Genomic DNA, 229,354 nt, shown 5'->3' on the forward strand with positions numbered 1-229,354 from the left:
GCAAGGTGCCGTATCTACAACTGAGCGAGGCAGATGTGATCGCCCAGACCGCTTCGCAGAGCTTCGATATTTCTGTGTGGCAGTTCCTCGCCGCGCCGCTGTTTGGCGCGCGGGTGGATATTGTGCCGAACACCATCGCCCATGACCCGCAGGGTTTGCTGGCGCATGTGCAGGCCCAAGGCATCACCGTGCTGGAAAGTGTACCGTCGCTGATCCAGGGCATGCTGGCCCAAGAGCGCATGAGCCTGGATGGCTTGCGCTGGATGCTGCCGACGGGTGAGGCGATGCCGCCGGAGCTGGCGCACCAGTGGTTGCTGCGTTACCCGCAGATTGGTTTGGTCAATGCTTATGGCCCGGCGGAGTGTTCGGATGACGTGGCGTTCTTCCGTGTTGACCTGGCGTCGACCCGTGGCACGTATCTACCGATTGGCACGCCAACCGACAACAACCGTTTGTACCTGCTCGATGGTGCGCTGGAGCTGGTGCCGCAAGGTGCTGTGGGCGAGTTGTGTGTGGCAGGCACGGGCGTAGGGCGTGGTTATGTCAGCGACCCACTGCGCACCGCCCAGGTGTTTGTGCCGAACCCGTTTGGCGCGCCGGGCGAGCGGCTGTACCGCACCGGCGACCTGGCGCGTCGGCGCAGCGATGGTGTGCTGGAATATGTTGGGCGTATCGACCATCAGGTGAAGATTCGCGGTTACCGCATCGAACTGGGTGAAATCGAAGCGCGCCTGCATGAACAGCCGGATGTGCGGGATGCGGCGGTGGGTGTGCAGGAAGGCGTCAACGGCAAACATTTGGTGGGTTACCTGGTGGCGACCGATGCAGCGCTGAACCCAGCCGAGCGCCTGGACCGCATCAAGCAACGCCTGCGCGCGGAGTTACCGGAATACATGGTGCCGCTGCACTGGCTGTGGCTCGACCGCCTGCCGCTGAACGCCAATGGCAAGCTGGACCGCAAGGCACTGCCGGTGCTGGAGATTGGCCAATTGAACAGCCAGGATTACCTGGCACCACGCAACGAACTGGAAACCACCTTGGCGGCGATTTGGGCTGAAGTGTTGAAGGTCGAAAGGGTGGGCGTGCAGGACAACTTCTTCGAACTGGGCGGGCATTCATTGCTGGCCACGCAGATTGCTTCGCGGGTGCAGAACACCCTGCAACGGGATGTGCCGTTGCGGGCGATGTTCGAGTGCAGCACGGTGGCGGAGTTGGCCGAGTACATCGACGGGCTGGCGGCCAATGAGATCAGTGAGGAGAAGGTGGATCGGTTGAGTGATCTGATGGCGGAGTTGGAGGGCTTGTGATCTTCGCTGACTGCGCGGGCCTCGTCGCAGCATTGGTATCTACACAACGCTGACGTTGAGGCAGCCTTGGTGGGGCTGGGCCGTCGGGGGGCATATCCGTTGCTGCGGTAACGGCTGCCTATGGTTCCGCTCTTACAGCGGGTCACTTTTGCAAGGACCGGAATGCCGGCCCAGTCAAAAGTAACCAAGAGGTCCTCGCCCCAACACTCGGTGCCTCGCTTAGGCTCGGCATGCCCGCAATCCGCCAGTGATTTGGGGGGGCGATTTCAGATCAAGATCAAGATCAAAAGCGCAGATCAAAAGACCGCTGACTTCGTCATCGAAAAGGATGTAAGGGCCAGAGCAACAGCAACAGCAAGAGCAGAGCCATACTCGGTCTAATGTGGGAGCTGGCTTGTCGAATCGTCGCACCGCTGCGATGGCATCAACTCGGTGTACCTGATGTACCAAGGTGTCTGCATCGCAGGCAAGCCAGCTCCCACAGAAAAGCAGCTCTTCAGTGTATTCAGAGAGGCTTTTGCTTTGCACTTGATCTGGCTTTTGCTTCAACCACTCAGGTCGGCTTTCAGGCCGCCGTGCTGTAGATCTTGATCTGTTTTTGATCTGAGACGCCCCGTTAACCACGATGGCCGAACGCAGGCTTGAATCCGTGGGTAACCCGGCAGGACGCCGGGTTAGCCGCGCTGGGCCAAGGATGGCCCATCGCGGCGGCCCACGGATTCAAGCCGGAGTGAGGGCACACCGAGCCCAAGCGAGGTGCCGAGTGGTGGGGCACAGACCTTTTGGTTACTTTTGGCTGGGCCGGCATTCCGGGCGTTTGCCAAAAGTGACCCGCTGTAAGAGCGGAACCATAAGCGGCCGTTACCGCAGCAACGGATATGTACACCGACAAACCGACAAACCGCCACAGCAGTCAACCAGCTCCCACACTTGAATGCATTCACAATTCAAAAGGTGGGGCTTGCTCGCGAATGCGTCGGCCCTGGCGCCGCTTATTTAGGCCCGAGAATCTTCACCAACTTATCCGGCGAAGGCGCGCCTTGCTGTTGCTGCAAGCCGCCCTTGTCGTCCCGATAGAAAATCGCCGGCGTCGCCGACAGTTCCAGCTCTTCCATCAACTTCATGTTGGCATCGAGCTTGGCTTCGATATCTGCCGGGATCTTGTCCAGCGCCTGCAATTTGCTGCCCTTGCCGGCGGCTTCGTGTTCTTCCAGGGCTTTTTGCGGGTCTTTGGCAGCCAGCAGCGCGGCGGATTTGCCTGGGCTGTCTTCGCGAATGATGCCGACCATGATGTGGCGCAGTTGCACCTTGCCGGCCTTGACCCACGGGCGTGCCTGCTCCCAGAACATGTTGCAGTACGGGCAGTTGGGATCGCTGAACAGGTAAACGATGCGCGGCGCGTTTTTGTCGCCGTCCTGGATCCAGTTGCTGTGTTCCATCTTGGCCCAGACTTCCTTGGCCATCGGCGCATACACCAGTTTCTCCAGTGGCGCGCTGCTCAGGTCATTGCCTTGGGCGTCGTACAGATTGCCGGCGAGCACACTTTTGCCGTCGGCGGTCAGGTACAGGGCCATGCCACGGTTCTGGTACTGCGCAGCGTAACCGGTGAGGCCGCTGGGCGCGTCGAACTTGCCGAGGATCTTGGCACCCTTGGCTTCGATCTGTTTGATCGGCGCCGGCCAGTCTTCGGCCTGGGCCAGTGTGGCCGCGAGTGTCAGCGGCAGCAGGGTCAGCAGGTGGCGGAGTCTTGGCATGTCGGTTTCCTTGTGGCAGCAGGGGCAGTGTCGAAGGGTTCCATGGCACGGGCCAGGCTGGCCTGGGACAGTTCGCCCAGGTGGCTGTTGATCAGGCGCCCATCGGCTTGGTAGAACAGGGTTGTCGGCAAGGCCATGGAACCCACGGCCTGGCCGAGGCGGCCGCTGGCATCAAACAGCACGTTGTCGAGGGTCAGGCCTTGGGTGGCGAGAAAGGTGCTGACGCTTTGCATGCTTTCGGCCTGGTTGACGAACAGGAAGGTCACGTCCGGGCGTTGATGTTGCGCGCGCTCCAGCACCGGCATTTCACGGCGGCACGGCGGGCACCAAGTGGCCCAGAGGTTAATCACCAGCGGGCCGCCTTTGTAGTCGGCCAGTTGCACCACGTCGCCATTGGCATTGCGCAAGGTGATGTCCGGCAGTTGCGAGCCCTTGTCGTAGAGGCTCAGGGACACGCTGGTCAGGCCCCAGAACACCAGCCCGGTGACGACCCCGGCACTCAGCGGTGTGCGCATGGCCGGGCGGCGCCAGCCGAAGAACACTGCGCCCAGCACCAGGGCAATCACGCCGGGCCAGGGCAGGAAGCCGCCGTCGCGCAGGTCGACCATCTGCAGTGGGTCGTGGCTGTAGTCGCTCCAGTACATCAGTACAAAGCTTAAGCGTGCCACCAGCATGCCCAGCAGGAACAGGCTGAACAGCACCGATTCGGGGTTTTCACCGCCGCGCTTGGCCACGCGCCAGCCCACCAGCGTGGCGAGGATCAGTGCGCTGATCAGCAGGATGTGATTCAGGGCGATGGCGAACGTACCGATGGTCAGGGTCAGCATCAGCGCGCGTCTCGGGTTTGCGTCCAGCGTTGCAGGAAGGCGGCGGCATCCACTTCGCCGGTGATGCGTTGGGCGCGGCGTTCTTCACCGTCCGGGCCGATCCACACGAAGCTCGGTGGCCCCGGCACCTTGTAACGCCCGAGCAGCTCGCGGCTGGCGGCGTTGTCGGCGGTGACGTCCAGGCGCAACAGGCGTACGTCTTTAAGCGCGTCCATCACCTGGGGTTGGCCGAAAACTTGTTTTTCCATGATCTTGCACGACACACACCAGTCGGCGTAATAGTCCACCAGCACCCATTGGCCCTGGGCCTTGGCGCTGTCGAGCTGGCTTTGCAGCACGGCCGGGTCGTTGATGGTCATGAACGCATCGTGGGCGCTGGGGGCAGCGCCAACCTTGGAGCCGCTGTAAACCTTCAACGGTTGCCACAGGTCGTCACTGCCACCGGCCGCGCCGACTACCAACAGCGCGCCCCACAGGCCCAGCACCAGGGAGCCGGCGCCGAATACCTTGGCCGCCAGCCCGTATTCGCGGGCAAGTGTCCAGCCGCAGTAGGCCATCACCAGCGCCAAGGCGCCCCACAGGCCGAGCCACAGGCTTTCGCCGACCACCGGGCGGATCATCAGCACGGCAGTGCCGAGGAACAGGAAGCCGAAGACGCCCTTGAGCACGTTCATCCAAGTGCCTGGCTTGGGCAGGAAACGGTTGCCTACGGTCACCAGCAGCAACAGCGGAATACCGATGCCGATGCCCATGGCGAACAGGATCAGGCCGCCGTGCAGCGCGTTGCCGCTCTGGGCGATGTACAGCAGGGCACCCGCCAGTGGCGCGGTCATGCACGGGCCGACCAACAGGCCGGACAGCGCACCGAGAATACCGGCGCCGACCAGGCTGCCGCCGCTTTGCTGACGGCTGACGTTGTCCAGTCGATCACGCAGGAAGGCCGGCAGTTGCAGTTCAAAGAAGCCGAACATCGGCAGGGCCAGGATCACAAACAGCGCGGCGAAGCTGCCAAGGATCCACGGCGTTTGCAGGAGGGCGGCAAGGTTGCCGCCCAGCAGCGCGGCCAGTACGCCGAGCGCCGCATACACCAGCGCCATGCACACCACGTAGCTGCTGGCCAGGGCAAAGCCGCGACGGGGGCTGGCGCCGCTGCCGACCACCAAGCCCGCGAGGATCGGCAGCATCGGCAGCGAGCACGGGGCAAATGCCAGCAGCAGGCCCAGGCCGAAGAACACCAGCAGGCTCCAACCCAGGCTGCGCTGTTGCAGGCCGCTGGCCAGGCTTTGGTCCTGGGCTTGTGCGGTCGCCGCTACGGCCGGGTTGCCGCCCAGGTCCACGGTGATCGACTGCGGCGGGTAGCACAGGCCGGCATCGGCGCAGCCCTGCCAGCCGAGCTTAAGCTGGCCGGTGGCGCCGGCCGGGATCTTCACTTCCAGGCCCTGGCGGTACACTTGCTGCTCGCCGAAGAACTCATCGCTATGGGCTTCGCCCTGCGGCAGCACGGGCTTTTCAGCCAGACCGTCGAACTTCATGCGCTGCTGATAAAGGTAATATCCGTCGGCAATCTGCCAATACAACTGGGTTTCGCCGCTTTCAAGACGCTCGGAGGTAAAGGTGAACGCTTTGCCCACCGGCAGGAAGTCGGGTTTGCTCTCGAATGGATTGCCCGGCGCGGCCTGGGCGAACCCTGCGAATAACACCAGCAGAAAGGTAAACAGATACCGCATGGTCAAGCCTTAGTTTGATGCAAGTTAGGCACACAATGTGTGGCGTTGATTAACCGATGATTAACCGGGCGCTATTCTAAACTGAGCCTGCCGGTTTTCACGGCATAATCGGCGCTTAATCCGCCCGACCTTTAATTCCCCCATCTTTCATGAAGGGTTAACCATGCACGTACTGGTCTGTGAAGACGACGAACTGATCGCCAGCGGCATCGTGGCCGGGCTTGGCGCCCAGGGTTTTACCGTCGAGCGCGTGGCCTCGGCCGCCGCCGCACGCGCGATGCTCAAGGCCGCCACGTTCGACATCATGGTGCTCGATCTCGGCTTGCCCGATGAAGACGGCCTCAAGTTGTTGCAACAACAGCGCAGCCAGGGCCTGGAAATCCCGGTGCTGATCCTTACCGCGCGCGATTCAGTCACCAACCGTGTCGACGGCCTGCAAGCCGGTGCTGACGACTACCTGCTCAAACCCTTCGACCTGCGCGAGCTTGCCGCACGCCTGCAAACCCTGCTGCGCCGGGTGGCAGGGCGCCGGGTCAACCTGATCGAACATGGCCAACTGGCCTACGACCCCAGTAGCCGCGAAACCTTCCTGGCCGGCCAGCCGGTCGACCTGTCGCGTCGCGAGCAAGCCTTGTTGCAGGCGCTGCTGCATAACAAGGGCCGCGTATTGTCCAGCGAACAGCTCAAAGACAGTGTCTACGGCTTCAACGACGAACTGGAAAGCAACGCCCTCAACGTACACATCCACCACTTGCGCCGCAAATTGGGCAACGGCATCGTCGAAACCGTGCGCGGCCTGGGTTATCGCCTGGGCACGGCGGACGGGGGAGAGGACGCGTCGTGATGAGCTTGCGCCTGCGCCTGACGTTCAAGTTGGGCGCCGCTTTTGTGCTGATCTGGGTCCTGGCCGCCGCCTGGATGCTCAACGATCTGCGCAACCAGATGATGTTTTCCCTCGACCAGCGCCTGGTGGCATCGGCGCGCATGGTGGCCGGGCTGACCGAGCAGATGCCCGGCCTGGCCAGTGTGAGCGGTGCGCCTACGCATTTGCGCACTGAACAACTCAACGTGCCAGGCGGCATGGCCTGCCAGGTCAGCTCCCTGCGCGGGGAAATCCTGGCGCGCAGCCACATGACCCCGGATGAAGGCCTGGAGTCGCGCAAAAGTGGCTTTCGCGACCAGATGATTGACGGTGTGGGCTGGCGCAGCTTCACGTTGTCCCGTGGTGACCTGCTGATCACCACCGCCGACCGCCAGGTGGAGCGTGAGGCGCTGAACCTGTCGATCCTGCTGGCGGCCTCGGTGCCGGTGGGCGTGGCCCTGCTGGGTTGCCTGTGCCTGTTGTGGCTGGGCATCGGCCAAAGCCTGTTGCCACTTAACCGTATGCGCGATGCCTTGATGCGGCGCAGCGCCGATTCCCTCGAACCGCTGCAGATTCACCCGCTGCCCAGCGAATTGAAACCGCTGCTCGACACCCAGAACCAGCTGTTGCAACGCATCGCCAAAACCATCGAGCGCGAGCGCCGCCTGACCGGCGATGCCGCCCACGAACTGCGTAGCCCGCTGACGGCGATCAAGACCCACTTGCAAGTGGCCCGAATGACCGACGGCGCGGCCCGTGACCAGTCCCTGGCCCACGCCGAAGAAGGCGCCGACCGCTTGCATCGCACCTTGGAGCAATTGTTGCTGCTGGCGCGGGTCGAGGGCAGCCTGTCATTTGACGATGGCTTGCAATCGAGCGCCGAACAAGTGGCGCGGCTGGCGATTCAGGATGCCAATGCGGGCGATAACCGGCGCATCGACCTGATCCTGGCGGACAACCTCACGCAAGCCCCGGTGGAAATGCCGGTGGCCTTGGCGGTAGCGGCCTTGCGTAACCTGCTGGATAACGCACTGCGCCATACACCGGGTGACACGCGTGTTGAGCTGAGTGTGTTCACCAGCGCCGACACGGTGGTGTTTCGCGTGCGCGACCATGGCAAGCAGATTTCCGCCGAAGACCTGCAATACCTGACCCAACGTTTCTGGCGGAATGGCAGCAGTGAGGGCTGTGGCTTGGGCCTGGCGATCGTGCAGGCCATCGTGCAGCGCTGTTCCTGCTCGCTGAAATTCGACAGCCAGCCGGACGGTCTGCGGGTCGACTTGGGCATGCCGCTGCGGCGCTGATCACTTTTTTTCAAACACCCAATAATTACCGCCAGCCTGAAATTGAACCCTTCAGGATGGCGGTAATTTTTTTGCGTTTGAACGGGCTGAATGATTCGGCCTGTATTGAAAAGGATGGTTCTTGTGTTAGTGATCGACAGCAGTTTCCCTTCCAGGGATTTTAATCAGCGCAACGGCGAACCCGTGCGGCAGATCATCCTGCATTACACCGCAGCGCCCTTTGGCGTGTCTTTGCGTACGCTGACCCGAGGTGGCGTCAGTGCGCACTATCTGCTCCCGGATCCTGATGAGTGCAGCTACCGCGCTGCCGGTTATGACGAGTTGCGGGTGTTTCGCCTGGTGGACGAGGACAAGCGTGCCTGGCATGCCGGGGTTAGCCATTGGGATGGGCGCGATAACCTCAACAACGGTGCGATTGGTATCGAGATTATCAACCTGGCGCGGGACGATGGCGGGGTGTTTACCTTTCCCGAGTATGGCCGGGAGCAGGTTTGTATGTTGATTGCGCTGGTTGGCGACATTCTTGGGCGTTACCCGCAGGTGGGGCCTCTGGATGTGCTCGGGCATTCAGATGTGGCGTATTGGCGCAAGAGTGATCCGGGGCCTCGGTTGCCCTGGCAGTGCTTGTTCGAGGCGGGGATCGGTGCCTGGTTTGATGAGGCGACACGGGCAATGTATCAGCGGCGGTTTCGCCTGGAGTTGCCGCCGGAGGTGGAGGTGGAGCGGGCGTTTCAGCGGTTCGGGTATAAGCCTGCCTGGAATCGCCAGGCGTTTGAATGGAGGACGCGGGCGTTTCAGATGCACTTTCGGCAGCGGGATTATGGCGGGGTGCTGGATGCGGAGACGTGTGCGATTTTGTATGCGTTGAATGAGCGGTATCGGGGGATTTGAGTGGTTGTTTGGTGGGGTACATATCCGTTGCTGCGGTAACGGCTTTTATTGGTTCCGCTCTTACAGCGGGTCACTTTTGGCAAACGCCCCAAAAGTAACCAAAAGGTCTGTGCCCCACCACTCGGCCCCTCGCTTAGGCTCGGTGTGCCCTCACTCCGGCTTGAATCCGTGGGCCGCCGCGATGGGCCATCCTTGGCCCAGCGCGGCTAACCCGGCGTCCTGCCGGGTTACCCACGGATTCAAGCCTGCGTTCGGCCATCGTGGTTAACGGGGCGTCTCAGATCAAAAGCAGATCAAGATCAAGATCTACAGCACGGCGGCCTGAAAGCCGACCTGAGTGGTTGAAGCAAGATCCAGATCAAGTGCAAAGCCAAAGCCTATCTGAATACACTGAAGAACTGCTTTTCTGTGGGAGCTGGCTTGCCTGCGATGCAGACACCTCGGTGTGTCAGGTACACCGAGTTGATGCCATCGCAGGCAAGCCAGCTCCCACATTAGACCGAGTATGGCTCTGCTGTTGCTGTTGCTGTTGCTGTTGCTCCGGCTCTTACATCCTTTTCGATGACGAAGTCAGCGGTCTTTTGATCTGCGCTTTTGATCGTGATCTTGATCTGAAATCGCCCCGTCAAACACGATGGCCGGAATCTGACAGGGATTTGGGGGGTAAACCGGCAGGGATGCCGGTTTAGCCGCGCTGGGCCAAGGATGGCCCATCGCGGCGGCCCCCCAAATCACTGTCGGATTGCGGGCATGCCGAGCCACAGCGAGGCACCGAGTGTTGGGGCGAGGACCTTTTGGTTACTTTTGCGTCCTTGCAAAAGTGACCCGCTGTAAGAGCGGAACCCTAGGCCGCCGTTACCTAAATAACGGATATGCCCCCCATCAAAAAACCACACCCCCCCTAAATCCCCCCACCGCTGGTGCGTCTCCAGAACATGAAATCCGCACATACGCGGATCGCCCGTTTGGTCACCCCACCCGCGTATTGAGGGATCGAGAGATGTCAGTCGCTACCAGCCGTATCGAAGACGCACCACCGGTGGAAACGCTCTACCACTTCGAAGAAACCCCACTGCTGGCCCGCCAGCGTCAGCAGGAATCCAATGCCCGCAGCTACCCTCGGCGTATCCCGCTGGCGCTCAAGCGGGCCAAGGGCATCTACGTGGAAGACGTCGAAGGCCGCAGCTTCATCGACTGCCTCGCCGGTGCAGGCACCTTGGCGCTCGGTCACAACCACCCGGTGGTGATCGCAGCCATCCAGCAGGTGCTGAGCGACGAACTACCCCTGCACACGCTCGACCTCACCACGCCGGTCAAGGACCAGTTCGTCCAGGACCTGTTCGGCCTGCTGCCGGCAAAGCTTGTGCAGGAAGCGAAAATCCAGTTTTGCGGCCCCACCGGCACTGACGCGGTGGAAGCCGCGTTGAAGCTGGTGCGCACTGCCACGGGTCGCAGCACGGTGCTGTCGTTCCAGGGCGGTTACCACGGCATGAGCCAGGGCGCGCTGAGCTTGATGGGCAGCCTGGGGCCGAAAAAACCCTTGGGCGCTCTGCTTAGTAATGGCGTGCAGTTTTTGCCGTTCCCTTATGACTATCGCTGCCCATTCGGCCTGGGCGGCGCGGAAGGCGTGCGGGTCAACTTGCATTACCTGGAAAACCTGCTTAACGACCCGGAAGCCGGCGTGCTGTTGCCCGCGGCGGTGATTGTCGAGGTGGTGCAGGGCGAGGGCGGTGTAATCCCGGCCGATCTCGATTGGTTGCGCGGCCTGCGCCGCATCACCGAACAGGCCGGTGTGGCGTTGATCGTGGATGAAATCCAGAGCGGTTTCGGCCGCACCGGCAAGATGTTTGCCTTTGAACACGCCGGCATCATCCCGGACGTGGTGGTGATGTCCAAGGCCATCGGCGGCAGCTTGCCACTGGCGGTGGTGGTGTATCGCGACTGGCTCGACACCTGGTTGCCGGGCGCGCATGCCGGGACTTTCCGGGGTAATCAGATGGCGATGGCGGCAGGCTCGGCGGTGATGCGCTACCTCAAGGAACACGACCTGGCCGGCCACGCGGCGGCCATGGGCGAGCGCCTGGCGGAGCACCTGCGCATCCTGCAGCGCGACTTCCCGCACCTGGGCGATATTCGTGGGCGTGGGCTGATGCTGGGCGTTGAGCTGGTCGACCCCAACGGCACGCCCGATATCCAGGGCCACCCGCCGGTGCATCGCCAACTGGCGCCACTGGTGCAACGCGAATGCCTCAAGCGTGGCCTGATCCTGGAGCTGGGCGGGCGGCACGGCAGCGTGGTGCGCTTCCTGCCGCCGCTGGTGATCACCGCCGCCGAAGTCGACCGGGTGGCCGAGATCTTCGGGCGCGCCTTGGCGGCAGCGGTCGCCAGCCTCTAATTTTTAGTGGGCTTGGTACGTTTCTACAGATATCAGTGCTGCGCGTGGTGCGCAGCCGGCTTTTCAGCGATGGAGAACAGCAATGACCTCAGTATTTGACCGCGACGACATCCTGTTTCAGGTAGTGGTCAACCACGAAGAACAGTATTCCATCTGGCCCGACTATAAGGCTGTGCCCGAAGGCTGGCGCACCGTGGGCAAGAGTGGCCTGAAGAAAGAGTGCCTGGCCTACATCGAAGAAACCTGGACTGACATGCGCCCGTTGAGCCTGCGCCAGAAGATGGATGGCGCTGCGCTGGCTGGCTGACACGTCGGAGCACTGTGAGCGGGCTTTCTGTGGCGAGGGAGCTTGCTCCCGCTGGGCTGCGGAGCAGCCCCAAAAACGCGAGCGCTTCGCACTGGAGCGCCAGCCCGGTCCAGCGCGAGCATGCTCGCTCGCCACAGTAAGCGCTTCGCTACTGCTTTGTGTTGGTATACAGGTAATCCGTCGCCAACGACGCCAGCGTACGCACCCCCACCACCAACGCCGATTCGTCCACAAAGAACCCCGGATTATGGTTCGGCGCCGCTTTGCTCATGTCCTGATCCCTTGGCGTCACGCCCAGAAACACAAACAGCCCCGGCGCTTCCTTGGCGTAAAACGAGAAGTCCTCGGCGCCGCCCACCAGTGGGCCTTGCACCACATCATCCTTGGCCGCCCAGCGCAGGCTTGGCAGCATTTTCTCGGTCAGGGCCGGGTTGTTGATGGTCGGGTCGTATTTTTCGATGATCGTGACTTCGGCCTTGGCACCGCCGCTTTCGGCGATTTTCTCTACGGTCTGGCGCACGTCCGCGTGCAGCTTCTGGCGAATGCCGTAGTCGTAGGAACGGATGGTGCCGCTCATGTCTACCGACTCGGGGATGATGTTGTAGCGGGTGCCGCCATTGATGGTGCCGATGCTCACCACTGACGGAAACGACGAGATATCGGTGCGCCGACTCACCACGGTTTGCAAACCGACGATGGTCTGCGCGCCGACAGTGATCGGGTCGATGCCATCCCACGGGCGGCCGGCGTGGGTCTGTTTGCCGAGGATCTTGATGCGCAGGTCATCGGAGCTGGCCAGGGTCGGGCCAGGGCGATAGGCGATCTGCCCGGCAGGCACACCGGCCCAGACATGCAGGCCGAACACCGCGTCCGGCTTGGGCGCTTTCATCACGCCTTCCTGCACGATCATTTTCGCCCCCCAAGTGTTTTTGCCGTCGGGGATAAAGTCGCTCGGGCCTTCTTCGGCCGGCTGGAAATAAAACACCACGGTGCCGGGCAGGCGCTCACGCATGCCGGTGAGGATTTTCGCGGTGCTCAGTAGGATTGCCGTGTGAGCATCGTGGCCGCAGGCGTGCATCACGTCGACTTCCTTGCCCAGGTAGGTGCCTTTGGCTTTGGAAGCGAAGGGCAGGTCGGCGACTTCCTTGACCGGCAGCGCATCCATGTCGGCACGCAGGGCCACGGTCGGGCCGGGCAGCGCACCTTTCAAGATGGCGACGACGCCGGTGCGGGCCACGCCGGTTTTGACTTCAAGGCCCAGGTCGCGCAGTTGTTTGGCGACCAATTCGGCGGTGCGGGTTTCGGTATTGCCCAACTCGGGGTGGGCGTGGATATCGCGGCGGGTTTCCAGCAACGCCGGTTCGAGGATTTTGGCCTGGGCGGCGATTTCTTCCCGGGCACTCTCCAGGTCATTGCCCTGGCCACTGCTGGCGGCAATCACCGCGCTGCTGGCGAGCCCGCAGAGCATGCCGAAAACCCATTGGTGTTTCAGACCATTTAAACGCATACAGACCTCTCCCTGTTTATTGTTGTTGATCTTTCTCCTGCACCGTACCGGCGGTCACCACCTGCACGCTCAAGCGCGGTGTCGCCAGGTCCAGCCCGGCTTCATCCAGATGGCGCTTGAGTGACAGGTTGAACGCCCGCGACACTTCCCACTGCTTGATCGGCGCGGTCTTGAAGCGCGCCCGCAGGATCGCGCTGCCGGACTCAAAGCTTTCCACGCCCTGAATCTCCAACGGCGACCATATATTGCGGCGTTGCAGTGGGTCGTTGCGCATTTTCTGGCCGACATCACGCATCAGCTTGATGGCGTCGTCGATCTCCATGTTGAAGGGGATCGCCACCCGGAAGATCGCGTAGCCGAACTCCCGCGAATAGTTCTTGATGCTCTTGATTTCGCTGAACGGAATGGTGTGCACGATGCCGTCGATATCGCGCAGGCGCACGGTGCGGATGGTCAGGCCCTCAACGGTGCCGAGGTGGCCGCCGACATCCACGTAGTCATCAATCGCCAGGGAGTCCTCGATGATGATGAACAGGCCGGTGATCAAGTCGGCTACCAGCGACTGTGCGCCAAAACCGATGGCGATACCGATCACACCGGCACCGGCCAGCAGCGGCGTGACGTTCATGCCCATGTTCGCCAGGGCGACGATAGCGGCGATGATAAAGATGGTCACGAACAGCACGTTGCGGATCAGCGGCATCATGGTCTGCGCACGCGCATTGGCCAGGCCTTTGCGCGAGCGGGTGAGGGCATGGTGGATCGCGGTGTCACTGAGGATCCAGATCAGCCAGGCAAACAGCAGCGTACCGCCCAGGCCGAACAGCTTGACGCTGACTTCATGGCCGTCACCTTCGGTGAAGCGGATCATTGACAGGCCCCACACGCGCAGGCCCAGCTCGATGAACACCAGCCACACCACCAGATGGGCCAGGGTGTAGACGAAGCTTTTCAGGCGCTCGGAGTACAGCGCGTGGCGCTTGTGCCCACGTTGCGGCTTGAGCGCATGGCGGCGCACCAGCCCGTTGATCACCATGCATAGCACCAGCAACACCGTGCACAGCAGCGATTGGCGCAGCGCGGTGCTGGTGTCGCCGGCCGACAGGAAGGTGGCGAACAGCGAGATGGCCACCAGCAACAGCGCCGGGATGTACCAGAAGGTGCCGATAATCGAGAGCGTGTCGGTGAGGGCGCGGCGTGTAAGGCGGCGCGACAGCGGTTGGTTGCGGATCAGGTGCGCAATCGGGCGACGGAAGCGCAGGATAAACACACCGGTGGACAGCGCGGCCATCACATTGGCGACGGTCGCGGCGGTGTGCGCCAGATGCTGGCCAAGCGCCGCAACCAGTCTTGGGTCGCTCAAGGCTTCGCCGAACGCGGCAAAACTACCGATCCACCACAACGGGCGGAAGGCCTGATGACGCAGGATATACAGCGCCCGGTGGCGGTGCGGCCCGTCGAGCACCGAGAAGGCAATCACGCAGATCGCCGAGAAACAGGTGCCGACCACCAGCGCATAGGCCAGCACCATCGCCAGGGATTTGCCCAGGGACGAAGGCAGCGCATAGCTGAGGTAAACCGTGATGATCAACGCAATCATCCATGGCCCCAATTTACGCAGGGCGAAGCGCACCATGTCCCAGGTACGTGGGTGTTGCGGCAGTTCTTCGGGCAGGCCGAAACGCTCGCGCACGCGGTGGCTGAGCCAGATCAGCGCGGCGGCCAGCAGGCTCCACACTGCCAGTATCACGGCAAAACCGAAAATGATCGGCAGCCATTCGGTGGCCGGCAGCATCAGTGCCGTGAGTTCATCCTTGGCCAGGTCGACCTCGTTGGACCAGCGCCCCAACGGGCTGTCGGCCCCGGAAAACTGGGCTTCAAGCTCAGCCAGGGTGCTGCCGATCAAGCCGAGCACGCCTTGTTCGGCGGCGGGCTGGGCTTTTTGCGTGGCTTCGCGCAGCTTTTTCAGATCGCTCAGCAACTGGGTGCGCTGCTGGTCGTTTTCCAGGGTCTTGATCACCTCGTCCAGCGACTGGCCCAGCGGCACATCGGCCTGGGGCTGGGTCTTGTTGGCGCTGCCCAGCAGGCCGGGCAGGCTCACGGCGTGTGCTGGCGCAAGGGGCAGCAGTGTGAGCAGGGCGATCAGAAAATAGCAGGGCAGGGCAAACAGACGGGAAAGCACGAGGCGGTCAACCTTGAAAACGACGAATTGACCGAGTGTACGAGGCCGCTATGCCCAATGCGAGTGCATTTGTCATTCCGCCAGTTTGGCAAGGATCTTGTAAACCACGGTGCCGAGGATCAACAGCATGCCGATCCACATGCCAAACACGCCAATCGGCTTGTCGCGAAAGTTGAAGCCGGTCGCGAGCAGGATCATACCGATGATGATGGGAATGAGCATGGCGTGGAATGAAGACATGGAGATCATGGGGCGACGGCCTTGTCGGAGTGGGAATACTGACAAGTCTAGGCCGGATTATGCAAAGTGGTGTTGATATGAATCAGATAGTGTTGGCTGTGAGTGAAACTGCCATCGCGGGCAAGCCCGCTCCCACATTGGAATGCATTCCCTGTGGGAGCGGGCTTGCCCGCGATGGCCGCGCCTCGGTCTCAGGGCAGATCGCGACTCGCATAAAACGCGCCCAACACCTTCACCAGGTGCGCCAGATCGTGGCTGCCACACAGCTCACGAATCGAGTGCATGGCAAACGTCGGCAAGCCTATATCCACGGTGCGCACGCCCAGGTGGCTGGCGGTGATCGGGCCGATGGTCGAGCCACAGCCCATGTCGCTGCGCACTACAAAGCTCTGCACCGGCACTTCCTGGGCCATGCACAGATGGCGGAAGAACCCGGCGGTTTCGCTGTTGGTGGCGTAGCGCTGGTTGCTGTTGACCTTGATTACCGGGCCGGCGTTGAGTTTCGGGCCGTGGTTGGCGTCGTGTTTCTCGGCGTAATTGGGGTGTACGCCGTGGGCATTGTCTGCCGAGACCAACAGTGATTTCTGAATGGTGCGTACGAACTCCTCACCTTCCGGCAAAAGACGGCGCAGGGTCTGTTCCAGCATCGGGCCATCGGCGCCGCAGGCCGAGCAGGAGCCGACTTCTTCGTGGTCGTTGCACACCAGCACGCAGGTTTCGTCGTTTTCGCTGGTGAGCAAGGCTTGCAGGCCGGCGTAGCACGACAGCAGGTTGTCGAGGCGCGCACCGGCGATGAAATCGCCATTGAGGCCGATCACCGCAGCGCTTTGCGTGTCGTAGAAACTCAGCTCGTAGTCGAGCACCACATCGGCGTTCAGGCCGTGTTCGCGGGCGAGTTGCTCAGTGAGCACGGCGCGGAAGTCCACCCGCTCGTCACCGGCAAACTGCGCAAGGATCGGCGGCAGCTCGGTCTGGGCATTGATCGCCCAGCCCTGGTTGGCTTCACGGTTCAGGTGAATGGCCAGGTTGGGGATGATGGCAATCGGCAACTTGAAGTCGATCAGTTGGCTCTCGACCTTGCCGTCGCGGCGGAAGGTCACGCGGCCGGCCAGCGACAGGTCACGGTCGAACCACGGCGCCAGCAGCGCGCCGCCGTAGACTTCCACGCCCAACTGCCAGAAGCCCTGGCGTTGCAGCTCCGGCTGGGGCTTGACCCGCAGGCACGGGCTGTCGGTGTGGGCGCCGACCATACGGATGCCGTCTTGCAGCGGCGAATGCTTACCGAGCTTGAAGGCGATGATCGAGGAATCGTTACGGGTGACGTAATAGCGCCCGTTGGCCTCGGTGGCCCAGGTTTCGCGCTCGTCGAGACGCTGGTAACCGGCTGCTTCGAGGCGCTGGGCGAGGGCGGCAGTGGCATGAAAAGGAGTAGGGGAGGCCTTGAGGAAGTCGATCAGGCCTTGATTCAACGCTTCGCGCATAAATAGCTCCAGACAGCAATGCGCGGAGTTTACCGTTCGATGGCGAGAACTGCACATAACAAATGTGGGCGCGGGCTTGTTGTGGCGAGGGAGCTTGCTCCCGTTCGACTGCGTAGCAGTCGCAAGCCTTGGGGGCGCTTCGCACCCCAGCGCAAGCAAGCTTGCTCGCCACAACAAGCCAGCTCCCACATTTGACTGTATTTGCAGCTTAAAAAGGTGCAGGGCACTCGAAGCGCAGCCGCTCGCCGCTCTGCGGGTGCGTAAAGCTCAACATGCTCGCATGCAGGCACAGGCGTGGCCAGGCGGCCAGGGCTTGTTCATGGGCGTACAAGCCATCACCCAACAGCGGATGGCCGATCGACAGCATATGCACCCGCAACTGGTGCGAACGCCCGGTGATCGGCGTGAGTTCCACGCGGCACCAATCGCCACAACGCTCCAGCACTTTCCAGAAGGTCAATGCGTTTTTGCCAAACTCGTAGTCGACTACGTGGCGCGGTTTGGTCGGCGGGTCGTAGCGCAAGGGCAGGTCGATGCTGCCGCTGTCCAACTCCGGCTGGCCCCAGGCCAAGGCGGTGTAGGCTTTCTCGGTTTCGCGGTCGTGAAACTGGCGCGACAGTTCGCGGTGACTGTCGGCGTCCCGCGCGAGCAGGATGATCCCTGAGGTTTCCCAGTCCAGGCGATGGACGATACGGGCTTCGGGGTAGCCGTTTTCCTGCAGGCGGGTGATCAGGCAGTCCTTGTTGTCATCGGCGCGGCCAGGCACCGAGAGCAGCAGGGTGGGCTTGTTCACCACCAGGACAGCGGCGTCCTGATGCAGGATATGAATATTGGACAGCGGCATTAAACAGCCTCGTAACAAACGCCAACGGCGGCTCGCCCACCCGGTTCCCAAAAAGGGATCAAGGTGACCGAGCCGCCGTGGCAGCCGCCTTTTCGATTAACGATCAGGCAGGGTGATATTGAGTTCCAGAATCGAGCAGCTGCCGTCGTTTTCCAGGGCGACATGCACGTCATCGTTGCCGATATTGACGTACTTGCGGATCACCTCGACCAGTTCCTTCTGCAAGGCTGGCAGGTAGTCCGGGGTACTGCGTTGGCCGCGTTCGTGCGCCACGATGATCTGTAGACGCTCTTTCGCTACCGACGCGGTACTTGGCTTTTTGTTGGCGCGAAAGAAGTCGAGAAATTTCATTGTTTAGTTGCCTCCAAAGATACGCTCGAAGAATCCCTTCTTCTTAACATCGAGGAAGCGATGTTCCACGGTCTTGCCCAGCAAGCGATCGACTGCATCGCTGTACGCCTGGCCGGCGTCACTCTGGTCGTCAAGAATTACCGGAACACCTTGGTTGGAAGCCTTGAGGACTGCCTGGGATTCGGGGATCACACCCAGCAGGGTCACTGCGAGGATTTCCTTCACGTCTTCAACGCCAAGCATTTCGCCGTTGCTGACGCGCTCTGGGTTGTAACGGGTGAGCAGCAAGTGCTCCTTGATCGGGTCTTCACCTTTTTCGGCGCGCTGGGACTTGCTGGCCAGCAGGCCGAGCATGCGGTCCGAGTCACGTACCGAGGAGACTTCCGGGTTGGTGACGACGATGGCTTCATCGGCGAAGTACATCGCCAGGTGAGCACCGGTTTCGATACCGGCCGGGGAGTCGCACACCACGTATTCGAAGGTTTCTTTAAGCTCGGCGAGGACTTTGCCCACGCCTTCTTTGGTCAACGCGTCTTTGTCGCGGGTCTGGCTGGCGGCCAGCACGTACAGGTTCTCAAGGCGCTTGTCCTTGATCAGGGCCTGTTGCAGGTTGGCTTCGCCGTTCACCACGTTGACGAAGTCGTACACCACGCGGCGTTCGCAGCCCATGATCAGGTCGAGGTTACGCAAACCGACGTCGAAGTCGACGATGACTGTTTTATGGCCGCGCAGAGCGAGGCCGGTACCGATAGCGGCGCTGGTGGTGGTCTTACCCACACCACCCTTGCCGGATGTAACCACGAGAATCTTGGCCAAGGTGTTTCACCCCTAAGGAAAAAGGACTTTTCGGTCCCTGAAAAACATCTCTTGAAACTCGCTGCAGGCGGACAGCCTTTGTAGGAAAAAGATGTGGTTTCCACTGGGAAACGCCAACTTCCAATTATTCCTACACAAGTCTTGCCGGTTTCGCTTTGCTATCAGAGTCTAGAGATGCTTGGAAAATGCGGCAGTATCCGTTAAAGACGGATGATGTTCAACACATCGCCCGACAGGCTGACCTGCACCCCGGCTCCCCACAGCGGATCACGGCGCAAATCTTCTGAAACCTTGTACTGGCCTGCGATGGACACTAGCTCAGCGCTCAACTGCTGGCAAAAAATCCGCGCCTTGGTATCGCCCTTGATGCCGGCGAGGGCACGTCCGCGCATGGGGCCGTATACATGGATGTTGCCATCGGCGAGAAGTTCCGCCCCGGGGCTTACCGAGGAGATCACCACCAGGTCGCCACCCTGGGCGTAAATCTGCTGCCCGCCGCGTACCGGAGAGGTGATGATCTTTGTAGGCTTGACCGTAGGTTCCGGCGGCTTTTCCGGTTTTTTCTTGACTTCACCTTCCAGCGGATCGAGCGCGCGCTCGCGGGCACCGGAGGGTGGCAATACGGGCAGTTCAATAGCGATGGCTGCGGCGATGTCTTCGATACGGCTGGCGCGAATGGCCAGGGTGCGCAAACCGTGGGAGCGGCAGACGCGCATCAGACCGGGCAAATCAATGGCGCCCTGGCCGGCCGGGAGTTTGTCCAGTGCCAGTACCAGCGGGGCATTGTTGAAGAAGTTCGGCGCCAGGGCGACCTTGGCGGCGAGCTGGCGGTCCAGGGCGTCGAGGTCGTTGCGGGCCAGTTCCAGCACGGTAATGGCGAGCATGCTGCCTTTCAGCTGGAACACGGGATCTTGGTCTAGCGGTTCGGTTTGGCTCATGGTCGGCAAAAGCGGCTTGTCACGAAAAGTGTCGAGACTTATAACGATAACAACCACAGGCCGCAAGCCGAGTCGAACGTTGTAGAATGCGCGGCCCTTGTCTTTACCGGAATCTGTAATGGATCGCCCGCGTTTTCGAGCTGTATTTTTTCACCCGCGCTTTTGGCTGTTATGGCTGGGACTCGGCCTGTTGTGGCTGATTACCCAGTTGCCCTACCGTGCATTGCTGACCATTGGTCGATTACTTGGCGCCGGCATGTACCGCGTGGCCGCTGATCGTCGCCGCATTGCCGCGCGCAACCTCGAGCTGTGCTTCCCGGAAAAATCCGCCAAGGAACGTAAACGGCTGCTCAAGGAAAACTTCGCGTCCACCGGCATTGCCTTCTTCGAGATGGCCATGAGCTGGTGGTGGCCCAAGTCGCGTCTGGCGCGCCTGGCCCATGTCGAAGGGCTTGAGCATTTGAAGCAGGCGCATCTGGATGGCAAGGGTGTGATCCTGATGGCGTTGCACTTCACCACCCTGGAAATCGGCGCGGCCCTGCTCGGGCAGAAGCACACCATCGATGGCATGTACCGCGAGCATGGCAACCCGCTGTTCGACTTTATCCAGCGCCGTGGCCGTGAGCGGCATAACCTCGATTCCCTGGCAGTGGAGCGCGATGACGTGCGCGGCATGCTCAAGCTGCTGCGCTCGGGCCGCGCCATCTGGTATGCGCCGGACCAGGACTACGGCGCCAAGCAAAGCATTTTCGTGCCGCTGTTCGGCATCCAGGCCGCTACCGTAACCGCCACCAGCAAGTTTGCGCGGCTGGGCAAGGCGCTGGTGATGCCCTTCACCCAGGAGCGCCTGGCCGATGGCAGCGGTTACCGCCTGGTGATCCACCCGCCGTTGACCGACTTCCCCGGCGAGAGCGATGAAGTTGACTGCCTGCGCATCAACCAGTGGGTTGAAGCCTCGGTGCGCGAATGCCCCGAGCAGTACCTGTGGACGCACCGGCGCTTCAAGAGCCGCCCGCCGGGTGAGGCTAAGCTGTACGAACCGCGCCGCCGGTAACCCGCACTTTTTCCGCTATGGAGTGACGCAATGCGCCCAGCTGAACCGGTCACAGGCTTGATTCTTTCCGGTGGCGGGGCGCGAGCGGCGTATCAGGTGGGGGTGCTGGCGGCGATTGCCGAGTTGCTGCCGCCGGGGGCGCCGAATCCTTTTCCGGTGATTGTCGGCACCTCGGCCGGCGCGATCAATGCGGTGAGCCTGGCCAGTGGCGCCACGGATTTCACCGCCGCCATCCAACGCCTCACAGCGTTCTGGCAGGGCTTTCGCAGCCATCTGGTATTGCGCAGCGATTGGCCCGGCGTGGTGCGCCAGGCCAGCCGTTTCTTTATCCATAGCCTGCTGGGTTTCGGCGCTCAGGTGCCGGTGGCGCTGCTCAACAGTACGCCACTGCGTGACTTGCTCAACGACAAGCTGCACCTGCCGGGCATCGACGAAGCGATCCGCAACAAGCATTTGCATGCCGTTGCGGTCACGGCCTTTGGCTATGAGTCCGGGCAAGCGGTGACCTTCTATCAGGGCGGCGGCAAGATCGATGCCTGGCTGCGCCATCGGCGCATCGGTGTGCCGACCCAACTGACGGTTGAGCACTTACTGGCCAGCTCTGCGATCCCTTTGCTGTTTGCGCCGGTCAAGCTCGATCAGGAATATTTTGGTGACGGTGCGGTGCGCCAATCCGCGCCCATCAGCCCGGCCTTGCACCTGGGCGCCAACCGCGTGCTGGTGGTGGGCGTGAGCGGCAACCCGCGTGGCAATGAACCTTCGATGCAGCGTACCTACACCGGCCAGGAGCCGACCTTGGCGCAGATTGGTGGGCATATGCTCAACAGCACGTTTATTGACAGCCTGGAAAGCGATATCGAGCTGTTAGAGCGTCTGAACCAATTCAGCCATGCTGCGCCAGGGCTGGCGCCGGTAGAGGTGCTGGTGATTGCGCCCAGCCAGCCGATCGATGAAATCGCGGCGCGGCATCGGCAGGAGTTGCCGGCGGCGTTGCGTCTGTTCTTGCGCGGTCCGGGGGCGACCAAGACCAGTGGGGCGGGGGTGTTGAGTTATTTGTTGTTCGAGGCGGGGTATTGCAGCGAGTTGATTGAACTGGGCAGGAAAGACGCGCTGGCCAAGCGCGAGGAATTGTCACGGTTCCTGGGCCTTACACAGATCTGAATGTGGGAGCTGGCTTGCCTGCGATAGCGGTATTCCTGTGCCACCTATGTTGGCTGACACATCGCTATCGCAGGCAAGCCAGCTCCCACAGGGGATTGGCGTTGCTCAATCAGAAGTGATACTTGACCAGGAAGCTCGCCGTGTCCTGGTTAGTCTTGAACGCGCCGGAATCTTCGATCCCGTACTTGTTCTTCCAGTAGTCATATTCGAAGCCGACATACAGCTGCTTCTCGCCCCAATGCAGTGCCTTGCCCAGGTCATATTTAACCTGTGGGTTGAAGTGCAGGTTGGCGTGGTAAGTGCCACGGGCGTTCCTGTCGTTGTCCACCACCCAGTCCATGAAACCGTCGATCAGCACGTTGGAGTTGCCGACGGGAATGGTGTACGACCACACCGGCGTGATCTGCCATACGCCATCGCCTGGGCGATTGCCTTCGGTCTGGCGCTGGTAGAAGTTCAACTGGAAGTAGTCGAAGCCAGGGATGTTCAGGTCAAAGCCTGGGCCTAGCAGGTACGACTCGTTATCGCCTTCGCCGAACTCGTAAGTGAAGGCCAGCAGCACATCTTTGATTGGGCCGAATGAGAGGTCTTTGTCGAAGATCTTGCCGAACGACAAGCGTGGGCTGAACTCGCCGTAGTAAGTACTTGGACCGACGTTGCCGTCTTCCTTGCCGTTGTAAAAGATGCGGTCGACGAACAGGAAGTTGTCGCCGTACTTCCACGCATCGGCGTGCTCGAAGGTGACGGTTTGCTGGATCTGTGGGTTAACGGTGAAGTTCTTGCCCCACAGGTACGTCAGGCTGTTGTTCTGCCACTGCAACAAATCGCCTGCCACGGCTTGGCCGCCGGCCAGCAGGGATCCTGCCAGCATCAGGCCTTTAAACATAGGTTTCATTCGGTTGCTCCCGAGTCAAAGTTTTATGGTTGTTTTTCTACGCAGGCGCTCTGGTGTGGCGCCTTTTGGTTCGCTGCAAAAATCGTCTGTTTGGTCAGCTTTAGTGCTTTTAGCAAGAGCTGCGCCAAGGTGTTTAAAAAGCCAATAAAAGACCTTCGGCTGCACTTGATGCAGTCGAATCCCGAGGTTTTTTCTGCACGTTGGCCGCAGACATTGGGCCAGGATAAGTTGGCCCTGCAGTCAGCTTTTACATTCGCTGTTTTTTTTTGAGTCGATTCGAGCGGGCGCGGAGAATACTGGCTCCCAGGCCTTGGCTCAAGTGCGCTGTTAGAGAGCGCAGGGGGCGAGAATGGGGCGCGGCTTGTGGCCGGCCCCAGGTGAATAGGGTGCATGTGGGTATTTCCTGTTGTTTATTATTTTTGTTGTTTTTTGCTAACAGGTGAAATCAATGCGTGTGGGCGACGGCGGGCCGTTCCGAACCGCCGAGGATGTTGAACAGGATGTTCAGCGACAAGGCGCTGAGGGTGGCCATGGCGATTCCGCTGTGGGTAATCGGGCTCATCCACAGGGGCAACTGCGCGAAGAACTCCGGGCGCACCACTGGGATCAGGCCCATGCCGATGCTGACCGCCACCAGCAACTGGTTGCGGCGGTCGGCAATGTCGGCCTCCTGCAGGATCTTGATCCCGGTCGCTGCGACCATGCCGAACATGGCAATAGCGGCGCCGCCCAATACTGCCGGTGGAATCGACGCCACCAGAAACGCGGCTTTGGGCAGCAGGCTGAGCACAATCAAAAATGCCCCGGCCATGATCGTCACCGAGCGGCAACGCACACCGGTCATCTGCACCAGGCCGATATTCTGGGCGAATGAGGAGTGGGTAAACGTATTGAAGAAACCGGCGAAAAATGAGGCGCCTGCGTCACACAGCAGGCCACGGCGCAGCATTCTTGGCGTGACTTCCTGGCCGGTGATTTTGCCCAGTGCCAGGAACATCCCGGTGGACTCGACGAAGATGATCACCACCACCAGGCACATCGACAGGATGGGCGCCAACTCGAACTTGGGCATGCCGAAATGCAGTGGCGTCACCAGCTGCACCCATGGCGCCTGGGCCAGGCCGCTGAGGTCAACCATGCCAAGCAGGCCGCACAAGCCATAGCCGAGCGCCATGCCGATCAGCACCGAGATATTCACCCAGAAGCCGCGCATGAAGCGGTTGATCAGCAAGATGGTGGCCAGCACCAGCGCGGCAATCGCCAGGTAAACCGGCGAGCCAAACGTTGCAGCAGCGCTGCCGCCACCGGCCCAGTTCACGGCTACGGGGAACAGCGACAGGCCAATGGCAGTGATCACGGTGCCGGTTACCAAGGGCGGGAAAAACCGCACGACCTTGGACATGAACGGTGCGATCAACATGCCAAAGAACCCGGCAGCGATGGTTGCGCCGAAGATGCCCTGCAAACCGATACCGGGCATGCCGGCCATGGCCACCATGCTGCCGACGGCGGCAAAACTGGCGCCCATCATCACCGGCATGCGAATGCCCACCGGGCCGATGCCGAATGACTGCACCATGGTGGCAATACCGGCCACCAGCAGGTCGGCGTTGATCAGAAAGGCGATTTCTTCACGGCTCAAGCCTGCGGCCTGGCCAATGATCAGGGGTACGGCGACGGCGCCGCCGTACATCAGCAAGACGTGTTGCAGGCCTACCAGAATCAGTTGCAAGAGGGGCAGCCGCACCATGGCGGGTGCGGCGGGAATCTGCGGTTCGACTAACTCGGTCATGCAACACCTCGGATCTTTTTTATTTTTGTGTTGTTTGGAACGCTTTCTGTAAATCACCACAAATCCCTGTGGGAGCTGGCTTGCCTGCGATAGCGGTGGCCCAGCCACTCATCTGGTGGCTGATGCACCGCTATCGCAGGCAAGCCAGCTCCCACATTTTGGATTTGTGTTACTCAGGCTGTCAGTTAGTGCGCGCCCCCTGGTTGATCCAGGTGCCGATCAAATCCCGTTCCTGCTGGGTCATCTGGGTGATGTTGCCCAGCGGCATGATCTGGCTGGCCACGGCCTGCGCTTGAATACGCGCCGCCTGCTGCTGGATCTGCGCCGGGGTATCGAACATCACGCCGGCGGGTGCGGTGCTGAACAGCGGGCTGGTGGGCTTGGCCGAATGGCATACGGCGCAGCGTTCCTGGATCACGCCGTGCACCTTGTCGAAATCAATCGATGCCTGGGCCGGTGCCGCAGCAGGTGCTGCTGCCGGTGCTGGAGGTGCAGCCGGTTTCAAGCCACCACCCAATGCAGTTTCCGGCAATGGCTGGTACTCGATAGCTGCTGGTGCTTTGGCCACGTCCGGTGCAGTCGAAACAGGTTTTGGCCCCGTCACATACGCCAGGCAAATCATCGCCAATGCGCCGACCGGCAAGGTCCACGCATACTTCTGGCTGTTATGCCGTGTGTTGAAGTAGTGACGCACCAACACCGCTGCCACCGCGATACCCGCCAGGATCAGCCAGTTGTATTGGCTGCCGTAGGTGCTCGGGAAGTGGTTGCTGATCATGATGAACAGCACCGGCAAGGTGAAGTAGTTGTTGTGACGCGAACGCAGCAGACCCTTGGCCGGCAGCGCCGGATCAGGTGTGCGGTTCTCGGCGATGGCCGCCACCAGCGCGCGCTGGGCGGGCATGATAATGCGGAACACGTTACCGACCATGATGGTGCCGATCACCGCACCCACGTGCAGGTAAGCGCCACGGCCGCTGAACACTTTGCTGAAGCCGTACGCAGCGGCAATCAACAGCACGAACAGGATCAGGCCGAGCAGGGCAGGGCGCTTGCCCAATGCGGAGTCGCAGAGGAAGGAGTAGATGAACCAGCCGGCCAGCAACGAGCCGAGGCCCAGCAACACACCTTCCGGACCGCTCAGGCTGCTGCCCGGCGCCAGTAGGTACAAGGTCGGGTTGGCGTAGAACACTACGCACAGCAGCGCGATGCCCGACATCCAGGTGAAATAGGCTTCCCATTTGAACCAATGCAGGTTGTCCGGCATGGTCGGCGGGGCCAGTTTGTATTTTTCCAGGTGGTAGATACCGCCACCGTGGATCGCCCATAAGTCACCGGCCAGGCCGTCTTTTGGGTTGACGCGATTAAGGTTGTTTTCCAGCCAGACAAAATAGAAGGAAGCGCCGATCCACGCGACGCCAGTGATCATGTGAACCCAGCGCACGCTAAGGTTCAGCCATTCCATCAAATGTGCTTCCACAGTCTTTACCTCTCGCCTGTCACCCTTGTTGTCGGGTGATCAAGCCTTCTCTTATTGGTGGGGGGCGAGGATCAAACGCTCATCCTCTTTGAAAAAATGCTCATCGCAGTTATTGCCGGTGCCACTGCGATCAACCACCAGGAAGTCATCCCGCTTTTCGATCGTCAGCACCGGATGGTGCCAGACGCCGCGATGGTAATTAATGCCCTGCCTGCCGTTGGTGACGAAGGCGCGGACCAAGCCCGATACAGGTTCATCGCCAAGTGGCGCGACCACGATCAGAAAGGGGTTGCCGAGCAGCGGGATGAAAGCCTGGCTGCCCAGCGGGTGTCTTTCCAGCATGCACACGGTCAGCGGCATGTCCTGCGCGTCGGCGCGGAAGATGCTGATGATCGCGTTGTCTTCAGGCTGGGCGGTTTCTACCGTGGCCAGCTTGTGAAAGCGCATGGTCGACCCGTTGTTGATCATGAAGTGATCGCTGCCATCGGTTTCGATAACGTCTCCGAAAGGGGCGAAGGCTTCTTTGGTCAGGGGTTCGATCACTAGTGTGCGCATGGCTGTCTTCTTATCCGAATTCTGTGTTGTTTGTTCTATTGCTATCGCGGGCAAGCCCGGCTCCCACATTTTGATCTGTGAATACATTCAAATGTGGGAGCTGGCTTGCCTGCGATGGGCTCACCGCTTATTTAGCGACTTTACCGAGGACCCGCAGGCGGCTCACACCACCATCCGGGAACACGTTCAGGCGGATATGGGTAATCGGCCCCAGTGCCTTGATCTGCTCGGCAAACGTGTGTTCAGCGTGCATTTCCAGTTTCTGCGCCGGCAGCAGCTCGCGCCAGAACAGCGATTGGGTTTCGATCTGGCTGTCGGTGCCGCCCTTCACGAACGCGCCCTGGATCGAGCAAGTGTCCGGGTAGTTGCCCTTGAAGTGCAGGGTGTCGACCACGATTTTCTCGATTTCGCCTGGGTGGCCCAATGCGACGATCACCCAGTCATTGCCTGGCGTGCGACGACGGGCAGTTTCCCAGCCATCGCCCATGTTGATGCCACGGCCCGGGTTGAGGATGTTGCTCATGCGGCCGAAGTGCTCATCGGAGCACGCCAGCGCACGACCGCCGTTGAGGGCAGCAGCCAGGTCGACCTGTTCGTTGTCGCCCACCGAGGACCAGTCGCGGAATGGCACGCCGTATACGCGCAGACGCGCCACGCCGCCGTCCGGGTAGATGTTGAAACGCAGGTGGCTGAATGCCTGGTCGTTGTTGATCTCGTGGTAGTGGTGGCTGTTGCCTTGCAGCTCCACCGCCGACAGCACTTCCACCCACTGGGTGTTGGCGTCCGGCTCGCCCGACGCCAGGAAGCAGGCTTCCAGGGAGGCCGATGGCGGGAAGTTGCCGGTGAAGAATGAAGTGTCGATGTCCACGCCTTTGATCGAGCCGGGTACGCCCAGGCGGATCACGGCGCTGTCGTAGCCTTCGAAGCGCTTGCGGCGCGACTCCCAGCCGTCCATCCACTTGCCGTTGTCATCGAAAACGCCCTCCTTCCATACGGCCGGGGTCGGCTGGAACAGGCGGTTGGCGTCAGCGAACCAGTCATCGGTCACCGAGAGGATCTTGGTGCCAAGACGCGCGTCGGCCAGGTTGACGAACTTCTCGAAAGGTACGGCGTAAGCTTTCATTCTTCTTGTCTGCCTTAAATTAAGTGGCTTGGGATGCTCGCCAGGCCCTGGGCGTCATGAGCGCTCGGGCGAGGGTTGCTTAAAGAGTCAGTAAACGGAACAACGCGATTTTGTTGATCTCGGCCAGCGCGCATTTGAACTCGGCGTCTGCCGAGTTGTGAATGCGCGTTTCAAACGCGGCGAGGATCTGGTGCCGGTTGCTGCCTTTTACCGCCATGATGAAGGGAAACTTGAACTTGGCCTTATAGGCGTCGTTCAGCTCGGTGAAGCGAGAAAACTCTTCGGCCGTGCATTGGTGGATACCGGCGCCAGCCTGTTCATTGGTGCTGGCTTCGGTCAACTGGCCCTGGACGGCCGCACGGCCGGCCAGGTCCGGGTGAGCGTTGATCAGCGCCAGCTGGCTGGCATGATCGGCGCTCAACAGGATATCGCTCATGCGCTGGTGCAGGGGTTCGATCTGGTCGATCGAGGCATCCTGGCCCAGGTCAAAGGCCTTTTCGGCCACCCATGGCGAGTGTTCGTAGATGTCGGCAAAGGCGGCGACGAACTCATCGCGGCTCAAGGTCGACGGTTTTAATGTCTGGAACGCAGTCATTTCGCCGCTCCCGTGTACGGGTGGGTTTCGTGCCAGTGACGGGCGATGTCAACGCGGCGGGTGAACCACACTTGTTCATGACCCTTGGCGTATTCGATAAAGCGTTTCAACGAAGCCAGGCGCGCAGGGCGGCCGATCAGGCGGCAGTGCAGGCCGATGGAAAGCATTTTTGGTGCTTCAGCGCCTTCGGCATACAACACGTCGAACGCGTCCTTGAGGTACTCGAAAAAGTCATCGCCCTTGTTAAAACCCTGCACCTGGGTGAAGCGCATGTCGTTGGTGTCCAGGGTGTAAGGGATCACCAGGTGCGGCTTGCCGGTCGGGTTGTTGGGTTCCCAGTAGGGCAGGTCGTCGTCATAGGTGTCGCAGTCGTAGAGGAAACCGCCTTCCTCCATCACCAGCCGGCGGGTGTTGGGGCCGGTGCGGCCGGTGTACCAGCCCAATGGGCGTTCGCCGGTCAGTTCGGTGAGGATGCGGATGGCTTCGAGCATGTGCTCGCGTTCCTGGGCCTCGTCCATGTACTGGTAGTCGATCCAGCGGTAGCCGTGGCTGCAGATCTCGTGGCCGGCCTCGACCATCGCGCGGATCACGTCCGGGTGGCGCTGGGCGGCCATGGCGACGGCGAAGATGGTCAGTGGGATATCGAATTCTTTAAACAGTTTGAGGATGCGCCACACACCCGCACGGCTGCCGTATTCGTACAGCGACTCCATGCTCATGTTGCGGGCGCCTTGCAGCGGCTGGGCCGAGACCATTTCCGAGAGAAAGGCTTCGGACTCTTTGTCACCGTGCAAAATGTTGCGCTCACCTCCTTCTTCGTAGTTGAGTACGAACGACAGCGCAATGCGTGCCTTGCCCGGCCAGTGGGGGTGAGGAGGGTTACTGCCGTAACCGATCAGGTCGCGTGGGTAGTCAGCGCTCACTGCAGTCTTCCTTCTTGTTCGTGGTAGCAAGTGTGTGTGGCGACCGGGCAGTGAAAAGACTGGGTGGCGTCACAGCGATGAGTGATTGTATACAACTTATCAGCCACTTTGTAAGCCTACATTTCTGCATTTTTTCTGCAGCACTCGGTTAAAAGGGTGTAGCAAGAAACTTGCCTGGTTGGTCAGCTAATGGACAAAAGGTCGTTTAAAAGCAAGGTTTACTTGCTAAATGCTCCTCCGAGCAACGCCGGCAGGGTGATCCAAAACTTTGTGATTTTTATTGTGTACAATTTTTTTAAAAAGTGTCTTAATCAGCCATCGCCCGCTTTTTTGATGCCCTGAAAAAGTGCAGGTTTATCTTCTACTGACTTAAGGAGGCGCGTAGACGCCATGGGACGTTTGACCACACACGTTTTGGACGCCGCACACGGCTGCCCCGGCAGCAATATCCAGGTCGAGCTGTACCGCGTCGACGGCGCGCAGCTGGAACGGGTTGCCACTGCCACCACCAACAGCGACGGCCGCTGCGATGCGCCACTGCTGCAAGGCGATGACTACCGCAGCGGTGTTTACCAACTGCAATTCAGCGCCGGCGACTACTACCGCGCCCGTGGCGTGCAATTGCCGGAGCCGGCCTTCCTCGACGTCGTCGTGCTGCGTTTTGGCATCAGCGCCGAACAGGACCACTACCATGTGCCGCTACTGATTTCGCCTTACAGCTACTCCACCTATCGCGGTAGCTGAGTCGTCACCTCGCTTCACACCCCCAAAGCTCTTCGTTGGTTTTTTGCCCGCCCACACTGCGGGCTTTTTTTATTCTAAATGGCTCACGGGCCGCCCAACTATGTAACGCACCTGGGGCGGCTGAGGTGCCTAGGCTCGGCTTTTCTGTACGGAACAGTCCGCCATGAGTACCGACACCACCGCCTGGTTGGCCGCTGAAGCTACTGCGGCGCAAGCGCTTAATTTTGATGACCCGCAAACCTCGGAATCGCAGCGTGATGCGGCGATTCGCATACTTCTGACCCGCCGGCTGAACGCGGTCACGCAGCCCAGTCATGAAATCAATCGCCTGTGCGAAGCCCAAGCCAGGGCCAGGCAGGCAGCAAAATCGCTTAAAGGCTTGATCGGGCGTGCGCCGAGAGTCCTGGGCATTATCCGTGGCGCATTACGCAAAGCCTTTGCGCTGGACCCCGACACGCTGATGTTTACCGAATCCCGGCCGCCGCCTTTTCCTCTAAAGGTCTATAGCCTGACCGAAAAAGCGCTGGCGCTCCTCATTGACCCCGATGTGCCGCTCGACATTAACCAGTTCACTGTATTGCGTATCAAGGACGAACCTGCGCGGGCATTGGCGTTTACGGCCTGGGATGCGCTGGTACGTGTGAAGGGGTTGGCGCTGCTCGGTCAGGTTGAGAAGGCTGAACGCGACTATTGGCAGCAACTGGCCTATGGCTCCTGGCTGACACGCAAGCAGCATTGGGTCCAGTTACGAAAATCGATGTTTGCCGAGAATGCCCTGCTGGCCCATCGCGTTTACCACCTCTCGGACCGCGGCTTTGCCATGGTCCGTAAAGTCATGGAGATCCCCGGCGCCGATGCGCGCCGTCGCGCCGCAGGTGAGTGGGCGAGTATTCAAGTGAGCAGGGTGGCGTGGCCTGGCACCAATCAGGCACTGGTCCCGGTGCCGGGCGCTTTGCATATTTATCGTGAAGACATCGTGGGGGGCGCGCCCCATGTGATTTACCTGCCGGGTCTGATTCGTGAGTTTTATGAGTTCAGTTCCTTGTACCGCATGCAGTGCGATCTGCCTGCACTGGTCAACGGCCCTTTGAGCCAAGTGTTATGGCAGTGTTTGCCACTGCGCCGTTGGCATGAGCTGTGTAACACGCCAAGTGTTACGCCTCAGGCGTTTACCCTTCAGCTTATTGGTGTACATCAGGAAGACGTGTTGCTTGCCAGTGCGACCGAGTTGCTGGAGGCGCAGTGGGATAACGAGGTGGCCTGTGCATTGTCAATCAACCCTGCGGCTGTGGGCGTTCAAGGTGTGGGGCAGTTCAGCGCTCCTGATCTGAAACGCTTGCTTAAATTCATCGAAAAAGGCCGTCGCCGGCTGGCACGTAGCGCCCTCCTGGGAAACACCCTGGACGCCTTGCCGGAGTGGGACCAACAGCGCCGCAGCGGTGAGATTGCAGGTGCAAGCCTGACGCCGGACCTCGCCCTCAAGACCCGTGAAGCGCAACTCGATCGTTACGAAAAAGGCTTAATGGCCCTGTTGGATCCGACGGATGTGGGCGAAAGCAGTGCACCCTATCAAGACTTTTTGAGCCTTGAGCAGCGATGGCAGGAACACGTGAGCACCGCGAGTCAATTGGCGCATGGCCCGCACGAGCGCATGTTTCAAAAGGCATTCTGGCTTGAACAGCCTTTGGGCGGGTCTAATCGCGGTTCATTGGTGGGGACTGCCCTACGCCGGGCTTTGCATCTGGAAGCCCAGATGCAGCAACAGCTGAACCTGATGCCCTCCGTGCACCTGGAGCGATTGAATACGGTATTGAGTGAGTCGTGGGTGCCTGGCGACAGTGCTGACGATACCTGTGTGTTGCAGGTCTCGGTCGGCAGCGAGTCCGGCCAGGTGTACCCGCTGCTGGGGGCTCTGCTCGTGACCACGCATCAGGCCCTGGCTCACCCGAGCGGCCCACACTCAGTATTGTTATATGTGGCGGGCCTGTATGGCGGGCTGGTGCCCTTCGACAACGTGAACGCTTTCGCCAAGGGGCTTCAAGCCAGCCTCAAAAGCCGCGACGGCTGCGTTTTGTGGCGCTGCATCGGGCGTGATCACCGCGTGGCTGCGCGTGGCGCGATCCATGCGTTGCCCATGGATGCGCCACTGATAGTGAGTTACGAGGCCGTCAAGCGCACGATGCTCATAGACTTGTTCGTTAAGCTGATGCAACGTTATGCGGCGTTGAACAAGCTGGTGGGCCAGGGTGTGCGGTTGTTCAGTGAGGTGAGCGATCCGCAGTTAAGCCGAATGTTGCTGGCCCAGGAGTTGTTCGAGTGCCTGCAAGTCCCCGCCAATGATGCTCGCACACTGGCCTTGGCCAATATCAACCTGTTGCAGATGGCAGCCACCCAGGCCAAAAAACTCCCGTCGTGGTTGGGCATTGCCTCACCCGGAAGTCGAAGCCACTACAAACGCTTGTCACGCCGTTATCTGGTGAATGCCTTTGCGGTGGAGAGCAAACTGTGGCGGGACTTGCCGGACTTGGCGTCATTCGCACGTAATGCCTTGATTGCGCGATTGACTCAGGACGGCTTTTACCCGCAACTGGATATCGACAAACCCCTGATGGATTTGCCCGATGATGTCAGCTCCCACTTTTGTGGCCAGTCGAGTGAGTGCGCAGTGGGTGATCGCGATACAAAAAAGGTCGTCAGCGCGCAGCGCACCACCTTCAGCCTGCTGCAATTGGCGTTGCATAACCTCGACCCCAAGGCACCCTGGACCCGCTGGCGGTTGAATCGCGCACGCTGGCTGGAGCCGGGCTGGAAAGACCGCTTGAGTGTGCGTTACCTGATCAACACCCTGTCTTCGCTCGATCTGGGAGGGGAGTACGACAAGCTGATCCTTAACGCTTTTTACCCGCCGGCGTCTACGTTGGCCACGTCTACTGGGCTCTCACAGGCTCTGGTCTATAGGGCTTTGCAAGAACGCGCGCAGATGCAGCTGTACTCTGCGGTGCGCCAAGGCTTGGGGGATAAAGGGCAGCGCCTGTTTACCCTGGCGATGGCGGCTCGGTCGGCGAGTGACCTGAAAAAAGATGGGTTTGACGTACAGTTGGCAGTTCTGCGCCTGATGGACGTAACCCCAGAACATGATCGGCACATTGCTGGCTTGTTGTTCATTCATGACCGGTTATCAAAGCTCTGTGTGGTGTACTGGCCCATGGCTGCGGCAAGCCGGGTGATTGTCGCGTATGCCAGTTTGGACGAAGCACAAAAGGCGTTGAATCTTATCGGCGCACTTCCCGAAAACCAGAAAGCGTTGGCGCGCCAGGTGGCGCCCGGCTGGGAGGCGCAGGCGCTGGCCGGCTACCCCAATGAAGACCTAGGGGTGCAACACCGCATGCCTCACTCGTTTGAGCCGGGTCAACCCGGCCTATATCGTTTTGTTGCCATGATGGTGGAGTTTTTTTTGGCCCCGCCCAAAAAACCGGCGCTGGACAATGAAAGCATTGAGGCGTTGATCAAGAAACAGATTGAGTCACAGCCTGAACAATGGTTAGCGGCTGCGCCCACCCGCTATGGCAATGCCATGGCGTTGTTGGCCCACGCCCAGGTGTTCGAACTGCAACGGCGTACCCAGGCCCAATCCCAGTCTTCCCAGGCGCTGGAGCAATACCGCGAGCAACGGCTGGGGGAGCAGCGCGACGCGACAATTCGCGCGATGCTGTCCTTCGTTCCGGTACTGGGCATTGGTATCAACCTTTATGAAATGCTGCTTGCGGCACGACGTTATCATTTCAGCGGGTCTGCCCATGACGCGGTGGATGTGGCGTTCTTGACCATGATTGCGTTCGTCGATGTGCTCACATCCTTTGGCCCTGCCCCAAAAGGCGCGCGCGTTTCGCGTGTCGCTTTAGCCCGATTGCATCGCCATCAAGGGTTCACGCTCGGTACCCGCGCAGGCCTTAAACCGTCACCGATCAAGCCACGTCATCTGCTGGAGCACTTCCAGTCCCCTGTCGACTTGGATGGTGCCGTTGAATTGGCGGGGCCTGGAGGTCAAGGACGCTATGTGAAAAATGGCCAGCAGTTTATCCGCGAGGGTAACGATGTTTACCCGGTATACCAACGTGTGAACGAAGAAGGGCTGCGCCTGAAAAATAGCCAGGGAGGAGGGCAAGATGAGCTGATTTTGCACATCGAGCAGCCCCGCGAATGGCTGCTGGGTGCCGATGCACCGATGCCCGGGCCGAGTTCAGGCGTATGGCAGCCTTGGGGCCCCAGCAGAAGCGTCACGGAGTGGTCGCCGCCCTCGCGCGCGGGTATGGAAGCGAACGTGCGCGCCTCGCCTGTGGCCAACAGTACCTGGCAGGCGTGGGGGTTTCGGCGCAGTGGCTCACTGATCGAAGTGCCGCCCCTGGGCCGCAACCTATACCGGGTGGCAGCTACGCCGCAGGTTGCGGCTATTGACCTGTTGCGACTAGGGCCTGATTACTATCGGTTATTGCCCCAGGGGTCAGACGCGGCGTCTTCGAATATCGTCTTTATGATGCGCAACCAAGATATTTCGTTCAGGGCGTCCGTGGACATGGAGCGCTGGCTGGGCGTGGCTGCTGCTGAGCAGCCGATACCGACGGTCCTGGGTGCCAATGGGCTGTGGACGCCCCATCAAGTGCTGTTTAATGAACGCCTGGACGTCACGGTGGGGCGGGCTTTCCCTACTATGACCGCAGGCAGCAGGCGGTTTGTTGCCGACCGGCTCACTGAGTTGGCAGACACCGGCCCCACGGTAACCGCCACGCATCTACTCAATATCAGGGCGACGCTCGACCGTTGGACGGCACCGGGAACCCCGGACCGCCTGCCTGATCTGCTGAGAATGCTAAGGCCTGCGGGCGAGCCGGGCGACCTCACCATTAACCTGGGGGTCGATGGTTCAGCACCGGGAGGCACGCGGCTGGATTTCACGCCGCCCTTCAGCCTTGACCCCTCGTTGATCAGGCGCCGCGCCGGCAACGGCGTACTTCGTTCGCAATCTGTTCAAGCGGCCGTCAGGCAGGTACTCGAAAGCTATGGATTCACCGTCAGGGGCGTTCCAAGGCGGCATGGCGGGACCAGTACGATAGATTTTTACTGTATCCATCCGCATTCGAATTCGACCTATTTTGTGCTCAATAATTGGGTGGAGAATCGCGTTGTCCGCATGAGCTCAAGGGGCGCGGCGCAGATGTCCGATGCTTGGTTTCGCCACCGTATCAGTGCGCACTCGCTATTTTCGGCGGAGTTCGCCGCCATTGATCAAGCCATGACACAAAAACGTCTGGTTCGGATCGTTGCAGGCATTCAGTGGCGAGTTCGTTTTGAAGAGCCCGCCAGTGTGTATTTTGCCAAAATCGCGCCGTTCAACCCTTGAGCAGCGCTGCGGTTGCAGCACCGCCAAAGAGTGCGGCACTGACGCGGTTGAACCAGCTCTGGCCTGCGCCGCTGCGCAGGTAGCGCGCGGCACCGTGGGCGCCGAGGCCGTAAGCCAGCTTGCAGAGCAAGTCGAGTACTGTCCAGGTGGCGATCATGATCAGCAGCTGTGGCAGAAATGGCTGTTGGCTACTGAGGAACTGCGGCAGGAAAGCGGCGAAAAACAGGATGTCCTTGGGGTTGCTGGCGCCCAGCACAAAGGCCCGGCCAAACAGTGCGCGAAAACGCGGCACCGCCGGCGCCTGTGGTACCTCGGCGCCATGGGTTGGCAGGCGAGATTGCTGCCAGCTCTGCCAGGCCAGGTAGAACAGGTACAACGCGCCGACGATTTTCAAGGCGCTGAATAACTGCTCGGAGGCCAGCAACAATGCGCCCAGGCCCAAAGCCGAGGCGCTCAGCAGGCAGATCGAGGCAAACACCCCGCCCAGAAACGCCGGGTATGAGCGGCGCAGGCCATAGTTGAGGCTGTTGCTGATCATCAACAGTGACAACGGCCCGGGGATCAGGATCACCACCAACGCTGCGCCGCTGAACAACAACCAGGTATCCAGGTTCATCTACATTTCTCCCTTCATGCAAAAGCCCCGCCCGAAGGCGAGGCGGTTTTTCAGCCATTCCCGAACTACAGGAAGATGAACTTGGCGATAAAGATCGCGCACAGCACCCACAGGCTGACAGAAATCTCACGGTACTTGCCTGTGCCGGCCTTGAGCGCCACGTAAGTGATAAAGCCCAGGGCGATACCGTCGGCGACCGAGAAGGTCAACGGCATCATGATCGCCGTGACGATTGCCGGAATGCTGTCGGTGGCCTCATCCCAATTGATATGTGCCATGCTCGCCATCATCAGCATCGCCACGTAAATCAGCGCACCGGCGGTGGCATACGCCGGAATCATCCCCGCCAGTGGCGCAAAAAACATCGCCGCCACAAACAGAATGCCTACGGTCACGGCCGTGAGCCCGGTGCGACCACCTGCAGCCACGCCCGCAGCACTTTCCACATAGCTGGTCACCGGCGGCACACCGACCATGGCGCCAAATACGCTGGAGGCGCTATCGGCCTTAAGCGCGCGGGACAGGTTATCGATCTTGCCATCGGCATTGACCAGCCCGGCCCGTTGCGCGACGCCCATCAGTGTACCTGCGGTATCAAACATGTGTACAAAAAGAAAAGCAAATACCACGCTGATCATGCTGACATTGAATACACCTTTTATATCCATGGCCATCCAGGTCGGCGCCAGGCTCGGTGGGGTGGAAAGAATGCCGTTGTAGTGCACCAGGCCCAGGCCCCAACCGGCGAGTGTCACGGCGATGATGCTGATCAGGATCGCGCCGAATACCCGGTGATAGCTCAGGATCGCGATCAACAGGAAGCACACGGCCGCCAGCAACGGCGCAGGCTCGTGCAGCGAACCGAGCTTGATCAAGGTGGCCGGGCTGTCGACGATGATGCCGGCAGTCTTCAGGCCGATCACCCCAAGGAACAAGCCGACGCCTGCGCCCATGGCATGGCGCAGGCTTACGGGGATGCTGTTGAGCAGCCATTCACGCACGCGTGACAGCGTCAGTCCCATGAACAGCACGCCGGAAATAAACACTGCGCCCAGCGCGGTTTCCCAGTGGTAGCCCATGGTGCCGACCACGGTGTAGGTAAAAAACGCATTCAGGCCCATGCCCGGCGCCAGGCCCACTGGCCAGTTGGCGTATAAGCCCATCAACAGACAGCCCAGCGCAGCGGCGATGCAGGTGGCGACAAACGCCGCACCGTGATCGATACCGGCGTCAGCCATGATGTTGGGGTTGACGAAGATGATGTAGGCCATGGTGATGAAGGTGGTGAGGCCGGCAATCAGTTCGGTTCTCACTGTGGTGCCATGCAAGCGCAGTTTGAACAGGCGTTCCAGCCAGCCGCCTTGCGGTGGGGCGAGGTCCAGCGTAGGGGCTTCGGTTTTTTGGCTATCCACAGCAAGTACTCCTCAAGAGTTTTATTGTTATTTCCAGCGCCGGTCACAGAGGTGGGCAGCAGCGCTTTGAGGTACTGGCGGGTTTTGTTGACCAGTAGGTCAGGAACTCGCACGAAGCGAATTATGCTTTTGTATACAAATAAAGCAAATAATGTTTTCTATTTTGTCTGGGAAAGGGGATGAAAGGCGGATGCAGGGGCGTTTCTTCGGCTTGTTGTGGCGAGCAGGCTTGCCCTGCGTTGGGGCGCGAAGCGGCCCTGAATCAGTCACCGCGGGGCTTCAGCTAGAGATCATCGGCAGGTTTTGGGGCCGCTACGCGCCCCAGCGCAGGGCAAGCCTGCTCGCCACACTAAGCCTGCTTGCCACAACACGCTCGCTCGGCATAGGAATCAAGGCTGGCCGGCGAGGGCCTGATTCACGGCCAGCCAGCCCGCTACGGCCTCTTCACCAGCCTCACTGAATGCGCGCTGCAACAGCTTCACCTGTTCGCGGCGCAACGACTGCTCAAAACGCTGGCCTTCTTCCGTCAGTTCCAGCAGGCGTTTGCGCTTGTCGGCCTCGGACGCGACGCTTTCAACCAGGTGCATTTCCTGCAATTGGCGCAGCGGCATGTTCAACGCCTGCTTGCTCACCCCTAGCAATTCCAGCAACTCCTTCACGCTCAAGGCCGGGTAGCGTGCGATAAAAAACACGATGCGCTGGTGCACACGGCTCAGGCCCCGACGCTCGAGCATTTCGTCGGCCTTGGCGGTAAAGGCCTGGTAGCCGAAGAAGAAGGCTTCCATGGCTTGCTGTTGGCTGCCCTGGTTTTTAAGGTCAAGCATATTGACGTATCCACGCGAGTCGTCGTAATTTCGGTCAACTAGTTTGACGTATTTGCCCGCGACTTCGCTACCGGTGACCCTATGGCCTTCTCTGAACGTGTTACGCGCCTCAAAAGCTCCTTGATCCGTGAAATCCTCGCGGCGGCCCAGCGCCCGAACGTGATGTCGTTCGCTGGTGGCCTGCCGGCCGAAGCCATGTTGCCAGCGTTGAATTGGGATGACCTGCCACTGAATATCGGCCAATACGGCATGAGCGAAGGCGAGCCGCAATTGCGTGAACTGCTCGCCGCCGAGGCCCGCGCCCTGGGCGTACCGTGCCAGGCCAGCCAGGTACTGGTGGTCAGCGGTTCCCAGCAAACCCTGGACCTGGCGGCCAAGCTGTATATCGACAAGGGCACTAAAGTCATGCTGGAAGGCCCGACCTACCTGGCTGCACTGCAGATTTTCCAACTGTTCGGCGCCGATTGCCTCACGGTGCAACTGGAGGCCGACGGCCCGAACCTGGCAGCCCTGCGCGCCAGCCTCGAACGCCATCGCCCGGCGTTCATCTACCTCATCCCGACCTTCCAGAACCCATCGGCCGTACGCTACAGCGAAGCCAAGCGCGCAGCCGTGGCTGCCTTGCTCGACGAATTTGGTGTGACCCTGATCGAAGACGAGCCCTACCGCGAGCTGAGCTTCGACGGCGCCAGTGCCCAGCCCATCGCCGGGCGCCTGACGAAAGCCAGTTGGATCTACACCGGCACCGTCTCCAAGACGCTGCTGCCGGGGTTGCGGGTCGGTTACCTGATCGCCAGCGAAGATTTATTCCCGCACCTGCTCAAGCTCAAGCAATCGGCCGACCTGCACACCAATCGCATTGGTCAGTGGCAGGCCATGCAATGGCTCGGTACCGAGCAATACCGGCTGCATCTGGCGCAACTGCGCAGCTTTTACCGCGAGCGCCGCGATGCATTCCAGTCGGCGCTGGAGCGCCACTTTGGCGACTTGGCCGACTGGCAGGTGCCTCAAGGTGGATTATTCTTCTGGCTGACCTTGAAACAGCCGCTCGACACCCGCACCTTGTTGGCGCAAGCATTGGCTCAGGACGTGGCGTTCATGCCCGGTGAACCGTTCTTTTCCGAGCCCGATCAACACCTGGGTTCGTTGCGCCTCAATTTCAGCCATATCGACCCGGCCCGCCTGGACGAAGGTCTCAAGCGCCTGGCCGCGGTAGTCCGTCAAGCACAGCACGCGCAAGCGGCATAAGGGGAGCCCCATGTACAAGGTTTATGGCGATTACAAGTCGGGCAACTGTTACAAGGTCAAATTGATGCTCAACCTGCTGGGCATCCCGTACCAATGGATCGATGTCGACATCCTCAAGGGCGACACCCAGACTGCTGAATTCCTGGCCAAGAACCCGAATGGCAAGATCCCGGTGCTGGAACTTGAAGACGGCACCTGCCTGTGGGAGTCCAACGCGATTCTCAATTTCCTGGCCGATGGCAGCGAATTTTTGCCGGCCGAGCCACGCTTGCGCACGCAAGTGCTGCAATGGCAGTTTTTCGAGCAGTACAGCCACGAGCCGTACATTGCGGTGGCGCGGTTTATCCAGTTTTACCTGGGCTTGCCCGCAGACCGTCTTGAGGAATACAAGAAGCTGCACAAAGGTGGCTACAAGGCCCTCAAAGTCATGGAGCGCCAACTGCAACTGACCCCGTATCTGGTGGGCGATCAATTCTCCATCGCCGATGTGGCGTTGTATGCCTATACCCATGTGGCCCAGGAGGGTGGGTTTGAGCTGGACGCTTATCCGGGTGTGCAGGCGTGGCTGGCGCGGGTGGCCAGTCATCCAAAACACGTAGCGATGATGGATTGAGTTTATGTGGGAGCTGGCTTGCCTGCGATAGCATCAACTCGGGGTAATAGATAAACCGAGGTGTCTGCATCGCAGGCAAGCCAGCTCCCACACAAGCCAGCTCCCAGGCAAGCCAGCTCCCACACAAGCCAGCTCCCACATTGATAGTGTCCAGTTTCAATCCGATGTTGTGCCAGACAGCTCATCACTCAGCAGCTCAAAACAGCGCTGCGCCGCCGGGCTCAGGCCCATCCCGCTGCGACTGATCAAGCCGATCTCGCGGTTCACACCGGGATGGTCGATATTGATTCGCTTCAACCCCGCCAAACTGTCCGCCGCCGACTCTGGCAGCACACTGATGCCCAACCCCTGGCGCACCAACGCCAGCACTGTCGACATGTAGTTGGCTTCCATGCCGGCATTCATTGTCAGCCGTGTCTGATCAAACAACGCGTCCACTTGCTCGCGCACACTGCTGTCGCGCCCGGTGAGGATGATCGGCTGGTCCGCCAATTGCTCCAAGCTCAGTTGGCGATGGTGAGCGAGGGGATGCTTCAGCGGCACAAACGCACACAACCGATCATTGAGCACCGGCAAAAACTCCAGCCCGTGGCTCAGCCGCGCCCGCACGCCGATGCCGAAATCCACCTCGCCTTCACGCACCTGCGCGTGAATGCGATGGGCTACCAGGTCATGCAAACGTACTTCGATGCCGGCAAAGCGTTCACGAAACAGGCGTAAGGCCGGCGGCAGGGCGCCGGCGCACACCGAGGGCAGCGCGGCGATGCTGACCACGCCGCGGCGCAGGGCGGCGAGGTCGCGGGAGCCGGTGACGATGTTGTCCAGGTCCAGCAGCAGTTTTTCCATCGGGCCGCGTGCGTCTTCGCCTGCGGCGGTAATGCTCACATGGCGCGGGCTGCGGTCGAGCAGGGCAACCCCGAGCCAGTCTTCGAGTTGTTGCACCTGTACCGTCAGCGCGGAGGGCGACAAGTGCAGCTCGTTGGCGGCCTTGGTGAAACTGCCGGTGCGGGCTACGGCGAGAAAGGCTTGTATGTGTTGGATGCTGTTCTTCATTTTGTTTTTCCGAACGTGCTAGGCCGAATATTCCAATTTACAAAGACTAACCCGCTTCCAATACTCCAGGTAAAACAATAACCGGCCACCAAGGCCGCTCTGGAGTAACCCATGCTCGCTACCCTGGGTGTCATTACCATCCTGTGCCTGCTCGCTGCCGTCATGAGCAAACGCCTGTCGCCGCTGGTGGCGCTGATCGCCTTGCCGATCATTGCTGCATTGCTCGGCGGTTTCGGCCTGCAAACCAGCGCCTTTATCATTACCGGAATCAAAAACGTCGCCCCGGTGGTGGGCATGTTTGTGTTCGCGATTCTGTTTTTCGGGATCATGACCGACGCCGGTATGCTCGACCCGATCATTGATCGCATCCTGCGCACGGTCGGCACGCGTCCTACACGAATTGTGGTCGGCACTGCGACGTTGGCACTGCTGGTGCACTTGGACGGCTCCGGCGCGGTGACCTTTCTGGTGACGGTGCCGGCGATGCTGCCGCTGTATACGCGGTTGGGCATCGACAAACGTATCCTCGCGTGTGTCTGCGCCATGGCCGCCGGGGTCAATTTCCTGCCGTGGACCGGTCCGGTGCTGCGCTCGTCGGCGGCCTTGCATGTGCCGGTGGCCGACCTGTTCCAGCCGCTGATCCCGGTGCAGATCGTCGGCCTGGTCTTCGTGTTTGCCTGCGCCTGGTGGCTGGGCCGTCGTGAAGAAAAACGCCTGGGCCTGGGCGCCGGTTCCTCGGTGGATGCGGTGCCGCAACGGGTGCTCAGCGACGACGACATCAAGCTGCGGCGCCCACGGCTGTTCTGGGTCAACCTGTTGCTGACCGTGCTGGTGATGGTGGTGATGATTGCCGGTTGGGTCGACCCGGTGGTGATGTTCATGCTCGGCACCGTGGTGGCGCTGTGCATCAACTACCCGAATGTGGACGCTCAACGCGCGCGCATCGATGCCCACGCGAAAACCGCCCTGACCATGGCCAGTATCCTGCTCGCCGCCGGCGTGTTCACCGGCATCATGCAAGGCACCGGCATGCTCAAGGCGATTGCCGAGGTGGCGGTCGCACAGATTCCCGCCGGCCACGGCAAGTTGATCCCGGCGGTGGTGGGCTTTATTTCCATGCCGTTGAGCATGTTGTTTGACCCCGACTCCTACTATTTCGGCGTGATGCCGGTGATCGCCGAGGTCGGCAAAGCCCTGGGCGTCGACCCGCTGCAAGTGGCCCAGGCCTCGTTGCTGGGCGTACACACCACCGGTTTCCCGGTCAGCCCGCTGACACCTGCGACCTTCCTGCTGGTGGGCCTGTGCAAGGTTGAACTGGCCGATCACCAGCGCTTCACCATTCCGTTTCTGTTTGCCGCGTCGGTGTTGATGACCCTGACCGCATTGCTCCTGGGAGTGATTTGAGATGAAAACCTTGCGCATCGGCTCCGGCGCCGGCTACTCCGGCGACCGTATCGAGCCTGCCGTGGAACTGGCCGAACAGGGCGACCTGGATTACCTGGTGTTCGAGTGCCTGGCCGAACGCACCATTGCCCTGGCGCAACAGGCGCGTATCAGCGATCCACAAGGGGGTTACGACCCGCTGCTGAGTGAACGCATGCGCCGGGTGTTGCCATTTGTTGGCGTGAAAGGCCGGCGTCGCCTGCGGGTCATTACCAATATGGGCGCGGCCAACCCGGTGGCGGCGGCCGTTGAAGTGCGGCGCATTGCCAAGGCGTTGAGCCTGGACCTCAAGGTCGTGGCGGTGGTGGGCGATGACGTGTTGAAGGGCTTGCAGCCCGGTTTTTTGCTGGATAACGGCCACACCGTGGGGGCTTTGGGGGAGCGGCTGATATCCGCGAACGCCTACCTGGGCGTCGACGGCATCCTTGAAGCCTTGCGCGCCGATGCCGACGTGGTGATCACCGGGCGCGTGGCCGACCCGTCGCTGTTTTTGGCGCCGCAGATGTTTGAGTTCGGCTGGGCCGCGGACGACTGGCAGCGTCTGGGGCGCGGTACGTTGGTCGGGCATTTGTTGGAATGCGCGGGGCAGGTCAGCGGTGGCTATTTTGCCGATCCCGGCTTAAAGGATGTGGATGAGCTGGCACGTCTGGGTTTCCCGTTGGCCGAAATCGATGCCAATGGTGAAGCTGTGATCACCAAGGTGGCAGGCACCGGCGGGCGGGTCAGCCGTGCGACCTGCACCGAGCAGATGATCTACGAAGTACACGACCCGGCGGCTTACTTGACGCCGGACGTGACGGCAGACTTTTCCCAAGTGAGCTTTGTGGAAGAGGGCGTGGATCGCGTCCGTGCTCAAAACGCCAGTGGGCGCGCTCGGCCTGAACAGTTGAAAGTCAGCGTGGGTTACCTCGATGGATGGATTGGCGAAGGGCAGATGTCCTACGGCGGACCGGGCGCTGTCGCACGGGCTGAGTTGGCGCGGGATATCGTACTCAAGCGCCTTGAACTGATGGGGGTGAAGATGCAGGACCTACGCGCCGAGCTGATTGGAATGGACTCCTTGCACGGCCCCCGCAGCAATGTCGAACCCTGGGAAGTGCGCCTGCGCGTGGCCGCCCGGTGTGAAGATCGCACCGAGGCGGTACGGGTTGGCAACGAAGTGGAAACCCTCTACACCAACGGCCCGTCGGGTGGCGGCGGCGCGAGTAAAAGCGTGCGCCAAGTGGTGGCGGTGGCCTCCTTGCTGCTGCCGCGTAGCGCGGTCAACCCGAGGATCGAAGCATGAAACTGCATACACTGGCCCATTCGCGTACCGGCGATAAGGGCGACACCTCGAACATCTCGATCATCGCCTACCGCGCCGAGGACTATCCGTTGCTGTGCGAACAGCTCACGCCTGAGCGCGTCGCCGCGTTTTTTGCCGGCTTGCGTGAGCCGGGTGCGGCGCCGGTGCGGCGTTATGAATTGCCAAATGTGCAGGCGCTGAATTTCGTGCTGCCGGGGATCCTGCGCGGCGGCGTGACCCGCTCGCTGGCGCTGGACGCCCATGGCAAGTGCCTGGGCTCGGCCTTATTGGATCTGGACTTGGTAATACACAACTAAATGTCGGGGCTGGCTTGTGTGGGAGCTGGCTTGCCTGCGATAGCATCAACTCAGTCTACCTGAATCACAGAGGTGCCTGCATCGCAGGCAAGCCAGCTCCCACTTGGGTTCTTCAGCGGCTGTCAGACCGCCGCAAACCGCTTGTCGAGGTAATCGATGATCACCTTGGAGTCATACATCCAGGTGGTCTGGCCATTCTCTTCGATACGCAGGCACGGCACTTTGATCTTGCCGCCTTGCTCCAACAGAGTCTGGCGGTCCTGTTCGTTGTTTTTCGCGTCCTTGAGCGCCACCGGCACATTCAGGCGGTGCAGGGTGCGGCGAGTCTTCACGCAAAACGGGCAGGCGTGGAACTGATACAGCGTCAGCTCCTTGGCCGCTGCGTTGACCTGTGCCTGTTGCTCGGCAGAACGCTGCTTTTTGCGCGGGCGGGTCAGGAAGTCGCCCGCGATGATGATTTGGCCGAGACCCACTCGAAGTGCTTTGACGAACATGGCTGAAAACCTCTTGCCCATGAAGAAGGGGCCGCAGCTTACCTGAATTTCGCAGGCGAAAAAAAACCGGCGATGAACGCCGGCTTTTCCTTACGCAGCCTGTTACTTGATCAGGCTGAGGAATTCGCTGCGGGTGGCCGCGTTTTCGCGGAACTCACCCAACATCACCGAAGTGATCATCGACGAATTCTGTTTCTCCACACCGCGCATCATCATGCACATGTGCTTGGCTTCGATCACCACCGCCACGCCCAGGGCGCCGGTCACTTGCATCACCGCGTCGGCGATCTGGCGGCTGAGGTTTTCCTGAATCTGCAGGCGGCGAGCATACATGTCGACAATCCGCGCGACCTTCGACAGGCCCAGCACTTTGCCGCTCGGGATATACGCCACATGCGCCTTGCCGATAAACGGCAACAGGTGGTGCTCGCACAGCGAGTACAACTCGATGTCCTTGACCAACACCATTTCGCTGTTGTCGGAGCTGAACAAGGCACCGTTGGTGACTTCTTCCAGCGTCTGTTCATAGCCGCGGCAAAGGTACTGCATCGCCTTGGCGGCACGCTTTGGCGTGTCGAGCAGGCCCTCGCGGGAAACGTCCTCGCCGAGCTGGCCGAGGATCGCGGTATAGTTTTGTTCCAATGTCACAGGACTGTTTCCGTATGGGTTTCAGAACGGTACGGTGTATGCCTGTACCAATGTGAAGCGTTGCCCTGCCCGCAGGAGCGGCGGGTGATGTGGCGCACATAGTAGCGTAGGTAGGCCGACAGTTGTATTCCCAGGCGATAGCGATGTTAGAGTCGGCCTCCGTTGAGGAGGACGTAATGACCCCGCTGGAGCGAAGCATTTCTGAGCGCGCACTGATCTTTGCCAAGGCAAATCGAACCAGGATTGCACGTGAGCTGGCGTGTCTGGCTAATTACCCGGGCGAAAATTATCCGGTTTCGGTATTCATGGTGGGTTCTCCCGGCGCGGGCAAGACAGAAGTCTCCAAATCATTTATTCGCTTGATGGAGGAGGGGGGATCCCGTGCATTGCGTATCGATCCTGATGCTTTCAGGGAATACTTTCCTGATTATACGGGACGAAATTCCAGCCTTTTTCAGCGTGGCGTAACAACGATGGTATAGCGGACTGTCGACTTGGTTTATCAGCAGCGCCAGTCCTTCTTGTTGGATGGAACACTGGCGAATTTTGCTGTGGCTCGAAAAAACATCCAGCGAGCCCTCGATAAGGAAAACAGGTCTGTACAAGTTATCTACGTTTACCAGAAGCCTGAACTGGCTTGGGAGTTAGTACTGGCGCGTGAAGCTGTTGAAGGTCGAAATATCCCGTGCAAAGAGTTCATTCGTCAGTTTTACGCGTCGAAAGCGACGGTATGCCGACTGAAACGTGAATTTATCGGGGCGCTGCAAGTAGATGTGCTTATCAAAGACACCGACGCAGGCGAGTCGCAAATTGGTATCGACCTGTCGGCTGACGAAATTGACGAACTCGTCAGGCAGCCCTACCATCCTGATCAGCTTGAGCAAATTTTGATCGGAGTAGCCTTATGAAAGGCGAAGTTAAGGAAGTCATAGAGAAGTATTCATCGACGACCATGTCAGATTTCTTTCGAAGTGGTTCCGTGGAAGAACGACGTGCGGTGTATCGAAGCGCTGCCGATACCGCGATTACGTTGCAGAAGGCAATGATCTCGCAAGCGAGAGAGAAAAAAGCGAAAGAGCATTTCGACGACTGAAGCGACGATGCCCGATAGCCCAGCTTGTTTGCTGGGCTTTTTTTTGCTTACTCGTCGCGCCCTTCCATCATGGTGCGCTTGAGCATCACATACACCGCACCGGCGCCGCCGTGGCGGGCCTGGCAAGAGGTAAAGCCGAGTACCTGGGCATGCTGGCGCAGCCAGGTGTTGACGTGGCTCTTGATCATGGGGCGCTTGCCGTCAAGGCGCACGGCCTTGCCGTGGGTGACGCGCACGCAGCGGATTTCGAACTTGGTCGCTTCGGCGAGGAAGGCCCAGAGGGTTTCGCGGGCTTTTTCCACGTTCATGCCGTGCAGGTCGAGGCTGCCTTCGAACGGGATCTGGCCGATCTTGAGCTTGCGCATCTGGCTTTCCTGCACGCCGTCGCGGGCCCACATCAGTTCGTCTTCGGGGCCTACATCGATCACGAACTGGTCCGACAGGCCATCCACGGTGGTGGCGTCGGTGCGCACGGTCGCGGCCTGGCGCAGCTTGGCGATCTGCGCCCGGTCGGCCTTGGGTTTGCCGGTGTCGGCACGATCATGCTTGATCGGCTTGACGCCGCGCAGCTCGTTTTTGAACAGGGAAAAATCGTCGTCTTGCATGTCAGCCTCCGCGAAGGCGGGCAGTTTACCTAAATCGCGGCGGCCAGGGCGCAGGAAACGCTATCCAAGCGCCATCAGTCGTGCTTTTTCATCAGGTGTGAGGCGATGTTCAGTGACAGCGGCTGACGCATTTTCCGACGGCTACGACGCCATAACCACACACCCAACCACAGCACCAGCAGCCCGATTACCAACAGGATAGCCGAACCGCCGGGGCTGGCATTCAACTCGCCAAGGGCCGGTGAATGACCAAACAGGCCGGCGCCACCAGCGCCGGCCAACAGCAAACCTACAATGGCCAGCAACGCGGCAAAGCCGGCTACCAGGCGCAGACGCCAATTGCTCGGGCCTTTGGGGCGCAAGCGACGAGCGTCAAAACCATCGGATATCTTCATTCCGACCTTTCCTCCAGGGTATCGGCCCTTCGACCGGAAGATACACAGGTTGTTCCGGCAGCAGCGGTAAATGCGCCAAATGAGAGGGCTTTGCGGATGAGCGGGGCAATAAATACGCCGCTCATCTCGAGGACGATCAGATCAGATCTTTGGTCAACGCGAGGGTGGCGAAGTTGTCGGCCATGATGGCCATTTCAGTTTGCTGTACGTGCTCGGCGCTCAGGATGCCACCTTTGTAAGGCAGGTCACGGGTGGCGCAGGCGTCTTCCACCAGGGTGCAGCGAAAGCCCAGGTTCTTGGCGGCGCGCACGGTGGTGCTGACGCTGGAATGGCTCATGAAACCGCAGACGATCAAGTCCAGGGAGCCGAGGTCTTGCAGGTGTTTCTCCAGGCCCGTGCCATGGAACGCACTGGGCAGCAGTTTGCCGATGATGGTTTCATCGCCTTGGGGTTCCAGGCCAGCAATGAATTCGCCGCGCTCGCCTTGTGGGTCGAACAGGCCACCGACGGTGCCAAGGTGACGCACATGCACGATCGGTCGCCCGGCGTTACGTGCTGCCGCGACCAACTGCTTGATGTTGTCGACCGCCTTGTCCATGCCGGACAGGGCGAGTGGGCCGCTGAGGTATTCCTTCTGGGCGTCGATGATCACGAGGGTCGCATGGTTCAGGTTGGCTGCTGCGTAACCGCGACCGCTGAGTTGAAACATCGTCTTTGGAACGGACATTCTGGGGCTCCTGTGAGGGGGGCTTTTGTCACATTGTCCACTGGCTGAGCAGTTCTGTGAATCGCTACCATCGTAAGGTACGCCGTTGTTGACGTGCAGCCATGTCAAGAGGTGGGCTTGTTTGGCGCAATGATGGCAATTTGGATGAATTCCGACGGATGGTGAAGGGTTTTCGTACATCGTCGGTACAGGCGAAGGCTGTTAGAATCGCCAGTCGTTTTTTCCAGGAGCTTGCCCCCGTGATTACCTCTCGCCTGCGCACGTTGCGCGACCACATCCGTTGGGCTGTCAGCCGTTTCCATGGGGAAGACCTGTTTTTCGGGCATGGCACCGACAACGCCTGGGACGAAGCCCGGCAATTGGTGCTCGGCGCCTTGCACCTGCCTTGGGAAATTGCCGACAGCTACCTGGACTGCAACCTCGAAGAAGAGGAAGTCGCCCATGTGCAGCGCTTGCTGCACAAACGCATTCATGAGCGCGTACCGACCGCCTACCTGTTGAAGGAAGCCTGGTTCTGCGGCATGTCGTTTATCGTTGACGAGCGCGTGTTGATCCCGCGTTCACCGATTGGCGAGCTGATCGAAAACCGCTTCGAGCCGTGGCTGGCCCAGCCGCCGGCGCGCATCCTCGACCTGTGCACCGGCTCCGGTTGCATCGGCATCGCCTGTGCCTACGAGTTCCAGGACGCCGAAGTGGTGCTGGGCGACTTGTCCTTCGAAGCCTTGGAAGTGGCTAACCAGAACATTGAGCGTCATGGTGTTGATGAGCGCGTCTACACCGTGCAGGGTGACGGCTTCGACGGTCTGCCGGGCCAGCGTTTCGACTTGATCGTCTCTAATCCGCCGTACGTAGATGCCGAAGATTTCGCCGACATGCCGGATGAATACCAGCACGAGCCGGAACTGGGCCTGGCCTGCGGCGACGATGGTTTGAACCTGGTGCGGCGTATGCTGGCCGAGGCCGCCGACCATCTGACCGAGAAGGGCTTGTTGATTGTTGAGGTCGGCAACAGCCAGGTACACGTCGAGGCGCTGTACCCGGAAGTCGACTTTGCCTGGCTGGACTTTCAGCGCGGTGGGCACGGTGTGTTCATGTTGACGGCTGAGCAGTGCCGGGCACATCAGGCGGTGTTCGCGGCGCGGGTTTAACCCGAACACACGATAGGAACGCGGTCAGTGTGGGAGCGGGCTTGCCTGCGATAGCGGTTTGTCGGTGTACATATCCATTTCTGCGGTAACGGTTTCTATTGGTTCCGCTCTTACAGCGGGTCACTTTTGGCAAACGCCCCAAAAGTAACCAAAAGGTCTGTGCCCCACCACTCGGCACCTCGCTTGGGCTCGGTGTGCCCTCACTCCGGCTCGAATCCGTGGGCCGCCGCGATGGGCCATCCTTGGCCCAGCGCGGCTAACCCGGCGTCCTGCCGGGTTACCCACGGATTCAAGCCTGCGTTCGGCCAGCGTGGTTAACGGGGCGTCTCAGATCAAGATCAAGATCTACAGCACGGCGGCCTGAAAGCCGACCTGAGTGGTTGAAGCAAAAGCCAGATCAAGTGCAAGGCAAAAGCCTATCTGAACACACTGAAGAACTGCTTTTCTGTGGGAGCTGGCTTGCCTGCGATGCAGACACCTCGGTACATCAGGCACACCGAGTTGATGCCATCGCAGGCAAGCCAGCTCCCACCTTTGACCGAGTATGGCTCTGCTGTTGCTTTGGCCCTTACATCCTTTTCGATGACGAAGTCAGCGGTCTTTTGATCTTGATCTGAAATCGCCCCGTTAAACACGACCCCCCAAATCACTGGCGGATTGCGGGCATGCCGAGCCATAGCGAGGCACCGAGTGTTGGGGCGAAGACTTTTTGGTTACTTTTGTGTCTTTATGTACGGACCGGACACATGGTGGACACATGTGCGGGGACATGGTGGACACATTATTGACCATAATCAGGCTTACTAACTTCGATAGTTCGCAAAAAATGATGGCAGAAATAGACATCGAACAGACCATCGCTTTCAGGGTTAGGGCGGATTGCTATGTGTTGCCCTGCCAGGCCTTTTGCGATGCTGAAATAGCTTTTCTGAAAGCGAAAACGGCTGTGATAAACCTTGGCTAATACGTCATCTGGTCCGTATTCAAACTCCGGTAGTTGCTGCGGATAATCCCAAGAACTGCTGCGATAACGGTCCATTGGCACCTTGTATTCCAGCGCCTGATGGGGACGTTGCAGGTTGTATATTTCACGCCATTGATCGAAAGCTAGCTGGGCATCTGCCAGTGTAGAAAAGTGACGCCCGTTAAGGACTTCTGCCTTGAGTGATCGATGGAAACGCTCGATTTTCCCATTTGTTTGCGGATGGTAGGGACGACTGAAACTTATCCGAATTCCCAAACGCACCAGCCAAATGCTCAACTCGGTGATCTCGCCAGGATTACGCGGTGAGCCCCAAGGCGCACCATTGTCGACGTTGATACGTGCTGGTAAACCGTAAATTTCAAATACCTTGCTCATCTTCTCTTTTACGGTGGTACCTCGCTCGTTATCACACGCTTGGATGGCCAGATTGAACCGCGAATGATCGTCCAGGATGGTCAGGGGGTGGCATCGGCCTTGCTGCATTGCAAAGTGGCCTTTGAAATCCATCTGCCAAAGATCGTTGGGCTCAGGATGTTCAAATCTCAGCAGGGCCCCTGGTTCTTTATCTGAGGGTTTAATCAAGCTATGCCGGTGCAAGACATTCGTGACAGTACTGGGGGCAATTCGCTTGTCCAGCATGCTGCTAATTGTGCGTCCGCCCCATGCCGGATGATCTTGGCGAAGTGCAATAACCTCAGCCTCCAGCTCGGCCTGGGTCAGCTTGGGGCTGCTGACGGGCTTACGTGACTTCTCTTGCAGGCCTGCAGAACCGCCGGCCTCGTAGCGTTTTAGCCACTTGTAGGCTGTCTGCGGACTTATGCCGAATCGTCGGCACAGCTCTCGCTTATTACTGCCGGGTTTCTTTGCTAAGGAAACAAACTCTTCTTTTAGGCTCATGGCGTCTCTCGAGTTCCAGGGCATGATGGCCTCCCGGCGCAGTTAGCTTGCCGAGAAGTGTCCACCATGTCCCCGCACACCCGTCAACCATGTGTCCGGTCCGTACATGTCTTTACAAAAGTGACCCGCTGTAAGAGCGGAACCCTACTCAGCCGTTACCGCAGCAACGGATATGTACACCACCAAAAGACCGCTATCGCAGGCAAGCCAGCTCCCACATTTTGAATGCATTCCAACCTTTCAGCGGTGTGTGGCAATCCAGATCAACAACCCCGCCTGAAACACCGTAAACGCCACCAGGCAGGTAATGGTAAAGCGCAGCCCGCTGTCTTCGCGCTTGAACTTGGTGACCTTTTCTTCTTCCTTGCGCAGCTTCACTTCCTGCTCGGCCAGGTTTTGCTCGGCCTGTTGCAGCATTTGCGCCGCCTCAAGGATTTCTACGTACTGCACCTTCTCGGTGTTCCAGCTGTCCAGCACTTCGCTGACTTTGCCGGGTTGCACGTTGCCTTTGAGGTGCTGCACATCGGCGTAGGCCACATCAAAACCCTGGATGCGCAGGAAATGATCGCGCCGCAGGCGTGTGGCTTCGTTGAGTGCGTCCTTGTTGGCGAGGTCCACGCCGTCGACGCGGTAATGTGACCACTTCTTTTTCGCCCACGCGGCACCCTGTGCAACCAGAAAGCGTCCCAGGCCACGGTTGGCCGGTTCGATCTCCAGGCTGTTGCCCGGGCCGAAGTGCACACGGTGCGTCTCGTGGTCTACCCAGATATCCAGGTGGTTCTGCTCGCGGCGCACGCGTTGGCCTGGCAACTGGATCACCATGCGCAACAGGCTGTGTTTTTTGTCATGGCGCTCGGTATAGCCAAACTGCACAAACCGCAGTGGCCGTGCGCCGGTGGCGCGATCGGTGGCCAGGGGCGCCAGGCGCAGCATTTTGAAATGTTCGGCCTGCACGTCCGCCCACGGCAGCGCCGCCGCCTCGACGGCCTCGGGTTTTTCAGCCGGGGTGTCGGCGGTAGAGTCGGGTGTTGCTTCGGTGTTAGTCATGCGGCGCGATCCTGTCCAAGCCCTGCAAGTCGACAGTCTTTTTACTGTCGACTCTGGGCTTATCGGCCGTTTTATTCAGGACTGGAGGCAAATAGTCGCTTAACGGGGTTGAAGTCCGTCGATAAAGCGCACGATACGTTGGCCTAGTTCGGCGGCGAGGGGCAGTTTCGGGTCGTTGTACGACTCCAGCTGTTCCTTCACATCCTTGGGCACGATGCGCATCACGTGGTTCATGCCTTGAATCACGGCCAGCTGTGCGTCCGGTTTGGCCGCCTGTAATTGTTGGGCATCCGCCACGCCCACCTGGATATCGTTGGTGCCCTGGATGATCAACGCCGGCATCGTCAGTTTGGCGAAGGCGGCCGACGGGTCGGCACGAAACAGGCTGATCAGGTACGGCTGCACGCTGGGGCGGAAAATGCCTTCCAGCGGGCGCGGTACGTCGGCATCCACCTGGCCGGCCTTGAGGTGATCGAGAATTTCATTACTGCGCAACAACAGGGCCGGCGGCAGGTGGTCTGCCAGTTGCTGGCGGATCACCTGGTCCACCGGCCGCGCGCTGCCGGACAGCGAAATAACCCCGGCCGGGTCGAGCTGCGGTGCGGCGAGGGCGGCGACCAGCGCGCCTTCGCTATGGCCCAGCACAATCAATTGGCCCATGCGGCTGTCAACCTTGAGCAGCTTGCCCCAGGCCACTGCATCGGCCACATAGGCATCCAGGCTGAGGTTGCGTTCGTCGGGAGTGGCGGCCAGGCTCGCGGCTACGCCGCGTTTGTCGTAGCGCACGCTGGCGATGTTATTGCGCGCCAGCACCCACGCCAGGCGTTTGAGGCTGTCGTTGCGCGCGCCATCGGCGCTGTTGCCGTTGCGGTCGGTGGGGCCGGAGCCGGCGATGATCAGCACCACGGGCACAGGTTTGTCGGATTTTGGCAGTAGAAGCGAACCAAACAACTCGCCGCTGCCGGTGTCCAGGCTGATCGGCCGTTGCAACACGACGGGGGAGGCGGCGAAGCCAACGCTGGAAAACAAGGTAAGGGTCAAAAGCAAAACTCGCAGCATCATCACGCCATCATCAGGAAGGTGCCGGTTGGACCAACGTCTACCGGTAAGGTTTCGAGGATGAACTAGTCGGTTAGCCTGCGTATACTGGCCGCCTTAAGTTATTACGGTTGAGTTGATTCAACTGATTTCACGGAGCGCTCTGCATGTCCGGCAATACCTTCGGCAAGCTGTTCACTGTCACCACCGCGGGCGAAAGCCATGGCCCGGCGTTGGTCGCCATTGTCGACGGCTGCCCGCCAGGCCTCGAGTTGTCTGTGGAAGACCTGCAGCGTGACCTCGACCGCCGCAAGCCCGGCACCAGCCGCCACACCACCCAGCGCCAGGAGCCCGACGAAGTCGAGATCCTCTCCGGCGTGTTCGAAGGCCGCACCACCGGCTGCGCCATCGGCCTGTTGATCCGCAACACCGACCAGAAGTCCAAGGACTACTCGGCGATCAAGGATCTGTTCCGCCCGGCCCACGCCGACTACACCTACCACCACAAATACGGCGAGCGCGACTACCGTGGCGGTGGCCGCAGCTCGGCGCGCGAAACCGCCATGCGCGTGGCCGCTGGCGCCATTGCCAAGAAATACCTGGCCACCCAGGGCATCGTGATCCGTGGCTACATGAGCCAGTTGGGGCCGATTGAGATCCCGTTCAAGACCTGGGACAGCGTCGACGACAACGCCTTCTTCAGCCCCGACCCGGACAAGGTGCCGGAACTGGAAGCCTATATGGACCAGTTGCGCCGCGATCAGGATTCGGTGGGTGCCAAGATCACCGTGGTCGCCGAAGGCGTCAAACCGGGCCTGGGCGAGCCGATCTTCGACCGCCTCGACGCCGAACTGGCCCACGCGCTGATGAGCATCAATGCGGTCAAGGGCGTTGAAATCGGCGCCGGTTTTGCCTGTGTCGCCCAGCGTGGTACCGAGCATCGCGATGAAATGACCCCGCAAGGTTTTCTCAGCAACAACGCGGGTGGCATCCTCGGCGGTATTTCCTCCGGCCAGCCGATTGTTGCGCACCTGGCCCTTAAGGCCACGTCGAGCATCACCACGCCGGGCCGTTCGATCGATGTGCACGGCAACCCGGTGGACGTGATCACCAAGGGCCGCCACGACCCATGCGTGGGCATCCGCGCCACGCCGATTGCCGAGGCGATGATGGCCATCGTGTTGATGGACCACCTGCTGCGCAACCGTGGGCAAAACGCCGATGTGCAGGTGAGTACGCCGGTGTTGGGCCAGCTGTGACGGCTTGTGGCGAGGGAGCTTGCTCCCGCTGGGCTGCGCAGCAGCCCCAAAGCCTGCAACCCGGTATCAGCTGGAAAAATGCGGCGCTTCTATTGGGGCCGTTTCGCAGCCCGGCGCGAGCAAGCTCACTCGCCACAAGGCACTTATGCTGACGGGAGCGCTCCCATACTGGCGCCTCTCCAGCTTCTACCTCTTCTACTTCGCCCTGCTCGGGGCGACGGCGCCGTTCCTGGCGCTGTACTTCGACCACCTGGGGTTCTCCAGCGCGCGCATCGGCGAACTGGTGGCCATCCCCATGCTGATGCGCTGCGTGGCGCCCAACCTGTGGGGCTGGCTCGGCGACTACACCGGCCGGCGCCTGGCTATCGTGCGTTTCGGTGCGGTGTGTACCCTGGCGAGTTTTTCGCTGATCTTCTTCAGCAAAACCTACGCCTGGCTGGCCCTGGTCATGGCGTTGCATGCGTTCTTCTGGCACGCGGTGCTGCCGCAGTTTGAAGTGATCACCCTGGCGCACTTGCAAAAGCAAACGGCGCGCTACAGCCAGATCCGCCTGTGGGGCTCCATCGGTTTTATCCTCACCGTGGTGATCATGGGGCGCCTGTTCGACGGGCTGAGCCTGGACATTTACCCGGTGGTGGTCGTGGTGATCATGGCCGGCATTATTGGCGCCAGCCTGTGGGTGCCGAACGCGCAGCCCGCCGTCCAGGGCAACCGCCTCGCCGGCGACGGTTTCCTCAAGCAATTGCGCAGCCCAGGCGTACTGGCGTTTTATGCCTGCGTGGCCTTGATGCAAATGAGTCATGGCCCGTATTACACCTTCCTGACCCTGCACCTTGAACATTTGGGTTATAGCCGTGGCGTGATCGGCATGCTGTGGGCACTGGGCGTGGTCGCGGAAGTGCTGATGTTCCTGGCCATGAGCCGCATCCTCACGCGCTTTTCGGTGCGCCGGGTGCTGCTGGCCAGTTTTGTGTTGGCGGCTATTCGCTGGCTGCTGTTGGGTTCATTTGCCGAAATCTTCTGGGTGCTGTTGCTGGCGCAGGTGCTGCACGCCGCTACGTTCGCCAGCTTTCATGCGGCCGCCATCGCCTTTGTGCAACGCAGCTTCGGCGCCAAACAACAAGGTCAGGGGCAGGCGCTGTACGCGGCACTGGCCGGCACCGGCGGCGCGTTGGGTGCCCTTTACGCAGGCTACAGCTGGAACCTGTTGGGCCCGACCCTGACCTTCAGCATCGCCAGCGTCGCCGCTCTGGCCGCCGCCATTATCATTGGCCTTCGATTGCAAGAGCCGAATACAGGAACCGAACAATGAGTTATGTCGCTGTTTACGCTATCGCCACGCCGGATACCCCGAACAAGGTCCTGACCCATTTTGACGACATCGTCTCGACCCTGGCCGAGCACGCTGTGCGCTTTGCGCGCTGGCAGCCGGCGCCGATTGAGAAGGGCGCCAGTGATGCAGACATGCTCGCCGCGTACCAGCCGCAGCTCGATGCCCTCGGCTACGCTGCGGTGGAGGTGCTCAGGGCGGCGGGCGATCCGGCGCAGAACGCACAATTGCGTGCACGGTTGCTCGATGAGCGTCGCTACAGCGAAGACGCAGTGCATTTCTTCATCGCAGGCCAAGGCCAGTTCAACCTGCACCTGGGCGACTATGTATACGCCGTGCGTTGTGAGAAAAATGACTTGCTGGTGATTCCAGCCGGCATGCCGCATTGGTTCGACATCGGCGAGAACCCGCACTGTGTCACCTTGCGTATGTTCAACACCGCTAAAGGCTGTGAGCCTCAACTCACTGGCGACACTATTGCCGATGGTTTTCCCGGTTTGGACGACTAAGCACAGATAGTTAAATGTTCCACCCAGGCAAGTTGGAAGTTGTTGTGGGAATAAGCCTAATTATCTGTAGGGCGTAGCTGTTTCTGCTGCGCCCTATGCTTTCAATCCATTCGTTATGTAACTCTCTGCGCACTCGATGTTTATATCACCTGTCAATAGCAGGAATACGAAAGGTGATAGGGCATCCACTACATAAGGAGAGATAACAATGAGTGGCCCAGAGCAGTCGTGTCACACGCCGGTGGACGCGCCAATGACCGTTAGAAGACGTCTGAGCCTGGGCGGCAAGCCCCTCACCCCCACAGAACTGGAAATTTTGCGCTGGGCCTCGGAAGGCAAGACCGTCTGGGAAATCAGCCAGATTCGGGCGACCTCTGAAGCCACCGTCAAATTTCATCTGCGCAATATCTACGGCAAGCTGGAAGTCACCAACCGCGTACAGGCGATGAATGCGGCCAGCCGACAAGGCTTGTGCTGAAGCCACACAAAAAAGGGCCGCGACGCCTGTAAGCGTCGCGGCCCTTTTTGCTTATCGGTTGCTTATGCCGAGTGGTAGGTCGGCAGGGCAAAGCGGTTCTGGCTTTGCAGCATCGAAATCTGCGGCAGTTCACTGGCTTGTTCGGCCAGGTCGCGGCGGATGGCGCTGATCACCCAAGTCAGTTGGTCAGCGGTGTGCAGCTGTTGATACGAGATCGAGCGCTTGACCTGTTTGCCTTCGCTATTGCGCAGGGTCAGCAGGATACCGCCGTCTGGACGTGGCTGAGTGGTGACGTCGTATTGGGAGAATACAGAAGCGAATTTATCTTGGATCAGGCTCATGTCTATCAGCTCCGTTGGCTCAAGTTGGCAAGCATGGAGAGATAGGTGCAGTGATTGTGCCAGTATTGGATATCTTAAAAAATCGTTATAAATCAACCAGTTAAAAATTTTCCAAATTTTCAGTTTCGTGCAATTTGCATGAATGGCCATCGTGCATCCTGCATTTTGCGTTATCTGCGGCGACCGTTTCGGGCCGGCCTTAAAGATAATGACTGCCTCGACGGAGCAAAATTCCCTTTCTGTGGTGGCTGGCTCGGGATACAAAACTTTTCAAATCCCGCATGTACAGCCAAAGAATGGCAGGCGTATTTTCCTGCAACGCATTCGGCATCTGCTCACAGGGCTGCCGCTATCCCTGGATCATACGAAGAATAAGAAAAAGGACGTTCCGCCATGAGCCATCAGCAAGACGACATGATTACGTGGGGCAAGCTCTTACGTAAGGTGCCTACGATTGTTCGAGCTTTGCCACGCGTGGTGCGCGGCATGCGCGCCGCGAATGTCACCGACCCCGCGCAGCCTTGCGGCCTCGGTTGGCACTTTGAACAGGCTGCGTTGCGCAACCCCGACGGCGCGGCGTTGTTGTATGGCGACAGCGTGCTCAGCTATCGCGAAGCCAACCAACGCGCCAATCGCATGGCTCATTATCTTCAGGCGCAGGGCATCGGCAAGGGTGATGTGGTCGCGCTGTTTATTGAAAACCGCCCGGAACTGCTCCTAAGCGTATTGGCCGTGGCCAAGCTGGGCGGTATCTGCGCCATGCTCAACACCGCGCAAACCCAGGCTGCGCTGGTGCACAGCCTGAACCTGGTGAACCCGGTGGCGATCGTAGTAGGCGCGGAATTGGAATCCGCCTATGCGGCCGTGCGCGATCAAGTGTCGATCGCGGCCGAACGCAGCTGGTTTGTGGCTGATCAGTCTTCAAACCTGGTGCCGCAGGGCTACACCGACCTGATGGCCGCCAGCGCCGACAGCCTGCTGGACAACCCTGCCAGCAGCGGGCAGATCTTCTTCAACGACCCGTGTTTTTATATCTACACCTCCGGCACTACCGGTTTGCCCAAGGCCGGCATCATGAAACACGGGCGCTGGACCAAGACGGCGGTGAGTTTCGGCAGCATCGCCCTCGACATGGGGCCGCAAGACGTCCTGTATTGCACCTTGCCGCTGTACCACGCCACCGGCCTGTGTGTGTGCTGGGGCTCGGCGATTGTCGGCGCATCTGGGTTCGCCATCCGGCGTAAATTCAGCGCCAGCCAGTTCTGGGATGATGCGCGCAAATTCAACGCAACCACTTTGGGGTATGTCGGTGAGCTGTGCCGCTACCTGCTGGACCAGCCGCCCAGTGCGCAGGATCGCGACAATAAAGTCACCAAGATGGTCGGCAATGGCTTGCGCCCCGGTGTCTGGGCGCAGTTCAAGCAGCGTTATGGCGTCGAGCACATCTGCGAGCTGTATGCCGCCAGCGACGGCAACATCGGTTTTACCAATGTGCTGAATTTCGACAACACCATCGGCTTTTGCCTGCAGCATTGGGCGCTGGTGGAGTACTCCCACGAAACCGGCGAGCCGCTGCGTGGCAGCGATGGTTTCCTGCGCAAGGTGCAAACCGGCGGGCAGGGCTTGCTGCTGGCCAGGATCGATGAAAAGTCACCCTTCGACGGCTACACCGACCCGGAAAAGAACCGCAAAGTGGTGCTCACCGACGTGTTCGAGAAGGGTGACCGCTACTTCAATACCGGCGACTTGTTGCGCAGCATTGGTTTTGGCCATGCGCAATTTGTCGATCGCCTGGGCGACACCTACCGCTGGAAGGGCGAAAACGTCTCCACCACCGAAGTGGAAAATGTGTTGCTGCAGCACCCGCAGATCGCCGAAGTAGTTGCCTATGGCGTCGAGATCGAAAACACCAATGGCCGCGCCGGCATGGTTGCCATCACCCCAAGTGAATCCTTGGCGGCGCTGGACATGCGTGAGCTGTTGCAGTTTGCCCACGGCCAATTGCCGCACTATGCGGTGCCGTTGTTTTTGCGCATCAAGGTCAAGATGGAAACCACCGGCACCTTCAAATACCAGAAGGTCAAGCTCAAGGAGGAAGCCTTCGACCCGGACAAGGCCGGTAACGACCCGGTGTACGCGTGGCTGCCGGGCTCCGACAGTTATGTACCGGTCACAGGGCAATTGCTGGCGCAGATCCAGGGCGGGCAGTTCCGTTATTGATTCTGGCTATGAGTGCTTTTGACAAAAAAGCCATGACAGCAGGGAACTCCCTCGCGACACTGGGCGCCTTATACACATTCCCAGACAAGGAGCGCCCTGCATGTCAGACCAGCCCAAACAAATGACCGACGATGAAGCCGCCGAATTCGCCGAACAGGTTTTCGACGTGGCCCGCAAAGGCGATGCGGCGATGCTGGCTGCGCTGCTGGCCAAAGGCTTACCGGCTAACTTCCGTAATCACAACGGCGACACCTTGTTGATGCTCGCGGCCTACCATGGCCATGCGGAAGCGGTAAAAGTGCTGCTGGAATTCAAGGCCGACCCACTGATTGCCAACGACAAGAACCAGCTGCCAATCGCCGGTGCCGCGTTTAAAGGCAACCTGCCGGTGGTGAAGGCGTTGATCGAAGGCGGCGCGCCAGTGGATGCAACTTCCCCGGACGGGCGCACAGCGCTGATGCTGGCCGCGATGTTCAACCGCGTTGAAATGGTCGACTACTTGCTCGCTCAAGGCGCCAATCCCAAGGCCACCGATGCCCAGGGCGCGACTGCGTTGGCGGCGGCGCATACCATGGGCGCGGCGGATACGGCGGCGCAGTTGCAGAAACTGGTGTAGGCTACGCGCCCTCAAAAACCAGCCCGCCACAGGACCTTCCCATGCAAACCGCCCTCGTCGAACTTATCAGCAAAATCAGCGCCGGCGTCATGGGTGAGGACGAGGTGGCGCGCATCGCCACAGAAGCCGCCCAAGCCTACGCGGACCCGGCGGCGTTTTTGGCAGCGAACCCGGACATCAACTACGACGACACCTTCCCGATCCCATTGGGTGAGTGGGTGGTCGTTGGCAGCCTGCCGGACACGGTACTGTTCCAGGCCGACACCTACGGCGATCTGTTCGCGCAGATCGTCGCCTCGTTCGGCCCGGGCGTGGCGTTTAACCTCAAGCCCAAGCAACTGGCCAAGACCGAAGACCTCACCGCGCTGAACCGCATCCAGATCCAGATGAGCGCGTTAAGCCCCGAAGATGGCGGCTATGTGTTGCTTAACTTCAGCCAATTGCTCGATGACGAGATCCAGGCCGTATTGGTGTATGGCAACGACCTGCCGCGCGTGCTGCAACTGTGCGCCGAAGTGGGGATCAAGGCCGAGCCGTCGCTGGAAGCCTTGAAAGTCGCCGTTCATGTCTGAAATAAAACGGAACCCCTGCCAGGGCTGACTATCCTACAAGTGCATGCCCTCACTTAGGAGCGACACCATGGGTTCCACTTTCAACGGTCTTATCGGCCTGATCATTCTGGCGCTGGATATCTGGGCGATCATCAACGTGTTCAAAAGTGGCGCCAGCACCGGCGCCAAAGTGCTGTGGATCCTGCTGATCCTGTTGCTGCCGGTATTGGGCCTGATCATCTGGGCGATTGCCGGGCCGCGCGGTAACGTGCGGATCTGATCGTTCGCCCACTCCATCTAGAGTGGGCACAGTCAATGTGGGAGCGGGCTTGCCCGCGATAGCGGTGTATCAGTATCAGATGTTTTGACTGACACACTGCAATCGCGGGCAAGCCCGCTCCCACATTGGTTTCCAGCCTGTTCAGGATTTTGTGTGTCGAAACTATTCGCTGCACACAATTTTCACATCTTTTCCAAGACAATTCGGCGGTTTTACAGCTCTGCCAAGGCTCTAACTCAAGCGCTATTAAAGCCAGGGCCAAGGTGCACGTTCAGTAATTAATAGCGTTGCTGCCGTTGATCGGGCACCATTTGCGCCACCGCGTTAACCGCCTACCCCAGCCAGCCTGGGCGAGGGACGGACGCCACTGCATTATTTCGAAACTTAAACTTCCAATGGGTCCTAGAACGACATGGCAAACCCGGACGCCCTGAGTCAGCAGCGAGCTTCTAATCGCTTGCTGCAACCGACCGTCAAATCCCATCTGGCATACACGCTGCTTTGCGCGCTGGTCATGATGGTGATGTTCTCCCTGCTGCGCCTGGCGCTGCTGGTCTACAACCGCGAGATGATCCTCGACACGCCGGCCTCGACCTTCCTCGAAGCCTTCGTCAACGGCACGCGCTTCGACATCCGCTTCGTGATGTACGCGTTGGTCCCGCTGCTGCTGGCGTTGTTCAGCGTACGGGCGATGGCGGCGCGTGGGTTCTTCCGTTTTTGGCTGACCATCGTGTCCAGCATTGCCCTGTTCCTGGGCCTGATGGAAATGGACTTCTACCGCGAATTCCACCAACGCCTCAACGGCCTGGTGTTCCAGTATGTGAAGGAAGACCCGAAAACCGTAATGAGCATGCTCTGGTACGGTTTCCCGGTGGTGCGCTACCTGCTGGCCTGGGCCGTGGGCACGCTGATCCTGAGCATCGCCTTCAAGGGCGCCGACCGTGCGACGCGCCCACGTGGCCCGTTCAGCGGCGGCACCGTCGGCACTCGCCAGGTGGCTCCGTGGTACAGCCGCATTGCGGTGTTTGTGGTGTGCCTGCTGATCGCCGTGGTCGCCATCCGTGGCACCTTGCGCCAAGGCCCACCGCTGCGCTGGGGTGATGTCTACACCACCGAATCGAACTTCGCCAACCAGCTTGGCTTGAACGGCACCCTGTCGTTGATCGCTGCGGCCAAGTCGCGCTTCTCCGAAGAGCGCTCGAACATCTGGAAAGCCACGCTGGACCAGCCGCTGGCCACCCAGACCGTGCGTGACATGCTGGTATTGCCGCAAGAGAAACTGGTCGATACCGACACCGCCGCCGTGCGCCGCGACTACACGCCACCGGCCGAGAGAACCCTGCCGATCAAGAACGTCGTAGTGATCCTGATGGAGAGCTTCGCCGGTCACTCGGTAGGCGCACTGGGCCGCCCAGGCAACATCACGCCGTACTTCGACAAACTGTCCAAGGAAGGCTTGCTGTTCGACCGTTTCTTCTCCAACGGCACCCACACCCACCAGGGCATGTTCGCCACCATGGCGTGCTTCCCGAACCTGCCGGGCTTCGAATACCTGATGCAGACCCCGGAAGGCAGCCACAAGCTGTCGGGCTTGCCGCAGTTGCTCAGCGCGCGCAAGTTTGACGACGTGTATGTCTACAACGGCGATTTCGCCTGGGACAACCAGTCGGGCTTCTTCAGCAACCAGGGCATGACCAACTTCATCGGTCGCAACGACTTCGTTAACCCGGTGTTCTCCGACCCGACGTGGGGCGTGTCCGACCAGGACATGTTCAACCGTGGCCTGGAAGAGTTGAAGGCCCGCGAAGGCGGCAAGCCGTTCTACGCCCTGCTGCAAACCCTGTCCAACCACACGCCGTATGCGCTGCCGACGCCATTGCCGGTCGAAAAAGTCACCGACCGTGGCAGCCTCAACGAGCATTTGACGGCCATGCGTTACTCCGACTGGGCCTTGGGCCAGTTCTTTGAAAAGGCACGTAAAGAGCCATACTTCAAGGAAACCCTGTTCGTGATCGTGGGTGACCACGGTTTTGGTAACGAGCAACAGATCACTGAGATGGACCTGGGCCGCTTCAACGTGCCGATGCTGATGATTGCACCGGGCATGCAGGAGAAGTTCGGCGAGCGTGATCACACCGTGGGTACCCAGATCGACATCGTGCCTACCATCATGGGCCGCCTCGGTGGCGACACCTTGCACCAGTGCTGGGGCCGCGACCTGTTGAACCTGCCGGAAGGCGACAAGGGCTTTGGCGTGATCAAGCCGTCGGGCAGCGACCAGACCGTCGCCCTGGTCACTGCGGACCGCATCCTGGTGCTGCCTAAAGAGATGCCACCAAAACTGTGGGAGTACGAGCTGGGCGCTAACCCGACCGGTAAGGTCATTCCTGAATCGCCGGACGAAGCCGCGCTGAAACAGAAACTTGAGTCGTTCTTGCAGACGGCTACCAAGAGCCTGTTGGACAACACTGCGGGTGTGATCGACGGCAAGCCGGACTAATCAACCGGGCATAAAAAAAGAGGCCTTCTAGAAGGCCTCTTTTTTTGTCCGGATTTTATATCCGGCCGAGCAGCAACAGCACCAGCAGCACCACCAGCACCACACCGAGGATACCCGACGGGCCATAGCCCCAGTTACGTGAGTGCGGGAATACCGGCAGGCCGCCGACCAGCAGCAGGATCAGGATAATGATCAGAATCAGGCTCATGTTTTTTTCCTTGTGGGCCTTCTGAAAAGACCAGTTATTTAACGACAGGCCCGTGGGTTTATTTACGGACGCCTTAATAACTCCGACTGCGCTGTTGCACAGAAAATTCCGTAGTTTCTTAAAGCATTTCGCACACTCGCTTATTTCTTTTAAAGCGTTCGCAATTATGGGCACTTAGTTGAAAAAGATTGAACTTACGCTATAAGCCGCTCTGCCACCTGGCCGCCGGTTTGCCTGAGGCATTCATCAACTGGATGGTGCGTGGGTGTAGGAAAAACCTTCGCTACACTGCCGATCACTTCTTCCGTGAACTACAAGGCTACTACCTATGCAAAATCGCATGATGATCACTGGTGCCGGGTCTGGCCTGGGTCGCGAAATCGCGCTGCGCTGGGCGCGCGAGGGTTGGCAGTTGGCCTTGTCGGACGTCAGCGAACCCGGCTTGCAAGAAACCCTCAAGCGGGTGCGCGAGGCCGGTGGCGATGGTTTTATCCAGCGTTGCGACGTGCGTGACTACAGCCAGCTCACCGCCTTTGCTCAGGCTTGCGAAGTGAAGTTGGGCGGCATTGATGTGATCGTCAATAACGCTGGCGTGGCTTCGGGTGGCTTCTTTGCGGAATTGTCCCTGGAAGATTGGGACTGGCAGATTGCGATCAACTTGATGGGTGTGGTCAAGGGCTGCAAGGCGTTCCTGCCGCTGCTGGAAAAGAGCAAGGGCCGGATTATCAATATCGCGTCCATGGCTGCGCTGATGCAGGGGCCGGCGATGAGCAACTACAACGTGGCCAAGGCCGGAGTGGTGGCGTTGTCGGAGAGTTTGCTGGTGGAACTCAAGCAGCAGGAAGTCGGTGTGCATGTGGTGTGCCCGTCGTTTTTCCAGACCAACCTGCTGGATTCGTTCCGTGGGCCAACGCCTGCGATGAAGGCGCAGGTCGGCAAGTTGCTGGAGAGTTCACCGATTTCGGCGGCGGATATTGCCGACTACATCTATCAGCGGGTGGCGCAAGGGGAGTTCATGATTTTGCCCCACGAGCAGGGGCGGATGGCGTGGGCGTTGAAGCAGAAAAACCCGCAGTTGCTGTATGACGAGATGACGCTGATGGCCGACAAAATGCGCGCCAAGGCCCAGGCCACTAAAGGCTGAGGCGGGGCTGGTGCTGTCACTGTGGCGAGGGAGCTTGCTCCCGTTGGACTGCGCAGCAGTCCCACTCCTTTGAAGCAAAAGGCGGGGGCCGCTTCGCAGCCCAGCGGGAGCAAGCTCCCTCGCCACAGGTTGTTTGATCGTTCTCACGCGGAGCGTGGGAACGATCAGAAGCGACCAAATATGGGGGCTTGTCTGTCAGCAAAATTACCGGTCTGCGTAGGCCTTGCCTGATTTAACCGCAAGCCATTGCCGCGCCAAATCCAATCACGCATGGTCAAGGTCCTGTCACTCCAAAAGGACAACCGCCATGCTGGTCTTAAGCCGCGCTGTAGGCGAAATCATCTCCATCGGCGATGACATCGCCCTGCACATCCTCGAACTGAACGGTTCCCAAGTGAAATTCGGCATCGCCGCCCCGGTGGGTGTGAATGTCCATCGGGCCGAGGTGTACCAGAAGATCCTCGAACGCCAGGCTACAGAAACCCACGCCGTACCCAACCGCTGAACCCTGCTCAGTCAAACAGATGCTTGGGCACGTCGTGCTTGAGCATCAACTGGCATTGCTCGCTTTCCGGGTCGAACACAATGAGGGCCTGGCCCTTGGTCAAGGCGTGGCGCACGCGCAGTACACGGGTTTCCAGGGGCGTGTCGTCGCCGTTGTCGGTGCCGTCGCGGGTCACGAAGTCTTCGATGAGGCGGGTCAGGGTGTCGACTTCAAGTGCGTCGTAGGGAATCAGCATACAAGCCTCGGAGGTAGGAACCCGGCGATGCTACTGCGCCGGGGCCCTTGTTACCAGCAGTTACCAGTGTCAGGACTTCTGTCCGACCAGGCTGTCCACCGACGGCACGCGGGTGTCGCTCTCCATTTGCGTTTCGTGCTCGATCTGATGACTGAACCGGTCCAGTGAACCCTGCGCCGGTTGCGCGTCGCTGGCGAACACCGGCGGGCTGAGGATATAAGCGCCCAACAGGCGGCTGAGTGCGGCCAGGCTGTCGATGTGTGTGCGCTCATAGCCATGGGTCGCATCGCAACCGAATGCCAGCAGCGCGGTGCGAATGTCGTGGCCGGCGGTGACCGCCGAGTGGGCGTCGCTGAAGTAATAGCGAAACAGGTCGCGGCGCACTGGCAGGTCGTTATCCGAGGCCAGGCGCAGCAGGTGGCGGGACAGGTGATAGTCATACGGCCCGCCGGAATCCTGCATGGCCACACTCACGGCGTGCTCGCTGGAGTGCTGGCCGGGCGCGACCGGGGCGATGTCGATACCGACAAATTCGCTGACGTCCCAGGGCAGGGCAGCGGCGGCGCCACTGCCGGTTTCTTCGGTGATGGTGAACAGCGGATGGCAGTCGATCAGCAACGGTTCGCCGCTGTCGATGATCGCCTTGAGCGCCGCGAGCAGGGCGGCGACACCGGCTTTATCATCCAGGTGGCGGGCGCTGATATGCCCGCTCTCGGTGAACTCGGGCAATGGGTCGAACGCTACATAGTCACCGATGCTGATGCCTAACGAGTCGCAATCGGCACGTGTCGCGCAGTAGGCATCCAGGCGCAGTTCCACGTGGTCCCAGCTCACCGGCATTTCATCCACGGCGGTGTTGAACGCGTGCCCGGAGGCCATCAACGGCAACACGCTGCCACGGATCACGCCGTTGTCGGTAAACATGCTGACACGGCTGCCTTCGGCAAACCGGCTGGACCAGCAGCCCACCGGTGCGAGCGTCAAGCGGCCGTTGTCCTTGATCGCCCGCACGGCGGCGCCGATGGTGTCCAAATGTGCGGAAACCGCGCGGTCGGGGCTGTTTTTCTGGCCCTTGAGCGTGGCGCGAATGGTGCCGCGCCGGGTCATTTCAAAGGGGATGCCGAGTTCTTCCAGGCGCTCGGCGACGTAGCGCACGATGGTGTCGGTGAACCCGGTAGGGCTGGGAATGGCGAGCATTTCCAGCAACACTTTTTGCAGGTAGTTAAGATCCGGTTCGGGGATGGTTCGGGTCATGGAAACTCCTGATGAGTTGAGGGCGATTTTTGTGGCGAGGGAGCTTGCTCCCGCTGGGCTGCGCAGCAGCCCCAGTCAATTCACCCTGTTCTTTCAGTTAAAGCGCAGTGGCAGGTTTCAGGGCTGCTCCGCAGCCCAGCGGGAGCAAGCTCCCTCGCCACGGGTTATCAGGCAGTTGGCTGACTGTGCGGAAACAACAAATCCACAAACTTCTCAGCCGTCGGTTGCGGTTCGTGATTGGCCAGCCCGGCGCGTTCGTTGGCTTCGATAAACACATACTCGGGCTGGTCGGCGGCGGGCACCATCAGGTCCAGGCCGACCATGGGAATGTCCAATGCACGGGCGGCGCGCACGGCGGCGTCCACCAGCGTCGGGTGCAGAATCGCGGTGACATCTTCCAGGCAACCGCCGGTATGCAAGTTGGCGGTACGGCGCACCGCCAGGGTTTGGCCGCGCGGCAAAATGCTGCTGTAGTCGTAACCGGCGGCGTGCAACGTGCGTTGGGTTTCGGCGTCCAGCGGGATTTTGCTTTCGCCGTCGGTAGCAGCCTGGCGACGACGGCTCTGGGCTTCGATCAACGCACCGATAGAGTGCTGACCATCACCGGTCACCTCGGCAGGCCGCCGAATCGCAGCGGCAACCACTTCAAAGCCGATCACCAGAATGCGCAGGTCGAGGCCTTCGTGAAAGCTTTCAAGCAGCACACGGCTGTCGAACTGACGCGCCGTCTCGATGGCTTTTTGCACCTCTTCGATGGTCTGCAGATCCACCGCCACGCCCTGGCCTTGTTCGCCATCGAGCGGTTTGACCACGATGCGCTGGTGCTCGTCGAGAAACTCCAGGTTGTCATCGGCACTGCCGGCCAATTGTTGCGACGGCAGTTTCAAACCTGCCGCACTGAGCACCTTATGGGTCAGGCTCTTGTCCTGGCACAGGGTCATGCTGATGGCGCTGGTCAGGTCGCTCAACGACTCGCGGCAACGCACTCGGCGCCCGCCATGGCTGAGGGTGAACAGGCCGGCGTCGGCGTCATCCACTTGCACATCAATGCCACGTCGATGGGCTTCTTCGACAATGATGCGCGCATACGGGTTAAAGCCTGCCTGCGGGCCGGGGCCGAGAAACAGCGGCTGGTTGATGCCGTTCTTGCGCTTGATCGCAAAGGTGGTCAGCGCGCGAAAACCGAGCTTGGCGTAAAGGCTCTTGGCCTGACGGTTATCGTGCAGCACCGACAGGTCGAGGTAGCTCAGGCCACGGCTCATAAAGTGCTCCACCAAGTGGCGCACCAGCACCTCGCCCACGCCTGGGCGCGTGCATTGCGGATCGACCGCCAGGCACCACAGGCTGCAACCGTTTTCCGGGTCGTGGAAGGCCTTTTGATGGTTCAGGCCCATCACGCTGCCGATCACCGCGCCGCTGTCTTCATCCTCGGCCAGCCAATACACCGGGCCGCCTTGGTGGCGTGGTGTCAGGCGCTCGGCGTCGACGGGCAACATGCCACGGCCTTGATACAGCTGGTTGACCGCCTGCCAATCGGCCTCGGTCTGCACCCGGCGAATGCGAAAGCCGCGAAATACCCGCGTAGCGGGGCGGTAATCGCTGAACCACAGGCGCAGGGTGTCGGAGGGGTCGAGGAACAATTGCTGCGGGTCAATCCCGAGGATTTGCTGGGGCGCCGCCACGTACAGCGCAATGTCGCGCTCGCCCGCCTGCTCATTGAGCAGTTCCTGGGCGAGGCTGGCCGGGTCCGGGAAGGTGTGCCCGATCAACAATCGGCCCCAGCCGCAATGCACGGCAATCGGCTCGGCGCCCAGTGGGCTGCCGTCTTCAGCCAGGCGCGCCTGCAGGCGCTCGTAGGTCGGCGCCTGGCCCTTGAGCAAGCGTTGGCTGTAAGCCGCTGCAAGAGGTTTCATCGATCAGATTCCTTGTTCGCTGAGCCACAGGTTCAGCGCCGCCAGTTGCCATAATTTGGAGCCGCGCAGCGGCGTCAGTTGGCCTTGCGGGTCGGTCAGCAGGCGGTCAAGCATGGCCGGGTTGAACAGGCCGCGATCCTGGCTCGGGTCCATCAGCAGGTCGCGCACCCAATTCAAAGTGTCGCCCTGCAAATGCTTGAGCCCCGGCACCGGGAAGTAGCCTTTCTTGCGGTCGATGACCTCACTCGGAATAACTCGGCGTGCGGCCTCTTTCAACACCTGCTTGCCGCCATCGGGCAATTTGAATTTGCCTGGTACACGAGCCGACAGTTCTACCAGGCGGTAGTCCAGGAACGGCGTGCGCGCTTCCAGGCCCCAGGCCATGGTCATGTTGTCGACGCGTTTGACCGGGTCGTCCACCAGCATCACTGTACTGTCCAGGCGCAAGGCCTTGTCCACGGCAGCCTCGGCGCCGGGCATGGCGAAATGTTCGCGCACGAAGTCACCGGCGGCGTCGTTGGCGGTCAGCCATTTTGGTGCGACCGTGGCGGCGTAGTCGTCGTAGCTGCGGTCAAAAAATGCGTCGCGGTAGGCGGCATACGGGTCGCTGGCGCCGTCCACCTGCGGGTACCAGTGGTAGCCGGCGAACAACTCGTCGGCGCCCTGGCCGCTCTGCACCACTTTGCAATGCTTGGCCACTTCCCGCGACAGCAGGTAGAAGGCGATGCAGTCATGGCTGACCATCGGCTCGCTCATGGCGCGAAACGCTGCCGGCAGTTGCTCGATGATTTCGCTTTCGGCGATGCGCAATTGGTGGTGACGGGTGCCGTAGTGTTTGGCGATCAAGTCCGAATACTGGAACTCGTCGCCACGTTCGCCACCGGCGTCTTCAAAACCGATGGAAAAGGTCGACAGGTCCTGCACGCCGACTTCACGCAGCAGGCCTACCAGCATGCTCGAATCGACACCGCCGGAGAGCAGCACGCCCACGTCCACGGCCGCACGTTGGCGGATCGCCACGGCTTCGCGGGTGCTGTCGAGCACGCGGTCGGTCCAGTCTTCGAGGCTGAGGTTTTTTTCATCCTCATGCGGGCCGTAGGGCAGGGTCCACCAGGTTTTCTGTTCGGTGGTGCCGTTGGCGTCGATGCGCATCCAGCTGGCCGGCGGCAGTTTTTCAATACCCGCCAGCAAGGTGCGCGGCGCCGGCACCACGGCATGGAAATTCAAATAATGATTAAGCGCGACCGGATCCAGGATCGGGTTGATATCGCCGCCCTTGAGCAGTGCCGGCAGCGCTGAAGCAAAACGCAGGCGCTGGCCGGTGCGCGACAGGTACAGCGGCTTCACACCCAGACGGTCACGGGCGATAAACAGGCGCTGGGCATCACGCTCCCAGATGGCAAAGGCAAACATGCCATTGAGCTTGGGCAGCAAGGCTTCGCCCCAGGCGTGATAGCCCTTGAGCAGCACTTCGGTGTCACCGCCTGAATAGAAGGCGTAGCCCAGGGCTTCCAGCTCTTCACGCAGTTCGGGGAAATTGTAGATTGCACCGTTGAACGCCAGCGACAGCCCCAGTTGGGCGTCGACCATCGGTTGGGCAGAGCCGTCCGACAGGTCCATGATCTTCAGGCGGCGGTGGCCCAGGGCAATCGGCCCTTGGGCATGGAAGCCCCAGGCGTCAGGGCCTCGCGGGGCAAGGTGATGGGTGATGCGTTCGACGGCTGCCAGGTCGGCAGGTTGATGATCAAAGCGTAACTCGCCAGCTAATCCACACATAAATTCCTTACCGGTTTTTCCGTTGGGGAGGGCAATACTCAATACGCCCAACAGGGCGCGTACCCAGAAACTGACCCAGTGCTATGCGTGGAGTTTTAGACCGATAAGTTATAAGGCAAATAGCCGCGATGCTCGCAGCCGCGTCGTTTCTTCCCTCACGGTGATCAGCGTGGCGCTGGTTTTCCTCGAACCAGCGCGCGCAGGGCAAACCGGTTCGGGTGGCAGGCTTCGGCCACGCTGGCCGGCACCGGCAGCGGTTCGTCATTCAGCCAGGCGGCCAATAATTCGCCGCACAGCGGCGCGGTAATCAGCCCGCGCGAGCCGTGGCCGCTGTTGATAAACAGGCCCGGCAACCACGGGCAGGGCGTATCCGGGACTTGCCGAGCGTCCTTGCCCAGTACGGCATACGCCTGTTGGAAAGCAGCGCTTTCGGCCAAGGGGCCGACGATTGGCAGGTAGTCAGGGCTGGTGCAACGAAAGGCGGCGCGGCCTTGCAAGTCTTCGGCATTCAGTGAGTCAGCACCGAGACGCCGCAGCAGGTCTGCGGAAATCTCCCGCAGCATCGCAAGGTTGCCCGTGTGCTCGGCGAGGGTGGGCGTGAGGTCTTCATTATTGAAATCAAAACTGGCGCCCAAGGTGTGTTCGCCAAGGCGGGCCGGTGCAACATAACCTTCTGCGCACACCACGGTGGCCAATGCCGCACTCGCCGGGATTTGCGCCAAACGCGTGATCTGCCCGCGAATACGCTTGAGCGGCAAGCCCGCGCTGAGCGGGAAGCGCTTTATTTCGGCGGCCCCGGCCAGCACTACCACGCTGGCGCTGGCCAGCACGCGGTCGCCGTCGCGGGCTTGCCACTGCTCGTCAACACGGTGCAGCTCAAGCGCCTCGTGGTGGGTGAGCACCTTGATCAGCGGATGTGCGGCTTGCCATTCGCACAGCGCCGGTGGATGCACCCAGCCACCCTCCGGGAAAAACAGCCCGCCTTGGGCCAGCTCGATGCCAGCCTGTTGTTGAGCCTGCTCGCGGCCCAGCAAGTGCAACAGACTCGGTGCAAAGGCCTCGGCCAGTTGCGCCTGGCGCTGGGCTTCCTTGGCGTCAAACGCCAGTTGCAGGACGCCGCAGCCGTCCCAGTCAACGCCTCGCTGCAAGTGCTCCAGCAGGCGCCGGGTATGGCCGAAACCGCTGAGTATCAGCTGCGACAGCGCAGTGCCATGCGCCGACAACTTGAGGTACAGCACGCCTTGCGGGTTGCCCGAAGCTTCCTGGGCCAAGGCGGCGTGACGCTCCAGCAGGCTGACGCGCCAGCCCCGGGCGGCGAGGCTGGCGGCGGTGGCGCAACCGGCCAGGCCGCCACCGATGACCATGGCATGGCGCTCGCCGTCGACGGCTGCCGGGCGCGCAAACCAAGGTTTGAGTGTGGCGGGCGGCAGTGTGCCTTCGGGCCAACCGAGAAACTCGCCGCGCAGGATCTCCCACTTGTGGCCAATGCCGGGCGTGCGTTTCATCTTGAAGCCGGCGGCGTTGATCAGACGCCGCACCCAGCCGGTGCTGGTGAAGGTGCTGATGGTCGAACCCGGCGCCGCCAGGCGGGCCAGTTCGGCAAACAGCTCGGCGGTCCACATGTCGGGGTTTTTCGCCGGGGCGAACCCGTCGAGAAACCACGCGTCGACTTGCGCATCCAGTTGCGGCAGTTGCTCCAGCGCATCGCCGATCAACAGCGTCAGGGTCACGCGGCCGTTATCCAGCACCAGGCGCTGGAAGCCTTGATGGATCGCGATGTACTGCGCCAACAGTTGCTCGGCAAACGGTTGCAGTTCGGGCCAGAGGGCGAGGGCGCGCTGCAGGTCGGTGTGGCTCAGCGGGTACTTTTCCACGCTGACAAAATGCAGGCGCGCCCCGGCCACCGCGTGTTGTTGGAACAGTTGCCAGGCGCACAGGAAATTCAGCCCCGTACCAAACCCGGTCTCACCAATCACCAGTTGCCCATTCACCGGCAAGGCAGCGAAGCGCTCCTGCAGGCGGTTCTGTTCAAGGAACACATAACGGGTTTCTTCAAGGCCCGACTTGTCGGAAAAATACACGTCGTCGAACACCCGCGAATGCGGGCGGCCTTGGTCATCCCAGTCGAGCTGGGCGTGGGTGATGGGATTCATGGGCAACTCATAAAAGTAACAGCAGGCAAAGGCAAGGCGGCCATTCTAGCCGATCAACCGGCAATGAATTGACCCATGGCAAGCGCGGGTGGAATTTCCTCCCGCGTGTTGTTGCCCAATCCGCTAGTCTTGAGCCATCTTGAAACGGAGCTGCCCATGTTCGAATCCGCCGAAATCGGTCACGCCATCGACAAAGACACCTATGACGCCGAAGTGCCGGCCCTGCGTGAAGCCTTGCTGGAAGTGCAGTACGAGCTGCAACAGCAGAAACGCTTCCCGGTGATCATCCTGATCAACGGCATCGAGGGTGCGGGCAAGGGCGAAACCGTCAAGCTGCTCAATGAATGGATGGACCCGCGCCTGATCGAGGTGCGCACCTTCGACCAGCAGACCGACGAAGAACTGGCGCGCCCACCAGCGTGGCGCTATTGGCGCCAGTTGCCGGCCAAGGGGCGCATGGGCATCTTTTTCGGTAACTGGTACAGCCAGATGCTGCAAAGCCGCGTGCATGGTCAGATCAAGGACGCGCGCCTGGACCAGGCCATCGCGGGCGCCGAGCGCCTGGAAAAGATGCTCTGCGATGAAGGCGCGCTGATCTTCAAGTTCTGGTTCCACCTGTCCAAAAAGCAGATGAAAGCACGGCTCAAAGCCTTGGCCGATGACCCGCTGCACAGCTGGCGCATCAGCCCGCTGGACTGGCAGCAGTCCGAGACTTACGACAAGTTTGTGCATTTTGGCGAGCGCATTCTGCGCCGCACCAGCCGCGACTACGCGCCGTGGCATGTGATCGAAGGCGTGGATGCGCATTACCGCAGCCTCACCGTGGGCAAGATCCTGCTCGAAAGCCTGCAAAACGCTCTGAAACTGCCCAAAGGCAAGGCCAGCGGCATGAACCCGGCGCCGTTGATTGCCTCCGTGGACAAGAAGGGCCTGCTCGACAGCCTCGATTTGACCCAGCGCCTGGATAAAGATGATTACGAAGAGCAACTGATTACCGAGCAGGCGCGCTTCTCTGGCTTGATGCGCGACAAGCGCATGCGCAAGCACGCATTGATCACCGTGTTTGAAGGCAATGATGCGGCGGGCAAGGGCGGGGCGATCCGCCGCGTGGCGGCGGCGCTGGATCCGCGCCAGTACCATATCGTGCCGATTGCCGCGCCGAGTGAAGACGAGCGCGCCCAACCGTATCTATGGCGCTTCTGGCAGAAGATTCCGGCACGCGGGATGTTCACCGTGTTCGACCGCTCGTGGTATGGCCGCGTGTTGGTAGAACGCGTCGAAGGCTTCTGCACACCGGCAGACTGGATGCGCGCCTATGGCGAGATCAATGACTTCGAAGAGCAACTGCGCGATGCGGGCGTGATCGTGGTCAAGTTCTGGCTGGCCATCGACAAAGATACGCAGTTGGAGCGCTTCCAGGCCCGTGAGGAAATCCCTTTCAAACGCTTCAAAATCACCGAAGACGACTGGCGCAACCGCGACAAATGGGACGACTACCGGGCCGCCGTCGGCGACATGGTCGACCGTACCAGTACCGAAGTGTCGCCGTGGACCCTGGTGGAAGCCAACGACAAGCGCTGGGCGCGGGTAAAAGTGCTGCGCACCATCAACCGCGCGCTGGAAGAGGCGTTCGACAAGACCGACAAACACGATAAAAAGAAAAAGAAATAAAGGTGGCAGGTTTTGTGGCGAGCGAGCTTGTTGTGGCGAGCGAGCTTGCTCGCGCTGGGGCGCGAAGCGGCCCCTATTACAAACACCGCGTTCCTTCAGTTACATCGCACTCTCAGCTTTTGGGGCCGCTTCGCAGCCCAGCGCGAGCAAGCTCGCTCGCCACAGTCTGCGTCGCCTTCAAGTCCTGTGGCGAAGGAGGCTTCTGTGGGTGAACGAGGCTCCTGTGGGTGAACGAGGCTTCTGTAGGTGAAGGATGCTTCTGTGGCGAGCAGGCTTGCCCTGCGTTGGGCTGCGCAGCAGCCCCCGACCCAGGCAGCGTGTTCTTTCAGGCACACCTCATTGGCAGGTTTTGGGGCCGCTTCGCAGCCCAGCGCGAGCAAGCTCGCTCGCCACCCTAACTATGTTCGTCATCAGTCTCCATGCTTTTGCATATGCCAGGTGAATGATCGTCGCGGTTGGGCAGGCCCGGATCTATGCTCGGTCCATCTCCCAACAACAAGATCGAGGTAGCCCATGCGTGAAGTAGTGATCGTCGACAGCGTGCGAACCGGCCTGGCCAAGTCGTTTCGTGGCAAGTTCAACCAGACGCGTCCGGATGACATGGCGGCCCATTGCGTCAACGCGTTGCTGGCGCGCAATGGCATTGACCCGGCGACGGTCGAGGATTGCATCGTTGGCGCCGGCTCCAACGAAGGCGCCCAGGGCTACAACATCGGGCGTAACGTGGCGGTGCTCTCGCAATTGGGCACCGGGACGGCGGGCATGACCCTCAACCGGTTTTGCTCATCGGGCTTGCAGGCGATTGCGATTGCGGCCAACCAGATTGCCTCGGGTTGCAGCGACATCATCGTTGCCGGTGGCGTCGAGTCCATCAGCCTGACCATGAAAAGCGTCAACACCGATAACCTGATCAACCCGCTGCTCAAGGAGCAGGTGCCAGGCATTTACTTCCCGATGGGCCAGACGGCCGAGATCGTCGCGCGCCGCTATAACGTCAGCCGCGAAGACCAGGACCTGTATGCCCTGCAAAGCCAGCAGCGTACCGCTCAGGCCCAGGCGGACGGTTTGTTCGATGATGAAATCGTGCCGATGGCCGTCCAGTACAAGGTCGAAGACAAGCAGACCGGCGCGGTGCAGGTGCTCGATGGCGTGGTCGACCGTGACGACTGCAACCGCCCGGACACCACACTGGCCAGCCTCAACGGGCTCAAGCCGGTGTTTGCCGAAGACGGTTCGGTGACGGCGGGCAACTCTTCGCAGTTGTCCGATGGCGCTTCGATGACGTTGGTGATGAGCCTGGAAAAAGCCCTGCAACTGGGGCTCAAGCCCAAGGCGTTTTTCCGTGGTTTTACCGTGGCCGGTTGCGAGCCGGACGAAATGGGCATCGGCCCGGTGTTCTCAGTGCCAAAGCTGCTCAAGGCCAAGGGCTTGCAGGTGGCGGATATCGACCTGTGGGAGCTTAACGAGGCGTTTGCCTCGCAGTGCCTCTATGCCCGCAATCGCCTGCAAATCGACAATGCCAAATACAACGTCAACGGCGGCTCGATCTCCATCGGCCATCCGTTCGGCATGACCGGGTCGCGACAAGTGGGGCACCTGGTGCGTGAGTTGCAGCGACGTAACCTGCGCTACGGCATCGTCACCATGTGCGTGGGCGGTGGCATGGGCGCCACCGGGTTGTTTGAGGCGGTGCGTTAGTCAACCGATAGTTCATCGATCACTGCACAGGGGGAGCATGCTCCCCCTGTGCACGTCTGCAGTTTGGTCATAGCCCTGTTGCACGTTGATTTAGTTATTTAGTGGGCCTGGCCCCAGTATTACTGGTATTTTTTAGTGCATGTAATCTTGTTCCTTCAGATAACCGTAGTGCTGAATTATTCTCATTAATCTGCATGTAGGACGATTCCTTCAGCCACTTTTAAAGTTTTGGCAAATGGCCATAATTTTCCTGCGTGTCGTGATAGCTCCAGGCTACTTAGTTAAGGGAAACGGACGGCTTACTTACTCAAGTGTGAAGGGGAGAATTGCCCTGCGTTGAGAGAACTCCTGAATAGCAATACACATAGTTGGAAAAGCAGTTCAGGAATCATCGCCTCAACAGTACGGGTAATAACCGCTCGTTTAATCAGCCCTGCACCGACCTGTGGCAGGGCTTCTTTAAAGACACCTGGTAATTAAGTGGGAATCTGTAAATGAAAACCAAAATGAAAGCTGCGCTGTTGTCTATCGGTCTGCTGGCCGGCTCGATCTCTGTTGCGCAGGCAGCGGACGGGACCGTCACGTTTCTGGGGTCGGTGCACTCGGGTGCTTGCTCGATCAAGCCTGACTCTGTGGATCAAACCGTTCGCCTGGGTGCGATTGCCAAACACCAATTGGAGTCGGGCGGCAAGTCTGAAGCCCGCCGTGTGCTGATCGAGCTTGAAGGCTGCGACCTGTCCGGCCTGACCGATAACACCGTGACCACCACCTTTACCGCCGCGCCTTCCAGCGCTGTCCCTGGCGCGATCGGTACGGTCGGCGGTGCAGGCGGCGTGGGCATCATGATGACCCACGGTGGTGACCTCATTAAGCTGGGTACGCCGACTACTCCGCAAGCCATCGCTACCGGTAATAACACCCTGGAGTTCGGTGCCTACGTGCAAGGCGCCGCCACCGCCCCGATCATCCCCGGCGATTTCAGCGCCGTCACCAACTTCACCTTGGCTTATCAGTAAGTTTTGCTCCCCGCCACCGCGTGTGGCGGGGGGACGCTGACGGGAGATCCAGGTGAATACATTCATACGCCTCGCACTCGCCTCTTCATTGACGACATTCATCAGTCCCAGCGTATTCGCCCAGGCGGATTCGCAAGGTGATGGCGTCGTCCTGCTCGGAGGAGAAGTCGTTGACTCAGCCTGCGGGCTGGAACTGAGCAGTATCGATCAGACCATCGAGATGCCACCGGAGCCGGTAGGCCGGCTGCTACGCAATACGCGCGGCGAAGACCATCCCTTCCAGCTGCGCCTGGTCAATTGCACGCTGACTCGCCCGGACCCGTCGCGCCCAGGGGCAACCCTGCCTGACTGGGAGCATATGCGGGTGACGTTTGACGGCGCAACCGACCGGGCAGGGCTTTCCTTCGCGGTGTCGGGTGCCTCGCAGGGAGTTGCGCTGCACATCATTGACGCGGCCGGCGAAGAGAGTATTCCCGGGCAGCGAATGTCGCCCACGCCTCTGTCGGAGGGCGATATGACACTCAACTACAGGTTTTATCTGGTCGGTAATGGACTGCCGCTGGTCGTGGGTGCTCACACCGCCGCAGTGCGGTTCAAGTTGGAATACTTTTGAATAGTGATGGACAGGCGTTCATGTTGAATACAGCGAAGTTCAAAAATACGCTGCGCCCTAGCCTGTTTGGCGGGTTGATGTCTCTGGCCGGAACAGCACTGGGCGCCGGGGATGTCGAGTTTAATACCGACGTGCTCGACCTGATGGATCGCAGCAATATTGACTTGTCTCAATTTGCGCGCAGCGGGTTTATTTTACCGGGCACTTACACAATGGTCGTGCAAGTCAATGGCCAACCTATTCCTGAACAATCGGTGGCGTTCTATCCTCCGGACAAAGACCCTAAAGGCAGTCAGGCATGTTTGTCGCGTAGCCTGGTGGAACAGTTAAGCCTGAAAGTGTCCGAAGCCGACAAACTTGCCTGGTGGAAGGGCGGCGAGTGCCTGGATATTCAAAGTTTGCCAGGCATGGAAGTCAGTGGTGATCTAGCCACTTCCACGCTGAGTATCAACTTGCCCCAGGCGTACTTGGAGTACAACGCGCTCAACTGGGACCCGCCTTCGCGATGGGACGAAGGGGTCACGGGGTTGCTGGTCGACTACAGCCTCACCGCGCAGTCCAACTATCAGCGAGGCGATGGCAACCGCAATAACCTCAGTGGCAATGGCACCGTCGGCGCCAATGCCGGCGCCTGGCGCTTGCGGGCCGACTGGCAAGGGCGTGTCGAACGGGGCCGACAGGAAGCGGCCGGGCCGCAAAAACTGGAGTGGAGCCGCTACTACGCGTATCGCGCGATTCCTGCGCTGAAGGCGCGCCTGGTGGTGGGCGAGAACTACCTGTATTCGGACCTGTTCGACAGCTTCCGCTTTACCGGTGCCGCGCTCAATTCGGACGAAAGCCAGCTGCCGCCCAACTTGCGTGGCTACGCGCCGGAAGTGGTCGGGGTGGCCAAGACCAACGCCAAAGTCATCATCAGCCAGCAGGGGCGCGTGCTCTACGAAACCCTGGTGGCGGCCGGTCCCTTTCGCATCCAGGATTTGCAGGATGCGGTGACGGGCAAGCTGGATGTGCGCGTGGAAGAGCAGGACGGTTCGGTGCACACCTTCCAGATGGACACCGCGGGCGTTCCTTACCTGACACGCCCAGGGCAAGTCCGCTACAAGCTGGCGAGTGGGCGACCGTCGAATCTGCAGAACGGCTCGGATGGCAATGTTTTCGGCACCGGCGAGTTTTCCTGGGGCATCAGCAATGGCTGGTCGTTGTTCGGCGGCGGCATGACCGATAACAACTATAGGGCGTTATCGGTCGGGGCCGGCCGAGACTTGCTGGCGTTTGGTGCCGTCTCGCTGGATGTGACGCAGTCGCACGCCGAGGTGTGGAACGAGACGCTCTCGGGCAAATCCTACCGCCTTCAATATTCCAAGAACTTTGAAGAGTACGACAGCCAGGTGACTTTCGCCGGTTACCGGTTTTCCGAGAAAAACTTCTTGAGCATGAGCGAATACCTGGACGCCCGCTATTACGGGCTGAACGGCGAACTCGGCGGGCGGGGTGGTTATCGCGACCCCGATGAAGGCTGGAAGCCGATTGGTGGCAGCAAGGCGCTGTATACGGTCACGGTCAACAAGCAGTTTCGTGACTTGGGCGCCACCGTCTACGCCAGCTACAACAAGCAAACTTATTGGGACCGGCCAGACACCCAGCGCTGGAACCTGTCGCTGTCGCGCTACTTCAATGTGGGCACGGTCAAGAACATGAGCCTGTCCCTGAACATGTACCGCACCGAGGAGTACAACTACAAAGACAACGGCATGGCCGTAACGGTCAGCTTGCCGCTGGGGCGCACCGGCACACTGTCGATGGACGCCAACCGGAGTGCCGGCCGGAACAACTTTGCATCGCGCTACAGCGATCGTCTTGATGAACGCAACAGCTACCAGCTCAGCGCCAGCGACTCGTCCGCCAGTGGTTACTTGAGCCATATGGGCGACCTGGCCGACATCGACCTCAGCGCCAGTAGCCAAGAGGGTGGTTACAGCAGCGTCGGCCTGTCTGCACGTGGCGGCGGCACGCTCACACCTTACGGCGGAGCGCTCCATCGTACGACCAGCACCGGCGGCACTCGCCTGATGATCGACACCGGCGGTGTACCCGATGTACCGGTGCGCGGCTACGGCTCACCGACCCGCACTAACGTGTTCGGCAAGGCCGTGATCTCCGACATCAGCAGCTACCAGCGCACGGCGGCCAGTGTTGATCTGGAGCGCTTGCCGAGCAATGTCGAGGCCACCCAATCGGTCACGCAACTGACCCTCACCGAAGGCGCCATCGGCTACCGCTCGCTGGATGTGATCGCCGGTGAAAAAGCCATGGCCGTTGTGCGCCTGCCGGACGGCAGCTCACCGCCGTTTGGCGCAACGGTGAAGAACCTCAATCAACAGGACACCGGGATTGTGAATGACGGCGGCAGCGTCTACCTGAGCGGTATTCGTGCCGGTGAACAGATGGTGGTCAGTTGGGGCGGTGACGAACGCTGCCTGCTCACGCTGCCTGCCGCCTTGCCTGCGGATGGTTTGACCGACGCCCTGCAACTGCGCTGCCAGGTGGTAGCCACAGACTCATCCTTGGCTGAACCCGCCGTACTGACCGGGCAGCCCACTGATACGGAAAACACATCCTCATGATGCCGAACACACGACTCACCTCCCAGGCCTTGGCACTGCTGGCCCTGGCCCTGTGCCAGAGCGCCAACGCCGCAGTCGGGCTGGACCGTACCCGCGTGATTTTTGATGGCGGAAAAGATGCCACCAGCGTGAATATCACCAACAACAATACCCAGTTGCCGTATCTGGCCCAGGGCTGGATCGAGGACGAGGCGGGTAAAAAAATCACCTCGCCGTTGATCGTGCTGCCACCGGTTCAACGCTTGGAGCCTGGCAAACAAAGCCAGGTGAAAGTCCAGGCGCTGCCGGCGGCCAAGTCGCTGCCGCAGGACCGGGAGACGGTCTACTACTTCAACCTGCGGGAAATTCCGCCCCGCAGCGACAAGTCCAACACCCTGCAAATTGCCTTGCAGACCCGAATCAAATTGTTTTACCGCCCGCAAGCCATTACGCCGAGCCAGCAGGACCTGTCCAACCCCTGGCAGCAGAAACTCACCCTGACCCGCGACGGCGACCATTACCGGGTCAATAACCCGACGCCTTACTACGTGACCCTGGTGGATGCGCGCAGCAGCAAAGACGGCAAAACCGTGGAGGGCTTTGCGCCCCTGATGATTGCGCCCAAGGAGGCCTTGACCTTGGGCCCCTCTGCCAAGGCACTGGGTTCGACCCCTTACCTGGCCTATGTAAATGATTACGGCGGTCGTCCGCTCTTGGCGTTCACCTGCACGGGTGACACGTGCAACGTGAACGTGCAGGCCTCATCGCCTAATTGAGTAATGCCAGCTGCTGGAGAACACCATGAAGTCGCAACGTGTGAAGGTCTTGGGCGGCCTGTTATGGGTCTTGGCGGCGGGAGTTCACGCCGTCGAGGACGACGAAGATATCGAAGGAATGAGTGGGATGCTGAATGTGCTCGGCTCTATGCATGAATCGCCTTGCAGCCTGGATATGACCTCACTGCACCAGACGGTTGACCTGGACGCCGTGTCGACCAGCCAATTGCAACGGCCCGGCGACCAGGCGACGGCCAAGGCATTTCAGCTGCGGTTTACCGATTGCCTGCGCACTGCCGGCCGTGTGCGCAACGAACGCACCGGAAACCTGACATGGAGTGCCTACCAACCCGTGCTGTCGGTAACGTTCGATGCGCCGGCCGATGCCGATGACCCTCGGCTGGTCAAAGTGCAAGGCATTACCGGGATGGGCCTGCAATTGACCGACGCCTTGGGCCGCGACGTGCAGCTGGGTTCAAGGGGCGAGCCGTTGATCCTGCCCGTAGGCCGCAACACCCAGACTTGGCGTGTTCGGCCTACGCGCACCTCGGCGCCGTTGACCAGCGGGGCATTCAAGGCCGTGGTGCAATTCAGGCTCAACTATGAGTAAGGGCAGAGCGATGGCTAAATCATTCGGCCCGTGGGCCATTCTTATCGGTGGCGGCTTGTTGTGGTCTGCCAGCCAAAGTGTGCAGGCCGAGACCAGCCTGACCATCCGCGCGGTCATCATCGCGCCGCCGCCTTGCGTGATTAACAGTGGCTCAACCCTGGACGTGCCGTTCGGCAATGACCTGCAGACGTCACGGGTAGACGGGGTCAATTACCGTCGTGACGTGCCCTACACCGTCATCTGTAATTCGCCGTTCAGCAACGCCCTGACCTTGGAGCTCAAAGGCACCGGCGCCGGGTTTGACAGCCGCGTGCTGTCCACCCGCAAGGCCGACCTCGGGGTCAAGCTGTTCGTGAATGGCGCTGACTGGCCGTTGAACACAGCCGTGAATTTTACCTATCCCAATTTCCCGGCGGTACAGGCGGTGCCCGTCAAACGCGTGGGCAGCACGCTGACCGGCGGGGCCTTCGATGCCACCGCGACCCTGGTAGTCGATTACCAATGACGAGGAATGCTCAATGACATTTTGGCAGCAACGCGTGTTGCTCACCGTGTGTTCCATCGGCCTTTGCAGTGGTGCCTCGGCCAACCTGACATTCAGCGGCACGCTGAATGAACCGCCGCCCTGCACGATCGACAATGGCAACACCATTGAAGTGGATTTTGGCGATGTCGGGGTAAAGCGCGTCGACGGTGTGAAATACCGCCGGGGCGTCGGGTATGCCATCAACTGTGGCGCCGACACATTGCCCTGGGAGCTCAAATTGAGCGTCAACGGCACAGCCACCTCATTCGATAGCGCTGCGGTGCAGACCAGCGTGCCGGCGCTGGGCATTCGGATTTTTCAGAATAACCTGCCACTTGCACTTAATAAGCCGCTGGACATCACCCTGTCGTCACCGCCGACCTTGGAGGTAGTGCCCGTGCAGCAGCCAGGCGCGACGCTGACCCCTGCGCGTTTTTCGGCCGTGGCCACGTTGTTGGCTGAATACCAGTAGGAGTTGAGGCGATGCGAGACCAAATTGTGCAAAGAGGCGGGCTGGCGTTATTGCTCACCTTCGGCCTGATCCCCGTGGGGCAGGGCGCGGACAACCTGATGTTCAAGGGCAACCTGGTGGAAGAGGCCTGCACCATCCGCCCAGGCGATGAGGCCATCGCGCTGGAACTCTGGGACGTCACCAGCAAGCACCTTTATATCAACACACGAACGGTGGGCAAGCGTTTCCAACTGCACCTGGAGGAGTGTGACACCACCATCGGCAACACCGTGACCATCACCTTCGGCGGTGCCGAAAATCGCGAACTTCCGGGGTTGTTCGCGCTGGACGGTGGCAGTGGTGCCTCGGGGATTGGCGTCGGCATCGAGACCTTGAACGACAAACCACTGCCCTTGAATGCCGTCAGCGATGAACAGGTATTAAGCGATGGCAGCAATGTGATCGAACTCAAGGCATACGTGAAGGGCGAGCCGACGGCTATCCGCGATCAAACCATTGGGCACGGTGCGTACACGGTGACTTCGACGTTTACGTTGGACTACCCATGATGCTGTGTCTGCTTAGCGCAGAGAAACGAGAGAACAAGATGAAACGATTATTTGGTGCCATGGCGCTGCTCGTCCTGGCCGGTGTGAGTACCACCGCAAGCGCGGTTGATTGCCGCATTAATGGCGGCGGTTGGATATACGTGGGCGCAGGCCAGAATATAACCCTGCAGGTTCCGGTCACGGTTCGGTTGGACGCCAGCCGAGACCGCGTTCTACTCGAAGGTGCTAGGTTCGAATGCCGATACACCCCTGCCTGGTGGACGCCTTCTCCGGCTGCGGACTACTGGGCAACCGGGAGCCTTGCAGGCACCCCGTGGACGCCTGGCCCCAAGTTCATGTCTGAAGGCACCGGCTTGCGAATCAATGGGACCTACCGAAACACACCGGTCCCCGTGGGCATCCGGGTAGCTACCATGCCGGACAACGCGATCGGCTATCCGATTGATGTCACGCCTTATATTTTGATGCGTAACACTCCGGGCAATCCTATCGATATTCGTTTAGGGGACAACCTTGGGCTATTACGCATGACCCAGACAAACAACGGGAACACGGGTTCGTCGCAGCTAATCGTCACTTACATTGCCAACAATAACTTCACGGTCTCCCCATCCACTTGCACGATCAACAATAACAACCCCATCGAGATCAACTTCGGCAACGTCCATCAGCGAGCGATAGGCACCGACCCGTTGACATCGTCTGTCGTCAGCAACCGCAGGCTCACCTACTCATGCCCGGACGGCGGCATTAACACGCCGATCACCATTACCTACAAAGGCACCCGCTCCGGATTCGACACGCGGCTGTTGATGATGAGTAACGCGGACGTGGGCACGGCCATGGTGCGTGCCGGTACTGCCGTGCCGGTGAACGGTTCGTTCCTTACCCGTATCACCAACAGTGTGGGCGGCGACGATGTGACGTTTTCGCTGGTGCGGCGCAATGGCTCATTGCCGAGCGCAGGGCCTATAAGCGGCAGTGGTGTGCTGGTGATGGGGGTGCCCTGACACACAAATGATCGATACCCAAAGCACCGTGCATCGCCCTAGAATGCCCGCTCCTCCACCTCTGGTTTTTTGGGGCACACATGCACATTTCTTCGGGCCGCTGGGTCTATGGTTTTCTCCTGACCCTGCTGACCGCGCTGCTCTGGGGCATTCTGCCGATCAAACTCAAGCAAGTGTTGCAGGTGATGGACCCGGTCACAGTCACCTGGTTTCGCCTGGTGGTGGCCGGCAGCTGCCTGTTTATCTACCTGGCGCTGAGCAAGCGCTTGCCGAGTCGCAGGGTGCTTGGCCCCAAGGGTGGCTGGCTGGTGGCGATGGCCGTGTGTGGGCTGGTGGGCAACTACGTGTTGTACCTGGTGGGCCTGAAAATGCTCAGCCCCGGCACTGCGCAACTGGTGGTGCAGATGGGGCCGATCTTTTTGATGATCGCCAGTGTGTTCGTGTTCAAGGAGCGTTTCAGCCTGGGGCAGGGCATGGGGCTGGTGGTGCTGATCGTGGGCTTTGGCTTGTTCTTCAACCAGCGCCTGGCTGAGCTGCTGACCTCCATGGGCAGCTACACGGCGGGCGTGTTGACGATTCTGCTGGCGACCACCATCTGGGTGTTCTACGCCCTGGGCCAGAAGCAATTGCTGACGGTGTGGAATTCGCTGCAGGTGATGATGGTGATCTACCTGTCGTGCGCCCTGTTGCTCACGCCGTGGGCGCATCCGCTGGAGGCGTTGCAATTGAGTTCGCTGCAAGGCTGGTTGCTGCTCGCGTGCTGCATGAACACGCTGGTGGCCTATGGCGCATTTGCTGAAGCGCTGGCGCATTGGGAGGCGTCGCGAGTGAGTGCGACCCTGGCGCTGACGCCGTTGGTGACCTTTGTGGCGGTGGCGTTGGCAGCGTGGTTGTGGCCGGACTATGTGCAGGCTGAACAGATCAACACCGTGGGCTACGTCGGTGCGTTGGTGGTGATGCTCGGTTCAGCGACGGTAGCGCTGGCGCCATCGCTGCTCGCCGGACTCAAGGCCCGGCGGGTGCGCTTGGCGTCTTAGGACGAACACACTCACTGTGGCGAGCAGGCTTGCCCTGCGTTGGGCTGCGCAGCAGCCCCAAAACCCGCCGACGAGGTCTGCCTGAAAGAACGTGTTGCCTGGGTCAGGGCTGCTTCGCAGCCCAACGCAGGGCAAGCCTGCTCGCCACAGTGAGCGTGTTTAGATCGTTCCCACGCTCCGCGTGGGCATGCAGCCCCGGACGCTCTGCGTCCCGCAGACCTCGGCTACCTTGAAGGCGACGCGGAGCGTCACTGGATGCGTTACCACGCAGTGGCGAGCAGGCTTGCCCTGCGTTGGGCTGCGCAGCGGCCCCAAAACCTGCCGATGAGGTCTGCCTGAAAGAACGTGTTGCCTGGATCAGGGCTGCGTAGCGGCCCAACGCAGGGCAAGCCTGCTCGCCACAGTGAGCGTGTTGATCGTTCCCACGCTCCGCGTGGGCATGCAGCCCCGGACGCTCTGCGTCCCGCAGACCACGGCTACCTTGAAGGCGACGCGGAGCGTCACTGGATGCGTTACCACGCAGTGGCGAGCAGGCTTGCCCTGCGTTGGGTTGCGCAGCAGCACCAAAACCCGCCGATGAGGTCTGCCTGAAAGAACGCGTTGCCTGTGTCAGGGCTGCTTCGCAGCCCAACGCAGGGCAAGCCTGCTCGCCACAGTGAGCGTGTTGATCGTTCCCACGCTCCGCGTGGGCATGCAGCCCCGGACGCTCTTCGTCCCGCAGACCACGGCTACTTTGAAGGCGACGCGGAGCGTCACCGATCAAACCGCGTTCGCCAGTTCTTTTAGTGCCCGGCTTCGAGCATGTTTTCCGGGCGCACCCACTGGTCGAACTCTTCATCGGTGAGGTAACCCAGATCCAGCGCCGCCTGGCGTAGGGTCAAGCCTTCGGCATAGGCCTTCTTGGCAATCTGCGCCGACTTGTCGTAGCCGATATGCGGGTTGAGCGCCGTTACCAGCATCAAGCCGCGCTCCAGGTGCTCGGCCATTTGATCGGCATCCGGCTCAAGGCCTGCGATGCAGTGCTCCTGGAAATTGTTGCAGCCGTCGGCGAGCAGGCGGATCGATTCGAGCAGGTTGTGGATGATCACCGGCTTGTACACGTTCAGCTGCAAGTGCCCTTGGCTGGCGGCGATGCCGATGGTCACGTCATTGCCCAGCACCTGGCAGGCCAGCATCGACAGGGCTTCGCACTGGGTCGGGTTGACCTTGCCGGGCATGATCGAGCTGCCCGGCTCATTGGCTGGCAACTTGACCTCAGCCAGCCCGGCACGCGGGCCCGAACCCAGCAGGCGCAGGTCATTGGCGAGCTTCATCAGCGCCACCGCCAGGGTCTTCAGCGCGCCATGCAAAGTTACCAACGGTTCATGACCGGAGAGGGCGGCAAACTTGTTCGGCGCGGTGACGAACGGCAAGCCCGACAAGGCCGCCAGCTCGGAGGCAATCGCTTCACCAAAGCCATGCGGTGAATTGAGCCCGGTGCCCACGGCGGTGCCACCCTGGGCCAACTCGCACACAGCGGGCAGGGCACTGCGGATGGCGCGCTCGGCGTAGTCGAGTTGGGCGATAAAGGCCGAGACTTCCTGGCCGAAGGTGATCGGCGTGGCATCCATCATATGGGTGCGGCCGGTTTTCACCAGTTTCATATGGCGTGCAGCCAGCTCGGCTAAACCGCCAGACAGCGTGGCGAGCGCCGGTAACAGGCGTTGATGAACTGCCTGCACCGCCGCAATGCTCATGGCCGTGGGAAAGCAGTCGTTGGAGCTTTGCGAGCGGTTCACATGGTCATTGGGATGCACCGGGCTTTTGCCGCCACGGGCCTTGCCCGACAGCTCGTTGGCGCGGCCGGCGATCACTTCGTTGGCGTTCATATTGCTCTGGGTGCCGCTGCCGGTCTGCCACACCACCAGCGGGAACTGGTCGTCGTGCTGGCCGTCGAGCACTTCATCGGCGGCCTGTTCGATCAGGCGGGCGATGTCGGCGGGCAAGTCGCCGTTGCGGTCATTGACCCGTGCTGCGGCTTTCTTGATCAGGGCCAGCGCGTGCAATACCGCCAGGGGCATACGTTGCTCGCCGATGGCGAAGTTCACCAGTGAGCGTTGGGTCTGCGCGCCCCAGTAAGCGTCATCCGGGACTTGGACTTCTCCCAGGCTGTCGGTTTCGATACGGCTCATCGGGCACACTCCTTCAGGTTCGTTTGCGCAGTTTAGGCTGTGGTTGGCGTTGGGGGTTCCCTAAAAGACTTTTCATCGGATTAATCCACCACGAATGTAGGCGCAAGGAGCGGTGGGGTTGAGACATGGCGTTTTTTAGGCGCAGAATGGTCGCCCTTGGGGTCTTACCTCGCCTGCTAGAAAGGAAACTCGATGACTCGTCTTCGTGCCATCTGTACCGCGGTTGCTCTGGTTTGCGCCAGCGGCCAGGTTTTTGCCGATACCGCCAGCCATAACGCCAGTGCCGAAGCCTTCCTTACCCTGGCCCACGCTGACAAGCTGGGTACCCCGGTGTACATGCAAGTGCAGCAAATGTTTGCCCAGCGTTTCCAACAGACCAAGGCGCCTGCCACCAAGCAGTCCGTACTGGACAGCTACCAGGCCAAGGCCAACGCTGCTCTGGACCAAGCCATCGGCTGGCCGAAGCTGAAGCCGGACATGGTCAAGCTCTACACCACCAACTTCAGCGAATCCGAGCTCAAGGATCTGGTAGCCTTCTACCAGTCGCCACTGGGCAAGAAAGTCCTGGAAAAAATGCCGCAACTGACCCAGCAATCGGCCCAGATGACCCAGGCCAAGCTGGAAAGCGCCGTGCCGGTGGTGAACAAGCTGCTCGAAGACATGACCAACGAGCTGGCGCCAAAAGCCGCCGCACCGGCCAAGAAGAAGTAAGCAGGAATGACCATGCAACAGCGTATCGAAACGGCGCTTGCCGCCCTGAGCCCGCAACACTTGAGCGTGCTGGATGAAAGCCACATGCACAGCCGTGGGTTGCAGACCCACTTCAAGGCCGTGCTGGTCAGCCCACAGTTCGAGGGGCTCAACCGCGTCAAGCGCCACCAGACGGTCTACGCCACCCTGGGTGACCTGATGAGCGAATTTCATGCGTTGGCGTTGCATACCTATACGCCTGAAGAATGGGCGAAAATCGACGCAGCCCCGGCCTCGCCGACCTGCGCCGGCGGGCACTGACACTGTGGCGCATTGGCGTTATGTGGCGAGGGAGCTTGCTCCCGTTGGGCTGCGCAGCAGCCCTGATGCCCATCACTGCGATCTTTGTGAAAGGTCACAATCGCCTTATCGGGGCCGCTTCGCAGCCCAGCGGGAGCAAGCTCCCTCGCCACAGTAAAGAGGCGGCCCATAAACGTCGCCAATTTTGTTAGAATCCGCAACGCGCCGCTTAGCCGGCGCGTTTTTTTTGCATCCGGTTCACCCCTTACGAGGGTAGCCACCTGGAGAGAACACCCATGACTCAACCGATTGTCGTGGCGGCACTGTATAAGTTCGTCACCCTCGAAGACTACGTCGCCCTGCGCGAGCCACTGCTGCAGGCAATGGTCGATAACGGCATCAAAGGCACTTTGCTGATCGCCGAAGAAGGCATCAACGGCACCGTTTCCGGCAGCCGCGAAGGCATCGATGGCCTGATGGCCTGGCTTAAGACCGACCCACGCATGGACGACATCGACCACAAAGAGTCGTACTGCGACGACCAGCCGTTCTACCGCACCAAGGTCAAGCTCAAAAAAGAGATCGTGACCCTGGGCGTCGAAGGCGTCGACCCGAACAAAAAGGTCGGCACCTACGTCGACCCGCAGGACTGGAACGCGTTAATCAATGACCCTGAGGTGCTGTTGATCGACACGCGTAACGACTACGAAGTGTCGATCGGCACCTTTGAAGGCGCAATCGACCCGAAAACCACCAGTTTTCGCGAATTTCCCGACTACATCAAAGCCAACTTCGACCCGGCCAAGCACAAGAAAGTCGCCATGTTCTGCACCGGCGGCATTCGCTGTGAAAAGGCTTCCAGCTATATGCTCAGCGAAGGCTTCGATGAGGTTTACCACCTCAAGGGTGGCATCCTGAAGTACCTCGAAGAAGTGCCGCAGGCAGAAACCAAATGGCAGGGCGATTGCTTTGTGTTCGACAATCGCGTGACCGTGCGCCACGACCTGAGCGAAGGCGACTACGATCAATGTCATGCTTGCCGCACACCGGTCAGCGTCGAAGACCGTGCGTCCGAGCACTATGTGGCTGGCATCAGTTGCCCGCATTGCTGGGATAAGCTGCCGGAGAAGACCCGTCGCAGCGCCATCGACCGGCAAAAGCAGATCGAGCTGGCCAAGGCCCGCAACATGCCGCACCCGATTGGCTTCAACTACAAGCAAACCCCTTCCGAGGCCTGACCCATGCCCGCGCGCCTGCTCTATGTGATGGACCCGATGTGTTCCTGGTGCTGGGGCTTTGCCCCGGTGGCGCAGGCGCTGGTAGAGCAGGCCCAGGCGGCCGGCGTGGACGTGCACCTGGTGGTGGGCGGCCTGCGCACCGGCAGCGGTGCGGCGCTGGAGCCGACCACGCGGCGCTATATCCTTGAGCACTGGCAGGCCGTCACCGATGCCACTGGTCAGCCGTTCAAACGCGAAGGTGCGTTGCCCGACGGCTTTGTCTATGACACTGAGCCTGCGTGCCGCGCCATCGTCACCGCGCGCAGCCTGGCGCCGGATTGTGCCTGGACCCTGCTGGGCCTGATCCAGCGTGCGTTTTATGTCGAAGGCCGCGATGTGACCCTCGCCAGCGTGCTGGTGGAACTGGCCGAGCAGGCGGGCATTCCGCGTATCGAGTTTGCCGGTGCATTCGACCGTGCCGAGCAACATGCAGCAACGGCCGCCGACTTTACCTGGGTGCAGGACCTGGGCATTGCCGGTTTCCCGACGTTGTTGGCCGAACGTAATGGCCAACTGGCGTTGCTGACCAATGGCTATCAGCCGTTGTCCGAGCTGTCGCCTTTGCTCGCCCGATGGCTGGAGCGAGCCACCTGTGCAGGATGAGCCCAAACGCATCGACCGACTGACCTGGGCGGAAATTCGCCGCCTGGCCCTGCGTCACAAGAAATCCCTGTGGATCGCCAATGGCGTTGCCGTACTGGCGACTCTGTGCAGCGTGCCTATCCCTTTGCTGTTGCCATTGCTGGTGGACGAAGTGCTGCTCGGCCACGGCGATGCCGCCCTCAAGGTGATGAACCACGCGCTGCCATTGGGGTGGCAGAAGGCAGCCGGTTATATCGGCCTGATGCTGTTGGTGACCTTGTGCCTGCGCTGCGGCGCACTGGTGTTCAACGTGGTGCAGGCGCGCCTGTTTGCGCGGCTGGCCAAGGATATTGTGTACCGCATCCGCGTGCGCCTGATCGAACGGCTCAAGCGGATTTCCCTGGGCGAATACGAAAGCCTGGGCAGTGGCACGGTGACCACGCATCTGGTGACCGACCTGGACACGCTGGACAAGTTTGTCGGCGAAACCCTCAGCCGCTTTCTGGTGGCGATGCTCACGCTGGTCGGCACTTCGGCGATTCTGGTGTGGATGCACTGGCAGTTGGCGTTGTTGATCCTGTTGTTCAATCCCTTGGTGATCTACGCCACGGTGCAGTTGGGCAAGCGCGTCAAACACTTGAAGAAGCTGGAGAACGACAGCACCTCGCGCTTCACCCAGGCGCTGACTGAAACCCTCGACGCCATCCAGGAAGTGCGTGCCGGCAATCGCCAGGGCTTTTTCCTCGGGCGCCTGGGCCAGCGTGCCCAGGAAGTGCGTGACTACGCCATCCACTCGCAGTGGAAAACCGACGCCTCCAGCCGCGCCAGTGGCTTGTTGTTCCAGTTCGGCATCGACATCTTTCGCGCAGCGGCGATGCTCACCGTGTTGTTTTCCGACCTGTCCATCGGCCAGATGCTCGCAGTGTTCAGCTACCTGTGGTTCATGATCGGCCCGGTGGAGCAACTGCTCAACCTGCAATATGCCTACTACGCCGCGGGTGGTGCGCTGACGCGTATCAACGAGCTGCTGGCACGGGCCGACGAGCCGCAATATGCCGGCGGCGAAGACCCGTTCACCGGGCGTGAAACCGTCGGCATCGAGGTGCGTGGCCTTAACTTCGGCTATGGCGAAGAGTTGGTGCTCGACCAACTGAACCTGGCCATCGCACCGGGCGAGAAGGTCGCGATTGTCGGCGCCAGCGGCGGCGGCAAAAGCACCTTGGTGCAACTGCTGCTCGGGCTGTATACGCCACAGGCCGGCAGTATTCGTTTTGGTGGTGCCACCCAGCAGGAAATCGGCCTGGCGACCATTCGCGAGAACGTCGCAGTGGTGCTGCAACACCCGGCGCTGTTCAACGACACCGTGCGCGCCAACCTGACCATGGGCCGCGCCCGCAGCGACCAAGCCTGTTGGCAGGCACTGGAAATTGCTCAGTTGGATGCTACCGTCAAGGCGCTGCCGTTGGGCCTGGACAGTGTGGTGGGGCGCTCGGGTGTGCGTTTTTCCGGCGGGCAGCGCCAACGCCTGGCCATCGCGCGCATGGTGCTGGCCGAGCCGAAAGTGGTGATACTGGACGAGGCCACCTCCGCCCTGGACGCCGCCACCGAGTACAACCTGCACCAGGCGCTGGCGCGGTTTCTCAGTGGGCGTACTACACTGATCATCGCCCATAGGCTTTCTGCGGTGAAACAGGCAGACCGGGTACTGGTGTTTGATGGTGGGCATATTGCCGAAGATGGCGACCATCAGCAGTTGATTGCCGATGGAGGGTTGTACGCCAAGCTCTACGGACACCTGCAACAAGTGCGTTGATTTAGCTGAGCTATCGAGAGCGGATTTTCGCGTGCGTATCAAGCAGTGCATGTGCAAGGGACCTCATGAAGCAAAAGCGTACTCTCGGAGTGACGTTAAGCAGGCCGCGGTTGCTGGGCATTGTCTGGCCGTTTATCGCCGTCGTGCTGTTCCAGGCATTGCTGGGCTGCGTCAGCCTCTACGTGCTGTCGGCGGTGCGCGGCTACGTGGCGGGCGAGAGCTTGTGGTCCAAGGGCCAGAAAGACGCCATCTACTACCTCACCCTTTACGCCGATAACCGCGACGAAGCGACCTTCCTCAAATACCAGCAAGCCATCGCCGTGCCCCAGGGCGGGCATGAATTGCGGGTGGCGCTGGATCATCCCACGCCCGACCTTGCGGCCGCGCGCCTGGGCATCCTCAAGGGCGGCAACCACCCCGACGACGTGTCCAGCCTGATCTGGCTGTACCTCAACTTTCGCCATTTCAGTTACCTGGAAAAAGCCATTGAATTGTGGACCGTGGGCGATGGTTACCTGGTGCAACTCGATGACCTGGCCCAGGCGATGCACCGCGCGATTCGCAGCAATCAGGTCAGCCCTGGCGACATTGCTGACTGGAAGGCGCGCATCATTGCCATCAACGACGGCGTGACGCCGGCTGCCAAGGCCTTCAGCGATGCCTTGGGCGAAGGTTCGCGGATGATCCTGCGCCTGTTGCTGATCACCAACCTGGCCACTGCGCTGGGTTTGATCGTGCTGGCGCTGCTGCGTACCCACAAACTGCTGACCCAACGCCACGCCTTCGCCACTGCCTTGCAAGCCGAGAAGGAACGGGCGCAGATCACCCTGGAGTCGATTGGTGACGGCGTGATCACCACGGATGTCGACGGCGCCATTGCCTACATGAACCCGGCCGCCGAAGCGCTGACCCATTGGAAGACCGCCCAGGCCCAAGGGTTGCCGCTGGCGGCGTTGTTCAACCTGCTGGATGATAATGCCGAGCCCGATGGCTTTGCCCTGATCGAGCACATCATCAAGGGCGAACTCAGTGGCGGCAGCGAGCATTCCAAGCTGATCCAGCGCGTGGACGGCAGCACGGTGTCAGTTACGCTGGTAGGTGCGCCGATCCGCAGCGCCGGCAAGGTCAGTGGCGCGGTGCTGGTGTTGCACGACATGACCCAGGAGCGCCAGTACATCGCCAACCTGTCGTGGCAGGCGACCCACGATGCCTTGACGGGCCTGGCCAACCGCCGCGAATTCGAGTTCCGGCTGGAGCAAGTGCTGCAACAGGTAGCGCGCCAGCAGAGCGGGCGGCATGCCTTGATGTTCCTCGACCTCGACCAGTTCAAGCTGGTCAACGACACCTGCGGGCATGCGGCGGGCGATGAACTGCTGCGGCATATCTGCGCGTTACTGCAATCGGACCTGCGCGAAGGCGACACCCTGGCGCGCCTGGGCGGCGACGAGTTCGGCATCCTGTTGGAGAACTGCCCGGCGGCGGTGGCGGAAAAAATCGCCGAAAGCCTGCGCCATACCGTGCAAAGCCTGCATTTTGTGTGGAAAGGCCGGCCGTTCATGACCACCGTGAGCATTGGCCTGGTGCATATCTCGCAATCGCCGACCACCCTGGAAACCTCGCTGCGCGCCGCCGATATGGCCTGCTATATGGCCAAGGAAAAGGGCCGCAACCGGGTGCAGGTCTACCACGCCGATGACTCGGAATTGTCCCTGCGCTTTGGCGAAATGGCTTGGGTGCAGCGCCTGCATATGGCCTTGGAGGAAGATCGTTTTTGCCTCTACTCCCAGGAAATCTCGCCGCTTGGCCACACCGATGGCGGTAATGGCCATATTGAGATCCTCCTGCGCCTGCACGACGAGGCGGGTCGGATCATCCTGCCGGACAGTTTTATTCCGGCGGCCGAACGTTACGGTTTGATGACTTCGCTGGATCGTTGGGTGGTGGAAAACGTATTTAAGATTATCGCCCGTTGTATGCAAGAGCGTGCGGGCCGTCCTATGGCGATGTGTGCGATTAATCTGTCAGGCATAACTATCGGAGATGATGATTTTCTCGGATTTTTACGTGAGAAATTCGAGGCTTACAGCATTCCGCCGGAAATGATTTGTTTTGAAATAACAGAGACCAGTGCTATTGCCAATTTGGGCAGTGCAATCCGCTTTATTAATGAACTCAAAGCCTTAGGTTGCCATTTTTCACTCGATGACTTTTGTGCCGGAATGTCTTCATTCGCCTATCTTAAACATTTGCCTGTAGACTTCCTGAAGATCGACGGGAGTTTCGTAAAGGATATGCTGGACGACCCGATTAACCGTGCAATGGTCGAGGTTATCAACCACATCGGCCATGTCATGGGTAAGCGCACAATTGCCGAATTTGTTGAAACACCGTTGATCGAACAGGCTTTACTTGAGATCGGTGTGGATTATGCTCAGGGATACCTGATCGAACGTCCGCAATTGTTTACCTTTGATAGTCTGCAGTGCCGACCCGTGCGGCCGCAGCCACTGTTGTTCAAGGCGCCCGGCACATTCCGCTGAAGCATTCGACGGTCTGTACAATCACATTAGAAAAGGAGCCCTACAGTGATCGACACCTTCAACCGAACCGGCCCGCTTATGGAAGCCTCGAGTTACCCAGCCTGGGCGCAACAATTGATCCTGGACTGTAGCGAGAGCAAGCGCCGCGTTGTCGAACACGAACTGTACCAGCGCATGCGTGACAACACGCTCAGCGCCAAGACCATGCGCCATTACCTTATCGGTGGCTGGCCAGTGGTTGAACAGTTTGCCTTGTACATGGCACAGAACCTCACCAAGACCAAGTTTGCCCGTCATCCTGGGGAGGATATGGCGCGCCGGTGGCTGATGCGCAATATTCGCGTGGAACTCAACCACGCCGACTATTGGGTGCACTGGGCGCGTGCCCACGGGGTAAGCCTGGAAGAGTTGCAAGCGCAGAACGTACCGCCGGAGTTGCACGCACTGAGTCACTGGTGCTGGCACACCAGCTCGGCCGATTCGTTGATCGTGGCGATTGCCGCGACCAACTACGCAATCGAGGGGGCGACTGGTGAGTGGTCCGCCGTGGTGTGTTCTACCGGTGTGTATGCGGCCGCCTTCCCTGAAGAAGACCGCAAGCGCGCCATGAAATGGTTGAAGATGCACGCGCAATACGACGACGCCCACCCTTGGGAAGCGCTGGAAATCATCTGCACGCTGGCCGGGATGAACCCGAGCAAAGCTTTGCAGGTAGAGCTGCGCCAGGCGGTGTGCAAGAGCTACGACTACATGTACCTGTTTTTGGAAAGTTGCATGCGGTTGGAGAACGAAAAAGCAAAGGCGCCAGCAGCCGTTCGCGAACGTCAGGTTCGCGTCGCCAGCGAGGCGTGATGTAAGCGTGATGGCGGGGTTTTACCCCGCCATTGCCAAGCGGTTGCGACCTTCGCGCTTGGCCACGTACAGGGCGTTGTCGGCCCGCCGCAACAGGCTTTCTGCCGACTCGGCCGCCAACAGGGTCGAGCAACCCAGGCTCACCGTCAGTTCAATCCGCTTGCCATCGGCCCAATAGTCCTGAGCCTCTGCCGCCCGACGCAGGCGTTCGCCGACCATACCCGCCGGGTCCCGGCCAGTGTTCGACAGCAGGATCAAAAACTCTTCCCCGCCAAACCGAAACACCATGTCCACATTACGCAACTGGCTCTTGATCGAGTCGGCGACGGCGCGCAATACGATGTCGCCCGCAGCGTGGCCGTGGGTGTCGTTGATTTTCTTGAAGTGGTCAATGTCCAGCATCAACAGAGATAACGGGCTCAGGTGCCGCCGGGCCATGTCGATTTCCCGTTGCAGCGTCTGGTCCATTGCAATGCGGTTGCCGGTTTCGGTCAGCGGGTCACGCAGGGCACTGCGGGTGGCCGCGCGGTAGAGCAGGGCGTTACGCATCGGGTACAGCAAGGTCGACAGCAAAGACTCAAGCTGCGCCAGTTCGTCGTCCAGCAAGCGTTGGTTGCGCCGGAATATCAACTCGCCCAGATGCTCGCCTTCATGGCTCAAGGTGTAGCTCACCGAGTGGTGCCCACGATGGCCAAACTCCAGGCGCAAGTCGCTGGCCTCATGCCGATATTGCAGCGCGTCCAACGGCACCAGCCGCTGAACTTCGCGAAAGAACAGCGCGAGAATGCGCTCCGGCTCAAGGCTGGTTTGCAATTGCTGGTTCAGTTGCTGGCGGAGTTGCGCAAGTGTGGTGGGGCGACGTGGAAGCAGGGACGGCTGACCAAACCCCAGGCGTTGCAATTTGGCACTGTCGAAGTCAATTGCGTTGGTCTGGGTAGGTGATTTCATAAGCTGACGGCCTCTAAGCACTTAACTGTCTTACAGGCTGCACGAGAGCGGCAAATGCCAAGCGTCTTACTGTTCCTTCAGTTCCGTAAAACATTGGAAACAGTTTAAACCGCTTTGCCATGGGTTATAACCCCTGGGCCCTGCCACACGTCTTGTCATCGCTTAACCTGCTTGAAAGGGTTTAGAGCGAGATTCATGCCACTTTGTTTAACTTTTAAAAATGCCTTATAAATCAACGACTGTTGTAAAAAGACTGCAACAGTCGTTGTGCAGTGACGTCAGTTATTTGGCTGTTTGAACCAAGGTGGTGTGATCGATCTGGTCAATCGAGGTCACGCCGGTCAAGGTCATGGCCACGCGCATCTCCTTGGCGAAGATATCCAGCAGGTTTTCTACCCCGGACTGGCCGGCGGCGGCCAGCGCGTAGACAGTCGAGCGCCCCAGCAAGCAGCCCTTGGCGCCCAGGGCGAGCATGCGCACCACGTCGAGCCCGGAGCGAATGCCGGAGTCCACCAGCACTGTGAGGTCATCGCCCACGGCTTCGGCAATCGGCGGCAAGGCTTTGGCGGTCGACAACACGCCATCGAGCTGGCGCCCGCCGTGGTTGGAGACCACGATGCCGTCGGCGCCGAAACTCACCGCGTCCTTGGCGTCCTGGGGGTCGAGGATGCCCTTGATGATCATCGGGCCTTTCCAGAACTCTCGGATCCACTCCAGGTCTTTCCAACTGATCGACGGGTCGAAATTGTTCGCCAGCCAGCCGATGTAGTCTTCCAGGTGGGTGGGCTTGCCGAGGTATTTGGAGATATTGCCTAAGTCGTGGGGGCGGCCCATCAAGCCCACATCAAAGGCCCACTGCGGCTTGCACACCGCCTGCAGCATCCGGCGCTGCGCCGCATACGGCCCGGACATGCCCGAATGCGCATCACGGTAACGCGCGCCGGGTGTGGGCATATCGGCGGTAAACACCAGCGTGGTCACCCCTGCGGCCTGGGCGCGCTCCAGCGCATTGCGCATAAAGCCGCGGTCTTTGAGCACGTAGAGCTGGAACCAGATCGACTGCGGGCTTTGCGACGCCACCTCTTCAATTGGGCACACCGACACCGTCGACAGGCAGAACGGGATGCCCTTGTTGGCCGCCGCCTTGGCCGCTTGCACCTCACCACGTCGCGCGTACATGCCGGTCAGGCCCACGGGGCTGAGAATCACCGGCATGGCCAGCTCCTGGCCGAACAGCGTGGTCTTGAGGCTCAGGTTGTCGACATTGCGCAGGATGCGCTGGCGCAGGCTGATCTCGGCCAGGTCCGAACTGTTGGCGCGCAGGGTGTGCTCGGCGTAGGCGCCGCCGTCGATGTAATCGAATAGAAAGCGCGGCAGTTTGCGCTTGGCGGCTGCACGGTAGTCGGAGGCGGACGAGATGATCATGAACGGGTTCTCCACAGAGCTGGGTCGCACCACCATAAGCAAAAAGCTGGCATGATAAAAACAACTTTTATTACTAATACCCAGTCGCTATAGGAATACCGATGAACCTGAGAACCGTGCGGGCCTTTGTCGAAGTGGTGCGCCAGGGCGGTTTCTCCCAGGCGGCTGAGGTGGTGGCCCTGACCCAATCCACCGTGAGCAAGGCGGTCAAGACCCTCGAAGACGAACTCGGCACGCCGCTGCTCAACCGCCTGGGCCACCGTAACGAGCTGACAGCCGCCGGCGAAATAGCCTACCGCCGCGCCTTAGTGTTGCTCGCCGAGCACAACGACCTGGTGGCCGAGATCAACGACCTGCGCGGCCTCAAGCGCGGCGTGCTGCGCATCGGCCTGCCGCCGGTGGGCTGCGGCGTGCTGTTTGCGGCGATGTTCGCGGCGTATCGCAGCCGCTACCCGGAGATCGAAATCGAACTCACCGAATACGGCAGCAAAAAACTGCGCGAATGCCTGGAAGCAGGGGAGGTTGACCTCGCTGCGCTGCTGTTGCCGGTGGACGAAGCCTTCGACTACCAGCCGGTGCGCAATGAACCGCTGATGGCAGTACTGCCCATCAGCCACCCACTGGCCAAGCGCAAACGCATCGACTTCACCGACCTGGCCGATTCACCGTTCATTTTGTTCGAAGCTGGCTTCGCCCTGAACGCCAAGATACTCGCCGCCTGTGAACGCAAAGGCGTCACGCCACGAGTGACCGCGCGCAGCGGGCAGATCGATTTTATCGTTGACCTGGTCTCAGCCGGGCTGGGCGTCGCCTTCCTGCCGCGCATGCTCGCACTCAAACATCAACACGCGGGCATCGCCTTGATTGCGTTGGACGAACCCCACACCGACTGGCACATCGCCCTGGCCTGGCGCGCCAGCGCGCACCTCCCGCCGGCGGCGCGTGCATGGCTGGATCTGGCCAAGGAAATGGCCAGCCCGGCGTAGCGGGCTACAACCGGAATTTGTAGGAATTCGTCCAAATGCGCCTCGGTGCTTGACTTCTTCTTTTTAATCAGTAACATACGGCGCATTCCGCGATAGCTCAGTTGGTAGAGCAAATGACTGTTAATCATTGGGTCCCTGGTTCGAGTCCAGGTCGTGGAGCCAGATAGAGAAAGCCTGCAGAGATGCAGGCTTTTTTTTGCCTTGGATTCGGCAGAATACGTTGCTCTGGCGCCCCTGGCGCAGAAGACGCACGTTATTCAGCGTAGGTCGGTTTTTTGATTATGGAGTTGAGTAACGAAATATGGACAAGTCTGCGTTTGATCGAGTTTCGCTGGTGTCCGCACTGGAAAATTTTGCTGTTTTCAGCGTGTGCGGAATCTTTTTGATTGTGGGAGGTAGTTTCTTCATTGATCTCAATAAAAGTTTGCCCGACTGGTATGCATCGTTGGTGCAAGAGCCGGTCTCCATTGCATACTTTTTTATCTTGAGCCTGCTGAGTCTGGTGTTGACCGGCCTGGTGACTATGGGGGGGAGTCGCAATTGCAACGGTAAGTGGTGGTTCGAATATTTAATCCTCGCTATTGGGCGGGCGGGTATCAGCTGTGGTTTTATTGCAAGCGGAATGCTGTTGGGCGTCGGCATTGGTTTGTACCTGATTACCCGTGGTTCAGCAGGGTCTGAGTTGGCGTCTAACGCTGTGCAGTTCATGAAGTTGGGTGTGTTTTGTCTGTCGGTGGCCTACGCCATTACTGTCTTGATGTTAAACCTCATCAATCAACGCAAGGACCATAACTTCAAGGTCGATTTGTTGGGAGGCTGCTATATTCTGGCGTTGATAGCGGGCTGGTTCCATTTCGATGGTTTAGTCGACTGGAAAGGCGTGGGCGCCTGCCTGGCGCTATTGATTTTTTATTGTTTCGTTGGCCGGATCTGGCTAAGAGAACCTGTGGTTAAAGCGCCATTGAGCGCGTCCGAAATCAAAAGCTGAGCAGCGGTTGTCTCCCCCGTCTTGTTTACTCTAGCCTCAATAGAGGAGTGCGGGTCGGCCACCCCTGCACTCCCTTTCGCGGACCTCCAGCGCCTTCCACCGTTTGCGCAACGTCGGATTCTGATTGGCTATCGCGCGGGCCGTTCCTGATCGCAATGTTGGCCACGCGGACTGGAAAGGTCGTTGCGGTATGAGCCAGATGCCTCACGTGCCTCCCACTTGGCAATCACCAACGGCGCCAACGCATTGCCCAACACATTCAGCGCGGTGGTCGGCATCTCCATCAAGCGATAAACCCCCGCGATAATCGCCACGCCTTCCAGCGGCAAACCAGCACTGCCCAAGGTGGCGGACAGAATCACAAACATGAACCCCGGCACACCCGCAGCCCCTTTGGAGGTGAGCACCATGGTCACCACCAGCAAGGCCTGGTCGGACAGGCTCAGGTCGATGCCATACAACTGCGCCACAAACAATGTGCCGATGCCGAGGAACAGCGAGGCGCCGTCGAGGTTGAACGAGTAACCCACCGGCACCACAAAGCTCACCAGCGACGGCGGCACGCCATAGGTTTCGAGCTTCTTCATCAATTGCGGCATCACCGCTGCCGAGCTGGCGGTGGAGAAGGCCAGCACCAGTTCATCCTTGATATGCCGCATCAAGGCAAACAGGTTGATCCCGCAAAAACGCGCGATCAGGTTGAGCACCACCAGCACGAAAAACACGATGGACACATAGCTGACCATGATCAGCTTGGCCAACGGCAGCAATGCGCCGAAACCGAAGTTGGCCACGGTGACAGCGATCATGCCGAACACGCCGATGGGCGCGTAGGCCATGATCATCGAGGTCAGTTTGAACATTCCATCCGAGAGGCCACGCATCAGCGCAATCACCGGGTCTTTGCGTTCGGCGGGCAAGCGCGACACCGCAAGGCCGAACATCACCGCAAAAAACAGCACCGACAACAGGCTGCCCTGGGCCATGGCGCTGATCACGTTATCGGGGATGATGCCGACAATGATCTGCCCCAGGCTGTGGCCGCCGCCACCGCTGGTGGGCAGGGTGATGGTCGCTGCATGCAGGCTGGCCAATTCAGTGCCGGCGCCGGGTTTGAGCAGGTTGCCCAACACCAGCCCGACGATGATCGCCAGGGTGGTGATGCCGAAAAAATAGCTCAAGGCTTTGACCCCGATACGGCCCAGGGCCTTGCCGTCACCGTGCCCGGCAATGCCCACCACCATGCAGGAGAACACGATTGGCACGACGATCATCTTCATCAGCTTGATAAAAATGTCGCCCGCCGGTTGCAGGATATTGTCCACCAGCCACGGCCGGGATTCGGGAAAACGGTGCAACAAGGCACCAATGGCGATGCCGGCGAGCAAGCCGATCATGATTTGCCAGACCAGCGCGATGCGGGGCGTGTGCATGGGAATGCCTCATTTGCGATCAATGATTTTTAAGTTGTTGTTCTAGGCAGTCAAAACAGCGGCCATCCCTTGGCCGCCGGGTGCAGCGTTGGGTTCAGCGCAGGTCGTGGCACGCGTCCTGGAGGCGGCGGCAACCTTCTTCGATAACGTCTGGCGCGCTTGCGAAGGACAGGCGCACATACGGCGACATGCCGTACGCCGCGCCGCTGACCGTGGCCAGGCCGTAATCGCGCAGCAAGTACTCCACCAATTGAGTGTCGCTCTCCAGGGTTTCCCCGTGTGGCGTGAGCTTGCCCATCAGCCCGCTGACATTGGCGAATACATAGAACGCGCCGTCCGGCGGGGTCACGCGCACGCCGGGAATGCCCGCCAACCGGTCCAGCATCAATGCACGGCGGCGCACGTATTCCTCGCGCATGGCGGTGATAGGCGCCTGCTCACCGGCAAAGGCCGCCACTGCAGCGGCCTGGCTCAACGAGCTGGGGCAGGTGGTGGTTTGCGACAGCAGCTTGGCGATGGCGGCAATCAACCACGCCGGCCCTGCGCCAAAACCCAAGCGCCAGCCGGTCATCGCGTAGCCCTTTGAGGCGCCGTTGATGATCAGAGTGCGCGGCTTCAGGTCCGGCGCCAGGCGCGTCAGCGGCACGTGGCGGGCATCGCCATACACAAAGTGTTCGTAGATCTCATCGGCCATCACCAGCACCTGCGGATGCGCGCGCAACACCTCGGCCAGAGCCAGCAGTTCGGCTTCGCTGTACACCGCGCCGCTGGGGTTGTTGGGGCTATTGAGAATCACCCATTTGGTGCGCGGGGTGATCGCCTGTTCCAGCGCCTCGGGCGACAATTTGAAGCCCCGGTTTTCATCGCCGGGGATGATCACCGGTGTGGCGTCATTGAGCCGTGCAATGTCCGGGTAGGACACCCAATACGGCGTGTGCACGATGACCTCATCGCCACGGTTCAGCGTGGCGGCCAGCGCGTGATAAATGATGTGCTTGCCGCCGCAGCCGGCGACCACTTCGTCCAGGCCATACGCCAGGTCGTTGTCGCGTGCAAGTTTCAGGCAAATGGCCTGGCGCAGCGCAAGGGTGCCGGTGGTGGCGGTGTAATGCGTGTCACCGCTCTCCATCGCCAGGCGGGCGGCGTGGAGTATATGCGCCGGGGTGTCGAAGTCCGGCTCGCCCACGGTGAAGTTGACGATATCGCGGCCCTGGGCGCGCAGTTCAGTCACCAACGCATTGGCGGCCACACTCGGCGACGGCGCAATGCTGAGTACACGCTCGGAAAGAAAGGCTGTGCTCATGTTCAGTCCGCCAAGCCGGCGTTCACCAGCACTTTGTCGATCCAGCTCTGGCGCACCGCGCCCGTGGCGATTTCGGCCTTTACCGCTTCTTCATGCTCGGCATGTTGCCCGGCACGGCGCAGCACTTCAGCCGCGTCGGCCTGGGAAAAAGCCACCAGCCCGTCTTCATCACCCACCAGCAAGTCGCCGGGGTTGATCAGCATGCCGCCGATGGACACCGGCACATTCACCTCGCCAGGCCCGGTTTTGTAAGGCCCGGTGTGTACGACGGTGCGGGCGTAGCAGGGTGTGCTGTCAAAGCTTGCGACATCACGAATCGCGCCGTCGATCACAAACCCGACGCAGCCGCGTTGCTGGGCGTAGAGTTTGACCAACTCGCCGATCACCGCGTTATTGGTATCGCCCTGGCCGTCCACCACCAGCACATGGCCGGGCTGCATCATGCTCATGGCCTTGTAGATAAGCAGGTTGTCGCCAGGCCGGGTCTTGACCGTGATCGCCGTGCCCACCAGCTTGCCGCTGCGGTTATAACGCGTCAGCCCACGGGCGCCGATGTGGCGGCCAAGGTTGTCGCTGATATGCGGGGTGACCACATGGGCAAAGGCTTCGACCAGCTCGGCCGGAGCCATCGGGGCGTTGGGAAGGATGCGTGAACCGGGCAAGGACATGGCAAATCTCCAGAGTCGTCAGATAGCGAAGGGCTATGACCGGATCTTAGGAGTGATAAACCGACAGTTTTAGCGATATTTTATGATGTGATAGTATCGATTTTTCTCATGAGTTCGCCGCCATGATCACCTTCAAGCAAATCGACGCGCTGTACTGGATCGCTGAGTTGGGCAGTTTTGAAGCGGCGGCCAACAAGCTGAACATGTCGCAGTCGGCCATCTCCAAGCGCATCCAGGAGCTGGAAGACACCTTTGATGTGGAGATTTTCGACCGCAGCAAACGCAATGCGCGGCTGACCGAAAAGGGTGGCGAGCTGCTCGACTATGCCCGCGACCTGCTCAAAGGCCGCGACCAACTGCTCGAACGCGTCAGCGCCCGTGAAGTACTGGTGCGCAGGTTTCGCCTGGGCGTCACCGAGTTGACCGCGCTGACCTGGTTACCGGCGCTGGTCGAAACCTTGCGCCAGGCTTACCCCAAGGTGCAGATCGAGCCTTCGGTGGAACTCAGCAGCGAGCTGTTCCGCAAGCTCGAAAGCGACCAGCTGGACCTGGTGATTGTGCCCGATGTGTTCAGCGACCCGCGCTTTCACAGCACCGCGCTGCAAAGCGTGGAAAACGCCTGGATCTGCGCGCCCAGCCTGATCCCCGACGCCGACCCGGTGAGCCTTGAGACCCTGGCCAACTACACCGTGCTCACCCAGGGCGCGCAGTCGGGCACCGGGTTGATCTACGAGCGTTGGCTGGCCGCGCACAACGTGCAGATGCCGCGCACGTTGTCGAGCCACAACCTGTTGGTGCAAGTAGGGTTGGCGTTGTCGGGGATTGGCGTGAGTTACCTGCCCAGGGCGTGCTTGTCGCACTTGATCGAGCAAGGCGCGCTGCGGGCGCTGGTCACCGAGCCCGAATTGCCGCGCATCCAGTACGTAGCGTTGCACCGGGTCGACCGGCAGTTCGGCCTGAACCAGGACGTGGCGCAGATGGCGCAAGCGTGCTGTGATTTTTCGCGGTTACTGCTCTAGCGTATCCATTGTGGCGAGGGAGCTTGCTCCCGCTGGGCCGCGAAGCGGCCCCATTCTTAAAGGGTGGGACTGCTGCGCAGTCCAGCGGGAGCAAGCTCCCTCGCCACAGAAGTGATGATCGTTCCCACGCTGATCGTTCCCACGCGGAGCGTGGGAGCGATCAACGCCTGGGAGCGGGTCAGCGAGCGCGCGCGCCGCATGGGCGTTTTGGCATATTCGCCAGTTTTAACATAGGCTAATTGTGTATTGCTTGATCGTAGAAGGTTGCCGTAAGTTCGCCTGCCGTCATCAGGAGCAACATTGGCATGAGCCGCTTACCTTCTCAACCTAAGTCCCGGCAGCGCAGTCATTGGGAGCTGTTGCAAATCAAGGTGGGTGTGGCCGCGAGCCTTGTTTCAGTCGTGGCCCTGTTGTGTGTGGCGGGTTGGACGGTCTGGGTGACTTACTACGTAAAGCAAGACTCGCAAATGAGTGCACTGCTGCTTAAAGAGATGCAGATCAAAACCGAGTTGAGCGCCCATGTGGGTGCGACCTTGAAGACTCAACTGATGCCTGCCGAGGACGGCGCCAGTCTGCTGGAAGTGGGTGTCACACTGTCCAACAGCGGTAATGACATTGCACGGCTGAATCTGGACCGGCGTGTTTTGTCTATCGTAAAGGTGCAGCGCTTTGACGCGGGTTTGCCGGTGTATGGGCCTGCCTGGGATGTGGCAGAGGCGCGGTATGACGGTATGAGCTCGACCTTGCTGGTATTTCCCTTTCTGGATATCGGGCCTTCCGAAACCTATGAGCTCAAGTACATCGTCAAGCTTGATGAGCCAGGCGTGTACCTGGTCCGCTTTCTTTCGCGGATGAAAGGCGATCATATAGAGCGGCACAAACTTAAAATGAATACACCCTCCATCATTGAATACTCAACCGGGGCAGATGCATTTGTCACCGTGCCCTGAGGGCGAGTGATCTTTGGCGTTTCTCGCCCGGCACGCTGTATTAAAGGGCAAGAGACTGGTAAGTATGGCGTCGGATAGTGAGCCGATGTAATCAATCATGAAACGCCATTTCGAAGATTTGCAACTGGGCAGCATCGAGCTGTTCTGCCTGGCTGCCGAAGCCGGCAGCTTTACCGCGGCCGCGCAGGCCGCAGGCGTCACCCCGGCCGCCGTGAGCCGGAGTATTTCGCGCCTGGAAGAACGCCTGGGTTCGCGCTTGTTTGTGCGCACCACCCGTAGCATTCGCCTCACCGACAGCGGTCGCACATTTTTCGAGCAATGCCGCCAGGCGCTGACGCAACTGGTGGAGGCCCAGCAAGAAGTGATGGGCGCGCAGGCGGTGCCGTCCGGGCGCTTGCGCATCAGTGTGCCGACCACTTACGCGCATCACCGCTTGCTGCCGCTGCTGCCCAGGTTCCGTGCGCAGTACCCGCAAGTGACCGTGGATATCCATATCAGCAACCGCAATATCGACTTCGTTGCCGAAGGCTATGACTTGGCCATTCGCGTGCGCGCCCAGCCGGATTCGTCGCTGATCGCGCGGCTGTTGGAAGATGCCGAGTTGGTGGTTATCGCTGCACCTGCGTACTTGCAGCGCGTCGGCACGCCGCAGACGCTGGACGACTTGCCTGCGCATGAATGCATTCAGTTTGAGCTGCCCAGCAACGGCCGGCGCATTCCCTGGCTGTTCCAGGTGCAAGGCCAGGAGCAGGAGTTCGCCGGGGCGGCGGGCTACAGCATTGCCCAGGACGTGCTGGGCGGCGTAACCCTGGCCAAACACGGCGCGGGGTTGTTTCAAACCTACAAGTTTATCGTTGAACCTGAGTTGGCCGACGGCAGCCTGGTTGAAGTGTTGAAGCCGTTTGGCGGACGCTCGCGGCCCTTTACCTTGCTGTATCCCCATGGGCGTTATGTGCCGCATCGGGTGCGGGCGTTTGTGGATTTTTTACTGGCGTGTCGGGACGAATGGGGCGCGCTTTAACGGCAGGCGTGCCCCGATCCGGTCAGACGCCCTGGGGTGTTTCCCCACGTGCCAGGCGCGCGTTGATGTCTTCAACCACTGCCGCAAGATCGACGATGGTGTCGATCAGGTAATGCGGGCGGGCGCCTTCGAACAGCTGGCCGATGCGTGTACGTTCTTCGGCAAGTTTCTGCGCCGGCAGCGCCTTGAACTGCTCGTAGGTCAGGCCCAGGGCATTGCCGGAGCATGTGAGCGCCACCGTCCACATGCCGGCGCTGCGCCCTTCGAGAATACCGGGCCAGGTGTCATCGACCTTGACGCACGCCGCAACGTCGCTGATGCCCAGCGCGATCACATTGGCCAACGCCTGCGCCGGATACGGGCGGCCATTGGGCACTTCGTCGGTGGCCACCACATGGTCGGCGACGTAGCCGTTCTGGCGGGCCAGCTCGACGACTTTGGCCATGACCACTGCCGGGTAGCCCGAGCACGAGCCGATTTTGAGGCCTTTGCTGCGCAGGGCTGCAATGGCGTCCAGGGCGCCGGGGATCACCGCCGAATGCAGTGCGATCTTTTCGATTTGCAGAGGCATGAAGCGTTCATACAGCGCGGTGACGTCCTCATCGGTAGGCAGGCGATCAAACACGGCGCGGTAGCGTTCGGCAATTTGCGCCTGGTTGCACAGCGTACGGATGTGGTCCCACTTGCCCATGCCCATGGGGCCGCGCGCCTCCTCCAGTGACACCGCCACGCCAAACTCGGCAAAGGCTTCGACGAAAATCTGGGTGGGGGCAAACGAGCCGAAATCCACCACCGTGCCTGCCCAGTCGAGGACGACAGCTTGCAGTTGTTTGGGTTGTTGGTAATGCATGGTCAATCTCCAGTTGCGGGTACAGGGAGGCCGTCCCTTTCGCGTGCGAGAGGTAGGCGGCCAGTTCAAGGGTCAAGCGTGTGGGGTATTCAGGTGGTCGGCGTGGGGCTTGAGTCGAACAGTTCGGCGATCATGGGCCGATTGCGTCGGATGCCCAGGCAGCACAGGTGGTACTCAATGGAAAACGGGTGATTCACAAAGGTAATCGGGGTCGTGCCGGGTGTTTCGGCGTATTCGACCGCCGATACAAAACCGATGCCGATGCCCTTGGCGATCGCATGCACGATGGCTTCGCGGCTGTTGAGTTGCATCACACAGTTGAGCGAGACACCCAGGCGTGTGCAGCTTTCTTCCACCAGTTGGCGGGTGCGCGAGCTTCTTTCACGCATCACCCATTTTTCCTGACTGATCTGCTCCACATGCACCTCCTTCTGGCTGGCCCAAGGATGGTCGTTGCGCACCACGGCGATGATCGGGTAACGGTGGTAGAGCTGCGTGTCGAAGCGCTGGTCGAATTCGGACAGCGCCAGGATCGCCACATCGATATCAAAATTGAACAGTCGGTCCAGGGTTTCCTTTTCGGGTGAGAAGGAGGTTTCCAGCTCGATGTCCGGGTGACGTTGCATCAGCTCGTACGTCAGGTTCATCGCAATCGGCGGCGACACCGCCCCCAGGCGTAACATGCCGAGCTTGCGTTGCTTGAAACTCTGCAGCAATTGCACGGCTTCATCCTCTTGCCCGAACAGGCCCTGGGTGATCGCATACAGTTGGTGGCCCGCGGCGCTCATTTCGACAAAACGCCCGCGCCGGTGGAACAGCTCAACGGAGAACTTCCTTTCCAGGGCATTCACCTGCTCGCTGACGGTTGGCTGGCCAACACTCAGGAACTCGGCGGCGAGGGTAAAACTGCCGGTCTTCGCCACCGCATGAAAGGAGCGCAGCCACTTGTGGTACTGGTACATGCAAAGGTCCTGTGGCTGGCTCAGCGTCTGATGAACAGTGCGACCACCGCGCTGCTCAGGCAGGCAGTCGTCACCACCAGAAAGATCAGCGACGTGTTGCCGGTACTGTCGAGCATACTGCCGATCAGCGGTTCCGCCAGCCCGGCAAACAGATAGGACGAGAAATTCATCACACCGGTCGCGGTGCCGGCGCGCTTGGCGCCGACCAGGTCCGGGCACAGCGCCCAGAAACTCGACGCCGGCCCATAGACAAAAAAGCCACACAGAAACAACGCGACCAGGCCGATGGCACTGTGCGGCGGCAAGCTCCACATCCACAGGCTGGTGGCCGCACCGAGGACCATGTACAGCATGATTGCCAGGTAGCGTTTTGAGCCGAACAGCTTGTCCGACACCCAGCCATTGCTCAAGGCGCCGATGGCCATGCCTACGGGTAAGGCCACGGTGATCCACTTGGGGTCGACCAGGCTGTCGCCGCTTTTCCAGTTGGCGCCCAGAAAATGCACCGGCACCCACACGATCAAGCCGTAGCGCGCAGCATTCTGGAACCCCAGGGACACGGCAGCGATGATCAGGCGGGCATTTTTCAGCACCGCCTTGTAGCGCTGTAACGAGCTTTCGACCGCGCCGTGCGCCACCTCATGGTTCTTGTCTTCGGCATTGGCCACGCCGGTATCGGCAAGGGCTTCGAAACCCATGTCCTGTGGGCGTTCGCGGGCCACCAGGTAAAAGATGATGCCGCCGGCAAGCATCAATAGCACCGGCAAGCGGAAGATCCAGCGCCATTCCAGTTGCAGCACTTCGAGCACGATAATCGAGGTGACGTAAGACAGGATCGAGGCGCAACCGGCGGCGAAGACATAAAAGCCGTAGACCTTGCCGCGCTCGCCCGCGCTCCACCAGTTGGAGATCAGCCGGCTGCCCGGCGCCCAGCCCAAGGCCTGAAAATAGCCATTGAGGCCCCAGGGCAGGATCAGGCTGGCAAAGCCGCCGGCAAAGCTGGTCACCCAGTTGGCGGCGCACGACAGCACCGCGCCGAGGGTCATGATGCGCCGCCCGCCAAACTTATCGGCGAGGTTGCCGTTGATGGCCTGGCCGATGGCGTAGGCCCACAGCATGGCCGCAGAGGCCCAGCCGAGGGTTTCCTTGGTCAAGCCGAACTCGGCCTGGATGCCGGGGATGGCAAAACCGAAGGTTTGCCGGCCAGTGTAGAAAAACAGGTAGCAGAACATCGCTGCCAGCAGCATTCGCCATTGGGCGACTCGAAACGAGGCGGTTTTCACGGTAAGGCCAGGCAAGGCTTGGGCACGGTTCATGATCTTTTCCTTTTTTTATTGTTGGTTCCCACCGAGTGGTGTCGGTGGGCGCACTCTTGCGAGGGTGCGGCAGGAAATCGTCGCTACAGGGGTAAACGGCTGGCTTCAGGCGGCGTGGGCACCGATGAAGTTTTTGCCGCGTGCGCCTTGCAGCGCGAAGTTGATCATGGCTTCGGCCTGGGAGGCTGTTACACCGTAGTCGGCAAACTCAGTCTTCACCTCAAGGCTGTGCAGAAAGTCGCGCAGCCTGTGTTGGGCGTGCTGCAAGTCGCTGCCGAAAATCCGCTGAAGGGTTCGGTCACGCGCTGCGTTGCGACCCCAGGCCAGGCCCAGCACCAGCGGCAGCGTGAACGAGCAGGCAATACCATGCGGCAGGCCGTGGTGCAGGGTCATTTCGTAGGAGATGGAGTGGGCGAGGGCGGTCTTGGTGTTGGAGAACGCCAACCCGGCTTTAAGGGCCGCCAACGCCATGCGCGAGCGCATTTCCTGATTGGCCAGGTCACGCCGCAGCAACGGCAGGCATTCGAGGATGTCTTCGATGGCCGAAATGGCGAACGTATCCGAGATGGGGTTGGCATTGATGTTCCATACCGCTTCCAACGCATGGGACAAGGCGTCCAGCCCGGTGGAGACGGTGACGCCGGCGGGCACGGTGAGCATCAATTGTGGGTCGATGATCGCCACCTTCGGCCAGGTACACGCCAGGTGCAGCGAGTACTTTTTCAGGCTCGCCGAGTCCCAAATGGTGGCCCAGGGCGTGACTTCACTGCCGGTTCCCGCCGTGGTGGGCGCGGCAATCAGGATTTTGCTGCGCGCCGGCACAAAGGGTTTGCCCGTGGCCAGCAACGCCAGCAACTCATCGAAACGGCCGGACTCGGTGCCCACAATCAGCGCTTTGGCCGTGTCGATCGCGCTGCCGCCGCCCACGGCAATCACCGCATCACAGTCGCCGGCTGCCTGCCAGAAGCGTTCATAGGTATCGCGCAGTTGCGCCACATCAGGGTTGGGCTGCACGTCTTCGATGAGGTACACCAGGCGGTCGCCGAGCAGGTCCTGGATGCGTTCCACCAGGCCCAGCCCCCGCGCTTCGGGAAAGGTCACCAGCGCCACGGTCTGGCCTTGGGTGATGTCGGCAAGCTCGAGCAGGCTGCCGCAGCCGAAACGCGTGTCTACTGGATTGTGAAATCGGGCAGTCATGGCGAGTCCTTTGTTTTTGTTGTTGGAAGTGGCCCCATAGTCGGGGCGCTTCAACAAAGGCTCAAATCGATAATTCGCGGGTGTGCATCGGCTGGGCCGATAACAGGCCAGTTCAGCTGCGACTGAAGTGGGTGCGCGGTGCGACGGTTGACGCTGCAACATCCCATGCCAGCAGTAGTTGAGTGATCGCCGCGTCGATAGCCGCATGCGGCACGTTATCGCGCGCCAGGATCGAAACGCCCTGCAAGAAACTGTCAAATACCGTCGCCATCGACGCTGCCTGCGTGGTGCCCGGCAATTGCCCAAGACGTATCCCGCGCTCAATGCAGGCCACAATCCCGGCCCGGGTGCGCACGCGCGATTGCGTCAGGGCGTCCGCGACCCGCGCATTCTCCGGGCTGGGTGCGCTCATCACGCCCAACGCCACCATGCAGCCCTTGGGGTGCCCGTCTTCACACTGCATGCGCGCCGACTGGCGCAGCGCGGTTTCGATGGCCTTACGCGGGGGCAAAGCCTCATCCCACAGGCATTCGGTGACCTGGGCGTAGGTGGCCAGATAACGCTGCACGCACTCATCAAACAGCGCTTCTTTGGAGCCGAATGCGGCGTAAAAACTCGGCGCTGAGATACCGCCACCCAACCCGGCCTTGAGCTGGGCGAGGGAGGTGGCGTCGTAACCGTGCTGCCAAAACAGGTGCATGGCCTGTTCCACGGCCTGGTCTCGGTCGAAATTACGCGGGCGGCCCATTTGTGCCATGTCGGGAATCCTCTGGGTAAGCGAGATAAATACTAGTCGATACATAAGTCGTTGACAACGAGGTCAATGTGCACGCAACATTTGTATCGATCAGTATTTAAGTCGTCTAAAGGAGTCTCCCGTGACACCCTCACTCAGTCTATCCGCGGCATCCGACCGTCTGCCCATTGGCGCTTTGCTCGCCCTGGCCATGACCGGCTTTATCTGCATCGTCACCGAAACCCTGCCCGCCGGGCTGTTGCCGTTGATCAGCGACGGCCTGGCGATTTCGCCATCGATGGCCGGGCAGATGGTCACGGCCTACGCGCTGGGGTCGGTGCTGGCGGTGATTCCCATGACCATTGCCACCCGTGGCTGGCGGCGGCGCAATGTGTTGCTGCTGACCATCGTCGGCTTTCTGCTGTTTAACTCCATCACCGCGCTGTCGTCCCATTACGGCGTAACCCTGGTGGCGCGGTTCTTTGCCGGCGTGGCGGCGGGGCTGGCCTGGAGCCTGCTGGCCGGTTATGCCCGGCGCATGGTTGCGCCGCATCAACAGGGCCGGGCGCTGGCACTGGCCATGGTGGGTACGCCGATTGCGCTGTCGCTGGGTGTGCCGCTGGGCACGTGGCTGGGCGGCCTGGTGGGCTGGCGTACGACGTTCGGCCTGATGTCGGTACTGACGCTGCTGCTGATCGTGTGGGTGCTGGTGAAAGTCCCGGACTATCCGCCACAGCCTGCGCACCAGCGTCTGTCGCTGGGCCAAGTGCTGACCACGCCCGGCGTGCGGCCGGTGCTGGCGGTGGTGATCAGTTGGATGCTGGCGCACAACATTCTGTACACCTACATTGCCCCGTTTGTGGCGCGTGCAGGCTTGGCTGAACGGGTGGATTTAGTCTTGCTGGTGTTCGGCATTGCCGCGCTGCTGGGGATCTGGTTGACGGCCAAACTGGTCGAACCGCTGTTGCGCAAGACCGTGCTGGCAAGCCTGGTGGCGTTTGCGGCGGTAACCCTGGTGTTCGGCTTTGTGGGCAGCGTGCCGCAGGTGATCTACCTCGGCGTGGCCGTGTGGGGCCTAAGTTTTGGTGGCGCGGCGACACTGCTGCAAACCGCATTGGCCGATGCCGCTGGAGAGGGCGCCGATGTGGCGCTGTCGCTGAACGTGGTGGCGTGGAACAGCGCTATTGCAGCCAGCGGCGTGGTCGGCGGGGTGTTGCTGCAGACCTGGGGCGCCGCCTCATTTCCATGGGCAATGGCGCTGTTGCTGCTGGTGGCGCTGGTGATTGCCTGCACCGCGCATGCCCATGGCTTCAAACCGGGACGGCGGTCAGCCGATGGGCCAGCGGTGGCGGGGCACTAGGCGTTAAGCGAGCTTCACGGTCATGGTGCCGCCTGCCAGTTCGGCAAGTTGCTTCCCCGGCAGGCGTAGCATCCTGCGTGAAGCGCTGGCGTGCTTTAACGAGGTGGGGATCCTGGCTCAGGCGGCCTGGAATTCGATCCGTCAGGCGTCGCACTAAAGTTTAAAGTGAGGGTCCATTAGGCTCCTCACTTTAAGATATAAAACATGCACTTACGCATTATTGCAGTCGGCCTGTCGGCGCTTTTCCTGCTCTCGCCCGGCGCACAGGCCCGTGGTCTGCTGGACCTGATCAAACCACCCGCCCATGAACACACTTCGCGCTCAAGCTCCATCAGCCAAAGCGCAGCCCTCGGTCTTTATTCCAGTCAAGAACAACGGCTCTCCTTCGACGGCTGCGCGGACCTGTTTCCTGGCGCCATGCCGATCAATACGGCCACCGTACCCGCCTCGATGAAACCCATGGCGCTGTGCTCGGATCACTTTGCGGTGCTCTACTCGCAAACCAGCAAGACGCCTTTGGTGGTGGTCGAGCGTTTGAACGCGGCACAGTTGAAAGACGCCAAGGGTGAAGAGCGTACCAACCAGTTTTATCCCGACCCGCGCATTCCCAAAGGCGCCCGCGCGGAGTTGAGCGACTACCGCAGCCAACACCCGGCGGTGGACCGCGGCCATCAATCCCCAGCCGCCGATGCGCCAAGCGCAAATGCCATGGCGCAGTCCTTTGCCTTGTCGAACATGGTGCCGCAAGACCCCACCAATAACCGCAAGATCTGGAGCAAGGTCGAGGCCGACGTGCGCAAGTTTGCCGTGCGTGCCGGCGGTAATGTGTTTGTGTTCACCGGCCCGTTGTTTGATGCCGGCTACAGCACCATCGGCGACAACAAGGTGTGGGTGCCGACGCGCCTGTTCAAGCTGGTGTACGACGCCTCGTCGAAACGTGCTTGGGCCTATGTGCTGCCCAACGCCGAAACCCGTATCCAGAAGCCGATGGACTACGACACCTTTGTGAAGAGCACAGGGCTCAAGTTGCTCGGCAATTTGCCGGTTACCGGCTCGGTAGGGCGGACATGAGCCCTTTCGGCCGGTCTGACTGACGCTTGATCGGCCCGCTGTACTGGCACCCTCGGGATGTCGGAGCAGCGGGCGCGTCACGGCTTTAGACTTTTTCGATCCAGCCTGCTGGCGCTTCAATGTCACCGTTCTGGATGCCCGTCAGTTCATTGAACAAACGTTGGGTCAGCGGGCCGGCCTCATGTTCGCTGTGAAATACATGCAGGTGATCGTTGTAGCGAATACCGCCAATCGGTGTGATAACCGCCGCAGTGCCGCACGCACCGGCTTCCTTGTAGGCCGCCAGGTTGTCGATATGCACATCTTCTTCCACCGCCTTGAGCCCCAGACGGCTTTGCGCAAGCTCAATCAACGAGGCGCGGGTGATGCCAGGCAATACTGAAGGTGAACGCGGCGTCACAAAGGTGTTGTCATGGGTGATGGCAAAGAAATTCGCCGAGCCGACTTCTTCGATTTTTTTATGGGTCAGCGGGTCGAGGTAAATGCAGTCGGCAAAACCCGACTGCCGTGCCTCGGTACCGGGTAACAGGCTGGCAGCGTAGTTTCCGCCGACCTTGGCGGCGCCGGTGCCATTGGGGGCGGCGCGGTCGTAGTCCGAAATGATGAAGTTGCTCGGTTGCAACACGCCTTTGAACAACGCGCCGACCGGAATGCAAAACACGCAGAAGATAAACTCCGGCGCGGTACGCACACCGATGTTATCGCCCACACCGATGACGAAAGGTCGTAGATACAGCGAGCTGCCGGTTCCGTAGGGCGGCAGGAAGCGTTCGTTGGCCTTGATCACCTGCTTGCAGGCATCAATGAATTGCGCGGTCGAGACGGGCGGCATCAGCAGTCGTGAGCAACTGCGCTGCATACGGGCAGCATTCTGATCGGGGCGAAACAGGTTGATCGAACCATCTTTGCAACGGTAGGCCTTCATCCCCTCAAAACACTGCTGGCCATAATGCAACGCGGTTGAGCCTTCGCTGATATGCAGCTGGTTATCTTCGGTCAACGCACCTTCCTGCCACTGACCGTCACGCCAGTGGGCAATGTAACGAAGGTCGGTTTTCCTGTAGCTGAAGCCCAGGTTATTCCAATCCAGTTGCGGATGTTCCATATCACGACTCCCGAACCCGGCTAGGGGTGGTATTTATTGGTTCCAGTTGATGCTCAAGGAAGCATCAAGCCATTGGTGGTAAGCGCTCGCCGCCTCATCCGAGGCATGTACCGAGAAGATGAACCCTGGGTAGCCGCCAAACGCGGGAGGTGGTGGAGAAAGGTGCCCAGCCTCGAAAAAGGTCACGATCCGAGCGGTTTCAGGGTGCTCCGCGACCTTTTCCAGCCCGCTGAAACCGTTGAAACGGCCATCGCCGCGCAGAGGAATGATGTAGTTCGCTGCCACTCTGGCGGCTCGCAGCACATCGGGCAGCGCCGGGGTCGGCAAACCCAGGGCAGCCTTCATGCACAGTGCGGCGAACGACACGCCGGTGCTCTGTTCCACCACAAAGTGCGAGACCCCCGAGCCCCCTATGCGTGCGCCGATTTCAATCACATACGCTTGCTGGTTGGCATCCAGGCGCAGCTCCACATGGGCGGCGCCCATGGTAATGCCCAGCGCCTTGACCCCGGCGCGCGCGGTTTCGCACAGCGCCATGATCAAGGGGTCGTCGATATCTCGACGCTGACGATAGATCGTTTCTTCAAACCAGGGCCCTTCGGGTTGGCCCTTGTCGCCCACTGCCAGGACATGCACCCCTTCGATATCGACAAAGCACTCCACAACGAATTCTTTACCCGGCAAATACTGTTCAACAACCAGGCCTACGGCTTTGTCCTGGTCATAGAAACGTGCCAGGTCCTTGCTCTGGACCTCCCAGACCGCATTGACGAGGGCGGGAAGCTCTTCGGCCGTTTTGGCCAGCATCACACCGGTGCTCGACCAGCCGGAGAGCGGCTTGATCACCAGTGGCAACCCCAGGGCGCGGGTTTGCGACAGGTCGTGCGGGTTATCGATGTAGCAAAAACCCGGCGACCTCAAGCCTGCCTCGGCAAAGGCCTGGCGCATCAGGTATTTGTTGCGGGCCAGCGCGGCCACATGGGGATCAATCCCAGGTGTACCGATTTTTTGCGCCGCCAGCGCCGTCCAGATGATCGCTTCTTCACGAACCGTCATCACCCCGCCAATCCCTCTCTCTTGCACGCCGGCCGCGAACGCTTCCAATGCCACCTGCGGCTCGTCGAAAACCGGCAACTGCCAGGTCGACGTGACTGCCGGCAAGTGCGCGGGAGCGCTTTCGGTCGTGTCGTAAATCAGTACCAGCTCAATACCTGCCGCTTCTGCGGCCTCAAATACAAAGGACAACTTGGCACTGCGGTGGCAAACCAACGCCAGCTTTTTCATTTTATTTCCTCACTAACCGGTTGGTTTGGCGGGCGACGCTTGAACGTCCAGCCCGAGACGCCTGATGCATCCATGAATAACAGGGTGATCCCCACCATGACCGCAATCATCGCGACGATTTTTACTGCACCCAACGTCGTGCCAGTACCGATCAACCACTCACCGGTGACCACGGCGAACGGCGCCAACAAGCCAATCGCATTGGCATACAACACACCGCCCTCGGCCAAGACCTTCTGGTACAACACATACACCGGCGCCGAGCAGGCAGCCCCCAGGATCAGCACTTTGAGTGCATCCCCAAGGTCCAGGAGCAACAAGGGCGCGGGGTCGAGAATGAACAGCGGCACAAAGCACGCCGCGGCGATCAGCGTGACCCAGGCCAGCGAGTTGATCAGGGGCAAATCCGTGAGGTAACGCTTGGACAGCAGGCCATAAACGGCGTAGGAAAGCGCCGCGACCAAGGCCAGCGCAATGCCTGATGGGCTGGCTGCGCCAACGTCGCCAGTGTGGGTGTTGAACGCCAGCGCCGCGACACTGACGATCACCACACCCGCCAGTTTGAGCCAGGAAAAACCCAGGCTGCGTGTCAGCAGGCCCAGCAGGTAGGTAATGCCCGGAATCGTCGCCAGGACCATGGTCAGGTCGCTGGCTTTCAGCGTTTTCAAAGCGCCGAAGCTGCAGACAAAATAGAGCGAGAACCCCAGGATCGACAGGATGAAAAACCCCGGCATCCTGGCGAGCAGGGGCTTGGAAGCCAGCGACGGTCGTGTGCCGAACGCCACGATCAGCCATAAGGCGGCCGTTGTGGCCCACAGCCTGAGCCCAACGGCATGCATCACCGAAATGCTACCGAGCAGGTTTTTCGACAGCAGCCAACTGATCGAGAACAACGCGAGAATGGCCACAGTGAACAGCAGCAGACGGACTTTCAATGCATTCATTGGGGGCACTCGGCCAGCACCCGGCGTGCGTAGTGCGTGGCCGGGAAATTGAAACGTGCCAGTGGGGTTTGCGGTGTGCCCAGATGTTGCTGCACATAGGCTTTGGCGCCCGCCAGATAGGCCTCGTCGTCGAGTGCTTCGAGGGCCTCGATATCGGCGATCATCGACACCAGTTTTTGGCCAAGACGCTCGCTGTCGAACGTGAGGTGGCCGTGCTCGGTTTCGACCAATGCCTTGGCATTGATCAGCATCTCAAAGAGCAAAATCCCGGTGCCGGCATCGAACGTCATGTGCTGGTCCGAGCCTTTGGGGTAGCGGAACATGCGTTCGAGCAGGATGAACTCGGCGATTTCACGCCAAAAGTCCGGTCGGTGTTCCAGCACCAGGCGCACCGTAATCAGGTCACACTTGGTCTCTTCCAGCAGGCCGGTAAACCAATTCAGCTTTATGTACAGGTTTTTGTCCAATGGGCGTGGCCCGGTGTGGTGCGCATAGTCGTGGTAATAACCCCACAAGCAACGCGCGTCGTACATGTCTGGCTCAGACATCTGGCGGCTGCTCAATTGGCCGAACAGGAACGGGCTTTGGCGCCCGAACAAACGGTCTGCCTCGACGAGTGTCTGCTCGTTGTAGATACGCAGAAACTTGCTGAAGAAGAACAGCGCGAAGGTCTGTTTATCGACCTTGGCTGCCGTGGCCACGGACTCTGGAAACAGCACAATGCAATTGCCTTGCAGGAACCCCTTCGAGGCTGCTCCCAGCTTGATGCATTGAAACGGTGCCACGTAATGCTCGGTGTACTGCGCGGCCTTTGCCAGGTAAGGGGTTTCACTGCGGTAGCCGGTGACCAGCTCCAGCCGGAAGCCTTCGGGGTCAGGGCCGTTGGTCGCGCGCATGGGGGCCAGTAGAAACAAGGCGTCGCCTGGGGCAGGGGTGTTGAAACTGGCGAGAGTCTTATCGAATAGAGGCCGTTGATCCAGGCCATTCTTCAGCCAGTTGCCCAGGTCTTCCAGGGTCGCCGTCAACAGCGGCGCAGACAGCCCGTCGATCATTGCGGCGTGCTGGTCGAGCTCGGCGATCAAGCGGTTGATGAGGGCATGGTCAGCCATGTCCGGCGCCTTGATGCTGCCATCCAATTCCTGGCGGGCACGCACTTGATCGACAATATTGAGCAGGGTCGACAGCGGATCAGGCTTTTGCATGGTCGGCTCGCTTCAGCGAATGGACCAGAAAGGCCATCGGCACCTGGCCGAAATCTTCAATGATGTTCAGCTCATGCAGGTCTGCCGCGACCACGGTGGTCACGCACGCATCTGCCTGGCCAGTGCTGCACAGCACGGCGGCATCGGCATTGCTGTTGGCAAACACTTTGCGGTAGTGGCTTGCCACCAGGGATTGGGGCGCGGGATGGGTCGCCACACTTTTTATCTGGTCGGCGCTGGTACGGCTGGCAAGCACCATGGAGTGGGTCGGCATGATGAAGCTGTCGCACAGCTCCATATCGCCCAGGCGGGTAAAAATCAGCGTATGCAAATCGGGGTACGCGGCGCAGCTTAAAAGATAGCCGTCCTGTTTTCCGGACAACTCATCAAAGGCTTGCTCAAGCGTCTCATGCAGAACAATTCGCTGCGTGGCATTGCGCTCTTCACGAGAGTCAAGCCACCACTGCGCGGCGGTGGCGCAATTGGTACCCTCGGGGCCAAGCGTATAGATGGTCGGGCTGATAGCCGTGCGCATGCTTTAACTTCCTTGTCAGTGCCCACCGGACAGCGGGCCAGAATCCATTCCTGCCACCCATTGGTGGCTGCCTTGGCGGAGGTTACTGTAGGTTTTTTGTTCAAGCAATACACCCGGCGCAACTAAACGTTGCCACCTCCGCAGGCGTTACCTGGCCGTCTGAATTCCTGCAAAGACCGACCCTGTCAGGGTTTATACTCACCGCCAATCTTCCCCCCGATCACATCCGAGAAAGCCCATGAGCACCTCCCTTTCCCTGAGCCCCGCGCGCAAGCCTATCGCGCCGTTGGTGGCTTTTATCATCCTGGTGGCCGGCGCCATATTCCTGCAAAACAGCGTCGGCTCGCGCCAGGTGCTGTTGCTGGTGGTCGGCGCTGCGCTGGGCCTGACCCTGTACCACGCCGCTTTCGGTTTCACGTCGGCCTGGCGCGTATTTATCAATGATCGACGCGGCGCCGGTTTGCGCGCCCAGATGGTTATGCTGGCGGTGGCGGTGTTGCTGTTCTTCCCGGCATTGGGCGCGGGCACATTGTTCGGGCAGCCGGTGGTCGGGCTGGTAGCACCGGCTGGCGTATCGGTGGTGTTCGGGGCGTTTATCTTTGGTATCGGCATGCAGTTGGGCGGCGGGTGCGCGTCCGGCACGCTGTTCACCGTGGGCGGCGGCAATGCGCGCATGCTGGTGACGCTGCTGTTTTTTATCTGCGGTTCGCTGATTGCCACGCACCATGTGGATTGGTGGTTCGCGTTGCCGGCGTTCCCGGCGGTGTCCATCGTCAAGAGCTTCGGCGTGTTGCCGGCCATGATTCTGAGCCTGGCCGTGTTCGCAATCATCGCGCTGGTCACCGTGCGTTTGGAAAAGGGCCGTCACGGTCAGCTTGAACCCGGCGTGAGCAGCGAGCACATCGGCCTGCGCCGTTTCCTGCGCGGGCCTTGGCCGTTGGTGTGGGGTGCAATCGGCCTGGCGCTGCTTAACTATGCGACGTTGGCGCTGGCCGGGCGGCCATGGGGCATCACCTCGGCTTTCGCGCTGTGGGGCGCCAAAGTGGCCAGCGGCTTGGGTGTGGACGTGGCCAGTTGGGCGTTCTGGCAAATGCCGGGCAATGCCAAAGCTCTGGCAGCGCCTGTGTGGGAAGACATCACCAGCGTGATGGACATCGGCATCGTCCTCGGTGCGCTGTTGGCTGCGGGCCTGGCCGGGCGTTTTGCCCCAAGCCTGAAAATCCCGGCACGCTCGCTGGTGGCCGCAGTGATCGGTGGTTTGATGCTGGGCTATGGCTCGCGCCTGGCCTACGGCTGCAACATCGGCGCGTACTTCAGCGGCATCGCCTCCGGCAGCCTGCATGGCTGGGTGTGGTTGGTGGCAGCGTTTATTGGTAACAGCGTCGGTGTGCGACTGCGCCCGTTCTTCTTCGCAGGCGAGCGACCGCAGGTGGCCTTGAGCGGTTGCTGAACCCCAACGACCTATAAGGTAGCCCCATGATCAGAGAGTTGAGAACCTTCGTGAGCGCCGCCCGCCGTGGCACTTTCGCCGCCGCCGGACAGCAGGTGGGGCTGACGCAATCGGCGGTGAGTGCGCAGATCAAACACCTCGAGGACGCCTTGGGCGTCAAGCTGTTCGACCGCACCGGTCGCTCCGCCACGCTCAATGCGGCCGGGCAGCGCGCGGTGCCGCTGGCGGAGGAGATCCTCGATATTTTCTCGCGCATGGGCGCGCCCGACAGCGCCAACAACTTTCACGGCTCGCTGCGCATTGGCGCCATCGGCAGTGTGCAAACCGGGATCCTGCCCCAGGCGCTGGTCGCGCTTAAACGCCGCGCACCGTTTATCGAGGTCAGCCTGGTGCCGGGGGTTTCGCTCAACCTGCTCAGCCAGGTGGATGCCGGTGAGCTGGATTTGGCGATCATGATCCACCCGCCGTTCAACCTGCCCAAAGACCTGAATATCGAAGTGATCGCCCGCGAGCCCTTTGTGCTGATTACCGCCAAGGACGTGCAGGGCGACGACCCGCTGCAGATCCTGCGGGAGCAACCCTTCGTGCGGTATGACCGTGGCTCGTTCGGCGGGCGCCAGGTCACGCAGTTTCTCAAGGAACACAAGATCCAGACTCAGCAGGCGCTGGAACTCGACGAGTTGGACGCCATCGTCAAGATGGTGCGCAGTGGCCTCGGTGTGTCGCTGGTGCCCTTGGCTGGCCTGTGGCTGGAACACGGCAGCGACGTGCGGGTTTTGCGATTGGACAAGCTCACGTTCTACCGTGAAATTGTGCTGCTGACCAAGTACACCCAGCGCCAACTGCCGCTCTTCGAATTATTCAGGGCGTGCGTCATCGAAGTGCTCGGTGCGCCGAAGTAGGGCGCGAGCATCGAAATTATTGAGGCTCAGGGCGAAGGATATCCGCTTTATCCGTGGGGCTTTCTGGTGAAGAATCGGGTTCTAACCAAACAGAACCTGCAGGTAGCCACCGTGAGCCTTTCTCCCTTTCACCTAGCGATTCCCGTCTACGACCTGGCCGCCGCGCGTCACTTCTACGGCGATGTGTTTGGCCTTTCGGAAGGCCGCTCCAGTGCGCAATGGGTCGACTTCGACTTCTACGGCCACCAACTGGTGATTCACGAGCATCCCAAAACTGCATCCCAGGAGTCGGTGCACTCCAACCCCGTGGACGGCCACGATGTGCCGGTGCCGCATTTCGGCATCATCCTGCAGTGGGAACAGTGGGAAGCCTTGGCCGATCGGCTGCGCGCGCGGGAGACCCAGTTTGTGATCGAACCCTACATCCGCTTCAAGGGTGAGGTAGGCGAGCAGGCCACCATGTTCCTGTTCGACCCGTGCGGCAATGCCCTGGAGTTCAAGGCGTTCAAAGACATGAGCCTGCTGTTCGCCAAGTAAGCGCCCACCGTGCGACCGTCGCCACCAGAGCGACGGCGTTTATAAGACAGTGAAGCCCTGCGGGGCGGATCTTCATGCCTGCCGCATGCGAGATATGCCGTGATGTCTGACGTTAACTGTGAGACCAGGCCCGTGCCTGCGTCGCTGCGTTGGCAGTTCGAAGCCTGTGGCGACAATTGCATCGTGGTGGTGTTTGCGACGCTGTTCAGCGCGCAGGCCAACCGCCGTGCCGTGGCGTTGAGCGCCGCGCTGCACGACTTGCAGGCGCGTGGAAAGCTGTGCGGTATCACCGACGTTGTCCCTGCACTGGTGACAGTAGGCGTGCATTATTGCCCCTACACTTTCGCAATGCAGTATCCGCACTTAACGCCCTTTGACGCCGTTGCCCAGGTGCTGGAAAACGCGCTGTTGGGCCTGCAAAACACACCTCCCACCCCCACCAAACAGTTGGAAATCCCCGTGTGCTATGAGGGCGAGTACGCACCTGACTTGTTGCACATCGCCAACGCCTGCGCCCTGACGCCAAGCGAAGTGATTGCCGCGCACAGCGGCCAATGGGTGGATGTACTGATGGTCGGTTTTGCGCCGGGCCATCCTTATATCGGCATGCATCAACCCGCATTGAAGCTGGCCCGCAGGGCCGTGCCGCGTACCGTGGTCAAGCAGGGCAGTGTGGGGTTGGCCAATTGCCAAAGCGTGATTTACCCCTCGGATTTGCCGGGAGGCTGGAACATCATCGGCCGCACACCATTGAGCCTGTTCACGCCAGCCAATGATCCGCCCTGCCTGCTGACGGGCGGCGATCAAGTGCGTTTTGTGCCGATCAGCGCCCGTGAGTTCGAGTCCCTGGCCGGAGTGCGGCCATGACGATCAAAGTGATCAGGCCCGGGCTGTTTTCCTCGTTCCAGGACACCGGGCGCACCGGTTTCCAGCATTGGGGCGTGCCGGTCAACGGTGCGATGGACCAGGACGCCCACGCACTGGCCAACCTGCTGGTGGGTAACCCGACCCACGCAGCCAGCCTGGAAATCACCCTGCAAGGCCCGGTGCTGTGCTTTCAGGCCAAGGCCTTGATTGCCCTGGCAGGCGCCGACCTGGGCGCACGCCTGGACGGTGTGGTGCTCAAACCTGGGCAGGCCATCTGCGTAAAACCGGGCGCGGTGCTGAGCTTCGAAAAGCGCGAATACGGTGTACGGGCTTACCTGGCCGTCAGCGGTGGTTACCTGCTGCAAGCGGTGATGAACAGTGCCAGCACTTACAGCCGAGGCGGGTTCGGTGGGCTGTGCGGGCGCGCGCTTAAAGCCGGCGATGTGATCCCTATCTATTCTTCATTTGCCAACCCGCCACGGGTGAATATGCCAACCGGCTGGCTGCTCAACCCGTCAGCCAATGCCGTCTCGATCCGCGTGCTGCACGGCCGCGAATGGCACGACTTTTCTGCGTCGGCCCGTCATGACTTCCTCAACGAGCCTTATCAAATGACGGCTGCCTCGGACCGCATGGGCTACCGGCTGGAAGGTGCCGCCCTGGACCTGACGCAGCCCAAGCAACTGCTCTCCGAAAGCGTGACCTTCGGCACCGTGCAAGTGCCGGCGGGCGGGCAGCCGATTGTGTTGATGGCCGACCGGCAAACCACCGGTGGCTACCCACGTATTGCGCAGGTGGCCAGTGTCGATCTACCCAAACTCGCGCAACTGATGCCGGGTGATGAAATTCGCTTCTCACTGATCGATTTGCCCACGGCGCAGGCATTGCTGGTAGCGCGTATGGGCTGGCTTAAAAAACAGGAGGCCGCCCACTCATAAACCTGCGTAGCCACCCAACAATAAAAACCGGAGCGCTACATGATCAAGCCTACGTTCAACCTTCTTACTGTCGAGCATTAAAACCCCCTGGTATCCCGGCGGGTTTACTTCTGGGTGGCGCAATCCACCTCAATAACTCAAACGACCCAAGGTCGGAGTGGAAGGTGTTTATGTCTCGAGTGTTTTCTACTACAGCGCCATCGCCGCGTTTTAATGCGCGTGCAAAAACCACCGACACCAGTGCCACTGACATAGCCAAGCGCGCTGCGATCGCCGCCGCCACGGGCACGGCGGTGGAGTATTACGAGTTCGGTGTGTACGGCTTTATGGCGACGATTATCGCGCCGTTGTTCTTCCCCAGTGATAACGCCGCTGCGGCGTTGTTGGCCACGCTGGCGGTATTCGGCAGTGCCTTCCTGATCCGGCCGCTGGGCGGGATTTTGTTGGGCCGCCTGGCCGACCGTATCGGCCGCCGCAAAGTATTGCTCAGTACCGTTATCGGCATGGGCACCGCGACGGCGGCCATCGGCCTGTTACCGACTTCGGCCCAGGTGGGCATTGTTGCGCCGATCCTGCTGGTGCTGATCCGGCTGGCCCAGGGCTTTTTTGCCGGTGGCGAAGTGGTCGGCGCGGCGGCGTTCCTGGCCGAGTCTTCGCCCAAAGGCCGCCGTGGGTTTTATGGCGCCTTCACGCCGGTCGGCGTGGCGATTGGCGGCTCGATGGCGGCAATCATCTGCGGCATTACCACTGGCCTGGTCGATGCCGAACAACTGCAAGCCTGGGCTTGGCGGATTCCGTTTTTCCTGGCCATTCCCCTGGTGATCTTCTCTTGCATCATGCGCCACAATGTCGAGGAAACGCCTGAGTTCAAAGCCTTCCTGGCGGTAGAGAAACCACCCACCGCACCGGTCAAGGAAGTGCTCACCCAGAACCTGCCGGCGGTGCTGCGGGTGGTGGTGTTCGCCTTTGCGCAGAACGCCGGCTACTACATCGGCCTGGTGTTCATGAACATCTACCTCACCACCTACCTGCATTTTGAAAAAGCCAAAATCTACTGGGTGATTGCCGGCGTCAGCCTGTGCATGGCGGCGATGATGCCGTTGTGGGGCGGGCTGTCGGACCGCATCGGGCGCAAGAAGGCCCTGGCGATTGGTTTTGTCGGCTATGCGGTGCTGGTCATTCCGATGATGGTGCTGATGAACAACAGCAGCCTGTTGATTGCGGTGCTGGCGTTTTTTGTCGCGACGTTGCCAATGCCGGTGATCCAGTCGGTGGGCTATCCCACCTACGCCGAACAGTTTCCAACCCGCGTGCGGTATACCGGCATGGCGATCAGTATCAACCTGGGAGCGATTTTAGGCGGCGGCATCACGCCGTACATCGTCACCGCGTTGATCGGCTCGACCGGCAATTTGCTGGTGCCAGGATTCTTCATGGCCGGGGCGGCGGTGTGTGCGTTGGTGGCCTTGACCACCTTGCGGGAGACCTCGCAGGGTGATCTGCGCCGTTAAGTCTGTATGTCCTAAACGGTCCTGAAGTGGTCCGGCGCCGGCCTGTTGGTCATCGACGGGTGTGCTTACCATGGCTTGCATCAACCACCGTGATGCAAGCCACAAGGACCTGTCATGAGCCGCAAAGCCCTTATCGTTATCGATGTGCAGCATTCATTCCGTCATTCTGCCTACTGGTCCGAAAATGACCTGCCAATGTTCCTGGAAAAACAGCAAGCGCTGATCGATGGGTGTGTTCAACAGGGCATCCCGGTGATACAAGTCTTCCATGTTGAAGACCAAGGGCACTTTTCGATGGCATCGGGCAATGTCAAAACCTTGAGCGAGTTGTCGATCAACCCCGACCTGATTATCCACAAGCGTTTTCACAGCGCCTTCGCCGGCACGCCTTTGGCTGCGCGGCTGACGCAGATGGGCGTGAGCGCGCTGATCATCAGTGGCATCCGCACCGAGCAGTGCTGTGAAACCACCACGCGGCAGGCGTCGGACAGCGGTTTTAGCGTGGATTTTGTCAGCGAAGCGACCCTGACATTCCCGATGACCCATGCGCGCAGTGGCCGCGAATACAGCGCCGCCGAGATTCGCGAGCGTACCGAACTGGTGCTGGAAGAGCGCTTTGCGCGCATCGTCACGGTCGCCCAGGCCTTGGAGAGTTGAACCCGTGAGCGTGCCGGTGCTGTTCGTGCTGTTGCCCAATGTGCTGATGCTGGACCTGGCCGGCCCCGCCGAGGTGCTGCGCCTGGCCGCGCAGTCCGACGACCCGGCGGCCATCGACTTCGACTTGCAGTACGTCAGCCCGGTGCCGTCCCTGCAAACCTCGATTGGCTTGCCGCTGGCCGGCTTGGCGCCCCTGCCGCCAAGCCTGGCGCCCGGCACGCTGGTGGTGTTGGTCGGCTCCACGTCAAAGGTGAGCAAGGCGCAGCAACAGGCGTTCGAGTCGGCCAGCGACACTTTGACCCAATGGCTGCAAAGCGTGTTTGCGGCGTCGGGCCAGCGGCTGGTTTGCGTGTGCGCCGGCGCATTGAGTGCCGCCCGCGCGGGGTTGCTCGATGGCCGCCAGTGCACCACCCATCATGCGCTGTGCGCGGCATTGCAGGCCCTGGCGCCCAAGGCCCGGGTGCTGGAAAACCGGCTGTATGTCACGGACGGCCCAGTCAGTTGCAGCGCCGGTGTCACGGCGGGCATCGACCTGATGCTGCACCTGCTCGCCGAGTTGGCCGGGCCACGCCTGGCCTGCAGCGTGGCGCGCGACATGGTGGTGTACATGCGTCGCGGCGGCGCCGACCCGCAGCTCTCAGCCTGGATCACCGGGCGCAACCACCTGCACCCGGCCGTGCACCGGGTGCAGGACGCCATCGCCGCAGCGCCCTGTGATGCCTGGACCGTCACCCGCATGGCCGAACTGGCGTGCACCAGCAGCCGACACCTGGCGCGGCTGTTCCACGAACACGTTGGCATCAGCCCGCTGGATTACCTGCACACGCTGCGTATCACCGTGGCCCGTGAACTGCTCATGGCGTCGAGCCTGGACATGGAAACCGTCGCCGAGCGCGCAGGCTTTGGGTCAGCCCGGCACTTGCGGCGTATCTGGGGCAAATATGAAACGGGGACGCCTTCAAGCGGGCGTATCGGCGCCACTGGTTGAGGCTTGATCGGCCTCGGCTTCGAGTTTGGCGCGGTCGGCTTTGCTGATGTATTTATCTTTGCTTTTGGGCGCCAGTTTGGCGCTGGCCTTCTTGGCTTTGGCCTTGAAGAGCTGCTTGAGTTTTTTCTGGCGGTTCATGTGTCGGTGCCTGGTGGGTGAAGGCCCGGATGATATCAGGTTAAAAACCTGGGTCGCTTTTTAGCGTCAATCTGTGCATTGAACGCCCTGGGGTTTTACCAATAATCGGGCCGTGAATTCAGCACAAACGGAAAACACCGATGAGCATCCACACCCGCACCAAACGCCTGACCGTCCCGCAACTGGTCGCCATGAAGGGCCAGCAGAAAATCGTCTCCCTCACCGCGTACTCCAGCGCCATCGCCAAGTTGATCGACCCACTGGTCGACTTCATTCTGGTGGGTGATTCCACGTCGATGGTCGGCTACGGCCGGGCCTCGACCTTGAGCATGCAGCTTGAAGAAATCATCGGCCATACCCGCGCCGTGGTCGACAGCACGCGCCTGGCCTGCGTGATTGCCGACATGCCGTTTGGCAGTTATCAGGAATCCAACGAGCAAGCGTTTCGCAACTGCGCCCAAGTGCTGGCGCGCACTGGTTGCGATGCGGTCAAGCTGGAGGCCAACGTGGCGTTGGCGGGCACCGTTGAATTTCTGGTGGCGCGCGGCATTCCGGTGATGGCCCATGTGGGGTTGATGCCGCAGTTCGTCAACGTGATGGGCGGGTTCAAGGCCCAGGGGCTCACGGCCGAAACCGGCGCAGTGATTGCCGCAGATGCCCGTGCCAACCTGGAGGCGGGCGCCTTCGGCCTGCTGCTCGAAGGGGTGGCCGAAGGCGTCGCGCGGCAGATCACCCTGGATACAAAGATGCCCACTATCGGCATTGGCGCCTCACCGGCTTGCGATGGCCAGGTGTTGGTGACCGAAGACCTGTTGGGGTTGGGCGGCGAGCACCTGCCGCGCTTCGTCAAACAGTACGCGGATGTAGGCGCGGTCATTCGCGATGCCTGCGAGCGCTTTGCCGATGACGTGCGCCATGGCCGTTTTCCCGAAGCGCGGCATTGCTACGGGCTTTGATCGATCGCTTCGGCCAATAGCTTTACGGCCTGGGCGATGTCCTTGCTCCAGTCGAGGGTGTAGCTCAGGCGCAGGTGGTGCGGCCAGGCGCCGTGCAGGCTGAACAGCTCGCCGGGGGCGATGACGATGCGCTGGGCCAGCAGGCGCTCAAACACCTGGCGCATATCAACCGCGTGAGGCGCCTGCAGCCAGAAGCTGGCGCCGCCTTGGGGCGCGATTACCTGCCAGTGTTCCTCCAGCAAGGCTTTCATGCCGGTCATGCGCTCCAGCAGCAGCGCCCGCAGCGTTTTCAAATGCGTGTCGAGTCGCTTGGACGTGAGCAACTTGGCAATGGCCCGCTGCCGGATCGGCGACAGCCGAAACCCGCGCTCCATAAACACCCGTTGCAATTGCGGCGCGTGCCCGCGGCACAGCACATAGCCATACGGCGCTTCCGAGCCGATAACCTTATCGAAGGTCGAAAATACCAACAGCTTCTGCGGCTCGGCAAAGTCGCGATAGCGCGCCGGCAGCGGTTCGAAATACAGCTCGCCATAGGTGTCGTTTTCCAACAGCCAGATATCCCGCGCCGCCAGCCAGCGGCAGATCTGCTGCTTGTCGTGTGCAGGCATCACGCCGCCCTGGGGGATATTCACCGTTGACGACAGCACCGCCAAGCGAATCGGCTCACGCGCCAGCACGCCTTCGAATGCCGCCAGGTCGAAACGCCCGTGGGCGTCGAGGGGCATTTCGATCACGCGAATCTTCGCCGCCTGCAACTGGCGCAGGATCGCCCACGAACACGGTGACTCCACCAGCGCCACAGTCCCGCACAGGTCCAGCGCATTGAATGCCGCATCCAGCACGCTGTGCAAGTCCGCGCCGATATACACCTGGTCGGCCTGCCAGTAGTGGTCGGCAGATTGGGTGTAGCGCTCGGCCAGTGCCGCGCGCAATTCGGGCTCACCGAAGGGTAAATAGAGCGGCGCGAGGGAGCGTGGGTGCTGGCGGGTCAGTTCACGTTCAAGCATCAGCAGCGGGTTTTCCAGCGACAACAGCATCGCCGGTGCATCACTGCTCAAGGCAAGCATTCCCGGCTGGCGGGCATTGGCGAACACCTGATCGAGCAGGTTGGTTTCAGTGGATATCGGAGCAGGCATGGCCCTTATGAAGTAACCCTGTTTGGGCCGCGCGTAGATCCGCCCTTCATCCTCAAGCAAGGCATAGGCGTACTTGGTGGTCGACACCGACACGCCAAGGCGCTCGGCCAATTGGCGCAGGGACGGCAGTTTGCGCTCGCCTGGCGATGGGCTGGCGTCGATCAACTCGACGAGGTAGCGGTAGACCGTCTGATAGGCGAAAGCGCTGTGTTGGGTGCTATTCATGCTCACTCGAACCGTTTGAGTCCCCCCGTGATGGGGCCGGTCCAGTATTACGCAAGGCCGTTGAATACGGAAACTGCCGGGCCTTCGACCCAAAGGGCAGGCGCCCCCTATCCGGTTTGCGCCGGGAACTTGCGCAATAATTGTTGGTAGGTGGCGTTAAGGGCGCGGTCCAGTGGCGTGGCTTCCGCGTCCGGGCGAGGCGTGTCACAGCGTGTTCGCAAGGGGTTGATGACCAGTTCCGCCTGCGCATTGACGGTCGCCAGTGTGGGGCGCGCGACGCTGCTCGCATGGCTTTTTGATAGAACTGCCCTGTCAAACGAGCCGGACACACCGTAGTGGTTAAGTTGGGTGTTCAAGTGGTCCAGTGTCGCCAAGGGGTCGGCACACAGCGCGTCATAACTGATGCCGATCGAAGCGGGGTGCTGGCATTGCAGGATGCGGTTATTCAGGTCGCTCCAGAGCTGCGCGCGGTGATCGTCGCTCGGCCCCGCCCACTCGTAACCTTGATCCCAGGAGCGCCTCAGGCTCTGGATAACCCCTGAATAGTGGCGAAACATATAAATAAACAGTGCAGTGGGGTGCAACGCCTGCAGTTGCGTGAGTATTCGTGCATTCCACGGTGTGGAGTCGCACAGGATCGGTTTTTGCGGGTTGGCTGCCCTGATGTCGTCAAGGAAGTCCAGCGCATTGCCCATCAGGTTGGCGCGATAAGCCTCGGCATACGGCCCCGGCGTTCTCCTGAAAGCCTCCTGGCTGACTTGGGTGGAGAAATACGATACGCCCAACTCCCCGCAATAATTCACGTTAGCCAGTGACCCCAGCAACTCCCCCATCAATGTATTGCCCGAACGCGGGCAACCACAGACAAAAATCATCTCGATCATTTCAGGCTGCCCTCGCAGGAAGCGCTTCCCATGGGTGGGGCAGCGGGCAGGGACTCGTCACTTTTAAACGATTTTGAAATACGTAAGCCGATAGCGACAAGGCCAATCACGCTGCACAACAGGAACACAGAGAACAGAAGGCTGGTTCGCTCAGCGGATGCCGGCTGGGCGTAGGCAATGTAAAAGACCAAAGGGAGTTTGATCAGCGCGGACAGTACAAATGTCAGTTTTTTGATAAAGGTCGTATCGCCTTTGGCACGCAAGACTGCCCGTTGCGCGAAAAGTGTGATGCAACTGATCAGTGTGATCAGGCTAATTAGAAAAATGACGCCGGAGGGCGGGCTGGTTGGCTGTAATGCGTGGTAGAGGTAGGCATAACAGAGGCCCGCGCAAAACAGTGCCAGCGGCAGGCTGTAGAGCAGATAACCAGTCACCGTAACGCTATAGGTGCGTCTGCTTTCATTAATGGCTTGCGCGATAAACACCGAGGCGGCGGTTGCAAAACCCAGCGAAACACCTTGAAGCATCGCCGTCGTTGAAAAGTAAAAACTCATTAACGCCACGAATTGAACATCCTCAACCAGCACGTACAGGATCAGGAAGTCCACCAGCGTTGAAACACTCATTGCCATGAACAAGTTGAACGCATCTGCGCTAAAGCTGTTTTGAAAGGTGGGCTGGATGCCCGGCGCGTGATGCGCTTTTACAGAGGCGCATGCAGCCAGGCGTTTGTAAGCGCGGATCATCAGCGCCAGATAGAGGAGCTGCGCCAGTGCACAGCCGGCGCCCACATACGCCAGGTCAAGTTTGAAATACAGGACACTGACGGCTGAAAAGGCGCCGCCAAGGCTCAGTGAAACAAGCAAGGCGCGGAAAATATCGTGGCCCTTTTTCTTGGCAATCAGCGCCATGTAATAGGGGCTTGCCAAGGTGACGGCAATATAAGAAATCGCCATCCAGCGCAAATAGGTCGGTACCGCATCGACATCGCCACTCGGCTCTACCAGTCGGGTAATCGAGTGGGCCCCGAGGAAAAATATGACAAAGCAGGCCACCGCGCCCAGCGCCGAAAAACGCACCATGCGTTTGAGCATGGCGTCGAACGCCGCTTGTTGATGGCCGCCATTCAATCGGTTGAGCCGTATGCTGCCGGCGCCGTTCATGGCGATGATCATGGCGCCATAAATAAAATAGATTCTATTGATGTACCCGGCAGACGCCGCTGCACTCAAACTGATAGTAGCGGCCAGGAAAATACTCAACATGTTCTGCGCGGCATTCACGCAATTGCTCAGCACCAACGGTAGAGCGGTTTTTAGAACGGGCCGCCATTCGGGCAGGGCATGTTTCACTTCACGTCACCCCATATGAATTTGTGCAGCGGTCGCGGCGTCATCCACACATTGAGATGGCTTGAGTGCTCGTCAGTGGGCAGCGCACGATGAATCGTGCAACGAGGCAGGTACATCACGTCACCGGCCCGCAGGGTTATTTCGTAGCTCGGCGCATGTTCCGCCACGTGCGCCCTGACCATTGGTGTATAAAAGTGCGGGGATGAAACAGCTTCGACGTCTGCAACGATTGCCGGCCACACCTGCCATTTCTTGCTCCCCTCCAACTGGATGATGAAGGCATCATGGGCGTCAAAATGTTCGTCAAAAAGAGTGCTGGCGGTGGGCGCATAAAATAAGCAGAAACTGAACGTGAACGGTGACAATTCTGCATTCAAACGGTTGGCCAGTGTATTGAAGTTGCTGTCATATTTTTCCAGCCAGCGCAGGTAAACGGCGCACCCTTCCTGTGCGATCAACTCCCGGATATTTTCTTTGATGCACCTGCCGCCTGAGGTGTAGGCGTCACGCCGGCAATAGGTTCCATCCTTTATGATCAGCAAATCTTCATGCTCAACAGGGTTGCTCAGCAGGGAGAGAATGTAGTCAGCGCTTTGATTGCCGACCAAGGGCTTGGCTGCGGTTTTCGAGGTGATGAGGGATGTTTCCCAGCGGTGGGGAAACAACACCTGCTTGCTGATGCCAAACAGTTCTTCAAACACGGTTATCTCTCGGCTCGGTGAGGGCATTTAAAGGTGTTCTTCAAGCGCTTGGGTAAACCCTGAAAGCTGGATAAGCAGGTTGTCAGTGGCGGCAGGTGTTGCGCACTCAAAACATTCGGAAAATGCGGAGATAACGGCGCTTGGATAAATCTCATAGTGCACGGAAAAACGTTGCAGGTGACGGTAGCCTCTGAATAATTGCCCGTTTATAGCAAAGAAAATATGACAAAAAGCGGCATACAAAATCCCGAGCATTTCATAGTAAGTGAAGAAGTCTTTGCGGATAAGGTATTTGCTGAGGTTGTAGTTTTTCAGGTACCGAAGTTTGTCTGAAATAATGAGGCTCGCGTGTTCGTAAGAGAAATCTATGCGCCGTATCAGCTCGACTACTTCAGGTGTCGAGTGAAGGTAAATACCCTCTTGCAGGTTGGCAAGACAGTCCTGATGGCTGGCTGAAAGGTCGGTCATCGACTGAAAGCTCTCTATCATGTTCTCAAGGCTTTCCAGGCTGATCAGGCGAACATCCAGTTTGTTGCCAGGTGGAAACTCGGTGTCGATTCGATATTCGTATTGCCTATGTTCATAGGGTAAATCAAGGTGTTCCAGGCAGCCGATCATATGGCGCTCGGAAACGATCAGGCATACATCGGTATCGGAGAGTGTATCGGCCGTGCCTTTAGCCAATGAGCCGCCAATGAACACAGCGTGCAGGTTTGAAACAAATTCACTTGCACCCTGACAGGCAAGAAAGGCCTGTACATGTTGTCGACGCTCTTCAAGTAACCCGCTGTCGGTCATAGGGTGGCTGGCGGCGGGTAAAAGGGTTTGCGCCTCTAATGCATAGAGCGAAAACGGCAGTGCGCAGCGATATTTGCCTGTGCGCTGTATATTCAACGTGTCACCGTGGATTTTTAACATGCGCTGAAAGGCCCGGCTTGCAAGTATCAAATAGACTGTGCGTAGTGTGTAACGGTTTTTTCGCGTGGGGCTTTACATGTAGCGGGGTTCACCGTCCATCGTGGCGACCATGCCCGATTTGAACAGTTCTTTAGTGGCCAGCAGTGCTTTTACTTCTTTGACGCTGTCAGCAGCGTCAGCGGGTTGAGCGCGGTTGATTTTAGCAGCGAGTGCAGAGAACTTAGCGCGGGAAACGGTTTTCGATTGAGCGGTCATAATCATTCCTTAATTAGTCTGCAAACCGGGATTGATAACGTAGGTGGCTAACGATCGAAAATCAATACGGCATTACAAATTTCATGTTTTTATAATTAAGGCTTAACCGGATTGACTTTAAAGCTTAATCTTCGTGCGGGCGTACCGGCCCGAAACCCAGCAAGTGCACCACAGCAAAGCCCGGGTCGATGGCCAAACGCAGGTCGAAAGGTGCGAGGAGCACATCCCGGCATTTTCGACGATGGCTTTGCGCGCGATCGTGCGGTGTTTGAGGCCTTGCACTCATCATGAGCAGGGCTAAAGGTTTGGTGAAATCAATTCATTATCTCTGCCTCTATGGTCAGCATAAACTGCACCTCATTGTAGATACAGTAAAGACTTGGGCTGAGCGTCAGCGCTATAAGGCAACCCGTGAATTCAAGTCTGTCTCAACTTTTTAAGGTGCCAGGTGGTCATGAACAACGCGTTTGAGTTTACGATTAAAAGTATTTGTTTTGACGAGCACTATCGCCCCTCTGAAAACACGCGCATTACCACCAATTTCGCTAATTTGGCGAGGGGCGAGCGCCGCCAGGAGAACTTGCGCAATACCTTGAAGATGATCAATAACCGCTTCAATGCCTTGGCGCATTGGGATAATGCCAACGGTGATCGGTATGCGCTCGAGCTCGAGATCGTTTCCGCTGAGATGCAGATCGGTGTTGAAGGCGATGGGCAGGCCATTCCGCTGATTGAAGTGCTGAAAACGACGATTGTGGACCGTAAAACCAATGAGCGCCTTGACGGCATCGTCGGCAATAATTTTTCTTCGTATGTACGCGACTATGACTTTAGCGTGGTGTTGCTGGGCCATAATAAGGGCCAGGCTGAATTCAGCACGCCCGATGATTTCGGCGACTTGCACGGCAAGCTGTTCAAATGCTTCGTGAACTCGAGTGCGTACACGCAGAATTTTAAAAAGCTACCGGTTATCTGCCTGAGTGTTTCGAATACCAAAACCTATCATCGCACTGAAAATCTGCACCCTGTGCTGGGTGTTGAATACCAGCAGGATGAGTATTCGTTAACCGATGAATACTTCAAGAAGATGGGCTTGAGCGTTCGCTATTTCATGCCGGCAAATAGCGCTGCGCCGTTGGCGTTTTATTTCTTTGGCGACTTACTCAGCGATTACACCAATCTTGAACTTATCAGCACCATCAGCACGATGGACACCTTTCAGAAAATTTACCGGCCTGAGATTTACAATGCGAACTCGGTCGCCGGTAAAGCGTATCAGCCCAGTTTGAAACATCAGGATTATTCATTAACCCTGATTGTCTATGATCGAGAAGAGCGCAGTCAGCTGGCGATAGAGCAGGGCCGGTTTGTTGAGGAGAACTTCATCAAGCCCTATCACGCTGTTCTTGAACAGTGGTCCGCCCACTACGCGGTTTGACTCATTTAAAGCATAAGGTTGTTTACCATGAAAAAATTACTGCCCACTTCAACCGCTGGCAGCTTGCCAAAACCCGCTTGGCTTGCCGAGCCCGAGACGCTGTGGTCACCCTGGAAGTTGCAAGGTGATGAGTTGGTTGAGGGCAAGCAAGATGCCTTGCGCCTGGCATTACAGGAACAGCAACACGCCGGGATTGATATCGTCAGTGATGGTGAGCAAACGCGTCAGCACTTTGTCACCACGTTTATCGAGCACCTCAGCGGGGTTGATTTCGAGAAACGTGAAACCGTCAGGATTCGTGATCGCTATGACGCGAGCGTGCCGACGGTGGTGGGCGCCGTTGCCCGGCAAAAGCCGGTGTTTGTCGAAGATGCCAGGTTCTTGCGCCAGCAAACCGACCAGCCGATCAAATGGGCGCTGCCAGGCCCAATGACCATGATCGATACGCTGTATGACAACCACTATAAAAGCCGCGAAAAACTCGCGTGGGAATTCGCCAAGATCCTCAATGAAGAAGCCCGGGAACTGGAAGCGGCGGGCGTCGACATTATCCAGTTTGATGAACCGGCCTTTAACGTGTTCTTCGACGAGGTGAATGACTGGGGCGTCGCCACCCTGGAACGGGCCATTGAAGGTCTTAAATGTGAAACAGCGGTGCATATCTGTTATGGCTATGGCATCAAGGCCAATACCGACTGGAAAAAGACCCTGGGGTCAGAATGGCGGCAATATGAAGAAGCCTTCCCCAAGCTACAGAAATCCAGCATCGATATCATTTCGCTGGAATGTCACAACTCCCATGTCCCCATGGACCTGATTGAGCTGATTCGCGGTAAAAAAGTCATGGTCGGGGCCATTGATGTGGCAAACCACGCCATTGAAACGCCGGAGGAAGTGGCCGATACCCTGCGTAAAGCCCTTCAGTTTGTTGATGCCGACAAGCTTTATCCGTGCACCAACTGTGGCATGGCGCCCTTGCCTCGCCGCGTGGCAAGGGGCAAGTTGAATGCGTTGAGCGCAGGCGCAGAGATCGTTCGAAGAGAGCTTCTCAACGCGCGCTGAGCCAACATCGGAAGGGGTGTACGCAGTTGCACCCTCTGTTCAGGATTTACCATGTCATTTCCCACTACGACGGTCGAGCCACTGAGCTTTCGCGAAGCGCTCGGGCACTACGCGTCCGGTATTACGGTGATTACCTCGCACCTGGATGACGAACCGGTCGGCTTCACATGCCAGTCGTTCTACAGCGTGTCGGTGAGCCCACCGCTGGTGTCATTCAGCGTGATGTCGAATTCGGCCAGCTACCCCAAAATTCGCCAGGCCGGTCGATTCGTGGTCAATATCCTCTCGGGTGAGCAGGCCGGGATTTCCAACCAATTCGCCCGGCGCGGCACAGACAAATGGCGCGGCGTGCAATGGCAGCACTCGCCTTTGGGTAATCCGATCATTGCCGGCAGCCTGCACTGGCTGGATTGCGAAATTCACGCCGAACACACAGCCGGTGACCACTTGATTGTGATTGGCGAAGTGAAAGCGTTAAGCCTGCAAGCTGTAGCTGCGGCGCAGCCCTTACTGTATTTCAAGGGGCAGTATTGCAACATTGCTGCACAGGTTTAATGGACAAGGGCAGGGCAGGATTCTGGCCTGCCCCCCCCATTCACTTAGTGGCGTAAAAACTCAAGCAAGTCCGCATTGATAACATCCGCATTCGTCGTCGGCATCCCATGGGGAAACCCTGCGTAGGTTTTCAACGTCCCGTTCTTCAGCAGTTTTGCCGACAACGGCCCGGAATCTTCATACGGCACAATCTGGTCATCATCGCCGTGCATCACCAGCACGGGGATCGTTATGCGCCGCAAAGCCTCAGTAAAGTCCGTCTGGGAAAACGCCACAATCCCGTCGTAATGGGCGATTGCGCAACCCATCATGCCTTGTCGCCACCAGTTCTGGATCACGCCTTCCGCCGGTTTTGCACCTGGCCGGTTATAGCCATAAAAAGGCCCCGACGGTACGTCGCGATAGAACTGCGCACGGTTGGCTTTGAGTTGCGCCTGCATGTCGTCGAACACCGACTTGGGCAAGCCGCCTGGATTGCTCGGTGTTTGCAGCATCAACGGTGGTACGGCGCTGATGAGGACGGCTTTGGACACGCGGTCCTCGCCGTGGCGGGCAATGTAGTGGATGACCTCGCCACCGCCGGTGGAGTGGCCCACATGGGCGGCGCCCTGTACACCAAGGTGGTTGACCACGGCGGCGACGTCGTCGGCGTAGTGGTCCATGTCGTGGCCGTCCCAGACCTGGCTGGAGCGGCCATGGCCGCGGCGGTCGTGGGCGACGACGCGGTAACCGTTAGCCAGGAAGAACAGCATCTGCGCATCCCAGTCATCGGCGCTGAGTGGCCAGCCGTGGTGGAAGAAGACCACCGGGGCATCGCGTGGGCCCCAGTCTTTGTAAAAGATCTCAACGCCGTCCTGCGTAGTGACATACCCCATGTTCATCTCTCCAAAGTGATTGATCGGCCATCAACAGCAACGTGTTGATCGTGACCGGTTGAACAAAGTGCGGCTCAACCGATGGGCGGCCACGCTTGGCTGCCTGATCACTTGAGGTTTACAGTCCGCCTCAAGGTCACTGAGTCGGCGGAGTGGAACATGAGAATAGGCGAACTGGCGAAACTCAGCGGGTTGGCGCCATCACGCATCCGTTTCTACGAAGCGAGCGGCCTGATCAAGTCGGTCACGCGCAAGGCCAACGGTTATCGTGACTATGCGCCGGAGGCTGCGGGGATGTTGCAACTGATCACGGGCGCGCAGGCGGCAGGGTTTTCCCTGGAAGAAATCCGCCAATTGCTGCCGATGAATGCCAGCGGGTGGCAGCACGAGGCGTTGCTCGGTGGGCTCAAGCGCAAGGTCGAGGAAATCGAGGTGTTGCAGCAACGCCTGGCGCAGAATAAGGCCCAGTTGCTGCGGGTGATTGACGGCATCGAAGGCAAGCCTGAGGGCGTGGCGTGTGCGGACAATGCGCAATTGTTGCTCAACCGCCTGCAGGATGAGCGCGAGAAAGCCGTGCATTGACCGGAAAAAAGTATTGACCTTAAAGTTGGCTTTAATCTTAGGGTGGTCCCACGCCAACTGAGGACTGCCCCATGAATCTGTTCGACCCCCTGTTGTTACCCAACGGTTCGACCATCAACAACCGCATCGCCAAAGCCGCCATGGAAGAGAACATGGCGGACGCCGACCAGGCGCCTTCCGCCGATTTGCTGCGTCTCTACCAGGCTTGGGCCGACGGCGGCGCTGGCCTGATCATCACTGGCAACGTAATGGTCGACGGTCGCGCCATGACCGGCCCGGGCGGCGTGGTGTTGCAGGACGAACAACAACTGGACAAGTTCAAGCGCTGGGCACAAGTGGGGCGCGCGGGTGGCGCGCAATTCTGGTTACAGATCAACCACCCCGGGCGCCAGATGCAGGCCAACCTGGGGCAACAGACCTGGGCACCGTCGGCGGTCGCCATGGACCTGGGCACGTTATCCAAACACTTCAACCGCCCCCAGGCGATGACCGCCGAGGGGATTGCCGAGGTTATCCAGCGTTTTGCGCGCACCGCACGCCTGGGCGAACAAGCCGGTTTTACTGGCGTGGAAATCCATGCGGCGCATGGTTATTTGTTGAGTCAGTTCCTCTCACCGTTGAGCAACCAACGCACAGACGCGTGGGGCGGCTCCCTGGAAAACCGCGCGCGGCTGTTGCTTGATATCGTCAAGGCGGTACGGGCGGTGGTTAGCAGGGAATTCGCGGTGGCGGTCAAACTCAATTCCGCCGATTTCCAACGCGGTGGGTTCACCGCCGATGACGCCAAGCAGGTGGTGGAATGGCTCAACGACTTGGGCGTGGACCTGGTGGAATTGTCCGGTGGCAGTTACGAAGCGCCCGCCATGCAGGGGGACGCGCGTGACGGCCGCACCCTGGCGCGTGAGGCTTATTTTGTTGAGTTTGCCCACGACATCCAGACGGTCGCCAAGATGCCGGTGATGGTCACCGGCGGGATCCGCCGCCGTCCGGTGGCTGAAAGCGTGGTGCACAGCGGCGTGGACATGGTGGGCATCGGCACCGCGTTGGCGATTGATCCGCAACTGCCGCGTGCGTGGCTTGAAGGCAAAGACACCGCGCCCGAACTGCCGCCGATCAGCTGGAAAAACAAAGCCTTTGCCTCCTTGGCCAATATGGCGCGGGTCAAGTTCCAACTGCGCAAACTCAGCCAGCGCAAGCAGCCTGATCCCGGCGTATCACCGTTACGCGCATTGATCGAGCAACAACTGGCCAACGCTTTGCGCACGCGGCAGTACCGCCGCTGGATCGCCAAGCGTGGTGAGGTGGAATCAGGACACGCTTAATTCTGCTGCCTGAACCTTCACCCGCGTCGCGCGCCGTGCCATCACCCAGGCCAACACCGGCGCCAGGGTAAACAGTGCAAACAGCCACTGTGCCGCATTGGCGATGCCGGCATTGCCGGTTGCGTCGTTGATACCCGCCACGTTGGAAATCACTCCCGCCAATGCCGCGCCCAGGGCCATGGCGAACAGCTGCAAGGTGGTGATCGACGCGGCGGCCGTGTCCTTGTCCTGCTCCGACGCCACTTGCAGGATGCGCGTCAGCAGGTGTGGCCAGCCCAGGCCGATGCCGAAACCGACCAGGAACAGCCCCAGGCAGATCGGCGCCAGCCGCGCCCATTCGCCCAGGCTGGCCACTGGCGTGGTGAGGGCCAGCAGCACCAGCCCGGCGACGATAAACAACGGCCCCGCGAGGATGGCGCGCTGTGCGCTGCGGCCGCTCCAGCCGGAGCTGAGGATTTCCGACACGGTCCAGCCGGCCGCCATCAGCGCGGCCATGTACCCGGCAACCAGCGGTGATTGACCATGCAGGTGTTGCAGAAAATACGGCATGAAAATCTCGCTGCTCATGCCGATCACCAGCAGGCAAGTGGTTGCATACAGCGCGCACAGCGGGGCGTCGAACTTCAGCGCGTCCTTGGGCAGCAGCCGTATGGTCGCGTTGGACTCGTGGCGGATCAGCACCCACACCAGCACGGCGCACACCGCGATGCCCAGCAGGTTCCAGCTCGGTAGCGCCGACACGCTGCCCGCGCACACCGCCAGCACGGCGGCGGCCAACAGCACCAACTGTGGCACCGGCAAGCGGCTGGCCGTGCTCGCCGTGGGATCGCGTGGCGGTAGCGCACGGTGGGTGAGCACCATATAGGCAAGGCTTATCGGCACCATGGCGCCGAAGGCAAAACGCCAGGCGTCCAGCTCGGCAAACACGCCACCCACGGCCGGCCCGACCAGTGTCGCCACGCCCCACATACCCGACACCAGCGCCATTGCTCGCGGCCACAGGCGCTCTTCAAACACCAGTTGGATCATCGAGTAACACAAGGCCAGCAACATGCCGCCGCCCAACCCCTGAATCAAGCGCCCGACCAGCATCACCGGCATGCTCGGTGCCAAGGCGCAGATCAGCACGCCGACCATAAAGATCAATGTTGCGAGGGTGTACGCCAGCCGTGGCCCGGTGCGCTGCAGCAGCTTGGAGGTGAGGGCAGAGCCGAGGATCGAAGCCACCACATACAGCGTGGTGCTCCACGCGTACAGCGCCAGCCCGCCGATTTCGGCGACCACCGACGGCAGAATGGTCGTGGCGATATAGGTGTTGGTGGCATACAGCGCGATGCCGCCGGAAAGGGCGATGGAACGGGTGGCGTTCTTGCCCCGGAGTAACTCGCTCCAACTGCTGTCTTGGGTGTGCATCGACGATTCCTTGTGCCGCTGTCGGGCTTGGGTTAATTTGCCAAGCAATTGCTTTGAATATTGCGGTGAGGCACTTTATTTTGTCAAGAAATGACTTGGAATACTCCCCGACGTCAGCGGCGGATCGTTTGCTGCACCTGCTCAAGACCCGTGGGCCACAGTTGGCCAGTGATGCCGGTGAGTACCTCGGCACGACCGGTGAAGCGGCGCGCCAGCAGTTGGTGAAGCTGGCGGTCAATGGGCTGGTCGAGGCCCACTCCGAAGTGCGTGGGGTAGGGCGCCCGACACAGGTCTGGCAACTGACGGCGGCAGGGCATGCGCGCTTTCCCGACACCCATTCCGAACTCACCGTGCAACTGCTGCAAACCGTGCGCGAGACCTTTGGTGAAGAGGCTATTGAGCGTTTGATCGACGTGCGCGAGCGCCAGACCCAGGCGTTGTATGAGCGTGAGATGCAAGGCGTCAGCGGCCTCAAGGCACGGGTTGAAAAACTCGCGGCGCTGCGCACGCGTGAAGGCTACATGGCCCAGTGCAGCGAGCAGCCGGACGGTGCCCTGATCCTGGTGGAGAACCACTGCCCGATCTGCGCAGCGGCGACCGCGTGCCAAGGGTTTTGCCGCGCAGAATTGCAGGTGTTCGAGCAGGTGTTGCGGGCCAAGGTCGAGCGCGTGGAGCATATTCAGTTGGGCGCGCGGCGGTGTGCTTATCGGATTCACTGAACGCGCCGCCGATTAAATGTGGGAGCTGGCTTGCCTGCGATAGCCATCGGTGTCTACACAGCAATTGAAGGTATCCACATTCCCCTGTGGCGAGCGGGCTTGCCCCGCGTTGGGCTGCGAAGCAGCCCTGAAATCAGGCGCTGCGTTTTTTCAGAAAGAACGCGGTGGCTTTACTGGGGCCGCTGCGCAGCCCAACGCGGGGCAAGCCCGCTCGCCACAACAGCCCGTTCAGCCTGTAGCATCGCAGCGGTGCGACGATTCGGTACGTCAGCTCCCTTCTCCCAGTGCTACCGCTACCTCCTTGGCCACCTCGATAAACGCCCGCGCCGCCGCACTCTGGTACACACCTTTGCGCTGCATCAACACCGCCGTGCGCTGCAGCCGTTGCGGGCCCAGCTCAATGGCTACCAACTCGGGATGCGCCCGTGCAATCGCGGCCGGCAGTAGCGTCGACAGCGTGGTCCGGCGCACCACCTCGATCAATGCGCCAATCACATTGGCCTCCATCACCACGCGCGGGTGGATGCCGTGTTGGTTGCAGTAGCGGTCGATCTGCTCGCGGGTGGCGAACTCTTTGCTGAGCAAGATCAGCGATTCGCCATTCAGCGCCTGCAGCCCGATGGCAGCCTCGCTTGCCAACGGGTGTTGACTGCCGACCACCAACGCCAGGGTTTCCACCAGCAGCGGACAGCTGTCGATGTCAGGTGCGTGCGCTTGATCAAAGGCAATGCCCACATCCAGTTCGTCAGCCAGCAGCTGGTTTTCCATCTGCTCCTGGGCGACTTCGCGCACGTTCAAGGTGATGTTTGGGTAGCGGCGGTGAAAGGCTTCCACCAGTGGCCCCACGAGGTAGGTGGTGAAGGTGGGCGTGACGGCAACCCTCAGCGTCCCACGGCTCAAATCAGCCACGTCATGGATCGCGCGCGTGCCTTCCTGCAGAGCCTGCGCCGCGCGTAACGCATAGCGCAGGTAAACCTCGCCGGCATCGGTCAGACGTGTCTTGCGGCCTGAGCGGTCAAACAATTGCGCGCCGAGGCTTTCTTCCAACTGCCGTACTTGTTGCGACAACGCCGGTTGCGAGACATGCAGGGCCGTCGCCGCCTTGGTAAAGCCCTGATGCTCTGCGACGGCAAGGAAGTAATGGATATGGCGCGCCAGCATGTTTGTACTCATAAGATTATCTGATGCGCTTGATCATATATGAGACTTTTACCTTATTTAAGTGGCTGCGTAACCTTTGCTTCATCGCATCGCGAACCAAAGGAGTCACCCATGCAAGACATCATCGACGGTTTCCTGAAGTTTCAACGTAACGCCTTCCCCGAGCGTGCCGGCCTGTTCAAAGACCTGGCCAACCAGCAGAGCCCACGGGCGCTGTTCATCTCCTGCTCCGACAGCCGCCTGGTGCCGGAGTTGGTCACGCAGCGCGAGCCGGGCGACCTGTTCGTGATCCGCAACGCCGGCAATATCGTACCGTCCTACGGCCCTGAGCCGGGCGGCGTGTCGGCCTCGGTGGAGTACGCCGTCGCCGCCCTGCAAGTCAGCGACATCGTGATCTGCGGCCATTCCGATTGCGGCGCCATGACCGCCATCGCCACCTGCAAATGCCTGGACCACATGCCCGCCGTGGCCGGCTGGTTGCGCTACGCTGACTCCGGCCGGGTGGTCAACGAGGCCCGCCAGCATGTCGACCAGCACGCCAAAGTCGCCTCCATGGTGCGCGAAAACGTAATCGCGCAATTGGCCAATATCCAGACGCACCCGTCGGTGCGCCTTGCCCTCGAAGAAAAGCGCGTAACGCTGCATGGCTGGGTCTACGACATCGAAAGTGGCTGCATCCAGGCCTTCGACGGCCGCACCGGCCAGTTTGTAGCCCTTGCCGACAACCCGACCGCGCGCGCCGTTTCCTACTAACCCCGACTTTTTACCCACGGAGATAACCCCATGATCCAGTCGCAAATCAGCCAGACCACTCGCCTTGCCCTGACCGACGTCATCCTCTTGGCTAAAGCCCGCAAAGACCTGTCTTTCGCGCAGATCGCCGAAGGCACCGGCCTGCACGAAGCCTTCGTTACCGCCGCCTTGCTCGGCCAGCACCCACTGCCGGCCAGCGCCGCTCAAGCCGTTGCCAACACTCTGGGTTTGGATGCGGATGCCGTGCTCCTGCTGCAAACCATCCCGGTGCGCGGCAGCATCGGCAACGGCATCCCGACCGACCCGACCATCTACCGCTTCTACGAAATGATCCAGGTCTATGGCACCACGCTCAAGGCGCTGGTCCACGAGAAGTTTGGCGACGGCATCATCAGCGCGATCAACTTCAAGCTGGACGTCAAAAAGGTTGAAGACCCGGACGGTGGCTCCCGCGCCGTGATCACCCTGGATGGCAAGTACCTGCCGACCAAACCGTTCTGATCAGCTGAGTGACGGCCCGACGCTGCAAGGCGTTCGGGTCACGGCAGCCATATTGAGGGTCGCAGTTATGGATTTGATCTTTCGTCATGTACGCATCGACGACGCACAGCCGCTGATGGATGTGGCAGTCAATAACGGCAAGATCATCGAGATCGCGCCGAACATTTCAGCCCACGCCCGGCAGGAAATCCAGGGCCACGGCAACGTGCTGATACCGGGTTTTGTCGAAGGGCACCTGCACCTGGAAAAAGCCCATGTCATGCACCGCAAGGCCAACCGTTCGGGCACGCTGAAAGAGGCGATTGCCGTCACGGCCGAACTCAAACCCACCTTGACCCGCGACGACATCCTCGATCGCTCCACTCAAGTACTGCGCGACCTGGTGCAAGCCGGCACTACCCACGTGCGCGCCCACGCCGAGTTCGACCCCGAGCAAGGGTTTACCGGCTTTGATGTGGTGCTGGAGTTGCGCGACAAACTACGCGACGTGATCGATATCCAGGTGGTCGCCTTTCCACAGGAAGGCATTCTGAAGCTACCGGGCATGCAGGCCATGATGGTCGAGGCCATGGAGAAGGGCGCCGACGTGGTGGGTGGCATCCCCTACAACGACAGCTCGGCGCACGCACACATCGACTATGTGTTCAGCCTGGCCCAGCGTTACGACAAGGATATCGACTTCCACCAGGATTTTGCCGACAACGCCGAGCACATGAGCATTGAATACCTGGCTCGCAAGACCATTGAACACGGCTATCAAGGCCGTGTGTGTGTCGGGCACCTGACCAGCCTGGGCGCCGTACCTGTGCACAAACAGCACGAAATCATCGCGCTGATCCGCGAGGCCGGCATCAGCGTAATGTGCCTGCCCGCCACCGACCTGCACCTTGGCGCACGCAACGATGGTCACAACGTGCGCCGCACCCTGGCGCCGGTGCGAGCCCTGCGTGATGGCGGCGTGAATGTGTGCCTGGCCACCAACAATATCCGCAACGCATTCACCCCGTTTGGCACCGGCGACTTGCTCAATATTGCGCAGTTGGCCATTCCCGCCTGCCACCTGGGCGGAGCGGATGATCAGGCCACGGTGTTGCCGATGCTCACGAGCAACCCGGCTAAAGCCTTGGGGCTTAAGCACTTTGGGTTAGCACCGGGCAAGGCGGCGGATCTGGTGTTGTTGGATACGCAAGCGGTGGGGGATGTGATTCTTGATCTGCCCGTGCGTCTGATGGTGCTTAAGCGCGGGAAGATTGTGGCGACGTCGGTGTGTCAGCGATCGGTGGTTTTCTGAGCGCTGTTCAACGTCAGAGTAAGTGCTGCATGGCGGCTATAAGGTGAATCCCCCCGCAGTATAAAGAGCTATGATGCCGTCAACGCAAAGCCTGTCAGCAATAGCGGCAGTATCGCGACTCTCTCGGTTCCCCACAGCGGTCTCCCATGCCTGTAGCACAGCCTGGGTATGCGGAGCCTGCAAATCGATAACGCTCTGACGAACAAGGATGTTTCCATGAAAAAGTTAGCGTCGGTTTCTGCCGATATTTTCCACAAGCACTACGCTGATAACGCCTATGTGAGCGCACATGGGGCAAAGTCCCTCGACCAGACGCATATCGTTACCTATACCCACTACAAGCAGTTGCAGGGTGCCGGGTATTTTTTGAATGTTAACTTTATCGGAAAGTCCAAAGCACCCAGAGTAATTGTCGGTATTGGGGGGCTCGGCTTTGACTTGGACCGTGCCAAGTTCGAATACCAGCTAACAAAGTTTATAAAGTACCTGCCCGCGCATGTCGAGCTGTATGTTCATGCTGCGTGCCACGTGAAAATGCTCAGTTACGATTCCGTGACAGTGTTGGGCTCACAGAATATTTCGTCGACGTCATTGCCGTATTTGGATGCGCAGGCGTCGCCGATCTCAAGACACCATGAGGTGCAAGTTGAATTTCAAGACGCTGATTTGACCTGCGCGCGGGCGATTTTTAATGAAATTTTATGCGACCCCAGCCTGCATATAAAGCTATCTAGAAAAAGTATTGCCGCTGATATAGTTGAGCATTTACTTAAGGGGTTCAGCTACGAGGTTCATAAGAGAAATATGGAGCTTGCTAACGCCTTGGAGACATTTCTCGGTAAGGCTGAATTAATAGAGAAACGCCTGGGTTTTGTTCCGGGAGCTGTAGAAAATCAATGTTTGGTTTCGTTGGTTCAGCGCATTTATGCAGCTAAAGTGGTGACGGAAGATCATGTCGATGAGTTGTTTGAAGTTCTCTATGCTGACGCAGGTGACTTTCTGTTGGATGAGGAATTTACGGATGACGTGTTTGAGATATCCCGAACTATAGAGTCGGTCAATGAGGCGTCTTTACCGGAAAAGGATCAGGTGCTCCCTGTTCTTAGGTCTATCTACTCAAAGGAAATGCCGCTGGCTGAAGGTGAAGCATTTTCCGAGTTTATCGACGAACTCAAGAGCGTTATAGAACACCATAACGTTACTGACGCTTTGGCATTTGCCAATCAACACCAGGAACGCTTGGTGCAGAAGATTATAGAGAGTCCGGACTACAAACAGCAGGCGATAATGGACGCCACGGATAATGATGGGAGTATGGTTGAAGGTCGCATTCGTGACGCGATATTAGACGGTCGCATTGACTTTAGTGGGTACGAAGTGGAGTTGAATCTGGCTCAGTTTATTTCGGCCTTGCACGCCGTTATTGAGTCAAGCTATCTCGCCGTTGTGTTTAATACCTTTGAGAGGATGGGTGAGATGCACGCTAAACTTCTCAATATTTATCAGCGTGAATTGGGTGCGTAAGAATATTGCAGTCGGCAGTTAATGCCCGTTACCCCGGTGCAATGCGTTTTCTACCCCTCATTTTAGTTCCTACTGCTCCGAAAGATGGAGGGGAGCTTCGGTAATCCGAAAACTCCCCTCCATCGCGCGGTTCATGCCTTTGTGCACCTTGGCGAGCAATTCATTGGATAGCCTGTCGTTTAATGGCGAGCTGTCTGCCCCAGAAACCCGGTAATCAACCCCACCACCTGCTGCTGAATCACCGCCCGCGGCCGCCCACCCTCGCCATCGCGGCAGATCATGCCATCGCCCGGCGAGCTTTCCTCAATCAACGCGATTGCGCCCGGCTTGCAGATCGACATAAAGCTGAAGTGCGTGGCGTCGCTGATTTCCACGTACTGGGTCGAGGCTTTTGGCAGGCGCTTGACCAGGTTGGCGGATTCCAGGTTGGGGTCCATATCCTCGGTTGGCACGCCCCCCGCGATGACCAGCGCGGGCACCTTGAATGCCGCCAGGCTGGCGTCGGTCATGCCGCGTGACAGGCCCAGGTCCAGAGACACGATGGCGGTGACGCGTTTGTCGCTCAAGTCCGCGGCCAGCCGGGCTTTGCCGTCGGGCGTGGCGGCGGGGTTCATCTCGTGGTAGCCGATGCAACCGCCCAATTTTGGGTGCGCTGCACAGTCACGGGCGAACAGATCAGGATCGAAGCGCGCGCCGGCGATTTCCAGTACGGTCCAGCCGCCGAGGGAATGGCCGACAGCAGTAATGTGTTGGTTCGCCACCGCGCCAAACTGTTGCGGCTGAGCCAGCACGGCATCGATAGCGCGGCTCAGGTCGGCCGGGCGTTGCCATAGCTGCGCGGCGGCTTGCGGGTTGCGGTCCTTGGTGGTGGTGCCGGGGTGGTTCACCGCCGCGACGATGTAACCCTTGTGCGCCAATGCGCTGGCCAGCCACACCTGCTTGCCCCAGTTGCCGCCGTAACCGTGGGACAGCACCACCAGTGGATGCTCGCCCGCAGCCGGCGGCGCGTCGGGCACGGCGAGGGCGCCGATGAAGACCGCGTTGTCGGCGATCAGCTTGGGTTTGGCTGAGGTGGTAGCGGGGTACCAGACCACCAGCTCCAGCGCGCGAGTGTTGTGCGCATCGGGCAGGGTCGTGGTTTTGAAGCCGACCGGGGCATCGTCGGCGAAGGCGGGTGTGGTCAGGCAAAGCAGGAAGAGGGCGTGTAGAGCGGTTTTCATTGTTGTTATCGTCCTTGATGTTGGTGGCGAATCATCACCTGAAACCCTGTGGTCTGCACATCCCCTGTTTGCACTTAATACCCGCCCCGTTGGGGATCGTTTCGCTGGCCCGTTCGTCTGTCAGTGTTTGAGATTAATCGCCTGTGCCACCTTGGTATTGGCCAACCCAGCCCCATAACTACCCTTGTATCCACTGAGGGCGCAGACCATGACCAACCCAACCGAAACCGCCATCCTTGCCGGCGGCTGCTTCTGGGGCATGCAAGACCTGTTGCGGCGCTACCCTGGCGTGCTGCAAACGCGTGTCGGCTACACCGGCGGTGATGTGCCGAATGCCACGTACCGCAACCACGGCAACCATGCCGAAGCCATCGAGATCGTGTTTGACCCGGCGGTGATCACTTACCGGCAGATTCTGGAGTTCTTTTTCCAGATCCATGACCCGAGCACGCCTAACCGCCAGGGCAATGACACCGGGCCCAGCTATCGCTCGGCGATTTATTATTTGAGTGAACAGCAGCGCGATATTGCCGAAGATACGGCGGCCGACGTGGATGCGTCGAAGCTGTGGCCGGGTCGAGTGGTCACCGAGATTGAGCCGGCAGGGCCGTTCTGGGAAGCGGAGCCTGAGCATCAGGATTATCTGGAGCGGATACCGAATGGGTATACCTGCCACTTTATTCGGCCGAACTGGAAGTTGCCGAAACGGGCTTGAGGCGCGCCGGGCAATGATCGTTCCCACATGTGGGAGCTGGCTTGCCTGCGATTACGGTGTGTCAGTCAATAAATTAGTTAACTGATCCTCCGCCATCGCGGGCAAGCCCGCTCCCACATTAGCTTTATGTTGCCTAATGCTCAGCTATCTACTGTGTAGTTAGCCGGCGGCCTCGCGCTCCAGCAGCCTGTCCATCAGCAACACCCCCAACTCACTCAACTGGTGAATCGCCAGCGCCACGTCGCGCTGTTTTCCCGTCAGGTCTTCTGACAGATCGAGCAGCAAGGCGGTGACCGAGGAAAAGGTTTCGTAGCTGTTGGTGATCAGGGTTTCGTTGCTGGCGTCGGCGGCGACGTTGAACAGCGAAGACGGTGACAAAGCAGGGCCGGCTTTTGGATTGAGGTAGTGATCAATTGCACGATGCGCGGCCTGATTGAGTTTCAGGTCGGGTTCGCTTGGAGGGTTCGGCGTAATTTTGAACATACTTGGAATTTCCCACGTTAGGGCCGCCACCTCTTAGCTACTAAACAAAGGGGTGGCAGCTGTGCACAGGTTAGTAGACCGGGGAATTCCAAGAAAGCCGGCGCGCCCGAAGACGCCCTGCACACAACCACCATCAAGCACGGACGAAGCCGTCCGATAGATGAAGCTCATGCACTGACTGGAATAACCCCGGGCTACTAAACCCGATCACTGAATTGTCAGCGACCGAGCAACCTTAGAGACGCCCACCAGAGCGCACAAGCCGGCGGATTCTGACGCAAGCGTAGGCAATGGAGCAAGGCGCTGTGGCTTCGGACTTTCCTGTTTCAGTCTTCGTTGTAGGACATGAGCCCAGCACCCATCCAAAATGTGGGAGCTGGCTTGCCTGCGATTACGGTGTGTCAGTCAATAAATTAGTTAACTGATCCTCCGCCATCGCGGGCAAGCCCGCTCCCACAGGGTTTTGTGTTGTTGGGTTGATCAGGCTTTGGCTACGCCTACCCGCCACTGCGCAGGCGGCAGCAGCCCATTCACCAGGTAATTACCCACGATCCGCGACTTGTACACCCGCGGGTTATGGTTCGCCAACGTGCGTGCATTGCGCCACAGCCGGTCCAGGGCCTTGTTGCTGGCCGTGGCGCTGGCGCCCAATGCATCGAACAACCCGGTGGTCGCCGCCAACGTTGCATCCACCACCGGATTGACCGCCAGGCACACCTCCAGCTCAGCCAGTGCAACCTGCGCGTCGTCGTCATTAAGCGGCTGGTCATGCGCAATCACATACTGCGCTGTCTGGTCCAGGCGTTGCGCCGCGTGCTGGGTGATGGCCTGCGCGGCGTAGGCCTGGCTGGCGACTTCGCCAATCACTTGCAGCAACTGCACATCCTGGGCGGCGGTGTCGGCGTTACCGGTGGTGAAGGTGCGGGCGCGCTGGCTGAGTTCTGCGGCGCCACTGAGCGCGGCGCGGCGAGCGATGCCGGCCAGGGTGGCGAGGTGGTAGATCTGGTAGAACGATTGGCCATAGGCGAATCGCTGGGTGGTGGGGCGCACGTCGTCATCCACTACCGGTGCGTTGTCGAAGAGGCAGGTGCCGCTGGCGGTGAGGCGTTGGCCGAAGCCATTCCAGTCGTCGACGATCTGCACGCCGGGCGCCTTGAGGTCGACGACGAGGCTGTACACCACGCCGTCTTCGCCGGTGGCCACAGTGTTGATCAGGTCACTGTAGAGCGCGCCGGTGGTGTAGAACTTTTTGCCGCTGATGCGCAGTGTGCCGTCGGTGTGGCGGTGCAGGCGGGTGCCGAAATCGCCACGGGCCTGGTTGCCGACTTCGGTGCTGCCGGGGGAAAGCAGGGCGCCTTGGCCGAGGCGGTCGAGCCATTGGGCGCGCCAGTCGCGGTCTTTGGCGCAAAGCACGTCTTCGCAAAAGCCAAAATGCCCACGCAGCGCCTGGGTGATGTTGGAGTCGGCGGCGGAAAGCTCTGTCAGCAGCGCAAGCAGTTCCGCGAAGGTCGCGCCTTGCCCGCCGCAACTGACTGGCAATCGCCAGCGTGGCAAACCCAGAGCGTTGAGCTGTTGGATCACCGGGGCCAGGCTGGCGCGTGTCTGATCCGCCTCGGCAGCGTGTGCAAGGATCTGCGCAAACAGCGGGCGAAACGGAGCGGCCAGTTGTTCGTAACGGGCGGAGGGCGCAATGCCCCAGGTATTCAATACGGGAGTCGACATGCAATGGACCTTGCAGAAAGGGTTCAGGCGCGGGGTCCAGTGGTCTGGTGGCGTCACCCTAACCCAGTGGGCAGCAAATTTTTAATACGAAAAATAGCTAACTCACTGTGCTGCGGTTCTATCGATAGTGCACAACAGTATTAAACCCGGCGCTTTTATTGCGTTAGCTTCTACGAGCGCCACGCTCGGCGACCGCCAAAACCCTTCCCTCATCGCCAGACTGCACGCCCACAGATGGTTGAGTCAGCCATTAACTGTGTGGATCCCTCCTATGATCAATCGTCGTAACCTGCTTGCCCTGCTGGGCCTGGCCTCACTAACACTGCACGGCTCATCGGTGTGGGCGGCAGCCCCGCAGACCCTCACGGTGGGCGACCAGTTCTTCTCCAATCGCATCGTCCTGGAGCTGTCCGGCGAGCTGAAAGACTTGCCGTATAAAATCGACTTCAAGCGCTTCAACACCGGCTCCCCTGTAGCCTCGGCGGTCGCCAGCGGCGCACTGGACGTGGGCATCGTCGGCGACACGCCAGTGATCAGCCTCGCCGCCAATGGCGCGCCGGTGAAGGTGGTCGCCAGCACCCAGACCAGCCTTGATGGCGTGGGCATTGTGGCGCGCAAAGGTATCCATTCGGTGGCCGAACTCAAAGGCAAAACGGTAGCGATCTGGAACGGTTCGTGGAGCCAGCAACTGGCCTACAAGGCCCTGGATGAAGCCGGTGTGCCACGCAACAGCGTGACCTTCAAATACTTGCTGCCGGCCGAAGCCAGCCTGGCGCTGAGCCAGGGCGACATCGATGCCTTCGGCACCTGGGAACCCTACGTGTCGTTGCAGGAGAAAGAGGGCAGCACCCTGATCCGCAATGCCAAGGGCTTGATGAGTGCGCCGACCTACATCGTTGCGTATGAGCCGGCGCTGGCGCAGAAAAGCGCGATTATCAAGGATTTTATCGCGCGCCTCACCCGTGCCCGGGTGTGGAGCAGCACCCACGTGGATGAGTATGCCGAGGCGTGGTCGAAGGCCAACCAATCTGCACCGGAGATTGCCAAGGTGTGGTTCAAGCGTGATGCGATCAAGGTGCTGCCGATCTCCCCGACCATTGTCAGCGAAGCCCAGGCCACGGCGGATTTCCTGGTGGATGCGCAGATGCTCAAACAGCATTACGACGTGACGCCGTTGTTTGATCAGGCCCTTTAAACGCGCAGGTAACACGCGCTAATAGTCTCGAACGCCTGTTGATACGGGGCTGAGCTAGGTTTTTTTATTCCGGTTGGCGCCGGAATAAAAAATTAACTAGCATCAACATGGAGTAGCCAGTAGGCTACAGGTGAGACTTTGACCAATACGATCGGCAGGACGCCGGAGTTTGATACATGGCTCGACGGTATGAAGGACCTTTGGGGCAAAACGGCGGTGCTGACTCGCCTGGACCGCGCCCAAGAAAACAATTTTGGCGATTGCGAGCCGGCCGGTGACGGCCTGAGTGAGATGCGTGTATTCGTCGGGCCTGGCTACAGGATTTACTTTGTACGCACGGGCATCACGGCTTACCTGATGTTGTGGGGCAGTGATAAAACCGATCAAAAAAGAGGCATAAAACGGGCAAAAGAAATTCTCGATGCCCTGAGAGGTAGATGAAATGAGCAACTCGACATTCAAACCCGAAGACATGCCGATCCTCGATCTTGATACATCCGGCACCCGTGTGTACGAAGCTTCGCGCTTCCTCGACAGCCCCGAAATCATCAGCGCTTATCTGGCGCAAAGCATGAAGTCCCAAGACCCGCACATCCTCATGAAGGCGTTGGCCGAGGTCGCCAAGGCCCAAGGTGTAAACAAGGTGGCCGAGGCGGCGGGGGTCAATCGCGAGAGCCTGTATAAAACCCTCAAGGGCGGCTCCAAGACGCGTTTTGAAACGATCAAAAAGCTGATGCTGGCGTTAGGTTTTGAGCTGACTGTGCAGCCTGTCGAAGCGGGCGCAAACAAAAAATTGCCACGGCACAACCGACAATAATCAGCAGCTGTCAGTTTTCACAGTATCTTTCTCCTTGGAATCATGGTCTTGTCACACGCTGACGCGAACGTTCCCTGGCCAAAAAACACAAGGCACAGGGCTGCGCCTGAGTGTATTTCAAGGAGATTTAATCATGAGGGTCGTGACCTCAGGCTCTGCTTATCTGGACATAGACGCTTACGCTTGCTGCATTGCCTACGTTGAACTGCTGAATCACCAGGGTATTCAAGCGCGTGCGGTGAGCAGCGCGCCGCTCAATTTCAGCGTTTGCGCCAGTGTGCTCGGTTGGAATGCCTCGCTGGACGATTACCGACCCGGCGCCGGTGATGAGTTCGTGTTGGTGGATGTCTCCGACTACCATCACTTTGACCCGATCGTGGTAATCGATCAGGTGCGCGAGGTGATTGACCATCATCCAGGCTTTGAAATTCACTGGGCGCAGAAGCTCGGTGCGCAGGCTGATATCCGGCCAATCGGTGCCGCAGCAACGCTGATTTTCCAGCGCTGGGAAAGGTCCGGCCTGCTGCCGCAGATCAGCCGACACAGCGCGGCTTTATTGGCCACGGCGATTCTGGACAATACCCTTAACTTCACCGGCAAAATGACCGCATCCCTGGATATCTGGGCCTACGAGGTGTTGGCGCGGCGGGCGGGGCTGGCGGCGGATTGGCCGCAGCGTTATTTCAGCGAATGCCAGGCGGCGATCGAAGCCGACCTTGAGGTCGCCCTGGCGGCTGATATGAAACACATGCCGGCCACGCGCAACCTTCCGCATCTTATCGCGCAAATGACGGTATGGGATGCGCAGGGGTTGCTTGACCGGCACCGCGCAGCCATTGAGCAATGGCTGGCGACGCAAGGTGAGGACTGGCTGTTGAACGCCATCAGCATTCGCGAGCGCAAGAGCTATTGGTTGGCCGAGCCTTTGCTCAGCCAACAGAAGCTGAGCCTGCTGCTGTCGCTCAATTGGCAAGGTACACAGGCAGTGCTCGGGCGTGCGATGCAGCGCAAGGAACTGGTGACGCTGGCCTTGGCTGCCGCAAGCGAAGACCTCAGCGCACGAGGCAAGGCCGTTTGTTGTTGAAGGCCCAGCCCGGTATCAAAAACTGCATGGCCACGCTATCGTCCCGCGCCCCAAGGCCCATGCCTTTGTACAGCTCATGGGCCTTGGCTACGGCGTCCATGTCGACCTCCACGCCCAGTCCCGGTTTGCTCGGCACTTTCACGTAGCCGCCCTCGATTTTCAGCGGTTCCTTCGTCAGGCGTTGGCCGTCCTGCCAGATCCAGTGGGTGTCTATCGCCGTGATGTCGCCCGGTGCGGCGGCGGCCACCTGGGTGAACATCGCCAGGGAAATATCAAAGTGGTTATTGGAGTGCGAGCCCCAGGTCAGGCCCCACTCATGGCACATCTGCGCCACGCGCACCGAGCCTTGCATCGTCCAGAAGTGCGGGTCGGCCAGGGGAATATCCACCGACTGCAACTGGATCGCGTGGCCCATTTCACGCCAGTCGGTGGCGATCATGTTGGTCGCGGTTTTAAGCCCGGTGGCACGGCGGAATTCGGCCATGACTTCGCGGCCCGAGTAGCCGTTTTCTGCGCCGCAGGGGTCTTCGGCATAGGCCAGCACGTGGTGTTGATCGCGGCATAGGCGGATGGCTTCTTTCAATGACCATGCGCCGTTCGGGTCGAGGGTGATGCGTGCGTCCGGGAAGCGCTCGGCCAAGGCCGTTACCGCTTCGATTTCTTCATCGCCACTCAAGACGCCGCCCTTGAGCTTGAATTCGTTGAAGCCGTATTTGGCTTTGGCGGCTTCGGCCAGGCGTACCACGGCCTCGCTGGTCAGGGCTGTTTCATGGCGCAGGCGGAACCACTCGTCATCGGCGTCCGCCTCGTTGCGGTAGGCCAGGTCGGTGGCCGTGCGATCACCGACGTAGAACAGGTAGCCGAGCATTTTTACCGCGTCACGCTGTTGGCCTTCGCCCAGCAGGGCGGCGATGGGCACTTCAAGGAATTGACCCAACAAGTCGAGCAGGGCGGCTTCCATGGCGGTGACGGCGTGGATGGTGATGCGCAGGTCAAAGGTTTGCAGGCCACGGCCGGCGGCGTCCCTTGATGCAAAGGTGGTGCGCATCTGGTTGAGGATGCGCTGGTACTGGCCGATGGGTTGGCCGATCACCAGGCTGCGGGCGTCTTCCAGGGTTTCGCGGATACGTTCGCCACCGGGCACTTCACCGACACCGGTGTTGCCCGAGCTATCCTTGAGGATGACGATATTGCGGGTAAAAAATGGCCCATGGGCGCCGCTCAGGTTCAGCAGCATGCTGTCGTGGCCGGCCACGGGAATGACTTGGAAATGGGTAACGACTGGCGTGGTCATGGCAAGGTCCTTATAAGCTCAAAGAGGTTTGCTGATAGCGGTAGCCGTTGGCGCGACGCTCGGCGGCGCCAGTACGGCAGAAGGCGAAGTCTTGGCAAAAAACACCAGGATGGCCGCCAGCACCGACGTGCCGGCCAGGCCATACAGGCCGCCCTGGATCGAGCCGGTGGTCTGTTCCAGAAAACCGAAGGTGGTGGGGGCCACGAACCCGCCCAGGTTGCCGATGGAGTTGATCAGCGCGATTACGGCTGCGGCGATGCGCACATCCAGGTAACCCTGTGGAATCGGCCAGAACAGCGAGGAGGCGGACTTGAACCCGATGGCCGCGAAGCAGATCGCGACAAAGGCGAAGATCGGCCCGCCCGTGGTGGACATGAACATGCCGGCGGCGGCAATCAACAGCGCGGCGGCGACCCAGGCTTGCTGGAACTTGAACTTGCCCGACAGCGCGGCGAAGGCGTACATGGCGATGATCGAGATCAGCCACGGGATCGAGTTGAAGAAGCCGACCTGCACGTCGCTCAAATCGCCCATCTTCTTGATGATGCTCGGCAGCCAGAAGGTTGCGGCGTAGATCGTCAGTTGGATGCAGAAGTACAAGGCGCAGAACAGCAGGATCTGACGGTCTTTCAGCAGCTTGCCGAGGGTCGGTTTGACCGTGGTCAGTGCTTCACGCTCGCGCTGTTCCTGGTCGATGGCGCCCACCAGTGCGTCCTGTTCTTCGCGGGTCAGCCATCGGGCGTCGTGGGGTTTGGAGTCGAGCCAGAACCACACAAAAAAGCCCAGTGCCACAGAAGCCAACCCCTCGATGGCAAACATCCATTGCCAGCCGTGGAATCCGAACCCTTCTATTTGTAACAGCACCCCCGACAGCGGGCCGGAGATCAGCGACGCAACCGCCGAGCCACTGAGGAAGATGGCGATGGCTTTACCGCGTTCCACGCCGGGCAGCCAGCGGGTGAAGTAGTAGATCACGCCGGGGAAAAAGCCCGCCTCGGCCACGCCCAGCAGAAAGCGCAGGATGTAGAACTGGGTTTCGTTCTGGATGAACGCCATCAGCGTGGCGACGATGCCCCAGGTGAACATGATGCGGGTCAGCCAGATGCGCGCACCGACCTTTTGCAGCAGCATGTTGGAGGGCACTTCAAAGAGCGCATAGCCGATGAAAAACAACCCGGCGCCCAGGCCGTAGGCAGCCGCGCCGATACCCAGGTCATGCTCCATGTGCGTGCGCACGAAGCCGATATTGACCCGATCGATGTAGTTGAGGATGAACATGATCACGAACAGTGGGAGCACGTGGCCCTTCACTTTGCTCACGGCGCGCGTAAGGACCGAATCACTTTTTGGAGCGGCAGATGCATGGTTTGAATTGTTCACAATTCAAAACTCCCCCTGATTTATTTTTATGCGGGTTTGCGTGTTTTGTTGCCAGACATCATACAAGTGATTTTCTCGAGTTCGCAATCTACCTATCACTGTTTTTGTTCTTATAAGGCTGCTGGCTGGTTGGGTGTTTTGGTTATTTGCTCAGCCTTTGTTGAGCGAAAATAGCGTTTGTCGCCTTGGTCAATGCACTGTTCGCCTCGGCGCACTGCCCGCAAAGCTCGACGAGTCGAGCGCCGTAAAGAATGGTTGTCATACAAGTTCGTCGGTTTATCAATCAAGCCAGCGCCTGCTCGGGGCAGGGTGTTAAGCTCCCCTCAGCCAACCCCGTGGACCCGTAGCGATGCCCATTGAAAGTGGAACCCTTGTGCGTAAACGTTCCAATAACCTCGCCCAAGGCGTGGTCGAGGCGCTGACCCAGCGCATCCTCCTGGGCCAACTCAAGCCCGGTGAAAAATTGCCGTCCGAGTCCAGCATCGTGCTGGAGCATGGCGTGAGTCGCACGGTAGTGCGTGAGGCTATCTCCAAGCTGCAAGCGTCGGGGCTGGTGGAGACGCGTCACGGCATCGGCACCTTTGTGCTGGCGCAACACGCCCAGCAAGGTTTGCGCTTGCATGTGGACACGGTTGCCAGCGTGCGTAACATGCTCGAGCTGCGCCTGGGCCTGGAGGTGCAAGCTGTGGCGTTGGCCGCGCTGCGCAGGAGCGACGAACAGCTCGCACACATGCGCCAGGCGCTGGACGATTACCAGGCCTCACTGGCCAACAACGACAGCTGTGTGGAGGAGGACAAGCGCTTTCACCAACTGATCGCCGAGGCCACCGGCAATACTTTTTTTACCGAAATCATGCTGCACCTGGGCAATGCGATGATCCCGCGCACCCAGGTCAAGGGCGTCGAACGCGGCGGTGCCGACTTTGCCAAGCTGGGGCAGTTGGCGAACCTTGAGCATGAGGCGATCTTCAATGCCATCAAACGCCAGGACCCGGACGCGGCGCGGGCCGCCATGGTGCTGCACCTGACCAACAGCCGGGACCGGTTTTCCGGGGAATGACAAGGAACCACCGTTGAACGAACACACATTGTCCATGCGCCTGGAGCGCGTGGCCGCCAACGTACCTGTCGGCGCACGCTTGGCCGACATCGGCTCGGACCACGCTTACCTGCCGGTGGCCTTGATGCGCCGGGGCGTGATCACGGCCGCGGTGGCGGGGGAAGTTGCAACCACGCCCTTTCACGCAGCCCAACGCACCGTGCGCGATAATGGCCTGGAGCAGCATGTCAGCGTGCGCCTGGCCGACGGCTTGGCGGCGATTGAGCCTGGCGATGGGATCACCGCGATCAGCGTCTGTGGCATGGGCGGCGAGACGATTCGCGACATCCTCCACAACGGCAAGCTGCACCTCAGCGGCCAGGAACGCCTGATCCTGCAACCCAATGGCGGTGAGCAACCCTTGCGCCAATGGCTGATGGATAACGGCTATCGCATCCTTGGCGAAGAGCTGTTGCGGGAAAACCGCTTTTACTACGAGATCATCGTGGCCGAGCGCACAGGCGCCGTGACCTACACCGATGAGCAGCTGTACTTCGGCCCGTTGCAAATGCAAGCCCGCAGCCCGGAGTTCCTGGCCAAGTGGCAGCGGATGCTGCGCCAGAAGCACAAGACCCTGGCCAGTTTTGAACAAGCCCGCCAGGCAGTGCCGGAGCAAAAGCTGCAAGAAATTGCCCGGCAGGCGCACTGGATTACCGAGCTGCTGGCGTGAGTGACTTGTAACTTTTCCTACGGGTGTGCAAGGATCTGCCCATGAATCAATTTTCGCAAAGCAACCGCCATCATCATCACGGACCTTCCTTCAGGTGCCGTGGTTGCTTGCGCTCACTGATTGACCAGACCCACTGATCACTCAATGAACCCCACCCAAGGCGCCTATGGCGCCTTTTTTATTGCCTGCAAACACTGGAGATTCAACCCATGACAATGCTACGTGGAACCCGAATGGTCATCGGCAAAGAAGCCGCAACGATGCGTGAAGTAGAAGGCCGTTTCCGGAGCTACCTTCATCGAAGCGGGCGCTGAAGAAGTCATCGTGCCGGCCCTGTGGGGCCAGGACACGTTTATCGAAAAAACCGGCGGCAGCGAAATCATCGGGCAGATGTGGGCCTTCGACGACAAGGCGGGCCGCAAGTGTTGCCTGATCCCGGAAGCCACCGCGCTGTTCCAGGAGCGCAACGCCAGCTTGCTCGACGGCCGCGCGGCGGCGATGTTTTTTTACGTGGCGCGGTGTTATCGCTATGAGCGGCCGCAAGCCGGCCGTTATCGTGAGTTCACTCAACTGGGGCTGGAGATTCTCAGCCCTGATCCCGGGTTGGCGCTGCTGCGCAGCCAGGCCCTGTGTACAGGGTTTCTGGACACGCTGGGGCTCGACTATGCGCTGAACCTGGCCGTGCAGCGTGGGCTGAGTTACTACCTGGAGGGCAACGGCTTCGAGGTGCGCTGCCCGACATTGGGTGCCCAACAGCAAGTCGTGGGCGGCGGCGCTTACCGTGAAGGCGCGGGCTTCGGTATCGGGCTTGAGCGGTTGGTGCTGGCGTTGGCGTGAAGCACCAGGCGTCTCCCAGTGGGAGGCGCCTGCTTTGCTGCCCTCGAATATGCTCCAATAGCCGCCTTATTTTGTAACCCAGGAACCCTGTCATGGCCGAGACCACCGACCAAGCTTTCTACGACCGCGCAGACGCGCATATCGAACTGTCCAACGAGCAGCTCAAGACCTGTGAAAACCTCGGTGAGGTCAGTGCCTCGATGATGTTCGGCACCACGCGCTTCAATGCCTGGGCCAGCGCCCGCAACTTCAAGTCCGGCGCCGAGATGGCCGAGGCCCGCGAGGCGATGCTGAAGTATTTCTGTGAGCAGTACCGGATGATGCTTGAGGATAATCTGGATGATCACATTAATAATTTCAGCCAGTACATGCGGGGTCTGTAAGTCCTGCGGGTCGGCCTCAAGGGCAAGGGGTGGTGTTTGAATCCACCGGCGTTGGCGGCTGAATCAGCTGCACTTTTCTTTGCAACTGGTCGACCTGTTCTTTCTCGGCGCGCAGGGCCGAGCGCAGTTCCTTGTTTTCCATTTCCCAGATCTTTGCCCAGCGGGTGGCTGTCTTGCAGTCGACGATCATCTGCCAGATATCCTGAAGTTTCAGGTACTGAACCAGCATCAACACTGCTACTGCCGTCATCACCAGCAGGGCGCCTGTCGCTACAACGTCCGACGTTGTCATTTCACTGTCCTTTTGCTCATTGCGTGGGTGTCTAACACTCGGCAATGATATGTAGTGAATTGCGACACGTATAGAATGTAGACTTATACAGGTAAATAATTCATGCAGATGGAGAGGCCATGAAACGTGAACAAAAGCTCCAGCAGGTGCGCTGGGACCTGGCACTTCGCTATCGTTTGATCGAGACCGTTGCCTGGTGGGAAGGCCGCCTGACCACGGGGCACTTGATCCAGAGCTTTGGGATCAGCCGGCAGCAGGCGTCAAAGGACATCAACACCTACATCAATGAACATGCGCCTAAAAATCTTACATATGACAAGCAGATCAAGGGCTACGTACCCAGCAAACACTTTGCGCCGCTGTTCATTGAAGACAGTGCATCTGCGTACCTGCACCTGCTGAACCAGACTCATACGCGTATGCCCCACGTCGAAGGGCTGGCCCTGGCGTATGCACACACCAAGGTGTTGCAGGTGCCGGACCGCTCGATCAAGCCCGAAATCCTGCGGCCCTTGCTCAAGGCGTGTCGCGAGCGCTTGCGGCTGGATATCGACTACGTATCACTCAACGCACCGGACCCTGAGGGCCGCACAATTGCCCCGCACACGCTGATCTACACCGGCATGCGTTGGCATGTGCGGGCGTACTGCGAGAAGAATCGCAGCTACCGCGATTTTGTCTTGAGTCGCTTGCGTGGGGTGCCGGAACTGCATGATCACGAGTCAGACAACGGCATTGCGGCCGACGATGACTGGAACAACATCATCGCGGTGATCATCAAACCCGATGAACGCCTGAGCCCGGCGCAGAAGGACATCATCCAGACCGATTTCGGCATGGTCGATGGAAAGCTCGAGATCCACAGCCGCCAGGCCCTGGTGAAGTACGTGTTGCACCGCTTTCAGATTGATCCGAAGAACCTCAACCCCAAGCCGGAAGCGCAGCAAATCGTGGTCGCCAACCTCAAGGAGTTGAAGCCTTGGTTGTATGACTGAGAGGGGGCGCGAGCGCGTGGGTGACGCGCTCGCGGCCGGGTTCAGAGTAAGTCGTTCTGGCCGATTTCGTGCTGGATCAGGGCGCTGATATCCAGGGCTTTTCCGACAGGCGTGAGGGCCAATTGGGTGATGTTGATCGACCAGTTGTTCGGCCCTTGCGGCGTATAGGACAGAGCGCCTATCTCATGCAGGGCAGCAGCCAGCGAGCTGGTATCGGGTGGGTTGCCTTTGCGCTCGGTTATTTCGTAGTAGGCCGCGCCGATGCCGTAGGGCGCCTCAAAGGCACGCACCTTGGTGGCGCTGTTCGCCAAGGGAAAGGAATTGTTGCCGAAGGCTTTCCACAACGCCGTCAGCAGGCTGTTTATTTGCGCGATGGAATGGCGGCGGCCATTGCCCATTCGAATGCCATTTTGGTCAATGGCATAGAAAAACCGTTTCTGTTTTGCAATCGTGAAACACTCGTTCATGTCGGTGGGTAATGCCTTGGCGGGCATACCCGTTTTCGAGCTCGACGTGCCATTGTGGGGAAGGTCATAGCCGATCATGAACAAGGCCGCTTCAAGTCGACGCAAGGGCGCAATGGGTCCTGCATCGGTGAACGCGCCAGCGCCGGCGTTTGCCAGCACCTCGGCCAGGATCCAGCTGGCCTTGAGGTTCCAGTGGGCGTGCTGTACCGCGCCAGTCAGGCCAGGGAACTGCAGATTGCCTTTAGCCGGGTTACGGTTTTTGCGCCACTTTGCGGTAGGCCCCTCCTTGGCAGGCGCCCACGGGAACGCCAGTTCGGCGGGCACCGTTGCCAGCTGTCGGTATTGGCAATATTTCACCACGATCCAGCCCAGTGCGGCGGCGACTCGGCTGTCATAGATGATGAAGTCGTTGACCAGCAACGAGTACACCTTGGTCATGCCGGCATTGAAGCGCAGGTGCGTATCCAATAACACCGGATCCGCCAGGCTGTTGCCGGAAAAGGCGGCTGCCGTTAACTCAAGCAGATCAGACAGGCCGCTGCTGTGGTTGGTCAGCCAGCGCACATTGCCCGCTGAAATGCCGCCCCACTTCATGATGCCCGAGGCCGCTATTAGCGTGCATTGATCGCTCTTTCGAGCGAGGCCGCTTTTCAACGCATTTCCCAGCGCCGTCAGCGTCACATCACTGCTGGTGAGGCAGACACCCGCTGGGGTACCCAGCGCGCCTTGGTGTGGCCAGTGATACTTCGCGCAGGCGTCATCCAGGCTGCTGAATGAGCGGATGCACTGGCTGCGACGATCGGTGTACTGGTGCGCAAACAACGAGGTGTGATGCAAGTGAGTCGCTAGCCAATCGACAAAATCCTGAACCACATGACTTGTAATGGGCGCGCTTTTGCCCAGGTATTGATCGCGATGCATGGCCCGCTCCTTGATGCAGGTAATAGGGGAAAGTGTGAGGTGGCTACAGAGGCGTCGCGTCGGCGACCCACCGAACGGGCTGCGCTTGTTCTTCCAGCAAACGGCAAACCTGAAGGTTCAGCGCCACAAATTCATCCCAGGTATGCAGGGCGGCATAATTGAGCTCATATTGGCGGTCGACCCGGCAGATATCGGGCCGCTCGGCATACACCGAGCAACCTTTGTCAGCCTCGCTGTAGTGCGTGCAGGCGCCGTCACCGCGATCGAGATAGCGGGTTTCGGGCGCCAGGTGCACATTGCGGCAACACAGGCCGCACTGGGTGCAGGGAAAGGCCTGCATACTCAGATCAACGATGCCAGCCACTGGCGCGTACTGTCGGCATTCCCCATTTCAAAGGGCACGGCGACGTTGCGCTGGGCCAGCTCCTGGCTTAGCACGACGTTGCGTTGCAACTCGTTGTTACAGGCCATCAGTTCTTCAGCGAACTCTGCCAGTTCATCGGCATCCAGGTTGAATTCCAACTGGCTCAACTCGGCCAGATAGCGGTCGAGTTCAAGGTTGATCGCCTGGAAGTCCCGGACCAGGCCGGCGTGCGGCATGACCGACTCGATAAACGCCCAGAGCTTTTTCGCCACGCTGCTGTGCAGCATGAAATAGTTGAGCCCCAGGGTAACCACGCCTGTGACCAGCGCACTGGCAAAGGCTGCCAGTTCACTGCCGAACGGGAAATTGCACAGTGGCAGCAATTGCGCATAGGCCAGCGAACCGACCACTGTGGCGGAGCCCAGCGACATCAATGAAATCACGGCTTTGCACAGGTCAACAAACGCCAGCTGGTCTGGGTTAAAAATCAGCAGTTTGATGGCTTTGACCAACTGGCCCCAGACCTCGCGAATGATCTTGATCGCCATCAATTGCGTGGTTGCCAGGATATTGAACAGCGTCGTTGTGATGCTGCCCAAAATGCCCGCGAACACGCCGTCCTTGAAGGCAATGAGAAACTCATTGAAGCGCGCTTGCACCCGTCGCCAGATACCTTGGAGCGTCTCGCTGATGCTTTCGATAAAACTTTCGAAACTGAAGTTGTGCTTGATCTTGTCGAGCAGCGTAGGCAGTTGGTCGCGCAGTTCAAACCAGATCTCTGCCATCACCAGCCCGAGCATTTGGCGCGTGCCCATGTTCAGCCCGGCTACGCCGGACGCGGCGGCCGTCTGGTGCAGGAATTTGCTGCTGGTGTAATACGTGTAGTTGATTTGCTGGTCGTAGGGCGCGCGGGCGGCTTTGTCGCGTTTACGCATTTCATCGGGATCGATGGCTTTTAGCTCGCGGATCTTGTCTTCGCTCTTGCGAATGTTATCCGCGAGTACGCGTGCCTTGTGTTGTTGCTCAGGCGTACCGCGTGGCAAGGTTTCAAGGCGTTTGCGATCTCTGGCCAGGTCTTTTTCATGGCCGGTGATGAGGCTCGGCAAATGGTTCAGGTAGTCATTGATGGACGACTGTTTCTTCGACTTGTTGACCGTTTCCTGGGTCGATTGCAGGTTGCTGCTTTGGTTGGCCAGTGTCACACCGTCGAGCCCTGCGAGGATGCGCCCTGCGTCGCCATGGATCTCATTGGCGCTGATGACATGGTCAAGGTTTCTCGTCTCGCCCTTGCCCATGACTACATTACGGTAGGGGTCGTGCAGCGTGCCTGCCTGCTGACTCAGTTTGTCTTTCAGGCCGGTCGCTTTGTAGTTTGGGTCTGAGTGATAAAGCGTCGAGTCATAGTCTTTTTTTTGCTGCTCGTACCGCTGCTGTTCGGCCTCTGTGGCCCAAATACCTGCGCGAACATTGTGCACGGTGTCGACTTCACCCCCGCGCTTGTCCTTGAAAAGAAGAAAGTCCAAGCCAAAGCTGGTGACCAGGCTGGTGATGACGGTGTTCTCGAGCTCTTCGGCCCAAGGGAAATCCTGCGCGGCGGCGTGCATGATGGCATCCATGACAAACGAGGGGGAGTAATGAAAGGGGAACGCTCTGCGCTCCCCTTGAGCGCATCAAGCCTTCTTGAATTGTTGCGCTTGGGCGTCGGCGTTGCTCAGTACGTCGTCCAGTTGGGTGCTGTTCAACATCATGGAGCCGTGCGCGTCCGTCTCCATCTCTGGCACGCCTTGCTCGTTCAGCACGGGCTTGCCGTCGACCTTTTTGACTTTGAAGATCGGCGTGGTGATCACGTTGACCAGGATGGACGCCAGGGCGAAGCCGTTCTGGATGGTCAGCATGATGGTGTCGCCAAAGCGCTTCAACTCAGCCTGCCCGTCGGCGTTGCGGCTTTTGGCATCCTCAATGACGCTGTTGATGCCCTTGAGGCTTTCGAAGTACTGGTTGAACTGTTCGAACAGCGCAATGAGCGTGGTCCAGATGCTGTGAACATAGGTTTCGGTCGCATCGAGGTGCTCGATTGCCTTGAGCAGTTTTTCAATGGCTTGATCCACTTCGCGGCTGGCCTTGCGCGCGTTTTTCAGTGCCTCTTCACCGTGGCTGTCATAAGCCCATCCGGCAATGGCCAGTACCGGCCCGGCCACAGCGGCGCCGAGAATAGCCGTACCGCCCGCCATGCCTAGGCCGCCGGTCGCCAGCGAGCCGCCGCCAATGGCTGCCAACGTCGCGTTGGTGGCTGCAACGCCCGCCAGCGACGAGATCGCTGTGCCCGTAGACGCTGCGCCCAGCGCCATCACCCCGCCGTACACCGCGAAACCTGCAGCCGCCCCGGCAGCACCGGCACCGGCGGCAGAACCCAGCACGCCGATGGCGGTGTAGCTGTAGTTGGAGATGGTTTGCAGCTTGTGCTTGGGAATGTTGATTTCCAGCTTGTTCTGGCGACCGGCGTTCAACTGCTGCAAGAGCGAGTCGGCGAGGGTTTTGAACTCGTTAAAGCTTTTACCGATTTGCAGCTCTTTTTCGCCCAGTACGCTCAATGCCGAGGTTGTGGCGGTTTCTTGCGCGTCAAAAGCGCGCTTTTTGATGTCATAGCGCTGTTTGGCGCTATTGACGATCTCGTCGGCTTCGGAATGTTTCTGGTAACCGTCATAGCCTTTCTTTGCGCCATAAGCGGCGCTGACCAGGGCGGCTGCACCGAGGATGAGGGGAAGCGGCATATCAATATCCCTTTGATTATTTTGAAGTTAACATCTTTGGGTAAGGCGGTGGAGGCGTGATCTTAGAAGCGATATCGGCAAAGTGCCATCATGCTTTAGGCGGATATTGAATTTTTTTACCAGGGAGGCGCACGGTGACAATGGTGTGCTCGCCAGTGAGTGTTTTCGCCCCATTTTTGTGCGCGAGCCATCACGCGTTCATCGCCAGGGCGCCTATCTCCAGTACAACCGTAACGGCCCGTATCTTGCTTGGGCCTTCTCAATCAATGACATGGCATTTTGCTTCTAGTCATTTTCAGTTTGTTTCAGGGAGCGGTCGGGCATGCACACTCTTCTATCACCCGGTATCCATTTGCTCGGCCGTTTCGGTTTTGCGCGCAAGTTCCAGGTGCTGTTTTTCCTGTTCATGCTGCCCTTGGCCGGGAGCCTCTGGATGATTGGCGCGGACTATCGCGACAAGTTGACCGTGATATCCAGCGAGCAGTCCGGCGTGCACCAACTGTTGGCCCTGGACACGCTCGATGGCCAATTAACTGCGCAACGTAACCTGGCCGCGCGCTGGAAAGCACTGGATATCCTCCACGCCCCAACCCCTGCCGCCCAGGCTGCAATGGACAACGTGGATGCTGGCAACCCGATGATTATGCACAGCCTGCAAGCCCTGGGTGAGGCGCTCAAAGCCCGCAATGCCAGCGCCGACACGCTGGCGCGTTTCGAGGCGTTGCAGGCGGCGGTCAAGGGCATGGACACTCAGTCCTTGCGCACCGTGGGCTGGTGGCCGGACGGCTACGACCGTTTCACTGCCGCGTTGACGGCACTGCAAACCCTGCGCGAGCAAATCACCCTGGACACTGGCCTGATCCTCGACCCGTGGCTGGAAACCTACCTGTTGATGCAGATTTCTACCCAGCACACCCCGGACTTGATCGAGCGCATCGGGCGCACGGCCAGTGTTGGCCAGTCGTCCATCGCCTCGGGGCAGTTCACCTTGCAAAGCCGCTTGCAGATGCGCGACCTGCGCGGCCGTATCGGCGATGCACGCGACCAATTGGCCAAGGCCGCCGCTTCGCTCAAAGCCAAGCAATATCCCGGGATAGAGCCGTGGACGGCGCAATATGACAGCAGCCTGCTGCTTCTGGACAACCAACTCAAGACCTTGGACGACGGCGTGTTTGGCGGCACCATCAAATTGGACACCGCCGCCTTCGACCGCAGCGTCGACAGCATGTTGGGCGCGTTGGGGGCATTGCGCAGCCAGTCGCTGAACTCACTGGATGCGCGCCTGAGTTACTACCGCGAGCGCTCGCTCCAGCACTTTATTCCGGTGGCGGCGACGTTCAGCCTGCTGGCCCTGGCCGCGCTGTACTTGTTTATCTGCCTGCAAGCCTCGATTCGCCGCAGTGCCAGTGGCATCACCACGCTGGCCGAGTCTTTGCGCGACGGCAACCTGTGCGTGGAGGTGGCGGTAGAAGGCCGTGACGAACTGGCGGCCATCAGCCGTGCGCTCAACGTTGCGGTGGTGCAATTGCGCACCAGCCTGCTGGGCGTCAACCACGAAACCCAGCAACTCGGTTCTGCCGTACTCACACTTAACGCGCAGTCAGGCAGCACTCTCACCGAGGTCGAAGACCAGCAACACCAAATCAGTCAGATTGCGGCCGCCGCAACCCAATTGGCCGCCACCTCGATGGGTGTGGCCAAGAGCTGCGAGCAGGCCTCAAGCAGCGCGCAGCACACACGACGCATCGCCCAAGACAGCAGCCGCGACAGCCAGCGCACTACGGCGAGCATCCAGCAACTCAACCAGCGCCTCACCGACACCGCCAACGCCTTGGAACAGGTCAGCCAGCAGGGCCAGCAGATTCAGTCGGTGGTCGACACCATTCGCGGCATCGCTGAGCAGACTAACCTGCTGGCGCTCAACGCCGCCATCGAAGCGGCCCGCGCGGGCGAGCAGGGCCGTGGTTTTGCCGTGGTGGCCGATGAAGTGCGCAGCCTGTCGCAACGCACTCAAGCCTCGACCGCGCAGATTGCCGGCACGGTCGACAGCCTGCGCGCAACGGTGAGCCAAGCGGTCACGCTGATGGGCGCCGCGTGTGATCAGGCGCTGACCGATGCCGAGTCGGTTACCGGCCTTGGCGCTCGTTTGGGCGAGATCGCCGGCGCCGTGCAGAACGTCACCGACACGTTGGCGCAGATCGCGGCAGCAGTGGAAGAACAAGCGGCGACGGCCGATGAAGTCAGTGGCAATATCCAGCAAGTCGACCAGGCAGCAGGGCGCCTGCTGGACGGTGCGCGGGCGGTGAACCAGGCCGTGGACACGTTGAGTAAGGGCAGCCAGGCGTTGAGTGATAATACCGCTCGGTTCCGGTTGGGCTGAGGCGCTGTAATGTACCGGTGAGCGCCTGACAATCGTCGTGAATATCTACCGCTGATACGAGCGTGCCGCGTCGCATGCTGATGGCTCATTTCATCAGCATAAGGACAGTGCCAATGAGCACGTCGAATACCTCACCTGCCTTACCAACACCTGAGCAAATACGTACACACTTGCTCGAAATCAACCCTGACCTGCGTACTCAAACCACGCTTGCTGTGGCATTGCCGGCTGAGCTGCTGGCATTGGAAAAACTGAACACCGCGCTGATCAGTGCCAACGAACAGTTTCTGAAGGCTGCGCGCGGCTTTTACCTGGGTTTGAGTGAGGCAGACCTCACTCAGGAAGCCGGCAAGACACTGCTTGCCAAACTCAAGAGTGATCTGAACAAAAACCTGCAAGGCCTGGACGAAACCAGCACGGTGGAAGGCCAAGGTCGCAAGAGCTATATCACCTTGACGGCCGGGCTTGGTGCACTGGAACAGCAGGCCACCCTTGATGCGCGGGATTACCTGCTGGCCCCCGCCGAACAATTGATGATTGAAGACTGCTCCCGTGGCCCGGCCTTTCGTCCCGGTATGTACTCGCTCAATTTCAGCTACCAGGATAAGGTCGTGGAGTTTGCCGGGGCTTTTATTCTCACGCGCAAATCCAGCCCCATCGCACACGACCTGACGTCGGGGCAGGACCTTGGCCAAGTGCTGTTATTTACCCCAAATCGCGGCCTGGAGGTTTTTGCCACGCTGGCTGAACTTGACCAGGGTCTCCAACTGCTGCTGGCATCGCCGGCGGGCCTTGCAGAGTTCAGCCGGCACTTGCCGCTGCAATATCAGGCGCTGGACGCATTCGATATCTGGCCCCTGCAACTGCTGCCCATTGAGGGCGAGCCGCTGTTTGAGCACACCTATAACGCGTTGCTCGACAAGCGCCGTCAAGACATCGACCTGGTCTTGAGCCTGGCCGACAACCCGCTGCACGATGCCGAACTGCTCACGACCGCGCTGGACAACGCGGTAAAGGCCGCGCTCCCGGACTTGTCACTGCGCCTGCAATTTCGCCAGCAACAGCTGCTCGAGCACAGTTTGTACAATAGCCTGCCGCAGTGGTATCGCAGCGCTGACGCGGCGGCCCAGGCCACCCTGAGCGGCTTTATCCAAGGCTACAATCAGGCCCGGCAAGCCTTGCTCGACTTGCTCGGCCCGGGCGCTTCACCCCAGGCCTTGGCGAGTTATCAGCTGACCGAATACCTGGACGAAGAGCTGGAGATAGTTGACCTGGACCTGCAAGACCTGCAGATCACCACCCGACGCAAGGTCGCCAACGTCGGCACCTACGAGCAGCAGCGCAACCTGGCAGAGCTGAGCTATTGGGGCTTGCACCCCGGCGACGAGCTGCCCGGCTCGGACTTCCTGGCCAACACCACCCTGGCCTACACCGGCAACACCGAGCGTGGCCAGCCTATGGAGCTGACCGCGCAACGCCTGCTCGACATACTCCGCGAGCCAGGCCTGCAACCGCGCTTGGATTTTGCCGCGCTGCAAAAAGAGCTGCAGGCCAAGCCGGAACTCAAAACGGCTGCCCGGGAGCTGTTCGATCAACGTTTGGTGCTGTTGGCCTATATTGCGCGCTTGCGCGGCGATTTGAGCCAGCCTGACTACGCCTTGTTCGAAAGCCTGCGGGCCGGCACTAACCAGCGCCTGCGCGCGCAGACGGTGCTGTTGCACGGTGCGCAACTCAAAGACCTGTGGTTATTGCGTGAGGACGATGCAGACGGTCAGTTGCGACGCTTGTTGTTATGCACGCCCGACTCTCCCCGTGAGCAACAGTTCGTGGCCTTTACCTCTGAGCGTGAATGCCAGACCCATATCATCGGCTGGGTCGATGACAACACCCGGCTCAAGGGCCGGACCATGAGCGACTACCTGCTGGAACAATGCCCGCTGCGTTTTCGCCCGAAGATGAGCACGTTCCTCGCCGGGCTGAACTACAAACCCGACGCGATGGAGCACGAAGAGGTGACATTCGGCCCGGTGTGTTCGCACACGGTATGCCTGGAGGCCATGGCTGTTTACTCGCATAGCATCGCCGTGGATGACTACGAATACAGCACCCCTCTATGGTATCGCTCGGCCGAGGCGGCAGATCGCGCGCGGCTGGCCGGCTTTGGCGAGGATGCGGCGGGCGCTTTGCGCGTGTATAACGCCCGGCCCGATTCAGAAGCGAACTTCATTGCCTTCAACGCGTTTGTGCATGAGAAAGCCAAACTCAGCCTGAACACGCTGCTGGGCCGCAGCCAGAACGATATTGACCCCGACAGCGTTTACGTGTCGGCGCCCTGGCCGCTGTTGGGGGGCAAGCCGGCGCCGCTCTCGTACACCCGGTTGTACCGTGATGGTTACGCGGACAACGTCGGCTTTATCGACCCTAAATTCTCCACCTCGGCCACCTTCAGCGGGCCGGCAGGCGTCGACCTGAGCCCACTGACCGCGCAAAACGTGGCGCGATCGGTCACCGGTGTGTGGATCGGCCAACGCTATACCGACGAAGTCCGCGCCAAGCTGCAAAGCGCCAGCAGCGCAGGCTACGCAGAGCGACGTGACGCCACCTTGGCGATTAACCAATTGCAGATGAAGCACGCAGCGCTGGACTGCTGCCTGCGCGGTCATATCGCCCGCATCGACCTGGCTTGGCTGGAACGCGCCATCGATGGCCTTGGCGACACGACGGTGGCAATGCGCAACACCTATAAGGTCCATCGGCTGGCGATTGACGGCGACTGGGTCATGGGCTGCTACCTGTTCAGCCATGCGGATAACCCTGTTCTGCTGTACACCCCCAACGCACCCGATGAGATCGCCTGGCGTGAGGCGAAGCTGTTCAATTACTGGCTGAAAAAAGTCGATGGTGTATCGGACTATCTGCTTGGCCGAGTGACGGTCAAGTCCGAGACCCGAATCAGGCAGTTGCTGGAGGCGGCTCGCACCGGGTTGCCCGCGACGATCGATCGCACGAGCCCCAGCCCGGCACGCCATGACCCCATCGCCCAACTCAATCCCCTGAGCGATCTGCGGCACGAGTTTTACAACATGGTGTTGCAGCGCAAAATCGATGATGTGGCCGCCACCACGGTCAACCGCACTGAAAAAATCATGGGTATTTTCTGGACCTGCGTGGAACTGGTCACCGCCATCGCCACCATTCCGTTTCCGGCGTTGAGCCTGGGCCTGGGTGGTCTGCTGGCGTTCAAGGATGCGATGCTCGGCATCAGTGCCTACCACCACGGCGATAAGCATGGCGCCCTGCAACACTTTATCGGCTACCTGGCCAATCTGGGCGGTGCGCTGTTGTTCGATTTCCGTCAGGCCATCAAAGGCCCGTTCAACGTACTGTCGATCCGGCCGGCGATTAAAGCGGCCAACCGCGCCACGCTGCTCAAGGAGCTTGACCCGCGCATTCCTGCCGACATGAAACCGGTGATGTTCGACGCCAAGGCGTTTTGGGTAAAGAGCACCCCGGACCCTATTGGCCGTTACTTGCTCTATCGCTATGACCCACTCACCGGGCAAATGCTTTCCACCTCGCGCCTGGTCAACCAGAACGCCAAGGGCCAATGGGTTCGCTCAGGGGTTGTGGGCGGAGGGCGCAGGAAGTATCAGCTGTTGCAGGAGCAACAACCGACCCTGCCGCGCTACGAGTTCGAGGCTACACAAGGCAAGAATTTCAGAGCGGTACTCGACCCGGATTTTGTGCGCAGGCTCGCCGAGCATCCCGATGACGTGATCGCACAGGCCGTACCCAGTGGGATTTATAGCGAACTGAGCCCGCTGCGTGAAAGCTATGCCAGGCAGGTGCAACAGCTGACCGACGATGCGCAGGCATTCTTCGCTTCACCCCCGGCACGTGCGGCCCGCCTGGACTTACCGCAACTGGCGCCCGACTCAAGCCCCACCAACGTGCTTGCCAGCCTGTTCCCACTCCAGAAACGATTGATCATTGGCGCGCCTAACAACAGTGTCGGCAGCAAGCAGCTATTGATCGAAAACCTGCCGGCATTGGCCGCCCAAGGGCTCAAACGCTTGCACATCGAGAACTTGCCGGCTGATGTGTTCCGTAACAAGCTTAAAATCATCAACGGGGAGATCAAAGGCAATGTTCAGGCCGCGTTGAAAAAGGTTGAGGCCCACTTGGCACGGGTCGACCAATCCCTGGGCTGGGGGGCGGACGCGCCTTTTACCTACAGCAAGCTGCTGTTGGAAGCACACAAGAACAAAATCGCCATTGAGGGTATAGACGCTTCAAGCTCTTACCATATGGAGCACGTGCTCGAGCTTTCGACGGCCGAACGCTTTAGCCCGCGCAGCAGCCAACTCAGAAATTTCTATTCGCATAAAGCCCTTGGCACAAAACCGCCTGATGAGGGCTGGATCGCCCTGGTGGATCACAATCGCATTGGCAGTGCCGACGAGCTGCCGGGATTGGCCGATCTGCAAAATACGATTGCCCTGCGTGTACAGGATGTGGATCTGGGGCAGGCAGTGGGTATCGTGCCGGATACGTCCACGGTCGCGCTGTCCAGAGGCGACTATAAACTGAGCGTGGCGCCGTCTTCACAGACCTTGCCAACGGCCGGCCCTTCAAGGGGTCTGCAGGTGCCCACGGCGGCGTCCCATTTCAGCGAGTTTGATATGGCCGCGTCGTTTAAACCCGACCTCGACCAAATGGTGTACATCCACCGCGCCTTTGATAGTCGCTACGGTGGTGGCCCATTCAAAAGCGCGTTCGAGTCCTTTAAGAGCATCCGCAATCGATTGAATGACACCGCCAGAGAGGCGCTTGCCGCGTTCATACCACCATCAAGGCCTCTCTTCACCGACTTGGCCACAGCGACCAACAACGCGGCGTTTCTCACCAAGCTGTATAAGCTCAAGCGGGGCCTGATTATCAGTGAATCTCATCGCCATCAGTCGAGCAAAAAATTCCTGATCGACTACATGAAGGTTTTGGCGGAGCACGAGGTCAAGACCTTGTACCTTGAACATCTGCTCACCGATGTGCACCAAGCAGAATTGGACCTCTATTTTGTGTCCAAAAAAATGCCGGAAAACCTGAAGCGTTATTTGAAGATGCAAGACAGTGGCCATATGTTCAATTACACGGGAAAAAACACCTACACCCAAGTGATCAAGGCCGCCAATAAAGCGAAAATACGGGTTCGGGCACTCGATTGCACGGCCAGTTATCACCCCAAAGGCTTGTCGGCGCCCAACGCCCGCGCGAACATGTTCAGCTATTTCGCCAATGAGGTGATCAAGGCTGACCAGGCGGCATTCGGCCCGCATAACTGGGTGGCGCTCATGGGGAATGCCCACGCCGATATGTTCCACGGTGTCCCGGGTATCGCACAGTTACAGGATGCGGTCAGCTTGACGGTACGCGATGTCGCCACCGGCCATGCTCGCGCCCTGCATCGGGGCGAATGGGAAATTCTTGATGGCGGCGTGGGCACCCCCGAGGGGCTCGCCGTACGCAGCGACTTCAAGGTGGATGTTGCAATTGCGGGCACTTCTGCGCCACGTAATATGCACCTGACGGACCGTGCATGGTTGAGAAGTGTCGACGACTTCCTGGTCGAGCGGCCCTCCAGCACGCAAGCCACAGTGGTCCACTATTCCAACAGTGGAGCTATCACTTCCAGCCCTGTTCAAATCAACGACAAGGGGCAGTTCTTCATTGAGCACTGGCCCCAGTTGCAGACGCGGCGTTACGCAAGCTTGAGGGCGTTGACCGACGCACTCAAAAGTGAGTTGTCGCTGACGGCTGTTTCTGCCAATACCGTGCCGAGCGTGCGCCTGAAAAACGTCGGCGACTTTGTGGTCGAGCACGTCTCGTCCACTCAGGCCAATCTGGTGCACCGATCCCGAAGCGCAGACATTGTGAGCACCCCGATTCAAAGGGACGAGGCGGGACGTTTGTTCATTACGCGCTGGCCGCAGTTGAAAGATAGACGGTACGCAACGATGGGCGCCTTGACCAATGCCCTCAAGACCGAGGTGGGGTTGACTGCCGTCCTCTGATCCGTACGTCTGCGCAGCCTCTGCTGAAGGGGCTGTCGGAATTAATCATGGGCACTCCACAGTGCTGGCGTAGTCTTATGCCCAGATACCTATGCCTACCCTGCGGAGCTGCCCATGATCACTGTCCACCACCTCAACAACTCGCGCTCACAACGCATCCTCTGGCTGCTTGAAGAACTCGGCCTGCCCTACGACATCAAGCGCTACCAACGCGACCCGAAAACCAACCTGGCGCCACCCGAACTCAAAGCCATCAACCCGTTGGGCAAATCCCCGGTGATCGAAGACGGCGCTTTGGTGCTGATTGAGTCCGCCGCGATCATCGACTACCTGATCCGCCGCCACGGCCAAGGCCGCTTGCAACCCGATCCGGCTACGGCCGCCTACGACAAATATGTGCAATGGCTGCACTTTGCCGAAGGCTCGGCCATGTTGCCGCTGATGCTCAACCTTTACGTCGGTCGTTTGGGCGAGGCGGGCGCACCGCTGCACCCGCGTATCGAATCGGAAGTGGCCAATTACCTGGGCTATTTGAACAGCGTGCTGGCGGACACGCCTTATCTACTCGGTGATGAGTTGAGCGGCGCGGATATCCAGATGAGTTTTATCGGCGAAATCGCCAAAGCCCAAGGCAAGTTGCCAGCCTATCCAAACCTGGCGGCGTGGGTGCAGCGCTTCCAGGCGCGCCCCGCGTACCGCAAGGCGGTGGAGCAGGGCGGCGAGTACGCATTCGCCAAATAAGTCAGCGCAGCCGGCACAAGGTGCTGTGTCTGCCTTTTCTTAAGCGCTTTTGCCCTCAAAGCGCTTCAGGGAAAATGACGACAGGTCCAGGTCACTCGACCCGCGCATGCACCACTGCGCAAACGCCTCACCCAGCGCCGCCGAATGCTTGAAGCCGTGCCCCGAGCACGGCGACACCACCAGGGTGTGCTGCAGCGTGGGGTGTTTGTCGATGATGAAATCGTGGTCCGGCGTCACGGTGTAGGCACACACCGCCGACTTGACTACGTTGGCCGACACGCCAGCGATACGGCCCTTGACCTGCTGCTCGTACATCTCCTGCGCTTGCGCCGCCGAGACAGTGCGGTCCAGCGTTTCAGGCGTGGCCGTGGTGTGATACTGCGCCGTGGCCAGCTTCATGCTGCCTTCGCCGGGCAATGCCGGGAACCCATAGTGGGTCTGATCCTGCCCGTGCGTGAGGATGTAAGTGGGCGATTTACCCACCAGATCTGCACCGGCCTCAAGCGCGAACCAGAACAACTGTTGCCGGTAAACACTGAGCAGTCGATCAAACGGCGCGCCGAGTAAACCGCCGGCCCAGTTGCCGGCACTCACCACCAGCTTGTCGGCCTGTAGCGTGCGCCGGTCGGTGGTCACCGTTACGCCGTGAGCATCAGAGCTGATATGAGTTACTGTCTCGCCCTTGTACAGCGTGGCGCCGTGTTGTTCGGCCAAAGTAAGTTGCACATCAATGCAGCGCTCAGGGCGCACAAAGCCGCCGCCAGGCTCGTAGTAGCCAATGGCGCTGTCCGCCACCTGGGCAAATTGCGGGAAGCGTTGGCGAATCTGCGCAGCGTCCAACAACTCATGTTCGATGCCATAGGCCTGCGCCAGGCCAATGGTGCGCAAGGTGAAGTCGGTTGCATCGCAGGGGTCGAAGTCATCACGGGAGGTGAGCACCAGCAACCCTGACTGCTCAAACAGCGCCTGCCCCGACAACGCCTCAAGCTCGCGCCAGATAGCGTGCGAACGCCGCACAATGGGCACGTACTGCGCACCTTCGCCCACCGACAGCCGCGTGATACGCGTGTCGCCATGGCTGGAGCCAAAGGTATGGGGCGGGTAGTGACGGTCGATACCGGCGACGTTTACCCCGGCTTTTGCCAATTGGTACAGCGTGGCGGCACCCATGGCGCCCAGGCCGATGACCAGCGTTTCGTAGCGTTCCAAGGTGGGTACTCGCGTGTGAGGGCAGGGCAGTAGTTGAGGGGAATGCGCGGGAAAAAACAATAAAAATCGCGGCAGACTGTATTTCCCGAGCATGACCCTGCGGTCTGTTTTGCATATGCCAATTACAAAGCGCTTTGCAATTTTTTATTCTTTCCTAACCTATACCCCCTTCATGCAAAGTCCGCCTTTCCTGCGATGACTTTTCATCGCTCTCGACTGCAAGGCCCTATGGCCGTTATCCGCATGGAGCATGCAATGGGTGTGAATCAGAACCTGCACTTCGGTCTGATTGGCCAGATGTTCAAGAGTGACTACAGCTGGCTGTGCGCGCGCGTTGGCCGGGCGATGGGCTGCCCGCATGGGGCGCAGGACATCGCTGCGGAAACCTTTTTACGGGTGCTGGCGTTACCGGACCCTACGGCCATTCGCGAACCCCGGGCGTTGTTGACCACCATTGCGCGGCGCCTGATGTATGAAGGCTGGCGCCGCCAAGACCTGGAACGCGCCTACCTGGAAGCGCTGGCGCAGGCGCCGCAGTTGGTGCATCCGTCGCCGGAGGAGCGTTTGTTGTTGATCGAGACGCTGCTTGAGGTCGATCGTTTGCTCAACGGGTTGTCGGCCAAGGCCAAGGCGGCGTTTTTGTATCACCAGCTGGATGGTTTGACCTATGCGCAAATTGGCGAGCGGCTGGACGTTTCGGTCAGCCGGGTGCAGCAGTACATGGCCGATGCATTCAAGCGCTGCTACCTGGCGATGGCGCAGCCATGAGCAGCACCGTAGCCGATGAGGCCATGATCGAGGAGGCGGCGCAGTGGATGGCATTACTGCAATCGGGGCATGCCAGTACCCAGGAACAGAATGCCTTTCGCCGCTGGCGCGAGGGCGACCCACGCCGCGCCGAAGTCTTCAACAGGATGGGCAGCGGCCTGTCGATACTCGGCAACGAAGGCCTGCGGCGCATGCCCCGCGAGAACTTGCTGCACACTTTGAACGCACCTTCGGGCCGTCGCAGTTTTTTGCGCACGACCTTGGCGCTGGCTGGCTTCGCTTCTCTGGCAAGTATCGTCACGCGGCTGTCCGACACCTGGCTGCCACCCGGAACCCTGCGCACTGGCACGGGCGAGCGTTTAAACCTCACGCTGGAAGACGGCAGCGCCTTGAGCCTGGATGCGCGCAGCAAGGTGGTGACGCAGTTCGACCCGCTGCAACGGCTATTGCAGTTACTCGATGGCAAGCTGCTGGTGGACGTGGCCAAGGACAGCCTGCGACCGTTTATTGTCGAGACCGAACAAGGCCGTATGCGCGCGTTGGGCACGCGGTTCCTGGTGCAGCAGGGCGAAGGCCAAACGCAGATCACCATGTTGCACTCCCAGGTGCAGATCACCACACGTAGCGGCGCCGTGCAGGTCATCAACGCCGGTCAGAAAGCCACGTTCAACGCAAAAGGCATCCTTAAGCTTGAAGCCGCCAGTGGTGGCGAGGCGGCCTGGACGCAAGGCCTGCTGCAGGTACGCGACCGTTCATTGGGTGAAGTGGTGGAGGCGCTGCGTGACTACCGGCGCGGCATTATCCGCGTCAGCCCCGAAGCGGCGAGCCTGCGCTTGAGCGGGATCTTCCCGCTGGACGACAGCCAGAGCGCGCTGCAACTGCTGGCCAAATCCTTGCCGGTGCAGGTCGATTATCACAGCCCGTATTGGGTCAGCATTGAGCGCCGATAAAATAATTTCTCGGTGCCCTATAAAAACCCCAAGGTTGTTGCACACCCCAATGCAGGCAGAGGTTTATCCACCTGCAAGCGCGCTGTCGCAGCGTTATAAATCCATGCTTTTTTAGCCTAACGGCGGCCTATAAAAATCACTGATTGGTTGTTCAACCCATCAACTGCATAACACTGATGGGGAAGCTCAACCATGCAATTCACACACCTCAGCCGCTCAACGCTGGCGGCGTTGTCCCTGGCCATTGGCGTGACCTTGACCGGTCATGGCTCCATCGCCTTCGGGCAGCCGGCGCCGGTCGCTGCCACCCAGGCTCGCACCTTCGACTTTGATATCGCCAGCGGCCCGCTTGACCAGACACTGCTTGATCTGTCGCGCCGCAGCGGGCAGAACATTGCCTTCCAGCAAGACCTGGTGCAGGGCCTCATCAGCGCGCCCGTGCGCGGCCGCTTCACCACCGAGCAAGCGTTGCAGCAGGCGCTGCGCGGCTCAGCCCTGGATGCCGTGGCGAGTGGCGACGGCGGTTGGGTGCTGCATCGGGTCGCCAAGGCGCCCGCTGCCAGCGTCAAACCTGCCGCCGTGGCGGCCAAAGTACCCGGCGATGTGGCCCTGGAAAAAGTCGTGGTCACCGGCTCGCGTATTGCCCGCGCGCAAGTCGAAGGGCCGTCGCCGGTAACGGTGATCAGCAGCGAAGAGATCACCAATCGGGGCTACAAAAACGTCTACGACGCCATCGCCTCGCAAACCCAGAACACCGGCATGACCCAGGGCGAAGATTACGGCAACACCTTCCAGCCGGCCGCCAGCGCGCTCAACCTGCGCGGGCTGGGGCCTAACCACACACTGGTGCTGATCAACGGCCGGCGCGTAGCCGACTACCCCACGGCCTACGACGGCATGGTCAACTTCACCAACCTTGCGAACATCCCGGCGGTGATGATCGACCGCATCGAAATCCTCAGCAGCGGCGCCTCGGCGGTGTATGGCTCGGATGCGATTGCCGGCGTGGTCAACATCATCCTCAAGGACAAGATCAGCGGCGTGGACGTTAATGTGCGCGGTGGTTATGCCGAGCGGGGCGGCGGTGATAACCAGCGCCTGCAAATCAGCGGTGGCGACACCTGGGGTGATTTTGACGGCGTGTTCGGCCTGGAGCTGACCAACCGCCAGCCGATCTGGAGCAACCAGCGCGGCTTTATGACCGACGGCCCGGCGGTCAACGTCGGCTACCGGCGCAACCTCGACAGCGGTGCGTACCTGGGCCCCGGTTGCGGTGCCTACGGCGGTATCTACAACGGCAAGCTGGGCAATACCGGCAACCGCTGCACCACCAACCAGTACTACAACGACTACTCGACCTTGCAAGCTGAGAAGGAAAACTACGACGGCTACACCCGCGGCACCTGGCACTTCAGCGACAGCGGCAAGGTGTTTGCCGACTTGATGTTCGGCTTCGATCACACCCAGAACAACACGCGTGGGCCGAGTTTCACTTCACCGGACTTTATCAACCAGACCACCGGCAACCTGGAGCGCTGGTCGCGCAATTTTGCCGCGGAAGAAATCGGCGGCAAGACCAGCAACAACAGCAAATGGCGCGAGCTGTCCTGGACCGGCACCCTCGGCCTTGAAGACAAGTTCGCCAACAGCGACTGGGGTTATCAACTGGCGGCCAACCGCTCCGAATACACCAGCGACCGCACCACCCGTTACACGCCGCTGAGCGGTATCCGCGATTACTTCCTGGGGCCGCAACTGGGCACGCAGGATGGCCACCCGGTGTTTGCCCCGGACCCTTCGCGGCTCGACCAGCCGATGACCGAAGAGCAGTGGCGGCAGTTTCGCGGCAACCTGGTGCAAAAGAGCAAGTCGGTGTCCCAGACCTTCAGCGCCAACATCAACGGCGACCTGTTCGACCTGCCGGCCGGGCCGGTGGGGTTTGCCGGTGTGACCGAAGTGGGGCGCCAGTCCTACAGCGTGCATGTGGATGACCAGCTCAATGACGGCACCTTCTACAACACCACGCCAGCCTCGAATTCCGGTGGCTCGCGCGACCGTTATGCGGCGGGCGGCGAGTTCAGCATCCCCGTCACCGACACGCTGCTGGCCTCAGCCGCCGGGCGTTGGGACCAGTACAAATTCAGTGGTCGCTCCGAGCAACAGAAAACCTACAACCTGGGCCTTGAGTGGCGGCCAATCAACAGCCTGCTGTTTCGTGGCAGCTATGGCACCAGCTTCCGTGCGCCGGACCTCAACTACATCTACCAAGCCGACACCCGGGGCTACAAGCCGGACCAGATCGACTACTACGGTTGCAGCAAGGGCATCGAAAGCGCGTGCAATCGCGGGCGTGTCGACTACACCCAAAGCGGCACGCCGGACCTTGCGCCTGAGCGTGGTAAATCCTGGACCTATGGTGTGGTCTGGTCGCCGTCGCGCCAGTTCGATGTGTCGGCCGACTTCTGGCGCGTGCAGATCAAAGACCTGCTGACCACCGTCGACATCAACCGCCTGCTGCAACAGGAAGACCAATGCCGCAACGGCCTTCTCGACGCCACCACCTGCGCCGATGTGCTGGCGCGTGTGCAACGTAACGCTGGCAACGCCGCCGTCGACCCGAACCAGTTGCAACAGGTGCATATCAATGCCATCAACGCCGCCAGCGAGCGGGCCAGCGGCCTGGACCTCAAGAGCAATATCCGCTGGGGCGCCGGCGAGTACGGCGCGTTCAGCTCGGTGATCGGCTACAGCCTGGTGCTGTCCCACTACCTCAAGGACTCGGATGAGGCGCAAACCCAGAACGTGCGCAGCAGCACCAACTTCTACGACTGGCGCAGCAAGGTCAACGCCAGCCTGACCTGGGATTACCAACGTCTCACTACCACCCTGACGGGCCTGCGGTATGGCAGTGTGACCAACGGCGCGGGCACCGGGCGCTTGTCGCCGTGGGCCACCTTCAACGCCAGTGCCCGCTACCAGGTCACGGACGCGGCCAGCATCGGCCTGACCGTCAATAACCTGTTCAACACCTACAAGCATGATGACTCCGCGTGGCCGTACTACCCGGTCGGCAACTACGACCCTTACGGCCGACAAGTCTGGTTGGACGTGAGTTACCACTTCGGCAAATGAGTGCATAAGGACATGCGTTAACGGTCTAACCGGCGCCCTATAAAAACCTCGGCGCCGCCGCACAACCCTGCATACCCAGACCAAAGGACAGGGAGCCCTCGACGCATGCCTACGCCACGACACACACGCTTTTTACTCAGCCTCGCCGCCACGGTCGCCACCGGCACCGTGGTCGCCACGCCGCTGGATATTCCGGCCGGTTCGCTGGACAAAACCCTACTGAGCATTTCCCAGCAAAGCGGCAAGCCGATATCGTTTGAGCAACACTTGGTCAGCGGCCTGAATGCGCCGGCAATCAAGGGCGATTTGAGTGCTGGCGAGGCCTTGCAAATCGCCCTGCAAGGCACTGATTTGCAGGACAGCGAAAGCGCCAGCGGCATCGTCTTGAGCGCCGCACCGCCGCCAGCCGCCACTGCTTCAGTCGCGACCGGCGTGGAAAGCCCCTCGGTCATTCCACAATTGCAACGCATCGAAGTCACCGGCAGCGCCATCCGCCGGGTCGATGCGGAAACCGCTGTGCCGGTGACCATCCTGCGCACCGAAGAACTGAAAAAACAGGGTGTCACCAGCACTGAGCAACTGATCAGCCGTATATCCGCCAACCAGTCCTCGGTCGGCTCCGGTCGCTCGATCGGCTCCAGTAGCGGTGGGGCGGCCTTTGCCGATTTGCGCGGTATCGGCCCGAACAAAACCCTGGTGCTGCTCAACGGTCGTCGCCTGGCCAACAACGCCACCAATGCAATCAACGGCTCGGGTGTCGACCTCAACACCATCCCGTTTGCCGCCATCGACCGCGTGGAAGTGCTGCGCGATGGCGCCTCGGCGCTGTATGGCACGGACGCCATCGGCGGGGTGATCAACTTCATCACCAAAAAAAGCGTGACCGACGGCCAACTGACCCTGGGCGGCAGCACGCCAACCCGTTCCGGCGGCGGCGAAACCAATAATTTCAGCGGTAGCTGGGGCTTTGGCGACCTGGAAGAGGACCGCTTCAACGTGTTCGGCGTGGTCAGTCACGACAAACAGCAAAGCCTCAAGGCCAAAGACCGCGACTACACCTACAACTACCAGCCGGGCCGTGGCCTGGATTATTCGTCGGGCATCGCCTCACCGGCCAACTACAGCCAGGGCGCGAACGCGAGCAACCCGTTGGCGGCGTCCGGCTGTAATGCCCCCGGCTTGATCTCGCGCAGTGGCATCTGCCGGCAATCGCTGTGGAGCTACCTGGACCTGGTGCCGGAAACCGAAAAGACCTCGTTTTTCGGCAAGGCCAGCGGCAAATTGGCCGACGACCACACCGTGAGCCTCGAATACTTTTGGGCGCGCAACCTTAACCGCACGCAAATCGGCCCTGGCTTGCTGCAAGGCCTGCAAGTACAACCCGGCACGCCGTACTACCCTGGCAACGGCATCACCCCAGGCCCGAGCCAATTTGCGCTGGACCCCACGCAACCGGTGGATGTGAACTGGCGCGAAAGCGAAGTGGGCCCGCGCAAGCATGAAGACGACAACGTCGGCCAGCGCCTGTTGTTGACCTTCGAAGGCACCCTGGCGGGCTGGGATTACAACGTCGGCGCGGCCTACAACCAGAACAAAGTCACCAACGCGATCCAGAGCGGCTATGTGGATGACCGCGCGGTGGCGAGCGGCATCAATACCGGCGTGATCAACCCGTTCGGCCCGCAGTCAGCCGACGGCCGTGCATTACTGGATGCCAGTGGCGTGGATGGTGATTACGGCACCGCTGTGGGCCGGGTCAAAAGCATCGATGGGCGCATCAGCCGCGACATTGGCGACTGGTTCGGCGCGGGGCCGTCGGCGCTGGCGCTGGGTGGTGAATACCGCAAGGAAGACTTCCACCAGGACTTCGCCGACTTTGCCGCCAATGTGCAAAGCCTGGGCGTCGACCCGGCCGCCACGGTGGCGGGTGACCGCAGCGTGTCGGCGCAATACGCCGAGGTGAATGTGCCGGTGCTCGACAGCCTGGAACTCTCTGCCGCGTTGCGCCATGACAAGTACAGTGACTTTGGCAACACCACCAACCCCAAATACTCGTTCCGGTTCCAGCCGTTCCGCGAGCTGGTGGTGCGTGGCGCCTACAGCGAAGGCTTCCGGGCACCGTCCTTGTATGAGTTGTACAACCCGAACTTCACCACCTTCACGGTGGCCAACTACAACGATCCGCGCCTGTGCGCCGGTGGCCGGCCGAGCAATGGCGGCCTGGCCAACCGCGACTGTGCGCAGCAGTTCTTCAGCCGCAATGGCGGCAACCAGAGCCTGAGCCCCGAAACCGCGCGCAACGTGACCTTGGGCTTTGTCTACCAGCCGGTCACTAACCTGTCGGTAGGCCTGGATTTCTGGTGGATCAAAATCGCCAACCAGATTGCTGAATTCCCGGAGTCGGCGGTGTTTGAGCAACCGGACTTGTACTCCGACCGCATCGTGCGCAAGGCCGATGGCTCCATCGACCATATCGTCACCGGGCTTGCGAACCTGGGTAAGGTCAAGACCAATGGTGTCGACGTGAGCCTCGATTACCGCTTTGCCGAGTCCAAATTCGGCCAGTTCGGCGCCAACCTGCAAGGCACTTACGTTGATCGTTACGTGTACCAGCAGCAGCTCAAGGGTGACTACATCGACAAGGCCGGTGACTTTCGCGGCGGTGATTTTTCCTCGGCCGGCGCCGTCGCGCGCTGGCGCCACAGCCTGACCGGCACCTGGAACCAGGGCCCGCTCGGCGCCTCGCTGACCAACCGCTACACCAGTGGCTACAACGACTACAACCGTGCCTACCACGACAAAGTCGGGGCCTGGAGCGTGTGGGACGTGGCCGGCACTTATACCTGGCGAGATACCGCACAGATCACCGTGGGCGTACAGAACCTGTTCGACCGCGAGCCGCCGTTCAGCAACCAGACCTCGACGTTCCAGAGCGGTTACGACCCGCGTTACTCCGACCCGTTTGGACGCACTTTGTACAGCCGGGTTTCCTACAACTTCTGAGCCTGAAATACAGCCTCAACAACAAAGCCAATCAACTGTGGGAGCTGGCTTTGTGGCGAGGGAGCTTGCTCCCGCTGGGGTGCGAAGTGCCCCCAAAAAAGCCGGCTCCAGCTGCGCTGTCGAACGGGACGATTCGACAAGCTCCCTCGCCACAGCAAGCCAGTTCCCACACTTGATCTTCACTGTGTTCAAAAAAGGAGCCACCGTTGTGACCCTGTTTCGTTTCATCCTGGGTACGTTGCTGATAGGACTGTGGGCGCCGTTTCTGCTGGCTCAACCCACGCACGCGCTGACCGTCTACGGCGAAGCCCCCAAGTACCCGGTGGGCTTCCAGCACCTGGATTACGTCAACCCAAACGCCCCCAAGTGCGGCAGTTTTCGGCGCTCTTCCATGGAAGGCGGCGCGTTCGATCACCTGATCCCGTATGTCGACAAAGGCACCGGCATCACCCAGATCCAGGGCTGGCTGTACAGCCCTTTGGCTTACCGCGCGCAGGACGAGCCCTACACCGTGTACGGCCTGGTGGCCCAGCGCATGGAGCTGGCGGACGACCATACCTGGATACGTTTCTACCTCAACCCCAAAGCGCGTTTTGCCGATGGCACGCCCATCACCGCCCAAGACGTGGCCTACACCTTCAAGCTATTCATCACCCAGGGCAGCCTGGCCTACCGCCAAAGCTTTGCCGATGTGGACCAGGTGTTGGTGGAGTCGCCGACCCAGGTGCGCTTTACCTTCAAGAGCGCCGACAACCGCACCTTGCCACTGGACATCGCCTCGTTGCCGGTATTGCCGGAGCATTGGTGGCGCGGGCGCAATTTTGCCAACGGTGGTGGCTTTGAACCGCCGCTGGGCAGCGGCCCTTATCGCATCAGCGCAGTGGACAACGGCCGCAGCGTCACCTTCGAGCGGGTAAAGGAGTGGTGGGGGCAAGACCTGCCGGTCACCAAAGGGCAGTACAACTTCGACACCCTGCGCCTGGAGTTTTTCGCTGATACCGATGTGTCGCGCCAGATCCTGCAAGCCCAGGGCTATGACTTTAACCGTGAGTTTTCGGCCACCAGTTACTCGGTGGGCTACGACGGCGAAGCCCTGCGCGACGGGCGTCTGCAACGTGAGCAACTGGCGCCCAACGCCGTACAGGGCACCCAGGGGTTTGTGTTCAATCTGCAAAAACCGCAGTTCCAGGACCGCCGCGTGCGTGAGGCGCTGAGCCTGTTGTGGGACTTCGACTGGAGCAACCGCCAGATCATGCACGGCATGTACCTGCGCCAGCGCAGCTTCTTTTCTCGCAGCTCATTGGCGGCCAGTGAGCTGCCCGACGCCCAGGAGCGGGCGCTGCTCGAACCCTGGCGCGGCCAGGTGCCGGAGGCGGTGTTCGATGAGGTCTATCAACCGCCGCACACCGACGGCAGCGGCCGTATTCGGCCCCAGCAGGCGCAAGCCTTGAAGTTGCTCGAAGCAGCGGGATGGACACCCAAGGGCGACCAACTGGTGAATGCCGAGGGCACGCCGTTGCAGTTCACCTTCCTCAACAGCCAGAAAGGTTTCGAGCGTTTGTTGCTGCCGTACAAGCGCAACCTGGCGCAGATCGGTATCGGCTTCAACATTCGCATGATCGACTCCGCCCAGTACACCAACCGCGTGCGCGCCAGGGACTACGACATGATTGTCGTCGGCTACCCGGTCAGCCCGTCGCCGGGCCGCGAGTTGATCAACTATTTTGGCTCCGAAAGTGCCGACGACCCGGGCTCCAACAACTACATGGCGCTGCGCAACCCGGCAGTGGATGCGTTGATCGACGGCCTGGTGCGCGCCAATGACCGCCCGAGCATGGTGCGCTACGCCCACGCCCTCGATCGTGTTTTGCAGTGGGGCTTCTACTGGATTCCCAATTACTACCCACCGGGCTCGTCGTCACTGTGGTGGAACCGTTTCGGCCGCCCGCGCACCGCGCCGCTCAATGAAGTGGGGATCGACACCTGGTGGGAGCTGAGCCCGACGCCGCTGACCACTGCGCAAATGCGCGAACTGACCGAGGTGAGCCAACATGCTGGCCTATAGCGCACGCCGTTTATTACTGATCGTGCCGACCCTGCTGTGCATTCTGCTGGTCAATTTTTTTATCGTGCAGGCCGCACCCGGTGGTCCGGTGGAGCAAGCCATTGCGCGCCTGCAAGGCATCGGCACCCAGGCCTCCGTGGCGGGCACCCGCGTGGAGGCGGGCAGCAATGAATCGCGCACCACTCGTGGCCTGGACCCGGCGCTGGTGGCCGATATCGAGCGCCAATATGGCTTCGACAAACCCTTGGGCGCCCGCCTGTGGCTGATGCTCAGCAGCTACGCGCGGTTGGATTTTGGCGACAGCTTCTTTCGCGGCGCCAAGGTCACCGACTTGATCCTGCAAAAACTGCCGGTCACCTTGTCGCTGGGTTTTTGGGCCACGCTGATCAGCTACCTGGTGTCGATCCCGCTGGGCATCCGCAAAGCCGTGCGCCATGGCAGCCGCTTTGACGTGTGGAGCAGTGCGGCGGTGATCATCGGCCATGCCATGCCGGCGTTCCTGTTTGCGTTGTTGCTGATCGTGGTGTTCGGCGGTGGCAGCCTGTTGAACTGGTTCCCGGTGCGCGGGCTGGTCTCGGAAAACTTCGCCAGCCTGTCGTGGGCGGGCAAGGTCGTCGACTACTTCTGGCACCTGGTGCTGCCGGTGTCGGCGCTGGTGATCGGTGGTTTTGCCACCCTGACCATCCTGACTAAAAACAGCTTTCTCGATGAAATCAGCCGCCAGTACGTGGTGACCGCACGGGCCAAGGGCTTCAGCGAAAAACAGGTGCTGTACAAGCACGTGTTTCGCAACGCCATGCTGCTGATCGTGGTGGGGCTACCCCAGGCGCTTACGGCCATGCTGTTCGGTGGCTCGCTGCTGATAGAAGTGATTTTCTCCCTCGACGGCCTCGGCCGCCTGAGCTACGAGGCGGCGGTGGCGCGGGATTACCCCGTGGTGTTCGGCACGCTGTTTATCTTCACCCTGGTGGGGCTGGTGATCAAACTGCTCGGTGACTTGTGTTACCGGCTGCTGGACCCGCGTCTGGATTTTTCTGCGAGGGCGCATTGATGCAGGCTTTTTCCCCGACCACACGCCGCCGCTGGCTGCACTTCAAACGCAATCGCCGGGGCTGGTGGTCGCTGTGGCTGTTTCTGGCGCTGTTCGTCGCCTGCCTGGGCGGTGAGTTGCTGGCCAATGACAAACCCTTGCTGGTGTCTTATCAGGGCGCATTGTATTTCCCGGCATTCGAGCGCTATACCGAGCAGGATTTTGGCGGCACGCTGCCGTTTCAACCGGACTACCGCGACCCTTACGTGCACGAGTTGATCGAAGGGCAGGGCGGCTGGATGCTGTTCGCGCCGGTGCCGTTCAGCTACGACACGGTCAACTATGACCTCACCGCACCTTCGCCCACGCCGCCCAGCGCGCAGAACTGGCTGGGCACCGACGACCAGGCGCGGGACGTGCTGGCTCGGGTGATTTTCGGCACCCGCGTATCGCTGTTGTTTGCGCTGGCATTGACCGTGGTGAGCGCCTTGATCGGTATCGCCGCCGGCGCGCTGCAAGGCTATTACGCCGGCTGGATCGACCTGCTGGGCCAGCGCCTGATCGAGATATGGTCCGGGCTGCCGGTGCTGTACCTGCTGATTATCCTTTCCGGGTTTGTCGAGCCGAGCTTCTGGTGGCTGCTGGGGATCATGGCGCTGTTTTCCTGGCTGACCCTGGTGGACGTAGTGCGCGCCGAGTTCCTGCGCGGGCGCAACCTGGAATACGTGAAGGCCGCACGCGCCCTCGGTGTGGGCGATTTCGCGGTGATGCTGCGGCACATTTTGCCGAATGCGGTGACCGCCACCTTGACCTACCTGCCGTTCATTCTGACCGGGGCGATCTCCACGCTCACGGCTCTGGATTTTCTCGGCTTCGGCATGCCCACCGGCAGCGCGTCGTTGGGTGAGTTGATCGGGCAGGGCAAAAACAACCTGCAAGCCCCATGGCTGGCGCTGACGGCATTTTTTGCGCTGGCGCTGATCCTGTCCCTGTTGGTGTTTATCGGCGAAGCCTGCCGTGATGCCTTTGACCCTCGATCCTGAAAAGCGAGCCGTGCCGTGACTGATGCGTTGATTCAAATCCGTAACCTGCAGGTGGCGTTCGAAGGGCACAAGGCGGTGCGTGGCATCGACCTGGATATCCGCGCCGGCGAATGCCTGGCGCTGGTGGGCGAGTCCGGCTCGGGTAAGTCGGTGACCGCGCATTCGATCCTGCAATTGCTGCCGGCGCACACCACGCGCACCCGAGGCAGCATTCGCTACCTGGGCGAAGAGCTGCTCGGCGCGCCGCCTGCGCGCCTGCGCCAGATTCGTGGCGACCGCATCGCCATGATCTTTCAAGAGCCGATGACCTCGCTCAATCCGCTGTACAGCATCGAGCGCCAGCTGTCCGAAACCCTGCTGCTGCACAAAGGCCTGGGCGGCGCCGCCGCACGCGAACGGGTGCTGGAGCTGCTCGAGCTGGTGGGCATCCAGCAGCCGCGCCAACGCCTGAATGCCTACCCGCATCAACTCTCCGGCGGCCAGCGCCAGCGCGTGATGATCGCCATGGCATTGGCGTGTGAGCCGCTGCTGTTGATCGCCGACGAACCTACCACCGCGCTGGATGTCACCGTGCAGCGGCGCATTCTCGCGCTGCTCAAAGACCTGCAACAGCGCCTGGGCATGGCGCTGCTGTTGATCAGCCACGACCTCAATGTGGTGCGCAGCATCGCCCAGCGCGTGGCGGTGATGCGGGCGGGGCAGATCGTCGAACAGGCTGACTGCCAGGCGCTGTTCGGCGCGCCGCAACATGCCTATAGCCGTCAGTTGCTGGAAGCCGAGCCTGAAGGGCGTGCGCTCGACCGTGAACCGGCGGGTAACCTGCTGGAGGTCGACGACCTTAGAGTCTGGTTCGCCCAAGGCGGCCTGTTGCGGCGCAAACCACCGATCAAAGCGGTGGACGGAATCGACCTGCGCTTACAGCGCGGCAAGACCTTGGGGATTGTCGGCGAGTCCGGCTCGGGCAAGTCCACACTCGGCCAGGCGATTTTGCGGTTGATCGACGCCCAGGGCAGCATCCGCTTTCAAGGCCAGGCCCTGGACGCGCTCAAAGGCAAGGCGCTGCGGCCGTGGCGGCGCAAGCTGCAAGTGGTGTTCCAGGACCCGTTCGGGAGCCTCAGCCCACGCATGAGCGTGCAGCAAATCATCGAAGAGGGCCTGCGTGTACACACCGACCTCAATGCCGCCCAACGTGAAGCCGAAGTGATCAGCGCACTGCGCGACGTCGGCCTCGACCCCGACACCCGCCACCGTTTCCCCCACGAGTTTTCCGGCGGCCAGCGCCAACGCATCGCCATCGCCCGCGCGCTGGTGATCAAGCCGGACATTATCCTGCTCGACGAACCCACCTCGGCGCTGGACCGCACCGTGCAAAAACAAGTGGTGAGCCTGCTGCGCCGCTTGCAGGAAGAGCACGGCCTGACCTACCTGTTTATCAGCCACGACCTGGCCGTGGTGCGCGCGTTGGCGCACGACTTGATGGTGGTCAAGGATGGTGTGGTGGTGGAGGCGGGGAGTACGCAGCAACTGTTTGAGGCGCCGCAGCATGCGTATACGCGGGATTTGCTGGTGGCGTCGTCATTGCGGCCACTGGAATGATCAGTTCCCACAGCGCTTCGGCAGGCAACAAAGATCAACTGTGGCAGGTGGGCTGTTGTGGCGAGCAGGCTTGTCCTGCGTTGGGCTGCGAAGCGGCCCCAGTAAAGGCATCGCAATTTTCCTGAAAGAACTCAGCGTCTGGGTTTGGGGCTGCTTCGCAGCCCAACGCAGGACAAGCCTGCTCGCCACAGGAGAAATTGGCTGCCTTCAAAAGTTGTGTAGATACCCAGGGCTATCGCAGGCAAGCCAGCGCCCACAATCACTGTGGGAGCTGGCTTGCCTGCGAAGGCATCAACACGGTCGACCTGCCGAACCGAAACACCTGCATCGCCGCAGTATCAAGCCAGGCGTGCCCGCCAATCGCCGCCATGCTGGGTGTTGCAGGCTTCTTCGCAATCAAAGCGCACGCAGCGCTCGATGTTCACCGAGGCCACTTCGGCGTCGTGCAGCGCAACAGCCGTCAGTTCGCGCATACGTTGGTCCGCGCCGTTTGCCAGGGCCAGTTCCTTATTGGCCCGCGTATCGAATACCCAAATCACCCGCAGGCTTTGCGGGAACGCGGCGTAATCAACCGTGTGAGTCAGCCACTCGAAGCCCTGGATTTCAGCCTTGGCGGTTTCGCAGGCTTCGGTGAGCGTGGCGACCAGGCGGCGTTCGAGGCGGGCGGTGTCGCGTTTGGTTGGGGGCATCAAAGCTCCTGATATTCAATAAAAGTCATCACATCATCCGGCCCATATTCACGGATTCGCCAGTTGTTCCCATCGGTTCGAAGTGAAACGCCTTAGACCTGAATGTCACAGCGCGCCTCAACAGCGTGCGCCGCAAGGTCAGCCCCGATGCGAAGCACACCACCACGTGATGGTCAGCGGGGAAGGTGTCAGAGAGGTAAAACGTATCCGTCTCGGCGTCGGCCGCCACAATGCCGATGGCGTGAAGCACCGTGTCATCCTCAATCGGGCTGTCATGGCGCCCTTCGGCAGAAAAGAAACTCACGCCATGAAAGGTGATGGTGATTTGCCGTGGCTCTTCGGGCGGCACCCAGTCCTCGGTCCGCCGTGTAAACCTGAGCGACAGCCTGCGCTCAGACAGCGCGTAATGGATGTCGCTGGCGACATAGAAATTGTGCAGGTCACAGGCGCGTCCTTCGACCTCAACCTCTATATGCCCGAGTGCAAAACCGTGGAATTTCATCGCGCCTGCCTATCGCTGTTGAAACGCTACTTTCAGCCCCAGCCCCATAAACAGCGTGCCGATGATCTTGCCTTCCCACCGACGCAGCTTGGACAGCCCCTTGATCCCACGACTTAACGGGCGAATCGAGAGTGCCAGCAAACTCGTATAAACCGCGCTGAGCGCCGAAAAAATCAAGCCCAGCACGGCAAATTGCACCAGCGACGAACCCGATTCCGGGTGTACGAATTGCGGCAGGAACGCCAGGAAAAAGATCGCCGTTTTCGGGTTCAACACCTCAGCCCCAATCGCCTGGAAAAACGCCTGGCGCGGCGTCACCGCAGGCAACTCAAGCCGTGCATGCGTGCCGGTTTTGGCCATGAAAGCCCGCACGCCCAGGTAGATCAGATACGCCGCACCGGCCCACTTCACCGCATTAAACGCCGCCGCCGAAGTCATCAGAATTGCCGACAGCCCCAACGCCGCGCACAACGTATGAATGAGGTCCCCGCACGCCACACCCAGCCCGGTCGCAACACCGACCTTGCGCCCGCCTTGAATTGTGCGGGTGAGCACCAGCAGCACGGAAGGGCCGGGGATCAGGAAAAGGCCGAGCACCACGGCGATGTAGGTGACGAGGGCGGTGAATTCAAACATGGCGGGTTATCTCGCAGATGGGCGCGGCCTACAGTAATCCTCATGTAGGCAACCAATGCAACGCCGTTCAAGCAAACGCGGCGAGCATAAACGCCTCCAAGCCTTTCTCCTCCAGAATCTCGATGGAGAAATGCCCGAAGCGCTTGGGCAACCAAATGATGCGCGTGCCGGACGGCGAGTGCAGATCCTGCAGGCTCAAGGGCCGGCCGTTTTCATCCTGCGGCTGCACACCCTCGGCCATCAACTCGGCATAAGCCACCTCGATATCCGGCGTGGTGTAGCAATGCCGATAGATCATCCCCTCACCGTGCGCGTCCAACAGCTCGCGCAAGTTGCCCGCCAACGGCTGCACCAGCATAAAGCGCTCCTGGCCCATCAGCACCACCGCATAGCGCACATGAAAACCGCCGCGATTCCAGACTTGAGTGGTGGATATTTTGGCCTTGAGGATCTTGGCGTAATAAGCGCAGGTTTCTTCAAGGTTCTCGACCAGTACGTCGACGTGGCTGAACTTCAGCTCCATTACAGGCCCTCATGGCGAATTTGGTTTCAGGCGACAGTAGCTGATTTACAACTGTTAACGAATTCAAAGACGCGTTCGATATAGGCTTTGAACAGTCCCGACCTTCTGTTTGCTGAGCCCACAACCATGAAACTGCCCGCCATCGCTGCCGCATTTTTTGCACTCGCCACCCTGCAATCACCCTGGTCACAGGCCGCAACACCCATCACCCACGTCGCCATCTACCGTGGCCCGGCGGGCTGTGACGACTGTTCCGAGAACGTCAAAAACGCCTTGCTGCGGCTCAGCCCCAACTACCAGATCGACTTTGTGGGCGCGGATGAAGCCATCGACATCACCCCGCAAAACCTTGCGCGTTATGACCTCTATGTTCAGCCGGGCGGTGGGCAGGATATTCCCGCTGCGCTCGACAGCTTCGGTGATGCACGCGTGGACGCCATTCGCGACTACGTGGCCAAGGGCGGGCGCTACCTGGGGTTATGCATGGGCGCTTATCTCGCCGACAACAGCAACTTCGGGTTGATACCCCAGGACCTCGACTCCGAAGCCGGGCGACCGGGGTTTGAAGTGCGCGGGATTGAAGACGCGGCGGTGCGAGTGGTGTGGGATGGCAAGCCGGACAGCGTGTTCTATCAAGATGGGCCGTACTTTCCCAAGGTTGATGGGCTTGCGCCGTATTCGGTGATTGCGACTTATCGCAATGGGGATGTGGCGGCGGCGCGGTATGAGTATGAGAAAGGCGTGGTGGTGCTGAGCGGGCCGCATCCGGAGGCGGGGAAGGAGTGGTTTGAGAATGCGGGGATTGCGGTGAGGGAGATGCCGAAGGGGGAGTTGTTTGGGGTGTTGGTGGGGCGGGTTGGGAAATAAAAAAGGGGACGGATTTATGTTCAGGTAAATAAATCCGTCCCCTTTTTCGTCTGAAGCGTCTAAGAAATGAGCGGAGAATCAATGGATATGGGCCTGCAACGAATCCGGCACACCTGTGCGAATTAGCCCACCCTTTTCGATCCAAGTTTGGGTTGACTGATAAGCGCGTTGTAGCAACTGATCTGTCTGGCTGAAATCAAATACCGAAGCATTTAGCGGACACAAGGGCGCAACGACATGAATAGATGCCCGCGAAGCGTACAATTCAATATCGCGTACCAGTTGGCGCATGCTCATCAGGTTGAGTGTGTGCAAAGCTAATGCAACTAGCCCGCTTGGTGGACTTGGGCACGCGCAACCGAAACCGGTTGGTACCACCACAACACGTTTGGCCCCTAATGAGACCGCGCTGGCAATTGGTGTGTTACTGGCCACGCCGCCATCAATCAAAAGCTTGTCACCTATTCGAACGTTTGGAAACACCAGCGGGATCGCTGCGCTAGCGAGTAATGCCTGCTCAGCACTGCCATTGGACAGCAGCTCTTCAGCACCGCTGAGCAGATTGGTGGTGACGATATATAACGGCAACTCAGTATCTTCGATCAATTTTACAGGCAGCGATCGACGCACCAGGTTTTGTAACGCTGAAGCACGTAGAAGATACCCACGACGTCGCAAGATAGCCGTCAGGGTGTCGAGTACCGAAAATGGAAACACATCCGATTTTCGCAGGCCCCGCCAGAAGTCCGCGAGTTCCGCCACGCCCTGCGCATTCGGCCTAGCCGCGAAATACGCACCATTGATGGCGCCTACTGATGCGCCAACTACTAAATCGAATCTGATCCCCTCCTCTACGAGGGCTTGCAACATTCCGACCTGAACCGCACCGAGGCTACCTCCACCTGCGAGGACCAGCGCAGTTTTTACAGTTGCCATAGCAGACCTCCTGTGAAAGCTAGCGCACGATGTGCTGCGCACCCGAGTATGCGTGTATCACGGACTCCACAAACTGTTTGATCAGCATCAAAGCCCACGCTTCCTGATTTTCAGCCCCACACATACGCATCTCACAGAAGACCATAGTTGCTCTGAAGATCAGCCATCCAGACCATTGGAAAAATCCTGCTTGCGTCTACATATCAACACCGGACTGGTACTCCGCTATTGCAGAAAAAATCTTTAAACGAGCTCGGTGCAAAAGCACCCTTACGTTAGTCAGCGATATCCCAAGAAGCATAGAAATTTCGTCTAGATCCAACCCAGATCGCTCCCTCAATATCAATACGCTTCTCTGCAACTCCGGTAGAGTCTCGAGAGCAATGTTGATGCACGCATATAGCTCGGATTCGCTCAGAAGCGCTTCAGGGCTATCGTCATGCGATACCACGGAAGAAGTGTAGGAATGATCACCTACAAATAAAACGCCTCCTCCCTCAATCCACGAGGTACATGGAATACAATTAGACTCACTTCGCCGAGCTTTGTATCGGCACTTCGCCGTATTGGACGTGACGGCCAGCATCCAGGTTCTTAAGCTGGATCGTCTCTGAAATTTCCCTATGCCTTTCACAATCGCAAACCATGCCTCTTGCACTACGTCATCTGCATGGTGCCGTCCCACGATTCCATAAGCTATGGCCTTCATCGCTCCCTGATGCGTGCACACCAAATCACGATATGCGTCTTGTTCTCCGCGCAATAGGCGGTCCAAAAAATGAGCGTCATCCGTGGCGTTCATGGCAGTACCTAACTGTGGTCGTATCATGATCGTAGTCGTCCTTGGCAGAGATGACGGTTCGGATCATGAAATACCTAACCACTCATCGAACTGTATCGCTTGATGATCTCCGATGCTCATCGCACTCGAGCCCTCAAGAGGGCATACGGCTCAACCCCTTCATTTAGATGCACAGCGAAGATAATTAAATGTGGAAGGAGGGGAGCGCTGCTACTTTTTAAGACGCATGCGACTGGCAGCTGTTGGCCGAAATCAGCCCCTTTCCACGCCAACCGGTCTACCATGGCATCCCCCGGCAGTGGTCCATGCGCTCCCGATCATTTTTTTATCAAGGTATCGCCATGTCCATCGACCAAATTTCCCTCCCAAAAGGCGTCGGTCCTCACGCCACCAAGCTCCTTGACGCCATCACTGGCGCCTCCACCCATGAAGAACTCAACCGCGCTGGCGGCAAAGCCGAAGGGTTTGTGCTGGGCCTGGAGGCCGCCAAAGCCATCAAGAGCCAGATCGCCGAATCCTTGTATGTGGCTTACGACGATGCGGCGAGTAATCGTGCGGGTGAGTTGAAGGGTTAAGAACCCGGCAATGCAGGACGCTGCGCGCGCAGGGCGTTAGACTGGGCGCCTTTTATTGCTCAGGATGAGGCTGTCATGTTGAAAGTTGCTCTCGCGTCGCTGCTGCTGGCGTGTGCCTTCGGCGCTCAAGCTGATACGACTGTTGATGTGTCAAAGATTTACGGCAACATCAAGTTCGTCAGTAGCTTCCCGGACTATAAGGTCAAGGTGGTAAACAGTTTCCCTGACCTTAAGGTAAAACAGGTGAGCAGTTTTCCCGATTCGGCCGGCAAGTGGAAAACAGTCGAGAGCTTCCCCGACTACAAGATCCAGATTGTTGACTCCTTTCCTGACTTCACCATTCAGTACGTTGATTCGTTCCCTGGGGTTAATTGAGGGCAGCGCCATCAGCGGCGCTGCCTTGGGCTGTTTATCAGCCAGGGCAAGGTGCCTCACGGTCGAGCAATTTGGCCGTGAGCAGCACGCCCAGTTCGCTTAGTTGGTGGATGGCGAGGGCGATGTCGCGGTGTTTGCCGCACAGGTCTTCGGACAGGTCGAGCAGTAGTGTGCTGACGCTGGTGAAGGTTTCGTAACTGTTGGTGATGAGGGTTTCGGAGCTGGCGTCGGGGACGACGGTGAAGAGGGTGGTTGAGTCAGTTTTTGCTTGAGTCATAACGATATCCTGGTTTTGGCCGCCATCTTTTCGCTACTAAACGAAAAGGTGGCAGCTGTGCGCAGGTTAGTAGACCGGTGGATATCAAAGCCGGCGCGCCCGAGGACGCCCTACGCACAGCCACCATCAAGCACAGACGCAATGTCTGATTGATGAAGCTCATGCACTTTTCAATACCCAACTCAGGCTACTAAACCCGATCACTGAACATTCAGCGACCGAGCCACCTTAGAGACGGCCACCTCAGCACACAAGCCGGCGGATTCTGACGCACGCGTAGGCAATGGAGCAAGGTGCTGCGGGCCTGTTCACCATTCCCTGTGGTTCGGAAACTCCCTCGTGGCGAGCAGGCTTGCCCTGCGTTGGGCTGCGAAGCGGCCCCAAAAGCGGCGACTGGGTTTCACTTTTGGACCGCGTTGGCTGGGTTGGGAGTGCTGCGCACTCCAGCGCAGGGCAAGCCTGCTCGCCACAACAAGCCTGCTGGCCATAAAAAGTCTGCTCGCCACAACAAGTCTTCCGGCCATAACAGGTTTGCTTGCCACAGCCGTGCCTGGTTAGAACGCTTGGTTCACCCCAACCCCACGCATGATCGAAAACCGTGGGTCGATCAGCTTCAGCGTTTGCTCACCCTTCAAGCGGCCCACCACCACGGTGTAGGTCTTGGGCACTTCGGAGAGGTTTTCCGGGTTGCGGGCGAGTTTTTCGATTGCTGGGGTGTTGGCCCAGTCGGCGATGGTCTTCTGGCGGATGTCGACGGTCACTACCCAGGATTTATCCACGGCGGCGCCCATCGGGTTGGGGTTGGCGGTGATGTTCTGGATCTTGGCGATTTCATAGCCTTGGGCGTAGCAAAACCCGGACTCTTGCTGCACATAGGCGGCGCGGCCGTTGTCGGTGAGGCTGTAGGTGTTTGCGCTTTTGGTCAGCAGGCCGGCGTCGGTCAGTGCATCGAAGGCCGGCTGATTGGCGCTGGAGGTGCCGCTCATGGCGCTGTCACTCAGGGTCACCGGGAAGCGGTTGAACATCGCCGCCTTGACGCAGGAAGCGCCTTCCAGCCGGGGTTGCAGCGCGGCTTGAATGTCGGCGTCCGACGGGCTGTCGCTGCAGGCGGTGAGCAGCAAAGCGGCGGCGGTGATGAGGGCCATTTCTCTGATTCGCATCGTTTTATCCTTGACGATTGGTGGCGGGCGGGCAAAGTGTATAGAAACATGGCTGTCACGAAACCCTCCCCATCGTCGTGTAGAGTCGGTGGCTTGAGCCGCCCTGAACACACAAGGATTAAACATGACATTGACCGTCAAAACCCTGCTCGACCTGGCCATGGCCAACCCCATCAACGCCGAAATCACCGCGCGCCTGCCCGACCTTGGTGTGGCGCAATGCATGCTCACGGCGGGCTGCCTGTTCCAGGCCGTTTGGAACCATCAGTCAAACTTGCCTGCGGCTCATAACGTAAAGGACTACGACGTCTTTTACTTCGACACGGATCTGTCCTACGAAGCTGAGGACAAAGTGATCCGCGCCGCCGAGCGGTTGTTTGAGGATTTGGGCGTCAATGTCGAGGTCAAGAACCAGGCGCGGGTGCACCTTTGGTACGGCGAGCGCTTTGGTCGGCCTTATCCACAGTTGCACTCGGCTAAACAGGGTGTGGACCGTTACCTGGTGGCCGGCACGTGCATCGGGCTGGAGATCGACACCGGCGAAGTGTACGCGCCCTATGGGTTGGCGGATGTGGAGCAGGGCGTATTGCGGATCAACCCGCTGCATCGCGAGCCTGAATTGTTCGCCGCCAAGGCCCGCAGTTATCAGGCGCGCTGGCCTTGGCTAAAGATCGTTTCGCCGGATGATTTGTGAACTTTTACCGGTTGCTGACGCGTCCTATGTTGAAATGAACCCTTTGAGTGGATAGCCCATGATCTTTCTGATTTTCCTCATCGCCTGCGGCGCGGCCGCCAGTACCGGCGTCATTTTCAAGCCCGGTCAGTGGTACGAAAGCCTGGTCAAACCCAGCTTCACGCCGCCTAATTGGCTGTTTCCGGTGGCCTGGACGGTTATCTACCTGCTGCTCGCCTGGGCGGGCTATCGCTTGACGATGATTCCCGGCAGCCAATTGGCCTTAGGCCTGTGGGCGGCGCAGATTGCGCTGAACACGCTGTGGACGCCGGTGTTTTTCGGCGCGCATAACATCGTGGCCGGGATGGTGGTGATTGTGCTCCTGTGGCTGGTGGTGGCGGCATTGGTGGTGATGGCGTTGCGGTTGGACTTGATCACCGGCTTGATCCTGTTCCCGTACCTGGCGTGGCTGAGTGTGGCGGCGGCGTTGAATTTCTCGATTTTGCGTAATAACCGCTGATGGCTCACAAACTTTGGCCCGCGAGCGAGGCTGAGCTGGCCCAGATGCGCCAGTTCAATAAAAAGCTGGCGTGGCTGCCGCGTTTTAAAATCCGCAACCGCGTCACGCCGCGTTTGATCCAGGCGCTGTTGCGGGTCAGCCAGGCGATAAAGAAAGCACCTGTGGCCGAAACCCGCCGAGTGGCGGGCGTGCCCGTGCGCATCCTGCGGCCCGAGGGGAAAACCCAAGGCGTGGTGCTGGATATCCACGGCGGCGGCTGGGTGATCGGCAATGCACAGATGGATGACGACCTGAACCTGGGTATGGTGCAGGCGTGCGGCGTGGCGGTGGTGTCGGTGGACTATCGGCTGGCGGTGGACACGCCGGTCGAAGGGCTGATGGAGGACTGCCTGAATGCCGCGCGCTGGCTGCTCGGCAGTGATGAGTTTGCCGATCTGCCGGTGTTCGTCGTGGGTGAATCTGCCGGTGGGCATCTGGCGGCGGCAACCTTGCTGGCACTTAAGCAATGGCCTGAATTGCTCAAGCGTGTGCGCGGTGCGGTGTTGTACTACGGCGTATACGACTTGACCGGCACACCGAGCGTGCGCACGGCGGGGCCAGAGACATTGTTGCTGGACGGACCGGGAATGGTTGAAGCGCTGCGCATGCTGACGCCGGGGTTGAGTGATGAAGCACGTCGGCAGCCGCCGTTGTCACCGTTGTATGGCGACTTCACAGGGCTGCCACCTGCGTTGATGTTTGTGGGGGAGTTGGACCCGCTTAAAGACGACACGCTGCTGATCGCCGAACGCTGGGGCATAGCGGCAGAGGTGCAAGCCCATCTGTTACCGGAATCTGCCCATGGGTTTATTCATTTTCCGGTGGCGATGGCGCAGGCAGTGCTTGCCCATAGCCGCGCGTGGATTACGGCTCACATTAAGGTGCAGGCCGCTCAGGACTAGATGAAACCCCCTTTTTTTCACAGCGTCGGTAATCTCAAGCCTTCTTGTCGTCAGTTACCAAGGGCAGTGCGATGTGCGACTTACACGTGACACTCAGGCCGGCTATCGTCACCGACCTGCCACTGATTTACCGCGGCGAGTTGGCCTACATCCAATGTTGGGAGCCGGCTCACGAGTCCGCATGGCGGCTGCACTTGGAGCAAAACCTGGCCGTGTGGGTCGAGAATTTTGACCGGCTGACAGTGGCAACGCTGGAGGGGCAGTTTGCGGGTTATTCGTTATGGACGCCCGACGCCGATTCTGCCGAGCTTTGCACCATCAGCGTCAGCGAGGCGTACCGGCGTAAGGGCATAGGTCGTGTGTTGCTGGAAGCTTATGCGGTTGCGGCCAAGCGTAGCGGCTTCACGCAACTGCGCTTGAGCGTGCGGGCGGATAACCCGGCCAGGCTGATGTATGAGCAGGCAGGTTTTGTGTGCGTCGGGACGGGCTCCAATGCCTACCTTCTCTACCAGCGAGCGTGCGGGTAATGAACATTCACGCGGTCACCGCTGCCGATATTCCCCAGGTGCTGACCTTTGTGCTGCAAGCGCGTGCCGAGCTTTTCCCTAAGCTCAGCGAAGCGGCGATGCCCGACGACTTGGCGCAATTTGAATCCACCTACCTTGAGGGCGGCGGGCAATTTCTGATCGCTCGTGCAGATGACCAGATCGTCGCGGCGATCGGCTACTTGCCTTACGACGGCCGTTTCCCTCGGTTGAATTACCAGGGGTTTAAAACGGTGGAAGTCGTGCGCCTGTTTGTGCGCCCGGCTTTTCGGCGCTTTGGCCTGGCGGGCAGGTTGTATCGCGCGTTAGAGGCGAAGGCAAAGGCGGATGGGGTGGCGGTGGTTTACCTGCACACCCATCCGTTTTTGCCGGGTGCGATTGATTTTTGGCGGCGGCAGGGCTTTGAGGTCATCGACGTCGACGCCGACCCGGTGTGGCAGACCACGCATATGCAGCGGTATTTATAGATCAAGGTGGGAGCAGGCAAGCCAGCTCCCACAGAGTCAGTTAAATTGGGCGTAACCGCAGGATTTGCGCGCCGTCGAACGGGTCCGTCAGGTAATGCGCCTGCACCCCGAATGTCTCCTGTAGCCGCTGCGGCGTCAGCACCTCCAGCGGTTTACCCAATGCCACCAGGCAGCCGTGATCCAGCACCGCCAAACGGTCACAGGTCAGCGCCTGGTTCAGGTCATGCAGCGCAATCAGCGTGGTCACCGGCAGTGCTTGCACGCCTTTCAAAATCGCCAGCTGATGTTGGATATCCAGGTGATTGGTCGGCTCATCCAGCAACAAGATCTGCGGTCGTTGCGCCAACGCGCGGGCGATGTGCACGCGTTGGCGCTCGCCGCCAGAGAGGCTGCGCCAGGCGCGTTGGCCCAGGTGGGTGGCGTCCACATCATGCAGCGCCTGGCGCACGATGGCATCGTCTTCGCCAGACCACGGGCTCAGCGCCGACAGCCAGGGCGTGCGGCCCAGGGCCACGGCGTCGAAGACGCGGATGGCGTCGTCGGTGTCGGCCTGCTGTTCCACCACGGCCAATTGCTGCGCGATGGCCCGGCGCGACAGGCTGCCCAGGCGCTGGCCGCCCAGCAACACCTCGCCCGAAGCGGGTACACGCAAACCGGCGAGCAATTTGAGCAGGGTGGATTTGCCCGAGCCATTCGGCCCGACAATGCCCAAGGTTTCACCTGGCTGAACTTCAAGCTGAATGTCGCGCAGCAACTGCGCTTCACGCACCTTGAAGCCCAGGCCGGTGCAACTGAGTACCGTCATCGGGCATTCCTCCGACCAATCAGGATCAGCGCAAACACTGGCGCGCCGACCAGCGCCGTGACCACGCCCACCGGAATCACCTGGCCTTTGATCAAGGTGCGCGACAGCACATCAGCGGCGATCAAGAACAACGCGCCGCCCAGCGCACTGGCGGGCAGCAACCGCGAATGTCCGGTGCCCAGCAGCAGGCGCACGGCGTGGGGAATCACCAGCCCGACAAAACCGATGGAGCCGACAATCGACACCATCACCGCGGTCACCAACGCCGCGCAACCGACCAGCACAAACTGCACACGCCGCACCGCAATACCCAGCGAAGCCGCCGAGTCGGTGCCGAAGGTGAACGCATCCAGCGCACGCCGATGCCACAAACACACTGCCAAGCCTACGACCGCCACCGGCACCGCCAGCCACACCGAGGGCCAGCGCACGCCGCTGAGGTTGCCCAACAGCCAGAACATGATGCCGCGTGCCTGTTCGGAACTGGCGGACTTGGTGATCAGGAACGCGGTGAGGGCATTGAACAGCTGCGAACCGGCGATGCCGGCGAGGATGATTTGGCCGGTGCCGCTGGCTGAGCCGCTGGCCCGTGCCAATAGAATCACTAAGGCAAATGCCGCCATGGCACCGACAAACGCGCCCGCCGACAGCGAAATCAAACCGCCGCCCACGCCTATCAATGCCACTAACACTGCGCCGGTCGAGGCGCCTGCGCTGATGCCTAGCAGGTACGGATCGGCCAATGGGTTGCGCAGCAGCGACTGCAAAATCACCCCGCAAGTGGCCAGCCCGGCGCCACACGCGGCGGCGACCAGGGCGCGGGTCAGGCGGTAGTTCCACACCACGCCTTCGTCGATCGGGTCGAGCACGTAACCGGCGGCCCACAGTTTGTTGGCCAGCACCTGCAACACCACCTGCGGTTCGATTGCGGTTTCGCCGATGGCGGTGCCGGCGAGCACGGCCATCAGTAACACGGCGAGGGCGAGTAGGGTACGGGTCATTTGGGCAGGTCGTAGCCGTCGATGGCAGCGGCCAGTTGTTCCAGTCCGTCGAACATGCGCAGGCTGGCCTGCAACGCCAGGGCGTCAATGATGATGATGCGGTTGTTTTTCACCGCGTCCATGTTGCGGGTCACGGGGTCGCTGCGCAGGAAGGCGAGTTTCTTTTCATGGTCGTCGGCGGGGTAGCGGCGGCGGTCCATGCGCGCAATCACCAGGAAAGTCGGGTTGGCTTTGGCGATGGTTTCCCACCCGACGGCAGGCCATTCTTCATCGGACTGCACCACGTTGTTCAGGCCGAGGGTTTGCAGCATGAATTCGGGGATGCCCTTGTGGCCGGCCACATACGGGTCGGCGGCCATTTCGCTGCTGGAGAACCACACCAGTGCGCTGGCGTGCTTGAGTCCTTTGCCTTGCGCGGTGGCGACGGACTTGGCCAGGCGGGCCTTGAGTTCGTCATTCAACTGTTGGCCGCGCGCTTGCACGTCGAAAATCTCGGCCAACTGGCTGATGCTTTTATAAATCGTGTCGATGCGAAACGGCTCCAGCCGCGTGCCGTCAGCGCCCACCAGGTTGTCCTTGCCTTCGCAGTCGGAGGGCAGCACGTAGGTGGGAATCTTCAGTTCATGGAATTGCTCGCGAGTACCGACCACGCCTTGCGGGCCGACCACCCATTCCAGCTCGGCGGCCACCAGTTGCGGGCGCTTGGCGATCACGGCTTCGAAGCTCGGCTCGTTGTCGGCCAGGCGCTCGATCTTGTCGTTCTGCGCCTTGAACTGCGGCAATACGCTGTTGAACCACAGCGAGGTGCCGACGACTTTATTCGCCACGCCCAGGGCGTAGAGCATCTCGGTGGCGGCCTGGCCAATGGTGACGCTGCGTGCCGGGGCCTGTTGGAAGGTGACGCTGCTGCCGCAGTTTTCGACTGTCAGCGGGTAGTGAGTCGGCGTGGCGTGGGCCAGGGCACAAAAGCCCAGGCCGGTGATCAGGGCGCAAACGCGTAGCAGCATGGGGCAATCTCCGAGTGAACCGTACGGGAAACAGGGCAGGTACGGCTCGGAAACACACCTTTGAACGCTGCAGGTTTGCAGGGCGCGGATGTCCTTCCCGGACACCCCGCCGGTTAGTGATAACGCTTTGCCGGCAGGTCTCCTGACTGATGCGTCGTCGCCTCGCTCCGGCCTTCCCGGACGTGGTCCAGTGGCAGTGGGGAGCAGGCTCGGCACCTACAGTTGCGGGGGCAGTTTCGATTGGCGCGATGGGCAGCGCTTCGAATTCCCTATTAGTCCCGTTTGGGAACCGGCGCGGTATGGTAGTCCATCTCAGGCTTAAGGTGCAGGTACAATCCGCCTGCGCCCAGACCTGCCTCAAGGAAGACTATGTTGTTACGTATAGGCATATTGCCCCTGCTGTTTTGCGTAAACGCCTACGCCGCCGACCTCTCGCTCACGCGCTTCACCGACGCGATCAGTGCCAGGGCCCATGCCATTGCCCAACTGGACGACGCCACCATCCTCGCCGAGGAAACAAAACTGGCGCCCATGGCCAGTGACCTGCTGCTCAAGGTCGGGCCGATGATCCGCAAGGGCGGCACCGGCACTGCGGTGCAGGGTTTTTTACTTGAGCAGTACGCGCAGCACGGCTGGTTGCCGATGATGTTCGGCTTTCGCGGTTACCCGGCAGCGGTGGGGGTGTCGGTGAATAACCAGGTGAGCGCCGCGCCGCCCACCGACGTGCCGTTCCCGGACGCGGCGCTGGTAAAAGTGGAGTTGATCGCGGCGTCGGCCCAGGCCCATGTTGCTCAGGTCTGGACGTTCGCCACAGCCAATGCCACCCCGGCGCAGCGCCAATTGCTGGCCACGGCGCGCCGTGCGCTGGCAAATGGGGTCGCCCACGTCCAGGGTGGTCAGCGGCTATCCAATGTGGGGGCGGCGATACAGCAGGAACTGGATGCGGGCCAGGCCGTTGCGGTGCGTGAGTTTGCGGGCTACGCCATGGGCCAGGCGCGCATACAAAAGCCGCAGGTGCTCGGTTACAAGGTCGAGGGTGACAGCCCATTGATGCAACCCGGACAGGTGCTCAACGTGTATGTGATCGCCAAGGCGGGCACAGTGGGTGTGAGGTATCAGCCGCCAGATTTTTGGAGCCTGCTTTCCTCAGATGGCGCCGACGGCGTGATGCTGTCGGCGATGGTCGAGGTGACGGCAGACGGGCACCGGCTGCTTAGCCGGATGCTGGATTGACGCGCGTACCGCCCTGCGATATTCCGGCGATGGGGTGATATTCGGTGATGGCTCAATGATATTATTTGCCGCGCCCTTTTCGATTCACCTCTGTTCATGGAGAACTTATGATTTTTCGCAACGTCCTCGCCTTGACCCATTTGTGCACCGTGTTAATGCTGGGTGGTTGCGCCCAGTCAGTGTCGTCACCCCCATCTGCTGCGCCAGTGCCGCTGGAACCGTTAGGCCAGGTTTTGCCCTCGAACTCTTCACGGGCGGGCTGGATCGACCAGATCATCGCTCAAGACCCTGTGGTGATTTCGTCGCACAAGCCCGTCCTCCAACCCGCTTCGGATAACGACGCGCGCATTGCCAAATTGCGTAAACAAGACGGTGGTGTGCTGCCTGAGGGTTATTGGGCGCTCTACAAGCAGAACCTGGAAGCTATGCAGTACGACTTGAACCACCAGCATGACGTGGCCCGTGCCGAATACGTAAACACCTATCGCGATGAGTTGAGCCGCCTCAGCGACGTGACACTTCAAACCATGGCCACCGCGCCCCAGGCGTTGGATGCCCACACTCGCCACCAGTTAAGCACACGCCTGAGTGACCGCACCGCGGCTTATATTACGACCAGCAATCAGTCGTTCCGGGCGGCCACGGATGCCCATATCAACCGCATGGCCTTGATGGACCGCCAATACGATGTCTGCACCCGCCAGCCGGATTGCTGGGATGCGCCGGTCAAGCACTAGCCTCGATAGGTCATACACAGGAAGTCTGCAATGAATGCTGATCAATGGATTGTTTTGTTCGAGCGAGCCTTTCGTGAAATGGGCGATAAACTCGAACAGGTACTGCAGCTGAACAGTTGCCGCGAGCACTGGATTCAGGCCGAAATCAGTTTGTATGCCTGGTTCAAGGAGGAGATCAGCCTCTGGACCGATTTGCCGATTGGCGAGCGGCGCAAAGCCGACCTGTATGCCCTGGGCGACAGCGGTTCAACGAACATGGTCGCCGAAATCAAGTGCCTGGGCGACATATCCCAAGCCAAATGCCTGGAGGGCGATTGGTCAGTGAGGGCTGATGTTGAGCGGTTGCGTTCATTCGAATGCCCGGCCCGGTTGTTTGTGTTGGTGATTGCCAAAGGCGAACGCGAGACCAACACCGGGCGGCGCCTTCGCGCAGATGAGTGGGTGGATGGGCGTGAATGCGTCAACGTAGACCTGGGGTTTGCCTTGATCCGCCTGTGGGCGCTCTGACGCAACTGCATGCCTGCTGGACATAGGTCTTATGCCCGCGACCGGTCTACCGCTCGCCCTCAGGGTTGGGGAATGCTTCGTGGCTAATTTTACAGGTGAAAAAAGCCTGCGCCGCCACGTCCACAGTCCTACAGGTACGACCATGCAAACCAACCGAGTAACGCGCGAGCAAGTGCTTGAGGCGAGTAAGGGCATGCTGCAAAAGCAGTTCTACGTGGTGTTTTCAACGCCAACCGACGGGCTTGGCCCGGTGATGCAGAACCTGCCGATTCACCTTGAGCATCAATGCAAGATCGAGCGCGACGGTATCCTGGTCGCTGCCGGGCCGCACTGGAGTGATGATGAGCAGTACTGGGACGGCGACGGCATGTTTGTGATTCGTGCAACGTCGATTGAACATGCCAAGGCCATTGCCGCAGAGGACCCGATGCATCAGTGCGGCGCGCGCAGGTTTTCGATTCGGCCGTGGTTGGTGAATGAAGGGCGGCTGAATTTGAAGGTCGATTTTTCTACCGGCAAGGTCACGGTGGACTGATCCACATACACAGCAGATCCAGGGTGGGAGCTGTCTTGGGTGGGAGCTGGCTTGCCTGCGATTGCGGTGTGTCAGCCAAGGATTTGCCACTGATGCACCGCTATCGCAGGCAAGCCAGCTCCCACAGTTGGTTGGTGTTGCCTGGTTTATTTGTGATCCAGCCACACCGTCTGCGTGTTGCAGAATTCACGCATATCCACAAACACTGCAGATCAAAGGTGGGAGCTGGCTTGCCTGCGATTGCAGTGTGTCAGCCAAGGAGTTGTCACTGATGCACCGCTATCGCAGGCAACCCAGCTCCCACAGTTGGTTGGTGTTGCCTGGTTTATTTTTGATCCAGCCACACCGTCTGCGTGTTGCAGAATTCACGCACACCCACAAACACTGCAGATCAAAGGTGGGAGCTGGCTTGCCTGCGATTGCAGTGTGTCAGCCAAGGAGTTGTCACTGATGCACCGCTATCGCAGGCAAGCCAGCTCCCACAGTTGAAGGGGTGTTGCCGGGTTTATTTGGGATCCAGCCACACCGTCTGCGCGTTGCAGAAACTCACGCACACCCACAAGCACCGCAAATCAAAGGTGGGAGCTGGCTTGCCTGCGATTGCAGTGTGTCAGCCAAGGAGTTGTCACTGATGCACCGCTATCGCAGGCAAGCCAGCTCCCACAGTTGAAGGGGTGTTGCCGGGTTTATTTGTGATCCAGCCACACCGTCTGCGCGTTGCAGAAACTCACGCACACCCACAAACACTGCAGATCAAAGGTGGGAGCTGGCTTGCCTGCGATTGCAGTGTGTCAGCCAAGGAGTTGTCACTGATCCACCGCTATCGCAGGCAAGCCAGCTCCCACAGTTGAAAGGATGTTGCCTGGTTTATTTGTGATCCAGCCGCACGGTCTGCGCGTTGCAGAATTCACGCATACCCACAAACACCGAAGATCAAAGGTGGGAGCGGGCTTGCCTGCGATTGCGGTGTGTCAGCCAAGGAGTTGTCACTGGCCCACCGCTATCGCAGGCAAGCCAGCTCCCACAGTTGGTTGGTGTTGCCTGTTTTATTTGCGATCCAGCCACACGGTCTGTGCGTTGCAGAATTCACGCACGCCGAAGTGCGACAATTCGCGGCCAAACCCACTCTTTTTCACCCCACCAAACGCTACGCGCGGGTCGGACACGCTGAACGAGTTGACGAATACTGCGCCGGTTTCCAGTTGGTTGGTGATATCCCGTGCCTTCACCGAGTCGGTGGTGAAGATGCTCGCCGTGAGGCCGAATTCGCTGTCATTGGCCAGCGCTACCGCGTGGTCAGCATCGCGGGCGGTGATGATCGAGGCCACGGGGCCGAACAGTTCCTGTTTGAACGAGGTCATCTGGTCGGTCACGCCTGCCAGCACGGTTGGCTCGTAGTAGTTGCCGGCGCCGACGACTTTATTGCCACCGAGCAGCAGGGTCGCACCTTCTTCCAGGGTGGCCTGGACTTGGCCGTGCAGCTCATCACGCAGGTCGAAACGCGCCATCGGGCCGACGTAGGTGGCGGTCGACGTCGGGTCGCCCATCACCAGTTTGCGGCTGGCTTCGAGGAATTTAGCGGTAAAGGCTTCCACCACACCTGCTTCGATGATCAGGCGTTTGGCGGCGGCGCAGACTTGGCCGCTGTTCTGGAAGCGCCCAATGACCGCGGCCTGCACGGCGGCGTCGAGGTCGGCGTCATTGAGCACGATAAACGGGTCGGAGCCGCCCAGTTCCAGCACGCATTTTTTCAGCGCAGCACCGGCCTGGGAGCCGATGGCGATACCGGCGCGCACGCTGCCGGTGAGGGTGACGGCGGCGATGCGCGGGTCGGCGATAGCCTTGGACACGCCGTCGTTGGTCACGTTGACCACTTCAAAAATACCTTCGGCAAAACCGGCTTTCTGGAATGCTTGTTGGATCAGGTAGGCGCTGCCCATCACGTTCGGTGCGTGTTTAAGCACGTAGGTGTTACCGGCCAGCAAGGTCGGCACGGCGCCGCGCAGCACTTGCCACACCGGGAAATTCCACGGCATCACGGCGAAAATCGGGCCCAGCGGGCGGTATTCGATCTGCGCGCTGCCGTTGTCCACCAGGGTCGGTTCCGGCGCGAGCATGGCCGGGCCTTGGGCGGCGTACCACTCGCTGAGTTGCGCACATTTTTCGATTTCGGCGCGGGCCTGGGAGATGGGTTTGCCCATTTCCAGGGTGATCATCTGGGCCATGTCTTCGGCTTGCTCGCGCAATGCACTGGCCAGGGCCAGCAGCAACTCTGCGCGTTGGCTCACCGGCTGGCGGCGCCAAGTGCGGAAAGCTGCGGTGGCGCGGTTGAGGGCGGCGTCCAGTTGCGCCTCGGTTTCGTAGGGGTAGCTGGCGACCGTTTCACCGTTGGCGGGGTTGATCGACAGGGCGTGGGTTTGGTGAGTAATAGCGTTCATGGCACCGTCCGGCTGAATGAGTGGAATGGGGTCAGCCTACGGGGATGCATGTTTTCTGGAAACTGAATAATATTAAGTGATACGTTCTCGAATTGAGAATGGATGTTGGATTTTGGACGCGGAGCGTCCTTGGCGGCATTCTCACGCAGCGCGTGGGAACGATCAGCGTGGGAACGATCATGTTCGCGATTGGAGAATGATTTGGATTTGGTGCAGCTGGAAATCTTCAAGGCCGTTGCCGAGCAAGGCAGCATCAGCGCCGCCGCGCAGTTGATTCATCGCGTGCCGTCGAACCTGACCACGCGTATCAAGCAGTTGGAGCAGGATTTGGGCGTGGAGCTGTTTATTCGCGAGAAAAGCCGCTTGCGCCTGTCGCCCGCCGGCTGGAATTTCCTCGGTTATGCGCGGCGCATTCTTGATTTGGTGCAGGAGGCTCGTGCAACCGTAGCCGGGGAGGAGCCCCAGGGCGCGTTTGCGCTTGGCTCGCTGGAGAGCACGGCGGCGGTGCGCATCCCGGCGCTGTTGGCGGCTTACAACCAGAAACACACCAAGGTCGAGCTGGACCTGAGCACCGGGCCGTCGGGCACGATGATCGAGGGCGTGTTGTCGGGGCGCCTGGCGGCGGCGTTTGTCGATGGGCCGGTGCTGCATGCGACGCTGGAGGGCGTGGCGGTGTTTGAGGAGGAGATGGTGGTGATTGCGCCGCTGCACCATGCGCCGATCACGCGCGGGCAGGATGTGGCGGGGGAGAGCATCTACACCTTTCGCTCCAATTGCTCGTATCGCCATCACTTCGAACGCTGGTTTTCACAGGATGGCGCGGTGCCGGGCAAGATTTTCGAAATGGAGTCGTACCACGGCATGCTCGCCTGCGTCAGCGCCGGGGCCGGCCTGGCGTTGATGCCGCGCAGCATGCTGGAGAGCATGCCGGGGTTTACGACGGTGAGTGTGTGGCCGTTGACGGACGCGTTTCGGCTCCTCAATACCTGGCTGATCTGGCGCCGGGGTACGGTGTCGCAGAGTTTGAACAGCTTCGTGAGGTTGCTGGAGGAGCGCGGTCTGGTAGCCACTTAGATCCAGTGTGGGGGCTGGCAACCCAGCTCCCACCTTTTGATCTGTGTCAGCCGCCAAATTGCAGGGTGCCCATGGCCAGCTTGGCCATTATCGCCGTGGCGCCCAGCTGCACCAGCCACAAGGCCAACCCGCCCAGGAACACACCCAGCGCCACTTGCAGCACCAGACTTTTCTGGCGCTTGGCTTGCGGCGGGCGCGGGGCGTAGTCATGCAGTTCGTCGCGGTCGGCGCGCAGGTCCAGGTCGTCGTTTCTCATAAGGCTCTCACAGCAAGGGGGCGTTCGGTGTTCAGTCTAGTGGCTTGGCCAACAAAAAGGGGGAAGCCATTGGCTTCCCCCTTCGTATGGCGCTGGTCGGGTTATAGAACCTGAACAATCGCTTTAGTGACCGCACCAATGTTCGACTGGTTCAGCGCGGCCACGCAGATCCGGCCGGTGTCGAGCGCGTAGATGCCAAACTCGGTACGCAAACGGGTGACTTGCTCAACGGTCAGGCCGGAGTAGGAGAACATCCCACGCTGGCGGCCGACGAAGCTGAAGTCGTGGCCCGGTGCAGCTTTGGCCAGCTCGGCGACCATCTGCTCGCGCATGCCGCGGATGCGCAGGCGCATTTCGGCAAGTTCCGCTTCCCATTGGGCGCGCAGCTCAGGGTTATTCAGCACTGCCGCTACGATCGCCGCGCCGTGGGTAGGCGGGTTGGAGTAGTTGGTGCGGATAACGCGTTTGACCTGGGACAGGATGCGCGCGCTTTCTTCCTTGGATTCGCTGACGATCGACAGCGCGCCCACGCGTTCGCCGTACAGCGAGAACGACTTGGAGAACGAGCTGGAGACAAAGAAGGTCAGGCCCGATTCAGCAAACAGGCGCACGGCCGCGGCGTCTTCGTGGATGCCGTCGCCAAAGCCCTGGTAGGCCATGTCGAGGAACGGCACCAGGTTCTTGGCCTTGATGACGTCCAGCACGTTCTGCCAGTCGGCCGGGCTCAGGTCGACGCCGGTCGGGTTGTGGCAGCAGGCGTGCAGCACCACGATGGACTGTGGCGGCAGGGCGTTGAGGTCTTCGAGCAGGCCGGTACGGTTGACGTCGTGGGTGGCGGCGTCGTAGTAGCGGTAGGTCTGCACCGGGAAGCCGGCTTTTTCGAACAGCGCCTGGTGGTTTTCCCAGCTCGGGTCGCTGATCGCGACGACGGCGTTGGGCAGCAGTTGCTTGAGGAAGTCCGCGCCGATTTTAAGCGCGCCGGTGCCGCCGACCGCTTGGGCGGTGATCACGCGGCCAGCGCTCAGCAGTGGCGACTCAGCGCCGAACAGCAGCTTTTGCACGGCCTGGTCGTACGCCACGATACCGTCGATCGGCAGGTAGCCACGGGCGGCGTGTTGCGCCACGCGAATGGCTTCCGCTTCGGCAACGGCACGCAAGAGTGGAATCTTCCCCTCCTCGTTGCAGTAAACGCCCACGCCAAGGTTGACCTTGGTGGTTCGTGTGTCGGCGTTGAATGCTTCGTTGAGGCCCAGGATTGGATCGCGTGGTGCCATTTCGACAGCGGAGAACAGGCTCATTTTTGCGGCAGCTCTATGGGGGAAGGGAGGGACGTGTCGCGCTCCAGCCGAATGCACTAGAGCGGTGCACAAACGGGGAGCTAGTATAGAGGCCATCCAGGCTCAGGGCGACAGCCGAAACGGCTTTTCGGCCAAGTTTTTCGGTTTATTTGCCCACCGTTAGTCTTATTGCAATATTGACCATCGACGGCTGGTAGGACGATTGCCTTGAAACCCGTCACATTCGCCACCACTTCTACAGTTATCATGGTTTTTTCCTGCAACCTGCGAAGACTTTTCGCGGGTTGCTGAGCTATTTCGTCCCTGGCGGTATCGAGTCTGGGGTGACTTCAAGAGGTACGTTATGTCGGATTTCCAGCTCGTCACCCGTTTTGAACCCGCAGGCGACCAACCTGAAGCCATTCGGTTGCTGGTCGAAGGCATCGACGCCGGCCTGGCGCACCAGACCCTGCTCGGGGTGACCGGTTCCGGCAAGACCTTCAGCATCGCCAACGTGATTGCGCAGACCAATCGCCCAACGTTGGTACTGGCGCCGAACAAAACCCTGGCCGCGCAGCTGTATGGCGAGTTCAAGGCGTTCTTCCCGAACAACGCGGTGGAGTACTTCGTTTCCTACTACGACTACTACCAGCCCGAAGCTTATGTGCCGTCTTCCGACACCTTTATCGAGAAGGATGCGTCGATCAACGACCATATCGAGCAGATGCGGTTGTCGGCGACCAAGGCGTTGCTGGAACGCAAGGACGCGATCATCGTCACCACGGTGTCGTGCATCTACGGCCTGGGCAGCCCGGAAGCCTATTTGAAGATGGTGTTGCACGTCGACCGCGGCGACAAACTCGACCAGCGCGAACTGCTGCGCCGGCTCACGAGCTTGCAGTACACGCGTAACGACATGGATTTTGCCCGCGCGACCTTTCGTGTGCGGGGCGATGTGATCGACATTTACCCGGCCGAATCCGACCTTGAAGCAATCCGCATCGAGCTGTTCGACGACGAAGTCGAGAGCCTGTCGGCCTTCGACCCGTTGACCGGCGAGGTGATCCGCAAGTTGCCGCGCTTCACCTTCTATCCGAAGAGCCACTACGTGACGCCGCGTGAAACCCTCATGGGAGCGATCGAGGGCATCAAGGGTGAACTGGTTGAGCGCCTGGAATACCTGCGTTCCAACAACAAGCTGGTGGAAGCCCAGCGTCTGGAGCAGCGCACCCGTTTTGACCTGGAAATGATCCTGGAGCTGGGTTACTGCAACGGCATCGAAAACTACTCACGTTACCTGTCGGGGCGCGATTCCGGGCAGGCGCCGCCGACGTTGTTTGATTATTTGCCGGACGACGCCCTGCTGGTGATCGATGAATCCCACGTCAGCGTGCCTCAGGTCGGAGCGATGTATAAGGGTGACCGTTCGCGTAAAGAAACCTTGGTGGAGTACGGTTTTCGCTTGCCGTCGGCGCTGGATAACCGGCCAATGCGCTTCGACGAGTTTGAAAGTATCAGCCCGCAGACTATTTTTGTCTCGGCCACACCGGGTAACTATGAGGCCGAACATGCGGGGCGCGTGGTTGAACAATTGGTGCGCCCGACCGGCCTGGTGGACCCGCAGATCGAGATCCGCCCGGCGCTGACCCAGGTGGACGATTTGCTCTCGGAAATCACCAAGCGCGTGGCGCTGGAAGAGCGGGTGCTGGTCACCACGCTGACCAAGCGCATGTCCGAAGACTTGACCGATTACCTGGCCGACCACGGCGTGCGCGTGCGTTATTTGCACTCGGACATCGACACCGTGGAGCGCGTGGAGATCATCCGCGACCTGCGCCTGGGGGTGTTCGACGTGCTGGTGGGTATCAACCTGCTGCGCGAAGGCCTGGACATGCCGGAAGTCTCGCTGGTGGCGATTCTGGATGCAGACAAGGAAGGCTTCCTGCGCTCCGAGCGTTCGTTGATCCAGACCATCGGTCGGGCGGCGCGTAACCTTAATGGTCGGGCGATTCTGTACGCGGACCGCATCACCGGCTCCATGGAGCGGGCGATAGGCGAGACCGAGCGCCGTCGTGACAAACAGATCGCATTCAACCTGGAACACGGCATTACCCCGAAGGGCGTGTTCAAGGACGTTGCCGACATTATGGAAGGCGCCGTGGTGCCCGGTTCGCGCAGCAAGAAGCGCAAGGGCATGGCCAAGGCTGCCGAGGAGAGCGCCAAGTACGAGAACGAGCTGCGCTCGCCGAGTGAGATCACCAAGCGGATCCGGCAACTGGAAGAGAAAATGTACCAGTTGGCGCGCGATCTTGAGTTTGAGGCGGCGGCGCAGACGCGCGATGAGATTGGCAAGTTGCGTGAGCGCCTGCTGGCTGTTTGATTTTTCGCTAGCCGGTCTGGCCTTATCGCGGACAAGCCCGGCTCCCACAGTTGATGTGTGAACACAGTCAAAATGTGGGCGCTGGCTTGCCTGCGATAGCGGCACCGCGGTCTGCCAGAACCCCCCGCGCTGGTGTTACCATTCGCCCCTTGTTTCAATTTTCAGTTTTATCGCCCATTCGAGACCTGCCATGACCACCGTCCGCACGCGCATTGCGCCATCGCCTACTGGGGATCCCCACGTCGGTACTGCCTACATCGCCTTGTTCAACTACTGCTTTGCCAAGCAGCACGGCGGTGAATTCATCCTGCGGATCGAAGACACCGACCAGGTGCGCTCCACCCGTGAGTCGGAACAGCAGATCTTCGATGCCTTGCGCTGGTTGGGCATTACCTGGGCCGAAGGCCCGGATGTCGGCGGCCCGCACGGCCCGTATCGCCAGAGCGAGCGCAGCGACATCTACAAGCAGTACACCCAGCAACTGGTCGACATGGGCCACGCCTTCCCGTGCTTCTGCACCGCCGAAGAACTCGACCAGATGCGTGCCGAGCAACAGGCCCGTGGCGAAACCCCGCGTTACGACGGCCGCGCGCTGCTGCTGTCCAAGGAAGAAGTGGCCCAGCGCCTGGCTGCCGGCGAGCCGCATGTGATCCGCATGAAAGTGCCGAGCGAAGGCGTGTGCGTGGTGCCGGACATGCTGCGCGGTGACGTCGAGATCCCGTGGGACCGCATGGACATGCAGGTGCTGATGAAGACCGACGGCTTGCCGACGTACTTCCTGGCCAACGTGGTCGATGACCACCTGATGGGCATCACCCACGTGCTGCGCGGCGAAGAATGGCTGCCATCGGCGCCAAAACTGATCCTGCTGTACGAATACTTCGGCTGGGAGCAGCCACAGCTGTGCTACATGCCGCTGCTGCGTAACCCGGACAAGAGCAAGCTGTCCAAGCGCAAGAACCCGACCTCCGTCACGTTCTACGAGCGCATGGGCTTTATGCCTGAGGCGATGCTCAACTACCTGGGCCGCATGGGCTGGTCGATGCCGGACGAGCGCGAGAAGTTCTCGTTGCAGGAAATGGTCGATAACTTCGACCTGTCGCGCGTTTCCCTCGGCGGGCCGATCTTCGATATCGAGAAGCTGTCCTGGCTCAACGGCCAATGGCTGCGTGACTTGCCGGTGGAAGCGTTCGCCAGCCGTGTGCAGCAGTGGGCGTTGAACCCCGAGTACATGATGAAGATCGCGCCGCTGGTGCAGGGCAGGGTAGAGACGTTCAGCCAGGTCGCACCGCTGGCGAGCTTCTTCTTCGCCGGTGGCGTGAACCCGGATGCCAAGCTGTTTGAGTCCAAGAAGCTCTCCGGCGACCAGGTTCGCCAGTTGATGCAGTTGATCCTGTGGAAGCTCGAAAGCCTGCGCCAGTGGGAGAAGGACGCGATCACCGCGACGATCCAGGCGGTGGTCGAATCCCTTGAATTGAAATTGCGCGATGCCATGCCGCTGATGTTTGCCGCGATCACCGGGCAGGCCAGTTCGGTGTCGGTGCTCGATGCAATGGAAATTCTCGGCCCGGACCTCACGCGTTTCCGTCTGCGCCAAGCCCTTGATTTGCTTGGGGGTGTGTCGAAGAAAGAAAACAAAGAGTGGGAAAAGCTGTTGGGCGCTATCGCTTAAGCAGGCTGTTGTTACGACGAAACCCCGGTTTTCCGGGGTTTCGCCGGTAAGTGATTGTTATCCCGGCAAAAAAGTTTGGAAATTGTTGAAAATAAATTTGACACACTTCCAAACCGCCATTAAGATTCGCCCCGTCCTCACCGATGAGGGGCTATAGCTCAGCTGGGAGAGCGCTTGCATGGCATGCAAGAGGTCAACGGTTCGATCCCGTTTAGCTCCACCAATTTACAGGTTCAAGGTCTGGCCACACCGTCCTTGAATTGATCAGAACTCAGCTCTGATCGGTTGTACAGAAGGTTTTGTCCCCTTCGTCTAGTGGCCTAGGACACCGCCCTTTCACGGCGGTAACAGGGGTTCGAGTCCCCTAGGGGACGCCAGTTTCAACAAGCAGTTCGAAAGGTCTGCTGCGTCGCGAGACGAAAAATCCGGGGCTATAGCTCAGCTGGGAGAGCGCTTGCATGGCATGCAAGAGGTCAACGGTTCGATCCCGTTTAGCTCCACCAATTTACAGGTTCAAGGTTCCGGCCACACCGTCCTTGAATCGATCAGTTCTCAGCGCTGATCAGTGTATAGAAGGTTTGTGTCCCCTTCGTCTAGTGGCCTAGGACACCGCCCTTTCACGGCGGTAACAGGGGTTCGAGTCCCCTAGGGGACGCCACGATTACCCGCTCTGCGGGATTTTTAAGGGTCATTCAATTATTGAATGGCCCTTTTGTTTGTCTGGCGTTTGGTGTTTTCTGCTTAAACCAGTGTGGACCAGACGTAATTGCCGTTCTGGTTGATCAGTGTCTTGAAGCGCCAGACGCGATCACTCTTATAGCCCAATACCACCGCCTGCCCCTGATACACCTGGCTGACCCCTCCACTGCCATCCGGCACATTGCTGACGCCGCTTCCGTAAGACGTGGTGACGTTGTTGAGCATGCCCAGGTCCATCCCGCCCGTACCGTCGATTGTCAGCTTGCGGCGCGCTACCGGAAGCGGCCCGGTGTGCATGCTGGTGAGCTCCCCCAGATCTCGCCCCAGGGTATTGTTCCCCAACGCGCCCTGGGAAAAGGCGATGTGGGCCACTTTGGTTTCAGTCGCTACAAAGCGGCAGCCGGTAAACAGCGATGTCATGAAGAATGTGCAGCCCAGTGCGTCCATATCGGCATAGGTGGCTTGTGTGACCTCGCCGTTACGCCACGGCAGCCAGTAAATGTCGCCACTGTCACTCCACATCATTCCCTCGCTTTTGGGGTGTGGCGCATCCCCCAGGAAGACACGCCCTTCTGTGGCAAGGGAAGTTACGACCCGTGTACGTCCTTGCGGATGACAGCGATCATCAGAAGCCTCGTAGGCAAATTTGCCGGTGATGGATATGCGTTGTGTCGCAGGGCCGTTCAGCTCATGCAACGAACTCCAAAATAACATCGGTCACCCCTTTTACCTGGATTTGAAGACTGCGTTCACGTGGGCTTGCGTCAAGATAACGTCTGGTGAATGCGCTTTACTCCGGCGTGATCGAATGTCTCCTCCGGACGAGCGGTGATGCCGGTGGCTTGCCAAATATTATTATGGTAATAATATTCAACCCATGAGAAACGGAGGCTTTGATGAGCGATAAAAAAGCGCAAACCCGCGAGCGCATTTTGCAGGCCGCCAGCGCGGCGTTGATCCAGCGTGGCCCGGCTGAGCCCAGTGTCGGCGAAGTCATGGGCGCCGCTGGGCTGACGGTCGGCGGTTTCTACGCACACTTTGAAAGTAAAGACGCGCTGATGCTGGAGGCCTTCACCCAGTTGCTGGCTCGGCGGCGTGCGTCGATCGACGACATGGACGCGCAACTGACCGGTGAAGAACGCAGAAGCCTGGTGGCGGCGTTTTACCTGTCGCGCAAGCACCGCGACTCCACCGACCATGCCTGCCCGATCCCGGCCACCGTGGGCGAGATGAGCCGCCTGCCGGATGAGTTTCGTCTGGCGCTCAACGAGCACACGGAGTTGATGGCCGCCCAGTTGGCCGCCAGCCCCGAAGACACCGACAAGGCCTTGGCAGACATGGCCTTGATGATCGGCGGCCTGGCGCTGGCCCGTGCGCTTGGCCCGGGTGAGTTGTCCGACCGCGTGTTGCGCGCCGCCAAGTCGGCAGTGCGTTAAAAGGAGTCGCATGATGGGCGCATTAACCTGGATTCGTGGTTTCCATGGCACCGTTGGCCGTTTGGCGCCGCACACAGTGGCGAGCAAATTGCGCCGTACCTTCATGACGCCGCGCAACCTGCCGCCACGTGATTGGGAGCTGCCGCTGCTGGCGCAATCGGAGCGCATCACCTTGCGTTTCGGCTTGTCGGCGTTGCGCTGGGGCCAAGGGCCTGCGGTATTGCTGATGCACGGTTGGGAAGGGCGCCCTACGCAGTTCGCCAGCCTGATTACTGCGTTGGTGGCTAACGGTTATTCGGTGATTGCCCTGGATGGGCCTGCCCATGGTCGCTCACCGGGGCGTGAGGCGCATGTGTTGCTGTTTGCTCGCGCCATGCTTGAAGCCGCCGCTGAATTGCCGCCCTTGCACGCGGTAGTCGGGCATTCCATGGGCGGCGCCAGTGCGATGCTCGCGGTGCAATTGGGGCTGCGTACCGAGGCACTGGTGAGTATTGCCGCGCCCTCGCGCTTCCTGGATGTGCTGCGCGGTTTTACCCACATGGTCGGCTTACCGCCGCGTGCGCGCTCGGCGTTTATCCAAGAGGTCGAACTGACCTTCGGCATGCCGCTCAAGCACTTGGATGTGGCCCACTACCAGATGAACCTTCCGGGTTTGATTGTGCACGCTGAAGACGACACGTTTGTCCCGGTCAAAGCCTCGCAAGCCATCCATGAGGCTTGGTTCGACAGCCGTCTGCTGCGCCTGGAGCAGGGCGGCCACCAGCGGGTGCTGGCTGATCCACGGGTGATCGAGGGGGTGCTGGCCTTGTTGGCCGGCCGTCGTCTACAGGAGCGGCAAACTGCCTGATACACTGGTCGGCGACATTCATCGACTGGAGCAGGGCATGGGCTGGGATCTGGCAGCGCCGTTTATCATCGACCTGCAGGTCGCCGCTGAAGACATCGACGGTCTTGGGCACGCCAATAATGCGGTGTACGTGTCTTGGTTGGAGCGTTGTGCGTGGCGCCACTCCCAGCGTCTGGGGCTGGACCTCACTGAGTATCGGCGGCTGGACCGGGCCATGGCTGTGGTGCGTCATGAGATCGACTACCTTGCGGCTGGCTACGAGGGTGACGAGTTGCAATTGGCTACCTGGATTGTTGACTGGGACCAGCGGCTGAAGATGACTCGGCGCTTTCAACTGGTCCGCCCTCGGGACGGTGCGACCTTGCTGCGTGCGCAAACCACCTTTGTGTGTATCGAGCTGTCCAGCGGTAAGCCTAAGCGTATGCCTGTTGAGTTTCTTGACGGCTATGGGCCGGCGCTGACGGCTTAGGTATCGGCGTAAATCTTGGGTGCTGCGGTGTTGGGCTGTTTTGTATTGGGGGCATATCCGTTATTTGGGTGATGGCTGAGTAGGGTTCCGCTCTTACAGCGGGTCACTTTTGGCAAACGCCCCAAAAGTAACCAAAAGGTCTGTGCCCCACCACTCGGCCCCTCGCTTAGGCTCGGTGTGCCCTCACTCCGGCTTGAATCCGTGGGCCGCCGCGATGGGCCATCCTTGGCCCAGCGCGGCTAACCCGGCGTCCTGCCGGGTTACCCACGGATTCAAGCCTGCGTTCGGCCATCGTGGTTAACGGGGCGTCTCAGATCAAAATCAAGATCAAGATCTACAGCACGGCGGCCTGAAAGCCGACCTGAGTGGTTGAAGCAAGAGCCAGATCAAGTGCAAGTCAAAAGCCTATCTGAATACACTGAAGAACTGCTTTTCTGTGGGAGCTGGCTTGCCTGCGATGCAGACACCTCGGTGTGTCAGGTACACCGAGGTGTCTGCATCGCAGGCAAGCCAGCTCCCACCTTTGAATGAGTATGGCTCTGCTGTTGCTGTTGCTCCGGCCCTTACATCCTTTTCGATGACGAAGTCAGCGGTCTTTTGATCTGCGCTTTTGATCGTGATCTTGATCTGAAATCGCCCCCCCAAATCACTGTCGGATTGCGGGCATGCCGAGCCATAGCGAGGCACCGAGTGTTGGGGCGAGGACCTTTTGGTTACTTTTGACTGGGCCGGCATTCCGGTCCTTGCAAAAGTGACCCGCTGTAAGAGCGGAACCAATATCAGCCATCACCCAAATAACGGATATGTACACAGCCCAAACCCCGCCACAACCTTACCTAGATCCCTATGCCCTGACAGGCAGTTACCGATTCCTGCGGGAAACCCAGTAAACTGCGCCACGATTTTTGTTGAGTGTTTCCCATGCAAATTGCTTTGGCGCCCATGGAGGGGTTGGTCGACAACATCCTGCGGGATGTGTTGACCCGCGTGGGCGGTATTGACTGGTGCGTGACCGAGTTCATTCGCGTCAACGACCGCCTGCTTACCCCGGCCTATTTCCACAAGCTCGCCCCCGAGCTGCTGCACGGCGCCCACACCGCAGCGGGCGTGCCGTTGCGCGTGCAGTTACTGGGCTCAGACCCGGTGTGCCTGGCGGAAAACGCAGCGCTGGCGTGCGAGCTGGGTTCACAAGTCATCGACTTGAACTTCGGCTGCCCGGCCAAGACCGTCAACAAATCCCGTGGCGGTGCGGTACTGCTCAAAGAGCCGGAGCTGCTTAACCAGATCGTCGAGCACGTGCGCCGTGCTGTGCCGGCGCATATCCCGGTCACTGCGAAAATGCGCCTGGGCTTCGATAGCCCCGACGGCGCGTTGGTGTGCGCCACGGCCCTGGCTGAAGGCGGCGCGGCGCACATCGTGGTGCATGCGCGCACCAAGACCGATGGCTACAAACCGCCGGCCCATTGGGAGTGGATCCCGCGGGTGCAGGACGTGGTCAAGGTGCCGGTGTTTGCCAATGGTGACATCTGGAGCGTCGAAGACTGGAAGCGTTGCCGCGAAGTCAGCGGTGCCGAGGACATCATGCTTGGCCGTGGCCTGGTGGCCCGCCCGGACCTGGCGCGGCAGATCGTAGCGGCGAAGGCGGGCGAAGAGGTGGTGGAAATGACCTGGGCGCAGATGCAGCCGATGCTTCATGAGTTCTGGCGCCAGTCGGTGGCGCAACTCACCGAAAAACAGGCGCCTGGCCGTTTGAAGCAGTGGCTGGCGATGCTCACGCGCAACTATCCTGAAGCGGTCGAGCTGTTTACCGCACTGCGCCGTGAAACCGGGCTGGAGCAGGTCAGCCGCTTATTGGGTATGAAGCATCCTGACCCGACGTAGTGAAGTGACCACCGCCGCCTTTGTTGCAAAAATGCTCCGTATTGAAAGATACGGAGCATTTTTGCATTTAAAGGTATTACCGCGGCGGCTCACCTGGCTTGAAAGTTGGTTTTTTTGCCGGTTGAAGCTTTTTTAGTGCTGGAAAGTAACAGGCGCTATCGACCAGCGCTTAGTAGTTGCTACAGGGTTGTTCTGGAAAGTTGGTGGTTTTTTAATCGCGCAATAGGTGTTGCGAAAAGTGTTTCGCTGAGTGCGGTATAGCATGCGGTGTCATTTCACTGGTCGGCTAATTATGTCGCTTAATTGCAGTCTTGGCAGTTTATAAGTACATGTGTCCGTCGTCATGCGGGTAGGGGCGAGCGACGTCTTGGTTTTTCGTGAATAACTACGGGGGAAAGTCCTAAAGATTGATTTGGTTTCCTTATATGAAGCGCGATTTCTGGAACTCAATAATCTCGCGCTCCACAAAAGTGGGGACTGTGAAGCAACGCGGTTGCTTGCAGCACTTAAAACAACTGTCGCTGTTCTGGGTGTTTAATTGCCATGGCTGCGCTTAATTAGGAAATTGTTAATGTCTTTTTCGATCAATAACTCGCCCTTTATCAAAAATGATGCGTTGTCCCTTGACTCGAAACCGTCAAAAGGTCCCGATGTCGGTACGACGCTAAGCATGTCCGGGGCTGGTTTTGGGCATACTCCTTCCGCCCCTAAAACTGAATTTTCCGCAACGCTGCAGCGTGACGGGTTGAATAATGCCGGCGTGCTCACGAAACTGTTTGATATGTTTGATCAACTTATCAGTGCCATGCGTGAGATGTTTTCGGGCAAAGCTGAAATCGCTGATCGATTGCCGCAAACCAATAGCACGGTCCTCGCCAAACAGGACCCAGGCGTTCAGATCGTGGCGACGGCGCAGACTAAGTCGCAGGTGAAGGATTCCACTTCCGAGACTCAATCGAGAAGCAAACTGGAAGATGGCTCGCAGCAAAAGGACTCAGCCGTTGCAGGCGACCAAACCAAAACGACAACGCAAACAGGCCAGTTGCTTAAGAACATTGCGGCTGTAGAAACTCAATCGAAAAGCAAACTGGAAGAAGGCGCGCAGCAGAAGGACGCAGCCGTTGCAGGCGCCCAAACCAAAGCGACAACGCAAACAGGCCAGTTGCTTAAGAACACTGCGGCTGTAGAAACTCAATCGAAAAGCAAACTGGAAGAAGGCGCGCAGCAAATGGATGCAGCCGTTGCAGGCGCCCAAACCAAAGCGACAGTGCAAACAGGCCAGCCGCTTATGAACGCCACGGCTGTAGCAACGCAAATGAAAAGCAAGCTGGAAGAAGGCTCGCAGCAAATGGACGCAGCTGTTGCAGGCACCCAATCCAAAGCGACATCGCAAACAGACCAGCCGCTTAAGAACGCCACGGCTGTCGAAACTCAAACGAAGCGCACGCTGGAAGAAAGTTCGCAGCACAAGGACGTACACGTTGCAGGCGTTCAAACCAAAGAGCGGCTGCCAGTCGGTGTGTTGTCCAAGGTTATATCGGATGTTGCGAACCAACTGAAGAAGAAGTCGAGTGAGGATTCGCATCAAGCAGAAACGCGTGCCCCCGGGCTCCGTGTTTTACCTCAGGCACGTGAACCCGGCATTAATGTGACAACTGAAGCAAACCCACAGATCAAAGTGGAGGTCAATGTCAACCACTGCCACTGCCCTGAGACCTCGGGTGACGCCGGTAAGGCCTCGCGAGCGGTCGCCGGTGTGATGTCCAAGACTAACGCGCCTTTGCCGCCTGAAAAGGCAGTACTGACTGATAGTGTGGAAGGGCACGTAAAGTCAGTCATCACTGAGGGCAAGGACAGTGAGCTCGTTACTGAGGCCAAGGGCAGGCATGTCGAGACGGCCAAGACCGATGGCAAGGACGCAAAGCTCGTCACTGAGGCCAAGGACAGTCATGTCGAGACGGCCAAGACTGACGGCAAGGACACAAAGCTCGTCACTGAGGCCAAGGACAGTCATGTCGAGACGGCCAAGACCGATGGCAAGGACGCAAAGCTCGTTACTGAGGCCAAGGACAGTCATGTCGAGACGGCCAAGACCGATGGCAAGGACGCAACGCTCGTCACTGAGGCCAAGGACAGTCATGTCGAATCGGCCAAGACTGACGGCAAGGACGCAAAGCTCGTTACTGAGGCCAAGGACAGTCATGTCGAGACGGCCAAGACCGATGGTAAGCACGGCAAGGACGGTGAGCACGATTCCGATCACCTTACCGGTCTACGCCGTAGCCGTGATGAAGTCGCGGAGTCTGAAACCTCTGGCACGCGAGAGGCGACCTTGGAGGTAAGCACCCAGACCAAGCGTGGTGTAACCAGCCCAGGCCCTGCTGAAAATGAAAGTGATCGCTGGAACCAAGACTTCTCCAGCCGCTCCGGGCTGAGGAACTGACACCCGGCAGGGTGTTTTAACTTCGCCGATAACGCCGCGTTTCCTCGGGCCCAAGGTTCGGGGAAACGTTTGAAAACGTGGAGCAAGTCATGGTGTATTACCGAATTGATAACAGCGTTTACCCAGATGTGCGTCAGCTGCCAAGCATGGATTTGCATGACGTTCCCAATGAACGCGTGTCCTTTAACGCGCCAAGACCTGCCGGTTCGCGGTGGAGCTCGGTGCCGGTGCTCAGTGATAGGCCTGGGCACCCAAGGGCTGACAGCCTGGTGGACAGGGTTGCCGCATTCTTAGCGCGGTTGGCCAGTGGTCCCTCGCAGCCAAAGGCTAAGGTCCGTCCCGATGTGCCCCCACAACCCCAAGTGAATCCTCAGGCGGTGAGGCGTGCCACGCCAGCTGACTCGGCGCCCGTGGTGGCTTCCGCGCCTGCGCAGGGGCATGGAGGCGATATCCCGGGTTTGTCCAATAAGCGAAACGGCGCACAGCCTTTTAATATTTGGAGCGGGTTCCGTCAGGGGCCAGCCGGGAACTGTGCCACGGTAGCGGCGATCAAGGCTGCCATGTACAAATTCGGTCAAAGCCCGACAGACATCTACCGCGAAGTCAGGCGGCTGGACGGTGGTTATCGGGTAACGATGCGCGACAATTACACGCTCACATTGACCGACCGGGAGTTGGCATTTGCCACGCGCGCTTCACAGCTCATCGGCGCCGATAAGGGCATGCTCATGGATGCGCACTTTTTGGTTGCCGTCAGTGCCAAGCGTGGGCACGAGGAGAACAACGACGATACGGCGGGCGAGAGTTTTGAAGCGGGTGTGGACAGTTTGAACGATGGCGAGGACGAGGAAACACTCGGCGAGGGCTTCCTGCGGTTAGGGCTAGTTCACTATATGGAAAACGTCAGCGTGCGTGAACTTGCCGAAGGTCGCTTGGGCGTGAGTAATCGGCGGGGGCACTCGGTAGCGGTTATCAATGGCCGTGAAGAGATCTGGGGGCGACGAGGGGCTGCGCCTCGGCGAGGGGAGGCAGTGGCGCTCAAGCGCACTCCTGGCTGTCAACGCCTGGCCATTGCTCGGCGCCAAATGATCGGGCAATAAGGATCAGCGTTGGCGGCAACGTTCAATGTATCGCTACTCATTACTTTAATGCTTTTTTTAAAGTGTATTGATTGACAGGCTGCAGGAGTCATCTGTGTGAACATCGCCAAGCTAAACCTCTCTACGCTTTCAACACCCGTACATGTCGCGCCTTTAACAGCGCCGACAGTAAACTCGACAGGCGGGAAATGGCCGGATGTTGTTAATGCATTCAATGCCCCTCAAAGACGTTTTGGTGAGGACTACGATGCCAGTGCTCACACGGCGGTTATCAAAATGATGATGGTCACGTTTGGTCAACGCCCTGCGGACTTGTTTGCGCAGGTCAAGCGTGCCGGGCAGGGGTATGAAGTCACGCTTAGAGATGGCAACAAAGTGCAAGTCTCTGATCTCGAGCTACGGCAAACAGCCGCCCGCTCAAGATTGGTGGGAAATGACACGGCGGCGATCAGTGATGCGAACTTTGCATTGGCTGTGTTTGTTAAACGTAAACAACTGTTGGGCGCAGAGGCGGGTAACAGCCAGGCGTTTGAGCCTGTGTTGTCGACTTCTTTGCGTGGTGAGACGACCTACAATGTACTTCAGGGCTTGGGTATGGCCGGGTTATTACGCCAGATACCCGCGGCGCAGCTCGCAAGCAGCGGCGGCGTCGGTGTCATGGAGACTCATACATTTGGTGCAGGCTTGGTGTATGAGGGCGTGAGCCATGAATATGGGCGCAAGCGACCTGTTGATCGTCCCTATGTTTACGTACTGGTTAACAACAAGGCATCCGTTGATGTGCCGAGTAAAACGCCCGATTTGAAAGTCAGCAGCCAGCCCCAGAGGCCCTCCGGCCCTGGCGTGCAGCCAGTGCTTGATTCGACTTCCGACAGTGCTGTTCGGGCCACGGGCCAGACACCTGTGGATATCGTAAGAAGTTTTGACGTCGCTGAACGACGGTTCGGTGAGGGCGATAGCCGTCGGCATGCGTCCGTGATCAAAATGATGATGATGAGGTTTGGCCAAAGTCCGCAGGATGTGTTCGACAAGGTCGTGCCAGCCGCAGAGGGCTATGACATCACGATGAAGGACGGTTTTTCTTTACATCTGTCCAAAGAAGAATTGCGTCGTACGGCCGGGGTCTCGCGGTTTGCCGCAAGTGACAACGCTGCGGTGATGGATGCCAACTTCATGTTGGCGGCTTATGTGAAACGTGTGCAACTGTCCAGTACGGACGCCGATACCCATAGGCATTTTGACGCTGTGCTATCCGGGGTCATGCTTAATGACACGGTTTACCGGATATTGAAAGGAATGGGCATGATCGGTTTCCTGCGCATTGTTGAGCCCGAAAAAATGCAGGTAAAAGGCGCCGTTGCGGTCGTGGACAGTTTCGCCGGTGAATTGGTGCTGGATGGCATCAAGTACCAATCGGGCAAGCAAGAGCCAGTCGTTAAGGACTACGGCTATATGCTCGCCATGTATACGCCGGACACCGCCTCGGCAGAACGCGACAGCAACATTTCCAACCTCTCCAATCGCCCGGTTGGCGCCAAGCCTGAGAATATCTGGAGTGGGTTTTATCAGGGTTCCGAACTCAATTGTGTCACGGTCTCGGCGATCAAGGCTGCGATGATGAAGTATGGTCAAAATCCCCAGGGCATTTTCAAACGCATTACCGAGACACCTGAAGGGTATACCGTGACCATGCGTGATTCATGCACGGTGCACCTGACTTACGCCGAGTTGGAAAAAGCCAAAAAAGGCTCGCACTTCTTCGGTGAAGATAAAGGCCTCTTGCTCGATGCGATTTTCTGTTTCGCCGTGAGCGCCAAGCGCGCGCAAATGGAAAATCACGAGTTTCGAGCCGCCGCGAGTATTGAGGCCGCTATAGGGACGCTCAATGATAAGGAAACCCCAGGCGAAGCGCTTCGGCGCCTTGGCTTGTATGCCTTCACGCGTGGCAGCACTGCGCAGGAATTGGCCAGTGGCGTTCCGGGCACTCTTGCCAATCATGGCCACTCCGTAGGCGTTTTTGACGGAATTATCGATTTTTATGGGGCAAAAATGAAATTGGCCGGTTCGGACTGGGAGAAAGGCGCTCACGCGTTAAAACTGGTGTAAACCGGGTGAGGGCGGTTGGACCAGTAACTGCCTGAACGCCTTGATCGGCAACGGCCGGCTGTGCAAATACCCCTGGAACAAATGGCACCCCAGCTTTTGCAGGAACGCCAGTTGCTCCGGCGTTTCCACGCCCTCGGCAATCACGTCCAGATTAAGGCTGCGGGCCATGGCCACGATGGCGCGGATGATTTCCGCGTCATTGGGGTCATGGGTGGCATCGCGTACGAAGGACTGGTCGATCTTCAGCGCATCCACCGGCAGGCGCTTGAGGTAGGTCAGCGACGAATAGCCGGTGCCGAAGTCATCCATGGCAAAGCTTACGCCGAGTTTTTTCAGGCGGCGCATCTTGGCCACGGTGTCGTCCAGGTTCTGGATGACGATGCCTTCGGTGATTTCCAGCTTCAACAGGCTGCAGGGCAGGTGATGCTGTTTGAGGCTGCGTTCTACCCGCTCCACAAAGTCGTTCTGGCGAAACTGCCGGGGGCTGATATTCACGCACAAGCTGAAATTAAGCGGGTCTACCAGGCCCTCGGCAATCAGCTGCGCAAAGGCGCCGCAGGCCTCATCAAGAATCCAGGTGCCGACCTCCAGGATCAGGCCGCTGTCTTCCAACACCTTGATAAATTCGCTGGGTGACTGCGCGCCCAATTGTGGGTGCTGCCAGCGCACCAGCGCCTCGGCGCCGACAATTTTGTTGCCGCGTGCATCCACTTGGGGTTGGTAATGCACGCTGAACTCACCGCGTGACAGTGCCAGGCGCAGGTCGGTCTCCATGCGCAGGCGCTCACTGGCGGTTTTCTGCATGCTGTTGTGGAACATCTGCGTGGTATTGCGCCCCGAGTCCTTGGCGCGGTACAGCGCAATGTCGGCGCGCTTGAGCAGGTCGGCCGGGGTGGAGCCATGGTCGGGTATCAGTGCGACGCCGATGCTCGGTGTGACCTGCAAGCGGTGGCCATCCAGGAACATCGGTTCCGACAGCAGTTCGCGCAGCGTGTCGGCCAATATCTGCACTTGGCCGCTGACCTCTGCACGTGTGCCGTCCAGGCCACTGAGCAACACCACGAATTCATCACCGCCCAGGCGCGCCACGGTGTCCTCCAGACGCACGCTGGCTTCCAGCCGTGCAGTGACTATTTTCAGCACGGTGTCGCCCACCGGGTGACCGAGGGAATCATTGATGTGCTTGAAGTGGTCAAGGTCGAGGAACAATAACGCGCCGCGCAGGTTATGGCGTTTGAGCAGGGCGATCTGCTGACTGAGACGGTCCATCAGCAGTGCACGGTTAGGCAGGTTGGTCAGTGGGTCGTGATAGGCCAGGTGACGAATCTGCGCCTGGGCGTTTTTCAACAGGCTCACATCCCGTGCGGTCAACAGCAGGCAGGGGGTTTCATTGAGGGTTATCGGTTCGACCGACACCTCCACCGCCAACACTTCACCGCGCTTGTTGTGCCAGAGCATTTCCAGGTGATGAATACGGCCCTTGATCTGCAGTTCGGCCAACAACGCCGCGCGCTGGTTTTCATCAGCCCAGATGCCGATCTGGTAGAGCGTGAGGCCGATGGCCTCTTCGGCGCGGTAGCCGGTCAGGCGGCAGAAGCCGTCGTTGACCTCGACGTAACGGCCGGTGTCGCGTTCGGTAATGGAAATCGCGTCGGGGCTGGAGTGAAAGGCCTTGGCGAACTTCTCTTCACTGGCCTTGAGCGCGGCTTCCGAACGCTGTTGCTGGGTGATATCGCGCAACGTCGTGACAATGCAGGGTTGGTCACCGACCTTGATCAACCGGCTGGAAATCACGCAGGTCAGGCTGTGGCCGTTCTGGTGGTGTACCACCAGGGCCACATTGCTCAACGACTGTTCGCGAATCACCTGTTCAATGCGTTGCAGGCGCTGGCTCGAATCGTCCCACAGGCCGATCTGCTCGGCGCTGTTGCCGATCACTTCGGCGGCGGTCCAGCCAAACGTCTGGGTAAAGGCTGGGTTGATCTCGATAAACACGCCGCTGTCCAGGCACGTCACGCAGATCGGGTCGGGGCTGGCCTGGAACAGGCTGGCGAATTTTTCTTCGGAGGCAGTCAGGCGTTGTTCGCGTTCGACCTGGTCGGTGATATCGAGCAAGGTGCCGGCCATGCGCAGCGGCTTGCCGGCGTCATCGCGATACAGGCGTGCACGGCTTTCCAGGTAGCGCGGGCTGCCGTCTTCCATTTCCACGCGGTAGGTCAACTGATAGTTGCCGTCCGGGCCTTCGCGCAGGCTGCGATAGGCGTTGCGCATGCCCTCACGGTCGGCATCGGACATGCCTTCAAAAAACGCATCGAAGGCTTCGTGGAACGGTTCGGGTGGCAGGCCGTGCAGTTGGGCGGCGCGCGCCGAGCCGTAGAGCATACCGGTGGGGATGTGCCAGTCCCAGGTGCCCAGTTGCGCCGAATCCAGGGCCAGGTCGAGACGTTCCTGGCTGTCCTTGAGGGCCTGCTCGGCGTTCTTGCGGTCGGTGGTGTCGAGGAAGGTGCTGATCAGGTAAGCCTCGCCCTCAAGCTCGACCTTTTGCGCGCTGAGGGTGCCATCGTGAATCTGGCCGTTGCTGGCGCAGAACTGCACGTCCATGGTGATCGGCTCGCCCTTGCGCTGGGTGGCCTTGACCAGCAGCGCGCGCTCCTCGGGGTGGCGCCACAGGCCCAGCTCCAGAGTGGTGCGGCCAATGGCCTCGGCCACGGGCCAGCCAAAGTGAATCTCGAAGTACTGGTTGGCTTCGCTGATGCGGCCGTCGGACTGGCGGGTGAGCAACACCATGTTGGGGCACAGGTGAAACAGCGTGGCGAAGCGTTTTTCCGATTGCATGAGGGCGTGTTCGCGCTCGCGCTGGCGGGTGGTTTCGCGGATCACGCCGATCATGCGGCGCCGGCCGGTTTTGTCCGGCGCCAGGCTGCCGTTGATTTCCAGCCAGTGATGGCTGCCATCCGGCCATTGGATGTGGTGGTGCATGGCCTGCTCGAACGGCTCGCCCGCCAGCACCGCATGAAACGCGCGCACCACCCGGGCGCGGTCCTGGGGCGCCAGCAGGTCGAGGTAGTCCAGGTCTTTGGGCAGTGGTTGCCGAGGGTCGTAGCCGAACAGCGCCTGGGTGCCACGTGACCAACTGATCCTGCCGGTGTCGATTTCCCAGCACCACGCGCCAAGGCGGGCAGCATTGAGGGCCGCCAGCAATTGCGGAGCACTTTCCCAGCTTTGTTCCGCCTCTTGAGGGTCCAAGGCGTAAATGCGCGGCAGGGGCGGCACGGAATCGACGGGGTTGCGCATTATCAAAGGGCCTTGGCTCAATGGGCGTTCGGCGCGGAATTATTCAGGCTCTATGGGCCGCACAGCTTCATGCCGGTATCCCTGGCAAATCGACCTGTGCATCCAATAGGCTCATGAAAGCCCGCGCAGCGTTCGACAGCGTCCTTTCGGTGTGCACGATGTAGCCTAGCTGGCGACTGAGCTGTATGCCCGGCAAAGCGATGCTTGCCACCTGATCATCGAGCATAGTGCGCGGTAACACGCTCCAGGCCAGACCGATGGAGACCATCATCTTGATGGTTTCCAGGTAGTTGGTGCTCATCGCGATGTTGGGCGTAAGGCCTTGGGCCTCGAACAGCCGGCTGACGATATGGTGGGTAAAGGTGTTGCCGCCGGGAAAAACCGCCGGATGCTTGGCAATGTCGACCAGGTTGACGATGCCGTTGCCGGTCAGACTGTGTTCCGGCGCCACCACAAAATCCAGCGGGTCATCCCACACCGGCGTGGCACGCACCAGGTTGTGCGGGTCGGGCGCGAGGGTGATGACCGCCACTTCGGCGCGGCCATGCAGGATTTCTTCGTAGGCAACTTCCGAATCAAGGAACTGAATATCCAGTGCCACGTTGGGATATTGCCGCGTGAAGGTGCGCAGAATCGG

At 59.9% G+C, this 229,354-nt stretch carries 208 protein-coding genes, 5 tRNA genes, 1 pseudogene and 1 riboswitch (2 of these 215 cut by a window edge); of the genes and pseudogenes, 122 read left to right on the plus strand and 92 right to left on the minus strand.

Translation table 11 applies throughout. From position 1 onward, the window contains the following. On the plus strand, window positions 1-1,307 hold the final stretch of the coding sequence (locus P5706_RS09455) for a non-ribosomal peptide synthetase (protein ID WP_285679071.1). 11,584 nt of this gene lie to the left of the window's left edge; the window shows 1,307 of its 12,891 coding nt (coding positions 11,585-12,891); the start codon falls outside the window, past its left edge; its stop codon occupies window positions 1,305-1,307. A gap of 992 nt (window positions 1,308-2,299) precedes the next feature. Here P5706_RS09455 and dsbG read toward each other — a convergent pair. From dsbG to dsbD, 3 genes are read right to left on the minus strand one after another with little or no spacing between them, the layout of a single operon-like run. After that, on the minus strand, window positions 2,300-3,061 hold the full coding sequence (gene dsbG / locus P5706_RS09460) for a thiol:disulfide interchange protein DsbG (protein ID WP_099487224.1): 762 nt from the start codon (window positions 3,059-3,061) through the stop codon (window positions 2,300-2,302). Beyond that, window positions 3,037-3,888, minus strand: coding sequence for a TlpA disulfide reductase family protein (locus P5706_RS09465; RefSeq protein WP_285679072.1), 852 nt, complete (start codon window positions 3,886-3,888; stop codon window positions 3,037-3,039). The genes dsbG and P5706_RS09465 overlap by 25 nt, the downstream gene beginning before the upstream one ends. Beyond that, a complete protein-coding gene (gene dsbD, locus P5706_RS09470; protein WP_285679073.1) occupies window positions 3,888-5,615 on the minus strand; it encodes a protein-disulfide reductase DsbD in 1,728 nt (575 codons plus the stop codon). The genes P5706_RS09465 and dsbD overlap by 1 nt, the downstream gene beginning before the upstream one ends. Window positions 5,616-5,778: 163 nt before the next feature. On the opposite strand from dsbD, the gene P5706_RS09475 reads away from it, so the two are divergent. The 5 genes from P5706_RS09475 (at window position 5,779) to P5706_RS09495 (ending at window position 11,374) form a co-directional block, all read left to right on the plus strand. Further along, window positions 5,779-6,459, plus strand: a complete 681-nt coding sequence (locus tag P5706_RS09475) for a response regulator (protein ID WP_017134987.1) — start codon at window positions 5,779-5,781, stop codon at window positions 6,457-6,459. Beyond that, window positions 6,459-7,781, plus strand: coding sequence for an ATP-binding protein (locus P5706_RS09480; protein WP_200434859.1), 1,323 nt, complete (start codon window positions 6,459-6,461; stop codon window positions 7,779-7,781). The genes P5706_RS09475 and P5706_RS09480 overlap by 1 nt, the downstream gene beginning before the upstream one ends. 123 nt (window positions 7,782-7,904) lie before the next feature. Continuing rightward, a complete protein-coding gene (locus tag P5706_RS09485; protein WP_200434860.1) occupies window positions 7,905-8,672 on the plus strand; it encodes an N-acetylmuramoyl-L-alanine amidase in 768 nt (255 codons plus the stop codon). 1,000 nt (window positions 8,673-9,672) lie between these two features. Then, window positions 9,673-11,067 (plus strand): aspartate aminotransferase family protein, encoded by a 1,395-nt coding sequence (locus tag P5706_RS09490; RefSeq protein WP_285679074.1) that lies wholly within the window; start codon window positions 9,673-9,675, stop codon window positions 11,065-11,067. Window positions 11,068-11,149: 82 nt separating this feature from the next. Then, window positions 11,150-11,374 carry an MbtH family protein gene (locus P5706_RS09495; protein ID WP_285679075.1) on the plus strand — a complete coding sequence of 75 codons (225 nt, stop codon included), beginning with the start codon at window positions 11,150-11,152 and terminating at the stop codon, window positions 11,372-11,374. A gap of 148 nt (window positions 11,375-11,522) precedes the next feature. Here P5706_RS09495 and P5706_RS09500 read toward each other — a convergent pair whose 3' ends face one another. The 8 genes from P5706_RS09500 to minC form a co-directional block, all read right to left on the minus strand. Then, entirely contained in the window at window positions 11,523-12,881 is a 1,359-nt protein-coding gene (locus P5706_RS09500; protein WP_285679076.1) for an amidohydrolase, read from the minus strand. A 16-nt stretch (window positions 12,882-12,897) separates the two neighbouring features. Further along, window positions 12,898-15,063 carry a mechanosensitive ion channel family protein gene (locus tag P5706_RS09505; protein ID WP_285679077.1) on the minus strand — a complete coding sequence of 722 codons (2,166 nt, stop codon included), beginning with the start codon at window positions 15,061-15,063 and terminating at the stop codon, window positions 12,898-12,900. Between the two features lie 72 nt (window positions 15,064-15,135). Next, window positions 15,136-15,312 carry a hypothetical protein gene (locus tag P5706_RS09510; RefSeq protein ID WP_200431252.1) on the minus strand — a complete coding sequence of 59 codons (177 nt, stop codon included), beginning with the start codon at window positions 15,310-15,312 and terminating at the stop codon, window positions 15,136-15,138. Window positions 15,313-15,494: 182 nt separating this feature from the next. Next, on the minus strand, window positions 15,495-16,784 hold the full coding sequence (locus tag P5706_RS09515; protein ID WP_017137857.1) for a M18 family aminopeptidase: 1,290 nt from the start codon (window positions 16,782-16,784) through the stop codon (window positions 15,495-15,497). Window positions 16,785-16,992: 208 nt separating this feature from the next. After that, window positions 16,993-17,628, minus strand: coding sequence for a pseudouridine synthase (locus tag P5706_RS09520; protein WP_138814527.1), 636 nt, complete (start codon window positions 17,626-17,628; stop codon window positions 16,993-16,995). 96 nt (window positions 17,629-17,724) lie between these two features. Then, a complete protein-coding gene (gene minE, locus P5706_RS09525) occupies window positions 17,725-17,979 on the minus strand; it encodes a cell division topological specificity factor MinE (RefSeq protein ID WP_003175252.1) in 255 nt (84 codons plus the stop codon). Window positions 17,980-17,982: 3 nt separating this feature from the next. Continuing rightward, window positions 17,983-18,795, minus strand: a complete 813-nt coding sequence (gene minD, locus P5706_RS09530; protein WP_003209098.1) for a septum site-determining protein MinD — start codon at window positions 18,793-18,795, stop codon at window positions 17,983-17,985. 200 nt (window positions 18,796-18,995) lie between these two features. Continuing rightward, window positions 18,996-19,733: a septum site-determining protein MinC gene (gene minC / locus P5706_RS09535; RefSeq protein ID WP_200431254.1), complete on the minus strand. Its 738-nt coding sequence runs from the start codon at window positions 19,731-19,733 to the stop codon at window positions 18,996-18,998. 118 nt (window positions 19,734-19,851) lie between these two features. On the opposite strand from minC, the gene P5706_RS09540 reads away from it, so the two are divergent. Beyond that, window positions 19,852-20,787: a lipid A biosynthesis lauroyl acyltransferase gene (locus tag P5706_RS09540; protein ID WP_017137854.1), complete on the plus strand. Its 936-nt coding sequence runs from the start codon at window positions 19,852-19,854 to the stop codon at window positions 20,785-20,787. 30 nt (window positions 20,788-20,817) lie between these two features. Then, window positions 20,818-21,948 (plus strand): patatin-like phospholipase family protein, encoded by a 1,131-nt coding sequence (locus tag P5706_RS09545; RefSeq protein ID WP_200431256.1) that lies wholly within the window; start codon window positions 20,818-20,820, stop codon window positions 21,946-21,948. 109 nt (window positions 21,949-22,057) lie between these two features. On the opposite strand, the gene P5706_RS09550 is transcribed toward P5706_RS09545, so the two are convergent. The 8 genes from P5706_RS09550 to puuE form a co-directional block, all read right to left on the minus strand. Next, complete coding sequence (locus P5706_RS09550) at window positions 22,058-22,843, minus strand: outer membrane protein OmpK (RefSeq protein WP_017137852.1); 786 nt, start codon at window positions 22,841-22,843, stop codon at window positions 22,058-22,060. Between the two features lie 23 nt (window positions 22,844-22,866). Continuing rightward, a complete protein-coding gene (locus P5706_RS09555) occupies window positions 22,867-23,235 on the minus strand; it encodes a hypothetical protein (RefSeq protein WP_200431257.1) in 369 nt (122 codons plus the stop codon). 53 nt (window positions 23,236-23,288) lie between these two features. Further along, the gene (locus P5706_RS09560) at window positions 23,289-24,635 is read right to left on the minus strand and encodes a nucleobase:cation symporter-2 family protein (RefSeq protein WP_200431258.1); all 1,347 of its coding nucleotides are present in this window, start codon (window positions 24,633-24,635) and stop codon (window positions 23,289-23,291) included. Between the two features lie 181 nt (window positions 24,636-24,816). Continuing rightward, entirely contained in the window at window positions 24,817-26,115 is a 1,299-nt protein-coding gene (locus P5706_RS09565; RefSeq protein ID WP_285679078.1) for a urate hydroxylase PuuD, read from the minus strand. Window positions 26,116-26,166: 51 nt separating this feature from the next. Continuing rightward, window positions 26,167-26,670 carry an ureidoglycolate lyase gene (locus tag P5706_RS09570; RefSeq protein WP_056861103.1) on the minus strand — a complete coding sequence of 168 codons (504 nt, stop codon included), beginning with the start codon at window positions 26,668-26,670 and terminating at the stop codon, window positions 26,167-26,169. A 127-nt stretch (window positions 26,671-26,797) separates the two neighbouring features. Beyond that, window positions 26,798-27,793, minus strand: a complete 996-nt coding sequence (gene alc / locus P5706_RS09575; RefSeq protein ID WP_137204239.1) for an allantoicase — start codon at window positions 27,791-27,793, stop codon at window positions 26,798-26,800. Window positions 27,794-27,872: 79 nt separating this feature from the next. Next, window positions 27,873-28,388 (minus strand): 2-oxo-4-hydroxy-4-carboxy-5-ureidoimidazoline decarboxylase, encoded by a 516-nt coding sequence (uraD, locus tag P5706_RS09580; RefSeq protein WP_285679079.1) that lies wholly within the window; start codon window positions 28,386-28,388, stop codon window positions 27,873-27,875. Beyond that, entirely contained in the window at window positions 28,385-29,311 is a 927-nt protein-coding gene (puuE, locus tag P5706_RS09585; RefSeq protein ID WP_065911482.1) for an allantoinase PuuE, read from the minus strand. Before puuE ends, uraD begins: the two co-directional genes overlap by 4 nt. Window positions 29,312-29,701: 390 nt before the next feature. On the opposite strand from puuE, the gene uraH reads away from it, so the two are divergent. Together uraH and P5706_RS09595 are read left to right on the plus strand one after the other, a co-directional pair. Then, window positions 29,702-30,055, plus strand: coding sequence for a hydroxyisourate hydrolase (uraH, locus tag P5706_RS09590; protein WP_056861106.1), 354 nt, complete (start codon window positions 29,702-29,704; stop codon window positions 30,053-30,055). A gap of 163 nt (window positions 30,056-30,218) precedes the next feature. Beyond that, window positions 30,219-35,453: a dermonecrotic toxin domain-containing protein gene (locus P5706_RS09595; RefSeq protein ID WP_285679080.1), complete on the plus strand. Its 5,235-nt coding sequence runs from the start codon at window positions 30,219-30,221 to the stop codon at window positions 35,451-35,453. On the opposite strand, the gene P5706_RS09600 is transcribed toward P5706_RS09595, so the two are convergent. The 3 genes from P5706_RS09600 to P5706_RS09610 all read right to left on the minus strand — a co-directional run bounded on the left by P5706_RS09600 (window position 35,443) and on the right by P5706_RS09610 (window position 38,305). Next, window positions 35,443-36,069 (minus strand): LysE family translocator, encoded by a 627-nt coding sequence (locus P5706_RS09600; RefSeq protein WP_200431263.1) that lies wholly within the window; start codon window positions 36,067-36,069, stop codon window positions 35,443-35,445. The genes P5706_RS09595 and P5706_RS09600 overlap by 11 nt on opposite strands. 65 nt (window positions 36,070-36,134) lie before the next feature. After that, window positions 36,135-37,481, minus strand: a complete 1,347-nt coding sequence (locus P5706_RS09605; RefSeq protein ID WP_017137842.1) for an NCS2 family permease — start codon at window positions 37,479-37,481, stop codon at window positions 36,135-36,137. A 389-nt stretch (window positions 37,482-37,870) separates the two neighbouring features. Beyond that, a complete protein-coding gene (locus P5706_RS09610; RefSeq protein ID WP_285679081.1) occupies window positions 37,871-38,305 on the minus strand; it encodes a MarR family winged helix-turn-helix transcriptional regulator in 435 nt (144 codons plus the stop codon). A gap of 81 nt (window positions 38,306-38,386) precedes the next feature. On the opposite strand from P5706_RS09610, the gene P5706_RS09615 reads away from it, so the two are divergent. Beyond that, window positions 38,387-39,553 (plus strand): aminotransferase-like domain-containing protein, encoded by a 1,167-nt coding sequence (locus P5706_RS09615; protein WP_285679082.1) that lies wholly within the window; start codon window positions 38,387-38,389, stop codon window positions 39,551-39,553. A 10-nt stretch (window positions 39,554-39,563) separates the two neighbouring features. Continuing rightward, window positions 39,564-40,166: a glutathione S-transferase family protein gene (locus P5706_RS09620; protein ID WP_285679083.1), complete on the plus strand. Its 603-nt coding sequence runs from the start codon at window positions 39,564-39,566 to the stop codon at window positions 40,164-40,166. Window positions 40,167-40,322: 156 nt separating this feature from the next. Here the strand turns inward: P5706_RS09620 and P5706_RS09625 are convergent, their stop codons facing one another. Continuing rightward, window positions 40,323-41,219 (minus strand): LysR family transcriptional regulator, encoded by an 897-nt coding sequence (locus tag P5706_RS09625; RefSeq protein WP_285679084.1) that lies wholly within the window; start codon window positions 41,217-41,219, stop codon window positions 40,323-40,325. Between the two features lie 111 nt (window positions 41,220-41,330). Here P5706_RS09625 and P5706_RS09630 point away from each other — a divergent pair, with 111 nt between their 5' ends. The 3 genes from P5706_RS09630 to P5706_RS09640 are packed head-to-tail and all read left to right on the plus strand — an operon-like array spanning window position 41,331 to window position 44,264. Next, a complete protein-coding gene (locus tag P5706_RS09630) occupies window positions 41,331-42,623 on the plus strand; it encodes a CitMHS family transporter (RefSeq protein ID WP_200431268.1) in 1,293 nt (430 codons plus the stop codon). Window position 42,624: 1 nt separating this feature from the next. Next, window positions 42,625-43,947, plus strand: coding sequence for an acyclic terpene utilization AtuA family protein (locus P5706_RS09635; RefSeq protein WP_285679085.1), 1,323 nt, complete (start codon window positions 42,625-42,627; stop codon window positions 43,945-43,947). Next, window positions 43,944-44,264, plus strand: coding sequence for an AtuA-related protein (locus tag P5706_RS09640; protein WP_200431270.1), 321 nt, complete (start codon window positions 43,944-43,946; stop codon window positions 44,262-44,264). Before P5706_RS09635 ends, P5706_RS09640 begins: the two co-directional genes overlap by 4 nt. Before the next feature lie 122 nt (window positions 44,265-44,386). On the opposite strand, the gene P5706_RS09645 is transcribed toward P5706_RS09640, so the two are convergent. Further along, window positions 44,387-44,758: a glutathione S-transferase N-terminal domain-containing protein gene (locus P5706_RS09645; RefSeq protein ID WP_017137834.1), complete on the minus strand. Its 372-nt coding sequence runs from the start codon at window positions 44,756-44,758 to the stop codon at window positions 44,387-44,389. A 102-nt stretch (window positions 44,759-44,860) separates the two neighbouring features. Next, window positions 44,861-45,406: a GTP cyclohydrolase I FolE gene (gene folE / locus P5706_RS09650; RefSeq protein ID WP_019826593.1), complete on the minus strand. Its 546-nt coding sequence runs from the start codon at window positions 45,404-45,406 to the stop codon at window positions 44,861-44,863. Window positions 45,407-45,582: 176 nt separating this feature from the next. On the opposite strand from folE, the pseudogene P5706_RS09655 reads away from it, so the two are divergent. Both P5706_RS09655 and P5706_RS09660 read left to right on the plus strand, forming a co-directional pair. Beyond that, window positions 45,583-46,314 (plus strand): annotated as a pseudogene (locus P5706_RS09655) (zeta toxin family protein). Continuing rightward, on the plus strand, window positions 46,311-46,499 hold the full coding sequence (locus tag P5706_RS09660) for a hypothetical protein (RefSeq protein ID WP_200431272.1): 189 nt from the start codon (window positions 46,311-46,313) through the stop codon (window positions 46,497-46,499). The pseudogene P5706_RS09655 and the gene P5706_RS09660 overlap by 4 nt, the downstream one beginning before the upstream one ends. 47 nt (window positions 46,500-46,546) lie before the next feature. On the opposite strand, the gene P5706_RS09665 is transcribed toward P5706_RS09660, so the two are convergent. The 3 genes from P5706_RS09665 to P5706_RS09675 all read right to left on the minus strand — a co-directional run bounded on the left by P5706_RS09665 (window position 46,547) and on the right by P5706_RS09675 (window position 48,226). Next, window positions 46,547-47,104, minus strand: coding sequence for a Smr/MutS family protein (locus tag P5706_RS09665; protein ID WP_017137833.1), 558 nt, complete (start codon window positions 47,102-47,104; stop codon window positions 46,547-46,549). Window positions 47,105-47,178: 74 nt separating this feature from the next. Further along, complete coding sequence (locus P5706_RS09670) at window positions 47,179-47,499, minus strand: hypothetical protein (protein WP_056861118.1); 321 nt, start codon at window positions 47,497-47,499, stop codon at window positions 47,179-47,181. A 136-nt stretch (window positions 47,500-47,635) separates the two neighbouring features. Continuing rightward, window positions 47,636-48,226: a cysteine hydrolase family protein gene (locus P5706_RS09675; protein ID WP_285679087.1), complete on the minus strand. Its 591-nt coding sequence runs from the start codon at window positions 48,224-48,226 to the stop codon at window positions 47,636-47,638. Between the two features lie 239 nt (window positions 48,227-48,465). Between P5706_RS09675 and prmB the strand changes: the two genes are divergently transcribed. Then, window positions 48,466-49,374, plus strand: coding sequence for a 50S ribosomal protein L3 N(5)-glutamine methyltransferase (gene prmB / locus P5706_RS09680; protein WP_058420625.1), 909 nt, complete (start codon window positions 48,466-48,468; stop codon window positions 49,372-49,374). A 781-nt stretch (window positions 49,375-50,155) separates the two neighbouring features. On the opposite strand, the gene P5706_RS09685 is transcribed toward prmB, so the two are convergent. The 3 genes from P5706_RS09685 to P5706_RS09695 form a co-directional block, all read right to left on the minus strand. After that, window positions 50,156-51,280, minus strand: a complete 1,125-nt coding sequence (locus P5706_RS09685; protein ID WP_285679088.1) for an IS481 family transposase — start codon at window positions 51,278-51,280, stop codon at window positions 50,156-50,158. Between the two features lie 216 nt (window positions 51,281-51,496). Continuing rightward, a complete protein-coding gene (locus tag P5706_RS09690; RefSeq protein WP_285679089.1) occupies window positions 51,497-52,303 on the minus strand; it encodes a hypothetical protein in 807 nt (268 codons plus the stop codon). 99 nt (window positions 52,304-52,402) lie between these two features. Beyond that, complete coding sequence (locus P5706_RS09695) at window positions 52,403-53,365, minus strand: alpha/beta hydrolase (RefSeq protein WP_285679090.1); 963 nt, start codon at window positions 53,363-53,365, stop codon at window positions 52,403-52,405. A gap of 143 nt (window positions 53,366-53,508) precedes the next feature. Here P5706_RS09695 and aroC point away from each other — a divergent pair, with 143 nt between their 5' ends. From aroC to P5706_RS09715, 4 genes are all read left to right on the plus strand, one after another. After that, window positions 53,509-54,600, plus strand: coding sequence for a chorismate synthase (gene aroC / locus P5706_RS09700; RefSeq protein WP_200431277.1), 1,092 nt, complete (start codon window positions 53,509-53,511; stop codon window positions 54,598-54,600). A gap of 148 nt (window positions 54,601-54,748) precedes the next feature. Then, a complete protein-coding gene (locus P5706_RS09705; RefSeq protein ID WP_285682694.1) occupies window positions 54,749-55,912 on the plus strand; it encodes an MFS transporter in 1,164 nt (387 codons plus the stop codon). Continuing rightward, complete coding sequence (locus P5706_RS09710) at window positions 55,909-56,439, plus strand: 1,2-dihydroxy-3-keto-5-methylthiopentene dioxygenase (protein WP_285679091.1); 531 nt, start codon at window positions 55,909-55,911, stop codon at window positions 56,437-56,439. Before P5706_RS09705 ends, P5706_RS09710 begins: the two co-directional genes overlap by 4 nt. Before the next feature lie 208 nt (window positions 56,440-56,647). After that, the gene (locus P5706_RS09715; RefSeq protein WP_285679092.1) at window positions 56,648-56,917 is read left to right on the plus strand and encodes a response regulator transcription factor; all 270 of its coding nucleotides are present in this window, start codon (window positions 56,648-56,650) and stop codon (window positions 56,915-56,917) included. Window positions 56,918-56,979: 62 nt separating this feature from the next. Here P5706_RS09715 and P5706_RS09720 read toward each other — a convergent pair whose 3' ends face one another. Then, window positions 56,980-57,258, minus strand: coding sequence for a DUF3509 domain-containing protein (locus P5706_RS09720; RefSeq protein WP_016970113.1), 279 nt, complete (start codon window positions 57,256-57,258; stop codon window positions 56,980-56,982). Window positions 57,259-57,651: 393 nt separating this feature from the next. Here P5706_RS09720 and P5706_RS09725 point away from each other — a divergent pair, with 393 nt between their 5' ends. The 5 genes from P5706_RS09725 to P5706_RS09745 all read left to right on the plus strand — a co-directional run bounded on the left by P5706_RS09725 (window position 57,652) and on the right by P5706_RS09745 (window position 63,425). Then, a complete protein-coding gene (locus tag P5706_RS09725) occupies window positions 57,652-59,478 on the plus strand; it encodes a long-chain-acyl-CoA synthetase (protein WP_285679093.1) in 1,827 nt (608 codons plus the stop codon). A 100-nt stretch (window positions 59,479-59,578) separates the two neighbouring features. Beyond that, window positions 59,579-60,094 carry an ankyrin repeat domain-containing protein gene (locus tag P5706_RS09730; protein WP_236373881.1) on the plus strand — a complete coding sequence of 172 codons (516 nt, stop codon included), beginning with the start codon at window positions 59,579-59,581 and terminating at the stop codon, window positions 60,092-60,094. A 41-nt stretch (window positions 60,095-60,135) separates the two neighbouring features. Then, window positions 60,136-60,666, plus strand: coding sequence for a hypothetical protein (locus tag P5706_RS09735; RefSeq protein WP_200431281.1), 531 nt, complete (start codon window positions 60,136-60,138; stop codon window positions 60,664-60,666). A gap of 67 nt (window positions 60,667-60,733) precedes the next feature. Beyond that, on the plus strand, window positions 60,734-60,925 hold the full coding sequence (locus P5706_RS09740; RefSeq protein WP_003172956.1) for a PLDc N-terminal domain-containing protein: 192 nt from the start codon (window positions 60,734-60,736) through the stop codon (window positions 60,923-60,925). A 412-nt stretch (window positions 60,926-61,337) separates the two neighbouring features. Then, window positions 61,338-63,425, plus strand: coding sequence for an LTA synthase family protein (locus P5706_RS09745; RefSeq protein WP_285679094.1), 2,088 nt, complete (start codon window positions 61,338-61,340; stop codon window positions 63,423-63,425). Between the two features lie 55 nt (window positions 63,426-63,480). On the opposite strand, the gene P5706_RS09750 is transcribed toward P5706_RS09745, so the two are convergent. After that, entirely contained in the window at window positions 63,481-63,633 is a 153-nt protein-coding gene (locus P5706_RS09750; RefSeq protein ID WP_015885095.1) for a DUF3309 family protein, read from the minus strand. A gap of 328 nt (window positions 63,634-63,961) precedes the next feature. Between P5706_RS09750 and P5706_RS09755 the strand changes: the two genes are divergently transcribed. Both P5706_RS09755 and csrA read left to right on the plus strand, forming a co-directional pair. Next, window positions 63,962-64,777 (plus strand): SDR family oxidoreductase, encoded by an 816-nt coding sequence (locus P5706_RS09755; protein WP_200431283.1) that lies wholly within the window; start codon window positions 63,962-63,964, stop codon window positions 64,775-64,777. 307 nt (window positions 64,778-65,084) lie between these two features. Further along, window positions 65,085-65,282, plus strand: coding sequence for a carbon storage regulator CsrA (csrA, locus tag P5706_RS09760; protein WP_200431284.1), 198 nt, complete (start codon window positions 65,085-65,087; stop codon window positions 65,280-65,282). 7 nt (window positions 65,283-65,289) lie between these two features. Here csrA and P5706_RS09765 read toward each other — a convergent pair whose 3' ends face one another. The 5 genes from P5706_RS09765 to mnmC form a co-directional block, all read right to left on the minus strand. Continuing rightward, a complete protein-coding gene (locus P5706_RS09765; protein WP_056861132.1) occupies window positions 65,290-65,517 on the minus strand; it encodes a YheU family protein in 228 nt (75 codons plus the stop codon). 69 nt (window positions 65,518-65,586) lie between these two features. Beyond that, on the minus strand, window positions 65,587-66,771 hold the full coding sequence (locus tag P5706_RS09770) for an osmoprotectant NAGGN system M42 family peptidase (RefSeq protein WP_285679095.1): 1,185 nt from the start codon (window positions 66,769-66,771) through the stop codon (window positions 65,587-65,589). 167 nt (window positions 66,772-66,938) lie between these two features. Then, window positions 66,939-68,684, minus strand: a complete 1,746-nt coding sequence (ngg, locus tag P5706_RS09775; RefSeq protein ID WP_285679096.1) for an N-acetylglutaminylglutamine synthetase — start codon at window positions 68,682-68,684, stop codon at window positions 66,939-66,941. A 3-nt stretch (window positions 68,685-68,687) separates the two neighbouring features. After that, on the minus strand, window positions 68,688-70,460 hold the full coding sequence (locus P5706_RS09780) for an N-acetylglutaminylglutamine amidotransferase (RefSeq protein WP_285679097.1): 1,773 nt from the start codon (window positions 70,458-70,460) through the stop codon (window positions 68,688-68,690). Window positions 70,461-70,624: 164 nt separating this feature from the next. Further along, window positions 70,625-72,613, minus strand: coding sequence for a bifunctional tRNA (5-methylaminomethyl-2-thiouridine)(34)-methyltransferase MnmC2/FAD-dependent 5-carboxymethylaminomethyl-2-thiouridine(34) oxidoreductase MnmC1 (mnmC, locus tag P5706_RS09785; protein ID WP_285679100.1), 1,989 nt, complete (start codon window positions 72,611-72,613; stop codon window positions 70,625-70,627). Window positions 72,614-72,769: 156 nt separating this feature from the next. On the opposite strand from mnmC, the gene pap reads away from it, so the two are divergent. From pap to P5706_RS09845, 12 genes are all read left to right on the plus strand, one after another. Then, on the plus strand, window positions 72,770-74,284 hold the full coding sequence (pap, locus tag P5706_RS09790) for a polyphosphate:AMP phosphotransferase (protein ID WP_200431288.1): 1,515 nt from the start codon (window positions 72,770-72,772) through the stop codon (window positions 74,282-74,284). A 513-nt stretch (window positions 74,285-74,797) separates the two neighbouring features. Beyond that, window positions 74,798-75,982 (plus strand): thiolase family protein, encoded by a 1,185-nt coding sequence (locus P5706_RS09795; RefSeq protein ID WP_285679101.1) that lies wholly within the window; start codon window positions 74,798-74,800, stop codon window positions 75,980-75,982. A 506-nt stretch (window positions 75,983-76,488) separates the two neighbouring features. After that, complete coding sequence (locus tag P5706_RS09800; protein ID WP_425540557.1) at window positions 76,489-76,998, plus strand: fimbrial protein; 510 nt, start codon at window positions 76,489-76,491, stop codon at window positions 76,996-76,998. A gap of 52 nt (window positions 76,999-77,050) precedes the next feature. Continuing rightward, the gene (locus P5706_RS09805; protein WP_200431291.1) at window positions 77,051-77,611 is read left to right on the plus strand and encodes a fimbrial protein; all 561 of its coding nucleotides are present in this window, start codon (window positions 77,051-77,053) and stop codon (window positions 77,609-77,611) included. A 20-nt stretch (window positions 77,612-77,631) separates the two neighbouring features. Then, window positions 77,632-80,235: an outer membrane usher protein gene (locus P5706_RS09810; RefSeq protein WP_285679103.1), complete on the plus strand. Its 2,604-nt coding sequence runs from the start codon at window positions 77,632-77,634 to the stop codon at window positions 80,233-80,235. Beyond that, entirely contained in the window at window positions 80,232-80,990 is a 759-nt protein-coding gene (locus tag P5706_RS09815) for a fimbria/pilus periplasmic chaperone (RefSeq protein ID WP_207160913.1), read from the plus strand. The genes P5706_RS09810 and P5706_RS09815 overlap by 4 nt, the downstream gene beginning before the upstream one ends. A gap of 25 nt (window positions 80,991-81,015) precedes the next feature. Further along, window positions 81,016-81,600, plus strand: coding sequence for a fimbrial protein (locus tag P5706_RS09820; protein ID WP_200431293.1), 585 nt, complete (start codon window positions 81,016-81,018; stop codon window positions 81,598-81,600). A 10-nt stretch (window positions 81,601-81,610) separates the two neighbouring features. Further along, window positions 81,611-82,105: a fimbrial protein gene (locus tag P5706_RS09825; RefSeq protein WP_285679104.1), complete on the plus strand. Its 495-nt coding sequence runs from the start codon at window positions 81,611-81,613 to the stop codon at window positions 82,103-82,105. Window positions 82,106-82,118: 13 nt separating this feature from the next. Then, a complete protein-coding gene (locus P5706_RS09830; RefSeq protein WP_200431295.1) occupies window positions 82,119-82,598 on the plus strand; it encodes a fimbrial protein in 480 nt (159 codons plus the stop codon). 11 nt (window positions 82,599-82,609) lie between these two features. Continuing rightward, complete coding sequence (locus P5706_RS09835) at window positions 82,610-83,146, plus strand: fimbrial protein (RefSeq protein WP_285679105.1); 537 nt, start codon at window positions 82,610-82,612, stop codon at window positions 83,144-83,146. Window positions 83,147-83,184: 38 nt separating this feature from the next. Further along, window positions 83,185-84,156 carry a fimbrial protein gene (locus P5706_RS09840; protein ID WP_285679106.1) on the plus strand — a complete coding sequence of 324 codons (972 nt, stop codon included), beginning with the start codon at window positions 83,185-83,187 and terminating at the stop codon, window positions 84,154-84,156. 80 nt (window positions 84,157-84,236) lie between these two features. Next, window positions 84,237-85,193 carry a DMT family transporter gene (locus P5706_RS09845; RefSeq protein ID WP_285679107.1) on the plus strand — a complete coding sequence of 319 codons (957 nt, stop codon included), beginning with the start codon at window positions 84,237-84,239 and terminating at the stop codon, window positions 85,191-85,193. A gap of 782 nt (window positions 85,194-85,975) precedes the next feature. On the opposite strand, the gene P5706_RS09850 is transcribed toward P5706_RS09845, so the two are convergent. Next, on the minus strand, window positions 85,976-87,364 hold the full coding sequence (locus P5706_RS09850; protein ID WP_285679108.1) for a class II fumarate hydratase: 1,389 nt from the start codon (window positions 87,362-87,364) through the stop codon (window positions 85,976-85,978). A 192-nt stretch (window positions 87,365-87,556) separates the two neighbouring features. Here P5706_RS09850 and P5706_RS09855 point away from each other — a divergent pair, with 192 nt between their 5' ends. From P5706_RS09855 to P5706_RS09885, 7 genes are all read left to right on the plus strand, one after another. Next, window positions 87,557-88,075: a DUF2059 domain-containing protein gene (locus P5706_RS09855; protein ID WP_200431300.1), complete on the plus strand. Its 519-nt coding sequence runs from the start codon at window positions 87,557-87,559 to the stop codon at window positions 88,073-88,075. 6 nt (window positions 88,076-88,081) lie between these two features. Further along, window positions 88,082-88,375 carry a BolA family protein gene (locus tag P5706_RS09860; protein ID WP_200431301.1) on the plus strand — a complete coding sequence of 98 codons (294 nt, stop codon included), beginning with the start codon at window positions 88,082-88,084 and terminating at the stop codon, window positions 88,373-88,375. 275 nt (window positions 88,376-88,650) lie between these two features. Next, window positions 88,651-89,592: an oxygen-dependent tRNA uridine(34) hydroxylase TrhO gene (gene trhO, locus P5706_RS09865; RefSeq protein ID WP_285679109.1), complete on the plus strand. Its 942-nt coding sequence runs from the start codon at window positions 88,651-88,653 to the stop codon at window positions 89,590-89,592. Window positions 89,593-89,628: 36 nt separating this feature from the next. Further along, entirely contained in the window at window positions 89,629-90,234 is a 606-nt protein-coding gene (locus P5706_RS09870; protein ID WP_177034541.1) for a DsbA family protein, read from the plus strand. Continuing rightward, entirely contained in the window at window positions 90,161-92,026 is a 1,866-nt protein-coding gene (locus P5706_RS09875) for an ABC transporter ATP-binding protein (RefSeq protein ID WP_455928604.1), read from the plus strand. Before P5706_RS09870 ends, P5706_RS09875 begins: the two co-directional genes overlap by 74 nt. 65 nt (window positions 92,027-92,091) lie before the next feature. Then, a complete protein-coding gene (locus P5706_RS09880; protein ID WP_285679111.1) occupies window positions 92,092-94,566 on the plus strand; it encodes an EAL domain-containing protein in 2,475 nt (824 codons plus the stop codon). Between the two features lie 78 nt (window positions 94,567-94,644). Continuing rightward, window positions 94,645-95,418: an iron-containing redox enzyme family protein gene (locus tag P5706_RS09885; protein ID WP_207160917.1), complete on the plus strand. Its 774-nt coding sequence runs from the start codon at window positions 94,645-94,647 to the stop codon at window positions 95,416-95,418. A gap of 21 nt (window positions 95,419-95,439) precedes the next feature. Here P5706_RS09885 and P5706_RS09890 read toward each other — a convergent pair whose 3' ends face one another. Both P5706_RS09890 and lldD read right to left on the minus strand, forming a co-directional pair. Further along, entirely contained in the window at window positions 95,440-96,366 is a 927-nt protein-coding gene (locus P5706_RS09890; RefSeq protein ID WP_200431305.1) for a GGDEF domain-containing protein, read from the minus strand. 282 nt (window positions 96,367-96,648) lie between these two features. After that, window positions 96,649-97,791 (minus strand): FMN-dependent L-lactate dehydrogenase LldD, encoded by a 1,143-nt coding sequence (lldD, locus tag P5706_RS09895; protein ID WP_285679113.1) that lies wholly within the window; start codon window positions 97,789-97,791, stop codon window positions 96,649-96,651. A 101-nt stretch (window positions 97,792-97,892) separates the two neighbouring features. Between lldD and P5706_RS09900 the strand changes: the two genes are divergently transcribed. The 3 genes from P5706_RS09900 to P5706_RS09910 all read left to right on the plus strand — a co-directional run bounded on the left by P5706_RS09900 (window position 97,893) and on the right by P5706_RS09910 (window position 99,765). Further along, window positions 97,893-98,777, plus strand: coding sequence for a LysR family transcriptional regulator (locus tag P5706_RS09900; protein ID WP_285679115.1), 885 nt, complete (start codon window positions 97,893-97,895; stop codon window positions 98,775-98,777). 86 nt (window positions 98,778-98,863) lie between these two features. Continuing rightward, window positions 98,864-98,939: transfer RNA gene (locus P5706_RS09905), tRNA-Asn, on the plus strand. 139 nt (window positions 98,940-99,078) lie between these two features. Beyond that, window positions 99,079-99,765 carry a hypothetical protein gene (locus tag P5706_RS09910; RefSeq protein WP_285679116.1) on the plus strand — a complete coding sequence of 229 codons (687 nt, stop codon included), beginning with the start codon at window positions 99,079-99,081 and terminating at the stop codon, window positions 99,763-99,765. Window positions 99,766-99,893: 128 nt separating this feature from the next. Here P5706_RS09910 and P5706_RS09915 read toward each other — a convergent pair whose 3' ends face one another. From P5706_RS09915 to P5706_RS09925, 3 genes are all read right to left on the minus strand, one after another. Further along, on the minus strand, window positions 99,894-101,198 hold the full coding sequence (locus P5706_RS09915) for a cation:dicarboxylate symporter family transporter (RefSeq protein ID WP_285679117.1): 1,305 nt from the start codon (window positions 101,196-101,198) through the stop codon (window positions 99,894-99,896). 94 nt (window positions 101,199-101,292) lie between these two features. Next, window positions 101,293-102,501 (minus strand): pyridoxal phosphate-dependent aminotransferase, encoded by a 1,209-nt coding sequence (locus tag P5706_RS09920; protein ID WP_200431315.1) that lies wholly within the window; start codon window positions 102,499-102,501, stop codon window positions 101,293-101,295. Between the two features lie 2 nt (window positions 102,502-102,503). After that, window positions 102,504-103,169, minus strand: coding sequence for an RraA family protein (locus P5706_RS09925; RefSeq protein WP_285679118.1), 666 nt, complete (start codon window positions 103,167-103,169; stop codon window positions 102,504-102,506). Window positions 103,170-103,291: 122 nt separating this feature from the next. Here P5706_RS09925 and P5706_RS09930 point away from each other — a divergent pair, with 122 nt between their 5' ends. From P5706_RS09930 to P5706_RS09940, 3 genes are all read left to right on the plus strand, one after another. Further along, complete coding sequence (locus P5706_RS09930) at window positions 103,292-104,188, plus strand: LysR family transcriptional regulator (RefSeq protein ID WP_285679119.1); 897 nt, start codon at window positions 103,292-103,294, stop codon at window positions 104,186-104,188. 305 nt (window positions 104,189-104,493) lie between these two features. After that, on the plus strand, window positions 104,494-105,138 hold the full coding sequence (locus P5706_RS09935; protein WP_285679120.1) for a hypothetical protein: 645 nt from the start codon (window positions 104,494-104,496) through the stop codon (window positions 105,136-105,138). Window positions 105,139-105,235: 97 nt separating this feature from the next. Beyond that, window positions 105,236-106,159, plus strand: a complete 924-nt coding sequence (locus P5706_RS09940) for a LysR family transcriptional regulator (RefSeq protein WP_285679121.1) — start codon at window positions 105,236-105,238, stop codon at window positions 106,157-106,159. Window positions 106,160-106,181: 22 nt separating this feature from the next. Here the strand turns inward: P5706_RS09940 and phnX are convergent, their stop codons facing one another. From phnX to P5706_RS09965, 5 genes are all read right to left on the minus strand, one after another. Beyond that, window positions 106,182-107,009, minus strand: a complete 828-nt coding sequence (gene phnX / locus P5706_RS09945; protein WP_285679122.1) for a phosphonoacetaldehyde hydrolase — start codon at window positions 107,007-107,009, stop codon at window positions 106,182-106,184. Window positions 107,010-107,098: 89 nt separating this feature from the next. Beyond that, window positions 107,099-107,971, minus strand: coding sequence for a LysR substrate-binding domain-containing protein (locus tag P5706_RS09950; RefSeq protein ID WP_200431320.1), 873 nt, complete (start codon window positions 107,969-107,971; stop codon window positions 107,099-107,101). Window positions 107,972-107,991: 20 nt separating this feature from the next. Continuing rightward, window positions 107,992-109,287: an MFS transporter gene (locus P5706_RS09955; RefSeq protein ID WP_017137002.1), complete on the minus strand. Its 1,296-nt coding sequence runs from the start codon at window positions 109,285-109,287 to the stop codon at window positions 107,992-107,994. A 105-nt stretch (window positions 109,288-109,392) separates the two neighbouring features. Further along, window positions 109,393-110,484 (minus strand): iron-containing alcohol dehydrogenase PsrA, encoded by a 1,092-nt coding sequence (psrA, locus tag P5706_RS09960; RefSeq protein WP_285679124.1) that lies wholly within the window; start codon window positions 110,482-110,484, stop codon window positions 109,393-109,395. 112 nt (window positions 110,485-110,596) lie between these two features. After that, a complete protein-coding gene (locus P5706_RS09965) occupies window positions 110,597-111,241 on the minus strand; it encodes a TetR/AcrR family transcriptional regulator (protein ID WP_285679125.1) in 645 nt (214 codons plus the stop codon). Window positions 111,242-111,362: 121 nt separating this feature from the next. Here P5706_RS09965 and P5706_RS09970 point away from each other — a divergent pair, with 121 nt between their 5' ends. Together P5706_RS09970 and P5706_RS09975 are read left to right on the plus strand one after the other, a co-directional pair. Further along, window positions 111,363-112,580 (plus strand): MFS transporter, encoded by a 1,218-nt coding sequence (locus P5706_RS09970; protein ID WP_285679126.1) that lies wholly within the window; start codon window positions 111,363-111,365, stop codon window positions 112,578-112,580. Between the two features lie 204 nt (window positions 112,581-112,784). Next, window positions 112,785-113,651: a DNA/RNA non-specific endonuclease gene (locus tag P5706_RS09975; protein WP_285679127.1), complete on the plus strand. Its 867-nt coding sequence runs from the start codon at window positions 112,785-112,787 to the stop codon at window positions 113,649-113,651. An 85-nt stretch (window positions 113,652-113,736) separates the two neighbouring features. On the opposite strand, the gene P5706_RS09980 is transcribed toward P5706_RS09975, so the two are convergent. The 5 genes from P5706_RS09980 to P5706_RS10000 are packed head-to-tail and all read right to left on the minus strand — an operon-like array spanning window position 113,737 to window position 118,721. Continuing rightward, window positions 113,737-114,756, minus strand: coding sequence for a branched-chain amino acid aminotransferase (locus tag P5706_RS09980; protein WP_200431325.1), 1,020 nt, complete (start codon window positions 114,754-114,756; stop codon window positions 113,737-113,739). A gap of 33 nt (window positions 114,757-114,789) precedes the next feature. Further along, on the minus strand, window positions 114,790-116,040 hold the full coding sequence (locus P5706_RS09985) for an ATP-grasp domain-containing protein (RefSeq protein WP_285679129.1): 1,251 nt from the start codon (window positions 116,038-116,040) through the stop codon (window positions 114,790-114,792). Next, complete coding sequence (locus P5706_RS09990) at window positions 116,037-116,984, minus strand: DMT family transporter (protein ID WP_285679130.1); 948 nt, start codon at window positions 116,982-116,984, stop codon at window positions 116,037-116,039. The genes P5706_RS09985 and P5706_RS09990 overlap by 4 nt, the downstream gene beginning before the upstream one ends. Next, window positions 116,981-118,186 (minus strand): DUF6421 family protein, encoded by a 1,206-nt coding sequence (locus P5706_RS09995; protein WP_285679131.1) that lies wholly within the window; start codon window positions 118,184-118,186, stop codon window positions 116,981-116,983. The genes P5706_RS09990 and P5706_RS09995 overlap by 4 nt, the downstream gene beginning before the upstream one ends. Continuing rightward, complete coding sequence (locus P5706_RS10000; protein ID WP_285679132.1) at window positions 118,173-118,721, minus strand: type 2 periplasmic-binding domain-containing protein; 549 nt, start codon at window positions 118,719-118,721, stop codon at window positions 118,173-118,175. The genes P5706_RS09995 and P5706_RS10000 overlap by 14 nt, the downstream gene beginning before the upstream one ends. Before the next feature lie 238 nt (window positions 118,722-118,959). On the opposite strand from P5706_RS10000, the gene P5706_RS10005 reads away from it, so the two are divergent. From P5706_RS10005 to P5706_RS10040, 8 genes are all read left to right on the plus strand, one after another. Then, window positions 118,960-120,171 (plus strand): YeeE/YedE family protein, encoded by a 1,212-nt coding sequence (locus tag P5706_RS10005; RefSeq protein WP_200431330.1) that lies wholly within the window; start codon window positions 118,960-118,962, stop codon window positions 120,169-120,171. Between the two features lie 26 nt (window positions 120,172-120,197). Then, a complete protein-coding gene (locus P5706_RS10010) occupies window positions 120,198-121,073 on the plus strand; it encodes a LysR family transcriptional regulator (RefSeq protein WP_200431331.1) in 876 nt (291 codons plus the stop codon). 111 nt (window positions 121,074-121,184) lie between these two features. Next, on the plus strand, window positions 121,185-121,610 hold the full coding sequence (locus tag P5706_RS10015; RefSeq protein ID WP_285679133.1) for a VOC family protein: 426 nt from the start codon (window positions 121,185-121,187) through the stop codon (window positions 121,608-121,610). A gap of 102 nt (window positions 121,611-121,712) precedes the next feature. Next, a complete protein-coding gene (pxpB, locus tag P5706_RS10020) occupies window positions 121,713-122,477 on the plus strand; it encodes a 5-oxoprolinase subunit PxpB (protein ID WP_285679134.1) in 765 nt (254 codons plus the stop codon). Then, entirely contained in the window at window positions 122,474-123,415 is a 942-nt protein-coding gene (locus tag P5706_RS10025; RefSeq protein WP_285679135.1) for a 5-oxoprolinase subunit C family protein, read from the plus strand. The genes pxpB and P5706_RS10025 overlap by 4 nt, the downstream gene beginning before the upstream one ends. A gap of 170 nt (window positions 123,416-123,585) precedes the next feature. Next, window positions 123,586-124,926 (plus strand): MFS transporter, encoded by a 1,341-nt coding sequence (locus P5706_RS10030; protein WP_200431335.1) that lies wholly within the window; start codon window positions 123,586-123,588, stop codon window positions 124,924-124,926. A gap of 114 nt (window positions 124,927-125,040) precedes the next feature. Beyond that, complete coding sequence (locus tag P5706_RS10035; protein ID WP_200431336.1) at window positions 125,041-125,583, plus strand: cysteine hydrolase family protein; 543 nt, start codon at window positions 125,041-125,043, stop codon at window positions 125,581-125,583. A 4-nt stretch (window positions 125,584-125,587) separates the two neighbouring features. Then, a complete protein-coding gene (locus P5706_RS10040) occupies window positions 125,588-126,571 on the plus strand; it encodes a GlxA family transcriptional regulator (protein WP_285679136.1) in 984 nt (327 codons plus the stop codon). On the opposite strand, the gene P5706_RS10045 is transcribed toward P5706_RS10040, so the two are convergent. Next, window positions 126,542-126,709, minus strand: coding sequence for a DUF2986 domain-containing protein (locus P5706_RS10045; protein WP_017136986.1), 168 nt, complete (start codon window positions 126,707-126,709; stop codon window positions 126,542-126,544). The two genes, P5706_RS10040 and P5706_RS10045, sit on opposite strands and share 30 nt — an antisense overlap. Before the next feature lie 140 nt (window positions 126,710-126,849). Here P5706_RS10045 and panB point away from each other — a divergent pair, with 140 nt between their 5' ends. Then, complete coding sequence (gene panB / locus P5706_RS10050) at window positions 126,850-127,665, plus strand: 3-methyl-2-oxobutanoate hydroxymethyltransferase (RefSeq protein ID WP_285679137.1); 816 nt, start codon at window positions 126,850-126,852, stop codon at window positions 127,663-127,665. On the opposite strand, the gene P5706_RS10055 is transcribed toward panB, so the two are convergent. The 6 genes from P5706_RS10055 to P5706_RS10080 form a co-directional block, all read right to left on the minus strand. After that, window positions 127,653-129,029, minus strand: coding sequence for an aminotransferase-like domain-containing protein (locus P5706_RS10055; protein ID WP_200431339.1), 1,377 nt, complete (start codon window positions 129,027-129,029; stop codon window positions 127,653-127,655). The genes panB and P5706_RS10055 overlap by 13 nt on opposite strands. Before the next feature lie 107 nt (window positions 129,030-129,136). After that, the gene (locus P5706_RS10060; RefSeq protein WP_200431340.1) at window positions 129,137-129,913 is read right to left on the minus strand and encodes a sulfotransferase; all 777 of its coding nucleotides are present in this window, start codon (window positions 129,911-129,913) and stop codon (window positions 129,137-129,139) included. Further along, a complete protein-coding gene (locus tag P5706_RS10065; protein WP_285679138.1) occupies window positions 129,910-131,265 on the minus strand; it encodes an MATE family efflux transporter in 1,356 nt (451 codons plus the stop codon). Before P5706_RS10065 ends, P5706_RS10060 begins: the two co-directional genes overlap by 4 nt. Further along, a complete protein-coding gene (locus P5706_RS10070) occupies window positions 131,262-131,966 on the minus strand; it encodes a JmjC domain-containing protein (protein WP_285679140.1) in 705 nt (234 codons plus the stop codon). The genes P5706_RS10065 and P5706_RS10070 overlap by 4 nt, the downstream gene beginning before the upstream one ends. Before the next feature lie 27 nt (window positions 131,967-131,993). After that, on the minus strand, window positions 131,994-132,884 hold the full coding sequence (locus P5706_RS10075; protein WP_200431343.1) for a nucleotidyltransferase domain-containing protein: 891 nt from the start codon (window positions 132,882-132,884) through the stop codon (window positions 131,994-131,996). A 72-nt stretch (window positions 132,885-132,956) separates the two neighbouring features. Next, window positions 132,957-133,139, minus strand: coding sequence for a hypothetical protein (locus P5706_RS10080; protein WP_099487348.1), 183 nt, complete (start codon window positions 133,137-133,139; stop codon window positions 132,957-132,959). 454 nt (window positions 133,140-133,593) lie between these two features. Here P5706_RS10080 and P5706_RS10085 point away from each other — a divergent pair, with 454 nt between their 5' ends. Genes P5706_RS10085 through P5706_RS10095 form a run of 3 tightly spaced genes read left to right on the plus strand, consistent with a single transcriptional unit; the run spans window position 133,594 to window position 136,194 of the window. Further along, window positions 133,594-134,577, plus strand: coding sequence for a DUF1852 domain-containing protein (locus P5706_RS10085; protein ID WP_200431344.1), 984 nt, complete (start codon window positions 133,594-133,596; stop codon window positions 134,575-134,577). 27 nt (window positions 134,578-134,604) lie between these two features. Further along, window positions 134,605-135,639 carry a methionine synthase gene (locus tag P5706_RS10090; protein ID WP_285679141.1) on the plus strand — a complete coding sequence of 345 codons (1,035 nt, stop codon included), beginning with the start codon at window positions 134,605-134,607 and terminating at the stop codon, window positions 135,637-135,639. A 51-nt stretch (window positions 135,640-135,690) separates the two neighbouring features. Continuing rightward, window positions 135,691-136,194 (plus strand): flavin reductase family protein, encoded by a 504-nt coding sequence (locus tag P5706_RS10095; protein ID WP_200431346.1) that lies wholly within the window; start codon window positions 135,691-135,693, stop codon window positions 136,192-136,194. A gap of 44 nt (window positions 136,195-136,238) precedes the next feature. On the opposite strand, the gene P5706_RS10100 is transcribed toward P5706_RS10095, so the two are convergent. Further along, the gene (locus P5706_RS10100; protein ID WP_200431347.1) at window positions 136,239-137,069 is read right to left on the minus strand and encodes an alpha/beta fold hydrolase; all 831 of its coding nucleotides are present in this window, start codon (window positions 137,067-137,069) and stop codon (window positions 136,239-136,241) included. 159 nt (window positions 137,070-137,228) lie between these two features. On the opposite strand from P5706_RS10100, the gene P5706_RS10105 reads away from it, so the two are divergent. Together P5706_RS10105 and P5706_RS10110 are read left to right on the plus strand one after the other, a co-directional pair. Then, window positions 137,229-137,651: a MerR family transcriptional regulator gene (locus tag P5706_RS10105; protein WP_285679143.1), complete on the plus strand. Its 423-nt coding sequence runs from the start codon at window positions 137,229-137,231 to the stop codon at window positions 137,649-137,651. Window positions 137,652-137,722: 71 nt separating this feature from the next. After that, window positions 137,723-138,973 carry an NADH:flavin oxidoreductase/NADH oxidase family protein gene (locus P5706_RS10110; RefSeq protein ID WP_285679144.1) on the plus strand — a complete coding sequence of 417 codons (1,251 nt, stop codon included), beginning with the start codon at window positions 137,723-137,725 and terminating at the stop codon, window positions 138,971-138,973. On the opposite strand, the gene P5706_RS10115 is transcribed toward P5706_RS10110, so the two are convergent. Continuing rightward, entirely contained in the window at window positions 138,959-140,386 is a 1,428-nt protein-coding gene (locus tag P5706_RS10115; RefSeq protein WP_285679145.1) for an MFS transporter, read from the minus strand. The two genes, P5706_RS10110 and P5706_RS10115, sit on opposite strands and share 15 nt — an antisense overlap. Before the next feature lie 95 nt (window positions 140,387-140,481). Between P5706_RS10115 and P5706_RS10120 the strand changes: the two genes are divergently transcribed. Then, window positions 140,482-141,105 (plus strand): helix-turn-helix transcriptional regulator, encoded by a 624-nt coding sequence (locus P5706_RS10120; RefSeq protein ID WP_285679146.1) that lies wholly within the window; start codon window positions 140,482-140,484, stop codon window positions 141,103-141,105. A gap of 267 nt (window positions 141,106-141,372) precedes the next feature. Here P5706_RS10120 and cynR read toward each other — a convergent pair whose 3' ends face one another. Continuing rightward, window positions 141,373-142,266, minus strand: a complete 894-nt coding sequence (cynR, locus tag P5706_RS10125; protein ID WP_285682697.1) for a transcriptional regulator CynR — start codon at window positions 142,264-142,266, stop codon at window positions 141,373-141,375. Between the two features lie 111 nt (window positions 142,267-142,377). Between cynR and P5706_RS10130 the strand changes: the two genes are divergently transcribed. From P5706_RS10130 to P5706_RS10145, 4 genes are all read left to right on the plus strand, one after another. Next, entirely contained in the window at window positions 142,378-143,019 is a 642-nt protein-coding gene (locus tag P5706_RS10130; RefSeq protein ID WP_017136973.1) for a carbonic anhydrase, read from the plus strand. A gap of 30 nt (window positions 143,020-143,049) precedes the next feature. Continuing rightward, window positions 143,050-143,520: a cyanase gene (gene cynS, locus P5706_RS10135; RefSeq protein WP_285679147.1), complete on the plus strand. Its 471-nt coding sequence runs from the start codon at window positions 143,050-143,052 to the stop codon at window positions 143,518-143,520. 67 nt (window positions 143,521-143,587) lie between these two features. Then, on the plus strand, window positions 143,588-144,811 hold the full coding sequence (locus P5706_RS10140; RefSeq protein ID WP_200431352.1) for an amidohydrolase family protein: 1,224 nt from the start codon (window positions 143,588-143,590) through the stop codon (window positions 144,809-144,811). Between the two features lie 216 nt (window positions 144,812-145,027). Further along, window positions 145,028-146,335 carry a hypothetical protein gene (locus tag P5706_RS10145; RefSeq protein ID WP_285679148.1) on the plus strand — a complete coding sequence of 436 codons (1,308 nt, stop codon included), beginning with the start codon at window positions 145,028-145,030 and terminating at the stop codon, window positions 146,333-146,335. Window positions 146,336-146,514: 179 nt separating this feature from the next. Here the strand turns inward: P5706_RS10145 and P5706_RS10150 are convergent, their stop codons facing one another. Next, a complete protein-coding gene (locus P5706_RS10150) occupies window positions 146,515-147,555 on the minus strand; it encodes an alpha/beta hydrolase family protein (protein WP_285679149.1) in 1,041 nt (346 codons plus the stop codon). A 208-nt stretch (window positions 147,556-147,763) separates the two neighbouring features. On the opposite strand from P5706_RS10150, the gene msrA reads away from it, so the two are divergent. Beyond that, complete coding sequence (msrA, locus tag P5706_RS10155; protein ID WP_285679150.1) at window positions 147,764-148,270, plus strand: peptide-methionine (S)-S-oxide reductase MsrA; 507 nt, start codon at window positions 147,764-147,766, stop codon at window positions 148,268-148,270. 159 nt (window positions 148,271-148,429) lie between these two features. Here the strand turns inward: msrA and P5706_RS10160 are convergent, their stop codons facing one another. Beyond that, window positions 148,430-148,753 carry a DUF6124 family protein gene (locus P5706_RS10160; protein ID WP_285679151.1) on the minus strand — a complete coding sequence of 108 codons (324 nt, stop codon included), beginning with the start codon at window positions 148,751-148,753 and terminating at the stop codon, window positions 148,430-148,432. 480 nt (window positions 148,754-149,233) lie between these two features. Next, complete coding sequence (locus P5706_RS10165) at window positions 149,234-150,475, minus strand: acyl-CoA dehydrogenase family protein (protein WP_285679152.1); 1,242 nt, start codon at window positions 150,473-150,475, stop codon at window positions 149,234-149,236. Between the two features lie 271 nt (window positions 150,476-150,746). Between P5706_RS10165 and P5706_RS10170 the strand changes: the two genes are divergently transcribed. The 4 genes from P5706_RS10170 (at window position 150,747) to P5706_RS10185 (ending at window position 153,571) form a co-directional block, all read left to right on the plus strand. Further along, window positions 150,747-151,670, plus strand: coding sequence for an ABC transporter substrate-binding protein (locus P5706_RS10170; protein WP_200431357.1), 924 nt, complete (start codon window positions 150,747-150,749; stop codon window positions 151,668-151,670). 138 nt (window positions 151,671-151,808) lie between these two features. Beyond that, on the plus strand, window positions 151,809-152,111 hold the full coding sequence (locus tag P5706_RS10175) for a type II toxin-antitoxin system RelE/ParE family toxin (protein WP_285679153.1): 303 nt from the start codon (window positions 151,809-151,811) through the stop codon (window positions 152,109-152,111). Window position 152,112: 1 nt separating this feature from the next. Beyond that, on the plus strand, window positions 152,113-152,487 hold the full coding sequence (locus P5706_RS10180) for an addiction module antidote protein (protein ID WP_285679154.1): 375 nt from the start codon (window positions 152,113-152,115) through the stop codon (window positions 152,485-152,487). 133 nt (window positions 152,488-152,620) lie between these two features. Beyond that, a complete protein-coding gene (locus tag P5706_RS10185) occupies window positions 152,621-153,571 on the plus strand; it encodes a DHH family phosphoesterase (protein ID WP_285679155.1) in 951 nt (316 codons plus the stop codon). On the opposite strand, the gene gudD is transcribed toward P5706_RS10185, so the two are convergent. Together gudD and P5706_RS10195 are read right to left on the minus strand one after the other, a co-directional pair. Continuing rightward, window positions 153,540-154,865 carry a glucarate dehydratase gene (gene gudD, locus P5706_RS10190; RefSeq protein WP_285679156.1) on the minus strand — a complete coding sequence of 442 codons (1,326 nt, stop codon included), beginning with the start codon at window positions 154,863-154,865 and terminating at the stop codon, window positions 153,540-153,542. The two genes, P5706_RS10185 and gudD, sit on opposite strands and share 32 nt — an antisense overlap. Window positions 154,866-154,883: 18 nt before the next feature. After that, on the minus strand, window positions 154,884-156,245 hold the full coding sequence (locus P5706_RS10195; RefSeq protein WP_200431362.1) for an MFS transporter: 1,362 nt from the start codon (window positions 156,243-156,245) through the stop codon (window positions 154,884-154,886). A gap of 349 nt (window positions 156,246-156,594) precedes the next feature. Between P5706_RS10195 and P5706_RS10200 the strand changes: the two genes are divergently transcribed. The 4 genes from P5706_RS10200 (at window position 156,595) to P5706_RS10215 (ending at window position 159,234) form a co-directional block, all read left to right on the plus strand. Beyond that, window positions 156,595-157,305: a FadR/GntR family transcriptional regulator gene (locus P5706_RS10200; protein ID WP_200431363.1), complete on the plus strand. Its 711-nt coding sequence runs from the start codon at window positions 156,595-156,597 to the stop codon at window positions 157,303-157,305. Between the two features lie 13 nt (window positions 157,306-157,318). Further along, entirely contained in the window at window positions 157,319-158,014 is a 696-nt protein-coding gene (locus tag P5706_RS10205) for a tRNA (adenine(22)-N(1))-methyltransferase (protein WP_285679157.1), read from the plus strand. Window positions 158,015-158,311: 297 nt separating this feature from the next. After that, window positions 158,312-158,851, plus strand: a complete 540-nt coding sequence (locus P5706_RS10210) for an ATP phosphoribosyltransferase regulatory subunit (RefSeq protein ID WP_285682698.1) — start codon at window positions 158,312-158,314, stop codon at window positions 158,849-158,851. 92 nt (window positions 158,852-158,943) lie between these two features. After that, complete coding sequence (locus tag P5706_RS10215; protein ID WP_285679158.1) at window positions 158,944-159,234, plus strand: DUF3144 domain-containing protein; 291 nt, start codon at window positions 158,944-158,946, stop codon at window positions 159,232-159,234. A gap of 16 nt (window positions 159,235-159,250) precedes the next feature. Here the strand turns inward: P5706_RS10215 and P5706_RS10220 are convergent, their stop codons facing one another. Next, window positions 159,251-159,526: a hypothetical protein gene (locus P5706_RS10220; RefSeq protein WP_200431366.1), complete on the minus strand. Its 276-nt coding sequence runs from the start codon at window positions 159,524-159,526 to the stop codon at window positions 159,251-159,253. A gap of 119 nt (window positions 159,527-159,645) precedes the next feature. On the opposite strand from P5706_RS10220, the gene P5706_RS10225 reads away from it, so the two are divergent. Then, the gene (locus P5706_RS10225) at window positions 159,646-160,521 is read left to right on the plus strand and encodes a WYL domain-containing protein (RefSeq protein WP_285679159.1); all 876 of its coding nucleotides are present in this window, start codon (window positions 159,646-159,648) and stop codon (window positions 160,519-160,521) included. Window positions 160,522-160,562: 41 nt separating this feature from the next. On the opposite strand, the gene P5706_RS10230 is transcribed toward P5706_RS10225, so the two are convergent. The 4 genes from P5706_RS10230 to P5706_RS10245 all read right to left on the minus strand — a co-directional run bounded on the left by P5706_RS10230 (window position 160,563) and on the right by P5706_RS10245 (window position 165,044). Beyond that, window positions 160,563-161,909, minus strand: coding sequence for a hypothetical protein (locus P5706_RS10230; protein WP_285679160.1), 1,347 nt, complete (start codon window positions 161,907-161,909; stop codon window positions 160,563-160,565). Window positions 161,910-161,952: 43 nt separating this feature from the next. Next, window positions 161,953-162,249 carry a YkgJ family cysteine cluster protein gene (locus tag P5706_RS10235; RefSeq protein WP_200431369.1) on the minus strand — a complete coding sequence of 99 codons (297 nt, stop codon included), beginning with the start codon at window positions 162,247-162,249 and terminating at the stop codon, window positions 161,953-161,955. A gap of 2 nt (window positions 162,250-162,251) precedes the next feature. Further along, a complete protein-coding gene (locus tag P5706_RS10240) occupies window positions 162,252-163,877 on the minus strand; it encodes a hypothetical protein (protein ID WP_285679161.1) in 1,626 nt (541 codons plus the stop codon). Window positions 163,878-163,943: 66 nt separating this feature from the next. Further along, window positions 163,944-165,044, minus strand: coding sequence for a hypothetical protein (locus P5706_RS10245; protein WP_285679162.1), 1,101 nt, complete (start codon window positions 165,042-165,044; stop codon window positions 163,944-163,946). Between the two features lie 322 nt (window positions 165,045-165,366). Here P5706_RS10245 and P5706_RS10250 point away from each other — a divergent pair, with 322 nt between their 5' ends. The 3 genes from P5706_RS10250 (at window position 165,367) to P5706_RS10260 (ending at window position 174,236) form a co-directional block, all read left to right on the plus strand. Then, window positions 165,367-167,424, plus strand: coding sequence for a methyl-accepting chemotaxis protein (locus tag P5706_RS10250; RefSeq protein WP_285679163.1), 2,058 nt, complete (start codon window positions 165,367-165,369; stop codon window positions 167,422-167,424). Between the two features lie 113 nt (window positions 167,425-167,537). Beyond that, window positions 167,538-173,495, plus strand: coding sequence for a membrane-targeted effector domain-containing toxin (locus tag P5706_RS10255; RefSeq protein WP_285679164.1), 5,958 nt, complete (start codon window positions 167,538-167,540; stop codon window positions 173,493-173,495). 114 nt (window positions 173,496-173,609) lie between these two features. Further along, window positions 173,610-174,236 (plus strand): glutathione S-transferase family protein, encoded by a 627-nt coding sequence (locus tag P5706_RS10260; protein ID WP_285679165.1) that lies wholly within the window; start codon window positions 173,610-173,612, stop codon window positions 174,234-174,236. Window positions 174,237-174,275: 39 nt separating this feature from the next. Here the strand turns inward: P5706_RS10260 and solA are convergent, their stop codons facing one another. Then, window positions 174,276-175,445, minus strand: a complete 1,170-nt coding sequence (solA, locus tag P5706_RS10265; protein WP_285679166.1) for an N-methyl-L-tryptophan oxidase — start codon at window positions 175,443-175,445, stop codon at window positions 174,276-174,278. 255 nt (window positions 175,446-175,700) lie between these two features. Here solA and P5706_RS10270 point away from each other — a divergent pair, with 255 nt between their 5' ends. From P5706_RS10270 to P5706_RS10305, 8 genes are all read left to right on the plus strand, one after another. Next, on the plus strand, window positions 175,701-176,213 hold the full coding sequence (locus P5706_RS10270; protein WP_285679167.1) for a sigma-70 family RNA polymerase sigma factor: 513 nt from the start codon (window positions 175,701-175,703) through the stop codon (window positions 176,211-176,213). Next, on the plus strand, window positions 176,210-177,163 hold the full coding sequence (locus P5706_RS10275) for a FecR domain-containing protein (protein WP_285679168.1): 954 nt from the start codon (window positions 176,210-176,212) through the stop codon (window positions 177,161-177,163). Before P5706_RS10270 ends, P5706_RS10275 begins: the two co-directional genes overlap by 4 nt. Window positions 177,164-177,355: 192 nt before the next feature. Further along, the gene (locus tag P5706_RS10280) at window positions 177,356-180,295 is read left to right on the plus strand and encodes a TonB-dependent receptor (RefSeq protein WP_285679169.1); all 2,940 of its coding nucleotides are present in this window, start codon (window positions 177,356-177,358) and stop codon (window positions 180,293-180,295) included. A 105-nt stretch (window positions 180,296-180,400) separates the two neighbouring features. Next, window positions 180,401-183,298, plus strand: a complete 2,898-nt coding sequence (locus tag P5706_RS10285; protein ID WP_285679170.1) for a TonB-dependent receptor — start codon at window positions 180,401-180,403, stop codon at window positions 183,296-183,298. Window positions 183,299-183,524: 226 nt separating this feature from the next. After that, on the plus strand, window positions 183,525-185,363 hold the full coding sequence (locus tag P5706_RS10290; protein WP_502945508.1) for an extracellular solute-binding protein: 1,839 nt from the start codon (window positions 183,525-183,527) through the stop codon (window positions 185,361-185,363). After that, window positions 185,350-186,414 (plus strand): microcin C ABC transporter permease YejB, encoded by a 1,065-nt coding sequence (locus tag P5706_RS10295; RefSeq protein WP_285679172.1) that lies wholly within the window; start codon window positions 185,350-185,352, stop codon window positions 186,412-186,414. The genes P5706_RS10290 and P5706_RS10295 overlap by 14 nt, the downstream gene beginning before the upstream one ends. Beyond that, entirely contained in the window at window positions 186,414-187,436 is a 1,023-nt protein-coding gene (locus tag P5706_RS10300; RefSeq protein ID WP_285679173.1) for an ABC transporter permease, read from the plus strand. The genes P5706_RS10295 and P5706_RS10300 overlap by 1 nt, the downstream gene beginning before the upstream one ends. Before the next feature lie 15 nt (window positions 187,437-187,451). Then, on the plus strand, window positions 187,452-189,032 hold the full coding sequence (locus P5706_RS10305) for an ABC transporter ATP-binding protein (protein WP_285679174.1): 1,581 nt from the start codon (window positions 187,452-187,454) through the stop codon (window positions 189,030-189,032). 338 nt (window positions 189,033-189,370) lie between these two features. Here the strand turns inward: P5706_RS10305 and P5706_RS10310 are convergent, their stop codons facing one another. From P5706_RS10310 to P5706_RS10325, 4 genes are all read right to left on the minus strand, one after another. Next, window positions 189,371-189,721: a hypothetical protein gene (locus tag P5706_RS10310; protein WP_200431376.1), complete on the minus strand. Its 351-nt coding sequence runs from the start codon at window positions 189,719-189,721 to the stop codon at window positions 189,371-189,373. A 28-nt stretch (window positions 189,722-189,749) separates the two neighbouring features. Further along, on the minus strand, window positions 189,750-190,223 hold the full coding sequence (locus P5706_RS10315) for a hypothetical protein (RefSeq protein ID WP_285679175.1): 474 nt from the start codon (window positions 190,221-190,223) through the stop codon (window positions 189,750-189,752). A gap of 9 nt (window positions 190,224-190,232) precedes the next feature. Further along, window positions 190,233-190,859 (minus strand): LysE family translocator, encoded by a 627-nt coding sequence (locus tag P5706_RS10320; protein ID WP_285679176.1) that lies wholly within the window; start codon window positions 190,857-190,859, stop codon window positions 190,233-190,235. 67 nt (window positions 190,860-190,926) lie between these two features. Beyond that, window positions 190,927-191,382, minus strand: coding sequence for a VOC family protein (locus P5706_RS10325; RefSeq protein ID WP_285679177.1), 456 nt, complete (start codon window positions 191,380-191,382; stop codon window positions 190,927-190,929). Between the two features lie 126 nt (window positions 191,383-191,508). On the opposite strand from P5706_RS10325, the gene P5706_RS10330 reads away from it, so the two are divergent. Then, on the plus strand, window positions 191,509-192,249 hold the full coding sequence (locus P5706_RS10330; protein ID WP_285679178.1) for a BPL-N domain-containing protein: 741 nt from the start codon (window positions 191,509-191,511) through the stop codon (window positions 192,247-192,249). Window positions 192,250-192,327: 78 nt separating this feature from the next. Here the strand turns inward: P5706_RS10330 and P5706_RS10335 are convergent, their stop codons facing one another. Together P5706_RS10335 and P5706_RS10340 are read right to left on the minus strand one after the other, a co-directional pair. Continuing rightward, window positions 192,328-193,185: a patatin-like phospholipase family protein gene (locus tag P5706_RS10335; protein WP_285679179.1), complete on the minus strand. Its 858-nt coding sequence runs from the start codon at window positions 193,183-193,185 to the stop codon at window positions 192,328-192,330. Window positions 193,186-193,381: 196 nt separating this feature from the next. Beyond that, window positions 193,382-193,987: an RNA polymerase sigma factor gene (locus tag P5706_RS10340; RefSeq protein WP_200431381.1), complete on the minus strand. Its 606-nt coding sequence runs from the start codon at window positions 193,985-193,987 to the stop codon at window positions 193,382-193,384. A gap of 341 nt (window positions 193,988-194,328) precedes the next feature. Here P5706_RS10340 and P5706_RS10345 point away from each other — a divergent pair, with 341 nt between their 5' ends. Beyond that, window positions 194,329-194,562 (plus strand): hypothetical protein, encoded by a 234-nt coding sequence (locus P5706_RS10345; protein ID WP_056861213.1) that lies wholly within the window; start codon window positions 194,329-194,331, stop codon window positions 194,560-194,562. A 75-nt stretch (window positions 194,563-194,637) separates the two neighbouring features. After that, window positions 194,638-194,937 carry a 7(1) septoil knot domain-containing protein gene (locus P5706_RS10350; RefSeq protein WP_200431382.1) on the plus strand — a complete coding sequence of 100 codons (300 nt, stop codon included), beginning with the start codon at window positions 194,638-194,640 and terminating at the stop codon, window positions 194,935-194,937. A gap of 37 nt (window positions 194,938-194,974) precedes the next feature. Here the strand turns inward: P5706_RS10350 and P5706_RS10355 are convergent, their stop codons facing one another. Both P5706_RS10355 and P5706_RS10360 read right to left on the minus strand, forming a co-directional pair. Next, window positions 194,975-195,214 (minus strand): DUF6124 family protein, encoded by a 240-nt coding sequence (locus P5706_RS10355; protein ID WP_285679180.1) that lies wholly within the window; start codon window positions 195,212-195,214, stop codon window positions 194,975-194,977. A gap of 554 nt (window positions 195,215-195,768) precedes the next feature. Next, window positions 195,769-196,374, minus strand: coding sequence for an SEN1982 family lipoprotein (locus tag P5706_RS10360; RefSeq protein ID WP_285679181.1), 606 nt, complete (start codon window positions 196,372-196,374; stop codon window positions 195,769-195,771). Between the two features lie 124 nt (window positions 196,375-196,498). Here P5706_RS10360 and P5706_RS10365 point away from each other — a divergent pair, with 124 nt between their 5' ends. From P5706_RS10365 to P5706_RS10385, 5 genes are all read left to right on the plus strand, one after another. Next, window positions 196,499-197,068, plus strand: a complete 570-nt coding sequence (locus P5706_RS10365; RefSeq protein WP_200431384.1) for a nucleotidyltransferase family protein — start codon at window positions 196,499-196,501, stop codon at window positions 197,066-197,068. Between the two features lie 58 nt (window positions 197,069-197,126). After that, window positions 197,127-197,567: a tryptophan-rich sensory protein TspO gene (gene tspO, locus P5706_RS10370; RefSeq protein WP_200431385.1), complete on the plus strand. Its 441-nt coding sequence runs from the start codon at window positions 197,127-197,129 to the stop codon at window positions 197,565-197,567. Further along, on the plus strand, window positions 197,567-198,508 hold the full coding sequence (locus P5706_RS10375) for an alpha/beta hydrolase (protein WP_285679182.1): 942 nt from the start codon (window positions 197,567-197,569) through the stop codon (window positions 198,506-198,508). Before tspO ends, P5706_RS10375 begins: the two co-directional genes overlap by 1 nt. 71 nt (window positions 198,509-198,579) lie before the next feature. Continuing rightward, window positions 198,580-199,035, plus strand: a complete 456-nt coding sequence (locus P5706_RS10380) for a GNAT family N-acetyltransferase (protein WP_200431387.1) — start codon at window positions 198,580-198,582, stop codon at window positions 199,033-199,035. Next, complete coding sequence (locus P5706_RS10385; RefSeq protein WP_200431388.1) at window positions 199,035-199,520, plus strand: GNAT family N-acetyltransferase; 486 nt, start codon at window positions 199,035-199,037, stop codon at window positions 199,518-199,520. The genes P5706_RS10380 and P5706_RS10385 overlap by 1 nt, the downstream gene beginning before the upstream one ends. A gap of 40 nt (window positions 199,521-199,560) precedes the next feature. Here P5706_RS10385 and P5706_RS10390 read toward each other — a convergent pair whose 3' ends face one another. Genes P5706_RS10390 through P5706_RS10400 form a run of 3 tightly spaced genes read right to left on the minus strand, consistent with a single transcriptional unit; the run spans window position 199,561 to window position 202,333 of the window. Continuing rightward, a complete protein-coding gene (locus tag P5706_RS10390; RefSeq protein WP_285679183.1) occupies window positions 199,561-200,325 on the minus strand; it encodes an ABC transporter ATP-binding protein in 765 nt (254 codons plus the stop codon). Beyond that, entirely contained in the window at window positions 200,322-201,326 is a 1,005-nt protein-coding gene (locus P5706_RS10395) for a FecCD family ABC transporter permease (protein ID WP_285679184.1), read from the minus strand. Before P5706_RS10395 ends, P5706_RS10390 begins: the two co-directional genes overlap by 4 nt. Continuing rightward, window positions 201,323-202,333: an ABC transporter substrate-binding protein gene (locus tag P5706_RS10400; RefSeq protein ID WP_285679185.1), complete on the minus strand. Its 1,011-nt coding sequence runs from the start codon at window positions 202,331-202,333 to the stop codon at window positions 201,323-201,325. The genes P5706_RS10395 and P5706_RS10400 overlap by 4 nt, the downstream gene beginning before the upstream one ends. Window positions 202,334-202,448: 115 nt before the next feature. Continuing rightward, window positions 202,449-202,642, minus strand: a riboswitch (cobalamin riboswitch). A gap of 60 nt (window positions 202,643-202,702) precedes the next feature. On the opposite strand from P5706_RS10400, the gene P5706_RS10405 reads away from it, so the two are divergent. The 4 genes from P5706_RS10405 (at window position 202,703) to P5706_RS10420 (ending at window position 205,345) form a co-directional block, all read left to right on the plus strand. Next, complete coding sequence (locus tag P5706_RS10405; protein ID WP_285679186.1) at window positions 202,703-203,566, plus strand: M24 family metallopeptidase; 864 nt, start codon at window positions 202,703-202,705, stop codon at window positions 203,564-203,566. A gap of 107 nt (window positions 203,567-203,673) precedes the next feature. Next, window positions 203,674-204,303, plus strand: a complete 630-nt coding sequence (locus tag P5706_RS10410) for a hypothetical protein (RefSeq protein ID WP_285679187.1) — start codon at window positions 203,674-203,676, stop codon at window positions 204,301-204,303. Window positions 204,304-204,333: 30 nt separating this feature from the next. Next, window positions 204,334-204,810 carry a hypothetical protein gene (locus tag P5706_RS10415; protein WP_285679188.1) on the plus strand — a complete coding sequence of 159 codons (477 nt, stop codon included), beginning with the start codon at window positions 204,334-204,336 and terminating at the stop codon, window positions 204,808-204,810. A gap of 142 nt (window positions 204,811-204,952) precedes the next feature. Beyond that, the gene (locus P5706_RS10420; RefSeq protein WP_200431395.1) at window positions 204,953-205,345 is read left to right on the plus strand and encodes a YciI family protein; all 393 of its coding nucleotides are present in this window, start codon (window positions 204,953-204,955) and stop codon (window positions 205,343-205,345) included. A gap of 1,046 nt (window positions 205,346-206,391) precedes the next feature. Here P5706_RS10420 and P5706_RS10425 read toward each other — a convergent pair. Continuing rightward, window positions 206,392-207,783 (minus strand): aldehyde dehydrogenase family protein, encoded by a 1,392-nt coding sequence (locus P5706_RS10425; protein ID WP_285679189.1) that lies wholly within the window; start codon window positions 207,781-207,783, stop codon window positions 206,392-206,394. A 201-nt stretch (window positions 207,784-207,984) separates the two neighbouring features. On the opposite strand from P5706_RS10425, the gene ptrR reads away from it, so the two are divergent. Next, complete coding sequence (gene ptrR, locus P5706_RS10430; RefSeq protein ID WP_285679190.1) at window positions 207,985-208,857, plus strand: putrescine utilization regulator PtrR; 873 nt, start codon at window positions 207,985-207,987, stop codon at window positions 208,855-208,857. Window positions 208,858-208,903: 46 nt separating this feature from the next. On the opposite strand, the gene P5706_RS10435 is transcribed toward ptrR, so the two are convergent. Further along, window positions 208,904-209,113, minus strand: coding sequence for a hypothetical protein (locus P5706_RS10435; RefSeq protein WP_065911752.1), 210 nt, complete (start codon window positions 209,111-209,113; stop codon window positions 208,904-208,906). 101 nt (window positions 209,114-209,214) lie between these two features. Continuing rightward, window positions 209,215-210,411, minus strand: a complete 1,197-nt coding sequence (locus P5706_RS10440) for an amino acid aminotransferase (RefSeq protein WP_200431399.1) — start codon at window positions 210,409-210,411, stop codon at window positions 209,215-209,217. Window positions 210,412-210,754: 343 nt separating this feature from the next. On the opposite strand from P5706_RS10440, the gene uvrB reads away from it, so the two are divergent. From uvrB to P5706_RS10470, 6 genes are all read left to right on the plus strand, one after another. Next, window positions 210,755-212,770, plus strand: coding sequence for an excinuclease ABC subunit UvrB (gene uvrB / locus P5706_RS10445; protein ID WP_200431400.1), 2,016 nt, complete (start codon window positions 210,755-210,757; stop codon window positions 212,768-212,770). Between the two features lie 190 nt (window positions 212,771-212,960). Continuing rightward, on the plus strand, window positions 212,961-214,442 hold the full coding sequence (gene gltX / locus P5706_RS10450; RefSeq protein ID WP_200431401.1) for a glutamate--tRNA ligase: 1,482 nt from the start codon (window positions 212,961-212,963) through the stop codon (window positions 214,440-214,442). A 147-nt stretch (window positions 214,443-214,589) separates the two neighbouring features. Next, window positions 214,590-214,665 (plus strand) — tRNA-Ala (locus tag P5706_RS10455). Window positions 214,666-214,743: 78 nt separating this feature from the next. Next, a tRNA-Glu gene (locus P5706_RS10460) sits at window positions 214,744-214,819 on the plus strand. 50 nt (window positions 214,820-214,869) lie between these two features. Then, window positions 214,870-214,945 (plus strand) — tRNA-Ala (locus P5706_RS10465). 79 nt (window positions 214,946-215,024) lie between these two features. Further along, window positions 215,025-215,100 (plus strand) — tRNA-Glu (locus tag P5706_RS10470). 83 nt (window positions 215,101-215,183) lie between these two features. On the opposite strand, the gene P5706_RS10475 is transcribed toward P5706_RS10470, so the two are convergent. Continuing rightward, entirely contained in the window at window positions 215,184-215,855 is a 672-nt protein-coding gene (locus P5706_RS10475; RefSeq protein ID WP_200431402.1) for a hypothetical protein, read from the minus strand. 182 nt (window positions 215,856-216,037) lie between these two features. On the opposite strand from P5706_RS10475, the gene P5706_RS10480 reads away from it, so the two are divergent. From P5706_RS10480 to P5706_RS10510, 7 genes are all read left to right on the plus strand, one after another. Continuing rightward, complete coding sequence (locus P5706_RS10480) at window positions 216,038-216,577, plus strand: TetR/AcrR family transcriptional regulator (RefSeq protein WP_017138728.1); 540 nt, start codon at window positions 216,038-216,040, stop codon at window positions 216,575-216,577. A gap of 13 nt (window positions 216,578-216,590) precedes the next feature. After that, window positions 216,591-217,424: an alpha/beta hydrolase gene (locus tag P5706_RS10485; RefSeq protein WP_200431403.1), complete on the plus strand. Its 834-nt coding sequence runs from the start codon at window positions 216,591-216,593 to the stop codon at window positions 217,422-217,424. A gap of 37 nt (window positions 217,425-217,461) precedes the next feature. Further along, window positions 217,462-217,893: an acyl-CoA thioesterase gene (locus P5706_RS10490; protein ID WP_285679191.1), complete on the plus strand. Its 432-nt coding sequence runs from the start codon at window positions 217,462-217,464 to the stop codon at window positions 217,891-217,893. Between the two features lie 921 nt (window positions 217,894-218,814). Further along, on the plus strand, window positions 218,815-219,774 hold the full coding sequence (locus P5706_RS10495; protein WP_200432922.1) for a tRNA dihydrouridine synthase: 960 nt from the start codon (window positions 218,815-218,817) through the stop codon (window positions 219,772-219,774). A 571-nt stretch (window positions 219,775-220,345) separates the two neighbouring features. Beyond that, window positions 220,346-222,217, plus strand: a complete 1,872-nt coding sequence (locus P5706_RS10500) for a hypothetical protein (RefSeq protein WP_285679192.1) — start codon at window positions 220,346-220,348, stop codon at window positions 222,215-222,217. Window positions 222,218-222,777: 560 nt separating this feature from the next. After that, entirely contained in the window at window positions 222,778-223,317 is a 540-nt protein-coding gene (locus P5706_RS10505) for a hypothetical protein (protein WP_200432920.1), read from the plus strand. A gap of 96 nt (window positions 223,318-223,413) precedes the next feature. Beyond that, a complete protein-coding gene (locus tag P5706_RS10510) occupies window positions 223,414-225,423 on the plus strand; it encodes a hypothetical protein (RefSeq protein WP_285679194.1) in 2,010 nt (669 codons plus the stop codon). Here P5706_RS10510 and P5706_RS10515 read toward each other — a convergent pair. Next, window positions 225,409-228,717 carry an EAL domain-containing protein gene (locus tag P5706_RS10515; RefSeq protein WP_285679195.1) on the minus strand — a complete coding sequence of 1,103 codons (3,309 nt, stop codon included), beginning with the start codon at window positions 228,715-228,717 and terminating at the stop codon, window positions 225,409-225,411. The genes P5706_RS10510 and P5706_RS10515 overlap by 15 nt on opposite strands. Window positions 228,718-228,784: 67 nt before the next feature. Beyond that, a protein-coding gene (locus P5706_RS10520) for a LysR family transcriptional regulator (protein ID WP_200432917.1) crosses the window boundary here: on the minus strand, window positions 228,785-229,354 show its 3' portion. Its footprint extends 321 nt past the window's final position; the window shows 570 of its 891 coding nt (coding positions 322-891); the start codon falls outside the window, past its right edge; the stop codon is at window positions 228,785-228,787.

The sequence above is a fragment of the Pseudomonas sp. ChxA genome, from assembly GCF_030263855.1.
Classification (GTDB): Bacteria; Pseudomonadota; Gammaproteobacteria; order Pseudomonadales; family Pseudomonadaceae; genus Aquipseudomonas; species Aquipseudomonas fluorescens_CB.

Excerpts from the sequence above, each read along its gene's own strand:
- dsbG (WP_099487224.1), bottom strand. The coding sequence starts at position 3,061 with ATGCCAAGACTCCGCCACCTGCTGACCCTGCTGCCGCTGACACTCGCG.
- P5706_RS09465 (WP_285679072.1), bottom strand. The coding sequence starts at position 3,888 with ATGCTGACCCTGACCATCGGTACGTTCGCCATCGCCCTGAATCACATC.
- dsbD (WP_285679073.1), bottom strand. The coding sequence starts at position 5,615 with ATGCGGTATCTGTTTACCTTTCTGCTGGTGTTATTCGCAGGGTTCGCC.
- P5706_RS09475 (WP_017134987.1), top strand. The coding sequence starts at position 5,779 with ATGCACGTACTGGTCTGTGAAGACGACGAACTGATCGCCAGCGGCATC.
- P5706_RS09480 (WP_200434859.1), top strand. The coding sequence starts at position 6,459 with ATGAGCTTGCGCCTGCGCCTGACGTTCAAGTTGGGCGCCGCTTTTGTG.
- P5706_RS09490 (WP_285679074.1), top strand. The coding sequence starts at position 9,673 with ATGTCAGTCGCTACCAGCCGTATCGAAGACGCACCACCGGTGGAAACG.
- P5706_RS09495 (WP_285679075.1), top strand. The coding sequence starts at position 11,150 with ATGACCTCAGTATTTGACCGCGACGACATCCTGTTTCAGGTAGTGGTC.
- P5706_RS09500 (WP_285679076.1), bottom strand. The coding sequence starts at position 12,881 with ATGCGTTTAAATGGTCTGAAACACCAATGGGTTTTCGGCATGCTCTGC.
- P5706_RS09510 (WP_200431252.1), bottom strand. The coding sequence starts at position 15,312 with ATGATCTCCATGTCTTCATTCCACGCCATGCTCATTCCCATCATCATC.
- P5706_RS09515 (WP_017137857.1), bottom strand. The coding sequence starts at position 16,784 with ATGCGCGAAGCGTTGAATCAAGGCCTGATCGACTTCCTCAAGGCCTCC.
- P5706_RS09520 (WP_138814527.1), bottom strand. The coding sequence starts at position 17,628 with ATGCCGCTGTCCAATATTCATATCCTGCATCAGGACGCCGCTGTCCTG.
- minE (WP_003175252.1), bottom strand. The coding sequence starts at position 17,979 with ATGAAATTTCTCGACTTCTTTCGCGCCAACAAAAAGCCAAGTACCGCG.
- minC (WP_200431254.1), bottom strand. The coding sequence starts at position 19,733 with ATGAGCCAAACCGAACCGCTAGACCAAGATCCCGTGTTCCAGCTGAAA.
- P5706_RS09540 (WP_017137854.1), top strand. The coding sequence starts at position 19,852 with ATGGATCGCCCGCGTTTTCGAGCTGTATTTTTTCACCCGCGCTTTTGG.
- P5706_RS09545 (WP_200431256.1), top strand. The coding sequence starts at position 20,818 with ATGCGCCCAGCTGAACCGGTCACAGGCTTGATTCTTTCCGGTGGCGGG.
- P5706_RS09550 (WP_017137852.1), bottom strand. The coding sequence starts at position 22,843 with ATGAAACCTATGTTTAAAGGCCTGATGCTGGCAGGATCCCTGCTGGCC.
- P5706_RS09555 (WP_200431257.1), bottom strand. The coding sequence starts at position 23,235 with ATGCACCCTATTCACCTGGGGCCGGCCACAAGCCGCGCCCCATTCTCG.
- P5706_RS09560 (WP_200431258.1), bottom strand. The coding sequence starts at position 24,635 with ATGACCGAGTTAGTCGAACCGCAGATTCCCGCCGCACCCGCCATGGTG.
- P5706_RS09570 (WP_056861103.1), bottom strand. The coding sequence starts at position 26,670 with ATGCGCACACTAGTGATCGAACCCCTGACCAAAGAAGCCTTCGCCCCT.
- alc (WP_137204239.1), bottom strand. The coding sequence starts at position 27,793 with ATGAAAGCTTACGCCGTACCTTTCGAGAAGTTCGTCAACCTGGCCGAC.
- uraD (WP_285679079.1), bottom strand. The coding sequence starts at position 28,388 with ATGACTGCGTTCCAGACATTAAAACCGTCGACCTTGAGCCGCGATGAG.
- uraH (WP_056861106.1), top strand. The coding sequence starts at position 29,702 with ATGGGACGTTTGACCACACACGTTTTGGACGCCGCACACGGCTGCCCC.
- P5706_RS09595 (WP_285679080.1), top strand. The coding sequence starts at position 30,219 with ATGAGTACCGACACCACCGCCTGGTTGGCCGCTGAAGCTACTGCGGCG.
- P5706_RS09600 (WP_200431263.1), bottom strand. The coding sequence starts at position 36,069 with ATGAACCTGGATACCTGGTTGTTGTTCAGCGGCGCAGCGTTGGTGGTG.
- P5706_RS09610 (WP_285679081.1), bottom strand. The coding sequence starts at position 38,305 with ATGCTTGACCTTAAAAACCAGGGCAGCCAACAGCAAGCCATGGAAGCC.
- P5706_RS09615 (WP_285679082.1), top strand. The coding sequence starts at position 38,387 with ATGGCCTTCTCTGAACGTGTTACGCGCCTCAAAAGCTCCTTGATCCGT.
- P5706_RS09620 (WP_285679083.1), top strand. The coding sequence starts at position 39,564 with ATGTACAAGGTTTATGGCGATTACAAGTCGGGCAACTGTTACAAGGTC.
- P5706_RS09625 (WP_285679084.1), bottom strand. The coding sequence starts at position 41,219 with ATGAAGAACAGCATCCAACACATACAAGCCTTTCTCGCCGTAGCCCGC.
- P5706_RS09630 (WP_200431268.1), top strand. The coding sequence starts at position 41,331 with ATGCTCGCTACCCTGGGTGTCATTACCATCCTGTGCCTGCTCGCTGCC.
- P5706_RS09635 (WP_285679085.1), top strand. The coding sequence starts at position 42,625 with ATGAAAACCTTGCGCATCGGCTCCGGCGCCGGCTACTCCGGCGACCGT.
- P5706_RS09640 (WP_200431270.1), top strand. The coding sequence starts at position 43,944 with ATGAAACTGCATACACTGGCCCATTCGCGTACCGGCGATAAGGGCGAC.
- P5706_RS09645 (WP_017137834.1), bottom strand. The coding sequence starts at position 44,758 with ATGTTCGTCAAAGCACTTCGAGTGGGTCTCGGCCAAATCATCATCGCG.
- P5706_RS09660 (WP_200431272.1), top strand. The coding sequence starts at position 46,311 with ATGAAAGGCGAAGTTAAGGAAGTCATAGAGAAGTATTCATCGACGACC.
- P5706_RS09665 (WP_017137833.1), bottom strand. The coding sequence starts at position 47,104 with ATGCAAGACGACGATTTTTCCCTGTTCAAAAACGAGCTGCGCGGCGTC.
- P5706_RS09670 (WP_056861118.1), bottom strand. The coding sequence starts at position 47,499 with ATGAAGATATCCGATGGTTTTGACGCTCGTCGCTTGCGCCCCAAAGGC.
- P5706_RS09675 (WP_285679087.1), bottom strand. The coding sequence starts at position 48,226 with ATGTCCGTTCCAAAGACGATGTTTCAACTCAGCGGTCGCGGTTACGCA.
- P5706_RS09685 (WP_285679088.1), bottom strand. The coding sequence starts at position 51,280 with ATGCCCTGGAACTCGAGAGACGCCATGAGCCTAAAAGAAGAGTTTGTT.
- P5706_RS09690 (WP_285679089.1), bottom strand. The coding sequence starts at position 52,303 with ATGACTAACACCGAAGCAACACCCGACTCTACCGCCGACACCCCGGCT.
- P5706_RS09695 (WP_285679090.1), bottom strand. The coding sequence starts at position 53,365 with ATGATGCTGCGAGTTTTGCTTTTGACCCTTACCTTGTTTTCCAGCGTT.
- aroC (WP_200431277.1), top strand. The coding sequence starts at position 53,509 with ATGTCCGGCAATACCTTCGGCAAGCTGTTCACTGTCACCACCGCGGGC.
- P5706_RS09710 (WP_285679091.1), top strand. The coding sequence starts at position 55,909 with ATGAGTTATGTCGCTGTTTACGCTATCGCCACGCCGGATACCCCGAAC.
- P5706_RS09715 (WP_285679092.1), top strand. The coding sequence starts at position 56,648 with ATGAGTGGCCCAGAGCAGTCGTGTCACACGCCGGTGGACGCGCCAATG.
- P5706_RS09720 (WP_016970113.1), bottom strand. The coding sequence starts at position 57,258 with ATGAGCCTGATCCAAGATAAATTCGCTTCTGTATTCTCCCAATACGAC.
- P5706_RS09725 (WP_285679093.1), top strand. The coding sequence starts at position 57,652 with ATGAGCCATCAGCAAGACGACATGATTACGTGGGGCAAGCTCTTACGT.
- P5706_RS09730 (WP_236373881.1), top strand. The coding sequence starts at position 59,579 with ATGTCAGACCAGCCCAAACAAATGACCGACGATGAAGCCGCCGAATTC.
- P5706_RS09735 (WP_200431281.1), top strand. The coding sequence starts at position 60,136 with ATGCAAACCGCCCTCGTCGAACTTATCAGCAAAATCAGCGCCGGCGTC.
- P5706_RS09740 (WP_003172956.1), top strand. The coding sequence starts at position 60,734 with ATGGGTTCCACTTTCAACGGTCTTATCGGCCTGATCATTCTGGCGCTG.
- P5706_RS09745 (WP_285679094.1), top strand. The coding sequence starts at position 61,338 with ATGGCAAACCCGGACGCCCTGAGTCAGCAGCGAGCTTCTAATCGCTTG.
- P5706_RS09750 (WP_015885095.1), bottom strand. The coding sequence starts at position 63,633 with ATGAGCCTGATTCTGATCATTATCCTGATCCTGCTGCTGGTCGGCGGC.
- P5706_RS09755 (WP_200431283.1), top strand. The coding sequence starts at position 63,962 with ATGCAAAATCGCATGATGATCACTGGTGCCGGGTCTGGCCTGGGTCGC.
- csrA (WP_200431284.1), top strand. The coding sequence starts at position 65,085 with ATGCTGGTCTTAAGCCGCGCTGTAGGCGAAATCATCTCCATCGGCGAT.
- P5706_RS09765 (WP_056861132.1), bottom strand. The coding sequence starts at position 65,517 with ATGCTGATTCCCTACGACGCACTTGAAGTCGACACCCTGACCCGCCTC.
- P5706_RS09770 (WP_285679095.1), bottom strand. The coding sequence starts at position 66,771 with ATGACCCGAACCATCCCCGAACCGGATCTTAACTACCTGCAAAAAGTG.
- ngg (WP_285679096.1), bottom strand. The coding sequence starts at position 68,684 with ATGAAACCTCTTGCAGCGGCTTACAGCCAACGCTTGCTCAAGGGCCAG.
- P5706_RS09780 (WP_285679097.1), bottom strand. The coding sequence starts at position 70,460 with ATGTGTGGATTAGCTGGCGAGTTACGCTTTGATCATCAACCTGCCGAC.
- mnmC (WP_285679100.1), bottom strand. The coding sequence starts at position 72,613 with ATGAATCCCATCACCCACGCCCAGCTCGACTGGGATGACCAAGGCCGC.
- pap (WP_200431288.1), top strand. The coding sequence starts at position 72,770 with ATGTTCGAATCCGCCGAAATCGGTCACGCCATCGACAAAGACACCTAT.
- P5706_RS09795 (WP_285679101.1), top strand. The coding sequence starts at position 74,798 with ATGCGTGAAGTAGTGATCGTCGACAGCGTGCGAACCGGCCTGGCCAAG.
- P5706_RS09800 (WP_425540557.1), top strand. The coding sequence starts at position 76,489 with ATGAAAGCTGCGCTGTTGTCTATCGGTCTGCTGGCCGGCTCGATCTCT.
- P5706_RS09810 (WP_285679103.1), top strand. The coding sequence starts at position 77,632 with ATGTTGAATACAGCGAAGTTCAAAAATACGCTGCGCCCTAGCCTGTTT.
- P5706_RS09815 (WP_207160913.1), top strand. The coding sequence starts at position 80,232 with ATGATGCCGAACACACGACTCACCTCCCAGGCCTTGGCACTGCTGGCC.
- P5706_RS09820 (WP_200431293.1), top strand. The coding sequence starts at position 81,016 with ATGAAGTCGCAACGTGTGAAGGTCTTGGGCGGCCTGTTATGGGTCTTG.
- P5706_RS09825 (WP_285679104.1), top strand. The coding sequence starts at position 81,611 with ATGGCTAAATCATTCGGCCCGTGGGCCATTCTTATCGGTGGCGGCTTG.
- P5706_RS09830 (WP_200431295.1), top strand. The coding sequence starts at position 82,119 with ATGACATTTTGGCAGCAACGCGTGTTGCTCACCGTGTGTTCCATCGGC.
- P5706_RS09835 (WP_285679105.1), top strand. The coding sequence starts at position 82,610 with ATGCGAGACCAAATTGTGCAAAGAGGCGGGCTGGCGTTATTGCTCACC.
- P5706_RS09840 (WP_285679106.1), top strand. The coding sequence starts at position 83,185 with ATGAAACGATTATTTGGTGCCATGGCGCTGCTCGTCCTGGCCGGTGTG.
- P5706_RS09845 (WP_285679107.1), top strand. The coding sequence starts at position 84,237 with ATGCACATTTCTTCGGGCCGCTGGGTCTATGGTTTTCTCCTGACCCTG.
- P5706_RS09850 (WP_285679108.1), bottom strand. The coding sequence starts at position 87,364 with ATGAGCCGTATCGAAACCGACAGCCTGGGAGAAGTCCAAGTCCCGGAT.
- P5706_RS09855 (WP_200431300.1), top strand. The coding sequence starts at position 87,557 with ATGACTCGTCTTCGTGCCATCTGTACCGCGGTTGCTCTGGTTTGCGCC.
- P5706_RS09860 (WP_200431301.1), top strand. The coding sequence starts at position 88,082 with ATGACCATGCAACAGCGTATCGAAACGGCGCTTGCCGCCCTGAGCCCG.
- trhO (WP_285679109.1), top strand. The coding sequence starts at position 88,651 with ATGACTCAACCGATTGTCGTGGCGGCACTGTATAAGTTCGTCACCCTC.
- P5706_RS09870 (WP_177034541.1), top strand. The coding sequence starts at position 89,629 with ATGTGTTCCTGGTGCTGGGGCTTTGCCCCGGTGGCGCAGGCGCTGGTA.
- P5706_RS09875 (WP_455928604.1), top strand. The coding sequence starts at position 90,161 with ATGGCTATCAGCCGTTGTCCGAGCTGTCGCCTTTGCTCGCCCGATGGC.
- P5706_RS09880 (WP_285679111.1), top strand. The coding sequence starts at position 92,092 with ATGAAGCAAAAGCGTACTCTCGGAGTGACGTTAAGCAGGCCGCGGTTG.
- P5706_RS09885 (WP_207160917.1), top strand. The coding sequence starts at position 94,645 with ATGGAAGCCTCGAGTTACCCAGCCTGGGCGCAACAATTGATCCTGGAC.
- P5706_RS09890 (WP_200431305.1), bottom strand. The coding sequence starts at position 96,366 with ATGAAATCACCTACCCAGACCAACGCAATTGACTTCGACAGTGCCAAA.
- lldD (WP_285679113.1), bottom strand. The coding sequence starts at position 97,791 with ATGATCATCTCGTCCGCCTCCGACTACCGTGCAGCCGCCAAGCGCAAA.
- P5706_RS09900 (WP_285679115.1), top strand. The coding sequence starts at position 97,893 with ATGAACCTGAGAACCGTGCGGGCCTTTGTCGAAGTGGTGCGCCAGGGC.
- P5706_RS09910 (WP_285679116.1), top strand. The coding sequence starts at position 99,079 with ATGGACAAGTCTGCGTTTGATCGAGTTTCGCTGGTGTCCGCACTGGAA.
- P5706_RS09915 (WP_285679117.1), bottom strand. The coding sequence starts at position 101,198 with ATGCACACGCCCCGCATCGCGCTGGTCTGGCAAATCATGATCGGCTTG.
- P5706_RS09920 (WP_200431315.1), bottom strand. The coding sequence starts at position 102,501 with ATGAGCACAGCCTTTCTTTCCGAGCGTGTACTCAGCATTGCGCCGTCG.
- P5706_RS09925 (WP_285679118.1), bottom strand. The coding sequence starts at position 103,169 with ATGTCCTTGCCCGGTTCACGCATCCTTCCCAACGCCCCGATGGCTCCG.
- P5706_RS09930 (WP_285679119.1), top strand. The coding sequence starts at position 103,292 with ATGATCACCTTCAAGCAAATCGACGCGCTGTACTGGATCGCTGAGTTG.
- P5706_RS09935 (WP_285679120.1), top strand. The coding sequence starts at position 104,494 with ATGAGCCGCTTACCTTCTCAACCTAAGTCCCGGCAGCGCAGTCATTGG.
- P5706_RS09940 (WP_285679121.1), top strand. The coding sequence starts at position 105,236 with ATGAAACGCCATTTCGAAGATTTGCAACTGGGCAGCATCGAGCTGTTC.
- phnX (WP_285679122.1), bottom strand. The coding sequence starts at position 107,009 with ATGCATTACCAACAACCCAAACAACTGCAAGCTGTCGTCCTCGACTGG.
- P5706_RS09950 (WP_200431320.1), bottom strand. The coding sequence starts at position 107,971 with ATGTACCAGTACCACAAGTGGCTGCGCTCCTTTCATGCGGTGGCGAAG.
- P5706_RS09955 (WP_017137002.1), bottom strand. The coding sequence starts at position 109,287 with ATGAACCGTGCCCAAGCCTTGCCTGGCCTTACCGTGAAAACCGCCTCG.
- psrA (WP_285679124.1), bottom strand. The coding sequence starts at position 110,484 with ATGACTGCCCGATTTCACAATCCAGTAGACACGCGTTTCGGCTGCGGC.
- P5706_RS09965 (WP_285679125.1), bottom strand. The coding sequence starts at position 111,241 with ATGGCACAAATGGGCCGCCCGCGTAATTTCGACCGAGACCAGGCCGTG.
- P5706_RS09975 (WP_285679127.1), top strand. The coding sequence starts at position 112,785 with ATGCACTTACGCATTATTGCAGTCGGCCTGTCGGCGCTTTTCCTGCTC.
- P5706_RS09980 (WP_200431325.1), bottom strand. The coding sequence starts at position 114,756 with ATGGAACATCCGCAACTGGATTGGAATAACCTGGGCTTCAGCTACAGG.
- P5706_RS09985 (WP_285679129.1), bottom strand. The coding sequence starts at position 116,040 with ATGAAAAAGCTGGCGTTGGTTTGCCACCGCAGTGCCAAGTTGTCCTTT.
- P5706_RS09990 (WP_285679130.1), bottom strand. The coding sequence starts at position 116,984 with ATGAATGCATTGAAAGTCCGTCTGCTGCTGTTCACTGTGGCCATTCTC.
- P5706_RS09995 (WP_285679131.1), bottom strand. The coding sequence starts at position 118,186 with ATGCAAAAGCCTGATCCGCTGTCGACCCTGCTCAATATTGTCGATCAA.
- P5706_RS10000 (WP_285679132.1), bottom strand. The coding sequence starts at position 118,721 with ATGCGCACGGCTATCAGCCCGACCATCTATACGCTTGGCCCCGAGGGT.
- P5706_RS10005 (WP_200431330.1), top strand. The coding sequence starts at position 118,960 with ATGAGCACCTCCCTTTCCCTGAGCCCCGCGCGCAAGCCTATCGCGCCG.
- P5706_RS10010 (WP_200431331.1), top strand. The coding sequence starts at position 120,198 with ATGATCAGAGAGTTGAGAACCTTCGTGAGCGCCGCCCGCCGTGGCACT.
- pxpB (WP_285679134.1), top strand. The coding sequence starts at position 121,713 with ATGTCTGACGTTAACTGTGAGACCAGGCCCGTGCCTGCGTCGCTGCGT.
- P5706_RS10025 (WP_285679135.1), top strand. The coding sequence starts at position 122,474 with ATGACGATCAAAGTGATCAGGCCCGGGCTGTTTTCCTCGTTCCAGGAC.
- P5706_RS10030 (WP_200431335.1), top strand. The coding sequence starts at position 123,586 with ATGTCTCGAGTGTTTTCTACTACAGCGCCATCGCCGCGTTTTAATGCG.
- P5706_RS10035 (WP_200431336.1), top strand. The coding sequence starts at position 125,041 with ATGAGCCGCAAAGCCCTTATCGTTATCGATGTGCAGCATTCATTCCGT.
- P5706_RS10045 (WP_017136986.1), bottom strand. The coding sequence starts at position 126,709 with ATGAACCGCCAGAAAAAACTCAAGCAGCTCTTCAAGGCCAAAGCCAAG.
- panB (WP_285679137.1), top strand. The coding sequence starts at position 126,850 with ATGAGCATCCACACCCGCACCAAACGCCTGACCGTCCCGCAACTGGTC.
- P5706_RS10055 (WP_200431339.1), bottom strand. The coding sequence starts at position 129,029 with ATGAATAGCACCCAACACAGCGCTTTCGCCTATCAGACGGTCTACCGC.
- P5706_RS10060 (WP_200431340.1), bottom strand. The coding sequence starts at position 129,913 with ATGATCGAGATGATTTTTGTCTGTGGTTGCCCGCGTTCGGGCAATACA.
- P5706_RS10075 (WP_200431343.1), bottom strand. The coding sequence starts at position 132,884 with ATGTTAAAAATCCACGGTGACACGTTGAATATACAGCGCACAGGCAAA.
- P5706_RS10080 (WP_099487348.1), bottom strand. The coding sequence starts at position 133,139 with ATGACCGCTCAATCGAAAACCGTTTCCCGCGCTAAGTTCTCTGCACTC.
- P5706_RS10085 (WP_200431344.1), top strand. The coding sequence starts at position 133,594 with ATGAACAACGCGTTTGAGTTTACGATTAAAAGTATTTGTTTTGACGAG.
- P5706_RS10090 (WP_285679141.1), top strand. The coding sequence starts at position 134,605 with ATGAAAAAATTACTGCCCACTTCAACCGCTGGCAGCTTGCCAAAACCC.
- P5706_RS10095 (WP_200431346.1), top strand. The coding sequence starts at position 135,691 with ATGTCATTTCCCACTACGACGGTCGAGCCACTGAGCTTTCGCGAAGCG.
- P5706_RS10100 (WP_200431347.1), bottom strand. The coding sequence starts at position 137,069 with ATGGGGTATGTCACTACGCAGGACGGCGTTGAGATCTTTTACAAAGAC.
- P5706_RS10105 (WP_285679143.1), top strand. The coding sequence starts at position 137,229 with ATGAGAATAGGCGAACTGGCGAAACTCAGCGGGTTGGCGCCATCACGC.
- P5706_RS10110 (WP_285679144.1), top strand. The coding sequence starts at position 137,723 with ATGAATCTGTTCGACCCCCTGTTGTTACCCAACGGTTCGACCATCAAC.
- P5706_RS10115 (WP_285679145.1), bottom strand. The coding sequence starts at position 140,386 with ATGCACACCCAAGACAGCAGTTGGAGCGAGTTACTCCGGGGCAAGAAC.
- cynR (WP_285682697.1), bottom strand. The coding sequence starts at position 142,266 with ATGCTGGCGCGCCATATCCATTACTTCCTTGCCGTCGCAGAGCATCAG.
- P5706_RS10130 (WP_017136973.1), top strand. The coding sequence starts at position 142,378 with ATGCAAGACATCATCGACGGTTTCCTGAAGTTTCAACGTAACGCCTTC.
- cynS (WP_285679147.1), top strand. The coding sequence starts at position 143,050 with ATGATCCAGTCGCAAATCAGCCAGACCACTCGCCTTGCCCTGACCGAC.
- P5706_RS10140 (WP_200431352.1), top strand. The coding sequence starts at position 143,588 with ATGGATTTGATCTTTCGTCATGTACGCATCGACGACGCACAGCCGCTG.
- P5706_RS10145 (WP_285679148.1), top strand. The coding sequence starts at position 145,028 with ATGAAAAAGTTAGCGTCGGTTTCTGCCGATATTTTCCACAAGCACTAC.
- P5706_RS10150 (WP_285679149.1), bottom strand. The coding sequence starts at position 147,555 with ATGAAAACCGCTCTACACGCCCTCTTCCTGCTTTGCCTGACCACACCC.
- msrA (WP_285679150.1), top strand. The coding sequence starts at position 147,764 with ATGACCAACCCAACCGAAACCGCCATCCTTGCCGGCGGCTGCTTCTGG.
- P5706_RS10160 (WP_285679151.1), bottom strand. The coding sequence starts at position 148,753 with ATGTTCAAAATTACGCCGAACCCTCCAAGCGAACCCGACCTGAAACTC.
- P5706_RS10165 (WP_285679152.1), bottom strand. The coding sequence starts at position 150,475 with ATGTCGACTCCCGTATTGAATACCTGGGGCATTGCGCCCTCCGCCCGT.
- P5706_RS10170 (WP_200431357.1), top strand. The coding sequence starts at position 150,747 with ATGATCAATCGTCGTAACCTGCTTGCCCTGCTGGGCCTGGCCTCACTA.
- P5706_RS10180 (WP_285679154.1), top strand. The coding sequence starts at position 152,113 with ATGAGCAACTCGACATTCAAACCCGAAGACATGCCGATCCTCGATCTT.
- P5706_RS10185 (WP_285679155.1), top strand. The coding sequence starts at position 152,621 with ATGAGGGTCGTGACCTCAGGCTCTGCTTATCTGGACATAGACGCTTAC.
- gudD (WP_285679156.1), bottom strand. The coding sequence starts at position 154,865 with ATGACCACGCCAGTCGTTACCCATTTCCAAGTCATTCCCGTGGCCGGC.
- P5706_RS10200 (WP_200431363.1), top strand. The coding sequence starts at position 156,595 with ATGCCCATTGAAAGTGGAACCCTTGTGCGTAAACGTTCCAATAACCTC.
- P5706_RS10215 (WP_285679158.1), top strand. The coding sequence starts at position 158,944 with ATGGCCGAGACCACCGACCAAGCTTTCTACGACCGCGCAGACGCGCAT.
- P5706_RS10220 (WP_200431366.1), bottom strand. The coding sequence starts at position 159,526 with ATGACAACGTCGGACGTTGTAGCGACAGGCGCCCTGCTGGTGATGACG.
- P5706_RS10225 (WP_285679159.1), top strand. The coding sequence starts at position 159,646 with ATGAAACGTGAACAAAAGCTCCAGCAGGTGCGCTGGGACCTGGCACTT.
- P5706_RS10230 (WP_285679160.1), bottom strand. The coding sequence starts at position 161,909 with ATGCATCGCGATCAATACCTGGGCAAAAGCGCGCCCATTACAAGTCAT.
- P5706_RS10235 (WP_200431369.1), bottom strand. The coding sequence starts at position 162,249 with ATGCAGGCCTTTCCCTGCACCCAGTGCGGCCTGTGTTGCCGCAATGTG.
- P5706_RS10240 (WP_285679161.1), bottom strand. The coding sequence starts at position 163,877 with ATGCACGCCGCCGCGCAGGATTTCCCTTGGGCCGAAGAGCTCGAGAAC.
- P5706_RS10245 (WP_285679162.1), bottom strand. The coding sequence starts at position 165,044 with ATGCCGCTTCCCCTCATCCTCGGTGCAGCCGCCCTGGTCAGCGCCGCT.
- P5706_RS10250 (WP_285679163.1), top strand. The coding sequence starts at position 165,367 with ATGCACACTCTTCTATCACCCGGTATCCATTTGCTCGGCCGTTTCGGT.
- P5706_RS10255 (WP_285679164.1), top strand. The coding sequence starts at position 167,538 with ATGAGCACGTCGAATACCTCACCTGCCTTACCAACACCTGAGCAAATA.
- P5706_RS10260 (WP_285679165.1), top strand. The coding sequence starts at position 173,610 with ATGATCACTGTCCACCACCTCAACAACTCGCGCTCACAACGCATCCTC.
- P5706_RS10270 (WP_285679167.1), top strand. The coding sequence starts at position 175,701 with ATGGGTGTGAATCAGAACCTGCACTTCGGTCTGATTGGCCAGATGTTC.
- P5706_RS10275 (WP_285679168.1), top strand. The coding sequence starts at position 176,210 with ATGAGCAGCACCGTAGCCGATGAGGCCATGATCGAGGAGGCGGCGCAG.
- P5706_RS10280 (WP_285679169.1), top strand. The coding sequence starts at position 177,356 with ATGCAATTCACACACCTCAGCCGCTCAACGCTGGCGGCGTTGTCCCTG.
- P5706_RS10285 (WP_285679170.1), top strand. The coding sequence starts at position 180,401 with ATGCCTACGCCACGACACACACGCTTTTTACTCAGCCTCGCCGCCACG.
- P5706_RS10295 (WP_285679172.1), top strand. The coding sequence starts at position 185,350 with ATGCTGGCCTATAGCGCACGCCGTTTATTACTGATCGTGCCGACCCTG.
- P5706_RS10300 (WP_285679173.1), top strand. The coding sequence starts at position 186,414 with ATGCAGGCTTTTTCCCCGACCACACGCCGCCGCTGGCTGCACTTCAAA.
- P5706_RS10310 (WP_200431376.1), bottom strand. The coding sequence starts at position 189,721 with ATGCCCCCAACCAAACGCGACACCGCCCGCCTCGAACGCCGCCTGGTC.
- P5706_RS10315 (WP_285679175.1), bottom strand. The coding sequence starts at position 190,223 with ATGAAATTCCACGGTTTTGCACTCGGGCATATAGAGGTTGAGGTCGAA.
- P5706_RS10320 (WP_285679176.1), bottom strand. The coding sequence starts at position 190,859 with ATGTTTGAATTCACCGCCCTCGTCACCTACATCGCCGTGGTGCTCGGC.
- P5706_RS10325 (WP_285679177.1), bottom strand. The coding sequence starts at position 191,382 with ATGGAGCTGAAGTTCAGCCACGTCGACGTACTGGTCGAGAACCTTGAA.
- P5706_RS10330 (WP_285679178.1), top strand. The coding sequence starts at position 191,509 with ATGAAACTGCCCGCCATCGCTGCCGCATTTTTTGCACTCGCCACCCTG.
- P5706_RS10335 (WP_285679179.1), bottom strand. The coding sequence starts at position 193,185 with ATGGCAACTGTAAAAACTGCGCTGGTCCTCGCAGGTGGAGGTAGCCTC.
- P5706_RS10340 (WP_200431381.1), bottom strand. The coding sequence starts at position 193,987 with ATGAACGCCACGGATGACGCTCATTTTTTGGACCGCCTATTGCGCGGA.
- P5706_RS10345 (WP_056861213.1), top strand. The coding sequence starts at position 194,329 with ATGTCCATCGACCAAATTTCCCTCCCAAAAGGCGTCGGTCCTCACGCC.
- P5706_RS10350 (WP_200431382.1), top strand. The coding sequence starts at position 194,638 with ATGTTGAAAGTTGCTCTCGCGTCGCTGCTGCTGGCGTGTGCCTTCGGC.
- P5706_RS10355 (WP_285679180.1), bottom strand. The coding sequence starts at position 195,214 with ATGACTCAAGCAAAAACTGACTCAACCACCCTCTTCACCGTCGTCCCC.
- P5706_RS10360 (WP_285679181.1), bottom strand. The coding sequence starts at position 196,374 with ATGCGAATCAGAGAAATGGCCCTCATCACCGCCGCCGCTTTGCTGCTC.
- P5706_RS10365 (WP_200431384.1), top strand. The coding sequence starts at position 196,499 with ATGACATTGACCGTCAAAACCCTGCTCGACCTGGCCATGGCCAACCCC.
- tspO (WP_200431385.1), top strand. The coding sequence starts at position 197,127 with ATGATCTTTCTGATTTTCCTCATCGCCTGCGGCGCGGCCGCCAGTACC.
- P5706_RS10375 (WP_285679182.1), top strand. The coding sequence starts at position 197,567 with ATGGCTCACAAACTTTGGCCCGCGAGCGAGGCTGAGCTGGCCCAGATG.
- P5706_RS10380 (WP_200431387.1), top strand. The coding sequence starts at position 198,580 with ATGTGCGACTTACACGTGACACTCAGGCCGGCTATCGTCACCGACCTG.
- P5706_RS10385 (WP_200431388.1), top strand. The coding sequence starts at position 199,035 with ATGAACATTCACGCGGTCACCGCTGCCGATATTCCCCAGGTGCTGACC.
- P5706_RS10390 (WP_285679183.1), bottom strand. The coding sequence starts at position 200,325 with ATGACGGTACTCAGTTGCACCGGCCTGGGCTTCAAGGTGCGTGAAGCG.
- P5706_RS10395 (WP_285679184.1), bottom strand. The coding sequence starts at position 201,326 with ATGACCCGTACCCTACTCGCCCTCGCCGTGTTACTGATGGCCGTGCTC.
- P5706_RS10400 (WP_285679185.1), bottom strand. The coding sequence starts at position 202,333 with ATGCTGCTACGCGTTTGCGCCCTGATCACCGGCCTGGGCTTTTGTGCC.
- P5706_RS10405 (WP_285679186.1), top strand. The coding sequence starts at position 202,703 with ATGTTGTTACGTATAGGCATATTGCCCCTGCTGTTTTGCGTAAACGCC.
- P5706_RS10410 (WP_285679187.1), top strand. The coding sequence starts at position 203,674 with ATGATTTTTCGCAACGTCCTCGCCTTGACCCATTTGTGCACCGTGTTA.
- P5706_RS10415 (WP_285679188.1), top strand. The coding sequence starts at position 204,334 with ATGAATGCTGATCAATGGATTGTTTTGTTCGAGCGAGCCTTTCGTGAA.
- P5706_RS10420 (WP_200431395.1), top strand. The coding sequence starts at position 204,953 with ATGCAAACCAACCGAGTAACGCGCGAGCAAGTGCTTGAGGCGAGTAAG.
- P5706_RS10425 (WP_285679189.1), bottom strand. The coding sequence starts at position 207,783 with ATGAACGCTATTACTCACCAAACCCACGCCCTGTCGATCAACCCCGCC.
- P5706_RS10435 (WP_065911752.1), bottom strand. The coding sequence starts at position 209,113 with ATGAGAAACGACGACCTGGACCTGCGCGCCGACCGCGACGAACTGCAT.
- P5706_RS10440 (WP_200431399.1), bottom strand. The coding sequence starts at position 210,411 with ATGAGCCTGTTCTCCGCTGTCGAAATGGCACCACGCGATCCAATCCTG.
- uvrB (WP_200431400.1), top strand. The coding sequence starts at position 210,755 with ATGTCGGATTTCCAGCTCGTCACCCGTTTTGAACCCGCAGGCGACCAA.
- gltX (WP_200431401.1), top strand. The coding sequence starts at position 212,961 with ATGACCACCGTCCGCACGCGCATTGCGCCATCGCCTACTGGGGATCCC.
- P5706_RS10475 (WP_200431402.1), bottom strand. The coding sequence starts at position 215,855 with ATGTTATTTTGGAGTTCGTTGCATGAGCTGAACGGCCCTGCGACACAA.
- P5706_RS10480 (WP_017138728.1), top strand. The coding sequence starts at position 216,038 with ATGAGCGATAAAAAAGCGCAAACCCGCGAGCGCATTTTGCAGGCCGCC.
- P5706_RS10485 (WP_200431403.1), top strand. The coding sequence starts at position 216,591 with ATGGGCGCATTAACCTGGATTCGTGGTTTCCATGGCACCGTTGGCCGT.
- P5706_RS10490 (WP_285679191.1), top strand. The coding sequence starts at position 217,462 with ATGGGCTGGGATCTGGCAGCGCCGTTTATCATCGACCTGCAGGTCGCC.
- P5706_RS10495 (WP_200432922.1), top strand. The coding sequence starts at position 218,815 with ATGCAAATTGCTTTGGCGCCCATGGAGGGGTTGGTCGACAACATCCTG.
- P5706_RS10500 (WP_285679192.1), top strand. The coding sequence starts at position 220,346 with ATGTCTTTTTCGATCAATAACTCGCCCTTTATCAAAAATGATGCGTTG.
- P5706_RS10505 (WP_200432920.1), top strand. The coding sequence starts at position 222,778 with ATGTACAAATTCGGTCAAAGCCCGACAGACATCTACCGCGAAGTCAGG.
- P5706_RS10515 (WP_285679195.1), bottom strand. The coding sequence starts at position 228,717 with ATGCGCAACCCCGTCGATTCCGTGCCGCCCCTGCCGCGCATTTACGCC.